The sequence below is a fragment of the Rhodanobacter sp. TND4EL1 genome, assembly GCF_054061035.1.
In genome coordinates, this window is the sequence record NZ_JBSSDT010000003.1 from 1 (window position 1) to 230686 (window position 230686).

The 230686-nt window shown below is 64.3% G+C and carries 195 protein-coding genes, 4 pseudogenes and 1 riboswitch (1 of these 200 cut by a window edge); of the genes and pseudogenes, 120 read left to right on the forward strand and 79 right to left on the reverse strand.

Annotated features, from left to right (window positions below; all coding sequences use genetic code 11):
* Positions 1–136: 136 nt before the first annotated feature.
* From ACVWWQ_RS11830 to tkt, 12 genes and pseudogenes are all read left to right on the forward strand, one after another.
* Positions 137–505, forward strand: a complete 369-nt coding sequence (locus ACVWWQ_RS11830) for a hypothetical protein (protein WP_133949212.1) — start codon at positions 137–139, stop codon at positions 503–505.
* A 199-nt stretch (positions 506–704) separates the two neighbouring features.
* Positions 705–967: pseudogene (locus tag ACVWWQ_RS11835) on the forward strand (transposase); the annotation flags it as partial.
* Between the two features lie 203 nt (positions 968–1170).
* Positions 1171–1575, forward strand: coding sequence for a GFA family protein (locus tag ACVWWQ_RS11840; RefSeq protein ID WP_457383417.1), 405 nt, complete (start codon positions 1171–1173; stop codon positions 1573–1575).
* A gap of 162 nt (positions 1576–1737) precedes the next feature.
* Positions 1738–1953: a DUF4287 domain-containing protein gene (locus tag ACVWWQ_RS11845; RefSeq protein WP_133949210.1), complete on the forward strand. Its 216-nt coding sequence runs from the start codon at positions 1738–1740 to the stop codon at positions 1951–1953.
* A 67-nt stretch (positions 1954–2020) separates the two neighbouring features.
* Positions 2021–2515 (forward strand): GNAT family N-acetyltransferase, encoded by a 495-nt coding sequence (locus ACVWWQ_RS11850; RefSeq protein ID WP_133949208.1) that lies wholly within the window; start codon positions 2021–2023, stop codon positions 2513–2515.
* Positions 2516–2861: 346 nt separating this feature from the next.
* Positions 2862–3455 (forward strand): hypothetical protein, encoded by a 594-nt coding sequence (locus tag ACVWWQ_RS11855; protein WP_133949206.1) that lies wholly within the window; start codon positions 2862–2864, stop codon positions 3453–3455.
* A gap of 503 nt (positions 3456–3958) precedes the next feature.
* Entirely contained in the window at positions 3959–5365 is a 1407-nt protein-coding gene (gene zwf / locus ACVWWQ_RS11860; protein WP_133949204.1) for a glucose-6-phosphate dehydrogenase, read from the forward strand.
* A complete protein-coding gene (locus ACVWWQ_RS11865) occupies positions 5359–6072 on the forward strand; it encodes an HAD family hydrolase (protein WP_133949202.1) in 714 nt (237 codons plus the stop codon). Before zwf (ACVWWQ_RS11860) ends, ACVWWQ_RS11865 begins: the two co-directional genes overlap by 7 nt.
* 38 nt (positions 6073–6110) lie before the next feature.
* A complete protein-coding gene (tal, locus tag ACVWWQ_RS11870) occupies positions 6111–7214 on the forward strand; it encodes a transaldolase (protein WP_133949200.1) in 1104 nt (367 codons plus the stop codon).
* Positions 7211–8878 carry a glucose-6-phosphate isomerase gene (gene pgi, locus ACVWWQ_RS11875; protein ID WP_133949198.1) on the forward strand — a complete coding sequence of 556 codons (1668 nt, stop codon included), beginning with the start codon at positions 7211–7213 and terminating at the stop codon, positions 8876–8878. Before tal ends, pgi begins: the two co-directional genes overlap by 4 nt.
* Before the next feature lie 59 nt (positions 8879–8937).
* A complete protein-coding gene (gene pgm, locus ACVWWQ_RS11880; protein WP_133949196.1) occupies positions 8938–10584 on the forward strand; it encodes a phosphoglucomutase (alpha-D-glucose-1,6-bisphosphate-dependent) in 1647 nt (548 codons plus the stop codon).
* 116 nt (positions 10585–10700) lie between these two features.
* Positions 10701–12749: a transketolase gene (gene tkt, locus ACVWWQ_RS11885; protein ID WP_133949194.1), complete on the forward strand. Its 2049-nt coding sequence runs from the start codon at positions 10701–10703 to the stop codon at positions 12747–12749.
* 63 nt (positions 12750–12812) lie between these two features.
* Here the strand turns inward: tkt and ACVWWQ_RS11890 are convergent, their stop codons facing one another.
* Complete coding sequence (locus tag ACVWWQ_RS11890; RefSeq protein ID WP_099653313.1) at positions 12813–13568, reverse strand: Bax inhibitor-1/YccA family protein; 756 nt, start codon at positions 13566–13568, stop codon at positions 12813–12815.
* Between the two features lie 134 nt (positions 13569–13702).
* On the opposite strand from ACVWWQ_RS11890, the gene hemC reads away from it, so the two are divergent.
* A complete protein-coding gene (gene hemC, locus ACVWWQ_RS11895) occupies positions 13703–14617 on the forward strand; it encodes a hydroxymethylbilane synthase (RefSeq protein ID WP_099653312.1) in 915 nt (304 codons plus the stop codon).
* Positions 14618–14678: 61 nt separating this feature from the next.
* On the opposite strand, the gene ACVWWQ_RS11900 is transcribed toward hemC, so the two are convergent.
* A complete protein-coding gene (locus ACVWWQ_RS11900; RefSeq protein ID WP_099653311.1) occupies positions 14679–15485 on the reverse strand; it encodes a DUF481 domain-containing protein in 807 nt (268 codons plus the stop codon).
* 96 nt (positions 15486–15581) lie between these two features.
* Positions 15582–16490, reverse strand: a complete 909-nt coding sequence (locus tag ACVWWQ_RS11905) for a hypothetical protein (RefSeq protein WP_199107369.1) — start codon at positions 16488–16490, stop codon at positions 15582–15584.
* 104 nt (positions 16491–16594) lie between these two features.
* Between ACVWWQ_RS11905 and ACVWWQ_RS11910 the strand changes: the two genes are divergently transcribed.
* Positions 16595–17569, forward strand: a complete 975-nt coding sequence (locus ACVWWQ_RS11910; protein ID WP_099653310.1) for a helix-turn-helix transcriptional regulator — start codon at positions 16595–16597, stop codon at positions 17567–17569.
* Positions 17570–17815: 246 nt separating this feature from the next.
* On the opposite strand, the gene ACVWWQ_RS11915 is transcribed toward ACVWWQ_RS11910, so the two are convergent.
* On the reverse strand, positions 17816–19588 hold the full coding sequence (locus ACVWWQ_RS11915) for an SLC13 family permease (protein WP_133949192.1): 1773 nt from the start codon (positions 19586–19588) through the stop codon (positions 17816–17818).
* 197 nt (positions 19589–19785) lie between these two features.
* On the opposite strand from ACVWWQ_RS11915, the gene ACVWWQ_RS11920 reads away from it, so the two are divergent.
* Positions 19786–20739, forward strand: coding sequence for a patatin-like phospholipase family protein (locus tag ACVWWQ_RS11920; protein ID WP_133949190.1), 954 nt, complete (start codon positions 19786–19788; stop codon positions 20737–20739).
* 11 nt (positions 20740–20750) lie between these two features.
* Here ACVWWQ_RS11920 and ACVWWQ_RS11925 read toward each other — a convergent pair whose 3' ends face one another.
* The 5 genes from ACVWWQ_RS11925 to ACVWWQ_RS11945 form a co-directional block, all read right to left on the reverse strand.
* Positions 20751–21119, reverse strand: a complete 369-nt coding sequence (locus ACVWWQ_RS11925; RefSeq protein ID WP_133949188.1) for a DUF488 domain-containing protein — start codon at positions 21117–21119, stop codon at positions 20751–20753.
* Between the two features lie 78 nt (positions 21120–21197).
* Positions 21198–21914 carry a glycosyltransferase gene (locus ACVWWQ_RS11930; RefSeq protein ID WP_099653306.1) on the reverse strand — a complete coding sequence of 239 codons (717 nt, stop codon included), beginning with the start codon at positions 21912–21914 and terminating at the stop codon, positions 21198–21200.
* A 193-nt stretch (positions 21915–22107) separates the two neighbouring features.
* Positions 22108–22977: a ParB/RepB/Spo0J family partition protein gene (locus ACVWWQ_RS11935; protein WP_199107367.1), complete on the reverse strand. Its 870-nt coding sequence runs from the start codon at positions 22975–22977 to the stop codon at positions 22108–22110.
* A gap of 3 nt (positions 22978–22980) precedes the next feature.
* Positions 22981–23907 (reverse strand): ParA family protein, encoded by a 927-nt coding sequence (locus tag ACVWWQ_RS11940; protein ID WP_133949186.1) that lies wholly within the window; start codon positions 23905–23907, stop codon positions 22981–22983.
* A gap of 75 nt (positions 23908–23982) precedes the next feature.
* On the reverse strand, positions 23983–25074 hold the full coding sequence (locus ACVWWQ_RS11945) for a sn-glycerol-3-phosphate ABC transporter ATP-binding protein UgpC (RefSeq protein ID WP_133949184.1): 1092 nt from the start codon (positions 25072–25074) through the stop codon (positions 23983–23985).
* 145 nt (positions 25075–25219) lie between these two features.
* On the opposite strand from ACVWWQ_RS11945, the gene ACVWWQ_RS11950 reads away from it, so the two are divergent.
* Positions 25220–26575 carry a GH1 family beta-glucosidase gene (locus ACVWWQ_RS11950; RefSeq protein ID WP_133949182.1) on the forward strand — a complete coding sequence of 452 codons (1356 nt, stop codon included), beginning with the start codon at positions 25220–25222 and terminating at the stop codon, positions 26573–26575.
* Between the two features lie 151 nt (positions 26576–26726).
* On the opposite strand, the gene rsmG is transcribed toward ACVWWQ_RS11950, so the two are convergent.
* Both rsmG and ACVWWQ_RS11960 read right to left on the reverse strand, forming a co-directional pair.
* The gene (gene rsmG, locus ACVWWQ_RS11955) at positions 26727–27356 is read right to left on the reverse strand and encodes a 16S rRNA (guanine(527)-N(7))-methyltransferase RsmG (RefSeq protein WP_133949180.1); all 630 of its coding nucleotides are present in this window, start codon (positions 27354–27356) and stop codon (positions 26727–26729) included.
* 156 nt (positions 27357–27512) lie between these two features.
* Positions 27513–27971: an SPFH domain-containing protein gene (locus ACVWWQ_RS11960; RefSeq protein ID WP_133949178.1), complete on the reverse strand. Its 459-nt coding sequence runs from the start codon at positions 27969–27971 to the stop codon at positions 27513–27515.
* Between the two features lie 429 nt (positions 27972–28400).
* Here ACVWWQ_RS11960 and ACVWWQ_RS11965 point away from each other — a divergent pair, with 429 nt between their 5' ends.
* The 6 genes and pseudogenes from ACVWWQ_RS11965 (at position 28401) to ACVWWQ_RS11990 (ending at position 37003) form a co-directional block, all read left to right on the forward strand.
* Complete coding sequence (locus ACVWWQ_RS11965) at positions 28401–29405, forward strand: LacI family DNA-binding transcriptional regulator (RefSeq protein WP_133949175.1); 1005 nt, start codon at positions 28401–28403, stop codon at positions 29403–29405.
* 170 nt (positions 29406–29575) lie between these two features.
* Entirely contained in the window at positions 29576–32407 is a 2832-nt protein-coding gene (locus ACVWWQ_RS11970) for a TonB-dependent receptor domain-containing protein (protein WP_133949173.1), read from the forward strand.
* A gap of 130 nt (positions 32408–32537) precedes the next feature.
* A pseudogene (locus ACVWWQ_RS11975) lies at positions 32538–34015 on the forward strand (glucoamylase family protein).
* Positions 34015–35310, forward strand: a complete 1296-nt coding sequence (locus tag ACVWWQ_RS11980) for a sugar ABC transporter substrate-binding protein (RefSeq protein ID WP_133949171.1) — start codon at positions 34015–34017, stop codon at positions 35308–35310. Before ACVWWQ_RS11975 ends, ACVWWQ_RS11980 begins: the two are co-directional and overlap by 1 nt.
* The gene (locus ACVWWQ_RS11985; protein ID WP_133949169.1) at positions 35307–36185 is read left to right on the forward strand and encodes a carbohydrate ABC transporter permease; all 879 of its coding nucleotides are present in this window, start codon (positions 35307–35309) and stop codon (positions 36183–36185) included. Before ACVWWQ_RS11980 ends, ACVWWQ_RS11985 begins: the two co-directional genes overlap by 4 nt.
* Positions 36182–37003 carry a carbohydrate ABC transporter permease gene (locus ACVWWQ_RS11990; protein WP_099653295.1) on the forward strand — a complete coding sequence of 274 codons (822 nt, stop codon included), beginning with the start codon at positions 36182–36184 and terminating at the stop codon, positions 37001–37003. Before ACVWWQ_RS11985 ends, ACVWWQ_RS11990 begins: the two co-directional genes overlap by 4 nt.
* 126 nt (positions 37004–37129) lie before the next feature.
* Here the strand turns inward: ACVWWQ_RS11990 and ACVWWQ_RS11995 are convergent, their stop codons facing one another.
* The 3 genes from ACVWWQ_RS11995 to xth all read right to left on the reverse strand — a co-directional run bounded on the left by ACVWWQ_RS11995 (position 37130) and on the right by xth (position 39603).
* Entirely contained in the window at positions 37130–37963 is an 834-nt protein-coding gene (locus ACVWWQ_RS11995) for a pirin family protein (RefSeq protein ID WP_133949166.1), read from the reverse strand.
* 192 nt (positions 37964–38155) lie between these two features.
* Positions 38156–38830: a YecA/YgfB family protein gene (locus tag ACVWWQ_RS12000; protein WP_099653415.1), complete on the reverse strand. Its 675-nt coding sequence runs from the start codon at positions 38828–38830 to the stop codon at positions 38156–38158.
* Positions 38831–38835: 5 nt separating this feature from the next.
* Positions 38836–39603, reverse strand: coding sequence for an exodeoxyribonuclease III (gene xth, locus ACVWWQ_RS12005; RefSeq protein WP_133949164.1), 768 nt, complete (start codon positions 39601–39603; stop codon positions 38836–38838).
* Between the two features lie 290 nt (positions 39604–39893).
* On the opposite strand from xth, the gene ACVWWQ_RS12010 reads away from it, so the two are divergent.
* Entirely contained in the window at positions 39894–40103 is a 210-nt protein-coding gene (locus ACVWWQ_RS12010; RefSeq protein ID WP_007809889.1) for a cold-shock protein, read from the forward strand.
* A 112-nt stretch (positions 40104–40215) separates the two neighbouring features.
* Here ACVWWQ_RS12010 and ACVWWQ_RS12015 read toward each other — a convergent pair whose 3' ends face one another.
* Positions 40216–42258 carry a M3 family metallopeptidase gene (locus ACVWWQ_RS12015; RefSeq protein ID WP_133949162.1) on the reverse strand — a complete coding sequence of 681 codons (2043 nt, stop codon included), beginning with the start codon at positions 42256–42258 and terminating at the stop codon, positions 40216–40218.
* A gap of 93 nt (positions 42259–42351) precedes the next feature.
* Between ACVWWQ_RS12015 and ACVWWQ_RS12020 the strand changes: the two genes are divergently transcribed.
* Positions 42352–42885, forward strand: a complete 534-nt coding sequence (locus tag ACVWWQ_RS12020) for a gamma carbonic anhydrase family protein (protein ID WP_099653293.1) — start codon at positions 42352–42354, stop codon at positions 42883–42885.
* A gap of 43 nt (positions 42886–42928) precedes the next feature.
* On the opposite strand, the gene ACVWWQ_RS12025 is transcribed toward ACVWWQ_RS12020, so the two are convergent.
* Positions 42929–43471, reverse strand: a complete 543-nt coding sequence (locus ACVWWQ_RS12025) for an energy transducer TonB (RefSeq protein ID WP_133949160.1) — start codon at positions 43469–43471, stop codon at positions 42929–42931.
* Between the two features lie 90 nt (positions 43472–43561).
* On the reverse strand, positions 43562–43795 hold the full coding sequence (locus ACVWWQ_RS12030; protein ID WP_133949158.1) for a proteinase inhibitor: 234 nt from the start codon (positions 43793–43795) through the stop codon (positions 43562–43564).
* A gap of 163 nt (positions 43796–43958) precedes the next feature.
* Here ACVWWQ_RS12030 and ACVWWQ_RS12035 point away from each other — a divergent pair, with 163 nt between their 5' ends.
* The 8 genes from ACVWWQ_RS12035 to ACVWWQ_RS12070 all read left to right on the forward strand — a co-directional run bounded on the left by ACVWWQ_RS12035 (position 43959) and on the right by ACVWWQ_RS12070 (position 57437).
* A complete protein-coding gene (locus ACVWWQ_RS12035; protein ID WP_457383436.1) occupies positions 43959–44072 on the forward strand; it encodes a transposase in 114 nt (37 codons plus the stop codon).
* A gap of 367 nt (positions 44073–44439) precedes the next feature.
* Positions 44440–46242, forward strand: coding sequence for a hypothetical protein (locus ACVWWQ_RS12040; protein WP_133949156.1), 1803 nt, complete (start codon positions 44440–44442; stop codon positions 46240–46242).
* On the forward strand, positions 46239–47798 hold the full coding sequence (locus ACVWWQ_RS12045) for a hypothetical protein (protein ID WP_133949154.1): 1560 nt from the start codon (positions 46239–46241) through the stop codon (positions 47796–47798). The genes ACVWWQ_RS12040 and ACVWWQ_RS12045 overlap by 4 nt, the downstream gene beginning before the upstream one ends.
* A complete protein-coding gene (locus ACVWWQ_RS12050) occupies positions 47792–53209 on the forward strand; it encodes an FtsK/SpoIIIE domain-containing protein (RefSeq protein WP_133949152.1) in 5418 nt (1805 codons plus the stop codon). Before ACVWWQ_RS12045 ends, ACVWWQ_RS12050 begins: the two co-directional genes overlap by 7 nt.
* On the forward strand, positions 53206–53913 hold the full coding sequence (locus ACVWWQ_RS12055; RefSeq protein WP_133949150.1) for a hypothetical protein: 708 nt from the start codon (positions 53206–53208) through the stop codon (positions 53911–53913). The genes ACVWWQ_RS12050 and ACVWWQ_RS12055 overlap by 4 nt, the downstream gene beginning before the upstream one ends.
* Positions 53885–54283, forward strand: coding sequence for a nucleoside 2-deoxyribosyltransferase domain-containing protein (locus ACVWWQ_RS12060; RefSeq protein WP_133949148.1), 399 nt, complete (start codon positions 53885–53887; stop codon positions 54281–54283). The genes ACVWWQ_RS12055 and ACVWWQ_RS12060 overlap by 29 nt, the downstream gene beginning before the upstream one ends.
* 11 nt (positions 54284–54294) lie before the next feature.
* Positions 54295–54726: a hypothetical protein gene (locus tag ACVWWQ_RS12065; protein WP_208321598.1), complete on the forward strand. Its 432-nt coding sequence runs from the start codon at positions 54295–54297 to the stop codon at positions 54724–54726.
* Between the two features lie 233 nt (positions 54727–54959).
* Entirely contained in the window at positions 54960–57437 is a 2478-nt protein-coding gene (locus ACVWWQ_RS12070) for a tetratricopeptide repeat protein (protein WP_133949145.1), read from the forward strand.
* 665 nt (positions 57438–58102) lie between these two features.
* On the opposite strand, the gene istB is transcribed toward ACVWWQ_RS12070, so the two are convergent.
* Positions 58103–58855: an IS21-like element helper ATPase IstB gene (istB, locus tag ACVWWQ_RS12075; RefSeq protein WP_133949388.1), complete on the reverse strand. Its 753-nt coding sequence runs from the start codon at positions 58853–58855 to the stop codon at positions 58103–58105.
* 13 nt (positions 58856–58868) lie between these two features.
* Positions 58869–60404 (reverse strand): IS21 family transposase, encoded by a 1536-nt coding sequence (istA, locus tag ACVWWQ_RS12080; RefSeq protein WP_133949143.1) that lies wholly within the window; start codon positions 60402–60404, stop codon positions 58869–58871.
* 339 nt (positions 60405–60743) lie between these two features.
* On the opposite strand from istA, the gene ACVWWQ_RS12085 reads away from it, so the two are divergent.
* A complete protein-coding gene (locus tag ACVWWQ_RS12085; RefSeq protein WP_133949142.1) occupies positions 60744–61175 on the forward strand; it encodes a helix-turn-helix domain-containing protein in 432 nt (143 codons plus the stop codon).
* Positions 61176–61179: 4 nt separating this feature from the next.
* The gene (locus tag ACVWWQ_RS12090; RefSeq protein WP_133949139.1) at positions 61180–61716 is read left to right on the forward strand and encodes a hypothetical protein; all 537 of its coding nucleotides are present in this window, start codon (positions 61180–61182) and stop codon (positions 61714–61716) included.
* Between the two features lie 281 nt (positions 61717–61997).
* Here the strand turns inward: ACVWWQ_RS12090 and bluB are convergent, their stop codons facing one another.
* A complete protein-coding gene (gene bluB, locus ACVWWQ_RS12095) occupies positions 61998–62708 on the reverse strand; it encodes a 5,6-dimethylbenzimidazole synthase (RefSeq protein WP_133949137.1) in 711 nt (236 codons plus the stop codon).
* 57 nt (positions 62709–62765) lie between these two features.
* Here bluB and ACVWWQ_RS12100 point away from each other — a divergent pair, with 57 nt between their 5' ends.
* Positions 62766–63404, forward strand: coding sequence for a 2'-5' RNA ligase family protein (locus ACVWWQ_RS12100; protein WP_166669723.1), 639 nt, complete (start codon positions 62766–62768; stop codon positions 63402–63404).
* On the opposite strand, the gene ACVWWQ_RS12105 is transcribed toward ACVWWQ_RS12100, so the two are convergent.
* From ACVWWQ_RS12105 to ACVWWQ_RS12150, 10 genes are all read right to left on the reverse strand, one after another.
* Positions 63401–64117 carry an adenosylcobinamide-GDP ribazoletransferase gene (locus tag ACVWWQ_RS12105; RefSeq protein ID WP_133949133.1) on the reverse strand — a complete coding sequence of 239 codons (717 nt, stop codon included), beginning with the start codon at positions 64115–64117 and terminating at the stop codon, positions 63401–63403. The genes ACVWWQ_RS12100 and ACVWWQ_RS12105 overlap by 4 nt on opposite strands.
* Entirely contained in the window at positions 64114–64665 is a 552-nt protein-coding gene (locus ACVWWQ_RS12110) for a histidine phosphatase family protein (protein ID WP_133949131.1), read from the reverse strand. Before ACVWWQ_RS12110 ends, ACVWWQ_RS12105 begins: the two co-directional genes overlap by 4 nt.
* Entirely contained in the window at positions 64662–65708 is a 1047-nt protein-coding gene (gene cobT, locus ACVWWQ_RS12115; RefSeq protein WP_133949129.1) for a nicotinate-nucleotide--dimethylbenzimidazole phosphoribosyltransferase, read from the reverse strand. The genes ACVWWQ_RS12110 and cobT overlap by 4 nt, the downstream gene beginning before the upstream one ends.
* Complete coding sequence (gene cobU / locus ACVWWQ_RS12120; RefSeq protein WP_133949127.1) at positions 65705–66226, reverse strand: bifunctional adenosylcobinamide kinase/adenosylcobinamide-phosphate guanylyltransferase; 522 nt, start codon at positions 66224–66226, stop codon at positions 65705–65707. The genes cobT and cobU overlap by 4 nt, the downstream gene beginning before the upstream one ends.
* On the reverse strand, positions 66214–67692 hold the full coding sequence (locus ACVWWQ_RS12125; protein ID WP_133949125.1) for a cobyric acid synthase: 1479 nt from the start codon (positions 67690–67692) through the stop codon (positions 66214–66216). Before ACVWWQ_RS12125 ends, cobU begins: the two co-directional genes overlap by 13 nt.
* A gap of 684 nt (positions 67693–68376) precedes the next feature.
* Complete coding sequence (locus tag ACVWWQ_RS12130; RefSeq protein WP_133949123.1) at positions 68377–69354, reverse strand: hypothetical protein; 978 nt, start codon at positions 69352–69354, stop codon at positions 68377–68379.
* 7 nt (positions 69355–69361) lie between these two features.
* Complete coding sequence (locus ACVWWQ_RS12135; protein ID WP_133949121.1) at positions 69362–70204, reverse strand: phosphoadenosine phosphosulfate reductase family protein; 843 nt, start codon at positions 70202–70204, stop codon at positions 69362–69364.
* Entirely contained in the window at positions 70197–73532 is a 3336-nt protein-coding gene (locus ACVWWQ_RS12140; protein WP_133949119.1) for an ATP-binding protein, read from the reverse strand. The genes ACVWWQ_RS12135 and ACVWWQ_RS12140 overlap by 8 nt, the downstream gene beginning before the upstream one ends.
* Positions 73525–74445, reverse strand: a complete 921-nt coding sequence (locus ACVWWQ_RS12145) for a DUF4007 family protein (protein ID WP_133949117.1) — start codon at positions 74443–74445, stop codon at positions 73525–73527. The genes ACVWWQ_RS12140 and ACVWWQ_RS12145 overlap by 8 nt, the downstream gene beginning before the upstream one ends.
* A 72-nt stretch (positions 74446–74517) precedes the next feature.
* Complete coding sequence (locus tag ACVWWQ_RS12150; protein WP_133949115.1) at positions 74518–75720, reverse strand: cysteine desulfurase family protein; 1203 nt, start codon at positions 75718–75720, stop codon at positions 74518–74520.
* Between the two features lie 201 nt (positions 75721–75921).
* On the opposite strand from ACVWWQ_RS12150, the pseudogene ACVWWQ_RS12155 reads away from it, so the two are divergent.
* Positions 75922–76176: pseudogene (locus ACVWWQ_RS12155) on the forward strand (IS4 family transposase); the annotation flags it as partial.
* 38 nt (positions 76177–76214) lie between these two features.
* On the opposite strand, the gene ACVWWQ_RS12160 reads toward ACVWWQ_RS12155, so the two are convergent.
* Entirely contained in the window at positions 76215–76439 is a 225-nt protein-coding gene (locus tag ACVWWQ_RS12160; RefSeq protein WP_133949113.1) for a helix-turn-helix domain-containing protein, read from the reverse strand.
* Positions 76440–76521: 82 nt separating this feature from the next.
* On the opposite strand from ACVWWQ_RS12160, the gene ACVWWQ_RS12165 reads away from it, so the two are divergent.
* From ACVWWQ_RS12165 to gmtX, 5 genes are all read left to right on the forward strand, one after another.
* Positions 76522–76878, forward strand: coding sequence for a hypothetical protein (locus ACVWWQ_RS12165; RefSeq protein WP_133949110.1), 357 nt, complete (start codon positions 76522–76524; stop codon positions 76876–76878).
* Positions 76875–77156, forward strand: a complete 282-nt coding sequence (locus ACVWWQ_RS12170; RefSeq protein WP_133949108.1) for a BPSL0761 family protein — start codon at positions 76875–76877, stop codon at positions 77154–77156. Before ACVWWQ_RS12165 ends, ACVWWQ_RS12170 begins: the two co-directional genes overlap by 4 nt.
* Before the next feature lie 90 nt (positions 77157–77246).
* A complete protein-coding gene (locus ACVWWQ_RS12175) occupies positions 77247–77996 on the forward strand; it encodes an SseB family protein (RefSeq protein ID WP_166669722.1) in 750 nt (249 codons plus the stop codon).
* A 1522-nt stretch (positions 77997–79518) separates the two neighbouring features.
* On the forward strand, positions 79519–82563 hold the full coding sequence (locus ACVWWQ_RS12180; RefSeq protein WP_133949102.1) for a VPA1269 family protein: 3045 nt from the start codon (positions 79519–79521) through the stop codon (positions 82561–82563).
* Positions 82541–83206 (forward strand): gamma-mobile-trio protein GmtX, encoded by a 666-nt coding sequence (gmtX, locus tag ACVWWQ_RS12185; RefSeq protein ID WP_133949100.1) that lies wholly within the window; start codon positions 82541–82543, stop codon positions 83204–83206. The genes ACVWWQ_RS12180 and gmtX overlap by 23 nt, the downstream gene beginning before the upstream one ends.
* Before the next feature lie 164 nt (positions 83207–83370).
* Here the strand turns inward: gmtX and aroE are convergent, their stop codons facing one another.
* A complete protein-coding gene (gene aroE, locus ACVWWQ_RS12190) occupies positions 83371–84201 on the reverse strand; it encodes a shikimate dehydrogenase (protein ID WP_133949098.1) in 831 nt (276 codons plus the stop codon).
* A 142-nt stretch (positions 84202–84343) separates the two neighbouring features.
* On the opposite strand from aroE, the gene ACVWWQ_RS12195 reads away from it, so the two are divergent.
* Positions 84344–84601 carry a hypothetical protein gene (locus tag ACVWWQ_RS12195; protein ID WP_099653289.1) on the forward strand — a complete coding sequence of 86 codons (258 nt, stop codon included), beginning with the start codon at positions 84344–84346 and terminating at the stop codon, positions 84599–84601.
* Positions 84602–84646: 45 nt separating this feature from the next.
* Here ACVWWQ_RS12195 and ACVWWQ_RS12200 read toward each other — a convergent pair whose 3' ends face one another.
* Positions 84647–86134, reverse strand: a complete 1488-nt coding sequence (locus ACVWWQ_RS12200; RefSeq protein ID WP_133949096.1) for a RimK family protein — start codon at positions 86132–86134, stop codon at positions 84647–84649.
* Positions 86135–86324: 190 nt separating this feature from the next.
* On the opposite strand from ACVWWQ_RS12200, the gene ACVWWQ_RS12205 reads away from it, so the two are divergent.
* Positions 86325–86855 (forward strand): GNAT family N-acetyltransferase, encoded by a 531-nt coding sequence (locus tag ACVWWQ_RS12205; RefSeq protein ID WP_133949094.1) that lies wholly within the window; start codon positions 86325–86327, stop codon positions 86853–86855.
* Between the two features lie 56 nt (positions 86856–86911).
* On the opposite strand, the gene ACVWWQ_RS12210 is transcribed toward ACVWWQ_RS12205, so the two are convergent.
* Positions 86912–87601: a hypothetical protein gene (locus ACVWWQ_RS12210; protein WP_133949092.1), complete on the reverse strand. Its 690-nt coding sequence runs from the start codon at positions 87599–87601 to the stop codon at positions 86912–86914.
* A 111-nt stretch (positions 87602–87712) separates the two neighbouring features.
* Here ACVWWQ_RS12210 and lptM point away from each other — a divergent pair, with 111 nt between their 5' ends.
* From lptM to rbsK, 8 genes are all read left to right on the forward strand, one after another.
* The gene (gene lptM / locus ACVWWQ_RS12215) at positions 87713–87868 is read left to right on the forward strand and encodes an LPS translocon maturation chaperone LptM (RefSeq protein ID WP_099653285.1); all 156 of its coding nucleotides are present in this window, start codon (positions 87713–87715) and stop codon (positions 87866–87868) included.
* A gap of 13 nt (positions 87869–87881) precedes the next feature.
* Positions 87882–88730, forward strand: a complete 849-nt coding sequence (gene dapF / locus ACVWWQ_RS12220; protein WP_133949091.1) for a diaminopimelate epimerase — start codon at positions 87882–87884, stop codon at positions 88728–88730.
* 95 nt (positions 88731–88825) lie between these two features.
* Positions 88826–89512 (forward strand): DUF484 family protein, encoded by a 687-nt coding sequence (locus ACVWWQ_RS12225; protein WP_133949089.1) that lies wholly within the window; start codon positions 88826–88828, stop codon positions 89510–89512.
* A 7-nt stretch (positions 89513–89519) separates the two neighbouring features.
* Complete coding sequence (locus ACVWWQ_RS12230; RefSeq protein WP_133949087.1) at positions 89520–90425, forward strand: tyrosine recombinase XerC; 906 nt, start codon at positions 89520–89522, stop codon at positions 90423–90425.
* Positions 90426–90568: 143 nt separating this feature from the next.
* The gene (hslV, locus tag ACVWWQ_RS12235) at positions 90569–91105 is read left to right on the forward strand and encodes an ATP-dependent protease subunit HslV (protein WP_099653281.1); all 537 of its coding nucleotides are present in this window, start codon (positions 90569–90571) and stop codon (positions 91103–91105) included.
* A 96-nt stretch (positions 91106–91201) separates the two neighbouring features.
* Positions 91202–92545 (forward strand): ATP-dependent protease ATPase subunit HslU, encoded by a 1344-nt coding sequence (gene hslU, locus ACVWWQ_RS12240; protein ID WP_133949085.1) that lies wholly within the window; start codon positions 91202–91204, stop codon positions 92543–92545.
* Positions 92546–92587: 42 nt separating this feature from the next.
* Positions 92588–93220 (forward strand): hypothetical protein, encoded by a 633-nt coding sequence (locus ACVWWQ_RS12245; protein WP_199107364.1) that lies wholly within the window; start codon positions 92588–92590, stop codon positions 93218–93220.
* Between the two features lie 189 nt (positions 93221–93409).
* The gene (gene rbsK, locus ACVWWQ_RS12250; RefSeq protein WP_133949083.1) at positions 93410–94306 is read left to right on the forward strand and encodes a ribokinase; all 897 of its coding nucleotides are present in this window, start codon (positions 93410–93412) and stop codon (positions 94304–94306) included.
* Here rbsK and mnmE read toward each other — a convergent pair whose 3' ends face one another.
* The 4 genes from mnmE to rpmH all read right to left on the reverse strand — a co-directional run bounded on the left by mnmE (position 94307) and on the right by rpmH (position 98074).
* The gene (gene mnmE / locus ACVWWQ_RS12255) at positions 94307–95653 is read right to left on the reverse strand and encodes a tRNA uridine-5-carboxymethylaminomethyl(34) synthesis GTPase MnmE (protein WP_133949081.1); all 1347 of its coding nucleotides are present in this window, start codon (positions 95651–95653) and stop codon (positions 94307–94309) included.
* A gap of 73 nt (positions 95654–95726) precedes the next feature.
* The gene (gene yidC, locus ACVWWQ_RS12260) at positions 95727–97457 is read right to left on the reverse strand and encodes a membrane protein insertase YidC (RefSeq protein WP_133949079.1); all 1731 of its coding nucleotides are present in this window, start codon (positions 97455–97457) and stop codon (positions 95727–95729) included.
* Positions 97458–97520: 63 nt separating this feature from the next.
* On the reverse strand, positions 97521–97925 hold the full coding sequence (rnpA, locus tag ACVWWQ_RS12265) for a ribonuclease P protein component (RefSeq protein WP_133949077.1): 405 nt from the start codon (positions 97923–97925) through the stop codon (positions 97521–97523).
* Positions 97926–97939: 14 nt separating this feature from the next.
* On the reverse strand, positions 97940–98074 hold the full coding sequence (gene rpmH / locus ACVWWQ_RS12270; protein WP_007082494.1) for a 50S ribosomal protein L34: 135 nt from the start codon (positions 98072–98074) through the stop codon (positions 97940–97942).
* A 192-nt stretch (positions 98075–98266) separates the two neighbouring features.
* Here rpmH and dnaA point away from each other — a divergent pair, with 192 nt between their 5' ends.
* From dnaA to ACVWWQ_RS12315, 9 genes are all read left to right on the forward strand, one after another.
* Entirely contained in the window at positions 98267–99598 is a 1332-nt protein-coding gene (gene dnaA, locus ACVWWQ_RS12275; RefSeq protein WP_099653275.1) for a chromosomal replication initiator protein DnaA, read from the forward strand.
* 244 nt (positions 99599–99842) lie between these two features.
* Positions 99843–100943, forward strand: coding sequence for a DNA polymerase III subunit beta (gene dnaN / locus ACVWWQ_RS12280; protein ID WP_099653274.1), 1101 nt, complete (start codon positions 99843–99845; stop codon positions 100941–100943).
* Between the two features lie 95 nt (positions 100944–101038).
* Positions 101039–102118, forward strand: a complete 1080-nt coding sequence (gene recF, locus ACVWWQ_RS12285) for a DNA replication/repair protein RecF (protein ID WP_133949075.1) — start codon at positions 101039–101041, stop codon at positions 102116–102118.
* 95 nt (positions 102119–102213) lie between these two features.
* Positions 102214–104649 (forward strand): DNA topoisomerase (ATP-hydrolyzing) subunit B, encoded by a 2436-nt coding sequence (gene gyrB, locus ACVWWQ_RS12290; RefSeq protein WP_099653273.1) that lies wholly within the window; start codon positions 102214–102216, stop codon positions 104647–104649.
* Between the two features lie 155 nt (positions 104650–104804).
* Complete coding sequence (locus ACVWWQ_RS12295; protein ID WP_457383418.1) at positions 104805–106091, forward strand: tetratricopeptide repeat protein; 1287 nt, start codon at positions 104805–104807, stop codon at positions 106089–106091.
* A 212-nt stretch (positions 106092–106303) separates the two neighbouring features.
* Positions 106304–106963 carry an energy transducer TonB gene (locus ACVWWQ_RS12300; RefSeq protein WP_099653271.1) on the forward strand — a complete coding sequence of 220 codons (660 nt, stop codon included), beginning with the start codon at positions 106304–106306 and terminating at the stop codon, positions 106961–106963.
* A gap of 98 nt (positions 106964–107061) precedes the next feature.
* Entirely contained in the window at positions 107062–107793 is a 732-nt protein-coding gene (locus ACVWWQ_RS12305; RefSeq protein WP_099653270.1) for a MotA/TolQ/ExbB proton channel family protein, read from the forward strand.
* An 11-nt stretch (positions 107794–107804) separates the two neighbouring features.
* Positions 107805–108227, forward strand: coding sequence for an ExbD/TolR family protein (locus ACVWWQ_RS12310; protein ID WP_099653269.1), 423 nt, complete (start codon positions 107805–107807; stop codon positions 108225–108227).
* Positions 108228–108233: 6 nt separating this feature from the next.
* Positions 108234–108638 carry an ExbD/TolR family protein gene (locus tag ACVWWQ_RS12315; RefSeq protein ID WP_099653268.1) on the forward strand — a complete coding sequence of 135 codons (405 nt, stop codon included), beginning with the start codon at positions 108234–108236 and terminating at the stop codon, positions 108636–108638.
* A 98-nt stretch (positions 108639–108736) separates the two neighbouring features.
* On the opposite strand, the gene ACVWWQ_RS12320 is transcribed toward ACVWWQ_RS12315, so the two are convergent.
* Together ACVWWQ_RS12320 and ACVWWQ_RS12325 are read right to left on the reverse strand one after the other, a co-directional pair.
* On the reverse strand, positions 108737–109480 hold the full coding sequence (locus tag ACVWWQ_RS12320) for a pyridoxine 5'-phosphate synthase (RefSeq protein ID WP_099653267.1): 744 nt from the start codon (positions 109478–109480) through the stop codon (positions 108737–108739).
* Between the two features lie 102 nt (positions 109481–109582).
* Entirely contained in the window at positions 109583–110227 is a 645-nt protein-coding gene (locus ACVWWQ_RS12325) for a 4'-phosphopantetheinyl transferase superfamily protein (RefSeq protein ID WP_133949073.1), read from the reverse strand.
* An 88-nt stretch (positions 110228–110315) separates the two neighbouring features.
* Here ACVWWQ_RS12325 and ACVWWQ_RS12330 point away from each other — a divergent pair, with 88 nt between their 5' ends.
* Positions 110316–113792, forward strand: coding sequence for a hybrid sensor histidine kinase/response regulator (locus ACVWWQ_RS12330; protein ID WP_208321584.1), 3477 nt, complete (start codon positions 110316–110318; stop codon positions 113790–113792).
* Between the two features lie 5 nt (positions 113793–113797).
* Here the strand turns inward: ACVWWQ_RS12330 and ACVWWQ_RS12335 are convergent, their stop codons facing one another.
* The 4 genes from ACVWWQ_RS12335 to acs all read right to left on the reverse strand — a co-directional run bounded on the left by ACVWWQ_RS12335 (position 113798) and on the right by acs (position 122880).
* Entirely contained in the window at positions 113798–115258 is a 1461-nt protein-coding gene (locus ACVWWQ_RS12335; RefSeq protein ID WP_133949071.1) for a glutamate synthase subunit beta, read from the reverse strand.
* Between the two features lie 18 nt (positions 115259–115276).
* Positions 115277–119980, reverse strand: a complete 4704-nt coding sequence (locus tag ACVWWQ_RS12340) for a glutamate synthase-related protein (protein WP_133949069.1) — start codon at positions 119978–119980, stop codon at positions 115277–115279.
* A gap of 188 nt (positions 119981–120168) precedes the next feature.
* Entirely contained in the window at positions 120169–120840 is a 672-nt protein-coding gene (locus ACVWWQ_RS12345) for a response regulator transcription factor (protein ID WP_133949067.1), read from the reverse strand.
* A gap of 99 nt (positions 120841–120939) precedes the next feature.
* Positions 120940–122880: an acetate--CoA ligase gene (gene acs / locus ACVWWQ_RS12350; RefSeq protein ID WP_133949065.1), complete on the reverse strand. Its 1941-nt coding sequence runs from the start codon at positions 122878–122880 to the stop codon at positions 120940–120942.
* 214 nt (positions 122881–123094) lie between these two features.
* On the opposite strand from acs, the gene ACVWWQ_RS12355 reads away from it, so the two are divergent.
* Both ACVWWQ_RS12355 and ACVWWQ_RS12360 read left to right on the forward strand, forming a co-directional pair.
* On the forward strand, positions 123095–124471 hold the full coding sequence (locus ACVWWQ_RS12355) for a porin family protein (protein ID WP_133949063.1): 1377 nt from the start codon (positions 123095–123097) through the stop codon (positions 124469–124471).
* Between the two features lie 154 nt (positions 124472–124625).
* Positions 124626–126281, forward strand: a complete 1656-nt coding sequence (locus tag ACVWWQ_RS12360) for an MFS transporter (protein WP_099653260.1) — start codon at positions 124626–124628, stop codon at positions 126279–126281.
* 69 nt (positions 126282–126350) lie between these two features.
* Here the strand turns inward: ACVWWQ_RS12360 and ACVWWQ_RS12365 are convergent, their stop codons facing one another.
* Positions 126351–126611, reverse strand: a complete 261-nt coding sequence (locus tag ACVWWQ_RS12365) for a GlsB/YeaQ/YmgE family stress response membrane protein (protein WP_099653409.1) — start codon at positions 126609–126611, stop codon at positions 126351–126353.
* A 158-nt stretch (positions 126612–126769) separates the two neighbouring features.
* Between ACVWWQ_RS12365 and ACVWWQ_RS12370 the strand changes: the two genes are divergently transcribed.
* Positions 126770–128446 carry an AMP-binding protein gene (locus ACVWWQ_RS12370; RefSeq protein ID WP_133949061.1) on the forward strand — a complete coding sequence of 559 codons (1677 nt, stop codon included), beginning with the start codon at positions 126770–126772 and terminating at the stop codon, positions 128444–128446.
* 14 nt (positions 128447–128460) lie between these two features.
* Here the strand turns inward: ACVWWQ_RS12370 and ACVWWQ_RS12375 are convergent, their stop codons facing one another.
* Positions 128461–128700, reverse strand: coding sequence for a hypothetical protein (locus ACVWWQ_RS12375; RefSeq protein ID WP_133949059.1), 240 nt, complete (start codon positions 128698–128700; stop codon positions 128461–128463).
* Between the two features lie 147 nt (positions 128701–128847).
* On the opposite strand from ACVWWQ_RS12375, the gene ACVWWQ_RS12380 reads away from it, so the two are divergent.
* Positions 128848–129963, forward strand: a complete 1116-nt coding sequence (locus ACVWWQ_RS12380) for a PA0069 family radical SAM protein (protein ID WP_133949057.1) — start codon at positions 128848–128850, stop codon at positions 129961–129963.
* 358 nt (positions 129964–130321) lie between these two features.
* Here ACVWWQ_RS12380 and ACVWWQ_RS12385 read toward each other — a convergent pair whose 3' ends face one another.
* From ACVWWQ_RS12385 to ACVWWQ_RS12395, 3 genes are read right to left on the reverse strand one after another with little or no spacing between them, the layout of a single operon-like run.
* The gene (locus tag ACVWWQ_RS12385; RefSeq protein ID WP_133949055.1) at positions 130322–131794 is read right to left on the reverse strand and encodes a hypothetical protein; all 1473 of its coding nucleotides are present in this window, start codon (positions 131792–131794) and stop codon (positions 130322–130324) included.
* Positions 131791–132681 (reverse strand): ABC transporter ATP-binding protein, encoded by an 891-nt coding sequence (locus ACVWWQ_RS12390; RefSeq protein WP_133949053.1) that lies wholly within the window; start codon positions 132679–132681, stop codon positions 131791–131793. Before ACVWWQ_RS12390 ends, ACVWWQ_RS12385 begins: the two co-directional genes overlap by 4 nt.
* Position 132682: 1 nt before the next feature.
* On the reverse strand, positions 132683–133066 hold the full coding sequence (locus ACVWWQ_RS12395) for a GntR family transcriptional regulator (protein WP_099653255.1): 384 nt from the start codon (positions 133064–133066) through the stop codon (positions 132683–132685).
* Between the two features lie 277 nt (positions 133067–133343).
* Between ACVWWQ_RS12395 and ACVWWQ_RS12400 the strand changes: the two genes are divergently transcribed.
* Together ACVWWQ_RS12400 and ACVWWQ_RS12405 are read left to right on the forward strand one after the other, a co-directional pair.
* A complete protein-coding gene (locus ACVWWQ_RS12400) occupies positions 133344–133682 on the forward strand; it encodes a PRC-barrel domain-containing protein (protein ID WP_099653254.1) in 339 nt (112 codons plus the stop codon).
* 117 nt (positions 133683–133799) lie between these two features.
* Entirely contained in the window at positions 133800–133976 is a 177-nt protein-coding gene (locus tag ACVWWQ_RS12405; RefSeq protein WP_166669720.1) for a hypothetical protein, read from the forward strand.
* A gap of 67 nt (positions 133977–134043) precedes the next feature.
* On the opposite strand, the gene ACVWWQ_RS12410 is transcribed toward ACVWWQ_RS12405, so the two are convergent.
* The 4 genes from ACVWWQ_RS12410 to ACVWWQ_RS12425 all read right to left on the reverse strand — a co-directional run bounded on the left by ACVWWQ_RS12410 (position 134044) and on the right by ACVWWQ_RS12425 (position 139953).
* Positions 134044–135729 (reverse strand): AarF/UbiB family protein, encoded by a 1686-nt coding sequence (locus ACVWWQ_RS12410; RefSeq protein WP_133949051.1) that lies wholly within the window; start codon positions 135727–135729, stop codon positions 134044–134046.
* A 104-nt stretch (positions 135730–135833) separates the two neighbouring features.
* The gene (locus ACVWWQ_RS12415) at positions 135834–137891 is read right to left on the reverse strand and encodes an alpha/beta hydrolase family protein (RefSeq protein WP_133949049.1); all 2058 of its coding nucleotides are present in this window, start codon (positions 137889–137891) and stop codon (positions 135834–135836) included.
* Positions 137892–137974: 83 nt separating this feature from the next.
* Positions 137975–138883 (reverse strand): patatin-like phospholipase family protein, encoded by a 909-nt coding sequence (locus tag ACVWWQ_RS12420; protein ID WP_133949047.1) that lies wholly within the window; start codon positions 138881–138883, stop codon positions 137975–137977.
* Between the two features lie 53 nt (positions 138884–138936).
* A complete protein-coding gene (locus ACVWWQ_RS12425) occupies positions 138937–139953 on the reverse strand; it encodes a class 1 fructose-bisphosphatase (protein WP_133949045.1) in 1017 nt (338 codons plus the stop codon).
* Positions 139954–140117: 164 nt separating this feature from the next.
* Between ACVWWQ_RS12425 and ACVWWQ_RS12430 the strand changes: the two genes are divergently transcribed.
* From ACVWWQ_RS12430 to ACVWWQ_RS12465, 8 genes are all read left to right on the forward strand, one after another.
* Positions 140118–140726, forward strand: coding sequence for a DJ-1/PfpI family protein (locus tag ACVWWQ_RS12430; protein ID WP_133949043.1), 609 nt, complete (start codon positions 140118–140120; stop codon positions 140724–140726).
* A gap of 10 nt (positions 140727–140736) precedes the next feature.
* Positions 140737–140922: a hypothetical protein gene (locus ACVWWQ_RS12435; protein ID WP_099653248.1), complete on the forward strand. Its 186-nt coding sequence runs from the start codon at positions 140737–140739 to the stop codon at positions 140920–140922.
* Positions 140922–141551, forward strand: a complete 630-nt coding sequence (locus ACVWWQ_RS12440) for a glutathione S-transferase family protein (protein WP_133949041.1) — start codon at positions 140922–140924, stop codon at positions 141549–141551. Before ACVWWQ_RS12435 ends, ACVWWQ_RS12440 begins: the two co-directional genes overlap by 1 nt.
* 60 nt (positions 141552–141611) lie before the next feature.
* Complete coding sequence (locus ACVWWQ_RS12445; RefSeq protein ID WP_099653246.1) at positions 141612–142316, forward strand: helix-turn-helix transcriptional regulator; 705 nt, start codon at positions 141612–141614, stop codon at positions 142314–142316.
* 96 nt (positions 142317–142412) lie between these two features.
* Positions 142413–144248 (forward strand): DUF885 domain-containing protein, encoded by a 1836-nt coding sequence (locus ACVWWQ_RS12450; protein WP_457383419.1) that lies wholly within the window; start codon positions 142413–142415, stop codon positions 144246–144248.
* An 85-nt stretch (positions 144249–144333) separates the two neighbouring features.
* Positions 144334–144747, forward strand: a complete 414-nt coding sequence (locus ACVWWQ_RS12455) for an MbcA/ParS/Xre antitoxin family protein (RefSeq protein WP_099653244.1) — start codon at positions 144334–144336, stop codon at positions 144745–144747.
* A gap of 98 nt (positions 144748–144845) precedes the next feature.
* Positions 144846–145535 carry an RES family NAD+ phosphorylase gene (locus ACVWWQ_RS12460; RefSeq protein WP_099653243.1) on the forward strand — a complete coding sequence of 230 codons (690 nt, stop codon included), beginning with the start codon at positions 144846–144848 and terminating at the stop codon, positions 145533–145535.
* 24 nt (positions 145536–145559) lie between these two features.
* Positions 145560–146240: an SGNH/GDSL hydrolase family protein gene (locus tag ACVWWQ_RS12465; RefSeq protein ID WP_133949037.1), complete on the forward strand. Its 681-nt coding sequence runs from the start codon at positions 145560–145562 to the stop codon at positions 146238–146240.
* 8 nt (positions 146241–146248) lie between these two features.
* Here ACVWWQ_RS12465 and phhA read toward each other — a convergent pair whose 3' ends face one another.
* A complete protein-coding gene (gene phhA, locus ACVWWQ_RS12470) occupies positions 146249–147142 on the reverse strand; it encodes a phenylalanine 4-monooxygenase (protein WP_133949035.1) in 894 nt (297 codons plus the stop codon).
* 134 nt (positions 147143–147276) lie between these two features.
* Between phhA and ACVWWQ_RS12475 the strand changes: the two genes are divergently transcribed.
* Genes ACVWWQ_RS12475 through ACVWWQ_RS12485 form a run of 3 tightly spaced genes read left to right on the forward strand, consistent with a single transcriptional unit; the run spans position 147277 to position 149654 of the window.
* The gene (locus ACVWWQ_RS12475; RefSeq protein WP_099653240.1) at positions 147277–147753 is read left to right on the forward strand and encodes an Lrp/AsnC family transcriptional regulator; all 477 of its coding nucleotides are present in this window, start codon (positions 147277–147279) and stop codon (positions 147751–147753) included.
* A 42-nt stretch (positions 147754–147795) separates the two neighbouring features.
* Positions 147796–148596, forward strand: a complete 801-nt coding sequence (locus ACVWWQ_RS12480; RefSeq protein ID WP_133949033.1) for a lysophospholipid acyltransferase family protein — start codon at positions 147796–147798, stop codon at positions 148594–148596.
* A complete protein-coding gene (locus ACVWWQ_RS12485; protein WP_099653238.1) occupies positions 148593–149654 on the forward strand; it encodes an alpha/beta fold hydrolase in 1062 nt (353 codons plus the stop codon). The genes ACVWWQ_RS12480 and ACVWWQ_RS12485 overlap by 4 nt, the downstream gene beginning before the upstream one ends.
* Here ACVWWQ_RS12485 and ACVWWQ_RS12490 read toward each other — a convergent pair.
* Together ACVWWQ_RS12490 and ACVWWQ_RS12495 are read right to left on the reverse strand one after the other, a co-directional pair.
* Complete coding sequence (locus ACVWWQ_RS12490) at positions 149627–150238, reverse strand: 2OG-Fe(II) oxygenase (RefSeq protein WP_133949031.1); 612 nt, start codon at positions 150236–150238, stop codon at positions 149627–149629. The two genes, ACVWWQ_RS12485 and ACVWWQ_RS12490, sit on opposite strands and share 28 nt — an antisense overlap.
* Positions 150239–150349: 111 nt before the next feature.
* Positions 150350–150562: a DUF3820 family protein gene (locus ACVWWQ_RS12495; RefSeq protein WP_133949028.1), complete on the reverse strand. Its 213-nt coding sequence runs from the start codon at positions 150560–150562 to the stop codon at positions 150350–150352.
* A 215-nt stretch (positions 150563–150777) separates the two neighbouring features.
* Between ACVWWQ_RS12495 and ACVWWQ_RS12500 the strand changes: the two genes are divergently transcribed.
* Entirely contained in the window at positions 150778–153213 is a 2436-nt protein-coding gene (locus ACVWWQ_RS12500; protein ID WP_133949026.1) for a hybrid sensor histidine kinase/response regulator, read from the forward strand.
* Between the two features lie 60 nt (positions 153214–153273).
* A complete protein-coding gene (locus ACVWWQ_RS12505; protein WP_457383420.1) occupies positions 153274–153630 on the forward strand; it encodes a response regulator in 357 nt (118 codons plus the stop codon).
* A gap of 9 nt (positions 153631–153639) precedes the next feature.
* Here the strand turns inward: ACVWWQ_RS12505 and ACVWWQ_RS12510 are convergent, their stop codons facing one another.
* On the reverse strand, positions 153640–155115 hold the full coding sequence (locus ACVWWQ_RS12510; RefSeq protein ID WP_133949024.1) for an AAA family ATPase: 1476 nt from the start codon (positions 155113–155115) through the stop codon (positions 153640–153642).
* 100 nt (positions 155116–155215) lie between these two features.
* Between ACVWWQ_RS12510 and ACVWWQ_RS12515 the strand changes: the two genes are divergently transcribed.
* From ACVWWQ_RS12515 to ACVWWQ_RS12545, 7 genes are all read left to right on the forward strand, one after another.
* The gene (locus ACVWWQ_RS12515) at positions 155216–156304 is read left to right on the forward strand and encodes a DUF7133 domain-containing protein (RefSeq protein ID WP_133949022.1); all 1089 of its coding nucleotides are present in this window, start codon (positions 155216–155218) and stop codon (positions 156302–156304) included.
* Between the two features lie 33 nt (positions 156305–156337).
* A complete protein-coding gene (locus ACVWWQ_RS12520; protein ID WP_133949020.1) occupies positions 156338–156961 on the forward strand; it encodes a YbhB/YbcL family Raf kinase inhibitor-like protein in 624 nt (207 codons plus the stop codon).
* A 137-nt stretch (positions 156962–157098) separates the two neighbouring features.
* Positions 157099–157254 carry a DUF1328 domain-containing protein gene (locus ACVWWQ_RS12525; protein ID WP_007809737.1) on the forward strand — a complete coding sequence of 52 codons (156 nt, stop codon included), beginning with the start codon at positions 157099–157101 and terminating at the stop codon, positions 157252–157254.
* 52 nt (positions 157255–157306) lie between these two features.
* Positions 157307–157669: a glycine zipper domain-containing protein gene (locus ACVWWQ_RS12530; protein WP_099653230.1), complete on the forward strand. Its 363-nt coding sequence runs from the start codon at positions 157307–157309 to the stop codon at positions 157667–157669.
* 26 nt (positions 157670–157695) lie between these two features.
* Positions 157696–158175: an ABC transporter ATP-binding protein gene (locus tag ACVWWQ_RS12535; RefSeq protein WP_133949018.1), complete on the forward strand. Its 480-nt coding sequence runs from the start codon at positions 157696–157698 to the stop codon at positions 158173–158175.
* Positions 158172–158498, forward strand: a complete 327-nt coding sequence (locus ACVWWQ_RS12540; protein ID WP_099653228.1) for a hypothetical protein — start codon at positions 158172–158174, stop codon at positions 158496–158498. The genes ACVWWQ_RS12535 and ACVWWQ_RS12540 overlap by 4 nt, the downstream gene beginning before the upstream one ends.
* Positions 158495–159676: an AI-2E family transporter gene (locus ACVWWQ_RS12545; RefSeq protein WP_133949016.1), complete on the forward strand. Its 1182-nt coding sequence runs from the start codon at positions 158495–158497 to the stop codon at positions 159674–159676. The genes ACVWWQ_RS12540 and ACVWWQ_RS12545 overlap by 4 nt, the downstream gene beginning before the upstream one ends.
* A 21-nt stretch (positions 159677–159697) precedes the next feature.
* On the opposite strand, the gene ACVWWQ_RS12550 is transcribed toward ACVWWQ_RS12545, so the two are convergent.
* The 3 genes from ACVWWQ_RS12550 to ACVWWQ_RS12560 form a co-directional block, all read right to left on the reverse strand.
* Positions 159698–161131, reverse strand: a complete 1434-nt coding sequence (locus ACVWWQ_RS12550) for a TolC family protein (RefSeq protein WP_133949014.1) — start codon at positions 161129–161131, stop codon at positions 159698–159700.
* Complete coding sequence (locus tag ACVWWQ_RS12555) at positions 161131–164322, reverse strand: multidrug efflux RND transporter permease subunit (protein WP_133949012.1); 3192 nt, start codon at positions 164320–164322, stop codon at positions 161131–161133. The genes ACVWWQ_RS12550 and ACVWWQ_RS12555 overlap by 1 nt, the downstream gene beginning before the upstream one ends.
* A gap of 175 nt (positions 164323–164497) precedes the next feature.
* A complete protein-coding gene (locus tag ACVWWQ_RS12560) occupies positions 164498–165742 on the reverse strand; it encodes an efflux RND transporter periplasmic adaptor subunit (RefSeq protein ID WP_133949010.1) in 1245 nt (414 codons plus the stop codon).
* 144 nt (positions 165743–165886) lie between these two features.
* Between ACVWWQ_RS12560 and ACVWWQ_RS12565 the strand changes: the two genes are divergently transcribed.
* Positions 165887–166855, forward strand: a complete 969-nt coding sequence (locus ACVWWQ_RS12565) for a LysR family transcriptional regulator (RefSeq protein WP_133949008.1) — start codon at positions 165887–165889, stop codon at positions 166853–166855.
* A gap of 18 nt (positions 166856–166873) precedes the next feature.
* Here ACVWWQ_RS12565 and ACVWWQ_RS12570 read toward each other — a convergent pair whose 3' ends face one another.
* Positions 166874–167671 carry an undecaprenyl-diphosphate phosphatase gene (locus tag ACVWWQ_RS12570; protein ID WP_133949006.1) on the reverse strand — a complete coding sequence of 266 codons (798 nt, stop codon included), beginning with the start codon at positions 167669–167671 and terminating at the stop codon, positions 166874–166876.
* Positions 167672–168067: 396 nt separating this feature from the next.
* Here ACVWWQ_RS12570 and ACVWWQ_RS12575 point away from each other — a divergent pair, with 396 nt between their 5' ends.
* The 6 genes from ACVWWQ_RS12575 to ntrC all read left to right on the forward strand — a co-directional run bounded on the left by ACVWWQ_RS12575 (position 168068) and on the right by ntrC (position 175218).
* Complete coding sequence (locus ACVWWQ_RS12575) at positions 168068–168406, forward strand: P-II family nitrogen regulator (RefSeq protein WP_099653222.1); 339 nt, start codon at positions 168068–168070, stop codon at positions 168404–168406.
* A 20-nt stretch (positions 168407–168426) separates the two neighbouring features.
* On the forward strand, positions 168427–169755 hold the full coding sequence (locus ACVWWQ_RS12580; protein ID WP_133949004.1) for an ammonium transporter: 1329 nt from the start codon (positions 168427–168429) through the stop codon (positions 169753–169755).
* Positions 169756–169944: 189 nt separating this feature from the next.
* Positions 169945–171354, forward strand: coding sequence for a type I glutamate--ammonia ligase (gene glnA, locus ACVWWQ_RS12585; protein ID WP_099653221.1), 1410 nt, complete (start codon positions 169945–169947; stop codon positions 171352–171354).
* A 97-nt stretch (positions 171355–171451) separates the two neighbouring features.
* Positions 171452–172792 carry a hypothetical protein gene (locus tag ACVWWQ_RS12590; RefSeq protein ID WP_133949002.1) on the forward strand — a complete coding sequence of 447 codons (1341 nt, stop codon included), beginning with the start codon at positions 171452–171454 and terminating at the stop codon, positions 172790–172792.
* A gap of 49 nt (positions 172793–172841) precedes the next feature.
* The gene (locus tag ACVWWQ_RS12595; RefSeq protein ID WP_133949000.1) at positions 172842–173846 is read left to right on the forward strand and encodes an ATP-binding protein; all 1005 of its coding nucleotides are present in this window, start codon (positions 172842–172844) and stop codon (positions 173844–173846) included.
* Positions 173839–175218 carry a nitrogen regulation protein NR(I) gene (ntrC, locus tag ACVWWQ_RS12600; RefSeq protein ID WP_133948998.1) on the forward strand — a complete coding sequence of 460 codons (1380 nt, stop codon included), beginning with the start codon at positions 173839–173841 and terminating at the stop codon, positions 175216–175218. Before ACVWWQ_RS12595 ends, ntrC begins: the two co-directional genes overlap by 8 nt.
* Positions 175219–175278: 60 nt before the next feature.
* On the opposite strand, the gene ACVWWQ_RS12605 is transcribed toward ntrC, so the two are convergent.
* The gene (locus ACVWWQ_RS12605; RefSeq protein WP_133948996.1) at positions 175279–179205 is read right to left on the reverse strand and encodes a GH36-type glycosyl hydrolase domain-containing protein; all 3927 of its coding nucleotides are present in this window, start codon (positions 179203–179205) and stop codon (positions 175279–175281) included.
* A 271-nt stretch (positions 179206–179476) separates the two neighbouring features.
* Here ACVWWQ_RS12605 and ACVWWQ_RS12610 point away from each other — a divergent pair, with 271 nt between their 5' ends.
* From ACVWWQ_RS12610 to ACVWWQ_RS12630, 5 genes are all read left to right on the forward strand, one after another.
* Positions 179477–180802 (forward strand): glucoamylase family protein, encoded by a 1326-nt coding sequence (locus ACVWWQ_RS12610; RefSeq protein ID WP_133948994.1) that lies wholly within the window; start codon positions 179477–179479, stop codon positions 180800–180802.
* Positions 180799–182328 carry a mercuric reductase gene (locus tag ACVWWQ_RS12615; RefSeq protein ID WP_133948992.1) on the forward strand — a complete coding sequence of 510 codons (1530 nt, stop codon included), beginning with the start codon at positions 180799–180801 and terminating at the stop codon, positions 182326–182328. Before ACVWWQ_RS12610 ends, ACVWWQ_RS12615 begins: the two co-directional genes overlap by 4 nt.
* Positions 182329–182401: 73 nt before the next feature.
* On the forward strand, positions 182402–183307 hold the full coding sequence (gene gnd / locus ACVWWQ_RS12620; RefSeq protein ID WP_133948990.1) for a phosphogluconate dehydrogenase (NAD(+)-dependent, decarboxylating): 906 nt from the start codon (positions 182402–182404) through the stop codon (positions 183305–183307).
* 124 nt (positions 183308–183431) lie between these two features.
* On the forward strand, positions 183432–183842 hold the full coding sequence (locus ACVWWQ_RS12625) for a TIGR03067 domain-containing protein (RefSeq protein ID WP_133948988.1): 411 nt from the start codon (positions 183432–183434) through the stop codon (positions 183840–183842).
* Between the two features lie 164 nt (positions 183843–184006).
* Positions 184007–184474, forward strand: a complete 468-nt coding sequence (locus ACVWWQ_RS12630; RefSeq protein WP_099653207.1) for a hypothetical protein — start codon at positions 184007–184009, stop codon at positions 184472–184474.
* A 9-nt stretch (positions 184475–184483) separates the two neighbouring features.
* Here ACVWWQ_RS12630 and ACVWWQ_RS12635 read toward each other — a convergent pair whose 3' ends face one another.
* The 7 genes from ACVWWQ_RS12635 to ACVWWQ_RS12665 all read right to left on the reverse strand — a co-directional run bounded on the left by ACVWWQ_RS12635 (position 184484) and on the right by ACVWWQ_RS12665 (position 190558).
* Positions 184484–185029 (reverse strand): DUF488 domain-containing protein, encoded by a 546-nt coding sequence (locus ACVWWQ_RS12635; protein ID WP_133948986.1) that lies wholly within the window; start codon positions 185027–185029, stop codon positions 184484–184486.
* A gap of 3 nt (positions 185030–185032) precedes the next feature.
* A complete protein-coding gene (locus tag ACVWWQ_RS12640; protein ID WP_133948984.1) occupies positions 185033–185245 on the reverse strand; it encodes a hypervirulence associated TUDOR domain-containing protein in 213 nt (70 codons plus the stop codon).
* Positions 185246–185360: 115 nt separating this feature from the next.
* Complete coding sequence (locus ACVWWQ_RS12645; RefSeq protein ID WP_133948982.1) at positions 185361–185819, reverse strand: hypothetical protein; 459 nt, start codon at positions 185817–185819, stop codon at positions 185361–185363.
* 34 nt (positions 185820–185853) lie between these two features.
* Positions 185854–186561, reverse strand: a complete 708-nt coding sequence (locus ACVWWQ_RS12650) for a LytR/AlgR family response regulator transcription factor (protein WP_133948980.1) — start codon at positions 186559–186561, stop codon at positions 185854–185856.
* On the reverse strand, positions 186558–187610 hold the full coding sequence (locus ACVWWQ_RS12655; protein ID WP_133948977.1) for a histidine kinase: 1053 nt from the start codon (positions 187608–187610) through the stop codon (positions 186558–186560). Before ACVWWQ_RS12655 ends, ACVWWQ_RS12650 begins: the two co-directional genes overlap by 4 nt.
* A gap of 29 nt (positions 187611–187639) precedes the next feature.
* A complete protein-coding gene (locus ACVWWQ_RS12660; protein WP_133948975.1) occupies positions 187640–188302 on the reverse strand; it encodes an alpha/beta hydrolase in 663 nt (220 codons plus the stop codon).
* Positions 188303–188395: 93 nt separating this feature from the next.
* The gene (locus ACVWWQ_RS12665; RefSeq protein ID WP_133948973.1) at positions 188396–190558 is read right to left on the reverse strand and encodes a prolyl oligopeptidase family serine peptidase; all 2163 of its coding nucleotides are present in this window, start codon (positions 190556–190558) and stop codon (positions 188396–188398) included.
* Between the two features lie 157 nt (positions 190559–190715).
* Here ACVWWQ_RS12665 and ACVWWQ_RS12670 point away from each other — a divergent pair, with 157 nt between their 5' ends.
* The 4 genes from ACVWWQ_RS12670 to ACVWWQ_RS12685 all read left to right on the forward strand — a co-directional run bounded on the left by ACVWWQ_RS12670 (position 190716) and on the right by ACVWWQ_RS12685 (position 195092).
* Positions 190716–193151, forward strand: coding sequence for a S9 family peptidase (locus tag ACVWWQ_RS12670; protein ID WP_133948971.1), 2436 nt, complete (start codon positions 190716–190718; stop codon positions 193149–193151).
* Positions 193152–193255: 104 nt separating this feature from the next.
* On the forward strand, positions 193256–194062 hold the full coding sequence (locus ACVWWQ_RS12675) for an SPFH domain-containing protein (RefSeq protein WP_133948969.1): 807 nt from the start codon (positions 193256–193258) through the stop codon (positions 194060–194062).
* Between the two features lie 64 nt (positions 194063–194126).
* Entirely contained in the window at positions 194127–194720 is a 594-nt protein-coding gene (locus ACVWWQ_RS12680; protein WP_133948967.1) for an HAD family hydrolase, read from the forward strand.
* A gap of 42 nt (positions 194721–194762) precedes the next feature.
* Entirely contained in the window at positions 194763–195092 is a 330-nt protein-coding gene (locus ACVWWQ_RS12685) for a hypothetical protein (protein ID WP_133948965.1), read from the forward strand.
* A gap of 67 nt (positions 195093–195159) precedes the next feature.
* Here the strand turns inward: ACVWWQ_RS12685 and ACVWWQ_RS12690 are convergent, their stop codons facing one another.
* On the reverse strand, positions 195160–195795 hold the full coding sequence (locus tag ACVWWQ_RS12690; RefSeq protein ID WP_133948963.1) for a hypothetical protein: 636 nt from the start codon (positions 195793–195795) through the stop codon (positions 195160–195162).
* 175 nt (positions 195796–195970) lie between these two features.
* On the opposite strand from ACVWWQ_RS12690, the gene folE reads away from it, so the two are divergent.
* Both folE and ACVWWQ_RS12700 read left to right on the forward strand, forming a co-directional pair.
* Positions 195971–196597 carry a GTP cyclohydrolase I FolE gene (folE, locus tag ACVWWQ_RS12695; protein ID WP_133948961.1) on the forward strand — a complete coding sequence of 209 codons (627 nt, stop codon included), beginning with the start codon at positions 195971–195973 and terminating at the stop codon, positions 196595–196597.
* Between the two features lie 54 nt (positions 196598–196651).
* Positions 196652–197356, forward strand: a complete 705-nt coding sequence (locus ACVWWQ_RS12700; RefSeq protein WP_133948959.1) for an RNA polymerase sigma factor — start codon at positions 196652–196654, stop codon at positions 197354–197356.
* Positions 197357–197464: 108 nt separating this feature from the next.
* On the opposite strand, the gene ACVWWQ_RS12705 is transcribed toward ACVWWQ_RS12700, so the two are convergent.
* The 5 genes from ACVWWQ_RS12705 to zwf (ACVWWQ_RS12725) all read right to left on the reverse strand — a co-directional run bounded on the left by ACVWWQ_RS12705 (position 197465) and on the right by zwf (ACVWWQ_RS12725) (position 203722).
* A complete protein-coding gene (locus tag ACVWWQ_RS12705; RefSeq protein WP_133948957.1) occupies positions 197465–198286 on the reverse strand; it encodes a TlpA disulfide reductase family protein in 822 nt (273 codons plus the stop codon).
* A 381-nt stretch (positions 198287–198667) separates the two neighbouring features.
* Positions 198668–199312: a bifunctional 4-hydroxy-2-oxoglutarate aldolase/2-dehydro-3-deoxy-phosphogluconate aldolase gene (gene eda / locus ACVWWQ_RS12710; protein WP_133948954.1), complete on the reverse strand. Its 645-nt coding sequence runs from the start codon at positions 199310–199312 to the stop codon at positions 198668–198670.
* Between the two features lie 122 nt (positions 199313–199434).
* Positions 199435–201282 carry a phosphogluconate dehydratase gene (edd, locus tag ACVWWQ_RS12715; protein ID WP_133948952.1) on the reverse strand — a complete coding sequence of 616 codons (1848 nt, stop codon included), beginning with the start codon at positions 201280–201282 and terminating at the stop codon, positions 199435–199437.
* Positions 201283–201398: 116 nt separating this feature from the next.
* Entirely contained in the window at positions 201399–202112 is a 714-nt protein-coding gene (gene pgl / locus ACVWWQ_RS12720; RefSeq protein WP_133948950.1) for a 6-phosphogluconolactonase, read from the reverse strand.
* A 146-nt stretch (positions 202113–202258) separates the two neighbouring features.
* Positions 202259–203722 (reverse strand): glucose-6-phosphate dehydrogenase, encoded by a 1464-nt coding sequence (gene zwf, locus ACVWWQ_RS12725; RefSeq protein ID WP_133948948.1) that lies wholly within the window; start codon positions 203720–203722, stop codon positions 202259–202261.
* 312 nt (positions 203723–204034) lie between these two features.
* Between zwf (ACVWWQ_RS12725) and ACVWWQ_RS12730 the strand changes: the two genes are divergently transcribed.
* The 4 genes from ACVWWQ_RS12730 (at position 204035) to ACVWWQ_RS12745 (ending at position 208788) form a co-directional block, all read left to right on the forward strand.
* Positions 204035–204787, forward strand: coding sequence for a GntR family transcriptional regulator (locus ACVWWQ_RS12730; RefSeq protein ID WP_133948946.1), 753 nt, complete (start codon positions 204035–204037; stop codon positions 204785–204787).
* 9 nt (positions 204788–204796) lie between these two features.
* Entirely contained in the window at positions 204797–205828 is a 1032-nt protein-coding gene (locus tag ACVWWQ_RS12735) for an SIS domain-containing protein (protein ID WP_133948944.1), read from the forward strand.
* Positions 205829–205932: 104 nt separating this feature from the next.
* Positions 205933–207081 (forward strand): N-acetylglucosamine-6-phosphate deacetylase, encoded by a 1149-nt coding sequence (gene nagA, locus ACVWWQ_RS12740; RefSeq protein WP_133948942.1) that lies wholly within the window; start codon positions 205933–205935, stop codon positions 207079–207081.
* An 81-nt stretch (positions 207082–207162) separates the two neighbouring features.
* Positions 207163–208788: a sulfotransferase gene (locus ACVWWQ_RS12745; RefSeq protein WP_133948940.1), complete on the forward strand. Its 1626-nt coding sequence runs from the start codon at positions 207163–207165 to the stop codon at positions 208786–208788.
* 98 nt (positions 208789–208886) lie between these two features.
* Here the strand turns inward: ACVWWQ_RS12745 and ACVWWQ_RS12750 are convergent, their stop codons facing one another.
* Both ACVWWQ_RS12750 and ACVWWQ_RS12755 read right to left on the reverse strand, forming a co-directional pair.
* Complete coding sequence (locus tag ACVWWQ_RS12750; RefSeq protein WP_099653187.1) at positions 208887–210500, reverse strand: tetratricopeptide repeat-containing sulfotransferase family protein; 1614 nt, start codon at positions 210498–210500, stop codon at positions 208887–208889.
* A gap of 181 nt (positions 210501–210681) precedes the next feature.
* Complete coding sequence (locus ACVWWQ_RS12755) at positions 210682–213753, reverse strand: TonB-dependent receptor (RefSeq protein ID WP_133948938.1); 3072 nt, start codon at positions 213751–213753, stop codon at positions 210682–210684.
* A 423-nt stretch (positions 213754–214176) separates the two neighbouring features.
* A riboswitch (cobalamin riboswitch) is annotated at positions 214177–214408 on the forward strand.
* A 132-nt stretch (positions 214409–214540) separates the two neighbouring features.
* Between ACVWWQ_RS12755 and ACVWWQ_RS12760 the strand changes: the two genes are divergently transcribed.
* From ACVWWQ_RS12760 to ACVWWQ_RS12805, 10 genes are all read left to right on the forward strand, one after another.
* Positions 214541–216391, forward strand: a complete 1851-nt coding sequence (locus ACVWWQ_RS12760; RefSeq protein ID WP_133948936.1) for a TonB-dependent receptor domain-containing protein — start codon at positions 214541–214543, stop codon at positions 216389–216391.
* A gap of 281 nt (positions 216392–216672) precedes the next feature.
* Positions 216673–219843: an efflux RND transporter permease subunit gene (locus ACVWWQ_RS12765; protein ID WP_133948934.1), complete on the forward strand. Its 3171-nt coding sequence runs from the start codon at positions 216673–216675 to the stop codon at positions 219841–219843.
* Positions 219844–220089: 246 nt separating this feature from the next.
* Complete coding sequence (locus tag ACVWWQ_RS12770; protein WP_133948932.1) at positions 220090–223260, forward strand: efflux RND transporter permease subunit; 3171 nt, start codon at positions 220090–220092, stop codon at positions 223258–223260.
* 169 nt (positions 223261–223429) lie between these two features.
* A complete protein-coding gene (locus ACVWWQ_RS12775) occupies positions 223430–223906 on the forward strand; it encodes a helix-turn-helix transcriptional regulator (protein WP_099653184.1) in 477 nt (158 codons plus the stop codon).
* Positions 223903–224328, forward strand: coding sequence for a VOC family protein (locus ACVWWQ_RS12780; RefSeq protein WP_099653183.1), 426 nt, complete (start codon positions 223903–223905; stop codon positions 224326–224328). The genes ACVWWQ_RS12775 and ACVWWQ_RS12780 overlap by 4 nt, the downstream gene beginning before the upstream one ends.
* Entirely contained in the window at positions 224325–224546 is a 222-nt protein-coding gene (locus tag ACVWWQ_RS12785) for a hypothetical protein (RefSeq protein WP_099653182.1), read from the forward strand. The genes ACVWWQ_RS12780 and ACVWWQ_RS12785 overlap by 4 nt, the downstream gene beginning before the upstream one ends.
* 205 nt (positions 224547–224751) lie before the next feature.
* Positions 224752–225078: a GNAT family N-acetyltransferase gene (locus ACVWWQ_RS12790; protein ID WP_457383421.1), complete on the forward strand. Its 327-nt coding sequence runs from the start codon at positions 224752–224754 to the stop codon at positions 225076–225078.
* Positions 225079–225113: 35 nt separating this feature from the next.
* Complete coding sequence (locus ACVWWQ_RS12795; RefSeq protein WP_133948931.1) at positions 225114–225827, forward strand: transposase; 714 nt, start codon at positions 225114–225116, stop codon at positions 225825–225827.
* Positions 225828–226070: 243 nt separating this feature from the next.
* On the forward strand, positions 226071–226484 hold the full coding sequence (locus ACVWWQ_RS12800; RefSeq protein WP_166669719.1) for a helix-turn-helix domain-containing protein: 414 nt from the start codon (positions 226071–226073) through the stop codon (positions 226482–226484).
* A gap of 66 nt (positions 226485–226550) precedes the next feature.
* Positions 226551–228311, forward strand: coding sequence for a serine hydrolase domain-containing protein (locus ACVWWQ_RS12805; protein WP_133948929.1), 1761 nt, complete (start codon positions 226551–226553; stop codon positions 228309–228311).
* A gap of 101 nt (positions 228312–228412) precedes the next feature.
* On the opposite strand, the gene ACVWWQ_RS12810 is transcribed toward ACVWWQ_RS12805, so the two are convergent.
* Both ACVWWQ_RS12810 and ACVWWQ_RS12815 read right to left on the reverse strand, forming a co-directional pair.
* Positions 228413–228757, reverse strand: a complete 345-nt coding sequence (locus ACVWWQ_RS12810; RefSeq protein WP_457383438.1) for a hypothetical protein — start codon at positions 228755–228757, stop codon at positions 228413–228415.
* A 43-nt stretch (positions 228758–228800) separates the two neighbouring features.
* Positions 228801–229031: pseudogene (locus ACVWWQ_RS12815) on the reverse strand (transposase); the annotation flags it as partial.
* A 208-nt stretch (positions 229032–229239) separates the two neighbouring features.
* On the opposite strand from ACVWWQ_RS12815, the gene ACVWWQ_RS12820 reads away from it, so the two are divergent.
* Positions 229240–230686 carry the 5' portion of a lysophospholipid acyltransferase family protein gene (locus ACVWWQ_RS12820; protein ID WP_133948928.1) on the forward strand. It continues 266 nt past the right edge of the window, so only the first 1447 of its 1713 coding nucleotides appear in the window; the start codon lies at positions 229240–229242; the stop codon falls past the right edge of the window.

Sequence of the window (230686 nt, forward strand, 5' to 3'; positions counted from 1 at the left end):
TTGCACTCCGCTTTGGGCTATCGTTCTCCTGTCGAGTTCGAGGCACAATGCGGCTAACCAGCCGGTGTCCACTTTTGCGTAGGAACTCTCCGGCTACGCCGCCGCTCAACTCAAGCGTTAGGCCAAGGAGGCCGACATGATGACGAAAATGAGTGCGCCAATTTGGCAACGCGTGATTTGTGGTTTGTTGTCCGTGGCAGTTGCTGTGGCACTTATTGCCAACATCTTGGACGGCTCAGTCCATGGCACTTGGGGTATCGTAAAGTGGGTCTTTGGGGCGCTCGGTGCGGTCGTTTTCGCTCGCGCCGCTGTCCAAAGGGCTATAACCTACCGCAGCGTGGATGCAATGCCGGCTCCGTCTTCCCAAGTCAGCCGCTTCATAGAGGAGCATCGCCTAATCGACGCGATCAAGGCATATCGTGCTGAGACTGCTGCTTCGTTGGTTGAGGCCAAGGCTGTTATTGAGCACTATTGGCCTAACCACTCGTCCAAGCGGACGCGCTAAAAGCCGCGCGCCGCTTAACTCCAGCGTTGAGGCTGTAGGAAAACCTCTTTTCGCAAACGGATAGACGGCCAAAGCGTCGACAGGAAAGTGTCGTCACTCGGCAATCCCCCCCCGGCTTAGCTGACGCTTGAAGTGGAATTTTCTCGTAGTCTTTCCCGAGGAGGTTCCATGAAAAAAGTCCCGATTTACCGACAGCCAGATCCTGGCCGTACTCAAGCAAGCCGAGGCCGGCACACCTGTGCCGCAACTGTGCCGCGAGCACGGCATCAGCTCGGCGACGTTCTACAAGTGGCGCAGCAAGTTCGGGGGCATGGATGCGTCGCGGATGTCCCAGCTCAAGGAGCTGCAGGACGAGAACCGACGCCTGAAGAAAATGTATGCCGACGCGCAGCTCAGCGCCGAGCTGCTGAAGGAGGCCATGGCAAAAAAATGGTGAGGCCATCTCAACGCCGGGGGATGGCACCATGGTGCACGCCGCTGCACGCCTCCACCGACACCACGGTGCTCCACGGCGACTGTGCCACCCCAGGCCAAACGGCTCAGGCCGCAGGTCCTGTCGATGGTTATAGTGCTGATGGAGATTTCCTCTTCTGCCGACGGTTGTTGCAGCACCACCGTGGCCATCGAGAACCAAATCGAGAGAAAGTCTCCTTTTACTCATCCGGGTGAACGCGCGAAACGCCGCGCGTACTCCGCTCCAGCGTCAGCTGTTTCAGGAGGCCATCATGCAAACTGGAAGTTGTCATTGCGGAGCCGTGAAATTCACGGCTCAGGGCGACATTGATCAGGTCATCGAGTGCAATTGCTCGCATTGCAGTCGCAAAGGCTTTCTGTTTTGGTTCGTTCCACGGGACTCGTTCACCCTCACGTCCGGCGAGGACAAGCTGACGACCTACACTTTCAACAAGCACATGATCCAGCATCAGTTCTGCTCAGTGTGCGGGTGTCAGGCATTCGGCCTTGGCAGCAAGCCGGACGGTACCAAATTGGCCGCCATCAACGTGCGTTGCGTGGACGGCATTGACCTGGCTGAGATCACGCGTGTGCCGGTCAACGGCAAGGAGTTCTAGCAGGCAGCATTGCGTGGACGTTTTCGCCACTGCCTGATTCCCCTGATTCAGGTGCTTCCGCCATGTCGATCCGATAGCTCTTCGTTCGTCTACCGGGTAGACCCAGGTCGCGCCGGCCACGGTGGCGACCTGTTTGATCCGATTCCACAACGAGGGACGCTCATGGCTGATGACATCAAAATCAAGGGACCGGCCTCTTACTTTCCGTCCATTGAAAAAGCCTACGGGAAGCCGATTGAGCACTGGCTCAAGATCCTTGGTTTGCTGAAGGACAAGAAGCACATGGAACAGGTGAGCTTCCTCAAGGACATCCACAAGATGGGCCATGGTCACGCCAACGCACTTGTGGCTTATCACAAGGCTCAGCGCGGGACCTGAGAGCCATTCGAGCCGAACTTGCGTCGCAGGTCGGCCAAGTTCAGATGCGAGGTGTCTGCCAATCATCATGCAAATCCGACCCGCCAAAGACTCTGATCTCGAGGCCATGTGGCGCATCTGCCAATCCGTGATTGCCGCAGGTGATGGCTTGCCGTTCTCGGATGATTTCGACCTCGCCACATTCCAGTCGCACTGGTTTGGTCCGCACGCGCCTTACATTGCCTTCATCGATTCGGGTGTCGTGGGCATGTACAAGTTTGGGGCCAACTACCCCGGGCACGGAGCACATGTGGCGAGTGCCACCTACCTGGTGAGCCCTGATTTCCAGGGGCAGGGAATCGGACGTGCGCTGGTGCGGCACAGCCTCGCACAGGCACGGGATTCGGGTTACATGGCCATGCAGTTCAACTACGTGGTGAGTACCAATGCGCCGGCCGTGGAGCTGTACAGGAAGCTGGGCTTCTCGATTGCCGGCATCCTGCCAAAGGCCTTTCACCACAGACAGTTGGGGTACGTGGATGCCTATGTCATGTTCAAATTCTTGAGTTCGCAAGACACCTGACCACTCATGCATGCCGAACTCGCCTGGCTGCATCGACCACATGGCCAACATGGCTTGTCATGTGGCCGCCTCCGCTGCTTTAGTCGGTTCCATTCAGGCGCCGGGCGCCACGGGTCACCCGCATGACAACTCTTGCCCGCATGCGCGCCGAAGCGTATCCGGACTTTTTCGAGGGGGCGTCGCGCTCCGTGCTGCCGTAGCCGGCCTTGGGTTATGTTGGCCAACCGACTTCAAAACGCGAAGTGTTTGGCCGACGAGGTCGACTTTTTGGTGGATACTCTCCGAATCCGCCCACGACCGCTTGTTGGTGGCTTGGCGAAAGACCGGAATGAACAGGGGAACTCACATGAATATCTTTGCGAAACTTGCAGTCACGCTGGTGGCCGGTGGCATGCTCAGCGCATGCGTCACCACGAAGACCTACGTCGACCCCCAGTATCACGTGGCGAACTACGACCAGATTCAGCACCTCGCCCAGCCGGTTCCGGTTCGAGTGGAAGCCCGGTTTGAACGTAACGGTCAGCCGTACGCTTCCGTGGACGCCGGACTTCGGCAGATGGTGGAGCGCACGCTCTATGCCACCGGGGCATTCAAGGCGTCGCCGGACGCCAGCGGTGGCGCCGTGATCGAGGTAGTGGCAAACAATGTGGCGGATATTGAAGCGGCGCACGAGAAGGGCTTTCGTGCCGGGCTGACGCTGGGTACCCATGGCTCCAATGTGCCGGACGCCTACGATTTCACCTTTGTCTACCACGACGCCAGCGGCAACGAACAACGCAAGAGTTATCACCACACCATCTATACGACGCTGGGCCAGGTGCCGGCGCCGGTTACCGGTGCAGGCACCACCACGCCGCTGGCGTTCGAGAAGGTGGTCGAGGATGTGACGCTGAATTTCGTCAAGGCACTGCAGGACGATGGCGGCATTGCCAACCATTGAGGCGCTGTCGCGCCGTGGCAGGGAAGGATCAAGGCACCTGTGTGTGAGGCGAATGGCGGCAGCGTTGCCGCCATGGCCATTTGCCGATTGACCTGTCCGCCGCGTGCCACGCGGCGGTGGGTTCGGGCCCGGACGCAGGGCCACGGCATGGGCGCTTAGCCATGCGCCTGAGCGCCGTTCGTTGTGGTTGCAGACCAGTGTTGAAGACGACACTCAGGGGTTGAGTTTTTTGCCGGCGCGCTTCACGCCGCCCACGTTGCCGTCCCTGCCGGGCGCGAACGAGCGGGACGCATCGCGGCGTCCGCGCCCGCAAAAGTCAGCAGCCAGCAAGTTCCTGCGATGCCATGTGCACCCGACAAGGCCTCCATTTATGCATCGACTTAACTTGCCGCCATGCAGGCTTACCGGGTCGCTTGTCGCCTGTCGGCAGGCACCGGCTGTCTGCCGCAAACTGGCCCGGCATCTCCCCCTTCGTCTTTCAGCCCATGGAGTAACACCCCATCATGCCGACCCCTCGTTCGGACGCTTTGGTCTTTTTCGGCGCCACCGGCGACCTCGCCTTCAAGAAGATTTTCCCGGCCCTGCAGACGATGATGCTGCGCGACGGGCTGGACCTGCCGATCATCGGCGTGGCGCACTCGGGCTGGGATGTGGCAAAGCTGCGCCAGCGGGCGCATGACAGTCTGGCGGCGGCGGCGAAGGAGCAGGGCGGAGAAGTGGACGAGGCCGCGTTCGCCAAGCTGTCCGCGCAACTGCAATACGTCGATGGCGACTACAACGACCCGGAAACGTTCACCCAGCTGAAGAAGACGCTGGGGGCGGCGAAGCGGCCGCTGCACTATCTGGCGATTCCGCCATCCCTGTTCCACGTGGTGGCCAGGGGCCTGCAGCAGGCAGGCTGCGCCGAGGACGCGCGGATCGTGGTGGAAAAGCCGTTCGGTCGTGATCTGGCGTCGGCGCGCGCGCTGAACCAGACCTTGCACCAGGTGTTTCCCGAATCCGCGATCTTCCGCATCGACCATTACCTGGGCAAGGAGCCGGTGCAGAACCTGTTGTATTTCCGCTTTGCGAACACGGTGCTGGAACCGGTGTGGAACAACCGCTACGTGGATCGCGTGCAGATCACCATGGCCGAGGAGTTCGGCGTGGACGGGCGCGGCGGGTTCTACGAGGGCGTGGGCGCGATCCGCGACGTGCTGCAGAACCACCTGTTGCAGGTGACCTCGTTGCTGGCGATGGATGCGCCGATCGGCAACGACCCGGAGGCCCTGCGTGCGGAGAAACTGCGGTTGTTTCGCGCGATGCGCCCGCTGGACCCGGACGAGGTGGTGCGTGGCCAGTTCAAGGGCTACCGCGAGGTGGACGGGGTGGCGGCGGACTCGAATGTGGAGACCTTCGTGGCGCTGCGCCTGCATATCGATACCTGGCGCTGGGCTGGCGTGCCGTTCTACATCCGCGCCGGCAAGAAGCTGCCGATCACCACCACCCAGGTGGTGGTGGACATGAAGGCACCGCCGCTGTCGGTGTTTGATCCCATTGCGGCACCGCAGTCGAACTACTTCCGCTTCCGGCTGAGCCCGGAGGTGGTGATTGCCGAAGGCATGCGGGTGAAGAAGCCCGGCGAGGAAATGCGCGGCGAAGAGGTGGAGCTGGTGGCGCGGCATGACTCCGGGCCGGAGATGTCGCCGTACGAGCGGCTGCTGGGTGATGCAATTCGCGGTGACAACGCCTTGTTTACCAGCGACGAATGCGTCGAGGCAGCATGGGCCGTGGTGGACAAGGTGCTGGCCCACGAACGCCCCGTGAGCATGTATGAGCCGGGCAGTTGGGGCCCGGATGCGGCGGCCGCCATCGTCAGCGACGACGAGGGCTGGCACGACACAAAGCCGGAGCAAAGTTCGCCATGCTGAGCGACCGCACCACTGAATCCGCCGCGCTGGTGTTCCTGCTGGACGTGGACAACACCCTGCTCGACAACGACCGCTTCGGCGCCGACCTGGCCGAAACGCTGGAGGCACGATTCGGCGCCACCGAGCGCCAGCGCTACTGGGCGCTTTACGAGGAACTGCGCGAGCAGAGCGGCTTTGCCGACTACCTGGGCGCGTTGCAGCGCTTTCGCCGCGGGCTGGACAACCACCCGGCGCTGCTGCAGATGTCGAACTACCTGCTGGAGTATCCGTTCGACGAGCGGCTGTACCCGCACGCGCTGGACACCGTGGCGCACCTGCGCACGCTGGGCACTGCGGTGATCCTGTCCGATGGCGACGTGGTGTTCCAGCCGCGCAAGATCCAGCGTGCCGGGTTGTGGGCGGCGTTGCATGGCGAGGTGCTGGTGTACGTGCACAAGCAGCAGATGCTGGTGGCGATGCAGCAGCGCTATCCGGCCGCGCATTACGTGATGGTCGATGACAAGCCGCAGATTCTGGCCGACATGAAACAGCAGCTGGGCGCCAGGCTGACCACTGTCTTCGTGCGCCAGGGCCACTACGCGGCAGCGGCCGGCGAGACATCCGGCCCCGCACCGGACATGACGATCGCGTGCATCGGTGATCTGCGCGGGCGTAAGCTTGAAGACTTCCTGCCCACGGCCCCCACGATCCGCCTGACGGCGGAATGATTCCCCCGAACAACGCAACAACAAGACATGGAGCAACCATGAAAGCGACCCGCGAATTGCACGACCTCGGCCAGAGCCTGTGGCTGGACAACATCACCCGCACCCTGCTGGACGACGGCACGCTGGCGCGCTACATCGCCGAGGACTCGATCACCGGCCTGACCTCCAACCCCAGCATTTTCGACGCCGCGATCAGTGGCGGCGATGCCTACGATGCGGGCATCCACGCCAAGTCACTGGCCGGGCTGGAGGGCGAACAGCTGTTCACCGAGCTGGCCCTGGAAGATCTGCGTCGCGCGGCCGACCTGTTCAAGCCGGTGTTCGCCTCGACCAACCAGGTGGATGGCTGGGTGTCGATGGAAGTCTCGCCGTTGCTGGCCGCCGATACCGCCGGATCGATCGCCGCGGCGAAACAAATCCATCAACATGCCCGCCGCGACAACCTGTTCGTGAAGATTCCCGGCACCCCGGAAGGCGTGCCGGCGATCGAGGAGGCGATCTTCCTCGGCATTCCGATCAACGTGACCTTGCTGTTCTCCTGCGCGCAATACCAGGCGGTGGCCGACGCCTACATGCGCGGCATCGAGCGGCGGCTGGAAGCCGGGCTGGATCCGAAAGTCGGCTCGGTCGCCTCGCTGTTCATCAGCCGCTGGGACGTAGCCAGCAACAAGCAATTGCCGGACGAGCTGCACAACAAGCTGGGCATTGCGGTGGGCCAGCAGACCTACCGCGCCTACCGGCAGATGCTGGCCTCGCCGCGCTGGCAGAAGCTGGCCGATGCCGGCGCGATGCCGCAGCGCCTGCTGTGGGCCAGCACCGGCACCAAGGATCCGACCGCTTCCGACACGCTCTACATCAGCGCGTTCGCCGCGCCCGACACGATCAACACGATGCCGGAAAAAACCCTGCATGCCTTCGCCGACCATGGCCAGCTGCATGGGGCGATGGACGTGGACGGCGCCGATGCGGACACCACCCTGGCGCAGATCAGAAAGGCCGGCGTGGACATTGACCAGCTGGCGCTGACGCTGCAGCAGGAAGGCGCCGCGTCGTTCGTGAAATCCTGGCACCACCTGCTGGACGGCATTGCCGGCAAGGCGCGCCAGCTGGCCGAGAAGTCCAACGGGGCCGTACTGAAATGAGCCAGGGCAGTCTGACCCGCCTGCCACAGTGGCAGGCCTTGCAGCACCATTTCGCGGCGATCGGCGAGCGGCATCTGCGTGATCTGTTTGCTGCCGACCCGGAGCGCGGCGAGGCACTGACGGCCGAGGCGGTCGGGCTGTATCTGGACTATTCCAAGCAGCGCGTGGATGCCGACACGCTGCGCCTGCTGAGCGAGCTGGCCGGAGCACGCCAGTTGCCGCAGCGGATCGAGGCGATGTTCAGCGGCCGCAAGATCAACAGCACCGAGGATCGCGCCGTGCTGCACGTGGCGCTGCGTGCACCGCGCAGCGAGAAGATTCTGGTCGACGGTCACGATGTGGTGCCGGACGTGCACGAGGTGCTCGACCGCATGGCGGCGTTCTCGGACAAGGTCCGCAGTGGCGCATGGAAGGGCCACAGCGGCAAGCCGATCCGCAACGTGATCAGCATCGGCATCGGTGGCTCGGACCTGGGCCCGGTGATGGCGTACGAGGCGCTGCGCGATTACAGCCGGCGCGAGATGACCTTCCGCTTTGTTTCCAACGTGGACGGCACCGACTTTGCCGAGGCGGTGCGCGACCTGGATGCGGCCGAGACGCTGTTCATCGTCTGCTCGAAAACCTTTACCACGCTGGAAACCCTGACCAACGCGCACGCGGCGCGCGCGTGGAGCGTGGCGGCGCTGGGCGACGCTGACGCCGAAAAGAATGGAGCCGTGGCGAAGCATTTCGTGGCCGTCTCCACCAATGCCGAAGGCGTGGAAAAGTTCGGCATCGACACCGCCAACATGTTCGGTTTCTGGGACTGGGTCGGCGGGCGCTATTCGATGGATTCGGCGATCGGGCTGTCGACCATGCTGGCGATCGGGCCGGAACACTTCGGCGAGATGCTGGCCGGCTTCCACGCGATGGACGAGCACTTCCGGCATACGCCGCTGGAACAGAACCTGCCGGCGATCATGGGCCTGCTCGGCGTGTGGAACAGCAACTTCCTGGGCGCGGCCACCGTCGCCGTGCTGCCGTACGAGCAATACCTCAAGCGCTTTCCCGCCTACCTGCAGCAGTTGACGATGGAGAGCAACGGCAAGCACGTGACGCTGGATGGCGCCCAGGTCGATTACGCCACCGGCCCGATCTACTGGGGCGAGCCGGGCACCAACGGACAGCATTCGTTCTATCAGTTGATCCATCAGGGCACACGCATCGTGCCGTGCGACTTCATCGGTTTCGGCCAGACGTTGAACCCGCTTCCCGCGCAGGGCGGCGGCGACCAGCACGATCTGCTGATCGCCAACCTGATCGCCCAAGGCGAAGCACTGGCGTTCGGCAAGACAGCCGACGAGGTGCGCGCCGAAGGCACGGCCGAGGCGCTGGTGCCGCACCGCACGTTCGAGGGCAATCGCCCCAGCACGACCATTCTCGCCGCCAGGCTGACCCCGCACGTTCTGGGCACCCTGATTGCGCTGTACGAACACAGCGTGTTCGTGCAGGGCGTGATCTGGGGCATCGATTCGTTCGACCAATGGGGCGTGGAACTGGGCAAGCAGCTGGCGAAAGCCACCATTGCCGAGCTGACCGCGAAGGAAGCGCCGTCACTGGCGCATGACAGCTCGACCAATACGCTGATTCGTCGCTATCGCCAACTGCGCGACAGCGTGGGTTGACGTTGCCTTGTAGGAGCCACCATGCATCTGGACATCCAACGAAGGATTTTCGAGAACCCATGAGTCAACAGATCAGCCCGCTCGCCGGCAAACCGGCCCCGACCTCGATCCTGGTCGACATCCCGAAACTGCTGGCGGCGTATGCCGACACCCGGCCTGATCCGTCGGTGCCGGCGCAGCGCGTGGCGTTCGGCACCTCGGGCCATCGCGGCAGTTCGCTCGATGGCAGCTTCAACGAATGGCACATCCTGGCGATCAGCCAGGCGATCTGCGAGTACCGGAAATCGAAAGGCATCGATGGCCCGCTGTACATGGGCTTCGACACGCACGCGCTGTCGCAACCGGCGTTTGAAAGCGCGCTGGAAGTGTTGGCCGCCCACGGCGTCGAGGTGATGATCGCCAGCGGCGGCGAGTTCACGCCCACGCCGGCGATCTCGCACGCGATCCTCTGCTACAACAAGGGCCGCACGAGCGGACTGGCCGACGGCATCGTGATCACGCCGTCGCACAACCCTCCGGACAACGGCGGCTTCAAATACAACCCGACCAACGGCGGCCCGGCCGACACCGACATCACCAAGTGGGTGGAGAACCGCGCCAACGCGCTGATCGAAGGCGGCCTGAAGGACGTCAAGCGCGTGCCGTTCGCGCAGGCGCGCAAGGCCGCGAGGACGCACGAACACGACTACCTCAACATCTACGTCGCCGACCTCGCCAGCATCATCGACTTCGACATCATTCGCAGCGCCGGCGTGCACATGGGCGTCGATCCGCTGGGTGGCGCGGGCGTGCACTACTGGGCGCCGATCGCCGAGCGCTACAAGCTCGACCTGACCGTGGTCAGCGACGTGGTGGATCCGCAGTTCGCCTTCATGAGCGTGGACTGGGACGGCAAGATCCGCATGGATCCGTCGTCGAAGTACGCGATGCAGCGATTGATCGGATTGAAGAACCAGTACGACGTGGCATTCGCCTGCGACACCGACCACGACCGCCACGGCGTGGTCAGCCGTTCCAGCGGACTGATGGAGCCGAACCACTACCTGTCGGTACTGATCGACTACCTGTATCGCAACCGCCCGCAGTGGAGCGCCCAGGCCGCCGTCGGCAAAACCGTGGTCACCACCGCGCTGATCGATCGCGTGGTGAAGCGGCTGGGGCGCAAGTTGTACGAAGTGCCGGTCGGCTTCAAGTGGTTTTCCGAAGGGCTGTTCGACGGCTCGCTCGGTTTCGGCTGCGAGGAAAGCGCCGGTGCCTCGCTGCTGCGCCACGACGGCTCGGTATGGACGACGGACAAGGACGGCCTGGTGCCGGCGTTGTTGTCCGCCGAGATTGCCGCACGCGCCGGCAAGGATCCCGGCGAGCTGTTCGACCAGCTCACCGGTGAACTCGGCAAGCCGTACGCCAACCGCCTCGAAGCGGCTGCCACGCCTGCGCAGAAGGCGAAGTTGTCGAAGCTGTCGCCCGACCAGCTGAAGAGCGATCGGCTCGCCGGCGAGAAGATCGAGCAGGTGCTGGACAAGGCGCCGGGCAACGGCGCCGCCATCGGCGGCATCAAGGCGATCGCCGCCAGCGGCTGGTTTGCCGCACGACCGTCCGGCACCGAAGCGATCTACAAGATCTACGCGGAAAGCTTCAAGAGCGAAGCACATCTGAAGAGCCTGCTCGACGAGGCACAGAAGATCGTCGACGCCGCACTCGCCTGATCGCGCAGGGCGGGCACGGCCCGCCGGATTTCGCAGCAGGTTGGCGAGAGCGGCGGACATTGCCCGCCCTACGCGGTCATCGCGCGATATGCGCCACCCACCCACTGGAGAACACCATGTCCAACGACCTCGACCTGCAATGCATCAACACGCTTCGCTTTCTTTCGGTCGACATGGTGCAGAAGGCGAACAGCGGTCATCCCGGCCTGCCGCTGGGCGCGGCGGCGATGGCCTATGTGTTGTGGACCAAACACATGAAATTCCACCCGGCCGACCCGCAGTGGGCCGACCGTGACCGCTTCGTGCTGTCCGCCGGACACGGCTCGGCATTGCTGTACAGCCTGCTGTTCGCCACCGGCTACGACGTGTCGCTGGATGACATCAAGCAGTTCCGCCAGTGGGGCAGCAAGACACCCGGTCATCCCGAATACGGCCACACGCCCGGCGTGGAAGTCACCACCGGCCCGCTCGGCCAGGGCATGGCCAACGCGGTGGGCATGGCGCTGGGCGAGGCGCAGCTCGCGGCGACCTACAACCGCGATGGCCACGCGATCATCGACCACCACACCTTTGCCATCGTCAGCGACGGCGACCTGATGGAAGGCATCGCCAGCGAGGCGGCGTCGCTGGCCGGTCATCTCAAGCTGGGCAAGCTGATCTGCCTGTACGACGACAACTACGTGACGCTGTCCGCCGGCACCGACATGACGTTTTCGGAAGACCGCGGCGCCCGCTTCGACGCCTACGGCTGGCAGACCATCCACATCGACGACGGCAACGATGTCGACGCGATCCACGCCGCGCTGCGCGCGGCGCGCGAGGACACCAGCCGGCCGTCACTGATCCTGGTGCGCACGCATATCGGCTTCGGCTCGCCCGAACAGGACAGCCACGAATCGCACGGCTCGCCGCTGGGCGTCGAGAACGTGAAGAAGACCAAGCAGAATCTTGGCTGGCCGGTGGAACCGGACTTCCTGGTGCCGGAGCCGGCGCTGGCGCACATGCGCGAGGCGCAGGACCGCGGCGCGAAAGCGCAGTCGGCCTGGAATGATCGGCTCAAGGCTTACGCGGCCGCGTTCCCCGAACTGGCGAAGGAATTGCAGGCCCGCCTGAGCGGCGAGCTGCCCGCTGGCTGGGATGCGGACATCCCGATGTTTCCCGCCGATGCGAAGGGGCTGTCCACCCGGGTCGCCGGTGGCAAGGTGATGAATGCGTTCGCGGCGAAGCTGCCCGCGCTGTGCGGCGGTTCGGCCGACCTCGATCCGTCCACGTTCACCGCGCTGAAGGGTCTCGGTGACTTCAATCCTCCGGCCACGCCGGGCGAAGACACCGAAGGCTCCGACGGCGGCGGCTGGAGCCGCGCCGGGCGCAACTTCCATTACGGCGTGCGCGAACACGCGATGGCGGCGATCAGCAACGGGCTCGCCGCGCACGGCGGCTTCATTCCGTTTGACGCCACTTTCCTGATTTTCTCCGATTACATGCGCCCGTCGATCCGGCTGGCCGCGCTGATGGGGCTGCACGTAGTCCACGTGTTCACCCACGACAGCGTGGCGCTGGGCGAGGACGGCCCGACCCATCAGCCGATCGAGCAACTGGCCAGCCTGCGCGCTATCCCCAACCTCACCGTGATCCGCCCCGCCGACGCGAACGAGACCGCGGTGGCGTGGAAGGTGGCGGTGGAGTCGAAGAAGCATCCGCTGGCGCTGGCGCTGACCCGCCAGAACGTGCCGACGCTGGACCGCACGCAACACGCCAGCGCCGAGGGACTGCGCCAGGGCGCCTATGTCTTGCGCGACGCCGACGACGGCAAACCGACCTTGATCCTGATGGCCAGCGGCTCGGAAGTCGGCCTGATTCTGGCCGCGGCCGACAAGCTTCGCGCGGACGGCGTGGCGGTGCGCTGCGTGTCGATGCCGAGCTGGGAACTGTTCGACCAGCAGCCGCAAAGCTACCGCGATGTCGTGCTGCCGCCCAGCGTGGGTGCCCGACTCGCGGTGGAGATGGGCGTCACCCAGGGCTGGGACCGCTACGTCGGCGCCCACGGCGACGTGCTCGGCATCAACCATTTCGGCGCTTCCGCCCCGGCCGACAAGCTGCTGCAGGAATTCGGCTTCAGCGTCGACAACGTGGTGAAGCGCGCACGCGCCGTGCTGGCCAAGTAAGGCCGGCGGACACGAAAAGGCCGGCGGATCGCATCGACCCGCCGGCCTTGTTGTTTCAGGTGATCAGTTGCGCGACTGCAGCTTCGACAGCAGGCGCAGCAGTTCCAGGTACAGCCAGACCAGGGTGACCACCAGCGCGAACGCGCCGTACCACTCCATGTACTTCGGCGCGCCGGACTGGGCGCCGGTTTCGATCAGGTCGAAATCGAGGATCAGGTTCATCGCGGCGATCACCACCACCACCGCGCTGAAGCCGATGCCCAGCATGCTGCTGCCGTTGATGAAACCCATCGAATGGCCGAAGAAGCCCATCGCGAAGTTGGCCAGGTACAGCAGCAGGATGCCGCCGGTAGCGGCGGCGACGCCGAGCTTGAACTTCTCGGTGGCGCGGATCAGGCCGCTGCGATAGGCCAGCAACATCGCCGCCATGGTGCCGAAGGTCAGCCCGACTGCCTGGATCACGATGCCGGGATAGCGCATTTCGAAGATCGCCGACAACGCGCCGATGAACAGGCCTTCGGCCACGGCGTAGAGCGGCGCGGTATACGGCGCCCACGTCTTCTTGAAGACCGTGACCAGGCCCAGCACCAGACCACCGATGCAGCCGCCAAGCACCAGCGGCATCATCGTCGGCAGGCTGTCCGGACCGCTGAAGCGGCTCCAGCTGACGAAGGCGCCCACCAGTACCAGCAGCAACAGCAAGCCGGTCTTGTTGACCGTGCCGTTGATCGTCATCGCATTCTCGCTGCGGGTGAATACCGCGCCGCTGGCCGCGTCGAGGAAGGTGTTCTTGTTGAGCGCCGGATTGCCGCTTTGCATGGTCTGCTCCCGTGAATTTGTCCCATCGTAGCCGGGCCGGTGGCGGTTTTGCAGCTACCTGCGCCAATTCGCCGTTGCGCCGGAACGGGGAAACTACGCGACAATGGTCGTTCGTTGAACGCTGCGGAGCCCCGATGAATCCTTCCACCCTGCGTATCGCCACCCGCAAGAGCGCGCTCGCGCTGTGGCAGGCCGAACACGTTGCTGCGCTGTTGCGCGCGACGCACCCAGGCCTGATCGTCGAGCTGGTGCCGATGAGCACGCGCGGTGACGAGATCCTCGACCAGCCGCTGGCCACTATCGGTGGCAAGGGCTTGTTCCTGAAGGAGCTGGAAGTGGCGATGCTGGAAGGCCGCGCAGACCTGGCCGTGCATTCGCTGAAGGATGTACCGGCGGAACTGGAACCGGGCTTCGTGTTGCCCGCGATCCTGCCGCGCGCCGATGCGGCGGATGCGTTTGTCAGCAATGACCACGACAATCTGGCCGCGCTGCCGCAAGGTGCGCGGGTGGGCACGTCATCGCTGCGGCGACAGGCGCAACTGCGTGCGCTGCGGCCGGATTTGCAGCTGCTGGACTTGCGCGGCAATGTCGGCACGCGGCTGGGCAAGCTCGATGCCGGCCATTACGACGCCATCGTGCTGGCCTGTGCCGGGCTGGAACGACTGGGCCTTGCCGCACGCATCCGCTCGCGGCTGGCCGCGCCGGACTGGTTGCCGGCGCCGGGTCAGGCGGCGATTGCGATCGAGGCGCGCGGCGATCAAGCCGGCGTTCTGGCGTTGCTGACCGCACTCGACGATGCCGACACCCGCCTCACCATCACCGCCGAGCGGGCGATGAACCACGCCCTGGGTGGCAGTTGCACGGTGCCGGTGGGCGCGTGGTGCATGCTCGGCGAACATGGGCTGCATTTGCGCGGGCTGGTGGGCGATGCGGCCAGCGGCCAGCTGCTGCATGCCGAGGCCAGCAGCTCCAGCGGGCAGGCCGAAGCGCTGGGTCGGAAAGTGGCCGAATCGCTGCTGGCGCAGGGTGCCGGGGCACTTCTCGGCTAGAGCGGGAACTGGGAACGGGGAACGGCGTGACGCTGCAAGGCCGCCGTTCCCCGTTCTCCCATCAGAAGCTGTAAACCAGATTCGTGGTGGTCAGCGTGTCGGTCTTCTTGGTGGCAGGCAGCACGTCGCTGTTGTGACGCACCTGGAAGCCCACCTTCAACGCCAGCTTCTTGGTCATGCTGACGGCGAGGCCCGCATCATTCTGCAGGTAGGTGTTCTTGGAGCCCGCTTCCATCAGGAAGGTGTCTTCGAACGACGTGTTGTCGGTGATCTTGAACTTGTAGTTGATCAATCCACGGCCGACCATTTCGCTCTGGGTCGGCTGCTGCTGATGCACCACCATGCCGTTTACCACCACATCGACATCGGCCGGACGGTAGCGCTTGTAACCAGGACCGATTTCGAACGACAGCTCGTTGCGGCCATCCTTCAGCGCAATATAGCCGTAGCCCAGCGAGACGATGCCCTGCCACAGGTTGGAGCCGAAGTCGTCGTGCTCGTAGCGCGCCGCGCCCACGATGTAGCTGCGCGGATCCAGCTTCAGGCCGACCGAGGCGCCGCCGTCATAACGGTTGGCGGTGGTGTTGAACTGCTTGAGCGTGTTGCCGTTGGTGTCGACCACGGTCTGCTGGCTCTTCGAACGCAGGCCATCAAGGAAGAAGTTGTTCTTCCACTGCTCGTTTTCCTGGCTGAGGCCGAGCTTGGCGTTGATGTTCTCCGAGCGCGAATTGCCGGTGGACGAGGCAAAACCGAATTCACCCGAACCGGTCCAGCCGCCGTTGTTGGTCGCCTGGGTGGTGTCCTGGGCTTGGGCGGCGAAACTCGCGAAGGCGGCCAACAGCAGGCCTGCGATCAGGGTCTTTTTCATCGGAACGGTCCATTTGTTAAAAGATGGTAAGGCCGCTACCTTAACGCGCCGGTTTGAACAGCCAATGAACGCTCCGCCGGTGTCTCGGGCAGCGATTCACCTCGCCATCGGAAACCCGCGCGCCAGGGCGCTTTCATAGACATGCTGTTCCAGCGTCTTGCCGAACAGCCAGCTGGGCACCGCCACCGCGGCAGCCAGCAGCCCTTCGCCGTAGCGATCGGTCAGCAGCAGGGCGGCGCAGGGCAACACATAGACGAAAATCGCGGCAAGCACCCGCCGGGGCGACAGGTGCTGCGTGTACATGTCGTGGTCATTGCCCTGGGCCACGCCCAGGGATTGCCAGCGCATGCCTTCCAGCAAACCCAGCAACAGGGCGAGTGCGAGCAACATCAGAATCCAGGGCGACGACCCGTGGCCGGGCTCCGGGCCGCCCTGCACCATGATGCACAGCCAGACCCACAGGCCGCCGCCATACCAGGCAGTGACCAGACGGCTGACTGGCAAGGTGGATGACATGCGCCGAAGATCGGGCGAAAGCTGATGGCGGAAGCGGTAGGCGCTATGCACCAGGCTGGCCAGGCTGCACAGCAGCAGCGCCACCCCGGCCAGTCGCATCTCCAGCACGTGCCCGTGCCCGTCGCCCAGCACCATCAGCAGCAGCACCGGTACAAAACACGCCAGCGCCATCCACGCCGCACGTTTCGGCCAGCGACGTTCGGCCGGCGGGCCACCGTACCATTCGGTGGTGGCCGAAAGACGCATCCCGCCCAGGGCGAGCCCGGCGCAGACCAGCGCCGTCCCCAGTATCAACGGCATCTGCATCGGGCCTCGGCCAATCCGGTTCATGCCCAGCGCCAGGCCTATGCCCAGCCAGATCCACAAGCCGTAACCACTGATGGCCAACACCCGCAACAGGATCTCGGCATAGCCGGGTCGCACTGCATCGGCAGGGACAAGCGTGGCCGCGTAACCAGGGGATGTCGGCGATTCGCGGCTGGGCGGCATGAGGCATCCGTTGCAGTTTTCGACAGTGCCTGCAGTGACTTGCGAGCAGCTCAGGCCGCCTCCATGCTACACAAGGCCCGCCATTGACGAAACGCCGACATCCCATGGATCGCTACGAACGCATATTGACCCTGCATCGGCTGCTGAAGTCGGCGCACTATCCGATCCCGTTGCCGCGCCTGCTGGATGAGCTGGAATGTTCGCGCGCCACGCTGTATCGCGACGTGGCCTTCCTGCGCGACGCGCTGCGTGCGCCGATCGAAAGCGCCGGCAACGACCAGGCCGCGTTTCGCTACGAGTTGGGCGAAGGGGAAAAATTCGAGTTGCCCGGCTTGTGGCTGACCTCCGACGAGCTGGCCGCGCTGCTGGCGCTGAATGAACTGATCGGACGCTCCGGGCCGGGCGTGCTGGCCGGCGCGCTGGCGCCGTTCAAGTCGCGCATCGAGGGCCTGCTGTCCAACCACGACAACGGCAAGGCGCTGCCGATCGAACGGATCCGGGTGATTCCCTGGGGCGAGCGCAAACTCGATCAGCAGGTGTTCCGTACCGTGGCCGGCGCGGTACTTCAGCGCAAGCAGCTGCGCTTCCGCTACCGCGCACGCACCACCAACGCCGACAGCCGGCGCACGGTGTCGCCGCAACGGCTGACGCATTACCGCGACAACTGGTATCTCGATGTGTGGGACCACGATCGCGAGGCACTGCGCAGCTTCGCGGTCGATCGCATCGTCGAGGCGCAGACGCTGGACACCGCGGCGATCGACGTCACCGATACCGACCTCAACGATCTGCTCGCCTCCAGCTACGGCATCTTCGCCGGCAAACCGAAAGCCTGGGCCACGATCCGCTTTTCCTCGCACGCCGCCCGCTGGGTCGCGGACGAACACTGGCATTCGCAGCAGAAGGGCGAGTGGCTGTCCGATGGCCGCTACGAACTGAAGCTGCCGTACTCCAATTCCAAGGAGCTGCTGATGGACGTGCTCAAGTACGGCCCGGACGCGGAAGTGGTGGCGCCGATGTCGCTGCGCGAAGAGATGAAGATCCTGCTGCAGCTGGCATTGGGCGGATACGCCCAATAAAAGATGTAGCAGCCACTTCTCGGCGACGCTCACTTGTCCCGAATGCACGAAGCGGCGAACCCGCACGGCACGATCGCCTCCTCTCCCCTGTGGGTAGAGGATTGTGACCAAGGGAAATCCCCTTGCGGGAAGGTGAGGGGCCGGTGTACGGCGTAGCTTGTTCAAAGCCCACTTCGATGCAGCTTCCACTCGGCGTGTCCCCTCTCCCCCGCGGGGAGAGGGAGCAAAGGCAAAGAGCGCGCTGCCTTATGGAGCGGGATGAAACGGCCAGAACAAGGGGATCAGCCACATCGACAGCGCGCAGAAGATCGCGATCAGCGGTATGCCGACTTTCATGAAGTCGGTGAAACGGTAACCGCCGGCGTAATAGACCATGGTGTTGGTCGGATAACCGACCGGGGTGGCAAACGACGTCGCGGCAGCGAACGCCACCGCGACCACGAACGGTCGCGGATCCACATGCATCGCGTGCGCCACCGACACGGCAATGCCGACCATCAACACCACCGAGGGGTTGTGTCCCATCAGCTCGGTGAGCAGGGCGGTCAGCAGGTAGACCATCAGCAAGGCGGCCAACGGCCCGTGCTCGCCCACCACGCCCAGGCCCATGTGCACCAGTGACTGGGACAGGCCACTGTGTTCGATCGCGATGCCCAGCGGCAGGATCGCACCGAGCAGCACGATGATCTTCCAGTCGATGCCTTCGTAGACGTCCTTGCGGCCGAAGCAGCCGGTCAGCGCCATCGCGATCGCGCCACAGATCGCGGCGATCGGAATCGGCAGCCAGCGCAGGCCCGAGGTGACCACCACGGCCGCCATGATGGCGGCGGCGTAGAACGCCTTGCGCGGGGTGCGATGGGCTTCCTCGCGCTCGCTCAGCACGATGAAGGCCTCGTCGTTGCGCAGGTTGGACAAGGCTTCGTCGTCGACCAGCACCAGCAGCACGTCACCGACCGCCAGGCTGACGTCGCTGAGCTTGTCGCGCAACAGCTGGCCGCGGCGATGAATGGCCAGCGCGACCGCGTCGTAGCGCCACTTCAGGCTGGTTTCGTCGAGGCGACGGCTTTCCATCGGGCTGGCCGGCGCCACCATCAGCTCCACCATCACCCGCGAGCGTTCGTCACTCCTGGCGTAACGCTGCTCCGGCGCATTGCGCAGTCCGGCGCGACGCTGGAAGTCCTCGATTTTCTCCCAGTCGCCACGCACCAGCAGCACGTCGCCCACGGCAATTTCCTGGCTGCGTGGCGACCACATGCGCTTCTCGCCACGCAACAGCTCCAGGGGGTACACGCCGTAACGTTCGCCCAGCTTCGCATCGGCGATGCTGCCGCCCAGCAGGGACGATTGCTCGGTGACTTCGAGCTCGGTGACGTACTTGCCGATATCCTCCTGCACCGGCATCTGGGTGTCGATCTCGCGCGGCAGCAGCCAGCGCCCGACCAGCATCAGGTAGACGATGCCGACCACCGCGAGGATCACGCCCATGCGGGTGAACTCGAACACGCCGATCGCGTCCATGCCGTGCTTTTGCGCCAGCGTGTCGGCCAGCAGGTTGGACGAGGTGCCGATCAGCGTGCACACCCCGCCCATCTGCGCGGCGTACGCCATCGGCATCAGCACGCGTCCAGGCGACGTGTGCGTGCGTTGGCACACGCGCAGCGCCAGCGGCAGGAAGGTGGCGACCAGGGCGATGTTCTTGACGAAAGCACCCAGCGGGGCAATGGCCAGCATCAATGCCAGGGTCAGCACCCACGGACGCTTGATCCGCATCAGCCAGCGGCTCAAGGGATCCAGTGCGCCGGAGCGTTCGATACCCAGGCTGAGCGCGAACATCGCCGCCACGGTGACCGTCGCTTCATTGCTGAAGCCGCTGAGCGCCTCCACCGGGTTGATGATGCCGAGCACCACCAGGGTGGCCAGCACCAGCAGCGCGACCAGGTCGATACGCAACTTTTCGCTGGCGAACAGCGCCATCGCCAGCATGATCACCGCAACCGTCGCCCACGCCTGCCAACTCATGCAACCAGCCCTTCCGCGCTCACACGGGATGGCTGGCAAGTCGTGGCGGCTGGGAGAAGAGTCATGCGTGATTCCGGGGTTGGGTGCCGCACGATGGGTGGCGCGACGACCTTCATATTAACCAGCCAGCGCCCGGATCGCTTGTCGCGCGCGGCGTGACTGCGGCAATGCCCCGGTTTCGTGATTGAATGCCGTCCATGAAAGCCGTTGAAGCTGCCGCCGCCACCGACCAGCCGCCCGTGCCGGCCACCCGACGCAAACCCACCGTGGCGCTGGCCCTGGGTGCCGGGGGTGCCAAGGGGCTGGCGCACATCGGCGTGATCGAGGAACTGGAAGCCCAGGGCTACGACATCGTGGCGATCGCCGGTACCTCGATGGGCGCGCTGATCGGCGGCATTCATGCCAGCGGCAAGCTGGAGGTTTACCGCGAGTGGGTCTGCGCACTGGCCAAGCTGGATGTGCTCCGGCTGGTCGACTGGACATTCACCGGCGGCGGATTGATCAAGGGCGAGAAAATCATCGAGACCATGCGCGCGCTGATCGGCGACGTGCAGATCGAAGAACTGGCGATCGCCTTCACTGCGGTGGCCACCGACATCGAGCGCGGGCGCGAGGTGTGGCTCAGTCGAGGCTGCCTGTTCGACGCGATCCGTGCATCGATCGCGATTCCGACGGTGTTCCGCCCGCACCTGATCAACGGCCGCCGGCTGGTCGATGGTGCCCTGCTCAACCCGGTACCGGTCACGCCGCTGATCCGCGAAAACGCGGACTACACCATCGCGGTCAGCGTGGATGGTCCGGCGATGAGCAGCACACCGCCCGAGCCGCCGATCCACGACGAGAGCGCGCAGACCGGCTACCGCCAGCGCATCGGCGACTTCATCGGGCGGATGATTCCGCATGGCGAGAACCATCCGCGCGAGCCGGGAACACTGGACCTGCTGGCCCAGTCGATGGACCTGATGCAGGCGAATCTGTCGCGCCTGCGGCTGGCCGCGTACGAACCGGACCTGCTGATCGAATTGCCGCGCAACATCGCCAGCGCCTATGAGTTCTATCGTGCGCGCGAGCTGATCGAATTGGGCCGGCAACAGGCGCGCACCACGCTGGCCAGCTGGCCGCGGGCCGGCACGCCCCAACGCGAGCCCTGAACAGCGACGCCTCAGCGCGGTCCGTGCGAGTGCAGCCAGTTTTCCAGATAGGCCTTCAACGCCACCGCGTTGTTGTGTTCCTCGTCGCGCGCACCGTAGAGCAGCGTGAGCTTGTGCCGCGTGGCGTGCTGCGCCAGCGGTCGCCAGTGTTCGGCTAGCTGGTCCAGTTCGCCGGCATAGCGATGGCGAAAACCGTCCCACAACGACGGATCATGCGCGAACCACTGACGCAAGGCGGTCGATGGCGCCAGTTCCTTCGCCCACAGGTCCAGCGGCACGGCGTCCTTTTTCAGCCCGCGCGGCCATAGACGATCAATCAACACGCGATACCCGTCGGCGCTCGCGGCAGGTTCGTAGACGCGTTTGACGGCAATGCTCATGGTGGTCTCCCGATGCTCCGGATCAGCCGAGGACACCGCCCAGCATACGAGCATCGAGATCGAACGGGTTGACCCGGATCAGAGTTCCTCGACCCGGGTGACCTTGCCGCGGCGCATCAGCCACGCCACGCCGCGCAAGTCGGCCAGGCCCACCCACAGCCGGTCCAGCATGCCGTACTTGGACACGCCGGCGGTACGTGGACGATGGCCGACCGGCACGCTCTGGCTGGCAAAGCCGGCGCGCTTGACCAGCGCCGGCAGGTAGCGGTGCATGTGGTCGAAGTACGGCAGGCGCAGGAACACCTCGCGCTCGAACAGCTTCAATCCGCAGCCGGTGTCCGGGGTGGCGTCGCGCAGCATGCGCGAGCGCACCGCGTTGGCGATCTTCGAGGAGATCCGCTTGTTGAAGCTGTCGCGACGCGTGGTGCGCCAGCCGGCCAGCAGGCGCACATCCGCCGCCGCCGTGTCACGCGCGGCAAGCAGCTTGGGGATATCCGCCGGGTCGTTCTGGCCGTCGCCGTCCAGCGTGGCGATCCACGGCGATTTTGCGGCGCGCACGCCGTTCCACACCGCCGTGCTCTGGCCGCTGCGCGTCACGTGATGCAACACGCGCAGTTCCGGATGCAGCGTCTTCTGCGCAGCCAGCACGGCACGGCTGTCATCGCTGGAGTCGTCGTCGATGTAGATCACTTCGTAATCGACCTGGCCGCGCAGGGCGCTGGCGATTTCGGCCAGCAGCGGCGGAATGTTGTCACGCTCGTTGAAGACGGGGACGACGACGGAGAGTTGCGGCATGGGGTTGGCCTTTCGCAGAAACAGATGCTGGACTCGGCGCAGCAGGAGCGCAGTTTAGCAATACCCGCCCTTCAACGATCCCCAGGGCAGGTCGTGCCCATCCGCAAGGACGGCTGGGGATGAGCAAGGAAAGAGAGAAAGGTCCCCGGGCGCGGCACGCCCAAGCGCCCGCTTCGCGCTTCCGTTTGTGCCCTCAGCGGATCTTGCCGAGGATGCCGTCGAGCTCGTCGTTGCTGTGGTAGTGGATCACCAATTTGCCACGACCGCCGCGGCCCTGGGCCAGCTCGACACGGGTGGCGAAGCGCTCGCCCAGCTCGCGTTCGAGCGCGCCGATGTTCGGATCCTGTACGGGCGCGTGCTTGGCCTTGCCCTTGGGTGCGGTCTGCGCGCGGCGCGCCGCTTCTTCCAGCTCGCGCACCGACCAGCCCAAAGTGACAGCCTGTCGCGCCAGCGGCACGGCGATCGCTTCGTCGAGCGTGAGCAGGCAGCGGGCATGGCCCATTTCCAGCTTGCCGTCGTCCAGCAGCTTCTTGATCGATTCGGGCATCTCGGTCAGCCGCAGCATGTTCGACACGGAAGCGCGCGAACGGCCGACGGCGTCCGCCGCCTGCTGATGGGTGAGGTCGAAATCGTCGATCAGGCGCTTCAGCGCGTCGGCTTCTTCCAGCGGGGTGAGATCCTGGCGCTGGATGTTCTCGATCAGCGCCATCGCCGGCACGGCCTCTTCGGAGACCTGCTTGATCAGCGCGGGGATCTCGCTCATCTGGGCGCGCTGCGCCGCCCGCCAGCGACGTTCGCCGGCGATCAGCTCGTAGCTGTTCTTGCCCAGCTCGCGCACCACCACCGGCTGGATCAGGCCCTGCGCCTTGATCGAGGCGGCCAGCTCGTCCAGCGCCTCGTCGTTCCAGTGCCGCCGTGGCTGGTACTTGCCCGGCTGGATCTGCTGGATCGGCAGCGAGCGCAATTCGCCCTCCTGTTTCAGCATGGACGGCGTGGTATCGCCGTCGCCACCGAGCAGGGCGTCAAGCCCGCGTCCCAATCCACGTTTCTTCGCAGCAGCCATGCGTTATTCCTGATGATTGGCGGCCGGCGCCTTGAGCGTCGGCCCACTGCCGTCGTGTGCCGGTGCCGGTGCCGGTGAATGTGTCGGTGTCGGGGCGGGTGCCGGCGTCGGTACGGGCGCCGGCACTTCGAGGTCCTCGACCGCTCCGGCCGCCGGGCTGCGCGACAAACCGCGCTCGCGGCGGATCACTTCGCCGGCCAGGCCGATATAGGCGATCGCGCCACGCGAACTGCGATCGTACAGATGGATCGGCAAGCCATGGCTCGGCGCTTCCGCCAGGCGCACATTGCGCGGAATGATCGAGCGCAGCACCTTGTCGCCGAAATGCTGGGTGAGCTGGGCCGACACTTCGTTGCCGAGGTTGTTGCGCACGTCGTACATGGTGCGCAACAGGCCTTCGATCTCGAGCTTCGGATTGAGCCGGTGGCGCACTGCCTTGACCGTCTCCAGCAGGCTGGACAACCCTTCCAGCGCGAAGTACTCGCATTGCACCGGAATCAGCACGCCGTCGGCCGCGGTCAGCGCGTTGAGGGTAAGCAGGTTCAGCGACGGCGGGCAGTCGATCAGAATGGTGTGGTACTTGTCAGCCACCGTCGCCAGCAGCTCCTTCAGCCGGTGCTCGCGCGCCAGCGCGTCCATCAGCTTCAGCTCGGCGGCGGTGAGGTCGCCATTGCCGGGCAGCAGGTCGTAATGCGCCACGGTGGGCACGATCGCCGCGCCCAGCGTCACTTCCTCCAGCAGCACCTCGCAACCGCTGGCCTGGATGTCGCGCTTGTTCACGCCCGACGCCATGGTGGCGTTGCCCTGCGGATCGAGGTCGATCAGCAATACCTTGCGCTTCGCCGCGGCGAGCGCAGCGGCGAGATTGACGGCAGTAGTGGTCTTGCCGACGCCGCCCTTCTGGTTGGCGACAGCGATGATGCGGGCCATGGATGGATAGCTACCCTTCGCGAAGGACGGCTAGATTAGCATTGCCGCCGGGCCGTGCCTGCCGGCGGGGCGAGCTCAGGCACCGATCCGCTTGGCGCTGTCGGCGTCGAACAGGTGCACCCGGTCGGCCTCCAGACTCAGTGCCACGCGGCTGCCCGGTTCGGGCAGGGTGCGCGGCGACACCCGCGAGACCAGTGCCTCGCCGCCGTAGCGCAGATTCAGGAAGACCTCGTTGCCGACCGGCTCCAGCACCTCCAGCTGAGCCGTGAACGCCGGCGTGCCGCCTTGCTGTGGCTGCAGGTCTTCCGGACGGATGCCCAGCACCACCGCGCGGTCGCGCCAGGGCTGCCATGCGGCGGCCTGGGTGGGCTCGCCCAGGGGAATCTCGCCGTGCGCGGTCACCAGCGCCCAGCCGCCATCGCGCTTCAACGTGCCATGCAGCTGGTTCATCGCCGGACTGCCGACAAAGCCGGCCACGAACAGATTCGCCGGCTTGTCGTACAGGTTCATCGGCGTGTCGATCTGCTGGATCACGCCGCCATCGAGCACCACGATGCGTTGGCCCAGGGTCATCGCCTCGATCTGGTCATGCGTGACGTAGACCATGGTGGCCTTGAGCTGGCGATGCAGCCGCGCGATCTCCACCCGCATCGACAGCCGCAGCTTCGCATCCAGGTTGGACAGCGGCTCGTCGAGCAGGAACACCTTCGGATCACGCACCAACGCCCGCCCCAGCGCCACGCGCTGGCGCTGGCCGCCCGACAAAGCCGCCGGACGCGAGCCCAGCCGGCTTTCCAGCTCGAGGGTCGTTGCCGCCGCGGCCACCCGTCGGTCGATCTCCGCCTGCGGGTGGCCGCGCAGCTTCAGGCCGAAACCCAGGTTTTCGGCCACCGTCATGTGCGGATAAAGCGCGTAGTTCTGGAACACCATGGCGATGTCCCGGTCTTTGGGCGCCAGTTCGTTGACCACGCGACCGTCGATCGAGAGCGTGCCCGCGCTGATGGTTTCCAGGCCGGCGATCATCCTCAGCAAGGTGGTCTTGCCGCAGCCGGAGGGCCCCACCAGCACCAGCAACTCTCCATCGGCGATCTCGACGCTGGCGCCTGCCACACCGACGTGACCGTTGGGATAGACCTTGCGCAACTGATCCAGGCGTACGACCGCCATGGGCATCTCCGGTGGGGCGGCCGTGACGGCCCGAAATCGTCTACCGCGTTGGCCACAGCATGCACTGCCCTGCACAGCGGCGAAACATTCGGCTACTCTGCCCATGTAAACGTTTACATCAAGCATTTTGGCTGCAGGAGCCCCGATGACGCGCGCCCGCTTCCGCTTCCCCGACGACTTCCACTGGGGTGCCGCCACCTCGGCTTACCAGATCGAGGGTTCGCCGCTGGCCGATGGCGCCGGCCCCAGCATCTGGCAGCGCTTTGCCCATACGCCGGGAATGATGGCCAACGGCGACACCGGTGACGTCGCCTGCGACCACTACCACCGCTACAAGGGCGACGTGCAGTTGATGAAGGCGCTGGGCCTGCAGGGTTACCGCTTCAGCATCAACTGGGCACGGGTGCTGCCCGAGGGCACCGGCCGGGTCAATCCGAAAGGGCTGGATTTCTACTCGCGACTGGTCGACGAACTGCTCGAAAACGGCATCGCACCGAACGCCACGCTGTTCCACTGGGACCTGCCCGCGGCGCTGGACGACCGCGGCGGCTGGCTCAATCGCGACATCGCGCACTGGTTTGCCGAGTACGCCGAGGTGATGTTCAAGGCGCTGGACGACCGCGTGCCGCGCTGGGCCACCCTCAACGAACCCTGGGTGGTCACCGACGGCGGCTACCTGCATGGGGCGCTAGCGCCAGGCCATCGCAGCAAGTACGAAGCGCCGATTGCCGCGCACAACCTGATGCGCGCCAGCGGCGCCGGGGTGCAGGCGTATCGCGCGCATGGCAAACACCAGATCGGCGTGGTGTTCAACTTCGAGCCGAAGTACCCGCACTCCGACAGCGCCGAAGACGCGGCGGCCACCCGCCGTGCGCATGCCTACATGAACCAGCAGTTCGCCGATCCGGCGCTGCTGGGCAGCTATCCGGCCGAGCTGAAGGAGATCTTCGGCGATGCCTGGCCCGATTTCCCGGCAGACGATTTCAAGCTGACCCGGCAAAAGGTCGATTTCGTCGGCATCAACTACTACACCCGCGCCGTGGTGAAGCATGACGCCGGCGCCTATCCGTTGAAGGCGGTGTCGGTGCGCCAGCCGAACAGGACTTATACCGAAACCGGCTGGGAAGTGTTCGAGCAGGGCCTCACCGACACGCTGACCTGGTTCAAGCAGCGCTACGGCGACATACCGCTGTACATCACCGAAAACGGCTCGGCCTTCTACGACCCGCCGGTGGCCGAGAACGGTGAACTCGACGACCCGCTGCGCACCAGTTACCTGCGCAAGCACTTGAAGGCGCTGCACAAGGCGATCGAGGTCGGAGTGAACCTGAAGGGTTATTACGCGTGGTCGCTGATGGACAACCTGGAGTGGTCGCTGGGCTTCTCCAAGCGTTTCGGCCTGTACCACGTCGACTTCGCCACCCAGCAGCGCACGCCGAAAGCCACCGCGAAGCTTTATGCGCAGGTGATCGAGAGCAACGGCGCCGTGCTGGACGAATAAACGACGATCAGCTCCCCGACCGTTCGGGCTGAGCGTAGCGCCGAAGGCGTGAAGTCGAAGGCTCGCGCCGCACCCTTCGACTTCGTCGCTGCGCGACTACGCTCAGGGAGAACGGTGTGGCATTCATCGTGATCGTGGGGAACCCGCCGACTCAGACGCGTCCCAGCACCAACAGGTGCCGCTCGGCCGGCAGCCCCGGCACCGTCAGTTCGTGCGTGCTGCGCACGGCAAAGCCCGGCGGAATCCCCGGCAGCTCATCGTCCGGCCGCTTGCCCTTCATCGCCAGCCAGATGCCGTCCGGCGCCAGCAGGTGACCGCCCCAGCCGAGCATGTCGGCCATGCTGGCGAAGGCGCGGGCGGTGATGCAGTCGAACTGCCCTTCGACGTCTTCCACCCGCGACTGCTCGGCGCGCACGCCTTCCAGCTTGAGCGAGCGGATCGCCTCGCGCAGAAAGCGCACCTTCTTGCCGTTGGAATCGACCAGCAGGATCTGCCGACCCGGCGCCGCGATCGCCAGCACGATGCCGGGCAGGCCCGGGCCGGTGCCCAGATCGGCCAGGGTCTGGCCCTGCACGTACGGCAGGATGGCCAGCGAATCGAGCAGATGGCGGGTGATCATCTCGGCCGGATCACGCACGGCGGTGAGGTTGTACGCGCCGTTCCAGCGCTGCAGCAGCGCCTGATAGTCGAGCAATCGGGACACCGCGTCGGCGGGCAACTCCAGACCCAGCGCGGTGATGCCTTGTTCGAGTCGTGTCTGCAGGGCATCGCGGCTGGTCATCGGTTCACTCGGGTGACGTGGGGCCACAAAGTATCGGCGGCAGACGCCCGGCTTGCCAGCCCTGCCAAAAAAAGAAAACCCGCCGAAGCGGGTTCAATAGCAGCAAATCCCCTTCGGCGCCGGCGTTCTGGGACGCCCTGGCGCAATCCTGCCAAATCAGGCGGCGTCCAGCTCCACCCGGGTCACCATCATGCCGCGCTCGCGCAAGGCACTGTTCAAGGATTGCTTGACCCGTGCGCCGAGATCGCGGCGATCCACACCCTCGGCGACCGGTTGGTCGCGCAGCGCTTCGCGCGCGCCGCGGCGAATCAATTGATCGACCTGCTCGAATACGGCATCGGCCCGTTCCGGTTCCAGCACCTGCCAGTAGACGGTGCCGCGCAGTTCGCCGGCGTCTTCCTGCGGCGCCTCCAGGCGCAGCGTCTGCCCGGCCAGGTTGATCTTGTGCGCAACCCGGTCCAGCAACGGCAACACCAGATGCGGCCCGGCCTGCAGCACTCGCACCAGCTTCCCATGGCGATACAGGCTGTAGACCTGACCCGCCGGCACATGCCGCACCGCGCTGGCGATCAGCACGGCCGGAACAACGAGCAAAAGGGTCAGGAGAGTCATCATGGTGATAAAAAACAGCAGGTTGCCTGTGATTTGTTGATTAACTGCGATAACTTCAGGATACAGTGGCCTGAGCCCACAAAGATTAACCTTCATTTAACGGCGGAACTGAAAATTTAACAAGTGGCGCTTTGGCGCGCGGATGTGCCGTGTATCGCAAAAGCAGCATCGTCGGGTCATGCCATGCCCAAACCGTGCCACGTTTCGGCATGCTGCAGCGCCACAAGGGATTTTCCCCGTGGACTGCTGCCGCAAGGGCGAATCGCCGGCGCCACCTCGGCGGCGGTTGGCAGAACCGGATGCCGCGCAGCGAGTACCCGTTTACAAACGCTTTACAATCGGCCATGAAAACGTTTACGTTGGCCCCGCATCGCGGTTTTCCGATGCACCGATGCGCATTGCACGACACTCCATGTCAGCGAGGTAGCCATCATCAAAGCCGCCACCATCAAGGACGTCGCACGCGAGGCCGGTGTATCAGTGGCTTCGGTGTCGCGTGCACTCAATGGCGGTCGCGGGGTCACCGAGGACACCGGCCGACGCATCCGCGAGGTCGCGCGGCGGCTGCGTTACGTGCCCCATGCCGCAGCGCGCATGTTGATCACACGCCGCACCAACACGATCGGCGCGTTGCTGCCCGATCTGTACGGCGAGTTCTTTTCCGAACTGATCCGCGGCATTGACCTGGCCGCTCGCTCGCGGGGCTTGCACCTGCTGGTTTCCAGTTCCCACGACGATGCCGAGGCAGCGGCGGTGGCGTTGCGCGCGATGCAGGGCCGCGTCGACGGCCTGCTGCTGATGTCACCGCACGCCGATGCTGACTTCCTGCGGCAGAACCTGCCGCAAAATCTCCCCACCGTGCTGATGAATACCCGCTTGTCGGGCGGCGACTATTGCGCACTGTCGGTGGACAACCAGGGTGGCGCCCGGCGGATGGTGGAACATCTGTGGTCGCTGGGTCGGCGGAGCATCGCCTTTGTGCAGGGGCCGCAGGGCAACCGCGATGCCGACCAGCGCGAACTCGGCTACCGCGAAACGCTGGCCAGCCGGGCGTCTGAAGCCATCGTGCTGCAGGGCGATTTCAGCGAAGCCTCCGGCTACCGCGCAGGAAAGCAGCTGCTGACCGTGCAGCCAAGGCCCGACGCGGTGTTCGCCGCCAATGACATGATGGCTATCGGCTGCATGGCGGCCTTGCGTGAAGCCGGTCTGCGGATCCCCGAGGACATCGCCGTGGGCGGTTTCGACGACGTGCCGATGGCACGCTACGTGACGCCGGCGCTGACCACGATCCAGGTGCATATCGCCGAACTGGGCAGCCAGGCCATGGCCCTGCTCGGCGCGCAGATCGACGACCCGACGGATGTGCACGCCGGCATCCGCAGCAAGGTCCCGGCGGAGCTGGTGATACGGGCTTCCAGCGGTACGCCGCCAGCCTGACAGCAACTCGACATACCGGCGCCGGATCGCGCCGACCGAAAACCGCATCGAGGACGAAGTGGTTTCAATGTGGACGGAGCGCAGGGGGCGAACCGCTCACGGGGCAATACCCAGGCAACGTGACAGCAGACAGTTCGACGACTTGCAACGCTACGGGAGAGGGTCCGGTCATGGTCAAACAACGCACGTTATCCACACATATTTCGCTGGCGCTTGCCGGCCTTCTCATCGGAGCACTCGCACTGCCGGGCGCTCACGCCCAGACCAGCACCGCGACGCTGCGCGGACATGTCACCGCACCGAAGGGAGAAATGCCCAGCCAGGTGGTGGCTACCAATACCGCCAGCGGATTCGTCAGCAAGGCGAAGGTCGGTGCCGACGGCAACTACACGCTGGCCGGTCTGGCTCCGGGCAGCTACACCATCGTGGCCAGCGGCAACGGCAGCAGCGCCAGCCGCACCGTCAGCGTGCAGGTCGGCCAGGCGCTCAGTCTCAATCTGGATGCCAGCGCCAGCCCGGCGGCACCCAGCACCAGCAATGCCACCGAATTGCAGGGCGTGTCGGTGAGCGCCACCGCCTTGGTCGAGACACGCACGTCCGAAGTGGCCACCAACATCAGCCAGAAGCAGATCCAGCAGCTGCCGCAGAACGAGCGCAACTTCCTCGACTTCGCCAAGCTGGTGCCCGGCATCACCACCTCGCGCGATCCCAACGCGAAAACGTTCTCGGCCGGCGGGCAGTCGGCTGAGAACGTGAACGTCTTCATCGACGGCGCCAGCCTGAAGAACAACGTGCTCAAGGGCGGCATCGCCGGCCAGGATTCCACCCGCGGCAACCCGTTCTCGCAGGAAGCGGTACAGGAATTCCGCGTACTCACCAACAACTACAAGGCCGAGTACGAGCAGGCCGGCACGGCGATCATCACCGCGGTGACCAAGTCCGGCACCAACGACTTCCACGGTTCGCTGTACGACTACTACCAGAACCAGTCGATGATCGCGCAGAACTCGTTCGACAAGAAAAACCACGTCAAGAAGCCCCAGTACAAGCGCCAGCAACGCGGCTTCACGCTGGGCGGCCCGATCCTCAAGGACGTGGCGCAGTTCTTCATCAACTACGAGGAACGCAAGGACACCGCCAATGACACCGTGCAAATCAACGACCCGCGTTTCGCCAAATACAACGGCACGTATTCGGCACCATTCAACGAGCGGGCGTTCTTCGGCAAGTTGAGCTGGCAGCCCAACCACGACAACAACGTCGACCTCAGCCTGACCACCCGGCGCGACAGCGAGCAGCTCGGTTTCGGCGGCACCACGGCCTATACCGCACGCAGCAACCGCAAGAACAACGTCGACGACCTGCTGCTGAAATGGCAGTCGCGCGGCGAGACCTACACCAACGATCTGCTGCTGGACGCCGGCAACGCGAAGTGGCACCCGACGTCCGCCGTGTCCGGCGGGGTGCGCTCCATCTACGATCCCGGCATCGCGGTGATTGGCGCCGGCAGTGACCTGCAGGACAAGGGCCAGAACCAGCGCACCATCCGCGATGACTTCACCTGGTTCGGGCTGACCAACCACACCATCAAGGCCGGCATCAAGTACGCCGCCTACGGCATCACCCTGGAACAGAACAGCGCCACCGTGCCGACCTACTACTTCAGCGAGAACGCGGCGTATCCGGGTGGCTTCAACTCGCCGTACCAGGCGGTCTACTCACCCAATGGCGCCAGCGCCAACCTGCACACCAACCAGCTGGGCCTGTACGTGCAGGATGACTGGGACATCACCGAGCGCCTGCAGTTGAACCTGGGCGTGCGCTGGGATTACGAGACCAATGCGCTGAACAAGGATTACGTGACCCCGGACGCGCAGATACCCACGCTGGAATACCTGGGTCTGCAGAAATACATCAGCAACGGCCACAACCGCGATGCCTACAAGGGCGCGATCCAGCCGCGGCTGGGCTTCTCGCTGGACGTCAGCAAGGACGGCGACCAGAGCACCACGATCTTCGGTGGCGCCGGACGCTACTACGACCGCACGCCGTTCGACTGGATCAGCCAGGAACAATTGCATTCGCTGGTTCCCAATTACACTTTCCGCTTCAGTCCGGGCGGCGTCACGCCGGGCACCATCGCGTGGGATCCGAGCTATTTCACCCCGCAAGGCTTGAACAGCCTGCTGGCTTCCGGGGCGGCAGGGTTCAGCTCGGAAATCGACGTCGTCAACAACGACACGAAGCCGCCGCACACCGATCAGTTCAGCCTCGGCATCCGCCAGGTGATGGGTGACTGGAACGCGTCGCTGACCTTGGCCCGCGTGCTCGGCTACGACCAGTTCACCTGGGTCTGGAACCGCCTGCCTGAACCGGGTTTCGTGGTCGACCAGCTGCCCGGCAGTCCGTACGGCAACGTGTTGCACAACGTGTCCAAGAAAACCCAATCCAGCAGCGTGCTGGTCAGCATCGACAAGCCGTATACCGAGGCCTCCGGTTGGGGCGTGGGCCTGGCCTACACCTACCAGCGGGCGCGCCAGCAAGGTGGCGACAATTATTCGCTCGACTATGTCGATCCAGCCGGCTATCCGGCCGACTACGTCGGCGAGAAGCAGCACCTGGTGTTGAACGGCATCGTGCGTGGCCCGTGGGATACCCGGCTGACCGGCATCTTCACCTACGGCTCCGGTCTGCCCTACGACTACTTCGCGAACGTGCCGGGCTGCGACTACAACTGCATCTTCTACAAGAGCGGCAAGTATGGGCAGAAGTACGTCAACCTCGACCTGTCGATCGCCAAGACCTTCCGCTGGGGCGAAAGCCAGGCACTGGAGCTGCGCTTCGACGTGATGAACGTGTTCAACCGCGACGTCGACAACGGCTACATCAACAACCAGTACAACTGGGGCTCGATGAACCCGAATCCCGATTTCGGCAAGGTCACCAGCGCCGATCCCAACCAGACCCGACGTTTCCAGGTCGGTGCACGCTATTCGTTCTGATCCGACTGCGGCAAAAGCATGACTGCTTTACCCGTTCGACCCATCCGGACGGACGTCCAGACGTCCACCTGATCCTGCTTCTCCCGGCAGGTTCAGGTGGCGTCGCTCCACAAAGTACGGCAGACCGATCATGAAGTTCCCCCACCGGCCCGCATGGCTTTCCTCCCTGCTTCTCGGCGTGGCCCTGGTGCTGGCGGCGCCCGCCAGCCCGGCCTGGCAGGCGCGACCCGCCGCCGCACCGACAGCCACGGCAGCCACAAGTGCCAAAGCGCGCCAAGTCCCCGCGCTGGTCAACGACCTCGAACAGCGCACCTTCCGCTTTTTCTGGGACACCAGCGACCCGGCCACCGGCCTGGTGCCCGATCACTATCCCGGCGAATCGTTTTCCAGCATCGCCGCGGTCGGCTTCGGCCTGACCGCTTATGGCGTGGGGTGGAACGCGGTTACATCACCCGTGCCCAGGCGGTCGAGCGCACGCTGGCCACGCTGCGCTTCTTCGACACCGCGCCGCAAGGCGACAGCGAGGACGACGACAGCGGCTACCACGGCTTTTTCTATCACTTCCTGGACATGAAGAGCGGCAAGCGCTTCGCGCGCTGGACCGAAGTGTCCACGGTGGATACCAGCCTGCTGCTGGGCGGGGTGCTGTTCGCGCAGTCGTACTACGACCGCAACACACCGGCCGAGCAGGAGATCCGCACCCTGGCCGACCGCATTTACCGGCGGGTCGACTGGCCGTGGGCACAGGTGCGTCCGCCGCTGATCAGCATGGGCTGGACGCCGGGCGGCAAGTTCATTCCGCATGACTGGGAGGGCTACAACGAGGCGATGCTGGTCTACGTGCTGGCGCTGGGCTCGCCGACCCATCCGGTCGGCGCCGACGCGTGGACTGCATGGACCAGCACCTACGCGCGCAGCTGGGGCAGGTTCGGCGGCCAGCAGCTGCTGAATTTCGGCCCGCTGTTCGGCCATCAGTACAGCCATGTGTGGATCGACTTCCGCGGGATCCGTGACGCATGGAACCGCGCGCACGATCTGGACTACTTCGAGAACAGTCGCCGCGCCGTGATCGCCCAGCGCCAGTACGCGATCGACAACCCGGGTGGCTGGACCGGCTACGGTCCGAACGTGTGGGGACTGACCGCCAGCAACGGACCGGGCGGCATCGCCGTCGACGGTCGCAGCCAACGTCAGTTCTACGGCTATACCGCGCGCGGCGCGGGGCTCGGCTATCTGGTGGACGATGGCACCATCGTGCCTACCGCCGCAGCCGGCTCGATCGCCTTCGCACCCGAACTGGTGATTCCCGCGCTGGAGGAAATGAAACGCCGCTACGGCTCGGCGATCTACAACAAGCATGGCTTCGTCGACGCGTTCAATGCCAGCTTCCACGTGCAAACCGACCTGCGCACCGGCAAAGTGCTGCCGATGGGCTGGGTCGACAGCGAGCAACTGGGCATCGACCAGGGGCCGATCGTGCTGATGATCGAGAACTGGCGCAGCGACTTCGTGTGGACGGTGATGAAGAAGAACCCGTACATCCGCAAGGGTCTCGAGCGGGCGGGCTTCGAAGGCGGCTGGCTGGACACGGCGGCGCCGTCGCAATGATGGGCGCGGCGGTCCGCCGTGGTCGCTGGCTGGCGAGCATCGCGCTGTGCAACCTTCTGCTGGGCAGTTGCGCAGAGGCACCGGACCGCCACGAACTCACGTTCTGGACGATTGGCCGCGAGGGCGAGGCCGTCATCAAGCTGCTGCCGGCGTTCGAGCGCGCGCACCCTGACATCCACGTGACGGTGCAACAGCTGCCGCTGACCGCCGCGCACCAGAAGCTGCTCACCGCCTTCGCCGGCGACTCCACACCGGACATCAGCCAGCTCGGCAACACCTGGCTGGCCGAACTGGCGGCGCTGAACGCGCTGGAGCCGCTGCAGACGCGCGTCGACCATTCCGCCGTGGTCAAACCGGCTGACTATTTCCCCAGCATCTGGGCCACCAACGTGATCGACGGCACGCTGGTCGGCGTGCCGTGGTATGTCGATACGCGACTGCTGTTTTATCGCACGGATCTGCTCAAGGCAGCCGGCTTTGACGCGCCGCCGCGCACCTGGGTGCAGTGGCGACAACAGCTCGCCGCGTTGAGCCATCCGGCGCAGCATCGTTACGGCATCCTGCTGCCGACCAACGAATACGAGCAGCTGATGTCGCTGGCGCTGCAGCAGAATGACCCCTTGCTGCGCGACGGTGGCCGCTACGGCAATTTCGAAAGCGCCGGCTTCAGGCGCGCGCTGACTTTCTATGTCGATACCTTCCGCCTGAAACAGGCGCCGGCGATCACCAATGTCGAGGCCGGCAACCCGTGGACGGAATTCGGGCGCGGCGTGTATGCGTTCTATCTGTCCGGCCCGTGGAACATCGGCGAGTTCCGCTCGCGCCTGCCGCCAGCGCAGCAGGACGACTGGGCCACCGCGCCGCTGCCCGGCCCGACAGGCCCCGGCATCGGCGTGGCCGGCGGCTCCAGCCTGGTGATCTTCCGTGCCTCCAGGCACAAGGACGCCGCCTGGCAGCTGATCGAATACCTGTCGCAACCGGCGGTGCAGCAGCAGTTCTACGACCTGCTCGGCGACATGCCGCCGCGACGCAGTGCGTGGGAGGGCGGTGCGCTGCGCGACGATCCGCAGGCGCGCGCCTTCCGTGAACAGCTTGAACAGGTGAAACCCGCGCCGGCGGTGCCGGAGTGGGAGCGCATCGCCAACGAGATGCAGCTGGTGGCCGCCGAGGCGATCGCCGGCCGGTTGACGATCGACCAGGCCGCAGCCGAGATGGACCGCCGCGCCGATGCGATCCTCGCCAAGCGCCGCTGGGTGCTCGATCACGGCGCGCACGCGACGGAGCCCGCGCGATGAACGGGCAACGCACTGCCTGGCTGTTCCTGGCGCCGGCACTGGTGGTGCTTGGCGTGTTCTTCCTGCTGCCGGTGCTGGCAGCGCTCATCCTCAGCCTGACCGACTACGACCTCTACGCGCTGGCCGACATCCGCAACCTGCGCTTCGTGGCGCTGGGCAATTACTGGGAGCTGCTGCAGCGGCCGCTGTTCTGGTCGGCACTGGGACATACGCTGTACTTCGTTGTGGTGGGCGTGCCGCTGTCGATGGGCGCCTCGCTCGGCGCGGCGATGCTGCTGAACTCGCCGTTGGCACGCTGCAAGCCGTTCTTCCGCACCGCGCTGTTCGCGCCGGTGGTGACCACCGTGGTGGCCACCGCGGTGATCTGGCGCTACCTGTTCAATACCAAGTACGGCATGGCGAATTATCTGCTTGGCTTTCTGGACGTCCATCCGGTGGACTGGCTCGGCGATCCGCACTGGGCGATGCCGACGATCATCGCCTTCGCCGTGTGGAAAAACTTCGGCTACAACATGATCATCTTCCTCGCCGGCCTGCAGGCGATCCCGCCCGACCTGTACGAGGCTTCGCGCATCGATGGCGCGTCGGCGTGGCAGCAATTCCGCCACATTACCCTGCCGATGCTGAAACCGACCATGCTGATGGTCGGCATCCTCACCGTGTCGGGCTACTTCCAGCTGTTCGCCGAACCCTACGTGATGACCGAAGGCGGTCCACTGCAAAGTACCGTCAGCGTGCTCTACCTGATGTACGACGAGGGCTTCAAGTGGTGGAATCTCGGCTCCGCTTCGGCAGTGGCCTTCCTGCTGTTCCTGATCATGTTCGCGGTGACCGTGCTGATGCTGATGCTGTCGCGCCACGGAGACGAAGCATGAGCCCGCGTCTGGCCAGGGCGCTGATCAACGGCATGCTGATCGGGTTGGCGGCCGTCTCGTTGTTCCCCTTGTTGTGGATGCTGTCGGTGTCGTTCATGGCACCGGGCGCCGCCAGCGCGCTGCCGCCGCCGTTGCTGCCGCGCCATGCCAGCTGGGGCAACTACCGCGAACTGTTCGTGCATGCCGGCATGGGCCGCTACCTGCTCAACAGCCTGCTGGTCGCCGGCACCATCACCGTGCTGTCGCTGGCCTGCAACTTGCTGGCTGGCTACGCGTTCGCCAAGCTGCGCTTCGCCGGGCGCGAGCGGCTGTTCCAGGCCTTGCTCGGTGCACTGGTGATTCCGGCCCAGGTGGCGATGCTGCCGCTGTTCCTGCTGTTGAAGTACCTCGGTCTGGTCAACAGCTACGCCGGCGTGATGCTGCCCGCGCTGGCCACCGTGTTCGGCATTTTCCTGGTGCGCCAGTACGCGCGCGGCATTCCCGACGAGTTGCTGGAAGCGGCACGCATCGACGGCGCCGGCGAGGGCCGCATCTTCGTGCAGATCGTGCTGCCACTGCTGAAACCGATCATCGTGACGCTGGCGATCTTCACCTTCCTTGCCGCCTGGAACGATTTCATGTGGCCACTGATCGTGCTGACCGGACAGGAGCATTACACCCTGCCGATCGGGCTGGCCTCACTGGCGCGGGAACATTCGCAGGACAGCGAACTGATGATGGCCGGTTCGGTCGTCACCGTGCTGCCGGTACTGTTGCTGTTCCTGTCACTGCAACGTTACTACCTGGAAGGCCTGCTGCTGGGCAGCGTGAAGGGCTGAGCAGATGATGCCGCGAGCCTCGGTGAGGATGGCCTGCAAGCCGACTGCGCTCCCGCCCGCCCATCCATCCATGCAGCATCCGCCGCGCGAACACCGGCGGATGCTGCCCGCGCGACGACGCCGGGCTCAGAACTTGCCGGCGCGGAAGTCGGCGATCGCTTCGTGGATCTGCTCGGGCGTATTCATCACGAATGGTCCGTAGCGCGCCACGCTTTCATTGAGTGGTTTGCCCGCCACCACCAGCAGCCGCGACGGCTTGTCCGTGCCGGCCAGTTGCAATTGCTCGCCTTCGGACAACACGCCCAGCTCACTGCGCTGCAGCGGCTCGCCACCGACCAGGGCGTTGTCGCCTTCGAATACGTAGGCGAAACCGTGATGACCCGCGGGCAGCGCCAGCGCCACCGTCGCGCCGGGTTGCAGGCTGATGTCGAGGTATACCGGCGCGGTGACGATGCCTTCGACCGGACCGCTGGCACCGGCCAGTTCGCCCGCGATCACCTTCACTTCGACGCCAGCGGCCGGACGCACCACCGGGATGCGCTCCGGGCCGATGTCCTGATAGCGCGGCGCGGTCATCTTGTCCTTCGCCGGCAGATTGACCCACAGCTGGAAGCCCCACATCAGGCCGTTTTCCTGCTGCGGCATTTCCGAATGCAGGATGCCGCGGCCGGCGGTCATCCACTGCACGCTGCCGGGCACCAGGTCGCCCCGATTGCCGTGGTTGTCGCCATGCTGCATGTGGCCGGCGAGCATGTAGGTCACCGTCTCGAAACCGCGATGCGGGTGCTCGGGAAACCCGGCGATGTAGTCGCCGGCCTGGTCGGAACGGAACTCGTCCAGCAGCAGGAACGGGTCGAGCATGTCCAGCCCGGGCTGGCCGATCACGCGCTTCAGCTTCACGCCCGCGCCATCGGACGTGTCGGTGCCGCTAATGCGGTGGGTGATGTGGCGGTCGCTCATGGCTTGCTCCGAATCAGGATTGACTGGTCGCCAAGATGGTCGCGTCCCGGTGTTTATCCAAGCATCGGGATGCGAACGGATCGTTCACGAGGAGCGAGGAGTGAGGGAAGAGGGGTGAGAAACGAGAGAAAGCAGCCGCGGGCCTGCCTTGGCCCGCTCTCACTTCTCACTCCTCTTCCCTCACTCCTGCCTTCAGTGCACCCAGTGCCCGCTGCGCTGGCGCGGCGGCACGGACTCTTCTTCCTTGCCGGGGCGCTGCTGCAACACCATCGTTTCCACTTCGGCTTCGGTGGCAGGTTTGGCCTGCCAATACTGGTTCACCGCACCAAGCACCGTCGGCACCTGGGACAGACACTCGTCGTACTCTTCTTCGCTGAGCTTCTCGAATTCGGTATCGGCGCTGAGGATGCCTTCGTCAACGGCCAGCGCCATCACCGGTCCGAGTAACTCCATCAGTTGCGGGTCTTCCGCCAGGCGGTTTTCCCACAGCGCGGCGCGCAGGTCGATGCCACGGCTGAAACCTTCGCACCAGCCCGCCGCCGACAGCAGCGGGCCGCCTTCCGTCTCGACTTCGCCAAGGATCGGCTCGTAGGCATCCACGCCGAGCTCGGCACTGATCGAATCGTTGAGCTTGGCCAGCAGCGCCAGCACGCGATTGCCTTCGTCTTCGTCGGCGAACGGCTCGTGCAGTACTTCGTGCAGCCATTCGTCCGGCAGCACTACCAGCGGGCCGACCGTGAGCGCGCTGAGCAGGCCATGCACGCCATCGAGCAGCAGGTCGCCTTCGCTGGTGTGCGCACGCAGATAGCGGTCCAGTTCTTCCAGTTCGTTGTCGTCCAGCGAGCTGGGCCATTCGGCTTTGGTCATGTCGTTCATATATCCAGTTCCAGCGTCACCGGCGTGTGATCGGAGGGACGCTCCCAGCGACGCGGTTCGCGGTCGATCGCCGCGGCGGTGGCCGCGGATTTCAGCGCCTCGCCAATCAGGATCAGATCAATGCGCAGGCCCATGTTGCGGCGGAAGGCGGCTTGCCGGTAGTCCCACCAGCTGAAGTGGCCGGCCTCGGGCTGGAACAGGCGGAAACTGTCGTGCAGGCCGAGGTCGGTGATCGCCTTGAGTGCGGCGCGCTCCGGCGGCGAACACAGGATGTCTTCACCCCAGGCGACCGGGTCGTACACGTCGCGGTCGTCCGGGCAGATGTTGAAATCGCCCAGCACCACGAGGTTCGGGTGGCGCTCCTGTTCTCGCGCCAGGAACTCGCGCACCTTGGCCAGCCAGTCCAGCTTGTAGGCGTATTTCTCGTCGCCGACCGCCTTGCCGTTCACCACGTACAGGTCGACCACGCGCAGCCCGCCGATGGTCGCGGCCAGGATGCGCCGCTGCGGATCATCCAGGCCGGGGATGTCGGTGACGACGTCGGTGGGCTCGTCGCGGGCCAGGATCGCCACGCCGTTATAGGTCTTCTGACCGGAATACACCGCGCGATAACCGGCGGCGGCCAGTTCGTCGACCGGGAACTTCGCGTCCTCCAGCTTGGTTTCCTGCAGCGCCACCACGTCGGGGCGGGCATCGGCCAGCCACTGGGTGAGGTGCGGCAGGCGCACCTTCAATGAATTGACGTTCCACGAGGCAATCTTCATCGCCACATTGTAAGGGGAAGCATCGACACGGGTTGCCACGAAGCGCAGTGCGCGAATTGCGCGACTGGTCGGGAATGGCGCCACACGGGGCTTTTCAGGAATCCGGGGGCGGTTTCGGTGACCCGAAACGCCGGTTCGGAAAAGTTTGTTCAAAAAACCCACCAAAACGCCAGGAACCGGTGTATGCTGGTCGAGCAAGAGTACCGCGAAGGCGAACTTTTGCTTCTATTGCGGTTCGGCGCCTGGCGCCAAAGGGCCGCAAATCATCCATGCTTCAAAGGTAATGTTACATGTCGGATCGTCAGAGCGGTACAGTCAAGTGGTTCAACGACGCCAAGGGTTTTGGCTTCATCACCCCGGAAAGCGGTGACGACCTGTTCGTGCATTTCCGCGCGATCCAGGGCACGGGCTTCAAGTCCCTGCAGGAAGGCCAGCGCGTCACGTTCGTCGTCACCAAGGGCCAGAAAGGCCTGCAGGCTGAGGAAGTCCAGGTCGCCTAATTCCCTCGGGAATTGAGCGGTCTTTGAAGAAACCCGCTTCGGCGGGTTTTTTCTTGCCTGATGTCCGGCATTCCGGAACGACGTCGCGGCCATGGCCACGACGTCGCGCTGATCAAATCAGCCCGTGACTGCGCAGCAGCGCTTCCGGGTCCGGTTTGCGCCCGCGGAAGGCGATGAAGCTTTCCAGTGCGGGCCGGCTGGCGCCAACCGACAGGAACTCGTGGCGGAAGCGGTCACCGGTGGCGCGATCGATCACGCCATGTTCCTCGAATTCACCGAAGGCGTCGGCACTGAGCAACTCGGCCCACAAGTAGCTGTAATAGCCCGCTGCGTAGCCGCCGGCAAAAACGTGGCTGAAGCCGTGCGGAAAACGCTGCCATGCCGGTGGATGCAGCACGGCAACCTGTTTGCGCGCCTGCTCCAGCACCGCCAGCGTGCGCGCGCCCTGCGCCGGCTCGTATTCCAGATGCAACAGGAAATCGAACAGCGCGAACTCCAGCTGGCGCACCAGGAACAGCCCGGCATGGAAGTGCCGCGCGGCCAGCATTCGGTCGAACAATTCGTCCGGCAAGCGTTCGCCGGTCTGGTAATGCCTGGCAAACAGGTCCAGCGCCTCGCGGTTCCAGGCGAAGTTCTCCATGAACTGGCTGGGCAGCTCCACCGCATCCCACTCGACGCCGTCGATGCCGCCGATCGACGGCAGCACGATCTCGGTGAGCAGGTGATGCAGGCCATGACCGAATTCGTGGAACAGGGTCAGCACGTCGTCGTGGGTGAGCAGCGCCGGCTTGCCGTCGGTCGGCGGCGCGAAATTGCAGGTGAGGAACGCCACCGGCAATTGTCGTTGCGCACCGTCATCGAAGCGGGCACGGCAGACGTCCATCCACGCGCCGCCGCGCTTGCCATTGCGCGCGTACAGGTCGACATAGGCGCCGGCGAACACGCGGCCATCAGCATCGCGCACGTCGTAGTAGCGCACCTCGGGATGCCACACGTCGACCCCGTCACGCCGGGACAGGGTGATGCCGTAGAGCTTTTCAGCAAGGCCGAACAGGCCTTCGATCACCACCGGCAGCGGAAAGTAGGGCTTCAGTTGTTCCTCGTCCAGCGCGTACTCGCGTTGACGCAGCTTTTCCGAGGCATAGCCGACATCCCAGGGTTCGAGGTTGTCGAGCTGCAGTTCGGCATGGGCGAATGCCCGCAGACTGGCCAGTTCCCGCTGCGCCACCGGCTTTGCGCGGGCGGCCAGGTCGTGCAGGAATTCCAGCACTTCGGTCGGTGAGCCGGCCATCTTGGTCGCCAGCGATTCCTCCGCGGCGTTGGCGAAGCCGAGCAGCTGCGCCGCCTCGTGGCGGAGCGCCATGATCTTTTCGATGCGCTCGCTGTTGTCGAACTTGCCTGCATCCGGGCCCTGGTCGGAAGCACGCGTCTGGTACGCCCAGTACACCCGCTCGCGCAAGCCGCGATTGTCAGCATAAGTCAGCACGGCCTGCACGCTGGGTTGCTTCAGGGTAACCAGATAGCCGTCCAGCTCCTGGTCTTCGGCATACTGGCGCAACACCGCGCGTCCGGATTCCGGGATGCCGGCCAGGTCGCGTTCGTCGGTGACATGCTCATGCCAGGCTTCGCTGGCATCGAGCACGGCGTTGGAGAATTCGGTGGAGAGTTTCGACAGCTCCACGCCGATCTCCCGAAAACGCGAGCGCGCCGTTTCGCCCAGCGCCACGCCGGACAGCCGGAAATCACGCAGCGCATGTTCCACCAGCGCGCGTTCGGGACGTGGCAGCGCGTGAAAATCCGGCGCGTCGGCCAGCGCCTGCACGGCGGCGTACAGGTCGCGGTTCTGGCCCAGTTCGATCGCATGGTCGGTGAGCTTTTCCTCGGCCGGCGCGTAGACCTTGCGCAACGCGTCGCTGTCGGCGACCGAATGCAGATGGGAAACCGGCGCCCAGGCACGTGCAAGCCGCTGTTCCAGGCGTTCCTGGGTCAGCATCACGGTGGCGAAATCGCGCGGCGCGCCGGGCGCAAGCAGCGCGTCGATGCCTGCGCGGTAGTCGGCCAGGATCGCATCGATCGCGGGACTGACCTGTTCGGGACGGATGTGCGAAAACGCTGGCAGGATGTCGTCGGCCAGCAGGGGATTGTCGTGACTCATGAACGCTCCTTTGAGGGGCATCAGCGTGGCGATCACGCCGGACGAAATCAAGCACGGTGATGTGACGACGCGCCCCGCCGCTAGAATGCGCCCATGAATTCCCTGCGCAGTTTCAAGGGCATCACGCCCACCCTCGGCCAGCGTGTCCATGTCGATCCCGCCGCCAGCGTGATTGGCGACGTGGTGCTGGGCGACGATGTCTCGATCTGGCCCGGTACGGTGTTGCGCGGCGACGTCAACCAGATCCGCGTCGGCGCCCGAACCAGCGTCCAGGACGGCACGATCGTGCACGTCGCCCATGCCGGCCCATACGGCCCGGGCTATCCGTGCGTGATCGGCGAGGGCGTCACCATCGGCCACGCCGCGGTGGTGCATGCCTGCACCATCGGTGACTACTGCATGATCGGCATGCACGCGACCGTGATGGACGGCGCGGTCGTTCACAAGTACGGCTTCGTCGGCGCCGGCAGTCTCGTGTCACCGGGCAAGGTGGTGGGCGAACGGGAGCTGTGGCTGGGCAATCCCGCGCGATTCGTGCGCCTGCTCACTGAGCGCCAGATCGAGCAGCTGCATTATTCGGCCGACCATTATGTGCGGCTGAAAGACGAGTACCTGGCCGCCGGCTGACGTCGCATGCTGTTCTCTGCCACGGCCGGGCCGCACCGTGCGATTACAGCGCCGCGGCGTTCGTCCGGCGGATGCGCTCGGCTTCGGCTTCGTGCTGGCGGGTCAGGACGTTGCGCGCGGCGGCGAGCTTGCCGCCAAGCAGGGACAGGGTGAAGTTGTTGCTGTCGAATTCGCGCAGCAGGTCGATCTCCCGTCGCGCCTCCTCGAGCTCCTTGCGGTTGATCGTGCGCTCGATCTCCACCGAGGCACGTGCAAACGATTCACGCAGCGCGTCCTGGGCCGTGCGGTTGTCCGGCTCCAGCTGCAGCACGCTGAGGTAGAACTCGAACGCATTGCTGCCGGCCGGCGCCACCAGCCTGCCGTCACGCATCGCATCGCGAGCCAGCCCGAGCAGGATCGCGCTGCCGCCCTGTGCCCCGTCGTCCACCGCTCCACCCGCGTCGGCGGCCGATGAAACCGGATCATCGCTCACGACATTCGCGGCGGCCCGGCTGTGCCAGAAAATGCCGGCAGCGGCGACCAGCACCAGCGATGTGAGGATCACCAACGCGTACCGGAACGATACCGTCGAAAGAAAACGGAACATGGCACCTGCCGCAGGAACGGTCACCGCGCGCTGAAGCTTGCGTCATCGACGCGCTCCCGGCGGATGGCGGCACGTTAGCGGCGCCGTGTTTCAGTCGTGTGGCGTGCCGCTTCCGTTCGAGGTCGTGGCTGCTTCCAGTTGCGCCAACCAGGCCAGCGCATGGGCACGATCCGCCCCGCACATGGCCGCTTCCGCGCGCAGGTTGCCGCAGACGGCGGGGCGCTCCGGGCTGCCGAAAATCGCGCAACGATGGTCGTCGGTGAGCTGTACGCATCGCACGCCGGCGGGTTTGCCGTTCGGCATGCCCGGAATCGGCGAGCGAATTCCCCATTACTCGTACATACTTTCGCCAAAAAACGGAAACGAGCCCAAGTAACACACTTTGCCCAAGTAGCGCGTGGACAAATCTTCTGAGCTTGCCCGGGTTTGATAGACACCTATCCTGAGCCGCAAGGTTCACCAAGAAAGGTGTCGTCATGTCCGACGTATACGTCGTCGCTTTACCAAAGAGTTCAAGGCCCGCGCGGCGGCCATGGTGCTTGAGCAGGGCCAATCTATCGCCCGTGTCTGCATCGTCTGGATCTGGTTGACAGCGCCCTGAGGTGCTAGATCGGTGAGGCCAAGGGGTACCAGGCCGGCCGGCGGCCGGTCGCAGGGGTGGCTGCCTTGGTTGGAGTGGTGGAGGGGCCCCGGCACCGGCCCGCGCAGAACATGGTTCGTGTTCCCTAAACCTTGGTGTGAGTTCAGTGGAAGCTGGCTGAGCCGCACCGCGGTGCCTCCATGGCACAATGCCAAGAATTTGATTCCGAACGATTCGGATAGAGGGGCATTCAAGGAATGCTCTGGGGGGAGCCAAGCGAGTGACTACCGGAACCAGCGAAGTTAATTCGGCTGAAGGAATTTCCTTTCCTACAAGTGCATGGGTGCGCTTACTAAGGAGCTATGGGCCGACCTCGAACAACCTAACGATGTTCGATGAGTACGTGATTGGCGCGATTGGGCGGGCAAAAGTCCAACCCATCAGCCTTTCTACGCCGCTACTCAACGACATGATTCGGCATATAGAGTCGAGGGTAAAAGGCTCGCTCTTGATTGCCGGCACCGCGGGTGATGGCAAGACCTATCACTGCCGAGCCCTATGGGCCTACATGGGTGGTGATCCGAAGGTCTGGGCGGGCAAGGGGAACGTGAAAGAACATCGCTTGGCGGACGGTCGCCTTGCCGTGTTCATCAAAGACCTCTCCGAGTTCAACGGCCAGGAAAGCGACTTGCCGTTGCAGCGCCTCGAAGAATCGGTTCTGGGCGGCGATGACTCCGAAGTCGTGATCCTGGCCGCCAATCATGGGCAGATGCTCGACCGCCTGCGCGACCTAGGTAAGCGGCAGGGCCGCGTCCATCCGCTGCGCAAGCCTTTGCAGGAGCACTTCCTGCAGGCCGGCCCCGCGCCTGACCGGTTAGCCGTCTTCGACCTCAGCCGCTCTACCAACCGGAAGACCCTCGATGAAGTCACTAAGGCTGTGGCCGAGCATCCCGAATGGGCCAACTGCTCGCGCTGCTCTTTGAAGGCTGGCGGAAAGGTTTGCCCAATCGACGAGAACCGCCGCCGTCTTCTCGGCGAAACCGATGACAGGCAACTCGCGCGCCGGCTTGGCGACTTGGTCGAGATCGCCCGCCTCAACGGGCTGCATCTTCCGGTGCGCGACTTGCTGGCCCTGTGCTCCAACATGGTCCTCGGTTACGCCGACGCCAAGGGTGCCAAAGAGAACCTGATGACTTGCGCGGACGTGCCCAAAATCCAAGAGGGCGGGCATATTGGCAAGGCCAGCGTATACGCCAACGCCTTCGGGGCGAATCTGTCCAAGCGCAGGGCAGCCGACCGCCCCGTCTTCAAGGCCATGGCAGGCTTCGGCGTCGGCGAAGAGACCACCAACGGGGCTGATGGCCTGCTGGTCTACGGCAAGGATGATTCGAGGCTGCAGGGCGACTTCGCGCGCCTGGTGGCCAGCGACCCCATCTACGGCGCGACGGCGAACTACCTGGCGGCCCAAGACGACTACCTGGAAGGCTATGAAGGTGCTCGGTTGGACGGCGGCGCGGCCGAGTTCATGGAGATGCTCGAAGACCAGCGCCGTAGGCTCTACTTCACGCTGCCCCAGGACGAGGCCGGCTACTCGCACTGGGCCATGACGGTCTTCCGTTACGCGGGCGATTACCTTGAGATGATCGACACGCTGGTCGAGAACAAGAAGCAAGTCAATGAAGCCGCCCGCGCGCGTATCGCCAAGGGCCTCAACCGCGTCTTGACGGGCCTGCTGTTGGAGAACTCGGATCGGATCTTCATCGCGAGCTCCGGCGGCTTCACGCAGAGTCGCGTGAGCGTGCTTTGCGACCACGAGATCACAGCCAGGCGGCAGCAGGGGATCGGCATGGGCTTTCGGCTCAACGCCACGACGGGGAGGCCCTTCCTGGAGGTTCAGTTAGCGCAAGGCGCGGCCAACCGCGTGGTCTTCGATCTCACGCCGATCCGCCACGAGTTCCTCTCGCGCGTCGCGGAGGGTTCGCTGCCCGCCAGCTTCTCCAACGAGTGCCTTGAAGATCTGCTGGCCTTCAAGGCAAAGCTGCTGCGCAAGGCGGAGACCGCTCGCAAGAACGGCGTCGCGGACGACGATGAGGTCGGCGACGAAGACTCGGCCATGACGCTCGATTTCATCGACATCGAACCGGGCGGCCGCGGCTTGATCCGTCCCGTGACTGTGAGGGCCCCGGCATGAGCGAGATTATCCGGCGGCCCGAGATCAAAAGCGTCGACTTCTGCGTCGACGAGAACATTTGGGGGCACCGCCTCTACGACGAGCAGCTCCCCCATTTGACGGTGCTGGAGTTCCTGGGCGTCCTCGGCTCGAACGTAGCCAAGCCTCTTCGGCCCCATGACGGCCTGGACGGCGCGGTCAAGTTCAAACCGCAGCGCCAGATGCGTTTGCGCGGGCTGCTCTTCAATAATCCTTACATCGAGTCCATCGCGGAGAACAAACTCCCCGACGAGGAGAAGTGGCGCCAGTGGCTGGAGAAGTTCGGCCAAGGGAGCACAGGCAACGGCGATGGCATCGCCGACGTGGCCTACCTGCGCGAATCGTTCACCAGTTTCGACGATTTCGCCAAAGCGATCGAGCTGCTGCGATCCTCGTCTTTCGAGTCGCGTAGCAACAAGCGCTGGAGCTCGAAATTCGTCTTCCCCTTCGGTCCCGACGCTCTCTACGAGGACCTGCAAATCGATGCGAAGGGCAACATGAGCAACGATCGGCGCTTCTTCGCGCGCACGGGCGAGCTGCTCTATTTAATGCTTACACGCGCCAAGAAGGGTGCTGAGCTAGGCGATCTGTTGGCCAAGCGACTCTTCGAGCGCTCGGCCCCCATGAATCGGCTCACTCGCGCGCTGCAAGGCACGCCACAGCTGCCCGAGGAGCCGCGCGTGTCCGGCTACCTGCCAGAAGTCTCAAACCCGCGCTTCGATCAGATTTGCGAGGACTGGCTGGCGATACTGTCGAGGGACATCCCTGTCTACGACGCGCTCGAACACTTGATCGCGATCACGGGCCTCAACATGCTGCTTTACTTCTTGGAGCGCGCGAAGCGCGCCGCTGGTGACGATGAGCCAGTCGAGTTCGTCTGCGAAATCGTCTCTAGGGACGGACGCAAGGTGCGCGCGCTCTCCGGCGACAGCTACCTGGCGAACCAGGGCTACCCCGAGAAGGCGATCCGGGCGCACATCGAATCGATCCGCCGCGAGAAGGCTTGGATCGACGCCGGTTCAGCGGAATTTCCGGATGCCGAACGCGTGAAGCTTTTGCGGGAAGCCTTCCAGTGGCCGCCGGTGGACGCCAAGGACGAAGAGGGCTATTCAAGCCGCAACCCCGACGACTTGGTCTCCAAGCTTGTCGAGCTCGCGCTGCCACGGCACGGCCAACACGTCGGCAAGATCCACGCGGCGTGGTCGCGCGCGATCGGCCTGAGCTCGCGCAGGCTCTCGCGGCGTTATCGCTATGCGCCCAACGACCGGCTTCTCAAATCCATCGTGATCGCAATCGTCGGCGACCGCATGCAGTTCGATGAGTTCCTGATCGAGGCCAAGCGCCGCTATGGTCTGGTGATCGGCGACGCCGAAGGTGCGCACCTAGTGGAGGCCAAATCCATCGACCAAGCGGAGCTCAGCGAAAACCGCGACAACCTGGAAGCCCGGCTTGTCGGCCTGGGCCTGGTGCGCCGGCTCTCGGATTCCTGCTCGTTTGTTGAAAACCCGTTCGTGTCTGAGGTAGATGCCGCATGTTGACCGATCGCATCATCGGCCGCGTCGGCGCGGAGATCCTCGCCAAGTGCCTCGCCAACCCTGCCCAAGTGGGCGATTCCGTCGCGCTCTTCCGGCTAGACAAGCTCTCGGCCAGTCAGGTCGCCGCTGTGGCGCGCTCGGTCATGGGCAAGCCCGACCTAGTCGCCCGGATGGATCTGATGATCCCCGAAGCTTTGGTGGAGGGCCAAGGCTTGCCGCCGGAGATCCTGATCCAGCAAAACGCCGGCTACGTGCGCAACAACGCCGAGACCGAGAAGGAGGCGATCCTCACCGCCAGTGGCAGCGAGCACAACCTCTCGGACACGCTCGCGTATGTCACGCCCATCGGCGCCAAGGAGATGCGCTCCGACGCCCAGCCTTGGGTGGACGCGGCGCTGCACACTGGCGGCCTCTCGCCCGTGGCGGACGACCGCGCGGTCTTCCACGCGGCCATTGGAGGTCTTCTCAGTGCCTCGGAGCCCTCTCTCGTGCAGCTCGGCGAGTTTTGCGCCGAAATCGTCGAGGGCATTTCTACCCGAGGCTTGCCGATCCGCGACGCGGTGGGCTATGCGCTACCGAGAGCGGGGTTGCCTAGGGACAGCGGATATTTCTCCAACGCGAAGACGTTCGGGATAGCGCGCGGCCCATGGCAAAAAGCCTTCTTGAAGCTTCTCTCCCAGCGCGCCCCACTGCTAAGGAAGCTTCGCCAGAACGGCCAGCCGCTTGATGCGGATGAGTTGGTCGAGCGCATCGAAGCCAACGTCGCCGAGATCGCCGAAGGTGCGCGTCAGGCATTGGAAGCCTTCGCCGCGGCGCCGGTGGGCGACCAAGAGGCCGCCGCGGCGCTCGCCCAGTTCGAATGGGAGTCCGATGGCGTCTACCTAGCCTTCGACAAACCCAAGGAGAGGCAGCAGGGCTTGGCGGACACGACACTGCGCTACTTCGACCACGATTGCGACGAAGAAAATGCTTTGGAACCGGAGGGCCGCAAGCTCCTCGAAGAGTTGAAGTCGCGCGAGCGGCGAGCCGAGTTTACGCCCGAGGACGAGGAGTTCTTCGCCACGCACCGGCGCTTCCTAGAGCGCGACTCCAAGCTGCTGTCGCGCTGGGAAAAGGCGCTGTTCGGCAAACCGATCGAGTGCAACGATTTCTTCAATGGATTCGCGCGGGTGGTCAACAACTTGCATGCAGGCCTCGAAGACGCCGAGGGCGAGCGGTTCTTGCGCTTCACCGTCAACAAGGGCCGGACCGAATGGCGCGAGCGCTTCAACCATGATGCCGGCTGCTTCTTCTCGGCCATGTATCGGGGCTTGCGGGACTTGATGGGAGCCAAGGTCGATTGGAAGGTCACGCGCATGACCGCGGCCGATCTGCCGGATCCTCTATTCGACTTCGAGCGCTTCATCGCCAAAGAGCGCGAGATCGCAGAGAGCCGAAAAAGAAAGTTCAAGGCCGTCACCTCCCTCGCTCGCCAGGCGATGCAGATCAAGTTCGACGTCGAGCTGTTGAAGGTGGCTGGCGGCGTCGAGACGAAGATCAGCAAGACTCAGCTCCTGTGGAGCTACAAGCCCACCTCGATCGGCCTGTCGATGGTCGCAGACATGCGCCGCCTCTTGGATAAGGGCGCGGTGGGCTGCACGGAAGTCCCACGCCGCTTGGTGAGCAAGAAGGGCGGGGTGCAAAACGTCTCGCTGCTCGACACCGGCACCTTGGAGGCTACCTACTCCACCGATGCTGGCTCGCTTGTGCCCGCCGCCAACAAGCTCCGCAGCTTGCGGGCTGACATCAAGGCCCGGATCAAGGACCTCGCGGATGAAGGCCGCCTGACTCAGGCGCAGCGCGACGAGGTTCGGGGTTCGTGGGACGCGTTCGAGGCGGACTACATCAAGGCGATGGATGACTTCGTCTCCACTGGCCTGCACGGCGAGGCCGTCATGCGCCAGGCCGAGTCCTTCGGCACGCTGCTGAACACGCTGATGGTCCATGCGCGCGGCGATGTTTGCCGCTCGCGCCTGGTCTCCGAGATCCTGTCGGTGGGCACGGTCCGCGTGGCCGGCGACAACCCCTCGCTGATCATCCCGCCGTGGCACCCGGAGCGCATGAAGGCTTTGGCCGTAAAGTCCCGCCGCGTGGCGGGCTTCGCAACCCATTTGCTCTCCAGCGGTAGCATCCTCTACGGGGACCGCGATATCTTCATGCGCGAACTCACCGATGAGATCGCCCATCCGTTCTATCCGGAGATCGCAGTCCTCAGCAAAGGCGGCTCGCCCAAGTTGGTCTGCGAGAGCAGCACGGTCAATGGCTACAGCCTCATGGAGGCACCCATTCGGGGCGACGAGGACGCCATGACCGACGTGGATCCTGCGGCCGCGGCCAAGCAGGCGCGCGAACTCTTGGAGCGCTACGTTGGCCTGCAGCCCCACGAGGCTTCAAACCTAAGCATCGTGCTCTACAACGCCGATGCGGCCGAGCTACCACTGGCGACGGTGCGCGAGCTTTCCTCGATTCAGGAGGACGGGAATCTCCAATGCAGCGTGTCAGTGCGCCATACCAACCAGGCAAAGCTTCGCAGCGTCTACGGAGAGCTAGTCAACAAGACCGGCGACGATCCGGATCTGCCCGTGGTAAGCGAGACCAGCGACAACTTCATCTCGAAGCTGCGCATCGCGGTCACTCCGATCTCGGCGACTCCCGGCGAAAGCGCGCAAGGTTTCAAAGCCTTCGACGTGGCCTTCCTTCATGACGTGGTCGCTCGCTCGGCCAAGGAGGAGTGGCTACCCGTCGCTTGGACGAACGACCGCCCGAGCCTGGAACACGCGCCTTCGCGTTGGTCCTATCGGAGCGCCTCCGGCGAGGACGAACTCAAATCGACCACGTTCCTGACCTGCCCGTGGCAGACAGCTTCGGGGTGGGCCTACGTCACCGCCGTAGCTGCTGTCTGCAACCAGACCGATGCCTTCCCCGACAAGCGCTTCTTACCGGCCCGGCGGATCTCCCTGCAAAGCAAAGATCTGGCCGCGTTGATCAAGGACGCCCACGACCTGGCCGAATGGGTCGCCACCTACGACGAGTTGCTCGACAAGCGCCAGCTTCAGCACAACGGCATCACCGTCGTCCGCTACCGCCGCGGCTCCACCAATGGCCGCAACATGATCGTTAGCTCGACCTCCGAGCTCCGGCTGCTTGGTGTGCTGGTGCGCCGCCGCCTCGATGAATTGAAGCTCCGCCTCACGTCTGAGGAGGTTGGCAAAACCGCGGACAAGGCCAAGCGCGATGCACTCTCGGTCTCCGGCGACATCGTGCTGCGCGCGGCAAAGCGGGGCATCTCCGCGGGCGAAATGATCGGCCTAGTTCTCAGCCGCCATCTGTTGGCAGAGGAGTTCAAGGCGCAAGCGAGCGGGGGCCCGGTCTTGACGGCCTACTTCCTGCTCGACGACTACGCGAGCTGGCTCTCGCAGCCGGAGAGCCGCATCGCCGACATCCTCGCCATCAATGTCGAGGAGAATGAAGAGGGGATCCGCGCCGTCATCTCGATCGTTGAATCGAAGTACGTCGGGGTCGATGGCCTGGCTGCGGCGCGCCGCAGCTCAAAGGACCAACTGCTGCAGACGTTGGACAAATTTCGGGAGGCGCTCTTTGGCGACCCGGGTCGACTCGACCGCGACGTTTGGCTCGCCCGCCTTGCTGACATGCTCATCGACGCTGATATTCCGCCGGGGATGACCGGCCTGATGGAGCGCGCCCGCTCGAAACTTCGCGAGGGGGATGTAGAGATCTCGCTACGCGGCTATTCTCAAGTCTACGTCCATACCTCGGACGCAGGCTCTGGGTCAGTCTCCGAGCAAGAGTCCCTGTTGGACGAGAGCGGCGTAAAAGCCTGGCAAGAGGTCTTCGATCGAGAGGATCTGAGAAAGCTGGTCGAAGCCTACGCGAAGAACGCGGGAAGCCTGGATGCACGAGCCGGCCTCGGCCCTCACGAGCCTTGGTCAGGCCATAATTTCAAGAAGCCCGCGCCTCGCGTGCCATGGCTCTCGGCCATGGGTCAACTCGCCAATGGAGCAGGCGAGGCTGCCATGGAGGCGGCTGCGGATGAAGCCCTAGTTTCGGGAGAAACCAGCACCCCGGTGCAAGAGCCTCCGACTCCTGCGCAAAGCCCGGCCGAAGCCAGCGCCGCGCCACGGGCTTCGGCCCCCACTCTCGCGCCCGCTCCGACCGCAAGCTTCGGATCGGCTCTCGCTGAGCTCGTCGCCTCCAAGTTCGCGGGCGGCGCGCAATCCGATGCTGAACGGGAGGAGTGGGCCATGGAGGTCACTAAGAAGCTCAAGGCCGCGCTCAACAGCTATGGCCTGCAGGCTGCCGTCCTTGGCACGCGCCTGACGCCCAATGGCTGCCTGGTGCGCCTAGCAGGCTCCGACCGGTTGCGCGTCGAAGACATCGAAAACAAGCGTACCCAGCTTCTGACCACGCATGCGATCAGTCTGGTCACAGTTCAGCCTAAGCCTGGCGAGATCGTGGTGACGGTCGCCGGCTCCAAGCGCCAAGCGGTGTCGCTATGGGAGCTGTGGTCACGTCGTGAGCTCAATCGCAATGTTGCTGGTATCAATACGTCCTTCCTTTTAGGGCTCCAAGAAATCAACGGTGCGCTGCTGTATCTGAATCTCGGCGCGGAGTTCGGTGGACTCTCATCCCACGAGCCACATTCTTTGGTGGCAGGCGCGACCGGCAGCGGCAAGTCGGTACTGATTCAGGCGCTGCTCTTGGACATCGCCGCGACAAACCCGAAGGATCTGGCGCAGATCATCTTGATCGATCCGAAAATGGGCGTGGACTACGCCCCCTTGGCCGACTTGCCACACATGCGCGACGAGATCGTCACCACCAAGGAGAAGGCGAGCGAAGTGCTCGAAGCATTGGTGCAGGAGATGGAGGATCGCTATCGCGCGTTCGCTAAGGCGCGCGCGCGCGATCTGCCCACCTACAACTCGAAGGTCTCGGCTGCTGAGCGCCTGCCCATGTTGTTTCTCATCCACGACGAGTTCGCAGATTGGATGCTCGACGACGCCTACAAGGGCGCGGTCGGTGCGGCCGTGCAGCGCCTGGGCGTCAAGGCCCGAGCGGCAGGCATCCACCTGATATTCGCAGCCCAGCGCCCCGACAAGGACGTGATGCCGATGCAGCTTCGCGAGAACCTCGGCAACCGCCTCATCTTGAAGGTGTCAAGCGAGGCGACATCGAAGATCGCGCTGGATCGGCCGGGCGCCGAGCTGCTGCTGGGTCGGGGCCACCTGGCAGCCAAGCTCAACGGCGAGCAGGGCCTGGTTTTCGCGCAAGCCCCATTCCTGTCGGACCAAGACATCGAAGCCGCTGTGGCTGCCATCGCCGCTGACAACGAAAGCAAGGGAGGCGCCAAATGAAGGTCGAAGAAGCGACAGAGACGATAGCCAAGTTCTTCAACGACTTGATTGGCGCGTGGGTGCCCGGTGCCGTCTTGGCAGTCGGCCTGGCGCTTACGCATGTTGGGCCGACGCAGCTCCAATCGATCTTCAAGCTCGGCGAATCGACCTCGGCTGCCCTGACATTTGCAGGCATCCTTTTCGCAATCGGGCATGCGTTACTTGCCCTTCACGAGCAGATCTTAAAAAGGCTGCTCTCCAAAGTCAGATTTTCCAAGCCCTTCGATGAAGCGGGGGCGATGAGGCGTCAGTCTTACGAGTGGTTCGCCGAGCTGGTCAAAGCCCAGCAGGCCGGGCCGGGCGCAAAGAATTGGAGCTACAACGACCTGCGGAGCGTGGCGCTTTCGGTTTCCGCCGAGGCCGCTTCGATGGGCCGCAGATTCATGTTCATCTCGTTGCTGTGCAATGGCGTGGGGACCGCGCTGACGATCCTCGCATTCGACTTTGCCGCCTGTTCTTTGCTCTCGCCCAAGCTGCTGTTCGCCTACGACCATGCAGCCCCTTGGCCTGTGCAGGCGCTATTGCTCCTAGGCATAGCGTTGGCGCTCTTCAAGAACGGTGAAGTGTTCTACAACCGCGCGATGGCGACTCCCTTTTCGATCGCGGTCGCCGAGCTGAAATTCAAGAAGGACGCCAATGCTGGCAAAACCGCCCCCACCCCTTAGGAGGATCTACCTGGCCGGCGGGTTCAGATCAAATTGGCAGGCCCTCGTGGCCACCCGTTTGGCCGGATCGTTTGAGTTGCTCGACCCAAGCGCGCACAACATTCCGGACCCCGCCGAATACACGCGATGGGACCTGGAGGCCATTCGCCAATCCGACATCGTCTTGGCCAACATGGAGGCCTCCAACCCGGGCGGCTATTCGCTGGCATTGGAGGTCGGATTCGCGAAGGCCTTGGGCAAACGGATCTTCATGGTCGATCAGGTCGGTGATTCCTCGGTGCGCCGCTACTTCGAAATGGTTCGCCAGTGCTCCGAGCACGTCTTCCCGACGCTCGGCGAAGCCCTCGATCACCTGTTGTTGATCGACTGAAGAGACCGCCAATGCCTGCTACGCCATGGAATGAATGCCTGAAACCCGGGACGCCCGAATATCTTCGCGCTAAGAAAGAGGGCCGGTCAAAGCTGGTGTCGATCAAGCATATCGTCGACTACTACTACGGGATGAATGGCTTCGCTAATCCTAGCCCGCTAGAGGGCGTGGCAGTGAATTCTTTTCGCCAGCCCAAATCAGCCAAGGAGCCTTCCATTCGCGAGGCTATCTGCCATCATTTCGCCTGCGATGGTGTCCCACCGGCTATCCATGACGTGACGCAGGGCCGCCTGCGAGACCTGCTTGCCGACGCCTACCGCGTCCAGGGCCTCTGGCAGGAGGCGTCGGGACAGCTCACTGCCCGCGCCGGAGATGTGTCGTACGCCAAACTCTACGAGGCCGTATTGGCGCTGGCAGACGGGGCGACAACCGATCGGCGCTGACCAGGCCGCCGACCGGTGTGATCAGCCGAAAGCAGGCGTCGACTGGCAGAATTCGCCACCCGAAGCGGACTTATGTCATCGTTGAGAGAGGAGCAATCAAGCCCAGAAAGACGGCCCCATGACGAATGCCTCTCTGGCCCGTAGCAGCGCTACTATGATCTCGTTACCTAACACTGTAGGCCCCGCGGTTGGCGAGGTCATGACACCCACTTTTGTTGGTTTTCGGTACACGGATGCAAACCCTATTCGAGTCGCAGCTGGCTACCGCGGAACAGCTTCCGTCAAATTCCGACCGCTTCTATCACCTGCAGTCGATCTTGCGATCGCTTTATCAACTTAGTGCAGTCACCGCACTTGAGCTGGTGCGCGAACTGACTCCCGACGTCAGCGACAACTCGGCCTTGGCTAGCCTCGCGCGGCGATTCAACCAGCCGACTGACGGCTTGCCCGTTGAGATTCTAGAGGTCGCGACGCCAATCGCGCGCAGCCTGATCGCGCGCATATATCACAAGGGCTGGTTTGAATTCGACGAAGCATATGGCAACACGCTCGCCACGGAAGCTTCAGAGTGGGTGAGCTTTCGCAATAAGAAGCCTGGCCATGGTGTCGTCAGTCGCGCCGACATCGAGCTATGGACCCCTCGCCTGGCGACGTTTGCGCGGCGAAGCTTGGACTGCTTCGGACCGACATTGCCACGCCTATCGGCGAGCGGTTCACCCATCATCCAGATTGGGTCAACCATATTGCCCATCCGCACACCGGTCGTCCATGGCGGGTCTCTATACGTCATCAGTGGAGTGGCTTGTCGTAAGGGCCTATGGAAACTGGATGGGCAGACAGTCGACTGGGCAGAATCGACTTCCTTCACGATAGACCTTCCAGCTAGTTCGATTTTCGAGGAGTTGGCGTCCAACTTTCCTGAGCGTTTCGACATCCGGCCGCTGGAGTTTGAGGGTCGTCCGCATTGGGTGTACTCGAACGTACCGGTCCGCCAGACCAGCGTGTTTGAAGGCCGTACCCATGAGCTCAGCGCGCTTGCCGAATGGCTGGACGATCCGACAGGGTTGCCGCAGTGCCTGATCTTCGGCGATGGCGGGTTCGGCAAGACTACGCTAGCACTCGAGTTCCTCAATCGGTTGCTGGAGGGCAGTGAAACGTCGTCGTCTCCGCCGCCGAGCGTCATCAGCTACTACTCCGCAAAGATGACGCGTTGGTCCGACGAAGGAGTCGTGCACCTACGGGGCGTCTCCGATGCTATGGAAGAATGCGTCCGCGAGGCGCTGTTCTGCCTAACCCCGGTATTGGAGAAGGAGTATTACAAGCTTAGCGGAGCCGCGCTGGTCGATCGCGTGGCAGCTGAATTCCAGCAACAAGGTTTCAAACGCAGCGACATTCTGCTTGTGCTGGACAATACCGAAACTTTAGCAACCTCCCAAGACCAGGTTGCCGCCTTTGGCATGTTTCTGAAGCACATCGGCAGACGCTTGGGGCGGGTGCTCATCACCTCGCGTCGCCGCGAGTTCGTCGCTTTTGAGCCATTGCAGATTAGTTCGCTCTCCGATGATGAATGTACCTCTCTCATGCGCCGACTCGCCGACGAATACGGCGCAGCGGCCATAAAACAGGCAGGCGAGTCGACCCTGCGGCGTGCGGCCAAGCAGCTCGCTAACAAGCCGCTCTTGATCGACACGTTGGTCAAGTTTCTTGCACGCTCACCTGTTGGTATCGATCAGGCGATCGAGCAGGTGTTCCGCAAGACCAATGACCAACTGCTCGAATTCCTATACGCGGACGCGTGGTTGCGGATCAACGAACTCCAGCAGGATGTTTTCCTGGTCCTTGTGTCCGCTGCGATTCCTCTGGACAACCTCAGCGTTGCCGACGCCTGCGTATTAGCTGGAATTCAGCACCTCGAATTCCAGAAAGCGCTGGACGAGACCTATTTTGCGACCGTCACGGACTACGGTGACCGCTACGAGCTACAGGTCGTGGAGATGGCCGCTCGCTTCTTTGAACAGCAACTGCGCAAGCGCAGCGAAGCCGACCGTCGGCGCATCAAAGACTTTGCGCACAAGGTCGAAGTACAAGCCACCCGCCGCCAGCGGGTCGAGCGCATCTATCGCCAAGATCGGGTTGCCGAAGCGTTTCGCAGCCCGTTTGCCAAGGCAGCAAAGATCGCCACACAGCAGGGGGAGCTGGGCTTGGCCGAGGATAACTTTCGACTCGCGCTTGAAGAGGAGCCGATGAATGCGGCCCTGTACGACCGTTTCGCCTTCTTTCTGCTTAATCGTCGCCAACGCCCAGATCTTGCGCTTGTGCAAGCAGATAAGGCCGTCAAATTGGATGCGCGCAACGCGGACGCTTCAATGACTTTAGCGTTGTGTTGGTATCGCATGGGTGAGATCGACAAGGGCGATGCTGAGATCGAAGCCGCACGGCACAAGGGCAAGCCGGCGGCGCTTTGTGTGTTACGCATGGCGATTGCCCGCTTCCACGCAGTGAAGAAGGCACCATACGCGTCGGAGGCGCAGAAACGCTTGAAGGAAGGTCAGTTCCTAGTGAGTCAAGCCATGAAAACGCTCGAATCTGGGGACGACTTCTTCGTCAAAAACATGCGTGAAGCCCGCAAATACGAACAGCTTTTCCTAGATTTGGCTTATCGCATTCGTCGACGTGAAATCGAGACCGATGACGACATGTCGTATGGTTGACCAGCCTGCAAGTGGTGATTGTCTAATGCTCGCTCTTGCCCGATTCCGGTCCATGGACCAACGATGATCAAGATGCCGGCGCGCTGATCACGACCAATTGGTTCGATTGATCAACTTCGCCGGTGTGTGCATCCAACAACGTCTGCTTGGGTCGGAAACGACATTGAACGTTTGGGACCGGGCCAAGACTACGATTGGCTGGAGCTCGAATTCGGACCACCCGACCCAGCGATCAGCACATTCCGGTTGCCTCGGCTTTGGGATGACCCGTATATCCGCTGAAGCTGAGCGATACAGCGTGCACTTTCCAGCAATGGGTACGATTGCCGGTTGGGAAGGATTCGACAGCGGGCCGCAACAATTGGCCGGATTGAGAGCATTTCGGGTGGCCGGTTTCAGATCGTTATGGGTGGCCGGTTTGGATCATTAGGGGTGGCCGGTTTCGAATGGAATATGCAGCTCCTACCTGGCTGTCATCCTGCCCTTGGCGACGCTGCTTCGTTAGCACCCCCAGAAGTTCAAGATGAGCTACAGCTAAAAGGTGCAAAAAACCAAACAACTGAACAGTAACGCCAGCCCTTCTGGACACGGACGCCAGGCTCGCTGGACACTCGCGCCAAACCTGCTGAACACCGACGCCAGCCTGGACACAAAAGCCAACGTGATCACCCCGGGTCCGCCGGACCGTCCTTGCCCTTCAGTTTGCGCATCGATTCACCCTTCAGTGTCAGCTTAACGCTGCTATGGATCAGTCGGTCCAAGATGGCATCAGCGAGCGCCGGGTCATTGATGAAACCATGCCAATCCTTGACCGGCAGCTGACCGGCCATGATCGTGGCGCCACAGCCCACACGATCGTCCAGCAGCTCCAGCAGATCCGATCGCCCACGTGCCGTCAGCGGCGCAAGACCGAAGTCGTCCAATATCAGCAACTGCAACTTCGACAGCTGATGGCGCAGCCTCGCCAACGAGCCGTCGCCATGGGCGAGCTCCATGTCTTCCAGGAGACGCCCGACCCGGCGGTAGCCGACGGGTAATCCCCTACGTGCTGCCTGCACCGCCATCGCACAGGCCAGCCACGTCTTGCCGGTGCCGGTGTGGCCTGTGACCAGCAGGTTCTGCCGCCTCTCGATCCATTGGCAGGTCAACAGGTCAGCCATGACGGCGCGATCGAGCCCGCGCCCCGGACGATAGTCGATAGCCTCCGGTTCGGCCTGCAGCTTCAGCTTTGCGCTCTTCAGCAATCGGTGCAGCCGCTGGCTGTCGCGGTGGCTGGTTTCGGCATCGAGCAGATGTCCCAGCCGCTGCTCGAAGGCCAGCTCCAGATAGGCCGTTTGGCTGAGCTGATGTTCCAGGCCCGACAGCATGCCGGTCAGTTTCAGGCGGCGCAGTTGATCGATCGTGCATTGCAACGTCATGGGAGATTCCTTGTCAGGTGGCGTAATAGTCGGCGCCGCGCACATGCTCGTGTGCCGGCGTGGTGATGTCGGAAACGTCAGTGGCGAGTGCGGTTTTGTCGAGGTTGCGTTGCAGGATCGAGGTGACCGAGCTGATGCCGTGGGCATGCAGTTGCAACGCCCGCTGGCAGGCCGCCTGCAGTCGCTCCGTGCCATATTCGCGGGCGAGCCGCTGCAACCCACGTCCCGCCTGCAACGACAGGGCCGGGCGTCGGTGGTGGGCGATGTGCTGCTGCAGGAACTGCGCAACGGCACCGCCAGCAGACTGCGCCCACGCCAACACGGCGGCCGGCTGATCGTCCGCATAGTGCTGATGGGCCTTTGGCCGATGCTCAGGCAGCGTGCTGACGAAGCCGGGCACGGAAGATCGCGCGTGCAAAGCGACCCGCCGGTCACGGTGGAACACCGCGACCATGGCGGCCGTGGCTTTGAGGTTCACGGCGGACCCGACGAGGGTATGCGGCACCGAGTAATACTGCTCGTTCCAGCGTATGTGGTAGTCCTGCCCGACGCGCACGCCGATCTGCCAATCGGCATAGCCATACGGTTCCACTGGCAAGGGTTTCAAGGCGGGAGCATCGATCTCAACAAACAGCTGGTTACGACTTTTGCCACCCACCCCGCGCATCGGCTTGTCGTTGAGCGTGGCCAGGAGTTCGCTGATGGCCCGATTCAGATCGCTCAGTGTGGTGAAGGTGCGATGGCGCAGACGCGCCAGCACCCACCGCTGCACAATCTTCACGCCCAGCTCGACCGCGGCCTTGTCTTTCGGGCGTCTCACCCGAGTGGGTAACACCAAGGCGTCGTAGTGGACCGCGCACTCGGCATAGGTCGGATTGATGACCGCGCCTTCGCCGCGCTTGTGCGACGTCACCGCCGCCTTCAGATTATCGGGCACGAGAAACGTCGGTACGCCGCCGAAATGTTCCAGCGCTTTCACGTTCGCGGCGATCCAGTCCGGCAGTTTCTGACTGGGCACCGCACACGCGAAGGTTTTTCGGCTGGCTCCAAGCACGGCTACGAACAATTCCACCGGCGTTATCTCCCCAGTAGCGCGATCGGTCAGCCATGGCCGGACACCGGAAAAGTCCAGGAACAAGCATTCGCCGGGCCGATGGATCTGACGCATGACCAGACCCCGCGTGCGCTGGTAACGGGCCAGCCGGCGGCGGAATTCGCTCAGCGACAACACACCGGCATCCAGGCCGATCGCGTACTCCTCATGAAGCAGCGTGACGGTGACGCCACGCTTTTGTAGCTCGACGTGCACCTGCGACCAGTCTGGCTCGACGAAGGTGTGCACGAAGGCACTCTTGCCTGGCGTATTCAGCAGACGATCCAGGCTCGCTTCGTCCATGGCGCTGACACGCAGCCAGTCCCATTCCAGTTCCGTTAACCGGTTCCGGTAGCGCATCGCTGTAGTCGGCGAGATGTGTAGCGCTTCGCTGATGCGCCGATTCGACAACGCGGTCGTAAGCAGCAAGCGGCAGAGATCTTTGATAGGGGGCACGACGGAAGTTCTCCATGCACCCGGAGGCCCGTCACGCGGACAGCCGGGACCAAGTCGACCCTCTGTGGGTCGGCGCTTGACGTCGAGGAAGGCGGCATGGAGAATGCCAACAAGTCACTGTTCTGCATCTCCGAAGCCCCGAGCGCGCCAACGCCCGGGGTTTCTGCTTTTCCCCGTTCGGAATGACGAACGTAGGGTGGCTAGGTCATCACGACCTCCTGCCAGCGAGAGTCTTGCGCCGACGCGCGGATGCTTCGACACTGGCCAGTATTTGCGTTGTCGAGAAACCAGTGCATGTGATACCGTCGGCATGGTCAAGTGAGTAGGACGATAGCACACATGAGTAAGCTTTCAACTCTCAACGATAACGTGGTAATCGGTCACCGCCTCGCCGCGGCGCGGGAACGTGTGCGGCTGTCGCAGACCGAGTTCGCCGAGCGGTTGGGCATCTCGCCAAGGGCCTACCAGAACTACGAGCGTGGCGAGCGCGAGGCTCCTGCCACCGTGCTTCGGCTCCTTTACGAGACCTTCGGCATCGACCCGTTGTGGGTGCTGATTGGTCCGGGCACCGACCCAAGTGGACGGGATGCTGCCGTGTCGCCGGATCTGGTGGAGCAGATCGTGGTGGCGGTTGAGCAGCGATTGCAGCGTATCCGCAAACCCTTATCTCCGGAAAAGAAGGGGCGCGTGATCCGGTTGCTTTACCAACACTTCCGCGACAAGCCGTTTGATCCGGCCGGCGTCACCGACTATCTGACCTTGGCCGCCTGAGTGCATGAGCGACACAGGGCCAACCGATGGGCATATCGTGCCGCTGGCCGGACGACGCGCTTTGTCGAAAGGCGCCCCGTCCTCATCTGTTGAAGAGTTCGGCGCCCGGAGCACGCAAGAAGAAATCCAGTGGCTCTTGGGTCCCGAGGACGCATCGGCGTCGGAACCCGCGCCTGCCTCCGAATGGCTGACGGCAACCCAACTGCATGAGTACCGCGGTCCGCCGCCACACCACGCTAACGCCGAGGTCTGTCCTCAGTGCGACGACTGGACGTGGCGGCACAGCGAGCTCTGCGTGCACTGTGGGTTTAATCTGTTCGATTATTTTGATGAGATCGCATTCAAACAAGCGCAAGAGCAGCGCCGGATCGAACGCGAACGGATCTTGCTGTTTCTCCTCGTGCTGGTGGTCGGCAGCATTGGGGCGGTCGCGTTGTCCCGGGTGACCGGATCACCCTTCAGCCAATGGTTGCTGTTTGGCGGCCTCGGTGGATTGTTCGCCGCCGCGATGATTGGCAAGGAGATACCGCCATCGCTTTAGCGAGTCAGCCTCCTCAACCCGCGGTCACCGAGCCGAACATACCTACGGCTCCGTCAATCCGTTTTTTCTGTTGCACGCCAGGTAGGCCGGGTGCGCAATCTCGTGAATCGGTCGTTTCTTCCGAGGAGTTATCCTGCCGACTCCGACGTACCGTTGGACAGCCTGCGTATTCCGGTCTGACCGATCGAGCCCGTAATTACTAACCGCAAATCGACGTATGAGGCCCATGTCTCATCAAAGTCCGACAGGGTGCAAGCGGGAACGATGGGCTATGAATCGTCTTAAAGATGTTGGCGCAGAGATTCCGCGCCATCTTCGGCATGCCACTGGTCGAACCATACGACGTCGCGAAGTGGCATGCGCGGAAGCCAGCCTGCTGTTTCCAACTCTGGCTTTTTAAGGAAGTGGGTGACGTGGCCGACACAGAGGTAGGCAATCGGAACAATCGAGTTCGGAATCCCCAATGCTTCGCGCAAGTGTTGCGGATGCACGATGCTGACCCAACCCATACCAATGTTTTCTGCCCGCGTCGCCAGCCACAAGTTTTGTACTGCGCAGACCGCACTATAAAGATCCATCTCCGGCTGGTGGGTGCGGCCGAGTACGACGGGACCAGAACGGCTTCGGTCACAAGTCACGCAGATCCCCACCGGTGCATCGAGAATACCTGCTAGCTTGAGTGACTGATACGTCTGTTGACGTTTGTCACTGAACATGGAGGCCGCTTCCGCGTTCGCGATCTTAAAGGCATCGTGGATCCGCTGTTTCACACCGGCGTCCCGCACCACGATGAAGTCCCAGGGCTGCATGAAGCCGACCGATGGGGCGTGGTGAGCCGCGCGCAGAATGCGAGCCAGCACATCCTCGGGAACAGGATCAGGTAGAAACTGGGAGCGGACATCGCGCCGATTGAAGATGCACTTGTATACGGCATCTCGCTCCGCCCCCGAAAAAGTGACCTCCGATTCATTGCCAAAATGCATTGTGCTCATCCTCCACCACCTCGGACCCATCCCGTTGAGCACATGGTATCGGCTAGCATCGGTGCAATGCTGATCTCCGACTTGAAACATGGCCCATCCGAAACAGTGGTTGCTGAGCTGCGCGACTATCCCGAGTGGCATCGGCAGCGGCAACGATATGGCGTTTGGATCATTCCGGTGAATGATCCTGTGTTGCTAGATTACGTCGAAGCCGCGCGGCGGCGGCTGGCCGACCTGCTGCATCCGTCCCAGCAGCGCCAACCGCATCTGACGCTGGCCGTCTGCGGCTTCGAACAACCAGCACAAGTTGCGAATGACGACTTCACACCCTTGCAGCTACGTGATCAAATTGAGTCGTTGCAGCGTTTGCGCGGCGTTGCATGCTCGCTTTCATTGGGCGCACCCGACAGCTTCGCCAGTGCCGCCTTCATTTCTGTGACTGATCCGTCCGGGCAACTGACCAAGTGGCGCTCTGCCCTGGAAGCGCTGGCGAAAGGACTGCGGCAGGCCAACTACGTGCCGCACATCACCCTAGGCTTGTATAAACGCAAAGCCGCAGCCGAGGAAGTTCGCCAGCGACTGCGGGAGATCGATGCGCCGTCGGTGTCGCTGCGAATAAACCAGCTGCATTACGCAACGTATGACGCCCACCTTCAGTTCGGGCCGCTGGAAACCCGGCACGTCGTCAGGCTGGCATCCGCTTAGACCAACGCGACCAGTACCGCCGCTTCGACAAGTTCGGTCAAGGCTCCCAAGGTGTCGCCCGTCATGCCTCCTAGGCGATGCATGCAGGCATAACGCCAGCATGCAAACACGACCGTCACGGCCAGCAAGGCTCGCACGCCATGCCATCCGCACCATGACGCAAGGACAACGGCCGCCAATACGCCGGCTATGCAGGCCAGTCGGGGCGCGTGTGTCAGCGCACTGCCAAGGCCTTGGCTACGTACATAGGGCGTACACAGGAAGGCCACCGTGATGCCGGTACGCGCCAGCATCGGCGCCAGCCATAGCGCCGTGTGGGCAAGCGGCAAGCTCGCCAGTGCAGCAAACTTGAGCAGCAACACCATCACCACGGCAGTCACGCCCATTGGGCCGCTACGCGGATCTTTCATAATCGCCAATGTACGCTCACGATCTCCCAGGCCACCCACCCAGGCGTCGGCACTATCGGCCAGACCGTCCAGATGCAAGGCACCGGTCAATCCGGTCCACACGAGCAAGAGCAGCGCGGCCAGGAGCAGTGGCGGCAAGCTGCTGCCAATCCACGCCAAACTCCAAAGCACGCCTCCTACCAGCAGCCCCACCACGGGGTACCAAGCCAGCGAGGTGTTCGTTGCCCCGGCATCTTTGAATACCCATGCGGGCACCGGTACCCGAGTGAGAAAACCAAGCGCGGCAAGCAATGAACGCATCAGGCTGCCACTCGCCAGTGCAATGGGTGTAATGAAGCGTGCGGCACGTCAATACTAGTCATATCGCCAAAACCGCGCCCCTCGGACTCGCAACGCAACAGACGTATGACGCCGCCATGGGTTACCACCAGCACGCGCTGCGCGGTGGCTTCCTTCGCGATATCGTTCAACGCGGCAGACAGGCGATCGCGAAATGTCGCAAATGACTCGGCACCTGGCGGCGGGTTTGTCACCGGGTCGGCCCAAAACTGTCCCAGGGCAACACCCTGCTCCTGTGCCAGCTTCTCGATGCTTACCCCCTGCCAATCGCCGAAGTGATATTCCGCCAGTCGACTGTCCACACGCAGCGGCACGCCCTGCTGCGTGGCCAGTTCCCGCGCAAATTCAGCGCAGCGGCATAGCGATGAAGTGATGATGGCATCCCAACGGCGACGCGCCGTCGCCGCACGCAGTTGTGCCCACCCCAGTGGGCTTAGCGGATCGTCGAGCTGGCCCCGATAACCGCTCTGGCCAGTGTCGCCGTGGCGGAGCAGATCGATGCTTCCGCTCATGCGTTGCTCACCCCCGCCTGGGCAAACGTGGCCATGTCCGCATGCAGTTCACAGGCCAGACGCAACAAAGGCACGGCCGTCGCTGCGCCGCTCGCTTCACCCAGGCGCAAGCCAAGATCCAGCAGAGGATCGGCATCCAGTGCCACCAGCACCCGCGCATGTCCCTGTTCGTGCGAACGATGACCGAAAAACATCCAGGCACGGCACGCGGGATTGATGCGCACCGCAGCCAGTGCGGCAACCGTGGTGATGAAACCGTCGACAAGCACCGCTATGCCATGCTGTGCGGCCGCTATATAGGCACCTGTCAGTGCGGCGATCTCAAAGCCGCCCACGCGCTCCAGCCAGACCAGCGCATCCACATCATCGGGATAACGGGCCAGCGCGCGTGCAATTACCTCGACCTTGTGTCCGATGCCCTTGGCATCCAACCCCGTGCCCGCACCGGCCATTGTGGCTGGCGACTCGCCCAGCAAGGCACAGGCTAGTGTCGTTGCCGACGTGGTATTGGCTATACCCATTTCCCCGCCGATGAACAATTGCGCGCCAGCGGCGTGAGCTTGCGCAACGCTATCGGCACCGGTGCGCAACGCCGCATCGAGCTGCGCCGGTGTCATCGCCGCTTGCTCGCAGAAGTTGTGGGTCTGCGGCGCGATGATCGCCCGGCGCACCCCAGGCAACTCGCCCGGATCGTTCACCGTACCCAGATTCACCACCTCCAGCTGGGCACCGAGGACCCGTGCGAGCACGCTGATCGCGGCGCCGCCATGGGCGAAGTTGCGTACCATCTCGCCAGTGACCACTTGCGGGAAAGCCGACACGCCTTCCGCCGCGACGCCATGATCACCGGCGAAGACACTGATCCATACCTGCTGCACCGCTGGCCGAGCACTGCGTTGTAACCCGGCCAGACGAATAGCCTGCGTTTCCAGCGCGCCGAGTGAACCCGGTGGCTTGGTCAGTTGTGCCTGGTGGGCACGGGCGGCATTTTCGCTGTCCGCGTTGCTGACTGCACACGGCTGGAACAACCACTCATGACTCATGCAAGATTTCCTTTGAGAGGCAGCGGCAACCCCGCTGTTACAAACAACACACGTTCGCAGCGGGCCGCCATGGCCTGATGCAGGCGCCCCGTTTCATCCACGAAACGACGCGTCAACTCACCCATCGGCACCACGCCCAAACCGACCTCGTTGCTGACAATCAACAATTCGCCGGGTAGCGCAGGCAGGACATCGAGCAGTGCTTCGTATTCACACCTGAGGCGCTTGTCATCGGCATCACCGAGCAGGTTACTGAGCCACAGGGTAAGGCAATCGACCAGCACGCAGCGATCGGGTTGAGCGTAGGCACTCAAGGTGTCAGCCAACGCCAGCGGCTCTTCCACACTTTGCCATTGCACCGGGCGACGATCACGATGGTGTGCGATACGGGCAACCATCTCCGCATCGTGCGCCTGTGCGGTCGCGATATAGACCACCTCCAGCCCCGAGTCACGCGCCAGTCGCTCGGCCAGTGCACTCTTGCCCGAGCGGGCTCCGCCTAAGATCAGTGTGCGCATGATGGTTCTCCCGTGCCGATCAGCCTGAGCAGCGCGGCATTATCCAGATGATTCTCCACGGCATCGGCCAGCCGCTCGATACTCTCTTCGCGCAAGGCATGCATGTCTATTGGCGCGGCATCGCGCACACCCGCCCATGCCAGCAGCGCGGTCAATGCCTGCGACTGATCGAACAAGCCATGTAAATAACTGCCGAGAATTTGTCCGTCTGCGGACAGGGCACCATCGCTGCGCCCGTCATCAAGTAGGCTGGACGGGCAGGCCAAGGCATCGCCATCACTGATCCCGGAGTGGATTTCATAGCCACTGACCAGGGCATCCGTCCATGCAAGTCGGCCATGTGTACGTCGCAACTGCTTTTGTGGCTCCAGCACGGTCTCCATGTCGAGGCAGCCCAAACCTTCACTTGAGCCGGGCTCGCCTTCGAGGCCGTGCGGATCGTGCACGACTCGACCCAGCATCTGGAAACCACCGCAAATGCCGATCAGCTTGCCGCCGTAGCGCAGGTGCCTGGCGATCGCTGGCGGCCAACCCTGCGCGCGCAGCCATGCCAGATCGGCGCGAGTGGACTTGGAACCTGGCAGCACGATCAAATCGCAGGCCGTCGGCAACTCGCCTGGACCAAGCAGGGTCAGCTCGACATCGGGATGTGCGCGCAGGGCATCAAGATCGGTGTGATTGCTGATGCGTGGCAGGACCGGCACCATCACCCGCAACCGAGCCTGTGGCTTGTGCTTGTGCTCGCGCGGCAACGCATCTTCCGCTTCCAGTTGCAGGCCATGCAAATAAGGCAGCACGCCCAGCACCGGCTTGCCGGTTTCCCGTTCCAGCCAGTCCAGACCCGGCTGCAGCAACGCCATGTCGCCGCGAAAACGGTTGATGACAAAACCCGCTACTCGCTTACACTCGCTCGCGGACAACAGGGCCAGCGTGCCAACCAGGTGCGCGAACACCCCACCGCGGTCGATGTCAGCAATCAGGATCACCGGGCAATCGACCACCTCGGCATAGCCCATGTTGGCGATGTCGCCCTCGCGAAGGTTGATCTCGGCGGGGCTACCCGCACCTTCCACCAGCACCACGGCGTACTTTGCGACCAGCCGTGCGTGTGACGCCAGTACCGCATCCAGCGCAATGGGCTTGTAGGCGTGATAGCCGACAGCGTCCATGTTGCCGATCGCGTGCCCATGCACGATCACTTGGGCACCGGTATCGCTATTGGGCTTGAGCAGCACGGGATTGAAATCCGTGTGGGGATCGAGCCCCGCCGCTTGTGCCTGTACCGCCTGCGCGCGCCCAATTTCTCCACCATCCACAGTGACTGCCGAATTGAGTGCCATGTTCTGTGGCTTGAACGGTGCCACGCGTACGCCACGTCGGCGGAACCAGCGACATAGCCCGGTAACCAACGCGCTCTTGCCGGCGTCGGAGGTACAGCCTTGCACCATTAGGACCCGTGCGCTCACGGTAGGAACAGGCGCGCGGCGGCGCGTGGGTTGGATGGGTACGCGCTGGGACCGAGTCTCCGCTGCGCCCATTTGCCCAAAATGAAGACGCAGGCCAGCGAGTAAGTCGCGTGTGTGCTCAATATTGAGGTCCGAAGGTAACGTTGCATCATCTTGAACTACAGGTACGCAAAGGAACAATTTCAAATACCAATCGCTCGCATGCAGTCACTTCAATTTATGGATACGGCGCCTGACCTGATCCCGCCACGGGTCAGCAATGTAGCAAGCTAGGCTGTCCGACGAATGCACCTGTACGGTGGCGACCAGACAAGCTGCTGGCCTGAACGTAAGGTTTTGGTCGATACGTCAAGAGCAGCTTTTGACGGTGTGTACTTTCGGCAAATTGTGGCACGCAACCTTGATCGAGAGTCCGCTTCGCGGCGCGCATTTGAGGAGGTCAATCAGCCGACAGCAGCCGGTCGACTTCGACGGCTGCGCTGCCGCCGAGGCTGACTAAAGTTACGAGGAACGCTGGGCACAGTGGCTACCGATTAGGCTGGCGTCCGTGTCCAGCAAGTTTGACGTTTCCATCCAACCTTTAAGGTTCTCGCGTTCACATCTTTTGGTTTTTGCTGTCCAGAAGGTTGGCGTTTAGCAAAAAGGAGCGCGGGGAGCCATGCGAAGGAGGGCTCTGCCTGCCCGTCAGTCTTCACCATCTTCATCGTCTTCATCGTCATACAGGCCGTCGTGAAGGGCGAAATTGCCCTTCAAATGCAGGTCCAAAACGTAAGCGAGGCTGCATTTCTCGATGAAGCGATCGAACTCTTTGCCATCGGCATCCCGCATGGCGCTGTAGTCATAGGATTCAAATCCTGGACTGAACCACCTGAGGATGATCTGCATGTAGAGCGAGGCGACGCGGCACGCGTGGCGGAGCATGAGCACCAGCTCTTTGCTGTCCTCGTAGCCGCCGTAGTCTGCTGGCGGTCCCAAGGGAAAGGTGCCATGCGCGACATGGTTTCGAAGGTTACGCATCAGTTGAAGGGCGAAAGTCGGCAGCTTTTCGGCGCCGACGTCGATGCCTCCGACGGCTGCGTTGTGCTTGCTCTTGTATCGATTGAAGAGGCTGACGAAGTTACCGCAATGGTGCTCGAAGTCCCGAGGAGCCGCTGCCGCTCCCTCTCTTTCAAATAGATTATCCAGAAGTGCCACGGCCCGCATGCTGCCGGTCCGCTTGAGATCCTTCTTGGCTATCCCCTTCCGGATTGAAAGCGGCCCGTAGAGGTGGTCGACGAAGCGATAAGCCTCTTCCAAGCCATTGCAGACGAACACGAAGCGAGTCAGCGCGGTGGCGTGGGTCGTGTAGTGCTGGCCGTGGTCGCGGATGCTGTCGGCCACCGGTTCGCAATAGAAGGCATCTCCTGCGGTCGGCTCGTGCTTCCAGGCGTCGATCTCAACGGTTTTGAGCTGCGAGGCAAGCCTCAACCAGTCGCCAATCGTCTCAGTCCTGATTTTTGCTGTTCCGTGTTCGCTTTCGTATGTCGACGTGTTCCCGAGGTATTGGGCAGCGAAGGCAACCTCGGTCAAGTGTTCCGAAAGCCCTCGGGTTGCCGCGCAAATCGGGCAGCGCTGCGGCACGTCCAGCGGCGGATCATCGGAGCTCAGGTTTCGATGCCGCATCACTTTGTCATTTGTGGCAGACCGCGCAGGACCCGTTGCCCTCATCGACCCCGTAGATGTCGTCAATGTCGTCCGGGCAGGCCTTCACAGGCCGCAGCGGATTGATGGGGATGGCTTTTCGCATGCGTGCGCGGCGGACGTCATATTCCGCCTTGATGGCAGCCACACGCGAGGGCTCTTCCATGTCAGAGAGTGACTCCCCCTTCGACCAGGTGAATGGCGCCCCATGCTCCAGGGCGTCCTTTTCTAACGCCTTGGCGGCCTCATAGGCGTCAGGATGCTGCTCGCGCAACCTGACCCATTCGATCTTCTGTTGGAAGAAGCAGAACGTGCAGCCACTGCGCGAGCGCCACCCGTAATACTTCGGGTAGCCGACGCCGGAGTTTTCCAAAATGTCGATGACACCGGCCTTGTCGATGCCTGCCTCGCGGAAGGGCATCTTCACGAACAGGTTGTCAGCCTTGGCCACGTAGCCCTCGCGATAGTTCTCGTCGGCGCGGATGGCCACATAGGACGTGACCTTGTTGCCCGCCGCCAGCATAGGCCGCACCCAGTCCTCGAAGGGGGCGAGCTTCAATTTGCGGGTGCACCAGCGCGTATTAGGGTTGGGCAGGAAGTGGTTGTATTGGCGCAACCAGAAGCGGAAGTCGCGATTGGGGTTTAGACGCAGGATCGGTTTGCCGAGCCGGCCTTCGAGCTTACTGAGGAATTCGTAAACCTCGGGCAGCTCTTCGCCTGTGTCGGTGAAGAAATAGTCGATGTCGAGCTCGGGATGGTGCTCGCGCATGTACACGGCCAGCGCCGCACTGTCCTTGCCGCCGGAGATTCCTAGAACGTGCCGGTCAACCATTAGCCGCCTCCTTATCGATGGATACCAGCTTCATCCCAGCCTTGGCCAAGATCGCCAGTAATATGTCCGTATCCAACCCCTGACCTTCGAGCATCGAGGCGACCTCGCGTGCCTTCGCCTCCACCGTCTTGCGATGGCGATCAGAGATCGCGAACGAGCGCGAGATCGTCTTGGTGTCCGAGCCCGCTCCGATGACCACGGCGAAAGCTTCGCTATGAGCTTGGCGGCCTTGCACGGTCACAAAAGCCTCGGCTTCTCGGAAACGACGGGCGAACTTGGCCAACTCCAAAATCGCTGCGTCGATGTGCCGATCTACCCAGTCGCGCGGTGGTCTTTCGGCTGCCATGCTCAGGATGCCTTCGAGCGAGGTCCGTGAACCATCGAAGCTGGCTAGACGGGTCGCAAAGCCATCCAATTGAAGATCGCCCGAAATGCCGGAAACAGACCTCGCCCGCTCCCGCAGGGCTTTCAAGTCGTCCCGACTCGCATCGAGGGCTGCGAGCATCTTGGCCTCGACCTCGGCGAGCATCTTGTCGTAGGCACCAGCAAGTTCCCGAAGCGGCGCGCGCAGAGCCTTCACATAAGCCTTGTCGTTGTCGGCACTCAGCAGCGAGGCTAGGTCGACAAACAGGACCTTGTGCGGGTCGCTGGCTTTCAAGAGCATGTCGCGCATGTCTTTCGCTGTCTGGCTCAGCTTCGAAGTCCGCCGAGCCCATTCCGGCAGGTTGAAGACCATGGCCACCAGGCCACGGGCGGCCTCAAGCGGATCGGCCACCCCGGCGGTCTCACCGATCTCGGCCAAGAGCTTCGAAATGCCCTTGAGAATCCGGTTCTTGTCCTCGTCGATGGCTACCCACCGTAGCGAAAAGCGATCGGGATCCTGCAGGCACTCGTCAATGTCAAAGTCGGTGAGCCTGGGCACAAACATCCCATCCTTGTAGACGGCAATGTTGGCCTTGTGGGCGAGCAGAAACGCCGTGAGGATCACCGGCTGGATGCCCAACTTCATGCCGAAGGGAGGAGCATTCCAGAGAGCGTAGATTTCATGTGCACCAACGCGAGTGTTGGCGTCCGAGAAGAGTGTCCGCGTCGCATCCCACAGGGGCGCGAAGCCTTCGGCGAACCCTTCACCTGGTGGCATGCAACGCCAGGCTTCTGAAGCGTCTTGGCGGTGTAGTTCTGTACTTTTCAGCAACGTCTCGTAGAGCCCTCTCTCAGCTGGAAAGCCTTCGAAACCCAAGGTCTCTTGGCCTTCGGCGTTGATCATCGCGTGCAGAAGATCGCGACGAGCCTTCACGCTATTGCTCGACACACTGTCACGGTTGACTAGCTCGCTCCACACCGGTGGTGACTGACTGAACAGCTCTTCGGCGAGGCCAGATGCGACGGGCGAGAGCTTCGAGCCAGGCTCTACGATTTGCTCGGTTCCATCGTGCCACTTCGCTAGCGACACGGCAGCTTGCAGTTGGTCCTCGAGGTCAGCGCGGGTCGCGGCTAGGCGCGCGTAAACCTCGCGGCGGGCCACCGCGTCACCTGATAGCTCATGGCGATCTTTGACTTGCTCTAAGGCCACCAACTCCGCGGAGAGTTCGGCGATGCGAGCGTGGTTGGTGGGGATGCCCACCATCACTGGCCAAGGACGGAGCTTGGAACAGGCCTGCGCGCGGATACGGGCCGCTCTCGAGCTCATTCCCTTGCTAGGCAGAGCCAAGATGAAGGCACCGAACTCGCCTTTCTTTGGTTTGAAATTGACGGCAAGCTTCTCGGCTTGCTCGATACCGCACAGCGATAGCTCCATCCATCGCATGGAACCCGTTTCGTGATAGTGCCGCTTGGCTACGACGGGATGCAGGCCCACGAGTTGAGTCAGCCGTGCGTAATCGATGCCAGGCGAGGCGGCCAGAACTTGGGCGATGGCCGCGTCGATGTCGAAGTCGCTGCCTTCGAACACCGACCACGCGCCAGTGTAAGTTTTAAAGAGGGCGACCTTGAGCGAGCTGAGCTTGCGCAACGCGGCGTCGAGCTCTTCGGGTGCCTTGTCGTAGAACAGGGCGGCGACTACCGTCGAGTCGGCCGCAAGGCCTGACCCGTTGCGAAACAGGTCGATGACCGCAATATTCTTGATCAACGACACAAGGAAAGCGTCGCTTGTTTTCGCCTCGGCCCGCTCCACTGCTTCGACAGCCTGCGACCAGCGGTGGCCGTCGGGCGAAGCGAGGATCGCAGGCTCCAAGTTCGAGCGCAGATAGTCCCAGTAATCGCTTGGGCAATACCAGCTCGCTTCACTCCTGAGCGTCAAGTTCAGATAAGAGCGGAAGCCATGTGGTTCCACTGACGACAAGAAGCCGAAGGTGCTGCGCTCGTTTTGGCCAAATTGCCGCTTGGAGATCGGTCCCAGAAGTGCGGCCATGGCCGGATGAAGCGGCCAGCAGGCCTCCAAAGCCTTAGCAAAGTTTTGCCCCACAGCAGGCCGACGCGAGCGGATCGCCTCAGCGATGGACTTGGACGCCTTGCGCATCCACGGTGGCCGCTCCTTGACTTCAATCGCTCGGCCGATGAGCTCGACGACTTCGTCGCTCGCGGCCACGAAAGGCAGGTCGACATAGCGACCTTGGACCTTGGCCCAGTCGTCGCGGGTGTCAATGCCAAGGCGTGCCGAATATTGCGCGAAGGATTGATGCAGGACGCCCACGACAACCAAGCGACCTTCAGAGCGTGCGGCGGCCTCCGCGAGCTCTTGAAAGAAGTAGACATCATCCCCGGAGCCTAGCGCCGAGGCCTCCAGAAACTTGCCCATCTCGTCGATGATGACCAGCACGCCATCATGTGAGCGGCTCTTAGCCTCTCCCAGCAGCTCGGCGATCAACGATTGGGCATTGGGCTTGCTGCGACCGTCAACGCTTCGGCCCTGTGCGCGCCTGAGCGATGCATGCAATTCCGCGATGACGCTGCCGCGCCGGCCTACGGCCGGCACAAGTAACCATCCCTTGCGAACGGGAAAGGCTTTGTCGAAGGCGGGCTTCGAGTCAAGTCGCAATACCTCGCGTGCCTTGGCTCGGAGGTTTTTATCTGAATGCAGAGCGCTCGCCAACGCGACGGCCAGCGAACTCTTGCCGCCGCCGAACGGTCCAGTCCAGGTGAAGCAGCGTTGATTGGTGCCGGAGAGTTGCTTGCACATGCCATCGACCACGCCTATCGCGGTCGCGTGACAGATGTAGCCGGAGAGCGCGTCCGCGCGGCCGATGTCGGCATCGACTCGGATGGAGCGCTGGTATTGGGGCGAGATGTGGACGCTGTCCGACAGAGCCTGTTGCTTCTTGTCAGTCATAAGCGCGCCTGATCATGTTCTTGATGTCTTCCTTGGACAGCTCCTTGCGGTGGACCTGCCGCAAACCGGCGGAGTCAGTCCACTCGAGCTTGTGCCGGGTGAAGTCCGAGAGGGTAATCAGCCGTTGGGCGATCGACTCCTCGTCAAGTTTGAAGACTCGGCCCGGCGAGCCTTCTGCATAAGCTACGGTTTCGAAGGCTAGTGAGCTTTGGCCATCGGCCTCGCGGTTCCAGAAGTCGACCAAGGCATACGCAAAGACGCCGTCAGGCAACGAAGCCTTGGGACCGCGGCGGAAGGCGTATTGTCCTTTGTGAACCTCTTGCAGCAAGCCCAGTTCGCCAAGCAGCGGCTCTGCGAAGTCCTCAGGCGAGCCGCCGGCCGCTCGGGGGGCGTAGCTGCGCAGGCAAGTCTCCAAGTCGCGAGAAATAGTCGAGACTGAGAGACGGTGCTTCGGGTCGAGCTCGCGGGCATATCGCGCCAACGGCTCTTCGAGTTCTTGGCGTGTGAAGGTGGGCGCCGTCACATTGTTGAACAACCAATACCAAGTCGTCGAGCGAAAGCAGCGGCCGGCAAGCTGCCAATGGGCAAGCCATGCTGTGGCCGGATTTTCTGCATAGGGATCAAGACCCCCATCATCAAGAATTTCACCCGCAAGCTTCCTGACCCGAAAATCGCCGTGATCCTCGTACAAAACACCGCAAGCTAGGGCCCAATGCCGGATGGAGACAACCATGTTCTTGCCTACCCCAAACGTAGCAATGGCGGCGTCGTCGGTAAAAGTCGACTTGGGGATCCGGCCGTCTTCAACTGATTGATCGTAGGCCTTTTTTAGCCACATCTGACGTAGGGGGAAGGTTTCGTGCCCCGAAAAATGGGCCGGAATCGAGGTTGATGGTGCACGGTGGCGAGTCATAAACGCATTCTAGGCTCAACTGGCGCGTTTCACCAGTCAGCCTCCGACCCTTGGGCGCGAGACGCGGTTGCCCTAGTCAAGCCTACTCATGCTAATTGCGGCGTCAGCCAATAGCCGTGCCGCTTCGTATGCATCAGAGATGGTCGAATGGCGGCCGAATCCTACGCGAACGACTTCCCGTGCTTGATCGTCAGAGAGTCCCGCAGCTCGTAGTACGTGTGAGCGATGAATTGATCCCGAGGAACAGGCAGACCCGCTTGAGATACTCAACTTGGGGCTCACGCGCATGACGAGGTCATCGGCATCGGCCCCGATGAAGCGAATACTTCTCAAGCCAGGAAGATTTCGCTCGCCGCAATCGAATGTTTTGAAATTTGCTCCAAACTCGCTAAGAGAATTACAGAACGAGTTCGCGAGGGTTTCGGCATGTAGCGCATCACGCTCCATGCAATCTGAGGCTATTTCGCAGGCTTTTCCGAAGCCACTTATCAAAAACACAGGTAGGGTCCCCGGTCGAAGACCAAATTGTTGACCACCTCCAAAGAGTAGGGGGCGTATCAACTTTCTGACTCGAGGCGAAATGTAGAGGGCTCCAATTCCTGACGGGCCGTACATTTTGTGAGATGAAAGGCTCAATAGATCAACCCCCATTGCGGCGACGTCAATCTTTAGTCGTCCAGCCGTTTGCGCAGCATCGACATGCAAAACTCCGTTTTTTGACCTCAATACTTCTGAAACTTCCTCGATTGGCTGTATCGTTCCGATCTCGTTGTTGGCGTGCATGATGGAGGCTAGGTTAACGTCGAAGTATCCCGTTTCGATTATCTTCCTTGCGGCGTCAACCTCTACTCGGCCGTGTTTGTCGACCGAAATAGTCTCGACCGAAACGCCGCATGTGTTTAGATACGTGCCTACCTCAATAACTGCCTTGTGCTCGATTGCGGAATGCAAAAGTCTTGAACTATTCGGATTTTTAGAAAGAACACCCTGTAACGCGAGGTTGTTCGACTCCGTGGCTCCTGACGTGATGATCACATCACTCGGTGATGCTCCGATCAGGCCTGCGATAGCCTGCAAAGCAGTATCGATCGCCTTAGCGGCTCGCTGGCCAGCTAAGTGCCCGGCATGGGGGTTGGCATGGCTAGCTCCAAGCCAAGGGAGCATGGCTTCGACAACCTCGGGATCGGGTTGCGTTGAGGCGTTACTGTCCAAATAGATGGGGGGCGTCATAATGCTACCTTCAAGTCGTAGGGGCGACTCAAGATGCAATACCATGCCACATCCGACATGGGCTGTTGCGATGAAAAAGCTTGCGACGGACTGGCGTTTGGAGCCTCCAGACTTTGTGCGGAGCCGATCCTGAGGTTTCCCCACGAATCTTTTCCTTCAATCAACACGTTACGCGTAGATTGAAAGAACAGTGGGCGCATGACGCGGTCATTCCTCACGGGTTACGAAGCCAGAGGACACCACACCATGCGCGCGACCAAAGTATTGCAAAAGTGCCTTTACGACGCACTCGGTTCGATACATGCGCTGCGCAGTCGTGTGCTGCTGTGCGCCGTCGAGGCGGTGGTCCGCGGCGGGCGTCTGACGTTGATTGACCTGGCGCGTTCATGGCCCGGCACGACGCGGATCCGCGCGCCACTCAACGCGCTGGATCGCCTGTTGGGGAACGGCCATCTGCATGCGGAGCGCGAACGCACCCACAAGGCCATGGTGGGCTATCTCAAAGGCAAGAGGTCCAGCCCGCACGCCGGCGGCAGAGCTTAAAGCTTGGCTTCCGCCATCAACTCGGCGATCGGCATATCCAGCCCCTCTGCCACCCTGGCGAGGGTGGCCAGGGTTACGTTCCGTTCGCCGCGCTCGATGGCGCTGTAGTAGGCGCGGTGCATACCGATGGCATCGGCGAAGGTGTCCTGGCTGTATTCAAGGGCTTGCCGACGCTCACGCACGGCGGTACCCAATTTGGTCTGTAGCGTCACCTTGTCCATGCGGTGACCGTAAGCAGACGATACTTTTAGGGCTACGCCTTTAGATGTAGTCTACATATAAGTATAGATAGGTGATACGACGATGCCACTTCGATTGGTCGATGATGATCTGGATCTGTCTTTGGACATCGCGATGAACTGGAACTCCCGGGAAGCCTTGGGCATCCAGCTGGAGCGATGCCTGAGCACGGGCACCAACGCGCCATTCGAGTGGCGGTTGATCAACAGTCTGGCCAGCATCCTGGACGACGACCTCCAACCACCAACCAAGAGCCAGGTCTCGTACGCTCTCAGCATTGCGAAAGCGCTTGCAATATCGCTTCCAGGAGAGGCGCTGAAGTACAAAGGGACCATGAAGCAGTTCCTGAATCGCCATGCGCCGATGCTCCACGAGCACCAGCAGAAGCATTCAATGAGAGCGCAAGTGGAGCGGTCATGACGCTGCCGTACGAACGTACGCGAGCGGTCATCGAAACAAGGGAGTTCTTGAGGCTGCTGCTTGGCAACCGCCGAGTTCCGGCCTCGGTACGCAGTGAAGCCAAGTCGCTTCTGCGGCATTACCCGTCGGCCAATGAGGTGTTTCAGGCGGGATGGCACGAACTGGCTAGCCCAACCTATGTTCTGGAGCCAGTTTTCGACACCAGCGTCGACGGGAAGCCATCGGAACGTTGGCCACCACCACGCCAAGTAGAACTAACTGACCGCAACGAAACTTGATGATCTCGTTGCAGCGGCGATCCAAATTTCGAGAAGCGGCGACTGCTTATGGCAGTTGTCCACTTCACTAGATTCCGACAGGAGAAAGTGGTGACTACAACCGGGCACCTTGAAAGAATGTTGAAGCGCGCGTTCATGGAACCCGGAACCCGACCGCGCTTCCTGAAAAAGCTCCTAGCGAGCAATGCGTTCGTTTTCATCCAGCATCCGGAGGGCGAGGCACAAACGGTCTGGAACAGTCAAACCGTTGCCTGGATTCGCTATGACGGTGCGCGGGTAATTGCAATCTTTACCTCGGAGGAAGCGTTGAGCAAAGCTCCGATGCCGGGAAATTCCGCCTACAGCATCAACGTACAGAGTCTCTTTGAAGCAACCCCAAACACACATTGCCACGTCAATCCCGGGTCGACATACGACATGCAATTCTCGGCTGATGACTTGGCGCGCACCTTGGCAAGCATTGCGCAAGCTGGAGGTTCGACGAGATTGATGCTTGGCGCAGCTGAAAACGCTGCCATTGCCAAGAACCATCATTTGCTGACCAGCAAGCTGATGACCTGCCTGGCTGGAATCACCCAAGTCGAACAGGCCTATTTTCTCGAAGCTGAGCTCAGCCAGTTTCCGAGCCGGCCTCTGCAAATCGTCATCCTGTCAAGCGAAGATTGCCGTATCGCAGAGACGATTTCAGGTGCTATCGAAGGTGTTTACAAGAGCAGGTTGCCGGCGGAAGTTCGCGTTTTCCTTAAGGGATCGCCTGAACATCTTTCTATGAAGGCCGCAGGCATAGCGCCGTTTTACGATCGTGAATGGGGAGCCCGGTTGCTGCCGCTCAAGAAATAAATATGGCCGCCTGGCGCGGCCATGCTAGCATCGCGATGGGTGTTGATCGACGCCTGCTGCTCACATTAGCAAACCCGTAGTGGACGATCTCTACCTCGAAGCACCCGACTCCATCGATTACCTGGCCTAGGCAGTGAGCACCTAGCGCCCCACATCGAATTTGCGGAGACGGTGCTATGCGCACAATTAGCAGTTCGCTGCCACCCCGATCGCATTTGCGAATCGAGGAACTGGACGCTGCGGACCATCCGCGAATTGGCTTCTACTCATTCGATGGAAACTCGTTCCAGCCGTGGGATAGCTTCCTAAAAGCAGTACATCTTGGAATCGTAGCTCAGCGAGCTTACGCACGCGGCTTAACGCTCTTACTTGATTTCATAGAAACAAGCGGGGTAGGAACAAGCTCCGCGACGCAGTGGACTGACCTCTTGAGCGCGTTCGTGAGTTCGCTGGAACGTGGAACCATTGACGGATGTCAGGACCCCACGTTCTTGTACTGGCAGCCGCGCACCGGACGTGAAGTCCGCCGTATCTTGACGAACCTCGAACTTTTCTTCCGGCACGGACTGACCGGTTGGAATGGAATCATAAATCCCGTTGGAAGATCATCTCTAAGTGATCGTCTCGCGCAAGCACATCACCACCACAAGATCAGATATGGCTCACTTCTTTCGCATCTAAAGTTAAGAAACGGGGCGCCCCTCAAAGTTACCGCATCGGGGGTAGCCAGTCGCAAGCCGCAATTGCCAATTATGGCAACGAAACGCTTCCCAGAAATTCACTTCAATCGCCTTATGGCGGCAATCGCCGTAGGGCACCGTGCGCCTTGGGCGGTTGCAAGAGACCAGATGATACTTCTGCTTTTGCACGGGGGTGGCCTGAGAATAGGTGCACCATTCACCATGTGGTCCGATGACGTCTATGTAGATCCAGATGATAACCTTTCTTGCATTGTCAGGCTCTACCACCCTACGGAAGGTGATACGACGATCGTCGATCCACTGACTGGCAAAGCTTACCGTACGTCTCGCATCGCGCGGTTAGCGCAGCTCGGTCTTTCCCCACGGAATGAGGCCATCGGCCACGACAGACACGGCACAAAAAATCATCTACTAACCAATGGCGCTCACTATTCGACCATGTTTTGGCGTAACCCCAAAGTTGAAGGCCGAAATTTCAAGGCTCTCTACAACACATACATTAAATTTCGGCCTCGGCCGCTGGGCTCGCACCCCTATCTCTTCGTGTCCAGCAAAGGCCTGCCATATACATCTCGATGTTGGGCACAGGTTCATCGAAGGGCAGTCGAGCGAATCGGCCTTGAATACGCAAAAGATCGTGGAACGACCCCGCACGGACACAGACATGCTTATGGACATTGGCTCGGTGAGATTGGTATTCGCGGGAAGGTGAGGCAGGTCGCGCTCATGCACCGGAATATTCTTAGCCAAGAAACATACGAAACCCCCACGGAAGCCGAGTCTTACGCAGCCATTGAGGCTGCCCGCATCCGAGCTGGACTATGATTGTCCAGGGAAAGGCGTGGCATATTCAAGATGATTTCATTTCATCGTGCGTCAGCCCTTTTACTCATCATATTCTAATTACAAACTTGCATGAAACGAAATTCTGGATTAATCCCAAAAAAGCGACGACAAGTACAGAAGCTATTATTGCTCAGTGCCATAAACTATGGAAAACCCTTAATTCAGAACGACAGCCAAGCCGCCTACTACTTGACTTGACGGAAAAGCTGGCGAAGGCAAAGACCGTCCTACAGTACGCAAGGGTGTTTGATCAAATCATTGATCTCGAAGTTTTGAGAGTTAAGCCAAAAAAATATCACTACAAGACTGCGAGCTACGGCTCACCCGATTATCGCAGAATGGTAGAGTTTCTATCACGCCTCAACGAAGCTGGCATATTGGCTTGGCCAAAAATTTCTCCATGGCCAAGACAAAACCGATGGATGGAGCACCCGATTCGAGAATGTGTAGCAGAAGTGCTGCCGCTCCGAAATCGTTCTTCCCATAATTTAGTCACGCAAATCATTCGCGGCTGTATGTGTACTGTAGGGATTAAAAATGTGGGTGACCTTATCCCTGTAACTATCCGCTTACCAGAGCGATATAAAGGGCATATTGCGAAGTGGGCTAAAATCGTCATGGCCACCCAACGTCACGAGTACGGATTTAATCCTTTTTCGTTGGACGAATTTACAAGGAAAAAGGCGCCGCCTCGTCGTGACGTCGAGTTTCATTGGGCATCCGAATCCAATCAAGGCATCGAGGTGTGGCGAAAGTATGCCGCAGATTTTATGGCGGTCCAGCGGCTCGCAAAACCCAGTCGAGTGAGCGCAATAAACATCTTCTTCGATTATCTTATAGCGTCCCATTTAGAGCGCGATCCGGCAGTATATTTATCCGGGCTTGCTTCCGAAGAGTTTTCCACCAAAAATCCCCGACTATACAATTACGTCCATGAATTTATTGATTGGATGCTTCGAGAGCATTTTGCGGAGGAAATCGATGGATCGTTGCAAATAAAAAGGCCATTCCGAAACCCGCTTTCGAAGAAAACCATTGATTCGACAAATAAAGGAGAAACACATAGGGACGCAATTCCCAAGTGGTTGCTCGATCGGATTATAGTGGAGCTTACTCGAAACGACTACGAATGGGCCCGTAACTGGGGATCCAGTCACTCGGTTGGCGGCGACATGTTTCCCCAAATCGATCCGTCGACGGGCCTGACAATCTGGACTTGGTCACCGATTCGCGCCTTTGCTCTCCATGCCAAGCTCTTGCACCCTATGAGAGGGTTTCAGGTACGAATGCTTGATTCAGGTGAGGCGGACGATCTCATTTATGATTTGAAGCATAATGCCTTGTTACCGAATGTGAATAAGGTCAGATCATCGTCTGGATCGCGCGCGCAGAAAGGCGTCTTGCAAATATCGGGCGATCGTAGCACAGGTATTTCATATCCTTGTCTGTTCATAAACACCAATAAGACCGCGGATATCTGGCGTGATCCTGATGACCGCGGCTTTGTAAGTCCATACGCGCCAGATAACCTACTTGCTCTGTTATGTAAGGTTAGAGATTGGCAGACGACTTTTAATCCAATAGAGGAAGCAACTAAGTGGATTGATGTAAAGGAGCATTTCCTCAGCAGAACCGAGAGCCAATTACGTGGGATGGAGACGTGCTTTCTATTTCGCGACGCCGCAGGAAGAAATACCGCCCATCCGCTGACCGATGGGCGCCTGAATAACATGTGGGCCGCGCTACTCTATCGCGTGCAATGTGAGGTCAATGAAGAACTCGCGCTCAGTGGCGCTGAGACGATTCAGCTAGTGGCTTATGACCCACGTCACGGGCCAGTCCAACCACGTTACGACTTACACACTATCCGTGTCACGCTGATCACATCTCTGCTTGAGAACGGTGCGCCAATCGAGATACTTGGGAAGATTGTCGGTCATAAAAGTATCGTGATGACCGCTTATTACGCCAAATTCAGCCCTGCTTATATAAAGGACGTCATTGAAGCCGCGGTATCGCGCGAGGCTCTGACTGCAAAGGAGAGTTTCGTACGCGACAAGCGGACGATGGACTTTGAAAACGCATCGTCATTGGGCTGCGGAGTAGATGGTGTCGATGCTCTTCGCCAAGCCCGCGATGGGTTAGGCGTAGTTTTCGATGACGACGGCATTTGCCCCGTCAACAAGTCTCGCTGTGGTGACGGCGGACCGCGCATGACTGATCGTTTGTCGAAAAATCTATATGGGCCAGTTCCCGGTGGACAAAGGAATTGCGCTTCCTGCCGCTTTCGCGTAAGCGGTCCTCCATTTTTGATTGGTTTGATAGCCACGTGGAATGTAAAAAGCGCTCAGGCACACGAACTTGCGGGCGAGCGCAAAGCCGCTGTCGCCCCCTACCAGGAACTAATGCAACAAGCAGAGGCCGCACGTTCTGCTGGTGAGCGTTTCGAAGGTGCACCTCTGCTGGTGAAAGCACGCGCTGCCGTCGAATCTATTGAGAGCGCCCTGGACGCAAAACTCGCGGAACTCATCAGCGTAAATCGCCTAGTTCTTGAGTCTCTGGAGCTACTAAAGCTCGAAAATGTTGATAGCGAAGTGAGACTTATCGCTAACGATACGATGAGCCTGACAGAGGTGCAGGTTCAGGAAACCACAACTTTCGATCTATGGGATCGCGTTTGCCAATCCGCGGAATTTTTTACTCACGCGTGGTCTGAATCGGAAAACATCAGGGCTCTGAGCTTGCGCCGGTGGGATTGGGTGTTGGCAAAACTTGGTTTCAAGGAAAGCCCGTTGTTTTTGCTGGATGATCACACCGGCATCAAAGTCATAAACGAGCTTTCTCGGTTGATGCGAAGCAGACTTGGAACAGAAGAATTTTTGAAGTTTGCCGACAGTGGCATCTTGTCGCAAGCGAGTTGTAGGGCTGAGTTAAAGTCAATAGCGGTTAACGCGTTGCGTGACCTTTCTATAAGTAACGTGGATCGAAGGCTAAGCCATGAACCATGTGCGAAAGCGTGAAGGTAGACCGGCTGCGGGCGCTCTTGATGAAGCAGAGGGCCTTTACCTGCAAATTTGTGCTTCGGCACGTCGGAGCGCTAGACAAAAGAATGCTACCGCGGTGTGGGAATCTCTGAACGAGCTGATGGCGCAGGGAATTACTACTTTTTCGTACGCCACGATCTGCGAATCGTGCGCGAAGAAGGGTTCGACTCTTTCAGTTCAAAGTATTCGCAACCACGGTGGACGTTGTTATCGTGAACTGATCGCCGCCTTTGAGACCGCCGTGCGCCCTGTTCGCGCGGAGCGTCAAGAAGCTGCTTTCAGACATCTCCTGGAAAAATGTCCAGATTTGGACTTGCGGCTGCGCATCTCAGTATTGATCGAAGAAAGAGATCGCTACCGAAGAGACTGTGATGCCCTGAGGTTTATCCTCAAACGAACACGAGCGCAATCGAGCGAACCTTCAACCTTGGCCGTGCAGAAACCCGCCATGCGCTCGCGAAGTCTTTTGGCGTTGGCGAACTTCATCGATCCTCGGCATCTCATGGAGCTTGGTTGGACAGTTCAGTCGTCGGGAGCCATCGCTGATGGACTCAATGAACCTCTCACCGACCCAGGTTTCGTCGAATGCGTTACAGATGTACTTGAACGCCTCAAATAGTCGGCCTTTGTAAGCTTGAATCGCTTTGTAACTTAACTATTTGAGTACTGATACTCGTTTAAGTTATTGATTATACTAATGAAGTATTGGCACATTGGGCTTTCAGAAGCTGATTGATGGCGCAATACAGCAGGCGCCGCAGCCGATCCGGCAGACCGCGGTACTCACGCGGTTTGCTGGCGCAGAGACTGATAGACCGGGTTGGTATCCGGGCGCTGGCCGTGCCACAGCTCGAACGCATCGGCGGCGGTTTCCACCAGCATGCCCAGACCGTCCGCCGCATAGCGTGCACCGGCGGCTTTCGCCCAAGCCAGGAAGCTGCTGGCGGCGGCACCGTAGGACAGGTCGTAGCACAGCGCCCGCGCACCAACCAGCGAAAACGGCAGCTGCAGTGCCTTGCCCAGCACGCCGGCCGAGGTGGCGTGGATGATCAGGTCGTAGCTGCCGATGTCGGCCAGGTCCTTCCAGTAACGGGTATGCGCACGGGCCGGTTCGCCGATCGCATCGGCCAGCGCATCGGCCGCTTCGGGTGAACGATTGACGATGGTCAGGGTTTCCACGCCGGCGTCCAGCAGGTTCCACGCCACCCCATGGGCAGCGCCGCCGGCACCCAGCAGCAACGCGGTGTGACCGCGCAGGTCCAGATCATGGCGTTCGGTGATGTCGCGCACCATGCCGTCGCCATCGGTGTTGTGGGCCGCCAGGCGGCCGTCGTCCAGACGAGTCAGCACGTTGGCGTTGCCAGCGCGGGTGGCCGCTGCGCTGCGCTGCTCGGCCAGCACGAACGCGGCGGCCTTGTGCGGCAAGGTGACATTGGCACCCTGACCGCCGTCGGCGAAGAAGCGCCGGACCGCCTCGGCGAAGTCGGCCGGCGCCGCGTCGATCGCGCGGTATTCCAGTGCAAGACCAAACTGCTGGGCGAACGCGTGGTGGATCCGCGGCGACAGACTGTGCCCGATCGGATGGCCGAAGACGGCGAACTGGGCGACTGGCATGCGGTTTCCCCGAGTGAAGTTCGACGTCCATTCTACGCAGCGAAGCGTGGACGGGCGACGGTGGACGCGGGTGATGGCGGCGGTCGCAGTCGGTGAGATGGGCACGCGACAAGCTGCAACCAACTTCCCGAGGAGAGCAAGCATGCGCACGCCAGTCCTGGTTTCACCGCACCATCAACGCCTGCTCGGCGCCGCCGTGCTGTGGTTGTGCGCCGGTGGCGCGCTGCTGCTGAGCACCCTGGTGCCGGCGCACACCGAGCTGCTCGGCTGGACGCCGGCGTTCTGGCTGCTGGGCGCACCGCTGGTCGTGCTGACCGCGCTGGAACCCGCGCTGCCGCGACAGCTGCTGCTGTTGTGCCGGCCGCGCCGACGGTTGGCTCGCCAGGTGGTCTGGCACTGACGCCCACCACTTCGCCGCCTGCCGCGGCCGCCACGAAGCCGCGCTTCAGCGGGCGCTGCCACCCTGGCGCTTGCGCTCCATCCGACGCAGGAATTCCTGCATGACACGCAGATAAAGCTCGTCACCCAGGTGGGCGTCCTCGACACCGGCATCGATCGACGGGTTGTCGTTGACCTCGATCACCACCGGCTTGTTGCCGACCTGTTTCAGATCGACGCCGTAGAGGCCGTCGCCGATCGGCTGGGTGGCCTTCAGCGCCAGCTTGACCACTTCGGCCGGCGCATCCTTCACCGCAATCGTTTCGAAGCCGCCGGATTTGGCGGTGCCCTTGGCGCCGTGGTTGTAGATCTGCCAGTGGCCGCGCGACATGTAGTACTTGCAGGCGTACAACGGCTCGCGATTGAGCACGCCGATGCGCCAGTCGAAGTCGGTGTAGACATATTCCTGCGCCAGCAGCAGCGCGCTGTGCTGGAACAAACCGCTGGCGGCGGCGGCCAGCGCCGCCTCGTCCTCGACCTTGACCACGCCGCGCGAGAACGAGCCGTCGGGAATCTTCAGTACCAGCGGGAAGCCCAGCTTGGCGACGACTTCTTTGGTTCCCTTGCTGTCATCGCGATAGAGAATCTCGGTGCGCGGCACGGCCAGTCTGCGCGAGACCATCAAGTCGTTGAGGAAGATCTTGTTGGTGCAACGCAGGATCGACGTGGGGTCGTCGATCACCACCATGCCTTCCTTCTCCGCGCGGTGGGCGAAGCGGTAGGTGTGGTTGTCCGACGCGGTGGTCTCGCGGATGAACAGGCCGTCGTATTCGGCCAGGCGCTGGTAGTCGTTCTTGCCAATCGGATCGACCTCGATACCGAGTTCCTTGCCGGCCGCGATGAAGGCTTTCAGTGCCTTCTTGTTCGACGGCGGCATCTGCTCGGCCGGATCGACCAGCATGGCCAGGTCGTAGCGGAACTGACGCCGCGCGCGCGGCTTGCGCCACAGCTTGCGCGAGAAGCGGTCCAGTTCCTCGGCGAAGGCGTCTTCCTGCGTGTCGTCCAGGGTTTGCAGGCCGACCGGCTTGATCGAACTGACCTGCCACACCCGGTCGCGTTCGAATTCGATGCGCAGCAGCGGGCAAGGAAACATTTCGAAGACCTGCCGGGCCAGGTCCTGCAACGCCGGATAGGCCGTTTCGCCGAAGTAGACCAGGATGCCGAAGTCGGTGGTGTCACGCCCGCCGGCGGGCAAGAAGTGGGTCAGCTTCTGGTTGAGGTCGTCGATGTCCAGACCGTACAGCGAGCGCCGGCGCAGGTCGTTGACGGTGCGCACCGACGGCATCACCTTGTGCCCGCGCGCCTCCGCCAGCAGCGATACGTAATAGCCGGTGCCGAGGTATTTGTAGCTGCGGCACAGGTTGAGTACATGCGTGCGTTCGTCATCGCTGCCGACCGGCTGGCGCAGGTAGTCCATCGCGCTGACAACGTCGACGGAGGGATAGTACGAACCCCAGTCGGAAGCTTTTTCGACAACGATGACCAGACGGGTCATGGCATCACTCGGACGATGTGGCGATGGCGCCCGCCTGCGGCAAGAGGGCCGGGCAGGAAGACAAGGCGCGCAGTTTGGCACAGCGCCCACACGGTACAAGGCGCGGCGCTGAAGGAAGAATAAACGCGCAAGCCAAGGTGGACAGCCGCTGCGGGCACACCGGCAGCTCGGCGGCTGCTAGAGTCCGGGCGTGCCCATCCATGCCCCCACTCCCCTGGCCGCCTCCGCGCGCCGCGCGCTACGCGATTCCGCGAACACGCCAGCGGCGTCTGCCATTACGCGCGTACGTCGCGCCGCCACGTCGGACCTGGACGAGCTGGTCGCACTGGAGGAACGCAGCTTCCGTATGGACCGGCTGAGCCGCGCGCAATACCGCCGCCATCTGGACAGCGACTCTGCCGTAGTGCTGGTAGCCACCGACAGCCATCATCTGCTCGGCAGCGCCGTGGTGTTCTTCCGCAAGCGCTGCGCGGTGGCGCGTCTCTACTCGCTGGCGACCCAGCCCGAAGCACGTGGCCAGGGTGTCGGCGCCGCCCTGCTCGACGCCGCGGCTGACACGGGTCGTCGCCGAGGCTGCGTCGCGCTGCGACTGGAAGTACGCATCGACAATGTTGCCGCCATCGGTTTGTACGAGCGCGAAGGGTGGCATCGGATCGGTCGCTATGCGGCGTACTACCAGGACGGCGCGGACGCTTGGCGATACGAGAAGCCGCTGGGCTGAACGTCGCGGACTCGCCACTTGGTGGAAAGCCGGATTGCTGGTGAGCGCGGAGTGAGTCAACCGCCCAGCGGTTGCCCGATGCGTCGCTCGGTCTGCTCGTCGGGGCGTGCGACCAGCGCACCGGTGCGCATCAGGCTCACCGTGTAGTGACCCTGGTCGACCAGCGGCAGGAACGCGCCGCTGCCGTAGATCGTGTCGACTTCGGGCAGCCAGCGCGGATACTGCTTTTTGAGATCGAGCAGGTCGGAACTGCCGGGCCCGGCCAGATTGATAACGGTGCGCGGCGAGTTGATTTCCTCGTTCGCGTCATCGTAGCGGCCGGACAGCCGATCCAGTCGATAGAGCGGCGGCACGCCGGCCAGCAAGGCCGGCAGTTTCCACTTCAGCACGACCGCCTCGACACGCCAGTCATCGCCCGCCAGCTGCACCTGGCGGGTGCTGCCATCGGGCCAGGTGAGGGACACGGCCCAGCGCTGCGGCGAGAGGATGCGTGCATCCAGTTCGACCACCGGCGCCTCTTCGCCAAGCAGGCGGTAGCCGCGCAGGACGTAGCCGGTGCCCGCCAGCAGCAAGGTCAGCACGAAGCAGATCATGCACAGCAACGCACGCCAGCTGGCCGCCAGCCGTCGCCCGGCGTGCACGCGCTGGCGCACGGCGACCAGTTGCACCAGGGTGATCAGAGCAAGCACGGTGGCCAGTATCAGCAGCATGGTTGTCGGCAAACGCAGCAGCGCAGTCCAGTCCATCGTCCTCATCCTCGTTGCCGGTGCCGGCAAGCCATGGGCGGATGATAGCCGGCACGCACGGCCGGTCGGCGATGGCTCGCTATACTGCGCCTGTCCACAGGAACCCCGACCATGTCCCGTACTCTTTTGTTGCTGGCGTCCTGCCTTGTTCTTGCCTTGCTTGCCGGCTGCGGCAACAAGGGCCCGCTGGTGATGCCGAGCCACCCTGCAGCGGCGTCCACGGCGCCAACGCCGGCGGTGGTTGCACCGGTCAGCAAGCCGCGCTGACCGGCGTCATCGGATGCAACTGCATTTTTCCAAGATGCATGGCATCGGCAACGACTTCGTCGTGCTCGATTGCCGGGAACGTGCGTTTGCGCTGAGTCGCCCGCAGATTCGTGCGCTGGGTGATCGCCACGTCGGCGTCGGCTTCGATCAACTGCTGAGCATCGAGCCGGCCCGAGATCCCTCTTGCGCCTTTTACTACGGCATCTGGAATGCCGATGGCTCGTCATCGGGTCAGTGCGGCAATGGCGTGCGCTGCGTGGCGGCGTGGTTGCACCGCGCCGGTGCGCTGGCGATCGGCGAGCAGGTGATGATCGAGAGCCCGTCCGGTCCGGTGGCCGTGCGTTTGCTGGGCCCGCACGAAATCAGCGTGAACATGGGCGAACCGGTATTCGATCCGGCACGCATTCCGCTGGCAGCCGACACGACCGCGGCCAGTTATCAGATCGTTGCCGACCAGCAGGTGCTTGAATTTGGCGCGGTGTCCATGGGCAACCCCCATGCGGTGGTGTCCGTCGACGATCTGGCCGATCCTGCGCTGGAGCGGCTCGGACCCTGGCTGACCAGCCACCCCCGGTTTGCCCAGGGCGCCAATGTCGGCTTCGTGCTGCGGGTGGATCGCGATCACCTGCGCCTGCGCGTCCACGAGCGTGGCGCCGGCTGGACACAAGCCTGCGGCACCGGTGCCTGTGCCGCCATGGCCGTGCTGCACCAGCGCGGCGAGGTCAGTGATGCGGTGCGCGTCGAATTGCCCGGCGGAACGCTGCGCATCGACTGGTCGGGGCCGGATCATCCGTTGTCGATGACCGGACCGGCCGCGTTCGTGTTCGAGGGTGAGTGGCCGGTTCCGCAACCGGATGCTTGATCAGGGCGGTTGAAGCGCGCCCCGGTCCATCGCACACTCCAGCCAGACGGCGCGCATCCTGCGCGCGCCGCGACACGGTTCGAGGAAACCCGCGCATGACCGCAACCCTGCTCGACGATGCCACCCAGGCCCGGGTGGTCGCCGCCTATCTGAAGCGCCATCCGGAGTTTCTCAGCGAATATCCGGAGCTGGCCGCCAAGCTGACCATGCCGCGGCCCGAGGGAGCGGTGGCGTCGCTGGCGGTGTATCAGCTGCAGAGCCTGCGCGACAAGAACGCGGAGCTGGAGCGCCAGCTGGCCGAACTGGTGACGATCGCTGCCGAGAATGAAAAGCTGATGGAACGCGTGCACGCGCTGACCATCGCGCTGTTGCGGGCGAATACGATGGAAGTCACCGTGCGCACGGTGATCGCCAAGCTGTCGGCGGACTTCCACACGGAACAGGTGCGCCTGCTGCTGTTCGGCGACGAGCCACAGCTGCCACGCACCGAGTGGATGCAGCAGATTCCCGAAGGGGCGGCCGCGCTGCCGGAATTCGCCGAATTCCTGCACAAGAACGAGCCCGTCTCGGGGCGTCTGTCCACGGAAAAGCTGGAGCGCCTGTTCGGCGCCGAAGCCGCGCAGATCCATTCCGTGGCGATGATGCGTCTGGGCGACTGCGGCATTCTGGCGATCGGCAGCGCCAACCCGGATCGTTTCCAGCCGGGCATGGGCAACCTGTTCCTGAAAATGATCGGCGCCACCGTCACCGCCGCCCTTGCGCGCTCACGGGATGTCTCCTGAGCCGTCGATGATTCCGGAACAACAGGTCGAGGTGTGGCTGACCCGCCTGACGGATGAGCGGCACGCCTCGCCGCACACCACCGCCGGCTATCGCCGCGACCTGGCCAAGCTTTTGCGCTTCATGCGCGAAGCCGGGATCACCACGTTTGATGCGCTGGAACCGAACCGGATGCGCAGTTTCGTGGCCGGCGAGCATCGCGCGGGGCTGGCGCCGAAAAGTCTGCAGCGCCTGCTTTCATCCTGTCGCAGCCTGTTCCGTCAGCTCAGTCGGGAAGGGTTGCTGGCGCATGACCCGCTGCTGGGCGTGCGTGGGCCCAAAGTACGCCGCAAGCTGCCACAAGTACTCGACGTGGACGAGGCCAGCGCGCTGGTCGAAACCGACAGCGGCGGCAAGCTGGCGGTGCGTGACCGCGCCATGCTGGAACTGTTCTATTCCAGCGGACTGCGTCTTTCGGAGCTGGTCGGCCTGCGCTGGCTCGACCTCAGCCTTGACGATGGCGAGGTGCGGGTACTGGGCAAGGGCAGCAAGACGCGCATCGTGCCGGTCGGCCGCCACGCCATCGCCGCGTTGCGCGCGCTGGGTGCCGAGCACGGCATGCCGGCCGACGGCCCGGTGTTCCGCGGTCGCGGCAATGCACCGATCAACCCGCGCACCGTACAGCTGCGCATGAAGACGCTGGCGTTGCAGCAGGGCATTCCCAAGCACATCCATCCGCATCTGCTGCGCCACACCTTCGCCAGCCACATGCTGGAGTCCTCCGGCGATCTGCGCGCGGTGCAGGAACTGCTCGGCCATGCCGACATCGCGACCACGCAGATCTATACGCATCTGGATTTTCAGCACCTGGCGAAGGTGTATGACGCGGCGCATCCGCGGGCACGAGTGAAGCGGAGAGCGAAGGGCGAGGAATGAGTGACGAGGAGTGAGAAGTGAGAGAAAGCAGGTTGCGCGCACGCTCCTCTCTCACTTCTCACTCGTCTCCACTCACTTCCAGTCAGCACGTTGAAGCCCCGGTCGCCCGTCCCCATCTGGTTCGTTCAACCTTGGAGATTTGTATGGAATCCTTCCACGCCACCACCATCGTCTGCGTGCGCCGCGACGGCCGCGTCGTGATTGGCAGCGACGGCCAGGTCACGCTGGGCAACACGGTGATGAAGGGCAATGCGCGCAAAGTGCGCCGACTGGGCAAGGCCGGCGAGGTGGTAGCGGGCTTCGCCGGCGCCACGGCCGATGCGTTCACGCTGTTCGAACTGTTCGAGCAGAAGCTCGAAAAGCACAACAACAACCTCACCCGTGCCGCGGTGGAGATGGCCAAGGAATGGCGCACCGATCGCCGCTTCGGCAAGCTCGAGGCGATGCTGGCGGTGGCCGACAAGGAGGTGTCGCTGCTGATTTCCGGCAACGGCGACGTGGTCGAACCCGAACACGGCCTGATCGCGATCGGCTCCGGCGGTCCGTTCGCGCAATCCGCCGCGATGGCGCTGCTGGAAAACACCGAGCTGGACGCGCGCACTGTCGTCGAGAAGGCGCTGAAAATCGCCGGCGACATCTGCATCTATACCAATCACAACGTGTCGATCGAGGAGCTCTGAGCCGGGATGACGGGATCGGGGTTCGCAAGAGCCCGCCCGCAGAACCCGCCCCAGCCCACGCATCACCTTCCACCACAACGAATCCCGGCGCAGCCCATGAGCGAACTCACTCCCCGCGAAATCGTCAACGAACTCGACCGCTACATCATCGGCCAGCACGACGCCAAGCGCGCCGTGGCCGTGGCGCTGCGCAGTCGCTGGCGGCGGATGCAGCTGCCGCTGGAGATGCGCAACGAGATCACGCCGAAAAACATCCTGATGATCGGTCCGACCGGCGTCGGCAAGACCGAAATCGCGCGGCGACTGGCGACGCTGGCCAACGCGCCGTTCGTCAAGGTCGAAGCGACCAAGTTCACCGAGGTTGGCTACGTCGGCAAGGACGTCGAGTCGATCATTCGCGATCTGGCGGATGGCGCATACAAGCTGACCCGCGAACAGGCGGTCAAGCGCGTACGCTCGCAGGCCGAGGATCGCGCGGAAGATCGCATCCTCGACGCACTGTTGCCGCGTCGGCAAACCACGCCAAGCGACTGGAGTCACGATAACCACGCGACGCCGGCGGTGGAGAACGACACCCGCCAGAAGCTGCGCAAGCAGCTGCGCGAAGGCGCGCTGGACGAACGCGAGATCGAGCTGGATTTCGCCATGAACATGGGCGTGGAGATCATGTCGCCGCCGGGCATGGAGGAAATGGGCGCGCAATTGCGCCAGATGTTCCAGAACATCGGCGGCGCCAAGACCCAGCAACGGAAACTGGCGATCAAGCTGGCGCGCCCGCTGCTGATCGACGAGGAGGCGGGGAAGCTGCTCAACGACGAGGAGATCCGCGCCCAGGCGATGGAAAACGCCGAACAGAACGGCATCGTCTTCATCGACGAGATCGACAAGGTGGCCCAGCGCAATGACCACGGCCACTCCGGGGTCAGCCGCGAAGGCGTGCAGCGCGATCTGCTGCCGCTGGTGGAAGGCTCCACCGTGTCGACCAAGTACGGCCCGATCAAGACCGACCACATGCTGTTCATCGCCTCCGGCGCGTTCTCGCTGGCCAAGCCGTCGGACCTGATTCCCGAACTGCAGGGCCGCCTGCCGATCCGGGTCGAGCTGTCGGCACTTAGCGTGGACGACTTCAAGCGGATCCTGCGCGAACCGCACAACGCGCTGACCAAGCAATACGTGGCCCTGCTGGGCACCGAGGGCGTCACCATCGAGTTCACCGATGCGGGCATCGACCGCCTGGCCGAGGTGGCGTTCCAGGTGAACGAGCGCACCGAGAACATCGGCGCGCGCCGGCTGCATACCGTGATGGAGCGACTTCTGGAGAAGATCTCCTTCGAAGCTGCAGACAAAACCGGCCAAAATTACCTTATCGACGCCGATCATGTGGACAACAGCCTCGGCAGCCTGGTCCAGAACGAAGATCTGAGCCGCTACATCCTCTAGCGTCCCGCTGCGCTAACAAGCCGCTCAGGCCGCTCTGCTAAAATGGATCCCGTGAACAACATCATCGAACTCAAAAATACCGGACAGCGCGCCCAGTTGCGCGAAGCACAGCAAAAGCAGACGCTGATCCGGTTGTGGCGCGAAGATCTGGAACACGGCAGCTTCTGCGGTTACGTGGGCGGCGTCGGTCGCGAGTTCTTCCTGCTTTGGGTAGTCGGCGACGGCATCACCTATGACGGCATGTATGTCATGCGCCACCGCGACATCTCCGAGCTGGAGGCGCCGGACAAGCACCACGCGTTCTTCGAGAAGGCGCTGGCGCTCAAGCACATCCTGCCGCGCCCGCCGCGCGGCTTCCCGCTGGACAACATCCGCGAAGTCATCCAGGCCGCGGGCGCCCAGGCGCCGGTGATCGGCGTGCACGTGGACAGCGAGGACGAGTCCGAAGTCTGCTACATCGGCCGCCTGGTCGACGTCGAGGAAGACGGCTTCAACATGCAGGAACTGAGTCCCGACGCCGAGTGGATGCGCGAGCCGTCGTTCTTCAGTTGGGACGAGGTTTCCACCGTCAGCATCGAAGACGCCTACGCGCAATCCCTGCTCGCCGTGGCCGGCCCTGCACCCGACCTGATCCCCGGTGGCGACACCGGCTTCGGCCGCGCGCCATCCCCCTGACTCCGGTTATTGCAGGAGCCCGCTAGCGGGCGATGCTCCTGCTCCGGGGTCCGGCAAAGGCATCAGCAAGCGGGTTCCTGCGCGATAACTGATGCGCCAGATTGCTCGAGCCGGGTTCGCTCTCACCTGTCGCGCCAGCAGGTAAGCTTTCGGATTCACGCTGACAGTTCGCAAGCAGGGGAAACACTCATGGGCCGCATCGTCGTCGTCGGCAGCATCAACATGGATCTGGTCACCCAGGCGGCGCGTTTCGTCGGGCCGGGCGAGACCATTCTGGGCGAACGCTTTCTCACGGTGCCGGGCGGCAAGGGCGCGAATCAGGCCGTGGCCGCGGTTCGTCTGGGCGCGGAAGTGTCGCTGGTCGGCGCCACCGGTGGCGATGCCTTCGGCCAGCAACTGCGTGCCGGATTGGCCGCCGAACGCATCGACCTCCACCATGTCGCGCAACTCGGCGATGTCGCCAGCGGTACTGCCTCGATCACCGTCGCCGGTGGTGAAAACCAGATCATCGTGGTGCCCGCCGCCAATGCCCATGTCACCCCGGCGCACGTGGAGAATGCGCGCTCGCTGATCGAGCGCGCCGATGCCGTGCTGGTGCAGATGGAGATTCCGCTGGAAACGGTCGAAGCCACCTTGCGGCTGGGCCATCGCCTCGACGTGCCGGTGATCCTCAACCCGGCACCTGCGCAGAAACTTCCCGCCGACTGGCTGAAGCTTGCCCGCTTCGTCACCCCGAACCAGCACGAGCTGGCCATGCTTCTCGGGGCCGACGGCGACGAGGATTTCCGCGCCCTGATGCAACGTGCGCCGTGCCCGGTGGTGCTGACCCGCGGCGGAGATGGCGCCTGGTATCGCGAAGAGGGCGATCCCGTCCACCAACCCGGTTTTGCGGTCGAGGTGGTCGACAGCACCGGCGCCGGCGACACCTTCAACGCCGCGCTGGCGGTGTTTCTGCATGAAGGTCTGGCCATGGCGGTGCGCAAGGCCTGTGCTGCCGCCGCGCTATCGGTCACCAGGTTCGGCGCGCAAGGCGGCATGCCTTCCTTGCATGAACTGGACGGATTTCTGTCCGCGCGGCGCGGTTGATCACTTGCCGATGCAGAACGAACTGAAGATTGCGCCGAGCAGGTCGTCGCTGCTGTAGCTGCCGGTGACTTCGCCCAGTACCTGTTGCGCCTGACGCAGCTCTTCGGCAGCCAATTCGCCGGCACGGCTGCTGGTGAGGATGTGCGCGGTCCGGTCCAGGTGCTCCGCTACTTGCTGCAAAGCGAGCACGTGGCGCCGACGCGCACTGAACGCTCCTTCGCCACTGCCGGCTCCGGCCAGCCGTTTGAGATGCTCGCGCAAGGCATCCAGACCTTCGCCGGTCCTGGCTGACGCCCACAACCAGTGCATGCCCTCGCACTGGTTGTGGCGCGGCGGCAGCTGGTCCAGATCGATCTTGTTGATCAGCACCACGCGTTCGACGCCGGCAGGCACGTGGTCGAAGAAAGCCAGATCCTCGGCGAAGCCGGCGTGCGTGGTGACCAGCAAGGCGACGTCGGCGCGCTGCAGTTCGCCATGGGCACGGCGGACGCCTTCACGTTCGACTTCGTCGTCGGTGTCTCGCAAGCCCGCGGTGTCGGCCAGTTCCAGCGCTATGCCGTCCAGGCTCAGGGATTCGCGCAGTACGTCGCGCGTGGTGCCGGCGATCGGGTTGACGATGGCGCGATCGCTGCCGGACAGTGCGTTGAGCAGGCTGGATTTGCCGGCATTTGGACGGCCAATGATCGCCACGCGCAATCCGTCGTTGAGACGCAGACCGCGGTGCGTTTCGCGCAACAGTTCGGCCAGCTCGCTGCGGACTCCCTCAAGCCGGTGAGTGATGGCCGGGTCGGCGAGGAAGTCGATTTCCTCCTCCGGAAAGTCGATCGCTGCCTCGATGTGCACGCGCAGCGCAATCAACGATTGCAGCAACACCTCGACCTTGCGCGAGAACACGCCCTCCATCGATTGCAGCGCGGCGCGGGCACCGGCTTGCGAGCGTGCCGCGATCAGGTCGGCCACGGCTTCGGCCTGGGCCAGGTCGAGCTTGCCATTCAGAAACGCGCGCTCGGTGAATTCCCCCGGCCGGGCCAACCGCGCGCCAAGCTCGCAGCAACGACGCAGCAGAAGATCAAGCAACACCATGCTGCCGTGGCCCTGCAGTTCCAGCACGTGTTCGCCGGTGTATGACGAGGGGGAGGGGAAATGCAGCAGCAAGCCGCGATCGATCAGGACCCCATCGGCATCACGGAACGCCGCGAAATGCGCGTGACGCGGCTGCGGCTTGCGCCCCAGCATGGTGCGTGCGATGGCCGGAACGGCGGGACCGGACAAGCGCAGCACGCCCACCCCGGCCGCACCTGGTGCACTGGCAATGGCGGCGATCGTGTCGGTGCCGTATTCACTCATGATCTGACGACTCTAAACGAAGTCAGCCGCGACGGTTGCCCGATCGCGGCTGACAAGGTGACGATGACGGGGCTCAGGCAGCCTTGGGCTTGGCCACTTCCTCGCGGTCGATGTGATGGGTGATCCACCACTGCTGGCCGAGACCGACGATGCCGTTGACGGCGTAGTAGAGACACAGGCCGGCAGGGAAGAAGGCAAACATCACCGTGAACAGCAACGGCATCACCTTCATCATCTTCGCCTGGGTCGGGTCCATGCCTGCGGCGACGGGATTGAGCCACTGCGTCCCCAGCATCACGATCGCGTAGACGATCGGCAGGATGTAGAACGGATCAGGGTGGCTCAGGTCGGGAATCCACAGGAACGGCGCATGGCGCAATTCCAGGCTGTACTCGAGCACGAAGTACAGGCCGTAGAACACCGGCATGGTGATCAGCACAGGAAGGCAGCCACCCATCGGGTTGACCTTCTCCTTCTTGTACAGCTCCATCATCGCCGTCTGCATTTTCTGCTTGTCGTCGCCGTAGCGCTCCTTGAGCGCCTGGACACGCGGTTGCAGCTTGCGCATGCGCGCACTGGAGCGGTACTGGATGGCGGTGAGCTTCCAGGTCAGGCCCTTGATCAGCAACACCAGCAGAATGATCGCCACGCCCCAGTTCTTGGTGATGGCGTGGAACTGCGACAGCACCCAGTGCATCGGCACGGCAATGATCTTGAACATGCCGTAGTCGATGGTCAGGTTCAGCCCCGGCGCGATGGCGTCCATCGTGCCCTGCGTGTTCGGGCCGAGATACAGGCGCGACTGGCTGGTAGCGTTCTGACCCGGTGCCACGCTGATGGTCGGTCCCACGGTGCGGATCAGGTAACGCGGATGGGCGCTGTCCGGATTGAGCGTGTCAGTGAGGTACTGCTCGGTCTGGCCGGCTGGCGGAATCCACGCGGTGACGAAGTAAAGCCGCAACATGGCGGCCCAGCCACCCTTGATCGATGCGTTGAGCTGATCCTTGGGTTCGGCAAAGTCCTTGAACGGCAACTTGTCGAACTTCTCGCCGGTGTACCAGGCGGCGCCGCGGAAGGCGCGCGATTCCGGGTCGGTATAGTTCGACAGCCAGTTGCCGGACTTCGGCGGCAGCACCTGCAGGATCTGCTGATACGCATTGCCCTGCCACGCCGTGGCGCCAGCGTTGTCGATGCGCTGGCTGACACCGATCACGTAGCTCCCGCGGGTGAACGTATAAGTCTTGACGACCTTGACGCCGGCGGCATCCTGCCAGGTCAGATCGACTTTCAGCTCATCCTGCCCGGCGGGCAGCGTGTACGAGGTCTGCTCCGTGTGAAACAGCGCCAGATGATTGGGTTGATTCGCCGGCGTCTTGTCGCTGCTGCTGACCAGACCACTCTGGACGACCGCATAGTGCGCCTCATCGGTGGACAGCAGCACGGTCGGCGGCGGGTTCGGCGCCTTGTGCGTGCGCGGCGCCTGCGGATACGCCAGCAGATCAGCGTGCACCAGGCTGCCGCCGCGGGTATCCACGCTCAGCTTCAGCACATCGGTCTGCACCGTGATCAGCTGCGCGGGGGCAGCGGCAGTGGCGGGAGCGACGGCGTTGTTGATGGTGGAACTCGCGGCACCCGGCGGCGCGGCGGCGGGAATGGCGCCCGGTACGCTGTTGTCGGTCGACGCCGTGGCGGCTGTCGTGGCGGTCTGCGGCGGCACCGGTGCGTAGTCTTTCTGCCAGGCCATGAACAGCAAATAGGCCACGGCAAACAGGGCGAACATGAGGAAGGTGCGCGTTTGATTCATCGCGTAGCAGATCCGGGTAACGCCACGACACGTGTCAACGCCGCGGAGACTGTAAGGAAAGGGTCAACGCTCGATTGTGGTGGTCTGGTCGGCGCGCTTCAATGGTTCGGGCGCTCCGGCCTGGCTGGCCAGCAGCTTTTTCCACAACCCGTCGAGTTCGGCAAGCAGCTGTGGCCCGGGGACACCGGCAGCCTGTTCGCGTGCCATCACCATCATGTCCACCGCTGGCAGCTGATGGCGCACACGCCGGAACGACTCGCGCAGCAATCGCTTGATCCGGTTGCGCTCGACCGCCCGCTTGGACACACGCTTGGATATCGCCAGGCCGAGCCGGGCATGACCCAGCTCGTTGTCGCGAAAACGCATATGAAAACAGCGGCCGCCTGCGCGTCCGCTGCTTGTCCGCAAGGCGGCGAAGTCACCCGGCCGACGTAACCGCGCATCGCGCGGCAGCCCGGCGGTGGACATGACGCCAGGCCCGATTACGGGATCAGGCGCTTGCGGCCCTTGGCGCGACGGGCGTTGATGATCTTGCGACCGTCGGCGGTGGCCATACGGGCACGGAAACCGTGCGTGCGAGCGCGCTTGAGCTTGCTGGGCTGGAAGGTCCGCTTCATGGCTTACTCCGAAGGGAATGTGGATAAAAAGGTTGGAAAGTATGGCGGCCTTTTGCCACGACTGTCAAATGCTTGCAGACCGCGACCTGTGGACAGGTATGTGGATATCTGGGCGGTCTGCCTGTGGAGGCAGCTGTTAGACTAGTCCATCACCCCGCGCAACAGCGCTTCAAAGCAGTGGTTGATTCATTCATGAGTGATCTGTGGCGGCGCTGCCTCGAGCGCCTGGAGGGCGATCTCAGCGCCGAAGACCTGCATACCTGGCTGATGCCGCTGCAGGCGCGCGATGATGCCAATGGCTTGCAACTGTTCGCGCCGAACTCTTACACCCTGGAGACGGTGCGCGGACGTTACCTGCCGCAGATCGAAGGTGTCCTGGCCCAGCTGGTCGGCAAACCCTGGCCCGTGCGGCTGGAAGTCGGCTCCAGTTCGATCCGGCCGGCGCCCGCCACCAAGCCCCCGACGCCGGTATCGCGTCCTGCAACGGCTCCCGCTCCGGCGCACCATCACAATCTGGACCCGCATTACACCTTCGAAACCTTTGTCGAAGGCAAATCCAACCAGCTGGGCAAGGCCGCGGCGATGCAGGTGGCGACCAATCCCGGACGCGCCTACAACCCGCTGCTCTTGTACGGCGGTACCGGACTGGGCAAGACCCATCTGATGCATGCGGCCGGCAACCTCATGCGCGAACACAATCCGGACTTCAAGGTGCTGTATCTGCGCTCGGAGCAGTTTGTCGGATCGATGATCGAGGCGCTGCGCGCCAAGAGCATGGATGAGTTCAAGCGGCGCTTCCGCTCAGTCGACGCCCTGTTGATCGACGACATCCAGTTCTTTGCCGGCAAGGACACCACGCAGGAAGAATTCTTCCACACTTTCAATGCGTTGTTTGAGTCCAAGCAGCAGATCATCCTCACCTGTGATCGCTATCCGAAGGAAGTGGACAAGCTCGAACCGCGGTTGAAATCGCGCCTGGGTTGGGGCCTGTCGGTGGCGATCGAGCCGCCGGATTTCGAAACCCGTGCCGCGATCCTGCTGGCCAAGGCGCACGAGAAGGGCGTGGCAGTGGACGAGAACGTGGCGATGCTGCTGGCCAAACGCATCCGTTCCAACGTGCGTGACCTCGAAGGCGCACTGAACACGCTGGCGGCGCGCGCCAATTTCTACGGCAAGCCAATTACCACCGACTTTGCCGAGGAAACCCTGCGCGACTTGCTGGCCACCCACGCGCAAGCGGTCACCATCCCGAACATCCAGAAGATCACCGCCGAATATTTCAATGTCCGGCTGCAGGATCTGCTGTCCAAGCGCCGCGTGCGATCGCTGGCACGGCCGCGCCAGATTGCCATGACCCTGTCCAAGGAACTCACCGAGCACAGTCTTCCGGAAATCGGCGAGGCGTTCGGGGGCCGGGACCACACCACCGTGATGCATGCGTGCAAGACGATTCGCAAGTTCATCGAGACGGACCCACGGATACGGCAGGACTGGGAACAATTGATCCGCACGTTGACTGGTTGACCCAAACCTGTGGGAAGTTATGGATAAATAGGCGCACAGGCTGTGGATAATGGGTGGATGAATGGGCCGCTGAAGTTATCCACATTTCACGCACCGGCAAACCACTCGCCAAAGCACAGCGTGAAAACTTGTCAAGTCATTGATTAAAAACATGTTTTCCGGTTTTTTGAGTTATGCACCGCACCAACAACAACCACTACTCTTCTTTTAAAGATAGAACAGCAGGTATAGGGGAAGCATAGACATGCAATTCAGCATCCAACGAGAAGCCCTGCTCAAACCGCTGCAACAGGTCGTTGGCGTCGTCGAACGACGTCAGACGCTACCGGTGCTGGCGAACCTGCTGGTCAAAGTGGGTGACGGAAAGGTGTCACTCACCGGCACCGATCTCGAAGTCGAGATGGTCGCCACCACGGACGCCGAGAAGCTGGCCGACGGTGAAATCACCATTCCAGCGCGCAAGCTGTTCGACATCGTGCGGGCGCTGCCCGACGGCGCGAGGATCGACCTGAAGTTGAATGGCGACCGCGTGGCACTGAATGCCGGACGCAGTCGGTTCACGCTCACGACCTTGCCCGCCAGCGAGTTTCCTACCGTTGACGAAATTGAATTGGTCGAGAAGGTCAGCCTTCCGGAAGAGGTTTTGCGGGATCTGATGGAGCGCACCGCATTCGCGATGGCGAACCAGGATGTCCGCTACTACCTCAACGGCATGCTGCTCGATTTGCAGGAACATACGTTGCGCTGTGTGGCCACCGACGGCCATCGTCTGGCGATGAAGGAAACCGAACTGCAGAGCTCGGTGAGCACTCGTCGACAGATCATCATTCCGCGCAAGGGTGTCAACGAGCTGGTGGGTCTGCTGGAAACCGGTGACGGCCAGGTGGAATTGGAGTTTGGCCGCAATCACCTGCGCGTACGCCGCGGCGAGGTGGTGTTCACCTCCAAACTGATTGACGGCCGCTTCCCCGACTACGAAGCGGTGATTCCGCTCGGCGCGGACAAGACCGCTACCCTGGATCGCGAAGTGCTGCGTGGCGCCCTGCAACGGGCGGCGATTCTTTCGAACGAGAAATATCGCGGCGTGCGGCTCGAGCTGTCGCCGGGCAAGTTGCGCATCGTCGCGCACAACCCCGAGCAGGAAGAAGCCGTCGAGGAAGTGGAGGCCGACACGCATGTGTCGGATCTGGCGGTCGGCTTCAACGTCAGTTATCTGCTGGATGCCTTGGCTGCCTTGCGCGGCGACCAGGCCCGTCTGAGCTTGCGGGATGCGCAGTCCAGTTGTCTGGTGCAGGAACACGACAACGAGCACGCCCGTCACGTCATCATGCCGCTGCGCCTCTGAAGTTCCACGCATGGTGGTGCCCACGGGTGGCAAGACGTCGAAACGCCGGAGTTGCCGTCAGGGACTCCGGCGTTCCTGTTTGAGGGAGGGTGCGCGTGAATATTGAGCAATTGCGCATCAGCGGTCTTCGCTGCTTCAGTGAAGTCAGCGTTGCGCTCGACCCGGCAATCAATGTGTTCGTGGGGGCCAACGGCGCGGGCAAGACCAGTGTGCTGGAAGCAGTGTTCCTGTTGTCTCACGGGCGTTCGTTTCGCCAGGGGGCCAAGGACGCCTTGCTGCAGCGGGGCGCGACCGGCTTGTCGATCTTCGCGGAGTTGCGCCATGCGGATGCGCGCCTCGCCCGCCTTGGACTGGGCCGGGCAGGCCCGCGTTGGGAGGCGCGGGTGGATGGAACCAACGTGCCCTTGGGCGAGCTGGTTCAGGAGTGCGCAGTGGTGTGCTTCGATCCCGGCTCCCATGCGCTCATCTCCGGCGGGGCGGAGGAACGTCGCCGCTACTTTGATTGGGGTGTGTTCCACGTGGAACACCAATTTCTTGGAGCCTGGCGGCGCTACCAGCGGGCTCTGAAGCAACGGAACAGCCTGCTTCGAAGTCATGCGGTTGTCACCGACGCGCTGTTCCTCCCATGGGAGCAGGAATTGGCTCAAACGGCACATCAGATCGATCTTCTGCGTCAGTCCTATTTGCAGCTGCTCCGCCCCAAGCTCAGCGAAAGCGCCGGAGGCCTGCTGGGTGAGCTGGGCGCTCTGGAATTGCGCTATCGACGCGGTTGGGCAGAGGATCAGGATCTTGCCACGCAACTCCGCGATCACCGCAACCGGGACATCGCGCGGGGGCACACCACGTTGGGCGCCCATCGCGCGGACTGGACCATCGTTTTTGAACGGGCGCCACTGCGCGAACATCTCTCGCGGGGGCAGGGCAAGCTGGCGGCGCTCGCATGCATGCTGGCGCAAGCGGAGCTTTATGCCGAACACCATGGCGACTGGCCCGTGGTCTGTCTGGACGATCTCGCATCCGAACTGGATCATGCGCACCAGCAGGCAGTGATCGCGCAACTGAGCCGGGCAAGAGCACAGATTCTGCTGACCGGTACCGAGCTGCCTGCAGCGATGGAGGCGACGACCGCGCAAGTGTTCCACGTGGAACAAGGGAAACTGTCCCGCCTGCTATAATCGCAAGGTTGCATCTCCCACGGATTGCATAACCCTGTCCGGCCTTTCACGGCGCCGTGTCGGGCGGGTAGCTGGCGCCAGGAAACGGTCAAAGCATGAACGAATCCATGAACGAATCGCACTACGACTCAAGCAACATCAAGGTCCTCAAAGGACTGGAGGCGGTGCGCAAGCGCCCGGGCATGTACATCGGCGACACCGATGACGGTACCGGTCTGCATCACATGGTGTTCGAGGTCGTCGACAACGCGATCGATGAGGCCTTGGCGGGTTACTGCGACAAGGTCGTGGTCAGCATTCTGGAAGACGGTTCGGTCAGCGTCAGCGACAACGGCCGCGGCATCCCGGTGGATACCCATCCCGAAGAAGGACGCTCCACCGCCGAAGTGGTGATGACCGTCCTGCACGCGGGCGGCAAGTTCGACGCCAACTCGTACAAGGTTTCCGGCGGTTTGCATGGCGTGGGCGTGTCGGTGGTGAACGCGTTGAGCGAGCACCTGTGGCTGACGATCTACCGAGATGGCTTCGAGCATCTGCAGGAATACGCGCACGGCGAGCCGCTATACCCGCTGAAGGTGATCGGCCCCTCCGACAAGCGCGGCACCCTGGTGCGTTTCCTGCCCAGCCCGGCCACGTTCACCAATAACATCGATTTCCATTACGACATCCTCGCCAAGCGGCTGCGCGAACTGGCCTTCCTCAATTCGGGCGTCAACATCGAGCTGAGGGACGAGCGCGGTGAAGGTCGCCAGGACATCTTTGCCTACGAAGGCGGCATCCGCTCGTTCGTGCAATATCTGGCACAGCTCAAGATCCCGCTGCACCCGAACGTGATCAGCCTGACCGCGGAGCAGGACGGCATCGTGGTCGAGGTGGCCGTGCAATGGACCGACTCCTACCAGGAGACGATGTTCTGCTTCACCAACAACATTCCCCAGCGTGACGGCGGCACTCACTTGACCGGCTTCCGTGCCGCGCTGACCCGTTCGCTGCAGAGCTACATCGAAAAATCCGGCCTGGCCAAGAACGCCAAGGTCGGCACGCTGTCCGGCGACGACATGCGCGAAGGCATGATCGCCGTGCTCTCGGTGAAGGTGCCCGACCCGAAGTTCTCCTCGCAGACCAAGGACAAGCTGGTCTCGTCCGAGGTCAAGACGGTGGTGGAGCAGGTCGTCAACGAAAAGCTCGGCGAATTCCTGCTGGAGCATCCGAACGAAGCCAAGGCGATCGCCTCCAAGGTGGTCGACGCCGCCCGGGCCCGCGAAGCCGCGCGCAAGGCGCGCGAGATGACCCGCCGCAAGGGCGCGCTGGACATCGCCGGTCTGCCGGGCAAGCTGGCCGACTGCCAGGAGAAGGACCCGGCGCTGTGCGAACTGTTTCTGGTCGAGGGTGACTCCGCCGGTGGCTCCGCGAAGCAGGGCCGCAACCGCAAGACCCAGGCCGTGCTGCCGCTGAAGGGCAAGATCCTCAACGTCGAGAAGGCGCGTTTCGACCGCATGCTGGCCTCGGCCGAGGTCGGCACCCTGATCACCGCGCTCGGTACCGGCATCGGCAAGGACGAATACAACCCGGACAAGCTGCGTTATCACCGCATCATCCTGATGACCGACGCGGACGTCGACGGCTCGCATATCCGCACCCTGCTGCTGACCTTCTTCTACCGCCAGATGCCCGAGCTGATCGAGCGCGGCCACATCTACATCGGCCTGCCGCCGCTGTACAAGGTGAAGCAGGGCAAGCAGGAGTTGTACATCAAGGACGACACGGCGCTGAATGATTACCTGATCTCCAGCGCGGTGGACAACGCCTCACTCACCTACAGCCCGGATGCTCCGCCGATCACCGGCGAAGCGCTGGAGAAGTTGCTGCGTGGCTACCAGCATGCGCTGGACCAGATCGCCAAGTTGTCGCACCGTTTCGATGGTGCAGTGCTGAATGCGTTGCTCGAACATCCGCCGATGCATGCCGACCTGTGGACCGACGAAACCGCGATGAAGAACTGGCTCGATGGTGCCGCTGGTCGGTTGGCTGCCAGCGGGCTGGGCAAGCCGCATTACCGCATGTCGTTGCGTCCGGCGCAGGACGAACAGGCGGCGGCGATCGAGGTGGTCAAGGAACAGCACGGCCTGAGCCATACTTGGCTGTTGCCGCAACCATTCTTCACCAGCAACGAATACCGGCCGATCCTCGCCATCAGTCAACAGATCGCCGGCATGATCCAGCCGGACGCAGTAGCCCGTCGCGGCAACGCATCGCGTGGCGTGCTGAGCTTCCTGGAAGCACGCAACTGGCTGCTCGATGAAGCCAAGAAAGGCCGCAGCATCCAGCGGTTCAAGGGTCTGGGCGAAATGAATCCCGAGCAACTGTGGGATACCACCGTCAACCCGGAAACCCGCCGCATGCTGCAGGTCGGCATCGAGGATGCGATTGCCGCAGACCAGATGTTCTCGATGCTGATGGGCGAGGCGGTCGAACCGCGTCGCGACTTCATCGAGGCCAATGCCCTGAAGGTGGCGAACCTGGACATCTGACCATTCGCGTCAGTATGTGGGGAGTTTGTCCAAGCAATTGATTTTAAACGAACTTGGATGCGGCACTGCAACTTGTTATCCGTTGCCGTGTCGCGCTAATCTCCATGGTTCCCCCGCGTCACTCAAACGATACGCGCCGACGAATGAGGAACAACATGAAGCATGTCCGTGGATTGACGATGCTGGCGAGTGCGACGCTGCTGCTCGGTCTTGCCAGCAGTCCGGCGATGGCGCGCAAGCATGAAGACGCCGCCAAGAAGGAAGTGCTTTATCCGAACGCGACCCGCGTTGCGCCCAAGCTTGATCTGACCAGCGAAAAGGACCAGAAGAACCTCAACGAGGGTCTGGACGCGGTCAACGCCGGTGACAAGGCCAAGGCCCAGCAACTGCTTCAGCCCATCATCGATGGCAGCAAGAGCAAGTACGCGCAGGCGCTGGCGCTCCAGGGACTGGCCAACCTCGCCTACAACGATGGCGACGTCAAGGGCGCGACCAGCCTGTTGCAGCGTTCGCTTGCCATCGGCGTCATGCCGAACGACACCTACTTCCAGCTCGAGTACATGCTCGCCCAGTTCCAGCTGGCCGGCGAGCAGTACCAGGCCTCGCTGGACACCGTGGCGAAGTGGCGCGCTGAAGGCAAGAAGGAAACCGCCGACTCCTATGCGTTGGAGGGCAACGCCTATTACCGTCTGGCCAAGTACCCCGAGGCGATTGCCGCCATCACCAAGGCCAAGTCGCTGAGCACCAAGCCGGAGCCGAGCTGGGACCAGATCCTGATGGCCAGCTATGCGGAATCCGGCCAGGATGACAAGGCGGCCGCGCTGGCGACCAACCAGCTGAACTCCAATCCCGACGATCCCAACGCGCTGAACAACGCCGTGGCCGTGCTGATGCAGGCCCACAAGTATCCGGAAGCCATCCAGTTGATGGAGAAGGCGCGGACGGCAGGCACGCTGACCAAGGAATCGCACTATGTGAACCTGGCCAAGCTTTACCTGATCACCGGTCAGGAAAGCGACAATCCGGCACCGAATGCGACGAAGGCCACGCAGGTGCTCGAGGAAGGCATCAGCAAGGGAGTCGTCAAGCCGAGTGCGGAAAGCTACATGCTGCTGGGCCAGGCGGCCGAGATCGGCAACAACGTCGACAAGGCGATCGGTTACTACGACAAGGCCCAGCCGCTGGCGACTGACGGCGAACCTGCCTTGCGCGCCGGGCGACTGATGCTCAGCGAGAACAAGTACAAGCAGGCCAAGACCCTCGTTCAAAGCGCCATCGACAAGGGCGTCAAGCACAAGGGCACGGCCTACATGGTTCTGGCAGAAAGCGAGCGTGGCTTGAAGAACAAGCCCGCAGCGATCACCGCCATGAAGAAGGCGGCGCAGGACCCCGAGACTGCAGCGAAGGCCAAGGCATGGCTGCAAAAGGCCGGTGCCGGCTGAGTGAGAGAGGTACATGGCCTGGTCGTTGGAAAGATGACTCAACATCCGCCCAGCGACGCTATACAAAAGTCATGTGCTGTTGTACCGTTGAAACCTTCCCCTGCGTCTCCCCAGTGGCAAGTTCTCTCCGGATCCGTTCATGTATCAGACGGTTTCGGGCCAAGCCCTGCGGCAACGTTCTCTTCCGATTGATCAGCTTCAGATAGTGACAGATGGCCTCAAGTAACGAAGAAATCGGGCGCGAGCCGTTTAGTTGGAAGCGCACCTGGGCATTGGCAGTGGCCATTGGGCTGCATGCGTTTGCGTTCCTGTTGATTGTGGCGCCCATGGCGCCGCCGCATCAGGATCACAAAGAAAAAGAACGCATTGTCCAGGTGAACTTCATCGAACCGCCGCCGCCACCACCGCCGCCGCCGCCGCCGCCGCCGGAGCCGCCGAAGCAGCCACCGCCGAAGATCATTCAGCAGGTCAAGCCGCCACCGACTCCGCCGCCGCCGACCCCGCCACCACCCGTGGAAGAAGTTTCGGCTAACGCGACCCCGGCACCACCACCGGCACCGCCAGCACCACCGGCACCGCCTTCGGACATCACGGCAAGCTCGGACCTCAGTTACAACAGTCGTCTGCAGCCGAAGTATCCACCGCAGGCGGTTCGCCAGCGGCATGAAGGTACGGTGATCTTGATGATCCTGGTGGGTGTGGATGGTTCGCCGAAGGACATCAAGATCGACAAGTCCAGCGGTTATCACGAACTTGACCGTGCGGCGATGGATGCAGCACGTCGTTGGCGCTTCAATCCAACGATTCGAAATGGACAAAAAGTTGAGGGCTACGCCCGCGTTCCCGTCAACTTCAATCTCAGCCAGCTGTAACCGGGTCGCCCCGGTTTACAGTTACAGTTCACGCTTGACTTCCCTAGGGTAGCGTTATGTTCCTACAGACTCCTGCAACGACCGATGCCGCACAGGCCATGGGTGGCAATACCAACGCCGAAGCCATGAAACAGATGGGTTTCGACAACCTGATCCAGAACTTCGACTGGCTTGGCTGGGTCGTGTTCGTGACCCTGGTCGTGATGTCGTTCCTGTCGTGGTACTTCATCATTGCCAACGGCATCCGCAACGCGACTGTTCGTTCCCGCGCCGACAAGGTCATCGACGGTTTCTGGGGTAACGGTTCCACCCAGGACGCGATTCGCGAACTCGAAGCGCAGCCGCGCAGCGAGCCGTTCTCGAAGATCGCCCTGGACGCCGCCTCGGCGGTTGCCCATCACCAGCAGGCCACAGCCGCTGCCGGCACCACCGGTCGTCTGGCCGAGTCGCTGAGCCGGTCGGAATTCATCGATCGTGCACTGCGCCAGGCCGTGGCTCGCGAGAGCCTGCGTCTGGAAGGCGGCATGACCCTGCTCGCCACCGTCGGCTCCGCTGCACCGTTCGTCGGTCTGCTCGGTACCGTGTGGGGCATCTACCACGCACTGATCCGCATCGCTGCTTCGGGCAACGCCTCGATGAACGCAGTGGCCGGCCCGGTCGGTGAGGCGCTGATCATGACCGCGTTCGGTCTGTTCGCCGCTATCCCCGCCCTGTTCGCCTACAACTTCTTCAGCCGCTCGAACCGCCTGACCTACGCCCGCTTCGACGAATTCGCACACGACCTGCACGATTTCTTCGCTACCGGTTCGCGCGTCGAAAGCTCGAAGTGAGGGATTGACCCATGGCGATGAGCACTGGAGGCAATTCCGGCGGTCCGATGTCGGAAATCAATGTCACGCCGCTGGTCGACGTGATGCTGGTTCTGCTGATCATCTTCATGATCACGGCGCCGCTGATGTCGCACTCCATCACGATTGACCTGCCGACGGCCAATCCGAAGACCAAGGAACCGGAGATGGTGGTTCCGCCACTGGATCTGGCGGTCAAGCAGGATGGCAGCATGTACCTCAATGATCATCAGGTCACCGAGGCCGAGTTGCGGTCACAGCTGGCGGTCAATGCCCAGAAGTCGCCCCAGCCGGAGCTGCAGATCCGCGCGGACAAGAACACCGAGTTCAAGATCGTGAAGAAGGTCATCGGTGACGCGAAGGATTCGGGCATGGTGCATGTCGCCTTCATGACCACTGACGCGCCGAAGGGGTGATCTGAGATGTCTTTCAGTACCAATACAAGTGGTCCGATGTCGGAGATCAACGTCACGCCGCTGGTCGACGTGATGCTGGTTCTCCTGATCATCTTCATGATCACGGCGCCGGTGCTGGCGCACAAGATCCAGGTGGATCTGCCGCAGCCGAACCCGAACCAGACTCCACCCTCCAATCCACTCGATCCGATTCATCTGAAGATCGATCAGGCCGGTTCGCTTTACTGGAACGACACCCCGGTCGACGAGCTGGGGCTGAAAGCGCAGCTGGCGGTGATCGCCCAGCAGAGCAATCAGCCGGAGATCCAGATCGCCGCGGCGGACGGTGTGGCCTACGAGCATGTGGCACGCGTGCTGGCGGATGCGAAGAGCTACAACCTGGTCAAGATCGGTTTTACCGAAAACTTCTGATCAGGGCTGCCCCGGCAACACGAATCAACAAAAACCCCCGCCTGGTGCGGGGGTTTTTGTTGGCGCGCGTCGTGGCGAAAAGCGTGGCGACCGAGGACCTAGCGCAGGATCTGCAGATAGTTTCGCACGGTGGTGGCCAACCCTTCATACAACGCCTCGCCAATGAGCGCGTGTCCGATGGAGACTTCGGCCAGCCCGGGGATTGCGGCACGGAAGGTACCGAGGTTGGCCTGACTGAGGTCGTGTCCTGCATTGACGGCGAGTCCCGCCTGTTGCGCACGTCTTGCCGTGTCGACGCAGGCCGCCAGCACCGCGGCGGGCTGCCCGTCGGCAAAAGCCTGGGCGTAAGGGCCTGTATAGATCTCGATGCGCTGCACCCCGATCACCGCGGCCAGATCGAAGTCCTGGCTGCCGGCATCGACGAACAGGCTGACCCGGCAGCCGAGGTCGCACAGTTCGCCCACCAGCGGCCGCAGCTGCGCAATGTCGCGACGCAGGTCAAAGCCGTGATCGGAAGTGATCTGGCCATCGCCATCCGGTACCAGGGTAACCTGGGTGGGGCGCACCTGGCGCGCCAGTTCGATCAGCCCCGGGTAGTCGCCTCGCGCATCGGCAAACGGATTGCCTTCGATGTTGTACTCCACGCGCCCGCGCAGCATCGCGGCGAGTGCGCGAACGTCGTCGGGGCGCACATGCCGCTGGTCGGGTCGCGGATGAACGGTGATGCCGCCGCAACCGGCCTCGATGCAGGTTTGCGCGGCGCGACAGATATCCGGTTCATCGCCGCCCCGCGAATTCCGCAGCACGGCGATCTTGTTGAGGTTGACGCTGAGCAGAGTCATGACTTTGTGGCAATCCGCACGGGATGGAGAGTTTGGGCCAGCGACATCAAGGCATGCCATGACGAACGGGATGACCTGGCTGGACCGGAAACAGTGCGCCGATCACGCGCCGCTGGCAAGCGTGCCGAGGCGAATCCGGCGCTCGTCACCGCGCCAGGCGATCGCCCCTACCAGGCCGGAATCCAGTTCCAGTCGCCGCAGCTGCCAGGCGTCGACCTGCTCGCCATGCAGGCGCAGCAATCGCAGTTGTCCGATATCGCGGGCCACGCTGAAGCGATCCAGTCCGAATGCAATGCCGCGGCCCAGCGCCTTCACCACCGCTTCCTTGGCCGTCCACAGTTCCAGGAAGGCCATGCTCCGCTCGGGTGGGGGCAGCGCCGCCAGCGCCGCAGCCTCATCGGCGCTGAAAAACCGCTGGGCAAGCTCCAGTGCGCGGTCACGCGGACGCACGCGTTCAAGATCAATGCCCGGCATCAGGTTCCTGCCCACCGCCACCACCGCGTGGTCGCCGCTGTGCGACCAGTTGAAACCGAGTGACTGGTCGTGCCCGCTCGCCAGCGCAGGGCGGCCATGCTCGCCGTCGATCAGCACCACCTGCCTGGCGTCGATGCCGAGATAGGCGCCCAGCACTCCACGCAGCGGAACCCGGCCCGTCGATCGCTGGTAGGCCAGACGCCATACATGAATCTCGTCATCGCACAGGGCCTCTGCTACGTTGGCTGGCACAAGTTCGGGCGTGGCGATCATTCGAGCATGGTGCCGCCGGGTTCGCCTGGACACAAGCACGCGAGCCGCTGCGTCGCGCCATCGATTTGTCACGCCGGGAGAACAGGGCTTGATCCAGGGCTGGTTGCTCTTGCTGGTGTCGTTGCTCTATGTCGGCCTGCTGTTCGTGGTGGCCTACATGGGCGACCGCCGGCCGCTGTATCCGCGGCAGCCGCGGCTGCGGCCGATCGTGTACAGCCTGGCGCTGGCCGTGTATTGCTCGTCGTGGACGTTTTACGGCGCCGTCGGCACGGCGGCCAGAGACGGTCTGGCCTATCTGCCGATCTATCTGGGCCCGATTCTGCTCTTTGTCTTCGGCTTCGGACTGCTGCGCCGACTGGTCCAGATCGTCCGACAGCGCAACATCACCTCGATTGCCGACTTCATTGGCGCGCGCTTCGGCAAGTCGCACGGTCTGGCCGCGCTGGTTGCGGTGATTGCCGTGATTGCAGTGGTGCCGTACATCGCCCTGCAGTTCAAGGCCGTGGCGATGTCGTATGGCGTGCTCGGCGGTGCCGCGTTTGGCGCGGTCAAGGCCGGCGGCATCGACAGCGCGATGTGGTGCGCCGCGTTGCTGGCCCTGTTCGCGATCCTGTTCGGCACGCGCAGCATCGACGCCACCGAGCACCATCACGGCCTGATGCTGGCGATCGCGCTGGAGTCGCTGATCAAGCTGTTCGCCTTCATGGCGCTGGCCGGCTATGCATTGTGGAAGGGTCCGGGCCTGCTTTCCAGTTTGCAACCTCCGCTGGAACAGTTGGACAACGGGTTCTCGCCGGGTTTCCTGGCGCAGACCATGCTGGCCTTCTGTGCGATGTTCTGCCTGCCCCGCCAGTTCCAGATCGGCATGGTGGAATGCGAGGACGCCGGTGACCTCGCACGGGCCCGCTGGATGGTGCCGTTGTATCTGGTTGTCATCAGCGTCGCGGTGTTGCCGATCGTGGCGGCTGGCCGTCACATGCCGCTGGTGCGCGATGGCTCCGCCGATGCGTGGGTGCTGACGCTGCCGATGGCTCATGGCGATCGGGGCATGGCGCTGCTGGCGTTCGTCGGTGGATTCTCGGCGGCGACCGGCATGGTCATCGTGGCGGCGGTGGCGTTGTCGACCATGATCAGCAATGACCTGGTGATGCCGGCATTGCTGCGCATCCGGCGGCTTCGGCTGGAGCATCGCAGCGACTTGTCGCAGCTGGTGCTGGCGGTGCGCCGGGTCGCGATCATCCTGCTGGCGGCGATGGCCTACGCCTACTATAGGGTGGCCGCGAACGCCGAGAATCTGGCCGCCACCGGTTTGCTGGCGTTTGCCGCGGTGGCGCAGTTCGCGCCCGCGCTGATCGCCGCGATGTACTGGCGCGGCGCCAGTCGGCGCGGCGTGGTGACGGGGCTGGCGGGCGGCTTTGCGGTGTGGTTCTACACGCTGTTGCTGCCGGCGCTGATTCGTTCCGACCAGTGGCTGCAGCACGGCCCGTTTGGCTGGGACTGGCTGCGGCCGCAGGCGTTGTTTCATCTCAGCGGTTGGGAACCGGTGATGCATGGCACGTTCTGGTCGCTGCTGGTCAACGTGGGTTGCCTGGTATTCGTCTCGTTGCGCTTCCGGCCCAGCCTGGAAGAACGGTTGCACGCGGCGATGTTCATGGACGCCGATCCGGCGAGCCGCGGCGGCTCCGGTGACTGGCGCGGCCGCGTCGTGGTTGCCGACTTGCGCACCATCGCCGAGCGCATCGTCGGCGAGCGCAGCAGTGCGCGTGCCTTTGACGAGTACGGCCTGCGGCATGGCAAGCCCTTGCTGCCGCATGCCGCGGCGGACCGCGCGCTCATCCAGTACACCGAGCGCCTGCTCGCCTCGGCCGTCGGTGCGGCGAATGCGCGGCGCATCCTGATCAGCGCGCTGTCGGGCAGTGGCCTCGACGTGGCCGAATCGATGGCCTTGCTGGACGAGGCCTCGCAGGAGCTGCGCTTCAATCGGGAACTGTTGTCCACCACGCTCGAAAACGTTTCGCAGGGCATCAGCGTGGTCGATGCGAACATGCGGCTGGTCGCGTGGAATCGGCGTTACCTGGAGTTGTTCGACTATCCCGACGGGATGGTCCACGTCGGTGTGCCGGTGGCCGAACTGATCCGCTGGAACGCCGAGCTGGGCGAGTGCGGTCCGGGCGAGGTGGACGGCCACGTCGCCAAGCGCATCGACTACATGCGCGCCGGTTCCTCGCATCTGTTCCAGCGCATCCGGCCGGATGGCACGGTGATCGAAATGCGCGGCCGCGCGCTGCCTGGCGGTGGTTACGTCACCACGTATACCGACGTCACCGCCTACAAGCATGCCGAGCAGGCGCTGATGGAGGCGAACGAGACGCTGGAGCTGCGCGTGGAACAGCGCACGGCCGAGTTGTCCGAAGCGCTGGTGGCCACCGCCCAGGCGCGCCGTGCCGCCGAGGCGGCGAATATCTCCAAGACGCGTTTCCTCGCCGCCGCCAGCCATGACCTGTTGCAGCCGCTGAATGCGGCACGTCTGTTCACCTCGGCATTGCGCCAGCATCCCGGGCTGGATGCGGAAGCCGGCCAACTGGCCGAACGCATCGACGCCTCGTTCCGCGCGGCGGAAGATCTGCTCGATACCCTGCTGGACACCTCGCGCCTGGACACTGGCGGGTATCACCCCGAAGTGTCGGGTTTCGCGCTGGCCGACCTGTTCGATTCGCTGAAGGCCCAGTTCGCGGTGGTCGCCGAACAGCGCGGACTGCGCCTGCGGGTGGTGCCGACCCGGCTTGCCGTGCGCAGCGACCCGCAACTGTTGCGGCGGATCCTGCAGAATTTCCTCTCCAACGCATTGCGCTACACGCGCCACGGCGGCGTGCTGCTGGGTGCGCGACGCTTGGGCACCGAAGTGCGCATCGAAGTGTGGGATTCGGGCCCGGGCATCGCGGCCGAGCAGCGCGGCCGCATCTTCGACGAGTTCCAGCGACTGGAGCAGCCATCCCCGTGGGGCGAGAAAGGTCTGGGTCTGGGTCTGTCGATCTGCGACCGGCTGGCCGGCATTCTCGGTCATCGACTCGACCTGAGTTCCCGCGTGCAGCACGGCAGCTGTTTCGCGGTGACGGTACCGCGCAACGAGACAGTACCGGTGCGTCGGCCGCGCGTGGCGCGCAGCGGGCCGACGACGCAACTGCCGCTCACCGTATTGTGTCTGGACAACGACGAGTCGATCCTTGACGGCATGCGTGCGCTGCTCAGCCGCTGGGGCATCGACTGCCGCACGGCGGTCGACGTGGCCCAGGCACGTATCGAACTGGCCGGTGGCGCGATCGACCTGATCCTGGCCGACTATCATCTGGCCGACGACGTCGACGGCTTGCAGGCGCTGCAGCAATTGCGCGACTCGGTCGGCAGGTTGCCGCCGGCGGCGATCATCACCGCCGATGGCAGCAGCGAATTGAAGCAACGTGCGCGGGCATTGGGCTATCCGCTGCTGCACAAGCCGGTGAAGCCGGCCGCGCTTCGGGCGCTGCTGGCCGCGCCGCTGCGCAACCAGGATGCCCCTCGCAGCTAGGCGGCTCAGCGCGGCAGGCTGGAACTGCCCATCAGGTATTCGTCCACCGCACGGGCGCACTGGCGTCCTTCGCGAATCGCCCAGACCACCAGCGATTGGCCCCGCCGCATGTCGCCGGCGGCGAACACCTTGTCAACGCTGGTGCGGTAGCAACCTTCGCCGTCGGTGCCGGCGCGGGCATTGCCGCGTGCATCCTTCGCCACGCCGAACGCGTCCAGCACGTGCTGCAGCGGCGACACGAAGCCCATCGCCAGCAGCACCAGTCCGGCGAGTATCTCGAATTCGCTGCCGGGGACTTCGGCCATGCGGCCGTCCTGCCAGGCCACGCGCACGGCGGTGAGGCTGCGCACGTTGCCCTCGCCGTCGTCATTGAAACATTTGGTGGCGACCGCCCAGTCGCGCTGACAGCCTTCCTCGTGCGAGCTGGAAGTGCGCAGGCGCAGCGGCCAGTACGGCCACACCAGCGGCCTGTTCTCCTGCGCCGGCGGTTGCGGCAGCAACTCGAACTGCGTCACCGACGCGGCACCATGGCGGTTCGAGGTACCCACGCAATCCGAACCGGTGTCGCCGCCACCGATCACCACCACGTTCTTCGCGGTGGCCAGGATCTGCCGGTCCAGGCGGTCGCCCGCGACCACCTTGTTCTGCAGCGGCAGGAAGTCCATCGCGAAATGCACGCCGTTGAGTTCGCGGCCCGGTACCGGCAGATCGCGTGGTGCTTCGGCGCCACCGGCGATCACTACCGCGTCGTAGTCCTGCTGCAGTTGCTCGGGCGTGATGGTCTGGACGGCTCCGACCGATCCCGCATTGGCGTCGCCGACAAAGACGCCGGCGCGAAACTGCACGCCCTCGCCGCGCAGTTGCTCGACGCGCCGGTCGATCAGCGCCTTGTCCAGCTTGAAGTCCGGGATGCCATAGCGCAGCAGGCCGCCGATGCGGTCGTTCTTCTCGAACACCGTGACCGCGTGACCGGCGCGTGCCAGCTGCTGCGCGGCGGACAGTCCGGCCGGGCCGGAGCCGACGATCGCGACGGATTTGCCGGTCGGCCGCTCAGCCGGCTGCGCCGTCACCCAGCCTTCCTCCCAGCCCTTGTCGATGATCTTGTGCTCGATCGACTTGATGCCTACCGCGTCGCCATTGATGTTCAGCGTGCAGGCCGCCTCGCAAGGCGCCGGGCAGATGCGTCCGGTGAATTCCGGAAAGTTGTTGGTCGAGTGCAATACCTCGAGTGCGCGCTTCCAGTCCTGTCGATACACCAGCTCGTTGAAGTCCGGGATGATGTTGTTGACCGGGCAGCCGTTGTGGCAGAACGGGATGCCGCAATCCATGCAGCGCGCCGCCTGGGTCACCGCGCTGTCGTCGGCGAGATGACGGGTGAACTCGCGCCAGTGCTGCTTGCGCTGCGCGGGCGCTTCGCTGGTTTCGCTCAGCCGCGGATACTCGAGAAAGCCGGTGATCTTGCCCATCGGTGGAGTCTCCTGGCGTCAGGCCGTGGCTTTCGCGGTGGATGCGGTGGCGGGCGCGTGGCTCGACTCGTCCAGCGCGCGGCGGTATTCGTGCGGCATCACTTTCACGAAGCGGCCGCGCGCGCTCTGCCAGTCATGCAGAATGTCCTTGGCGCGGAAGCTGCCGGTGTAGCGGAAGTGCGCCTCGATCAACTGCCGCAGGATCGCTTCGTCGGTCACGCGAGGGCCACCGCGCACGCTGGCATGCCATTGATGTGGCGGCACGCGAACCTCCTGCTCCACCGCCGACAGCACCGGTTCCAGCGCCACCATCGCCAGGTTGCACTTGCGTTCGAACGTGCCGTGCGGGTCGTACACGTAGGCCACGCCGCCGGACATGCCGGCAGCGAAGTTGCGTCCGGTGTCGCCGAGCACCACCACGGTGCCGCCGGTCATGTATTCGCAGCCGTGATCGCCGACCCCCTCGACCACCGCGCTGGCGCCGGAGTTGCGCACGGCGAAGCGTTCGCCGGCGACGCCATTGAAATGTGCCTCGCCTTCGGTGGCGCCGTACAGCACGGTGTTGCCGGCGATGATGTGTTCCGGTCCGAAGCCGTGGAAGTCGTTCGGCGAGCGCACGATGATGCGGCCTCCGGACAAGCCCTTGCCGACGTAATCGTTGCCTTCGCCGACCAGGTCCAGGGTGATGCCGCGCGCCAGGAAGGCACCGAAGCTCTGTCCGGCGACGCCGCTCAGCTGCACGTGGATGGTGTCGTCGGGCAGGCCGGCGTGACCGTAACGGCGCGCCACTTCGCCCGACAGCATGGTGCCCACCGTGCGGTTCACGTTGCGCACGGTCAGCATGAAGCTGGTCTTCTCGCCCTGTTCCAGCGCCGCACGGGACTTCTCGATCAGCACGTGATCCAGCGCCTTGCCGCCCTTCTCCAACCCGTGGTCCTGCGTGGCCACGTGGCGCCGGGCGACCTCGGCGGGCACCTCGGGGCGATGGAACACGCGCGAGAAATCCAGCCCACGCGCCTTCCAGTGCGCGATGCCCTGGCGCACGTCGAGCAGATCGGCGCGACCGACCAGATCGTCGAACTTGCGAATGCCCAGCTGCGCCATGATCTGGCGCGCCTCCTCGGCGACGAAGAAGAAGAAGTTGACGACGTGCTCGGGCTTGCCGGCGAATTTTCGGCGCAGCACCGGATCCTGCGTGGCCACGCCGACCGGGCAGGTGTTGAGGTGGCATTTGCGCATCATGATGCAGCCCTCCACCACCAGCGGGGCGGTGGCGAAGCCGAACTCGTCGGCGCCGAGCAGGGCGCCAATCACCACGTCGCGACCGGTTTTCATCTGGCCGTCCGCCTGCACGCGGATGCGACCGCGCAGGTGATTCAGCACCAGTGTTTGTTGCGTTTCGGCCAGGCCCAGTTCCCACGGCGTGCCGGCGTGCTTGATCGACGACCACGGCGAGGCACCGGTGCCGCCATCGTGGCCGGCGATCACCACATGGTCGGCCTTGGACTTGGCCACACCGGCGGCCACCGTGCCCACGCCCACCTCGGAGACCAGCTTCACCGAGATCGATGCCAGCGGGTTGCAGTTCTTCAGGTCGTGGATCAGCTGGGCCAGATCCTCGATGGAATAAATGTCGTGATGCGGCGGCGGCGAGATCAGCCCGACGCCGGGCACCGAGAAGCGAAGCCGCGCGATGTACTCGGACACCTTGTGACCGGGCAGCTGGCCGCCCTCGCCCGGCTTGGCACCCTGCGACACCTTGATCTGGATCTGGTCGGCGGAGACCAGATACGCGGCAGTGACGCCGAAGCGGCCGGAGGCAACCTGCTTGATGCGTGAGCGCAGCGAGTCGCCGGCTTCCAGCGGAATGTCACTTTCGATGTTCTGCTCACCGATGACGCTGGCCAGGGTGTCGCCGGGCTTGATCGCGATGCCGCGCATCTCGTTGCGATAGCGCGCCTCGTCCTCGCCGCCTTCGCCGGTATTGGATTTGCCGCCGATCCGGTTCATCGCCACCGCCAATGTGGCGTGCGCTTCGGTGGAAATCGAGCCCAGCGACATCGCGCCGGTGGCGAAGCGCTTGACGATTTCCTTCGCCGGTTCCACTTCCTCGATCGGAATGGCCGCCGCTGCGTCGAGGCGGAATTCGAACAGGCCGCGCAGCGTCATGTGGCGCCGGGTCTGGTCGTTGATGAGCTGCGCGTATTCCTTGTAGGTGCCCGGATTGTTGGAACGGGTGGCGTGCTGCAGCTTGGCGATCGAATCCGGCGTCCACATGTGCTCGTCGCCGCGCGTGCGCCAGGCATAGTCGCCGCCGACATCGAGCGCGTCGGCCAGCACCGGGTCATCGCCATAGGCTGCCGCGTGCTGGCGCAGCGCTTCCTCGGCCACCTCGAACAGGCCGATGCCCTCGATGTTCGAAGTGGTGCCGTTGAAATAGCTGTCGATCAATTCGCGGCTGAGGCCGACCGCCTCGAAGATCTGCGCGCCGGTATAGGACATGTAGGTAGAGATGCCCATCTTGGACATCACCTTCTGCAGGCCCTTGTCGATCGCCTTGATGTAATGGTGGATCGACTTGGCCGGCGTGATCCCGCCCGGGCTGGCGGCGAATTGCTGCGCCAGCACTTCCATCGCCAGGTAGGGATGGATCGCCTCGGCGCCGTAGCCGGCAAGCAGGGCGAAGTGGTGCACTTCGCGCGCCGAGCCGGTCTCCACCACCAGTCCGGTGCTGGTGCGCAGACCGCGGCTGACCAGGTGCTGATGCACGGCCGAGGTGGCCAGCAGGGCCGGAATGGCGACCCGCTCGCGATCGGCGCGGCGATCGGAGACCACCAGGATGTTGTGGCCCTGGCGGATCTCGTCGACGGCCTGGGCACACAGTGACGCCAGCCGCGCCTCGATGCCCTGCTTGCCCCACGTCGCGGGATAGGTGATGTCCAGTTCGAAGCTGCGGAACTTGCCCTTGGAGTAGCGGCCGATCTTGCGGATCTTCGCCATCTCGGCGAAATCCAGGATCGGCTGCGACACTTCCAGTCGCAGCGGCGGGTTGATGTTGTTGATGTCCAGCAGGTTCGGCTTGGGTCCGATGAAGGACACCAGCGACATCACCAGCTGCTCGCGAATCGGATCGATCGACGGGTTGGTGACCTGGGCGAACAGCTGGCGAAAATAGTTGTACAGCGACTTGTCGCGATCGGACAGCACCGCCAGGGGCGAGTCGTTGCCCATCGCGCCGATCGCCTCCTGGCCTTCCAGCGCCATCGGCAGCAGCTGGAACTTCAGGTCTTCCTGGGTGTAGCCGAACGCCTGTTGGCGATCGAGCAGGTCATCGCCCAGGCGTGCTTCGGCACGCGGTTCGGGCAATGCGTCCAGCTTGATCCGGATGTGTTCGATCCACTGCTTGTACGGCTTGGCGTTGGCCAGCTGGTCCTTCAGCTCCTGGTCGTCGATGATCCGGCCGGCTTCCATGTCGATCAGCAGCATCTTGCCCGGCTGCAACCGCCACTTCTTGACGATGCGCGATTCGGCCACCGGCAGCACGCCGGCCTCGGAGGCCAGGATCACCAGATCGTCGTCGGTGATGATGTAGCGCGCCGGGCGCAGGCCGTTGCGGTCGAGCGTGGCGCCGACCTGGCGGCCGTCGGTGAAGGTGATCGCGGCCGGTCCGTCCCATGGCTCCATCATCGCGGCGTGGTATTCGTAGAACGCGCGATGGTTGTCGTCCATCAGGGTGTGCCGTTCCCACGCCTCGGGGATCATCATCATCATCGCGTGCGACAGCGGATAGCCGGCCATCGTCAGCAGTTCGAGGCAGTTGTCGAACGAGGCGGTGTCGGACTGGCCGGGGTAGATCAGCGGCCACAGCTTGGCCAAGTCATCGCCGAGCACCGGCGAGGAGATCGCGCCGGTGCGCGCATTGATCCAGTTGACGTTGCCCTTGACCGTGTTGATCTCGCCGTTGTGCGCGATCATCCGATACGGATGGGCCAGCTCCCACGCCGGGAAGGTGTTGGTGGAAAAGCGCTGGTGCACCATCGCCAGCGCCGACACGGTGCGTGGATCAGCCAGGTCGAGGTAGTACTGACCGACCTGGTCGGCCAGCAGCAGACCCTTGTAGACCACGGTGCGCGTCGACATCGACGGCACGAAATATTCCTTGCCGTACTTCAGGCCGAGCGCGCGGATCGCATGGCTGGAGGTCTTGCGGATCACGTACAGCTTGCGCTCCAGCGCGTCGGGCACCATCACGTCCGGGCCGCGACCGATGAAGATCTGGCGGATCACCGGCTCGCGCCCGCGCACGGTGGGCGACATCGGCATGGTCGCGTCGATCCCTACATCACGCCAGCCCAGCACCAGTTGGCCCTCGGCCAGCACGGCGCGTTCAAGTTCCTGTTCGCAGGCCAGCCGGGAGGCCTGTTCGCGCGGCAGGAAGATCATGCCGACGCCGTATTCGCCCGGTGGTGGCAGCACCACATCTTGCGCTGCCATCTCCTCACGATAGAACTGGTCGGGAAGCTGAATCAGGATGCCGGCGCCATCGCCCATCAGCGCATCGGCGCCGACCGCGCCACGATGATCGAGGTTGCGCAGAATCAGCAGACCCTGCTCAATGATCGCGTGGCTTTTCCGACCCTTGATATGGGCGACAAAGCCCACGCCACAGGCGTCATGTTCGTTGCGCGGATCATAAAGACCCTGGGCCTGCGGCTGATCCATTGACTCCCCTCCACGGGAATGGCTGCCTTTCGACTATAGTGCGATGCAACAAAAGCGCAAGGGCTTTATCGCGATTGGACGTCTATAGGGATGGACGGCCAATTACCATGGCGTTTCACGGGCCTGTGCAAGCGCCTGACGGCATGTTCTTGCGGAAAACGTGACGACGCGGGATGGCCGGAAACGACTCAGTCGTCTTCGGGCGGCATCACCGGCATGGCTTCCTGGTCCACCGCCAGCTGGCTGGCCGCAAGCGCCACCTGGGTGCGGTTGCTCACGCCGAGCTTGCGCATGATCGCGGTCATGTGCGCCTTGACGGTGGCCTCGGAAACGCCGAGCTCCCAGGCGATCTGCTTGTTCAGCAGACCCTCGGCGATCATCGTCATCACCCGGAACTGCTGCGGCGTCAGTGTGGCGATCTGGGCCGCAGCGGCGGCCTCGTCGGGCTTGAGTTCGTCCGAGCCGCCGAGCAGGGCATGCGGCAGCCAGACGTCGCCATCGAGCACGGCGCGGATCGCCGTCACGATATCGGCGCCCGCGGTGGATTTGGGCACGTAGGCCGAGGCGCCGTGGGCCAGCGCGCGGCGGGCCACCTGGGCTTCCTCGTGGCCGGACACCACCATGGTGGGCAGCCCCGGGTATTGCCCGCGGATATGCACCAGCGCCGAATAGCCGCGGGCACCGGGCATGTGCAGATCCAGCAGCAGGAGTTCGGCGTCGGGGAATTGTTCGATCAGGCCCAGCAGCGCATGCACGCTGTCGGCGCTGTGCACGCGCGCCTGCGGCACCGCCGTCAGCACGGCACGCTGCAACGCGTCGCGGAACAGCGGGTGGTCGTCGGCGATCAGGATGTCGGTCATGGGATCCGTGAGAAAGATGTAGGAGCGCACCCTGTGCGCGATGCTTTTGCTCCGATGTGTGGAAGAGCATCGCGCACAGGGTGCGCTCCTACCGGCTGCCTATTTGATCAACCGCTCATCGACCAGGTTCTTCACCACGCCGGGGTCGGCCAGGGTGGTGATGTCGCCAAGCTGGTCGGGCAGGTTTTCGCCGATCTTGCGCAGGATGCGGCGCATGATCTTGCCGGAGCGGGTCTTGGGCAGGCCGGGCGCCCACTGCAGGTAGTCCGGGGTGGCGATCGGGCCGATCTCCTTGCGCACCCAGGCGATCAGTTCCTTGCGCAGCTCGTCGCTGCCGGTCTCGCCGGCGACCAGGGTGACGTAGGCGTAGATGCCCTGGCCCTTGATCTCGTGGGGGCAGCCGACCACGGCCGCTTCGGCCACCTTGGGATGGGCCACCAGCGCGCTTTCCACCTCGGCGGTGCCAAGGCGGTGGCCGGACACGTTGATCACGTCATCGACCCGGCCGGTGATCCAGTAATAGCCGTCCTCGTCGCGGCGGGCGCCGTCGCCGGTGAAGTAATTGCCGGGGTAGGCGCTGAAATAGGTGTCGATGAAACGCTGGTGATCGCCATAGATCGTGCGCACCTGGCCCGGCCAGGAATCGGTGATCAGCAGGTTGCCCTCGGCCACGCCTTCCTTCACGGTGCCGTCGGCATCGACGATCGCGGGCTTGATGCCGAAGAATGGCAGCGTGGCGGAACCGGGCTTGGTGGCGATCGCGCCGGGCAGCGGCGAGATCAGGATGCCGCCGGTCTCGGTCTGCCACCAGGTGTCGACGATCGGGCAGCGCTCGTCGCCCACCACGCGGTGATACCACTCCCATGCTTCCGGATTGATCGGCTCGCCGACCGAGCCGAGCAGGCGCAGGCTGGCGCGCGAGGTCTTCTTCACCGGCGCCTCGCCCTCGCGCATCAATGCGCGGATCGCGGTCGGCGCGGTATAGAACAGGGTCACCTTGTGCTTGTCGATCACCTGCCAGAAGCGGCTGTAGTCGGGGTAGTTCGGCACCCCTTCGAACATCACCGTGGTGGCACCGTTGGCCAGCGGGCCGTAGACCACGTAGCTGTGGCCGGTGACCCAGCCGACGTCGGCGGTGCACCAGTAGATGTCGTCCTCGCGCAGGTCGAAGACCTCTTCGTGCGTATAGCTGGTGAACACCAGATAGCCGCCGGTGCTGTGCACCACGCCCTTGGGCTTGCCGGTGGAGCCGGAGGTGTACAGCACGAACAGCGGGTGTTCGGCCTCGACCGGGGTGGGCGGGCAATCGGCGGACTGGCCTTCCATCAGCGTGTGGTAGTAGCGGTCGCGCGGTGACTGCATCTCCACGGCGCCGCCGGTGTGGCGCACCACGATCACGGTTTCCACGCTGTTCGTGCCCGGGCGTTCCAGCGCGGCATCCACGTTGACCTTCAGCGGAATGCGCTTGCCCGCGCGCAGGCCTTCATCGGCGGTGATCACCACCTTGGCGGTGGAATCGGCGATGCGACCGGCCAGCGAATCAGGCGAGAAGCCGCCGAACACCACCGAGTGGATCGCGCCCAGCCGGGCGCAGGCCAGCATCGCCACCGCGGCCTCGGGAATCATCGGCAGGTAGATCGCCACGCGGTCGCCCTTGACCACGCCGAGGTTCTTCAACGTGTTGGCGAACTTGCAGACCTCCGCGTGCAGCTCGCGGTAGGTGATCTTGCGCGAGTCCTTCGGGTCATCGCCTTCGAAGATGATCGCCACCTTGTCGCCGCGCGTTTCCAGTTGGCGGTCGAGGCAATTCGCGCTGACGTTGAGCTCGCCGTCCTCGTACCAGCGGATGTGCAGATCCTTCGGATCGAACGAGACGTTCTTGATCTTCGTCGGCGGCTTGATCCAGTCCAGCCGTTGTCCGATCCGCGCCCAGAACCCTTCCGGATCGTTGACCGACTCGGCGTACAGCCGGGTGTAGTCGTCGTGACGCAGGCGCGCCGCGGCGGCGAACGAGGGATCAACCGGATAGAGCTTGGACATGGGAGCCTCCTGCGGGCGGCGTCACCGACGGTGACGGATTCTCGCCGGGCAGCAGTGCCCGGCGCAGCACGAACTTCGAGTGTAGCCCGATCAACCCGCGGTCAGCGGCGGTGAACCGGCTCGACTTTGGTCGAACTTCGACCAAAGGCGAATAGTCGCGCGCGCTGCAGCATGGCCATGCTCGGCCCGTCATTGACCCTGGGGAGACGCACGCATGACCACGCGACACACCGATCGCCGTACCGCGCTTGCCCTGAGCATGGCATGCGCCTTGATGCTTCCGCTCGCCGGCCACGCGCAGAGCGACACGCGCGAACAGCAGCTCGAACAACGGGTGGCCCAGCTCGAGCAGCAATTGAACGAACTCAAGGCGATGGTACAGGCGCAGAAAGCGGCGCCACCTGCGCCCGCACCCGTGCAACAGGTCGCGGCGGCGCCTGCTCCGGCGACTCCCGTATTCAGCAGCGCGCCGGGTGTCTCGGTGGCGCTGCATGGTTTCATCAGTGCCAGCGCCTTCAGCCAGGACAAGAGCTTCAGCTACGGCAATGGCCAGAACTCGCTGTATCCGACGCCCGGCTCGAAAGGCTCGCTCAGCGGCGTCGACGTGCGCAACACGCGTTTCTGGCTGGACTTCAAGGGCGCCCAGTTTGCCGGCAACTGGAGCGGCGGTGGCCGCATCGAGATGGACTTCTTCGGCGGCTTCAACGGTACCGGTGCCTACAGCCAGCAGCAGCCGACACCCCGCCTGCGCCAGGCCTACATGGACCTGACCAATCCGGAGAGCGGCACCACGATCCGCATCGGCCAGCAATGGGATCTGATGTTCCCGATCGACAACTCGGCCACCTCGCTGGCGCATATCGCGTTTCCGCTGGGCTACGGTTCGGGCGTGATCGGCTGGCGCTTCCCGGGCCTGGTGGTGATGCAGGACCTCAACCACGGCAGCACCGGTGCGCAATGGCGACTGGACGTGGGCGTGTTCGAGGGCAACTGGAGCGGCCCGGGCAACAATATCAATTACCAGACCGCAGGCAGCGCCGGCTTCCGTCCGCAGGTCGAAGCGCGCCTGCATGTGCAGGACAAGAACTGGCTGGCGTACTTCGCGGCGCATTACAGCAAGGTCGACCTGCGCGGCGTGGGCGGCACCGCGCCGACGCCGGTGAAGTCCGAGATCACCAGCACGGGCTACGAGGTCGGTGCCCAGTGGAAGCCCGGTCCGTGGACCTTCAAGGGCGCGGCGTACACCGGCAAGGGCCTGGGCCAGATCTTCGGCGCGATGTCGCAATTCGGCGACATCCAGGAGACCGGTGGCTACGCGCAGGCGGGCTACAGCTTCACGCCGAACTGGAGCCTGTACGCGTTCTACGCCTACAACAAGCCGGACAGGAACGACGTGGTCGACTGGCTGGGCAACGGTGCCACCGGCCTGCTGCGCAATCGCCAGACCGCGCTCAGCCTGCAGTACGCCGCCGGGTCCTATGAGCTGGGCATGGAGTGGTTGCACGACAAGCTCGATTCGACCAGCAACGGGGTCAATCGCAAGACCACCACCGGCAACCAGGTCAGCCTGAACGCGCTCTACCGCTTCTAGTTTCACTGGCGACGCCGCGCGTCGCCAGCCACCCTCCCGCCTTGCGGGGGGATGACGGGATGCGGTCCGGGGCTTGCCGGGGGACCGCATCGGTCGACTTCTCTTCCACCCTGGCGGAGAGCGGCATCTCACTATCCTGAGAGGGGAAAGATCCATGGCCACCACCGCGATCGACGGGCGCCCCGCGCTCGATGTCAGCCACAAGCGCGTCATCCTGGCGTCCAGCCTGGGCACCGTATTCGAGTGGTACGACTTCTATCTTTACGGCTCGCTGGCGGTCATCATCGGCCACCAGTTCTTCTCCGGCCTGAACGAAGCGAGCCAGCTGGTATTCGCCCTGCTCGCATTCGCCGCCGGCTTCGCGGTGCGTCCGTTCGGTGCACTGGTGTTCGGCCGGGTCGGCGACCTGGTCGGGCGCAAGTACACGTTTCTGATCACCATCGTGATCATGGGTCTGTCGACCTTCTTCGTCGGCCTGTTGCCCAGCTATGGCTCGATCGGCGTGGCGGCCCCGGTGATCCTGATCCTGCTGCGCATGCTGCAGGGCCTGGCACTGGGCGGCGAGTACGGCGGCGCGGCCACCTATGTGGCTGAACACGCACCGCCGGGCAAGCGCGGCCTGTACACCAGCTTCATCCAGATCACCGCCACCTTCGGCCTGTTCCTGTCGCTGCTGGTGATCCTGGGTTGCAAGTGGCTGCTGGGCGACAAGTTCGACGACTGGGGCTGGCGCATCCCGTTCCTGATCTCGTCGCTGCTGCTGGCCGTGTCGGTCTACATCCGCCTGCAGCTGGCCGAGTCGCCGGTGTTCCAGCAGATGAAGGAAGAGGGCAAGACCTCCAAGGCGCCGCTGACCGAATCGTTCGCCCGCTGGGGCAACCTGAAGCTGGTGCTGCTGGCCTTGTTCGGTGCCACCGCCGGCCAGGCCGTGGTGTGGTACTGCGGCCAGTTCTACGCGATGTACTTCCTCGGCAGCACCCTGAAGATCGACGGCACCACCACGCAATTGCTGATTGCCGCGGCGCTGCTGATCGGTACCCCGTTCTTCGTGTTCTTCGGCTGGCTGTCGGACAAGATCGGCCGCAAGCCGGTGGTGCTGGCCGGCTGCCTGCTGGCGGCAGTGACCTACTTCCCGATCTTCAAGGGCATCACCCATTACGGCAATCCGGGCATCGAGGCGGCCCGCAGCAGCGCGCCGGTCACGGTGCTGGCCGATCCGGCCAACTGCCATCTGCAGATCAACCTGACCGGCACCTCGACCTTCACCAGCTCCTGCGACATCGCCAAGAGCACGCTGGCCAAACGCGGTGTGCCGTACGACAACCAAGCCGCTCCCGCCGGGTCGGTGGCCAGGGTGACGGTGGGTAGCGCCAGCATTGCCTCGTTCGAGGGCGGCACGCTGGCCAAGGCCGACTTCGCCGCCCAGGGCAAGGCCTTCGCGGCCAGTCTGGGCGCGGCGCTGGACCAGGCCGGCTACCCGGCCAAGGCGGACCCGGCACGCAGCAACTACCCGATGCTGGTGTTCCTGCTGTTCCTGCTGGTGCTGTACGTGACGATGGTCTACGGCCCGATCGCGGCGTGGCTGGTGGAGATGTTCCCGACCAAGATCCGCTACACCTCGATGAGCCTGCCGTACCACATCGGCAATGGCTGGTTCGGCGGCTTCCTGCCTTCGGTGTCGTTCGGCATCGTGGCGCTGACCGGCAACATCTATGCAGGCCTGTGGTACCCGGTGATCATCGCGCTGATGACCTTCGTGATCGGCCTGCTGTTCGTGCGGGAAACCAAGGACGTCGACATCACTGCCTGAGTGAGGCCGGCAGGGCACAAAAAAACGCAGCGGCGCGAGCCGCTGCGTTTCCTGTTTGCGTGGTGGGCGTCAGGCGCGCTTGATCAAGCCGATGATCACCAGCAACACGATCGCACCGATCATCGCGTAGACGATGCTGGTGACGATCGGGTTGCCCAGACTGAAACCGACGCCCAGCGCCGGCAACAGCCAGCCGGCGAGAAACGCGCCGATGATGCCGATCACGATGTTGCCGAGCAGGCCGAAGCCGAAGCCACGCACGATCAGGCCGGCCAGCCAGCCAGCGATGGCACCTATCAACAGAAAGATGAGCAAAGCGGTCGCAGTCATCATGAACTCCTGGTTCGAACGGGAAGGGACGCCGGTGGCCCGCGATGGCGCGCCACGCCGGGCAAGCGTCGGTGCTCCCATGTGCAGCGATCGTGACGGCTCCGGCAGCGGGTATGCTGGAACGACCCTCCGGTGAACGCGATGACGGGAGTTCGTGGATGACCACAGCCACACCAAGTTATGTGCACGGCGCCAGTGCGAAACCGCTGTTGGGCGATACCGTCGGAGGCCTGCTTGATCGCATCGCGGCGAAATACCCGCAGCGTCCGGCCCTGGTAGTGCGCGCGCAGGACGTGCGGTTGAGCTACCGGCAATTCCATGCCGAGGTCGAGCGGATCGCCGCCGGACTGCTTGCGCTGGGTCTGCAGCGTGGCGAGCGCGTCGGCATCTGGGCCCCGAATCGAGCCGAATGGGTGGTGCTGCAGTTCGCCGCGCCCATGGCCGGACTGATTCTGGTCAACATCAATCCGGCCTATCGCACGCACGAGCTGGAATATTCGTTGAACAAGGTCGGTTGTCGCGCGCTGGTGTTGCCGCGTCGCTTCAAGACTTCGCACTACCTCGCGATCCTCGCCGAGTTGGCGCCGGAGCTGGCCGCCAGCGAACCGGGCCAGTTGCACGCGGCACGGTTGCCGAAGCTGCGCGAGGTGGTTTTGCTGGACGACCAGGCCGAGCCGGGAACACGCAGCTGGTCGCAGCTGGCGACGCTGGGCGACGCAGCGGCCATGCAGCGCCTGCATGCGCTCGCGGCCACGCTCAATTTCGACGACGCGGTGAACATCCAGTTCACCTCCGGCACCACCGGCGCACCCAAGGGTGCCACCCTGACCCACCACAACATCATCAACAACGGCTGGTTCATCGGCGAGGCGATGCGGCTTACCGAGCAGGACAGGCTGTGCATCCCGGTCCCGTTCTATCACTGCTTCGGCATGGTGCTGGGCAACCTCGCCTGCGTCACCCACGGCGCCTGCATGGTCATTCCCGGCGAGGGTTTCGACGCGCTGGCCACCTTGCAGTGCGTGTCCGAGGAAAAGTGCACGGGCCTGCATGGCGTGCCGACCATGTTCATCGCCGAGCTGGAACATCCGCGCTTCGCCGAGTTCGACCTGGGCAGCTTGCGCACCGGCATCATGGCCGGTTCGCCGTGCCCGGCCGAGGTGATGCGCCGGGTGGTCAGCGAGATGCACATGAGCGAAGTCACCATCGCCTATGGCATGACCGAAACCAGCCCGGTCAGCTTCCAGACCGTGCCCGACGATCCGCTGGAGCGCCGCGTGGACAGCGTCGGCCGCATCCACCCGCATCTGGAGGTGAAGCTGGTCGATGAAGCCGGTCAGGTGGTGCCACGCGGCGTGACGGGTGAACTGTGCACGCGCGGCTACTCGGTGATGCTGGGCTACTGGGACGATCCGGCACGCACTGCCGAGGTCGTGGACGAGGCACGCTGGATGCATACCGGTGATTTGGCGATGATCGACGCGGACGGCTATTGCAGCATCGTCGGTCGGCTCAAGGACATGATCATCCGTGGCGGCGAGAACGTGTACCCGCGCGAGATCGAGGAATTCCTCTACAGCCATCCGAAGATCCAGGATGTGCAGGTATTCGGCGTGCCCGATGCGAAGTTCGGCGAGCAGGTGTGCGCGTGGATCCGGCTGCGCGAAGGCAGCCAGGCCAGCGTGGCCGAGATCCAGGACTATTGCCGGCATCATCTCGCCTATTACAAGGTGCCGCACTACGTGCGCTTCGTCGACGCGTTCCCGATGACGGTGACCGGCAAGGTGCAGAAGTATCTGATGCGCGAGGCGATGGTGGCCGAACGGACACCCTGATCCGCGGAGCTGGGCTATCCCTCGGTGCGCTCATGTTTGAGTGGCGGCTTGCCTTCGCGCAAGCGTCGAAGGTCGTATTCCGACAGGCTTTCGTCGCGTGCGTTGCCGGCAATGCGTGCCTGCACGAAAGCCAGCGTGGTGGCGAACACGCCGATCAGCGCGACCAGCATCCAGAAGCCCCATGCGCCGGGACTGTGGCGGGTGAAACACAGCACCCATGCGAACAGCGTGGAAACCAGCAGCAACCAGCGCATCGTCAGGCTCCGGCAAGTGGATGAGCGTCGCCGTACGGCGACCGCGCCGGCAAATCATAGCGCCGTGGATTCCCGCCCGAGCTGCACCGGATCACGCTCCGCCGCGGTGTCGCCGGGACTGAGATTCCGCCGCGCGACACTGTGTCGATGACTGTTCCCGCTCCGTCTCAAACTGGCGACATACCGCTTCCGCTTCGCCCCCACAAGGGACGCGGTGCGGCGTCGAATCCGGAAGGTCGCTTTGAAAGCCGCCATCATCAGGCCGAAGACGACGGCTGGCAAAGCGCGCTGCTCGACGAGGACGCGCCGCGACCGCAAACCCGTGTCACCGAAGAACGCGCGCGCAGCGTGATCAGCCGCAACGACTCGCCGGATATCGCGTTCGACCAGGCGATCAACCCGTACCGCGGCTGTGAACACGGCTGCATCTACTGTTTCGCGCGCCCGTCGCACAGCTACCTCAATCTCTCGCCCGGCCTGGACTTCGAAACGAAGATCCGCGCCAAGGGCAACTTCGCCGAAGTGTTGCGGGCGGAACTGGCGAAGCCGAACTACGTGATCAGCCCGATCAACATCGGCAGCAATACCGACCCGTATCAGCCGATCGAGAAGCGCTGGCGACTGACCCGCGCCGCGCTGGAGCTGCTGGCCGAATGCCATCACCCCTGCACCATCGTGACCAAGAACGCGCTGGTCGAGCGTGATCTCGATATCCTGATTCCCATGGCGCGCGAGCAGTTGGTGCAGGTGTTCGTCTCGATCAACTCGATGGACAACCATCTGGCCGCGAAACTGGAACCGCGCGCCAGCGCGCCGCATCGACGGATCAAGGCGATCCGCACGCTGGCCGAGGCCGGCGTGCCGGTCGGTGTGCTGGTGGCGCCGATCATTCCCGCGCTCAACGACAAGGACATGGAAGCGGTGCTGGCGCAGGCCGCCGATGCCGGCGCGGACAGCGCCGGTTACACCACCTTGCGCCTGCCGCACGAGCTGAAGGCCCTGTTCCGCGAATGGCTGGCCCTGCACGCGCCGCAGCGCGCCGAGCATGTGATGAGCCTGGTCCAGCAGATGAACGGCGGCCGCGACTACGACAGCAACTTCGCCACCCGCATGCGCGGGCAAGGCGTGTTCGCCGACCTGTTGCGCCGACGTTTCGAAATTGCCTGCCGCAAGCACGGTTTCGGCCGTGCCCGCGAGCTGCAACTGGATACCTCACGCTTCGTGCCGCCGCGCAAACCCTCGCCGCAGGGCGAATTGTTCTGAACGGTCAGGCGCACCGGTTCATCCCGTCACGTTGCCTGCGCGGCCCGCGCCGCGGCCAGGATTTTCCGAGCGGACGGCCGTCGCGGAAGCACCGGCAGGGCGACGGCAAGCGCCGCCAGTGCGGGCAATTCGAGCAGCGCGACACGTCCGTGCGAAGCCATCGGAAACGCCAGGCACGCGTCGAAGAAAAAGCCAGCACCAGCCAAGTAGGTACAGGCCGCCGATCAGCCAACCACGCCAATCCGGAGTTGGCGGAACGCCTCGAATGCTGCTGGATGATCCGCTCGGCGGTTCGCCACGACAGCCCGTACTTGCCGTGCAGCCGCCTGGAAGTGATCGACTGCATGAGGGCGGTCCCTCAAACCTGCACAAACGGATGCGGCAATTGCATCATTCCGCGCCAGCCGCGCCGGGCCAGCCAGACCATGCCGGCGGCGAGCAGCAGCCACGCGCCGATCAGGGGCAGCAGCAGCGGCTCGAGGCCCGCGACCGGATGATGGCTCCAGCGCATCGCCGGCAGAAGCAGGCTCAACAGGCAGAGGACGAAACTGGTGACCAGCACCGCGCCGATCACCCAGATGGACAGCCGGCGGCCACCGAAAAGATTGAGCAGCATCGCCACGGTGACGGTCGCTGCCCCCAACTGGGCCAGCAGCAGGAACGACAGCATCGCGACGTGGCCATGCCAGCACAACATGGCGACACCGATGAGCAGCGCCAGCAGCGCGTGCAGAACCAGCGGCAGGCCGAGTCCGGCGCGCACCACTTGACGCCGCGCCTGCGCCGGCTCGCCCAGCCCCGGCAGGAGTGCCAGCAGGGGCAGTTCGGCATTGACCTGCTGCCAGCGTCTGTTCAGCCAAATCAGGCTGAACGTGCAGATCGTGGGACCGGCAACGCCGCCGACCATGCCAAGGCTTCCGATCAACACGCCACGCATCGCGTCGGCGGCCTGTGCGTCCTGTCCGCCCCAGTGCAGCAGCCACGCGAGGCCCAGAAACGGTAGTGCGATGAAGGCGATCATCAGGCCCAGTTGCCTGGCGTAACTGCGCCAGGTTTGCGGCAGGTACCAACCGCCCAGCGCTACCCGCAACGCCTTGCGCGGCGCCGTCGGGCCCACGCCGTCGAGGCTGACGGCCAGCTGCAGCCAGTCCGGTCGCTGCTGCAGCTGGCGCAGGTCGCCGATGGCGCTCCACTGGCCCCAGCCGCCGCTGCGATATTGCAGCACCATCGGCGAACTCCAGCCGTGCGCGCGCCTGGAGCCGTTGCGCAGCAGCCTGCGCCAGCAGGTCACGATCAACAGCAACGACAGCGCGATCAGCGGCAGCGCGATCAGCACGAAGCGTGGGTCGTCGATGCCGGGCAGGTGCAGGCGATGCCACAGTGTATTGCCCAGAGTGGGCGTCAGCCCGAAGAAGATGGCGCAATAGCGCGGCATCAACGCGAACGCGAACCCGACCGACGTGCACAGCGTCAGCACGATCGCGGCATTGGGCACCGGCGCGCCCAGCATGCCCAGCACGAGGGTCGGCACGGCGATGCCGAGCCCGGCATGCAGCAGCAGGGACGCCACGATCTGCCGCTGGATCGCCGGCATGCGCAGCTGCCACGCATCGATCGCCAGCAACAGGGTGGTCGACAGGAAGAATGCCCACACGAACAACAGGCCCACGCCGAACATGAAGATCGCGCCAGCGAAGTGACCGGGCTGGCTGCCGAACAGGCCGAGGCCGATGGCCGAACCGGCACACGTGGTCATTACCACCACCGCCAGCCAGCGCAGCGAGCGATGGGACGAATACCAGGGAATCGCAAACAGCTGCGAGAGGTTCATTCGGCCACCTCCACAAACAGGTCCTCCAGGCCCAGCGCGTCGACGCGGGCGCCGGCCAGGCTGGCGGCCTGCGGCCAGCAGCCGCGCTCGTCGAGCTCGACCACCAGGCTGAGGCTGCCGTCATCGTGGCGACGCCGGCTCAGGCTGTGGTCGGGAGCGGCCGCGCTCAGCCGCCCGGGCAGCCACAGCCGCGCGTAACGCTCCTTGGTTTCATCGACACTGCAGCGCATCAGCAACTTGCCCTCATGCAAAAACGCCACTTCCGAAGCCACGCGCTCCAGATCCGACACGATATGGGTGGAAAACAGCACGGTGGTGCCGGACTCGCCGGCGCGCAGTGCCACCTCGCGCAACAGTTCGCGACGGGCGACCGGGTCGAGCGCCGCTGCAGGCTCATCCAGTACCAGCAGTTCCGGTTGCGAGGCCAGTGCCCGGATCAGGTCGACACGCTGCCGTTCGCCGGGCGACAGCTTTGCCAGCAGCCGGTTCGGCTGGATCTGCCAGCGCTCCAGCGTATTCCTGACGAAGGTCTTGTCCCAACGCGGGTAGAAACGGCCGACGAAGTCGAGCATCTGTTGCGCGGTAAGCCAGGCCAACGCCTCGGGCTGCTGCGGCACATAGGCGATGCGCGCCTTGGCCTCGTCGCCGAGCGCCAGCGCCGGTTTGCCGAACACTGTCGCGATCCCGGCCATCGGTTCGAGCAAACCCAGCATGATGCGGATCAGGGTCGACTTGCCGGCGCCGTTGCGGCCGATCAGGCCGAGCACACTGCCCGGTTCCAGCACCAGATCCACCCCGGTGAGTACATTGCCGCCCTCGTAGCAGTGGACGAGACCGCTCACGGCGAGCGGGGCGGCAGATCCGGTTTCGCGCAGCATCGCGTTCATCTCATTCTCCCAGCAGTTTGGTCAGGCGCCGCAGTACCGGCGCGGCAGGCAATTCGAGTTCGTCCGCATGACGCGCCAGCGCCTGCAGTTGCGGTTCGAGCAGGGCCAGTCGATGGCTTTCGCTCTGTGCGGTCTTGCGCGTGGCAATCACCGCCATGCCCTTGCCGCGCAGGCGCTCGACCAGACCTTCGCTTTCGGCGATGCCGTAGGCGCGCGACACGGTCATCGGATTGATCGCATGGAAGCCGGCGACCTCGCGCACCGATGGCAACAATTCGCCATGGGTGAGCTGGCCACCGGCAATCAGTCGGCGCAGTTGCTCGACGATCTGCCGATAGATCGGCTCGCTGGCGGAAGGTTGAATGTTGAGCAATGATGCATCCATGTGTATCAGTACAGCAATACACATGAACGGCGTCAAGCATGACCAACGGCAGGGAGCGCCCGCGAAAGCCTGGCGATCGCCATGCAAATCACCGCGGCGCCAGGTGTGCGGTTCAGGCCACTACCACCGAATGCGGGACGCGCGCCCACCCCGTTAACCGGGCGTGGAGTCTTCGGGCCGGTGCGGGTACCGCAGATTCACGGCGGTGCCGGCACGCTGTCAGCACCCCAACAGTACGGTCATTGATACACGCCGTGCGTTCCTCCAAGGAGATTCCATGACTACCGCACCCCGTTTCCTTTCTGCCTCCACTCTTTCCGGCGATGCCATCAAGAATCCCCAGGGCGACTCGCTGGGCGACCTGAAAGACATCATGATCGACACCTCCACCGGCAAAGTCGCCTATGCGGTATTGTCGTACGGCGGCATCCTGGGCATGGGCGACAAGCTGTTCGCCGTGCCATGGGAATCGCTGGCAGTCGATGGTGAAAACAAATGCCTGATCCTCAACGTCAGCAAGGAACGCCTGAAGGATGCGCCCGGCTTCGACAAGGATCATTGGCCGAACTTCGCCGAGCCGGCCTTCGCCGAGCAGTTGCGTGGCTATTACCGCTGAAGCGTGGCCGGCACTGATCGGCGCCAGTTCTTCACGCGCCGATGAGGCTTGATCGACTGCAATGTGTGCACACCTCGACGCGCCGGTCTGGCGCGTCGACCTGCACAGGAGTCATCCATGTCTTCATTCGCCATCTATCTGATCGGCATGATCGTCGTGATCGGCGGTCTCGCCTATATCGCCGTATTGGCCCACGTACCGAACCAGTGGATCGTGGGCGGTGTGGTGGTGTTGCTCGGCCTGGGTATCGTCGGTGCGGTGACCAAGACCCGCCGCAAGGATCCGCCGGAGTGATCAATCAAGCGGAGTGATCAACCAAGTGGGGCCGGCACGGCCCCATTTTTTCGCCTGCGATTTGTCGTCAGCCCGTTTCCCGATCCGCCGCGCGCTCCACCTTGCGATCGCGCCGCAGTGCACTGAGCAGCAGGCTGCCGCCGAGCACCACGGCCACGCCCAGAAAAATCACCGCGAGGTAAGGCAGGCCGAACCAGCGGCCGCTGTCTGCCGTGCCTTTGACCAGTGCCGCGCCCACCACCAGCGCCGCGATGATGATGCCGCTGGCGACGCGATTGGCGATCTTTTGCATGCTTTCCATCATGCGCGACTCTTCCAGCCCGTCGATACGTACGCGCAGCCGGTTCTCCGCCAGCGTGCGCAGGATCGCCGCCATGTGCTGCGGCGTGTGTCGCGCCAGCTCCTGCATGTCCAGCCATTCGCTGGCCAGGTTGGCCGGTGACATCGAGCTGATGGCTTGCTGACGCAAGACCTGCTGCAGGTGTTGCTCCACCAGCGCACGCACGTCGAGGTTCGGGTCCAGCGCATCGGTGACCGCTTCCAGGTTGAGCAGGGTCTTGCCCAGAATGCTCATCTCCGGCGGTGGTCGCAGTCCGCAAGCCGCACCAATGCGGGCCAGTTCCAGCACCAGCCGTCCTTCGGAGAAGCCGCGTTTGGCGCCCTGGAATCCCACATAGCTGGACACCAGCTGGTCGAGCTGTCGCCGATAGGTACCATGCTGGAAATCCTCCAGCTGGGTGCCCATCGCCTCGCTGATCTCGCCGACCTGGTCGGCGTTGCCGCCGATCGCGCCCAGCAGCAGCTTGAGCAGGTTGCGTCGGGTGCGCGGGGTCAACCGCGCGACCATGCCCAGATCGAACAGTGCCAGTCGCCGGTCGTCCATCAACAGCACGTTGCCCGGGTGCGGGTCGGCATGCACCAGACCGTGCACGAACACCTGATCGAGATAGGCGCGCATCAGCTCGGCCGCTTCGGCACCCATCGGCTGCTCGATCCGCCGCACCGCTGGTATGTGGGTCACCTTGACCCCGCGCACGCGATCCATGGTCAGCACGCGGGTGGTGGTGAAGCCCTCCACCGGCTGCGGCACGTACAGCCGCGGATAACATTCCAGATTGGCCGCGAAGCGTCGCAGGTTGTCCGCTTCCAGCTCGAAGTCGATCTCGGTGGCGAGGCTGTGGCGCATCTCGCTGACCCAGTCGACGAAGCCGTAGCGACGACCCATCTCGGTCATCCGCTCGGCCGCACCGGCCAGCTTGTCCAGGATCGCCAGGTCCTCGCGCAGGGTCTGCGCGATATGCGGTCGCTGCACCTTCACCACCACCGCACGGCCATCGCGCAGCGTCGCGGCATGCACCTGCGCCATCGAGCCGGCCGCCAGCGGTTCGTCATCGAAGCTGCTGAACAACGTGGCGATGCGCGCGTCCAGTTCTTCCTCGATCACCGCGCGCACGGCCGCGACCGGCACGGGAACCACATTGTCCTGCATGCGCTCCAGCGCACTCATGTAGGCCGGCGGCACCATGTCCGGGCGGGTCGACAGCGCCTGGCCGATCTTGATGAAGGTGGGGCCGAGCGCTTCCAGATCGTTGACGAACTGTTCGGGCTGGCCTGCGGGAACCTGGTCGGCCTGGTCCGCCAGGGTGCTTTCCTGCACATCAAGATCAAGCCCGTCGAACAGCCCGGCCTTGCGATAGCGCAGCAGAAACGCGCCGATCTGCGCGTAGCGGGAAAGGCTGCCGTAGTCACTCATGCTTGGGATCCCCATCCGGTCCAGTCCGGTGTTGGACGATCCTGACGGTTGTTGCGGCAATACCGCGTCAAGGCCAGGCCTTGACGCGGCATTGCCGCGGCTCGTCATTCACTGGCCGGCAGGTACTTGCCGAACCACTCCAATGCCCGCTGCAGCACATCGCGCTGATGCGCCGGATCGACGAAGTGATGGCCTTCGTTCGGATACACCACCAGCGAGGTCGGCACGCCTTGCGCGCGCAGCGCGTGCCACATCTCGAACGATTGCGGCGCCGGGCATTCGGCGTCGCGATCGCCGACCACGATCAGCATCGGGGTCTTCACCTGCTTGATGAAGTTGATCGCCGAACTCTTCGCATAGACCGCCGGGTCGTCGTAGACGGTGGCGCCGAAGAACGGCGGCATCCACTGGTCGATCAGGTTCTCGCCGTAGTAACTCTGCCAGTTGGAGATGCCGGCACCGGCCACCACGGCGCGGAAGCGCTGGGTCTGGGTCGGCGCGAACATGCTCATGAAGCCGCCGTAGCTCCAGCCGGTGAGGCCGAGGCGCTTGTCGTCGACCGGTAGCGTCTTCTCCACCGCGTCGACGCCGGTCAGCACATCACGCAGGTCGCCGTAGCCGAAGTCCTTGCGGTTCGCCTGCACGTACTTCTCGCCCTGTCCGAAGCTGCCGCGTGGATTGGGCATGAACACGAAATAGCCCAGGGCGGACAGTGGTGCCGCGCCATAGCCGACACCCGGCCAGCGAGGGATCACCGCACTCGACGGGCCGCCATGCACGACCACGACCATCGGCCAGGTTTTCTTCGGATTGTAGTTGGCCGGGTACAACAGCCAGCCCTGCACGTGGAAGCCCTCGTTGTTCCACTCCACCGATTCGGCCTTGCCCCAGGACGGCTTCAGGCCCGCGTTGAACGAAGTCACGGCCGGCGGTGGCGTGTGGCCGAGTGCACCGGCATGGACTTCGGTCGCGCTGGCGTAGGAACTCTGCAGGAAGGCGACCTGCCTGAAGTCGGCGGACAGCGAAAGCGCCATCGACGCGCTGCCGTCACCGATGCTGGCGGGCAGGGTGAAATGGACCGCCTGCTGTCGGGCCGCCGTGGCGGACACCGCGTAATCGGCGAGCTGGCTCTGGCCGTTGCTGACCTGGCTGACCAGCATCGACTGCGGGCCGGTCCAGCGCAGCCAGGACGGCGTGACATGGATGTCGGGGGTCAGGTCGATCAGCGCGCCGCCGGCCGCCGGTACCGCGTAGATGTCGCCACCGGTGGCGCCCTGGTCGCTCATCAGGCCGCCGATGAAGGCGATCCGCGTTCCGTCCGGCGACCAGCTCGGCAGCGCGATCTGCAGGCCATGCAGGGAGCCGCTGGCGGTGCTGGAGGGATCAACCAGTACGCGGGCCGGGGCATCCGGTTGTGCATCCTGCACATAGAGCTTGGCGATCCACCAGTTGTTGTCGCCGGGCGGTGGAGCTGCGGTGTAGGCGATCCGGGTACCGTCCGGCGACCAGTCGAACTCGTAGGCATACATGCTGGCCGGTGTGAGTTCGCGCAGCGCTCCGTTGGCCACGTCGAGGCTGGCCACGCGCTGGACTTCCACGCCCGTCACGCCGACTTCGCCGACCAGCGGCTTGGCCGCGAACACTGCGCTGGCGCGTCGGGTGGCGCCCGGCACATAGAGGAAGCCGAGCGACTTGCCGTTGCCGGTCCATTGCAGAGAGCGCACATAACCCTTCAATTCCGCCAGCCGCTTCGGCGCGGACTTGCCGCTGCCTTCGGTCAGGTAGATCGCGTTCTGCATCGCCTTGGTGGCAGTGAGATCGACGCTGCAATTGGCGATGAAGGCGAGCTGGCGCGAGTCGGGCGACCAGGCGATGCCGGATTCGGCGCAACTGCCCGGCTTGCCGATGGCGCCCAGCGGATGCACGTTGCGGCCGTCAGCGTCCGCCACTTCGATCGCCGGCTTGCCGTGGCGCTCGATCACCCACGCCAGTTGCCTGCCGTCCGGTGACAGTGCCACCGCCTGGATCGATTGCGCCTTGCCCAGCTCGGTCAGCACCTGTTCGATGCGGGGATCGACCTTCGCCGTGTCGGCGTGCGCCGTGGTGGCCAGTGCGAGGCCCAGCAGCAGGCATGGAGTCAGAACGTGCTGACGTTTCGGCATGGGGAAATTCCGGCGGGGAAAGTCGCCAAACTACTCGCCGGCTGTGACTCGTGCCAAGTGCTGCATGGCACGCCGCGTGCGGATCAGGGCCTGGCTGCGGCCTCGGCCTGGCGCGCCGCAGCCAAGGCGGCCAGCTTGCGGCGGATCGCCGGAATCACCGCCAGCGTCGCCTTCTCGCCGGCCAGGATCGCCTGGTTCTTCTGCTCGAAATCGGTGGCGCCGATGCCGCGCAGATCGGGTCGGATCACCACGTCGGCACGGGCGCTTTCCTGCGCCGCCAGTTGCCGTCCCATGATGTCGATCGACTGGCCGACAATACTCATCATGCCTTGCGGATTGGTGCCGTCCGGCGCGGCGGAGATGTCCACCGCGATCACGAAGTCGGCGCCGAGCTGGCGTGCCGCGTCGACCGGAATCGGGCTGACCACGCCGCCATCGACGTAATGCTTGCCGTGGATCTCGACCGGTTCGAACACGCCGGGAATGCTGGAGGACGCACGCACCGCGCGGCCGGTGTTGCCGCGCACGAACACGGTGCGCTTGCCGGTTTCAAGCTCGGTGGAAACGGCCGCGAACGGCATCTTCAACTGCTCGATCGGCTGTTTGTGCACCAGCTGGTTGACGTAGTCCTGCAGCGCCTGGCCCTGGACCAGACCGCCGGAAAACAGCCGCACGTCGCGGATCTTCGCCTCGTCCAGGCCGAACGCGGTCTGCTGCAGCGCGAACGCATCCATGCCGCTGGCGTAGAGCGCGCCGACCACGCTGCCGGCGCTGGTGCCGGCCACCACGTCCGGGTGGATGCCGCTGGCCTCCAGCATCTTGATCACGCCGATATGCGCGAAGCCCTTGGCCGCACCACCGCCCAGCGCGAGGCCGATCTTCAGCGGCACCGGTGGCGCCGCGACGATCGGCGGCGCCACCGGCTTGCTGGCGTGGAAGCAGCCGCTCAACAGCAGCGTGGCAAACAGGGGCAGCAGACGGCGGATGGGCATGGGAAGTCGCATCGATGTAGAGGTGGCGCGCAGGAGCCCGCTGATGCGTGACGTCAGCCTTGCGCGGCGTCGGCTTCGGCGTGATAGCGACCGGCCAGTTCGACCTCTTCCTTCGAGCCGAGGAACACCGGCACGCGCTGATGCAGTCCGGTCGGCTGCACGTCCATGATCCGCTGGCGTCCGGTGGTGGCCGCGCCGCCGGCCTGTTCGATGATGAAGGCCATCGGGTTGGCCTCGTACATCAGCCGCAGCTTGCCGCCCTGTTTCTCGATCTTCGCGTCCAGCGGGTAATAGAACACGCCGCCGCGGGTCACGATGCGATGCACGTCGGCGACCATCGAGGCGACCCAGCGCATGTTGAAATCCTTGCCGCGCGGACCGGTCTTGCCGGCCAGCAGTTCGCCGATGTAACGCTGCATCGGGGCCTGCCAGTGGCGCTGGTTCGACATGTTGATGGCGAATTCGGTGGCCTGCTCGGGAATGCGGATGCTGCGCCGGCTGAGCACGAAGCTGCCTACTTCGCGATCCAGCGTGAATTCGTGAGTGCCGTGGCCGAAGGTCAGCACCAGCACGGTGGCCGGGCCGTAGACCACGTAACCGGCGGCCAGCTGGGTGGTGCCCGGCTGCATGAAGTGACTGGCATCGGGTTCGGTCACGCCGTCGGGGCAGCGCAGTACCGAGAAGATGGTGCCGACCGAGATGTTGACGTCGATGTTGGACGAGCCGTCCAGCGGATCGAACAGCAGCAGGTGCTGTCCCTTCGGGTAGCCGTCGGGAATCTGCTGCGGGTGCTCCATCTCTTCCGACGCACAGGCGGCCAGATGACCACCCCAGGCATTCGCTTCGAGCAGGATCTCGTTGGAGATCACGTCGAGCTTCTTCTGCGCCTCGCCCTGGATGTTGCCGGTGCCGGCCTCGCCCAGCACGCCGCCGAGCGCGCCCTTGCCGGTCGCCACCGCGATGCGCTTGCAGGCGCGCGCGACCACTTCGATCAGCAGTGAGAGTTCGGCGTTGATGTGGCCGGCGCGGCGTTCCTCGATCAGGAACTGGATCAGCGAGATGGGCTTCATGTCGAATCCGTGGCAGAAGGAACGCGTATTGTCCCGGCTCCGCCTGAACAGTGCCAGCCCGGCGCATCCGTCAGCGCCCGGTAGTCATCGTTGTGCCTCGCTGCTGACAGCACGTTGGCAGCAGCAGGTGCGCAGACTGTCCCTTCATGGTGGAGGGACGAGACATGCGCGATACGGTGTATTTCCTGGTGTTCGATGGTTTTGCCGACTGGCAGGCCGCGCTGGCCCTGTGCGAGGTGCGTCGCCCCGGCGACTGGCAGGTGCAGACGGTGGGCTTCTGCCGCACACCGGTCACCTCGATGGGCGGGCTGTGCGTGCAGCCGGAGTTGTCGCTGGATCAGCTCGACCCTGCGCAAGCGGCCATGCTGATCGTGCCCGGCGGCCACCTGTGGCAACGTGGCGAGGGCGAGCCGGCGGTGGCTGCGATGCGCCAGCTGCATGCCGCGGGTGCAGTGGTCGCCGGCATCGACAGCGGCGTGCTGGCGCTGGCCCGCGCCGGTCTGCTTGACCGCCGCCGCCACACCGGCAACTGGCCCGGCCAGCTCGCGCTGCAGGTGCCCGCGTATGCGGGCGCCGATCAGTACGACGCTGACGTGCTGGCGGTCAGCGACGGCGGCGTGATCAGCGCCAGCCACCTGGGCAGCGTGGAGTTCGCCCGCGAGGTGATCCATACGCTCGACCTGTACAGCCCCAGCGACCGCGAGCACTGGTATCGCCTGTTCAAGCACGCGCAGCTGCCGCCCTGGTGCGTCGGCGAAGCCGTGCCCGCCTGAGGGAATCGACATGAACAAGCTCCAGCAACGCGTTCTGGCGGCGTATCGCCCGCTGTATCTGCACGGGCGGATGATGGATGGTTGGGTGCATCGGCCGAAAACCGCACCGGCGCAGGCAAGTGACACGGCTGGCGTGCGCCAGCGTACCCTGCTGGCCGCACTGAGCCATATCGTCTTCCACCACCGGAGCAAGTGATGAACCAGGCCCACGTCAGCTTCTTCCACGCGCCGCAGAGTCGTTCTGCCGGTACCCGCGCCCTGCTCGAAGAGCTGGGTGCCGACTACGAGTTGCACCTGCTCAACCTCAAGGAAGGCCAGCAACGCCAGCCCGACTACCTGGCCATCAACCCGATGGGCAAGGTGCCGGCGATCCGCCACGGCGAGGCGCTGATCACCGAGCAGCCGGCGATCTACATCTACCTTGCCGACCTGTACCCGGAAGCCGGCCTGGCCCCGCCGATCGGCGACCCATTGCGCGGGCCGTACCTGCGCTGGATGGTGTTCTACGGCTCCTGCTTCGAGCCGGCGCTGATCGACAAGTCGATGCAGCGCGTGCCGGCCGCGCCATCGACCAGCGGCTACGGCGATTACGACACCATGCTGAAAACCCTGGTCGACCAGCTCGAACGCGGCCCGTACCTGCTCGGTGACCGCTTCAGCGCGGCCGACGTGTTGTGGGGCACCGCCTTGAACTGGACCACGATGTTCAAGCTGGTGCCGGAGCTGCCGGTGATCCGCGCCTATATCGACCGCGTGCTGGCGCGGCCGGCGATCCAGCGTGCCGCGGCGCTGGATGCCGAGCTGGTGGCCGCGCAGGGCGCGTGATGCGATGAGCCGTGACGTTCGGCGCTGTTCGAGCTCGACACTCTCGGCGATGATGCGCGAATGCGTCGAGCGGACCGGCTTTTCCTCATCATCCATGCCCTGCGCGGTCGGCGTACCGCGCTGCAGGCGCGCTCGCTGGCGCAGACCCTGGGCGTGTCGTTGCGCACGGTCTATCGCGACGTCGCCGACCTGCAATTGTCCGGCGTGCCGATCGAAGGCGAGGCTGGCGTGGGCTATGTGCTGCGCAAGGGCTCGGACATCCCGCCGCTGATGTTCAACGCCAGCGAACTGGAAGCCCTGGTGGTCGGCACGCGCTTCGTGCGCGCCTTTGCCGGTACCCGGCTGGCTGAAAGCGCGCAGACCGCGCTGATGAAGATCGAGGCGGTGCTGCCGCCAGAACTGCGCGAACGCGCCAGCCGCACGCGCATCTTCGCGCCGGTGTGGCGTGACCAGTATCGCGATGATTTTGCCGCCCTGCTCGATCAGTTGCACGCGGCGATTGTCGGCAACCAGGTGCTTCGGATGGACTATCGCGACGAAGGCGGCAACGCCAGCACGCGTGAGATCGAACCACTGTGCCTGTCGTTCTGGGGCGGCAAATGGACCTTGGGTGCGTGGTGCCGGATGCGCGGTGATTTCCGCAATTTCCGCCCCGACCGGATCGCCTCCTCGGCACTGAGCGGCGAGCTTTTCGTCGAGTCCGAGCAATGCAATCTGGCCGCCTATTTGCGCGCGGTGGGCGTCGGCGAGCTCGATCTCGGCTGAGTACGACATTGCCATGCCGCGGCATCGCGGCCACGATATGCATCGAAATCACTTACCGTGATGAATGATGTGGCTGTCCCGCTGCAAGGAATCCGTGTGAACAATCCCCTGACCATGGCCTGTCTGGCCGCCCTGACGCTTGCCGGCGTTCTTTCGCCACTGCCATTGCACGCGCACTCCGCGTCACCGGCCGCGGTCGGTGCGGTCCACGCGGAATCCGCCAATGCAAGGTTCCGTGCGATCTACCTCGGCGAGTGGGCGTGGCGTACGGGGCAGGCGGGGGTCAGTGCCTCGGGCGAGTCGCTGCCGAACAACGGGCGGCTCGATCAGGTCGATGCCGACAGTCAGCGGCGGCGGCTCGCGTACTGGCAAGACGTGCTGGGCAAGCTCAATGGCATCGATGTCGCGCAGCTCTCCCCGGCAAATCAGACCAACTACGCGATCTATCACGCGCAGCTCGAGAACTTCGTCGCCGACCAGCAGTTCATGAACTGGCAGATGCCATTCAACAGCGACTCCGCGTTCTGGTCCGACATCGGCTACGAGCTGGGCGGCGACCAGCTGCGCACCAAGCGCGATTACGAACGCTACCTGGATCGGCTGGACCAGATTCCGCCCTACTTCGACCAGCAGATCGCCAACATGCGGGCCGGACTGCAGCGGGGTTTCAGCGTGCCGCGCGCGGTGCTGGACGGGCGCGACGTGTCGATCGCCGCCGTGGCCGAGCTGAAGGATCCGACGACCAGCAGTTTCTATGCGCCATTCAAGAAGCTGCCGGCCTCGATCCCCACCGATCAGGCGCAGGCCTTGCAGGGCCAGGCCTTGCGGCGCATTCGCGACGAGGTGATTCCGGCCTACGCCAAGCTGTTGGTGTTCTTTCGCAACGAGTATGTGCCGCAGGCCCGCACGACCCTGGCGGCCGAGGCGCTGCCCGACGGCAAGGCGTTCTACCGTCAGCAGATCCGCGAGTACACCACGCTTGATCTCAGCCCCGACCAGATCCACCAGATCGGTCTGGACCAGGTGGCGAAGATCCACGCGCAGATGCTGAAAGTCATCCAAGACACTGACTTCAAGGGCAGCTTCGCCGAGTTCCTGCAGTATCTGCGCACGGATCCGAAGTTCTACGCGAAAACCCCCGAGGAGCTGCTGATGCGCAGCGCCTGGGTCGCCAAGGAAGTGGATGGCCAGATGGCGCGTTACTTCGGCCACCTGCCGCGGCAGCGCTTCACCATCCAGCCGGTGCCGGCCGACATCGCGCCCTATTACACCTCCGGCCGCGGCGGCCCCGACGTCTACCTGGTCAATACGTATGACCTGAAGTCGCGGCCGCTGTACAACATGCCGGCGCTGACCCTGCACGAGTCCTACCCGGGCCACGCGCTGCAGCTGGAGCTGGCCAACGAGCAGAACGACCTGCCCGCGTTCCGGCGCAACAGCTATATCTCCGCGTACGGTGAGGGCTGGGGTCTGTATTCGGAATACCTCGGCAACGAGATGGGCATCTACCAGACGCCTTACCAGCGCTTCGGCTACCTCACCTACCAGATGTGGCGGGCGTGCCGTCTGGTGGTCGACACCGGCATCCACCATCTCGGCTGGACCCGGCAACAGGCGATTGACTACCTCACCGTCAACACGGCGCTGTCCGATCGCGAGATCGCCAACGAAGTGGATCGGTACATCAGCTGGCCCGGCCAGGCGCTGTCCTATGAACTGGGCTATCTGAAAATCCGCGAGCTGCGCGCCAAGGCCGAGAAGGCGCTGGGCGCGAAGTTCGACCTCCGCCACTTTCATGACACCGTGCTGTCGACCGGCTCGGTACCGCTGCCGGTGCTGGAACGCCGGATCGACCGCTTCATTGCCGAGGGTGGACCGGAACCGGATTTCGGGTGTGATTGCGCCAAGCCGAACGCCGGCACCGGTTCCTGAGCAGCGCAAGCGCAAGCGTGGTTCTGTGAACCATACTGTAAAAATGAAGTAACATAGGCAAACACTTCATGGAGAGAGTTTCGCCATGGCCGCCCGTACGAACCGCATCGCCGAAGCCTCGCCGGACGCCGCCGAGTCGGTCGAGACACTGACCGCACCGGCCCTGCGTGCCTTTTTCCGCCTCGCCGAACAATGGCAATTGCGTGTCGCCGATCAACGCAAGCTGCTCGGCGATCCCCCGGAATCGACGTTCTACAAGTGGAAGCGCCAGCAGGACGGGGCACTGGCACGCGATACCCTCGAGCGGATCAGCTATCTGCTTGGCATCTGGAAGTCGCTGCAGATCCTGTTTCCCGATCCGGCACAGGCCGATGCGTGGCTGCACAAGCCGAATACCGCCGCGCTGTTCGGCGGTCACTCGGCGCTGGAGCGCATGCTGTCCGGGAACGTGTCCGACCTGTACGTGGTGCGCCAATACCTGGATGCGCAACGCGGTTGAAGCGAGCCGTCGCGTCGAACGAGACCGGCGGCTGCGATGGTTCTCTTCCTTCGGCTCCACCCTGAGTCCGCCCGCCCGGAACCCGCGAACCTCCAGTCATGTCGACCGACCTGCCGCCACTGAAACGCGTTCGCTGGAGCCATGCCTACCGCATCGTGCCCAGTCGCTTTCCGCCAGTCGGCGTGTATGACCGCATCGCCGACCCGGCCGATCTCGACGCCGTCTTCGCGATCGAGGCGCTGACCAACCCGCGCCTGCGCGAAGAAGCCGGCTTGCTGAAGCAGGTGCCGACAGAGCACCGCATCAGCGGACCTGGTTCGACCCCTGTGATGGCGGCATTCACTCATCTCAACCCGGAAGGCAGCCGTTTTTCCGATGGCGCCTGGGGCGTGTTCTACGCCGCGCACAGCGTGGCCACCGCGGTCGAGGAAACCGTGTACCACCGCGAACGCTTCCTTGCTGCCACCGCCGAGCCGGCCTGCGACATCCAGATGCGCTGCTACCGCACCAGCGTGGACAGCAAGCTGCACGATATTCGTGGTGGCTGGGCTGCCGCGCACGATCCGGACGACTATGTGGCCGGCGTGGCTTTGGCGCGCGAGCTGCGCGCGGCGGGTTCGAACGGCATCGTCTACGACAGCGCGCGCCACCGCGGCGGGGAATGCCTGGCCGCGTTCCTGCCCGACGTGGTGGCGCCGTGCGTGCAGGCGCAACACCTGGTGTATCGCTGGGACGGCCACCACATTGCGCAGGTGCTCGAGGTGTCGGAACTGGTACGTCCGCGTTAGTCTGCAGAAGAAGCCGGATGAAGGATGAATAGCGTGCGCAACCTGCTGCTGATCCTGCTGCTGTGGCCGCTGCTGGCGACAGCGCGCAACAACCACGGGAACGACCATGCGCAGTGGCAGGCCGACATCGCTGCGTTCCAGGCCGAAGACGACGCGCACCCGCCGGCGCCGGGTGCCGTGCTGTTCATTGGCAGCTCATCGATCCGGTTCTGGAAGACGCTGGCGACGGACTTCCCCGGCGTGCGCACGCTCAATCGCGGTTTCGGCGGCTCGGAGATCGACGACGCCACCTTCTTCGCGGACCGCATCGTGGCGCCGTACCACGCGCGCGCCATCGTGATGTACGCGGGTGACAACGACCTGGAGGACGGCGTCAGCCCGAGCCACGTGCGCGACAACTTCGCCGCTTTCGTGCACAAGGCCCGCTCGTTCGACCCCGGTGTGCCGGTCGCCTTCATCGCGATCAAGCCCAGCATGGCGCGCAAGGTGCTGCTGCCGCAGATCCGCGAGGCGAATGCGCTCGTGCGCGAGTATGCCGCCACCCAGAAAGGCGTTGCCTATCTGGACGTCTTTACACCCATGCTGGGTCAGGACGGCCAGCCGCAGCCGCAATGGTTCATCGCTGATGGCCTGCACATGAATCGCAAGGGTTACGTTCTGTGGATCGGCGTGGTGAAGCCCTGGCTGGAAACCACGCTGCGCTGACCAGCAACTCAGGTATCCGCGTTGGTCGACCACCCCTCGCGATTGCCGCGGGTGAACACGCGATCGTCGTCGAGCACGTCGCCGGCCGCGTGGGCGGGTGATTCGTGCAGCTTCGCGTAGATCGGGGTGAAGTCCGGACGGGTCGCCTCGAACAGCTGCTCGAAGTTCTCGATCACGAAATAGGTCTGCTGGTAGGTGTCGATGCGGTAGCGCGTGCTCATCACGCGTTCCAGGTCGAAACCGATCCGGTTCGGCGAGGGTGAGTCGAGGCTGTAGATCGACTCGCCCTTGGAGCTGACGATGCCGGCACCGTAGATGCGCAGGCCTTCCCCCGTGTTGATCAGGCCGAACTCGACCGTGTACCAGTACAACCGGGTCAGGTTCATCAGCGCTTCGGGGCCGATCGCGAACGCTTTCATGCCGCCGCGGCCGTAGGCCTGCATGTAGTCGGCAAACACCGGGTTCAGCAGCAGCGGCACGTGGCCGAACATGTCGTGGAACAAGTCCGGCTCGCTGAGGTAGTCGAGCTGGTCGGGCTTGCGGATCCACCAACTGACCGGAAAGCGGCGGTTGGCCAGATGGTCGAAGAACACCTCGTCCGGCAACAGGCCCTCCACCGCGACCAGCTCCCAGCCAGTGGCGGCGCCGAGCACCTTGTTCAGTTCGGCGAACTTGGGAATGCCGCCATCGCCGAGGCCGAAGCGCTCTACGCCGTCGAGGAATTCCTGGCAGGCGCGGCCTTGCAGCAATTCGCGCTGGCGCTGGAACAAGGTGTCCCACACTTCGTGGTCGGTCTGGCTGTAACTGGCCCATGGCTGCTCGACCACGCCGGTGGCATATACCGGCACGTAGCCGCGATCGGTCTGCTGGTGTTCGACTTTGCGGGGCGTGGTGCTTTCCATGATGCGACTCCGGGTGCAGGCAGAATCACAGCTTACGGCGAATTGACCGCACGAAGGTTGTGTTGTTGCCTGAAAGCAGGGCTTCTGTGCACTATCATTGCGTATCATGGAACAAACAAGAGTATTCATTGCACATGTCGACACTTGATCGCACTGATCTGCGGATGCTGGCCGTGCTCCAATGCGAGGGCCGGATCACCAATGCGGAACTCGCCGAGCGCGTCAGCCTCTCGCCGTCGGCCTGCCTGCGCCGTTTGCAGCGGCTGGAAGGCGACAAGGTGATCACCGGTTACGCCGCCCAGGTGGACCCGCAGGCAGTCGGCCTGGGTTTGCAGGCGTTCGTACGGGTGCAGTTGACCAAGCACGAAAGCAGTGCGATCGAGGGTTTTGTCGAACGGGTGAATGCGTGGGAGGAGGTGGTCGCGTGCCACGCGCTGACTGGCGACATGGACTATCTGTTGCACGTCCACGTGGCCGACTTGCAGGACTTCTCCCGCTTCCTGCTCGATCATCTGTTGAACGCCAGCGGGGTCGGGGATGTCAATTCAAGCTTCGTCCTGCGTACGGTGAAACGCTCGCCGTCGCTGCCGCTGGCACAACTTGAACGATGAGAGCCTGCGGCATCGCAAAACTAACGCTAAACTAACCCGCTGATGAGCATCGACACCACCTCCGAGCCCGAACGCGACCTGCTGCGCCCGCTGCGCTACCTGTGGCGCGTGCCGCTGGTGCTGGTGCACATCGTGCTCGGCATCCTGCTCTGCGGGCTGCTGTTGAGCTGGACCCAGCAGGTGGTGATGAAGGACGGACGCGAGCCGTTTGCCCACCGGATGATCCGCCTCTGGTCGGTGACCCTGCTGCGCATCTTCGGCATGCGCGCACGGCGCTTCGGCGAGCCGCAGCGCGACCCGGTGCTGTTCGTCGCCAACCACACCTCGTGGATCGACATCACCATGCTGCACAGCCAGCGCGCCGCGTGCTTCGTGGCCAAGGCGGAGATCGCCGGCTGGCCACTGATCGGCTGGCTGGCCGCCAGCGGCGGCACCATCTTCCACCGGCGTGGCAACAACCATTCGCTGTCCACGGTGATGCAGGCCATGGTCGAACGCCTGCGGGCAGGCCGGTCGGTGGCGGTGTTTCCGGAAGGTGGCACCGGCTATCACGGCGTGCTGAAAGTGTTTCATGCACGCATTTTTCAGGCGGCGCTGGATGCCGACGTCACCGTGCAACCGGTGGCGCTGCGCTTTGCGCGGGACGGCCGACGGCTGGTCGATGCGGGCTTCCGCCAGGACGAAAGTTTCTTCGGCAATATCGTGCGCCTGCTTGGCGAAGCGCCAATGGATGCGGAGATCCATTTTCTTGCGCCGGTGCCTTCCACTCCGGATGCACGGCGGCGCATGGCGGAGTTGTCGCGCGAGCGCATCGCCGCTGCACTGGAAGACCGGGCGGGATGAGCCTGCTGTACGGAAAGGATTTCCATCCGCCCTGGCCGCTGCGCAGCGGTCACATCCAGACCATGCTGTCCTCCAGTGGCGTGCGTCGGGTGCTGTTGCCCAAGGCAGCCAAGACCGTGTTGCAGGGCGCCGAACCCGTCGTGGTTGATGGTGGCGACGGCGTGCGGCTGTCAGGCGCCTATACCGCGCAGACCCGACGATCGAAGGCGCGCGGCCTGGCCGTGTTGTTCCACGGTTGGGAAGGCAGCGTCGACTCGACCTATGTGTTGCAGACCGGCAGCCGTCTGCTGCTCGATGGCTGGGACATCTTCCGGCTCAACTTCCGCGACCACGGCGACAGCCACGGATTGAACGAGGCATTGTTCCATTCCTGCCGCCTCGACGAGGTGGTGCATGCGCTGGGTGATATCGCCCGGCGCTGGCCCGCGCGACCGATGGCGTTGGCCGGCTTTTCGCTGGGCGGCAACTTCGCGCTGCGCGCGGCAATGCAGACCTCGCGGCTGGGCATACCGCTCAGCTACGTGCTGGCGGTTTGCCCGATCATCGACCCCGGCGCGGGCCTGTTCGCGCTGGAGGAGTCGGCACCCTGGTTTTACCAGGCGTATTTCATGCGCAAGTGGCGCCATTCCCTGATGGCCAAGCAACAGGCGTTTCCCGAGCACCAGTTTTTCGAGATGTCCGAGCTGAAACAGCACCTGCGCGGGCTGACCGAGTCGCTGGTGCTGCGGCATACGGATTTCAAGTCACTGCAACAATATCTGGACGGCTATTCGGTGGCCGGCGACGCGATGCAGGCGATGCAGATTCCCGCCACCATCCTCACCTCCCGCGATGACCCGGTGATTCCGGTCCGAAGCTTCGAGCAACTGGAATTGCCTGCCAACGTCGAGCTGGATATTGCCGAACATGGCGGGCATTGCGGTTTCATCCGCGACTGGGGCATGACCAGTTTCACCGATGACTACATTGCCGATCGCTTCAACGCGATTGCCGCGGCGGACACGCAACCCGACCCGTCGCCGAGGCCAGCTCAGGCGTTTGCGTCGACCGGGCGCTGACGCATCCAGCTGGCGATGCTCATGCGGTCGCGCGTGGCCGGCAACACTTCATGCTCGAAGCGACCGGACAGGAACAGCAGCAAGGTGCCCGCATTGGGCTGGATGTCGCGATGCGTGCCGTCTTCCAGATACAGGCGCAGCGCACCACCATCCGTATCCAGCCAGTTCCGGTTGAGATAGAACACGCATGAAACCACTCGCGTGTCGCTGCCGCGCAGCCGGTCCAGATGCCGCGCATAGCGTGCGCCCGGACGGTACACCGCATAGTGCGATTCGCACTCCACCAGGCTCAGCATCAATTCTCGGCCCAAGGCCACGCGCAACTCGTCCATGCGGTCGGTGAACGCCTGTTGCGGATCGCTTGCGGCCGTACTGGCAAACCAGTGGGTGGCATCGCCGCGCAGCTCCGAAGCCATGCGACTGTTGCCGGTACGCGCGGGCAGCAATTGCCACGCGTCATGCATCGCCGCGCATTCGCTGGCCAGCGCCAACACCAGCGCCTCATCCAGCAAACCGGACAGGGTGCACCAACCGTCGGCAGCCAACGCATTGGCCGTGGCGCAGAAATCGGAACAGGAAGGCATCGGGCGACCCGGTGCGCACAACAGCGGAAAAGCCGTTCCGGTGCATGCCTTGAGGGCCGGCGCTGGGGACTGCTGCCATCACCGGCAGCGGCGCAGCATACGACGAATCCGCTAGCGCGTGCGCAAGGGTTCGAGCAGCTTGCCCAGGCCGTTGTGGTCCACTTCCAGCATCAGCGCCAGCAACTGGCCAAGCCGGCCGGATGGGAAGCCCTTGCGCGCAAACCAGGCCAGGTACGCGCCGGGAAGATCCGCGATCAAATGGCCCTGATATTTGCCGTACGGCATGCGTACCGTCACCAGTGCCTGCAGGTCCGTGGCCTGCATGTCAGCGCGTCCGCCGCAGCGCGGCAATTCTCGTCCGCTGCGCCATGGCAGTTGAGTGTGCAGGCGGCGAACTGGATTTGGCCATCGCGGGAGCAACCAGGCATGAAATCATCGGCACAGGATAGGGCGCGCCGAAGCCTGGTCAACCTCGGACCTTCCGGGCGGACGGCGGGACGTTAGGCGTAGGATGGCGGAAAGTTTGGGGGCAGCATGCGATGAAGACGGACTTCCTCGATGGCGGTGGCGAGATGGGGGCGCTGATGCGCGCGCATCCGTGGGCGCAGTCGCTGCCCGGCGCGATCGAGCAATGGCCCGATACCCTGCGTACCGTGGTCAGCCTGATGCTGAATTCACCGTTCCCGATGTTCCTGTTGTGGGGGGCGCAGCGCATCTGTTTGTACAACGATGGCTACATACCGATCCTTGGCAAGCGCCATCCGGCGGCACTGGCGGCGCCCTATCAACAGACATGGCCGGAAATCTGGAACGAGATCAGCCCGCTGATCGATCAGGCCTATTTCGGCACGCCGACGTTCTTCGAGAATTTTCCGTTGCGGATCGAACGCAATGGCACGCCCGAACAGGCCTATTTCACCTTCTCGTATTCGCCGCTGCGCGGCCCGCACGGCCGGATCGAAGGGATGTTCTGCGCCTGCAGCGAAACCACCGCGCAGCTGCACTCGGAGATCTCGCTGCGCAACAACGAGGCGCACTGGCGCGGTCTGTTCGAGAACATGCAGGAAGGTTTCTTCGTGGCCGAGGCCGTCCGCGACGGGCAGGGCGCGATCGTCGACTTCCGTTTCATCGAGGTCAATCCCGCGTTCGAAATCCAGACCGGGTTGGCGTCCAGCGCCGCCCCCGGACGCACGCTTCGCGACATGCTGCCTGCCATACCGGAGGCGTTGATCCGCGCCTACGCGCAGGTAGTGGAGGGCGGCCAGCCCAGTCAGTTCGAAATCGACCTCGGTTCCGCCTACGGGCGTTGGTACGAGGTGCGCGCCCGGCTGGCCGAGAGTCCGGAACGGATTGCCGTGCTGTTCCTGGATATTTCCGCGCGCAAGCAGGCCGAGCAGGCCTTGAGCCGGAGTGAGGCAAGCTTCCGCGGATTGGCCCAGACCATGCCCAACCAGGCGTGGACGGCCCGAGTAGATGGCCGCCTGGACTGGTTCAACGACCGTGTCTACGAGTACACGGGGCTGGGTTACGACGACTTGAAGGACGATCGCTGGGGCTGCATCGTGCATCCGGAGGATCTGCCCTCGGCGGCGGCCGGCTGGGTGCAGGCAGTTGCGGGCGGCAACCCCTACCAGGCGGAATTTCGCCTGCGTCGCGCCGACGGCGTCTACTGCTGGCATATCGCACGGGCGATGCCGCTGCGGGACGGCGGCGGCAGCATTGAACACTGGATCGGTACCAATACCGACATCGAAGCGCAGAAGCGCGCCGCTGAATTGCTGGAACTGCGTATCGCCGAGCGGAGCCGCGAGCTGGAAAAGACGCATGAAGAGCTGCGTCAGTCACAGAAGATGGAGGCCGTGGGGCAATTGACCGGCGGCATCGCCCATGACTTCAACAACCTGCTGACCGGCGTGATCGGCGGACTGGAAATGATGCAGACGCGCCTGGCCCAGGGCCGTCACGAGGACGCCGAGCGCTGCGCGGGTCTGGCCATGCACTCGGCGCAACGGGCGGCATCGCTGACGCACCGCCTGCTGGCTTTCTCGCGCCGGCAACCGCTGGAGCCACGGGTGGTTTGCATCAATGCGCTGGTGGCATCAATGCGCGAGTTGATCGATCGCACGGTCGGCCCGGGGATCCAGCTCCAGGTGAACACAGCAGGCAACGCCTGGCCCAGCCATTGCGACCTGAACCAGCTGGAAAACACCTTGCTCAACCTGGTCATCAACGCCCGCGATGCGATGCCCCGGGGCGGTGTGTTGACGATCGCGACACGCAATGCGTCGGTCGTGGCCGACGCGCTGATCGCGGGTGAACCGGGGCCGGGTGACTATGTCTGCCTGATGGTCAGCGACAGCGGTGTCGGCATGGCGCCGGACACCCTGGCCCGTGTATTCGAGCCGTTCTACACCACCAAGCCCGCTGGTCAGGGCACCGGCCTGGGTCTGTCGATGGTTTACGGGTTCGCGCGCCAATCGGGTGGCTTTGTGCGGATCGACAGCGAACTGGGCGTGGGTACCACGGTGAGGCTGTACCTGCCGCGCTGCCATGCCGTGCTGGCTGATCCGGCGGAGCCCGTCGATGCCGACCACCAGCACGGCGTCACGCCGCGAACCGTGCTGGTGGTCGATGACGAAGCGCATGTACGCGAACTGGTGGTGACCCTGCTTGGCGATCAGGGGCATCACTGTCTGGAAGCGGAGGATGGTCCCGGTGGTCTGGCGGTGGTCAGCTCGCTGGAGCAACCACTCGACCTGCTGATCACCGACGTGGGTCTGCCCGGCTTCAATGGCCGCGAACTGGCGGCGCAGGCGCGTGTCCCGTGCCCGAACCTCAAGGTACTGTTCATCACCGGCTACGCCAGCGACGCGATCTTTGACGTCGAGCCCGGCTCCGGCATGGAGCTGCTCAACAAGCCGTTCACCATGGCCGAACTGAGCCGCCGCGTCGCCCACCTCACCCGCACCGGCTGAGCCATCTGGCGCGTGGTCGTGCTTGCTGGCAGACTCCTGCTTGAACAGGGGAGTACGCGCGTGTCACCAATCGCCGCCAGACGGGTTTTGGTCGTCGAAGACGATCCAATCGTGGCCATGCTGGTCGAAGACATCGTGCGCGACATGGGGCATGAGGTGTCCATCAACCTCACGCTCGAACACGCCCAGTTCGAGATCGAGGATGGCCAGGTCGACGCCGTGTTGCTGGACATGCAGTTGCGTGGCGAGGATGCGCGTCCGATCCTGCTCGATCTGCTGGCGCGCAATATCCCGTTCATGGTGTTGTCCGGTTCCGACCAGAGCGCGTTGAAAGGCGAGTTTCCGGGTATCCGCGTGCTGGCCAAGCCTTTCGGCAAGACCGATCTCGAGGCCGCGGTGCGCAATCTGCTGGCCTGACCGCCCGCCTCAGTCCGCCGCCACGCAACGCCCCTGCGCCCAGGCGCGCAGCGCGTCCACTTGCTCGCGCATCAGCACCGACAGCGGGCGAGTTTGTGCCAGCGCGTTGAGCAGGGTTGACTGGTCCGGTGGCGTGCCGTTGCCGGCGGCGTCGTACAGCGCGCTGACGACGGTCTGCTCGATCTCGGCGCCGGAGAAGCCGTCACTGGCGGCGGCCAGCGCGGGCAGGTCGAAGGTGGCGGGGTCGAGTTGGCGGCGGGCCAGATGCATCGCGAAGATGGCCTCGCGCACGGATGGTGCGGGCAGGTCGACGAAGAAGATCTCGTCGAAGCGGCCCTTGCGCAGCAGCTCGGCGGGCAGTTCCTGCACCGCGTTGGCGGTGGCCACCACGAACACCTTGGCCTTGCGTTCGGCCATCCAGGTCAGCAGGTAGCCAAGCACGCGGCGTGACACGCCGCCGTCATCGCCACCACCGGCCAGGCCCTTCTCGATCTCGTCGATCCACAACACGCACGGCGACAGCAGCTCGGTGCTGGCCAGCGCCTCGCGCAGGTTCTTTTCGGTCTCGCCCTGGTACTTGTTGTACAGCGTGCCGAAATCCAGTCGCACCAGCGGCACGCCGAAGCCGCCGGCGATCGCCTTCGCTGCCAGGCTTTTGCCGCAGCCCTGCACGCCCAGCAGCAGCACGCCCTTGGGCGGATCCAGTGCGGGATCCGGCGCGGCGGCAAGGAATACCGCGCGGCGGCGCTGCACCCATTCGCGCACGCGGCTGACGCCGGCGATGTCGGCGAAGCTGGCGGTGGCGTATTCGTAGTGCAGCAGACCGGAGCGGTTGAGCAGGTCGAATTTCGACTGCATCAGCACTGGCAGATCCTGCGGCCCGAGTGCGCCGTCGTTGTAGATCAGCTTGCGCACGATGCGTCGCGCATCCGGCGCGGTCAGTCCGAGCAGGTTGCGCACGATGGTGCGTGCGGCATCGTTGTCCACCTCCACCTTGCGGTTCTGTTCGCGCTGCCACGCCACCGCCTCGCCGCGCAGGATGCCCGCCAGCTCCTTCAGGTCAGGCAGGGACAGCGGCACGCGGAGGGCGAGCGCCTCCAGTTCCTCGGGCAGTTCCACCTTGGCGCCGACCAGCACGATGGTGTGTGCGGCCGAACGCTGGCGCTGCACGATCTCTCGCATCTGGCGCAGGCTCATCGCGTAGCGCAGCAGGCTGTGGAAATCGAACATCAGGTAGATGCCACGGTCGCCCTGCGCGCGGATCGCGTCTAGGGTGGCGGTGGCATCGGGCGCAATCTCACCGTCGAGCTGGGCGAAATCGAGCCGGCGCAGACCGTCGGTCAGCGTCCAGCACCACAGCGGGTGCAGCGCCTGCGCGATCACGTGGCGGAAGCACTCGATCACGCGCTGCTCATCCACCGTCTCGATCACCAGCAGTGGCGTGGCCGCGCGCACCAGCGTGGTGAGATCCTGCAATTCGCTCATGTGTCCCCCTCGGAGAACGCAAGTTTACAGAGCATCGAGGCTTCTGGCTTCACGCGCGCCGGTATACGCTGGGGCTTCCGCACGCTGAAGGAATGCTGTCATGCGCCTGCTGCTGTCGTTGTTGCTGGTGGTTTCGTCGTTGCCCGCGCTGGCGGCGTCGAAGCTGGACAAACTGGTCGTGCCGCAAGGGTTTCATATCGCGCTCTATTCCGACCGGGTGCCGAATGCCCGCGAGATGGCGGTGGGCGCGAAGGGCACGGTGTTCGTCGGCTCCTCCGACGCCGGCAAGGTCTATGCGCTGACCGACAGCAACGGCGATGGCGTGGCCGACCGGGTGCGGGTGATCGCCAGCGGGCTGCAACTGCCGATGGGCGTGGCCTTCCATGATGGCAACCTGTACGTGTCGGCGGTCAGCCGGATCCTGGTATTCCGCGATATCGAGCAACACCTGGACGCGCCACCCAAGCCCGAGCTGGTCACCGACAAGCTGCCCACGGAAACCCATCACGGCGGCAAGTTCCTGGCCTTCGGACCCGACGGCAAGCTGTATGTGCCGATCGGTGCGCCGTGCAATATCTGCGATCCGGGACCGGACCACGGCAAGCTGATCCGCATGAATGCCGATGGCAGCGACTGGGAAAATGTCGCCCGCGGCATTCGCAACACGGTCGGTTTCGACTGGCAGCCCGGCAGCGGTCGGCTATGGTTCACCGACAACGGCCGCGACCTGCTCGGCGACGATATCCCCAGTGACGAGTTGAACGAGATCACCGGGCCGAACCAGCATTTCGGCTATCCCTACTGTCATCAGGGCGACCTGCTCGATCCCGATGTCGGCAAGGGCAAGAGCTGCAAGGATTTCACGCCGCCGGTGCTGAAGCTGGGTGCCCATGTCGCCTCGCTGGGGATGCGCTTCTACAGCGGCAAGCAGTTCCCGGCCAGCTATCGCGGCGCGATCCTGGTGGCCGAGCACGGCTCGTGGAATCGCACGCGGAAATCGGGTTACCGGGTCATGGCGGTGCGCCTGAATGGCAGCAGGGTCGTCGCCTACCAACCGTTCATCACCGGCTTCATGCATGACGAGACCGCGTGGGGCCGCCCGGTCGATGTGCAGCCATTGCCCGACGGCAGCGTGCTGGTCAGCGATGACCTGGCCGGCGCGGTCTACCGCGTGACCTACCAACCGTAACCGTTCCCCGTTCTCCGTTCCCGAGGTCATCCCATGCAACTACGCAGCGACAGCTTTGCCAGTGGTCAGCCGATTCCCGCCCGCTTTGCCTTCGGCAAGCCCGGGGAACCGGTGGCCTTGTCCGACAATCACAGTCCGCAGCTGGCCTGGTCGAATGCGCCATCGGCCGCGCGTTCCTTCGTGCTCACCTGCATCGACCCGGACGTGCCCAGTCGCGGCGACGACGTGAATCAGGCCGGCCGCACGGTACCGGCGGAGCTGCCGCGGGTGGAGTTCGTGCACTGGTTGATGGCCAACATTCCGGCGGAATGCGGCGAGCTTTCCGCCGGTGCATGCAGCGACGCCATCACCCCGCGCGGCAAGCGTGAACCGTTCGGCCCGCCCGGCAGCGTGCAGGGCGTGAACGACTTCACCGGCTGGTTCAGCGCCGATCCGGCCATGGGCGGTGAATATCTGGGTTACGACGGCCCGTGTCCGCCCTGGAACGACGCGCTGCTGCACCACTACCACTTCACCGTCTACGCACTGGACGTGGCCACGCTGCCACTGGTTCGGGGGTTTTCACTGGCGGATCTGCGCGCGGCCATGGCCGGCCACGTGCTGGAGCAGGCGGAGCTGATCGGTACCTACACCCTGAATCCGCGTGTGGCGGCATGAACCGGCGCGGCGCCGAACGTCGGCGCCGCGTGCACGTGGGGCGTCGTTGTCTTCACACCGGCAAGGCATCCGCTGTGGGTGAATAGCGGCACGCGGAATCTCCGCGGGCACGTCTTCCCCCACAAGAGGATTCCACCATGCTTCACTACGCCCTGGTTTTCCTGGTCATCGCCATCATTGCCGCCGTGCTCGGTTTTGGCGGCATCGCCGGCGCCGCTGCCGGCATCGCGAAGATCCTTTTCGTCATCTTCCTGATCCTGGCGATCATCGCCTTTTTCCGCCGCGCCAGTTGACCGCTCGCAGCAGCCATAACGAGCGCCATACTGTGTCTTTCCGGAGCAAGCAATGAACAAGCAAGTCAGCAGCACCGAACCGGTTGTCGGCGATCGCATTGACGATCGCGCAGATCGGATCAAGCAGGCCACCTCGGCGGCCGTCGCCACCACCAAGGACAGCGTGGATCGCGCCGCCGACCATGTCGAGGAAGGGCTGCATCGGGCCACCGACAAGGCGGCCGATGCGGCGCACAAGGCCAGCGACAAGGCGGCCGAAGTGAGCGAACGCAGCCGCGAGATGTACGACCAGACCATGGATCGTGCCGACGAGTGGCTGGAACAGGCCCGTGACTACGTGCGCGAGAAGCCGGTGCAGTCGGTCGCCATCGCGTTGGGCGCCGGCTGGTTGCTTGGCCGCATTCTGCGACGGTGAGCAGGCAAGGCACGGCGGAGCCGTCCATGCACGCTGACGGAACATCGACCCACGCCACGGCGGCGCCGGACCCGGCGCCGCCGTCGTCTGGTCTGCTGGCGGAGCTGGGCCAGTTCGGCCGGGCCATGCGGCGCCTGTTTGGCGCCCAGCTGGAACTGCTCGCCGCCGAGCTGGGGCTGGCCCGCAGCTCGGTGTCCTGGATGCTGATGGCCGGACTGGCTGCCACGGTTGCCGGGGTGGGTCTTGGCCTGACCTTGCTGGGACTGGTGGGAGTGATGCTGGCGGCTTGGTGGGGCTCATGGATCTGGGCGCTGCTGGGGCTGGCCGTGTTGCAGCTGCTGTTCCTGTTGGGTGCGATCCTGCTGTTCCGACGTTGCATGCACTGGATGAGTCTGCCCGCCACCCGCCACCAGTGGGGAGCGTTGATGCAGGAAACGTTGCACCCGGCCGAGCCTGCCGCCAGTGCGCGGGCGGAGTCCGATCAGTCAAAGGGGGGAACATCATGAGTCTGTTCAATCGCGTGGCCAGGGTGAAAGCCGCCCAATTACGCATGGAGCTGGCCCGGCATGAGGTTGCCAGGCCGGCATCGAACTTGCTCGCCCGCGGCCGCGAGCACCCGCTGACCACGGTGGGCATGGCTGCTGGCGCCGGGGTGGTGCTGGGTTCACTGAACGTGCACCCGTTGCGCGTGCCGGGGCTGGGTTCGCTGTTGAGCGGCGGCTTCGCCGAGGTGGTGGCACAGGGTACCCGCCTGGCGGCTGAGTTCGCTGAAACCACGATGGCGGCACGCGCCGCGACCGGAGCAGGTGAGCCTGGCGAATCGGCATGACCGCCCCCGATCCGTCGCCGGCGCTGACGCCGGACGCGCCGCTGACGGTTGCCGAGCAGGCGATCACGTCCGACGAAGTGGATGCATCCGGTGAGCCGGAGCCCTCCCCGCTGCGTCGACGCAACCCGGTGCTGGGCATTCGTCGACATCTGCGCGCGATCCGGCTGGTGTTCAACGTCCTGCTTCTGCTGGCCCTGCTCTATACCATCACGCTGACCAAGGCGTTGCTGATACCGCTGGTGCTGGCCGCGTTCATCGGCCTGGCGCTGAACCCGCTGGTTGCGTTCGGCAGCCGCTTGCGGATGCCACGCGCGCTCACCGCCATCGTGTTGATGATCGCGTTGATCAGCGGCATCGGCACTGGCGTCGGCCTGCTCGCGCAACCGGCCATCGGCTGGTTCCATGGCGCGCCCACCGCGATCAAGAGCTTCGTGCCGAAACTGCGCAGCGTCACCAAGCCGCTGGAGGCTGCCAACCGGGCCACCCAGACGCTGGTCAGCGGCACCACTCGTGCCCAGGTTCCGCAATCCGCACCGATGTCGATCACCGCGTGGGACGTGGTGTCCACCGCGCCGAAGGTCCTGGCCGCCGTGCTGAGCGTGTTGCTGCTGGTGTTCTTCTTCCTGATCTACGGCGACACGATGCTGCGCCGGCTGGTCGAGATCGCCCCCAGTTTTGCCTACAAGCGGCATGCGGTATCGATCGTGCGCGGCATCCAGACCGAGATCTCGCGCTACCTGCTCACCGCGCTGCTGATCAACGCCAGCCTCGGCGCGATCACCGCCTGCATGCTGTGGCTGTACAAGGTGCCCGATCCGATGCTGTGGGGCGCCGTGGCGATGTTCGCCAACTTCATTCCTTACGTCGGCGCCATGGTCACCACCACTCTGCTGGCGGTGGTATGCATGCTCTACGCCAACGACGCCAGCCTGGAAGTGTTCCTGCCCGTGCTGACTTTCGCCGGCATCACCGCGGTGGAAGGCAATCTGATCACGCCGCTGATCCAGGGCGCCAGCATGCGCCTCAGCCCGATCGCGATCCTGCTGTGGCTGCTGGTGTGGGGCTGGTTGTGGGGCATTCCCGGCGCACTGCTTGCCGTACCCATGCTGACTTGCACCAAGCTGATCTGCGAGCGCGTGCGCGGCTGGGAATGGTTCGCGGTGATCGTTTCGCGCTAGGCAAGGGCAGCGGGGCAAGACTCAGCGCACGGCAGCGACTCCCGAGCAGGCCTCATCGGCACACGCCTGCCAGCCGCCGCCGAGCGACTTGTACAGTGCGACGGCGCGGGTATTGATCGCCGCTTCGGCCTGAGCCAGGTCGTCCTCGGCGGCAAGCTGGGTGCGCTCGGCATCAAGCAGTTCGAGGAAGCCGGTGGCGCCTTCCTGGTAGCGGACGCGCGCCAGGTCGGCGGCGCGCCTGCTCTGCGTGCCCTGTTCGATCAGGTGATTGACGCGGATGCGCTGCTGGTTGAAACCGGTGACCGCGTTGTCGATGTCCTCGATCGCTTCCAGCACGGTGCGCTGGTAGTTCGCCTGCGCCGCGTCAGTGCGTGCTTCGCTGGCGTGCAGGTTCGCCCGCACGCGCTGCACGTTGAGGCCGGGCCAACTGATGCTGGGCGCCAGCGTCCATGCCCGCGTCGACGGGCTGCCGAAGTCATTGCTGCGGCCGGACAGGAAGCCGAAGAAACCTCCCAGCGTGATGTGCGGGAAGAAATCCGCCTTGGCTACGCCGATGCGCGCGTTGGCGGCGGCGTATTCGCGTTCGGCCATCCGGACGTCCGGACGGCGTGACAGCACGTCGCCGGCGTCACCGATCGGCAAGCTGGTGGCAATCGGCGTGAAGCTTTTCGGCGACACGTCGATGTCGAGCTCACCCGGTCGTTCACCCAGCAGCACCGCCAGTCGGTATTCGCCAGCGCTGACCTGGGTCTGCAGCACTGGCAGCTGCGCCAGCACGGCAGCGAGGCGGGCCTTCGCACTGGCTACATCCTGCTCGGAGCCGGCGCCGAGCTGCTGGCGCACTTCGGTCAGGTGCAGGGTCTGGCGCTGGTTCTCGATGTCGCGTTGGGCGATATCCAGCCGTGACTGGCTGCCGCGCAGCTCGAAATAATTGCGTGCCACCTCGGCCAGCAGGCTGACCTGGGCATCGTGCAAGGCGGCTTCGCTGGCGCCGAGGTCGGCACCAGCGGCCTCCACCGAACGGCGCACGCCGCCAAACAGGTCCAGCTCCCACGAGGCGTCGAAGCCGGCCTGGTAGGTGGTCACCGTGCTGCGCTGGGTGCTGAAGCCCGGTTGCTGGCCGCGGCTGCGGGTGTAGTTCACGTCGGTGTCGATCGTCGGCAGCTGGTCGGACCTGGCACCGCTGAGCAGCGCGCGCGATTCGTGCAGTCGCGCCACCGCGATGCGCAGGTCCAGATTGTTCGCCGCGGCGTGCTGGATCAATGCGTCCAGCACGGGATCGTTGAACTGCTTCCACCACGCGGCCTGGAACTGCGCGTTGTTCTCCTGCGCGGCGTCCAGTCCCTGCAGTTGCGGCGCCGCGATCTTCGCGGCCTGATAGTTCGGTCCCACGCTGGCACAGCCGGCGAGGGCCAGGGCCGTGGCGAGCGCGGCCATCTTCAGCATCGTTTTCATCAGTGGTTCTCCAGCGCCGGCAGGGCGTGCGCGGCGGCGCGTTCGGCTGCACGCGCCTCGCGACGTTCGACCAGGGCGCGAATGAGGACATAGAACAGCGGCGTGTAGATCAAGCCGAAGATGGTCACGCCGAGCATGCCGGCGAACACCGCCACGCCCATCGCATGGCGCATCTCGGCACCAGCGCCGTGCGAGGTCACCAGTGGCACCACGCCCATGATGAAGGCGAACGAGGTCATCAGGATCGGGCGCAGTCGCAGCTTGGCCGCCTCCAGCACCGCGTCATGACGGCTCATGCCTTCATGCTGGCGTTCGCGGGCGAATTCGACGATCAGAATGGCGTTCTTGCACGCCAGTCCGACCAGCACGATCAATCCGATCTGGGTGAAGATGTTGTTGTCGCCACCGGAGAGCCACACGCCGGCGATCGCGGACAACAGCACCATCGGCACGATCAGGATCACCGCCAGCGGCAGCGACCAGCTTTCGTACAGCGACGACAGCACCAGGAACACCAGCAGCACGCACAACGGGAACACCAGGATTGCGGTGTTGCCGGCGAGGATCTGCTGGTAGGTCAGCTCGGTCCACTCGAAGCTGATGCCGTTGGGCAGGTTGTCCTTCCCCAGTTTCTCCATCGCCGCCTGCGCCTGGCCGGAACTGAAGCCCGGCGCGGGGCCGCCATTGATCTCGGCGGTGGGGTAACCGTTGTAGTGCTGCACGCGATCCGGGCCGGCACCGTGCTGCACGGTGACGAACGAGCCCAGTGGCACCATCTGGCCCTGCGCGTTGCGCGTCTTCAGTTGCAGGATGTCCTCGGGCGAATGGCGGAACGCCGGGTCAGCCGAGACGTTCACCTGGTAGGTGCGGCCGAAACGGTTGAAGTCGTTGACGTAGAGCGAGCCCATGTATGCCTGCATGGTCTGGTAGACATCGCCCAGATTCACGCCCTCGGCCTTGGCCTTCTCGCGGTTCACGTCGGCATCCACCTGCGGCACGCTGACCTGGAAGCTGGAGAACAGGCCGGCCAGTGCAGGCTCCTTGCGGCTGGCGGCGATCAGGTTCTGCGTCTGCTGGTACAGCTCGTCGAACCCGCGATCACTGCGATCCTCGATCTGCAGGCGGAAGCCGCCGATCGTGCCCAGACCCATCACCGGCGGCGGCGGGAACACCGCGATGTACGCATCCTGGATTGCGCCGAATTTCTGGTTCAACGCACCGGCAATCGCGCCGGCCGAAAGATCGGCGCCGCGACGGTCCTCGAACGGCTTCAGCGTGACGAACACGATGCCGGAGTTGGTCGAGTTGGTGAAACCATTGATCGACAGGCCGGGGAATGCGACGGCATGTTCCACGCCAGGCTGCTTCAACGCGATCGCGCTCATCCGCTCGATGACATTCTCGGAACGGTCCAGCGACGATGCGTCGGGCAGCTGCGCGAACGCCACCAGATACTGCTTGTCCTGGCCCGGCACGAAACCGGTCGGCACATGCGAGAAGCCGAACCACGTCAGCGCGATCAGGCCGGCATAGAGCACCAGTGCCAGCTTGCCCTTGCCGATGACGCGCTTGACGCCACCGACGTAGCGATCCGAGCCGCGATGGAACATCCGGTTGAACGGACGGAACAGCCAGCCGAACGCGCGATCGATGCCGCGGGTGAGGCGGTCTTTCGGCGCGTCGTGGCCTTTCAGCAATACCGCGGCCAGCGCCGGGCTCAGGGTCAGCGAGTTGAACGCGGAGATCACCGTGGAGATCGCGATGGTCAGCGCGAACTGGCGGTAGAACTGGCCGGTGAGGCCGCTGACGAAGGCGGTCGGGATGAATACCGCGCACAGCACCAGCGCGGTGGCCACGATCGGCCCGGTGACTTCATGCATCGCCTTGCGCGTGGCGTTTCGCGGTGACTCACCCAGTTCGATGTGCCGCTCGACGTTCTCCACCACCACGATCGCGTCGTCGACCACGATGCCGATCGCCAGCACCAGCCCGAACAGGCTCAGTGCATTGAGCGAAAAGCCGGCCAGATACATCACCGCGAACGTGCCGATCAGCGACACCGGCACCGCCACCAGCGGGATGATCGAGGCGCGCCAGGTCTGCAGGAACAGGATCACCACCAGCACCACCAGCAGGATCGCTTCCAGCAGGGTATGCGCCACCGCCTCGATCGAGCCGCGCACGAACACCGTCGGGTCATAGACGATGCTGTAGTCGACGCCTTGCGGGAAATCCTTTTTCAGCTGCGCCATGGTGGCGCGCACTTCGTCGGAGATCTGGATCGCGTTGGAGCCCGGTCGGGCGAAGATCGGCAGCGCTACCGCCGGCTTGTTGTCGAGCAGGCTGCGCAGCGCGTAGCTGTTCGAGCCGAGGTCGATTTTCGCCACGTCGCCGAGATGCGTCACGCCGCCATTGGCATCGGTGCGCACGATGATGTTGCGGAAGTCATCCTCGCTGACCAGCCGGCCGCGCGTGTTGATGTTGAGCTGGAACGCGGCACTGCCCGGACCGGGCGGCGCATTCAGCGCGCCGGCGGCGACCTGCACGTTCTGCTCGCGGATCGCGTTGATCACGTCGCCGGTAGTCAGCGAGCGCTGCGCCAGCTTCTGCGGATCCAGCCACACGCGCATGGAGTATTCGCCGGCGCCGAAGATCTGCACGTCGCCCACGCCGTTGAGGCGGCCCAGCACATCCTTCACGTGCAATCGCGCGTAGTTCGACAGGTACAGCATGTCGTAGCGCTGATCGGGCGAGGTGAGATGCACCACCATGGTCAGGTCGGGCGAGCTCTTCTGCGTGGTCACGCCGAGCCGCTGCACTTCCTCGGGCAGTTTCGGCAGCGCCTGGGCCACCCGGTTCTGCACGTCGACCTGGGCGTCGTTGAGGTTGGTGCCCAGCGCGAACGTGACGGTGAGCGTGAGCGCGCCGTCGCTGGTCGCCTGCGAGGAGGTGTACAGCATGCCTTCGGCGCCGTTGATCTGTTCTTCCAGCGGCGTGGCGACAGTCTGGGCGATCACCTTCGGGTTGGCGCCGGGATAGCTCGCGTGCACCACGACAGTCGGCGGCACCACTTCGGGGTACTCGCTGATCGGCAGCTGGAACACCGCAATCGAGCCGGTGATCACGAACAGCAACGACAACACGGCGGCCATGATCGGTCGGTCGACGAAGAATTGGGCGATGTTTTTCATGCAATGCATCCTCGACGAAGCGCGCTTCGCGGCTTCGGTCTCTCGTTGCTCCTCCCCCTGCTCGGCAGCGGGAGGTTGGAAGGGGGTAACACTCTTGCGACCGGTTTCAGGCGGGCCGGATGACTTCATCCCTCCCCGCCCCCGCAAGGCGATTTTCTTCGGTCGCGGGGCGTGGTCAGCCTTGCGGTGTCTTTGGCGGCACCCTGTTCGCCTGTGCCGTCCGCGAATCGGCGTCCGGCCCATCGCCACGCTCGACCAGCGCCTTGTCGGTCGCGTCCAGCCGGTAGCTCATTGCCACCTTCTGCGGATTCACCTCGACCCCGGGACGCACGCGCTGCAGGCCGTTCACCACCACCACGTCATTGGCGGTCAGGCCGCTGTCGACCACGCGCAGGCCATGCACCAGCGGGCCGGTGTCCACCTTGCGGTATTGCACCTTGTGATCCTTGTCGACCACGTAAACGAACTGATTGCCCAGGTCGGTGCCGATCGCGCGGTCATCGACCAGCACGCGCGACTTCACCTGGCCGCTCTGCAACTGCACGCGGGCGTACAAGCCCGGCGTGTACAGGCTGTCGGTGTTGTCGAACACCGCGCGCAGGCGCATCGTGCCGGAGCCGGTGTGCAGCTGGTTGTCGACGAAGTCGAGACGACCCTCATGCGGATAACCGGACTCGTCGGCCAGGCCCATCGCCGCCTCGATCCGCGCACTGCGGCCGGCCTGCTTCGCACTGGCGCGCAGGTGGTCGAGCTTGAGCCAGGTCTGTTCGTCGACGTCGAAATAGACGTAAACAGGGTTGACCGACACCACGCTGGTCAGCACGTTGCTGCTGGTGACCAGGTTGCCGGGGGTGACCTGGGCATTGCTGACGCGGCCGTTGATCGGCGAACGGACCTTGGTGAAATCCAGGTTCAGCCGTGCGGCGGCCAGCGCGGCGGTGGCGGCGCCCAACTGGGCCCGGGCGCTTTGTGCCGTGGTGCTCTGGCGGTCGGCTTCCTGTTGCGCAATCGCATGCTGGGCCAGGAGCATCCCGGCGCGGCGCTGATTGGTTTCCGCCAGGCTAAGCTCGGCCCTGGCCTGCGCCTGGTTGGCGACCAGGCGGTCAACCTCTGCCTGATACGGGCGGGCGTCGAGCTGGAACAGCACGTCGCCCTTGTGTACCAGCGCACCTTCCTCAAAGTGCACCGAGTCCACGAAACCGCCGACCCGCGGCTGCACCTGAGCGGTGTTCACCGCCTCCAGCCGGCCAGTGAATTCCGCGCTGTCGCTGACCTTGCGCGACAGCGCCTGCGCCACCGTGACCTCGGGCGGCGGCCCGCCGGCCGGGCTTTGCGCGTGGCTGTCACCGCCATGCAGGAGGACCCAGCTGCCCAGTACGGCAACAGCGATCAGGGGGACCAGCACCCATTGCTTTTTCATCTCGTGCTCCCAAAACCTTGGTAGCCGGGGAGGGGGCTCCCGGCGAAGGGCTGAGAGAATAGGTGTACTTTGCGGTATAGAAAATCCGTGTCTTGCGCACTACACTCGTGCGCCACAGTCACGAATCGACGAGGAATTGAAACAATGGAAGACTTTTCCGCCATTTCGACCTTCGTCCGCGTGGTCGAGGCCAAGAGTTTCGCCGCCGCCGCCAGCCAGCTGGGGATGACGCCATCCGGGGTCAGTCGGGCCGTTTCCCGGCTGGAAACCCAGCTCGGCGCCCGGTTGCTGTTCCGCTCTACCCGCTCATTGCGTTTGACCGACGATGGGGCTTCGTTCCATGCACGTTGCAAGGAGATCCTTGCCGATCTGGCCGAGGCCACCGAGGCACTGAACTTCGCCAACAGCAAGCCGACCGGCAAGTTGCGCGTGGGTATTTCGCTGTCGGTGGGTCGCGCAGCCGTCATTCCCCGGCTGGCCGAATTCGAGCAGCGCTACCCGGATATCCGGCTGGAGCTGTCAATGAGCGACTCGCCGACGGATCTCAATGGTGAAGGGCTGGATTGCGCGATCCGCGTCGGCCAACTGGAGGATTCCAGTCTGATCGCGCGCAAGATCGGCTACCTGCGCAACGTGATGTGCGCCTCGCCGGACTACCTGCGCAAACATGGCGCCCCGCACAGCATCGAGGAGCTGAAGGACCATCGATGCATCAACTACGTCCACCCGAACGGCCGCCCGCGCCAATGGCAGTTCGACACGCCGCGCGGGCAGGTGAGCGTGGACATCGACGCCCACATGCTGATCAACGACGGCGAATCGGTGCTGCAGGCGGTGGCGGCCGGACTGGGCATTACCCAGGTGCCGCACATGCTGGCCGCATGCCTGCTGGACAAGGGCATGCTGGAGCTGGTGATGACCGACACCGCCTCGACGGGCAAGCCGGTGTGGATCGTCTATCCGCAGAAGAAGCATCTGTCGGCGCGGGTGCAGGCCTTCATCGAATGGGTGCGCGAACTGTTCGAACGCACCAACCAGCCGGGCCAGTGCGCCGGTGGCCTGCCGGGACTGTCGAAGCCCGCCCGCGAGAAAAGCCTGGCGGCCGTGGCCTGAGTACCCGCCGTCGCGGGCTTACGCCCCCGCTGGCACCAGCAACAGCAAGGCCACGCCGAAGGCGATGCGATAGATCGCGAACGGCGTGAAGGTGTGGCTGCGGATGTAGCCGAGCAGCCATTTCACCGCGATGAAGGCGACGATCGCCGAGACCACGAAACCGACCAGCAGCGCGGTCCAGTCTTCGTGCACGGCGCCGCCGTCCTTGACCACTTTCAGCAGCTCGTAGCCGGTAGCGGCATACATGGTCGGGATGCCGACCAGGAAGGCGAATTCCGTGGCGGCGGCACGATTGCTGGTACCGAACAGCATCGCCGCGAAAATCGTCGCCGCCGAGCGCGAGGTGCCGGGGAAGATGCCGGCGATCATCTGCGCGATGCCGACCAGGATCGCCACCTTCCAGGTGACCTCGCTGCGGTCCGGTTGGCGTGCGGCCAGGCGTTCGGCGGCGATCATCCAGAAACCGCCAATCACCAACGCCCAGGCAATCGGGGTCACTTTTTCGGGCAGTTTGAAGCCGAGCTTCACCGCGATCAGGCCAAGCACGGCGGTGATCCCGAAGGCCACCACCAGCTTCAGCAGGTAGTCGCGGTTGGCTGGTTCGCGCCATTGCGTCAGCAGCTGCCAGATCCGCTTCCAGTAGATCAGTGTCACCGCCAGGATCGCGCCAGCCTGGATGCCGATGTTGAACAGATCCGAACGCGCGCCCAGGCCGAACTTCTCGGCAATCAGCAGATGGCCGGTCGAGGAGATCGGCAGGAACTCGGTGATGCCTTCGATGATGCCGAGCAGGATGACGTGGAGCAGATCGATCACGGGAAAGTCCGTTGCGTGGAGGAATGGCCGGCGCGCCGGTCGTCGCCGCCGGGCGCCATAGCTTACGGGTTTTGCCGCCGCGGTGGATCGGCGACTAGGGTCGCGCGGCGGGACCTGCGGCGCACTGCAACGGTGCAAGGGCGTCTGGCCCGCGCGCGCCGGTGGTGCGAACGGCCAGATTTGCGCGCTGGCCTGGTCGACCTGTTCGGTCCGGAGCAAGGGTTGCGCCCGATGGCACGTGGATTGCTGAGCCGGGTTGAGGGTCGCGCGAAAAGTCGGCCCGGCATGGCCGACGGACGTCTGGACGTCCATCGGTATCGTGCCGCCGCGGCGTGACTCCCGGCGGATCGTTCTGAACCATCAGCTGTCCAGCGCCACCGACCCGGAGCGACCCGCATGAAAATGGTCACCAGCATCATCCGACCCTACAAGCTCGACGACGTGCGTGATGCACTGGCCCGCACCGGCGCGTCGGGCATCACGGTGACGGAAGTGCGCGGCTTCGGCCGCCAGAAGGGCCACACCGAGCTGTATCGCGGCGCTGAATACGTCGTCGACTTCCTGCCCAAGCTCAAGGTCGAGGTGGTGGTGCCGGACGAGTTGCTCGAGGCGGTGCTGGAGGAGATCCAGCTGGCAGCGCGCTCCGGCCATGTCGGCGATGGCAAGATTTTCGTGACCGGCGTGGACCAGGTGATCCGCATCCGTACCGGCGAACTCGACGCCGACGCGCTGTGAACCGCCCGCGCGAGGGGGCCATGAAGGAAGCCGGGCGGTTCCGCATCATCCGCAGGGGGCTGGCCGTGCTGTTGGTGCTGGTCGCGCCGATGGTGCATGCCGCCGCGGTGGTGCCGGTGGTGGACAAGGGTGACGTGGCGTGGATGCTCACGTCCACCCTGCTGGTGCTGCTGATGACGGTGCCGGGGCTGGCATTGTTCTACGGCGGGCTGGTGCGTTCGAAGAATGTGCTGTCGGTGCTGATGCAGGTGATGACGGTGTTCTCGCTGTTGCTGTTGCTGTGGGTGGCCTACGGCTACAGCCTGGTGTTCAGCGGTGGCGGCGCGCTGATCGGCAACCTCGACAAGCTGTTTCTGCGCGGCGTCACCAGGGACACGCTGGCGGCCACCTTCAGCGCGGGCGTGGCGCTGCCGGAATACGTGTTCGTGGCGTTCCAGGCGACCTTCGCGGGGATCACCGGCGCGCTGATCGTGGGTTCGTTCGCCGAGCGCATGCGTTTCCGGGCAGTGCTGCTGTTCGCGGCGATCTGGTTCACCTTTGCCTACCTGCCGATCGCGCACATGGTCTGGTCGGGGCCGGACGGTTATCTGTCCGCCAAGGGCGCGCTGGACTTCGCCGGCGGCACGGTGGTGCACATCAATGCCGGCGTGGCCGGCCTGGTCGGCGCGTATCTGGTCGGGCCGCGGCTGGGTTTGGGTCGCGAGCCGATGAAGCCGCACAACGTCACTTTCACCATGGTCGGCGCGGCACTGCTGTGGGTGGGCTGGTTCGGGTTCAACGCCGGTTCCAACCTGGAAGCGAACTCGGGTGCGGCGCTGGCCTTCATCAACACCTTGCTGGCGGCGGCGGCCGCGATGCTGGCCTGGCTGGCCACCGAGGCCCTGCTGCGCGGTCACGCGTCGATGCTCGGCGGCGCGTCCGGCGTGGTCGCCGGGCTGGTCGGCATCACCCCGGCCTGTGGCACGGTGGGGCCGATGGGCGCGATCGTGATCGGCGTGCTGGCCAGCCTTTGCTGCGTGTGGGGTGTCACCGGCCTGAAGCGCCTGTTGCGGGCCGACGATGCGCTGGATGTGTTCGGCGTGCACGGCATCGGCGGCATCGTCGGCGCGCTGCTGACCGCAGTGTTCACCGCGCCCGCGCTGGGCGGCGCCGGCGCGGCGGGCTTCAGCGTGGGCCATCAACTGGCGGTACAGGCGCTTGGCGTGCTGATCACGGTGGTCTGGAGCGCCCTGGTGTCGGTGCTCGCCTGGCTGGTGGTCAGGGCGGTGTTCGGCCTGCGTGTGACCAGCGACGCCGAGCGCGAGGGGCTGGATATCACCACCCACGGTGAAAGCGCTTACGATGTCTGAGCGGATCGTCGGATCGCCCGATTGAATGGGCAATCAGGGTGCAGCAAGGCACCCCGATTGCACCATTTTGGTACGCTCGGCGGACCCGGACGGGCCGACAAGGCCCGCCAGCCCCTGTGGTGCCGTGGTTTCGGCCATTGGCACGGGGTTTGCTCAAGTCACCCCATCATCCATCGCCGAGGTTGCTCCATGTCTGCCAACAAAGTGCTCGACCTGATCCAGGAACACGAGGTCGAATTTGTCGACCTGCGTTTTGCCGACATGCTCGGAGTGCACCATCACCTCACCTTCCCGGCGCACCAGATCGACGAGTCGACCTTCGAAGACGGCAAAATGTTCGACGGTTCCTCGATCGCTGGCTGGAAGGGCATCAGCGAGTCGGACATGATCCTGCTGCCGGACCCGGACACCGCCCACCTGGACCCGTTCAGCGCCCACGTGCAGCTGATTCTGCATTGCGACGTGCTGGAACCCAGCACCATGCAGGCCTATGGTCGCGACCCGCGCTCGATCGCCAAGCGCGGCGAAGCGTTCCTCAAATCCACCGGCATCGCCGACACCGCGTTCTTCGGTCCCGAGCCGGAATTCTTCATCTTTGATTCGGTGCGCTGGCAGAACGACCCCGGTCGCGTGTTCTACGAGATCGGCTCGGAAGAGGCGGCCTGGTCGTCGCGCTACAAGTACGACGGCAACAATCACGGCCACCGCCCGGGCGTGAAGGGCGGCTATCTTCCGGTCAGCCCGGTCGATTCGCTGGGCGACCTGCGTGCCGACATGTGCAAGGTGCTGGAATCGCTGGGTCAGAGCGTCGAAGTGCACCACCACGAAGTGGCGAACGCGGGCCAGTGCGAGATCGGCGTGCGCTTCAACACGCTGGTGAAGAAGGCCGACGAACTGATGACGATGAAGTACGTCATCAAGAACGTGGCGCACCAGAACGGCAAGACCGTCACCTTCATGCCCAAGCCGCTGGTTGGCGACAACGGCAGCGGCATGCACGTGCACCAGTCGCTGGCCAAGAACGGCGAGAACCTGTTTGCCGGCGATCTCTACGGCGGCCTATCGCAGACCGCGCTGTGGTACATCGGCGGCATCTTCAAGCACGCCCGCGCCATCAACGCCTTCGCCAACTCCACCACCAACAGCTACAAGCGGCTGGTGCCGGGTTTCGAGGCGCCGGTGATGCTCGCGTACTCGGCGCGCAATCGTTCGGCCAGCTGCCGCATCCCGTTCGTGGCCAGCCCCAAGGGTCGCCGCATCGAAGTGCGCTTCCCCGATCCGATGAACTCCGGCTACCTGGTGTTCACCGCGCTGATGATGGCCGGCCTCGACGGCATCCTCAACAAGATCGACCCGGGCGCGCCGGCCGACAAGGACCTGTACGACCTGCCGCCGGAAGAAGAGAAGAACATTCCGCAGGTGTGCTCCAGCCTCGACGCCGCGCTGGAAGCGCTGGACAAGGATCGCGACTTCCTCAAGGCCGGCGGCGTGTTCACCGACGACTTCATCGATGCCTACATCGAAGTGAAGATGAAGGAAGTCACCCGGTACCGCGCCAGCACCCACCCGCTGGAATTCCAGATGTACTACTCGCTCTGATCGATACGCTCGGTGGCGAAGCAAGACGGGCGCCCAGGCGCCCGTCTTGCTTGTGTACTGCTACATTCCGCAGCTGAATCCCTGCAAGGAACGTCACATGGCATGGATCGCCAGAACCTTCGCCTGGCTCGTCGCGGCATGCGTGCTCGCCTGGGTCCTCGGCTTCTTGTGGACACGCTTGCGCCCGCCCACCGCCGAACAGGCGCAGGCGCTGTCGTTGCTTGCCACCAGGCCACCGCCAGCCGACGCGCCCAACGCGTGGGCGAATTTCTGGCTGCTGGATTACGACATTCCTGCCGCACAAATCGCTTCGGCGTACGCACTGGAGCGCGAGCAGCTCGCCGCATGGGCGCAACATCGTCGCGATGCATCCGCCCCCGGCGATTACGTCGGCACGCTCGGACAACGCTTTTCGAAGCGGCCTGCGTTGAGTCCTGACGATCAAAAACAGCTTTGCCGCGGGGCCGACGACGAGTGCCTGGCCAAGGTGCGCGCAAACGCGCTGGTGCTGGGCAAGCTGCTCGCCGCGCAGGCGGGCCGCCTGGCGCAAATCCGAGCCATCCCGCTGAACGCCGTGCTTTGGGACGACACCCCGCTTTCGTTGGATACACCGACACCCAGCTTCGCGCAGGCGGGCAATCTCCGCCTGACGGCAGCGGCATGGGACTTTGTCGACGGGCGGCAAGAGGTGGCAATGGCGCAGGTTTGCCACGACGCGCGCGTGGTGCGCCAGCTGCACGCCCATACCAATTCGCTGCTCGGCGCGATGGTGGCCGATGCCTGGATGGATTCCATCGAACGTCTGCTGGCCGGCATGTTGCGGGAATGGCCGGCAGTGCAGCCCGTGCCGGCGGACTGTGCCCTCGCCTTCGCACCAGTCACTCGCGCCGACGTGGATCTGTGCGCACCCGTGCGCCGGGAATACCAGTACGCGCTCACCGCCATGGCCATCGTCGACGGCGAGCCTTCGCATGGCGCGAGCCGGCTGCAGCGTCTGCTGGTGGCTCCGGGACGCACGCGCTCGCTGCTGGCACCACGCTACGCCTGGAGCTGCCAGGCGCAGACGATCGACGACATGCAAAACGATGTTCGGCTGAGCTCGGATCAGATCCCGCCCCTTCGCTCCGACCTGTTCGACAGGGTCGCCAATCCGATGGGGCGGCTGTTGGCCGGGGTCGCCGCGCCGGGGTACACCAAATACATGAACCGCAATGCGGACTTCGCGGCGGGCCTGCGCCTGACCAGCTGGTTCCTGGCGACTCGCGCCAGCGCCACCACGCCGCAGGCATGGCGGAAGGCCTTCAACCAGGCACTACCCGCCCTGCAACGGGGAGGCAGCCGGCGCTTCCAACTGGACGACTCCGAAGGACAGCTGCTGATGCCGTACAGCAAGCCACGCCGTCATCGCGACGCCCTCGTGCTGCCGTTGTCGTCCTAGAGGGAGCGCCGTTGTTGCACCAAACGGGCGCATTGCCCAATATGGTGCAATGAACGTGACCGATTGCCCCAGCTGGGCGGAGCCGATGACGACCGGGCTGGCCCGGGTCGACGCCGCGCTGCGCCTGCAATGGATCAATCCGGCGCTGGCCGAATGGCTGGGGCTGGGGCCGCGAAGTGCGGCGGGGCAACCTTTGGCGCGCTGGCTGGATGACACCGCGCTGAGCCAGGCCGCGCGCGTGCTGACCGACCAGCGGCCGCTGCAATGGCGCGAGATGGCACTGGCCGACGCCGCCGGTCGCGAGCTCGTGGCGGACGTTGCCCTGCAACCGGCCGACGATGGTTTGTTGATGGAAGTCCATGTGCTGGCCGCGCCGCCGTCGACCGCTTCGCCGCTGTCGGCCACGCTGCGTGGCTTCGCCCACGAAGTGAAGAACCCGCTGGCCGGCTTGCGCGGGGCGGCGCAGCTGTTGCAGCGCCGGGTCGATACCGAGGATCTGCGAGCGCTGGCGGGATTGATCATCGACGAGGCCGATCGTCTTGGCGCGCTCGCCAATCGCCTGCTGCATCACGATGGCGCAGCCCGGCCGGGCCCGGTCAACATCCACCAGTTGCTGCAGCGGCTCACCGACCTGCTGCAGGCCGAGCCGTCGCCGATCCATCTGCGCCACGACTACGACCCCAGCGTGCCGGACCTGCATGGCGATGCCGATCGCCTGCAACAGGTGCTGCTGAATCTCGCCCGCAACGCGGCTGAAGCTGGCGCACGCACCCTGACCTTGCGTACGCGGGTCGAGCACGGCGTGCGGGTGGGTGAGCGGATCGTGCGGATGGTGTTGCGGGTGGAGGTGATCGACGACGGCGCCGGCGTGCCAACCGCGCTGCGCGACACCCTGTTCCAGCCGCTGGTTTCCGGTCGGGCCGACGGCACCGGCCTGGGTTTGGCACTGTCGCGGGAGATCGCCCACGAGCACGGCGGCGAGCTGCGCTGCAGCAGCCGGCCCGGGCATACCGTGTTTTCGCTGTACCTGCCGCTGGAGCGCACGCATGACTGAAGAGATCTGGCTGCTCGACGATGACCGCGGCGTGCGCTTCGTGCTGGCCGAAGCGCTGCGCGACGCGGGGCTCAACGTGCGCGAGTTCGGCGATGTCGCTGCCGCGCGCACCGCTTTGCAGGCATCGCGCCCCGCCCTGCTGCTCACCGATGTGCGCATGCCCGGTGAAGACGGCCTGGCCTTGCTCGGCGAGTTGCAGACGCAGGGCATCGGCCCGGTGATCGTGATGAGTGCCTATACCGACGTGGCCACTACCGCGGCGGCGTATCGCTTCGGTGCGGTGGACTACCTGGCCAAGCCGTTCGATCTCGATCACGCGGTGGCCTCGGTGCAGCGTGCGCTGGCCAGCGCCGGTGCTCCCGCCGTGACGGCCGCCAACGCGCCGGCACCGAACCACGCCTTGCTCGGCGAAAGTGCGCCGATGCGCGAGGTGTTCCGGCTGATCGGCCGGGTCGCCGCCAGCGATCTCAACGTGCTGGTCACCGGGGAAACCGGCACCGGCAAGGAGCTGGTCGCGCGTGCGCTGCACGAGGAAAGCGCGCGGCGCGACAAGGCGTTCGTGGCGCTGAACACCGCGGCGATTCCCAGCGAGTTGCTGGAGAGTGAGCTGTTCGGCCACGAGGCAGGCGCGTTCACCGGCGCCACCCGCCGCGTTGCCGGCCGCTTCGAGCAGGCGGAGGGCGGCACGCTGTTCCTCGACGAAATCGGCGACATGCCGCTGATTCTGCAGACACGGCTGTTGCGTGTGCTGGCCGGTGGCGAGTTCTATCGCGTCGGTGGGCGCGAGCTGATCCGCTGCAACGTGCGGATCGTCGCCGCCACCCACCAGGATCTCGCCACCCGCGTCGCCGCCGGCCTGTTCCGGGCCGATCTGATGCACCGGCTGGACGTGGTGCGCATCGAACTGCCGCCGCTGCGCACCCGTCGCAGCGACATCGCGCTGTTGGCGCAGCACTTCCTTGCCGCGACCGCGCAAGAGCTGAAACTGTCGCCGAAGCGTTTCTCAAAAAGCGCGCTGAAACTGGTCGCGCAGCGCGACTACCCCGGCAACGTGCGCGAGCTGGAAAACCTGTGCCGCCGGCTCGCCGTGATCGCTCCCGGGAACGAAATCCTGCCGGGCGATCTGGGCGCCGTGGTGAAGAACACCCACGGGGGCGAATGGACCGACGCACTGCGAGAGTGGGCCGTGCAGGCCCTGGCCGACGGCGAAGCCGGCATCCACGCAAGGGCCCGTGAAGCACTGGACCAGACCCTGCTGCAGGCGGCGATGGAAGCCAATGGCGGCCATCGCCAGAACGCGTCACAGGCATTGGGGGTCGGTCGCAACACGCTCACCCGCAAGCTCGGTGCTTCACGCACGCGGCGTAGCTGACGCGTCCGATTCTCCGGGTGCCTTCGCGCCCGGTCGAAGAGCTGGCGGGCAGTGCCCGCCCTACGCCGAGCGCGGGCGAGCCGGTACTTCCTGCGAGGTGGTGGCCCCAAGGGTGATGCGAAGGCGGTGCGTCTTGCCGTCGTCGAGCAGGGCGATCGGTGTATCCGCTGGCAGCATCTGGCCATCCATTTCCACGCTTTCCACGCCACCGCAGACGTGGTGCGGGTTGTCCACGCGGATCTCGTAGCGGCTGACATGTTTGCCGCGATGGCGATAGACGATCTCGAATTCGGGCCACGCCTTGGGCATGCACGGTTCGATGCGCAGTTGGTCGCCCTGCAGGTGGAAGCCGAGCACGGCCTCCAGTCCTGCGCGATACAGCCAGGCGGCCGAGCCGGTATACCAGGTCCAGCCGCCGCGACCGACGTGCGGCGCGACGGAATAGACGTCCGCACAGACCGCATACGGCTCGACCTTGTAACGCGCGATCGCATCGGCGTTGTCCGCGTGATTGATCGGGTTGAGCAGCCGGAACTGATCGCCTGCACGGTCACCATCGCCCAGCCCGGCCCAGGCGAAGATCGACCACGTCGCGCCATGCGTGTACTGCCCGCCGTTCTCGCGCACGCCGGGCGGGTAACCCTTGATGTAGCCGGGGTCTTCCGCCCCGTCCTGGTCGAAGGGCGGAGTGAACAGCCGGGCGACCTGGTGGGGATGGTCGACCAGCAAGCGGTCGACCGACGCCATCGCCTGCCCGGCGTGCTCGCGGGGGACGCCGCCGGCCATGACGCTCCAGGACTGCGCGATGGTGTCGATCTGGCACTGGCTGCTCTGCGCGGAACCCAGCGGTGCGCCATCGTCGTAATAGCCGCGTCGATACCACTGACCATCCCACGCCTGTTCCAGCGCCGCGCGCATGGCGTCGGCGTAGTCGCGCCAGCGCCTGGCGCGATCACCTTCGTGGCGCTGTTCGGCGATCGGTGCAAACTGCCCGATCGTGGCCAGCAGGAACCAGCCGAGCCAGCTGCTTTCGCCACGGCCCTCGGCACCGACCGCATTCATGCCGTCGTTCCAGTCACCGGTGCCGATCAACGGCAGGCCATGGGCGCCGCGCGTGAGACTGGAATCGATCGCCCGCGCGCAGTGCTCGTAGATCGTCGCCGTCTCGTCCGACACCGCCGGCTGGAAGAACGCGTCGGTGGCGTCGTCCGGGATCGCCTGACCCTTGAGGAACGGCAGCACCTCATCGAGCACGGCCCGGTCGCCGCTGACCTCGACGTAATGCATCGCCACGTAAGCGAGCCAGACCCGGTCGTCGCGAATCCGGGTACGAATGCCCTGGCCGCCCGGCGGCAGCCACCAGTGCTGCACGTCGCCTTCGGCGAACTGGCGACCGGCGGCGCGCAGCAGATGCTCGCGGGCCAGGTCCGGCCGGCTGACACACAAGGCCATCACGTCCTGCAGCTGATCGCGGAAACCGTACGCGCCGCTGGCCTGGTAGTACGCCGTGCGTGCCCACAGCCGGCACGCGGTCACCTGATACAGCGCCCAATCGTTGAGCAACAGATCCATGCTCCGATCCGGCGTCTTCACCTGCACGGTATCGAGCAGGCCATTCCACAGCGTGGCAACCTCGGCCAGCACGGCGTCGACGTCGCAGTCGCGATACCTGGTCACCAGCGCCCGCGCGGCGGCCTCGTCGTTTCCTTCGCCGAGCAGGAAAAGCAGGTCCAGCTCGGTGCCTGGCGGCAGCTCGACCTGCGTCTGCAGCGCGCCACACGGGTTCATGCCGGCACCCACGCGCCCATCCAGCGGTGCGCCATCCTGCAGTGCGGCCGGCGCGCTGATGCTGCCGAGCGGCCCGAGGAAGCGGGCCCGGTCCCCGCTGAGGGTCGACGGCGCCCCGGCCAGATCGAAAAAGGCCACCCGTTCGCCAAAATCGGCACGCCAGCGATTGCGCGCAAACAGCGCACCGGTGGCGTCATCGCGTGATGTCACCACGAACGGTGCCGGCGTGCTGCCATTGGCACCCAGTGCCCAGGCGACGTAACCGGTGATCGCCAGTCGGCGCGTGCGCGCGGAGCGGTTGCGCAGGCGCAAACGTGACAACTTGATCGAGTCGTCGGTCGGCACGCACTGGACCAGCTCCAGGTCGATGCCGTGCGCGTTGTTGGAAAAACGCGTCCAGCCCTTGCCGTGAGTGGCAACGCAGTGCGCGCCAGCGACGCGTATCGGCAGTGCGGTGGCCGTCCACAACGCACCGTCGTCCGCATCCCGCAAATAGATCACCTCGTGCGGCATGTCGCTGACGGGATCGTTTGGCCACGGCGTCAGCGGATTCTGCTGGCTGTTGCCCGACCAGGTGTAGCCGCCGCCTTCGGCCGTGGCGAGGAAACCGAACGCCTGGTTGGCGATCACATTCGACCAGGGCGCCGGGGTGGGATGGGCCGCGTCCAGTTCGATCCGATAGGCGCGGCCTTCCTCGCAGAAGCCGCCATGGCCGTTCGGGAATTCGAGCTTGCCGTCGCGCGCATCGATCGCTGCGACGGCCTTGCTGGCGCGGATCGCTGCGGGCGGCGCGGTGCTCGATGCCGGTGTCGTCTCGACCTGGTGGGGCGTCCCCTGCGCGTTGTCGAGCACCAGCCGCGCCACCGTCAGCAGGCCATCGCGCACGTCGTCGCTGATCTGGTCGTCGCGCAGGCAGAAGAGCTCGACCTTGGCGCCGTCACCGTTGTTCTCGAGTTGCTGCTTTTGCTCGTCCACGCGCCGGTTGAGTTCGTCTCGCGTGGCCTTGGCCTCGCTGCCCAGCTGATCCAGCACCAGGATATCCATCGCCCATTGACGGCTGCGCCACCAGCGCTGGGCGAGCAGCAAGTCATCAAGCTGCTGAAGATCGTCGGGCTCGCGCACCATCAGCAAGCCGATCGGTCGATCACCGGAGATGCTGGCACCCCACAAGGTCGGTGGTCCGCCATGACCACGCGCACGTTGTTCGGCGCTCGCCTGACGGGACGCATCGCTGTAGAGCAATGCGTGTTGCCATTCCGCGAAGCGTTCGAGCCGTGACGGGCTGACGCCGAAGCGGGAGCATTCGGCCCGGGCATGCTGGCTGGCCTGCTCGAACAACCGTGCGGCGGCATCCGGCTGGCTCATCTGCGCGCTCAATGCCACGGCACCGTCGCGGGTGTCTGCCAGTTGCGTCCACAGCAGCAACTCGATGCTGCCACCGGGTGCCAGCGTGAATTCTTGGCGCAGGCTGAACACCGGGTCCAGCACGCAGCCGGTGGTGCCTGACAGCGCGGCATGCGCCTGCATGGCGGCCGCGTTGCGCAGCGTGCGCCCGCGACCCAGGAAACGGGCCCGATCGGTTTCATGCGAGTGGTGGGTGGCCGAAGCGCCGGCGACCTGCAGCGCCTGCGCCGCCCATACCTGGGCCTGGCTGTCGCTGCGCCGGCGGCGCGTGGCCAGCAGCAGTTGATGCTGCTCGTCCCATTCGGTCTGCACGAACATCTTGGAGAAGGCGGGATGGGCGTTGTCATCTCCGGTCGGGCCCAGCACCAGTTCGGCGTAGCTGGTTACCGACAGGGTCCGGCTGGAATCGGCGTGATTGCGCACCGTCAGTCGGCGCAACTCGACATCCGTCGCCGCTGCCACGGCGATCTCCAGCACGCTCTCCACCTCGTCGTGCCGGCGGCTGAAGCGGGCGCTGCCGGCGTCGTGTTGCATCGTATCGGTGGCCTCGCTCACCCCGAACGGCTGCGTCACCGTGCTCCACACGGCGCCATGATCCTCGTCGCGCAGCAGCAAAAAGGTGCCCCACGGATCGGTCACCGGATCCTCGCGCCAGCGGGTGACGGCCAGGTCGCGCCAGCGGATGAAGCCGGCGCCGTTGTTGTTCAACACGGTGCTGAGATTGCCGTTGGAGAGTATCGGTGGCGGCGTGGTGCCTGTACCGGCGGTGGGTGGAACGGGGGAACGGGAAGACATGGTGAGCGCGAACTCCTTGGCAGGTCGTCGCGGGATCAATCCCCCACGATGTCTCGCCAGCCTACGGCGACAACGGGGAAACAGCGCGTGAAAGCACTGCGCTTACACGCTGTCCATGCAGACCGTTGCCCAGACTGGTGGGTGGATAGCGGCCGCATTCGTGGCACGAATAGCGAATGCCGTTGTCCCAACCCTGCCAATAGATGGGGTGATCGGCGCGGCCGTATGCTGTGCCTTTCGTCTCCCGTTTGAATCACATGGACCTTTCTGGATGCTGACCCCCGCGCTGCCCACGCTCTCCGATGAAGCCCTGCTGGAGCGCATGCAGCGTGCCGCGTTCGGCTATTTCGTGGAGACCATGAACCCCGCGAACGGCCTGGTGCCGGATACCTCGCGCGAGAATTCGCCGGTGAGCATTGCCGTGGTGGGCTTCGCGCTGTCGGTTTATCCCGCCGCCGTCGAGCGCGGCTGGATGGATCGTGGCGAGGCGGTGCAGCGCTGCCTGCTGGCGCTGCGCTTCTTCCACGCCAGTGACCAGAGCGGCAGCCCCACCGCGACCGGCTTCAAGGGTTTCTACTACCACTTCCTGGACATCCACACGGGCACGCGCGTGTGGCAATCGGAGTTGTCGATGATCGACAGCGCCCTGCTGATCGCCGGCATGCTCACCGCGGCTGCGTATTTCCAGGCCGACAACACGGCGGAGGCCGAGCTTCGCGCGCTGGCCGACATGCTGTATCGCCGCGTCGACTGGCGCTGGTCGCAGGATGACTCCGGCACGATCCGCCAGGGCTGGAAGCCGGAGTGCGGGTATCTGCACTACGGCTGGGAAGGCTATAGCGAGGCCATCGTGCTGTACGCGCTGGCGATGGGCTCGCCGACCCATCCGGTTTCCCCGGAGTGCTATGCGGGGTGGGAGGCCACGTACCAATGGGAGAACCTGTACAACCAGGATTTCCTCTACGCCGGGCCGCTGTTCGTGCATCACTTCTCGCACGCCTGGGTTGACCTGCGCGGCATCCAGGACGCCTTCATGCGCCAGAAGCGCTCGGACTATTTTGAGAACACGCGCCGCGCGGTCAACGTGCAACGTCGCTATACCCAGCTCAATCCGAACGAGTTTGTCGGTTATGACCGCAACTGTTGGGGACTGTCGGCCTGCGACGGCCCGACCGACGAGCAACCCAACATCAACAACGAACCTCGTCGCCTGTTCGGTTACGCCGCGCGCGGCGTGCCCTATGGCCCGGATGACGGCACGCTGTCGCCGCCGTCCGTGCTGGCCTCGGTACCGTTCGCACCGGAACTGGCGCTCGGCGCGCTGCGCAACATGCTGTTGCGCTATCCGGAAATTCTCACGAACGATCGGCTGGCCACCAGCTTCAACGCCAGCGTGTGTGACGCCCGTGGTCGGCCCTGGGTGTCGCCGGGACACTACGGACTGGATCAGGGCATCGTGTTCATGATGATCGAGAACCATCGCAGTGGCAGTATCTGGCGGTGGCTGCGCGGTTGCGCCCCGCTGGTCGACGGCTTGCGTAAGGCGGGCTTCGCCGGCGGCTGGCTGGATCAGCCGATGCAGGAGGCGGTGCGATGAGCACGAAGTTTGACGCCAGCATCTGCACGCCGGTGGACGCCTATGAGCGCAAGCGTCTGGCGGCCGTGTGCCCCTCGTCCTGGAACAACCCCGAGCCCAGCGGTCCGTATCAGCTGTTGATCATTGGTGCCGGGCCAGCCGGCCTGACCGCCGCCATCGAGGCCGCGTCGCTCGGTGTGACGGTAGCGCTGATCGAACGCCACGAAATCGGCGGTACCTGCTTCAACACCGGCTGCATTCCGTCCAAGACGCTGCTGCGTACCGCGGCGGTGTACGCGGAAATGCGCGACGCTGCGCGCTATGGGGCGCAGGCACCGGAAGACATCCAGGTCGATTTCGCCGCGGCAATGACGCGCCTGCGGCGCATCCGCAGCCACCTGACCAACACCACGTCGGTGCGCCTGCTGGCCGCCAGCGGCGTCGACGTGTTCTTCGGCAAGGCGACCTTCGAGGGCCCTGATCGACTGAGCGTGAACGGGCAACTGCTGCAGTTCGAGAAGGCCATGATCGCCACCGGCGCGCGACCGGACATCCCCGACGTTCCGGGCTTGAAGCAGGCCGGCTTTCTCACCAACACCACCATCTTCGAACTGGCCGAGTTGCCGCGGCGATTGCTGGTGATTGGTGGTGGCCCGCTCGGCTGCGAACTGGCGCAGGCGTTCCAGCGGCTGGGCTCGAAAGTCACCATCGTGCAGAAACTGCCGTTGTTCCTGGAGCGGGAGGAGCGCGATGCGGCGCAGACGCTGTCCGATGCGTTCGCCCGCGATGGCATCGAGGTGCGCCTCAACACTACCGCCCGCAACGTTGGCGTGGACGGCAACGAGAAAGTGGTCGATCTGGTCAGCGATGACTATCACAGCACGATTCGCGTTGACGCCATCCTGACCGGCGTCGGACGTCTTCCGAACGTGCAGGGACTGGCGCTGGAAAAGGCCGGCGTGAGTTACGACGAGAGCGCCGGCATCAGCGTCGATGACCAGCTGCGCACGGCCAACCCGCGAATCTATGCGGCCGGCGACGTATGCCTTGAGGCCAGGTACACGGATATCGCGGAGGAATCCGGACGCATCGTGGTGCGCAACGCCCTGCTCGGCGGGCGCGAAAAACTGAGCAAACTGGTGGTGCCCTGGTGTACCTACACCGATCCGGAAATCGCCCACGTCGGCATGTACGTGCGCGATGCCAATGCGCAGGGCGTGCCGGTGAAAACCTTCACCGTGCCAATGCATCAGGTCGATCGGTCGATGACCGACAGCGAGCAGGGCGGCTTCGTGAAGATTCACGTGCTCGACGGCACCGATCGCATTCTCGGCGCCACCATCGTGTCGCGCGATGCCGGCGACATGATCAGCCAGGTCACCCTGGCGATGGTGGCCGGTCTGGGCATGCGCACGCTGGCGAAGGTGATCCACGCCTATCCGACCAAGACCGCCGCCATCCGGCTCGCGGCGAAGGCCTATAACCGAACCCGCGTCAGCGCACGCGTGGTGGCCCGCCTGAAGCGATGGCTGGCGCGACCGCGCTGATCCCGGTCACGCCGACTTTCCGTTTCAACACCTAGACTGTTTTCCTTTTCTCCACTCACGCAAGGACTTTCCCATGCAACTCGGCATGATCGGCCTCGGCAAGATGGGCGCCAACATGGCGCAACGACTCATCAAGGGCGGCCACAAGGTCACCGGCTTCGATCCCAGCGCGGATGCGCGCAAGAGCCTTGAAGGCAACGGCGGCAGCTCGGCGCATTCCCTGAAGGCGCTGGTGCAGGCGCTGCCCGCCCCGCGTGTGCTGTGGTTGATGGTGCCCTCGGGCAAGATCACCGATGACACCGTCGATGCCTTGCTGGCGCTGCTCGACAAGGGCGACACGATGATCGACGGCGGCAACTCCAACTACAAGGACTCCCTGGGCCACGCGGCCAAGTGCGCCGACAAGGGCGTCAACTATGTCGACTGCGGCACCAGCGGCGGCGTGTGGGGGCTGGCCGAGGGATACAGCATGATGGTCGGCGGCGACGAGAAGGTGGTCGACGGCCTGAAGCCGATCTTCGAAACGCTGGCGCCGGGCAAGGACAAAGGCTGGGGCCGCGTCGGCCCGGTCGGCTCGGGCCACTACACCAAGATGGTCCACAACGGCATCGAGTACGGCCTGATGCAGGCCTACGCCGAAGGCTTCTCCATCCTCAAGCACAAGGAAGAATTCGGCCTCGATCTGGCCCAGGTCGGCGAGATCTGGCGCTATGGCAGCGTGGTGCGTTCGTGGCTGCTGGAACTGACCACCGATGCCTTGAACAAGAACCCGACGATGGAAGGCATCGCCCCCTACGTGGTCGATTCCGGCGAAGGCCGCTGGACGGTGAACGCCGCGCTCGAACTGAACGTCTCCGCGCCGGTGATCACGCTGTCGCTGATGGAACGTTTCCGCTCGCGCGACGATGATTCGTTCACCGACAAACTGCTGGCGTCGATGCGCAACGAGTTTGGCGGGCACGCGATCAAGAAGGAGTAGGCCGGCTCATCGGTTCATCGGTTCGTCGGCGCGAGAGCGGAGATCCGCTCTCGATCCGCGCCGCGCTCGCGGAAGGGAACGCGCTCCGCTGCCATACTTGTCACCCCGGTCGAAGAGTCTCTGCATGTCACCCACACAAGATGCTGCACCCAGCGACGAGTCCGCACGCGACCTGGCCAGGCTGCAAGGTGTGTGGGAGCAGGTTCGGATGGAGGCCGATGGCGTGGTGAATCCAGCGGACGAGCATGGCGAACCCGGCGCGCTGACCACGATTGCCGGAACGCGATTCATCGTGCGCACGGTGGCGGGCGCGGTGCTGCTTGAAGGATCGTTTGTCATCGATGCATCGAACCGCCCCCGCTCGATCACCTGGATCGATGCCATCGGCGCGGACAAGGACAAGCCGCTGCCGGCCATCTACACGCTGGATGACGACCGCTTCGAGTTCATCGCCGGCGACACGGGCGCGCCACGACCGACGGAATTTCGCACTTCGCCTGGCCAGACCATGCGGACCTTTGTTCGCCAGCGGTGAGGCGTGCGGGTTCCGGGCCACGCCGTTCCGGCTCGACGAGGTGTGACGCACGCCGGCAAGAGCTGCTGAAACTCCCTGCTAGACTCGCCCGACCGATCCGCGCACAAGCCGACACGAGGCCGGATCGCCTGGGGTTTTGACAGTCTTGTTGAGGGTGGGACGACATGGCCGTGCCGTTGTCATGGAAATTGGGGGGCGCCGCCGCAGTGATCGTGGCGGCAGCCTTTGCGTGGCATGGGCTGTCGCTTTACATGGCGGGCCGTCACGCTGACGAACTCACCCGGGATGTGGCGCGCAATGTCGAGCTGCAGGCGCAACAGGCCCGCGCCCAGGGGCAGCAGCGCAGCGCGCAACTGGCGGCGACCTTGCAACGCCAGCGCGAGGATCTGGCCAACACCTATCGACAGGTCAGCGAGGAAGCGGCGAAATATCATGCCGAACAGCTGCGCCAGGAAGAACGGCAGCGGCAGGAAGCGCTGCGGGTGAAGGCCAGCTATCGGTTGGGTGCCGATCAGAAGTGTGCCGACGGTATCGTCATCAACCGGCGGGGCTCCAGCTTCACGCAGGCCATCGGCGCGAAGGGTCAGCCGATCGAGTGCTCGGGTGATACCGCCGCCGAGCCGTTGCGCTGATCGGACTCGCTACAGCAGATCAGCCTGGGCCGGGGCATAGCTCAGTTGCCCATCGACGATGCGGGCGGGTGAGGTGTAGGGGTGCTCGGTGACATGGGTGGCATCGATGATATGGATCACTTCGATGCCGCGCCATTTCAGCACGTCCGACACGATCGAACGGTGGCAGCGCCACCAGACCACCTCGGCGCACATCATGGCTGTGGGCTGGCGCGCGGCCAGCGCCAGCAATTCAGCCAGGCCTTCGGCAAACTCTGCCGTGCCGGTGTAATCCGCATAACCCTGGAATGAGGCGTTGCGCCAGGCCGTGTTCGGCGAATCCGGCTGTACCTTGCGGCGACCGCCGAGCTTTGGAATCCACTGATAGGTGATGCCGTGCGCGGGCAACGACGCGGCCATCGCCTCGCTGGCGAAGTGCGGGTAACGGCGCGAGCCGGGGAAGCGGCGCACGTCGGCGATCGCCTTGATGCCGTAGTCGTCGAGCAGCGCCAGAAGCTCCTCCAGCGTGCGGGTGGAATGACCCACGGTCCAGATCGTGGCGGGTTGGGCGGACATCGCTCAGTCGATCTTGTGCAGCGCTGCGCCCTTGTGCATCGCCACGTGGTCGGTCTTGTCGCTCTTGATCTCGTATTGCGGATCGTCTTCGCTGCAGCGGTGCGTGTGACCCTTGTAGTCGGTGTCGCGCGTATGCACCTTGATGATCTTGCCGCTGACGTGGCCGGCCTCGGAATTCCAGCGCACGTGGTCGCCGATCTTGAATGCATGGCTCATGGCGATGCTCCGGGTGATGAGGAGGATTGCCTGCCAGTTCACCACCACGCCCGTGCACAAGACGTGGTCGATCACCCGTGGTGGCGGCGATCACCGCCGCCACGGGCTTCCACCATCAAAAGTGAACGAGCCCCGTCATGCCCAGCAGCAGGATGGGCCCGACCAGCAGGATCATCGACGCGACAAGGCAGAGCAGTCCAAGACCGAAGACGCGCCCGTTTGAATGGAAGGTATAGCGAGGCGAGGCGTCGATGGCGTCACGCGTCATCTGCCATTTGATGGCCACTTGCTGACCGGTGATCATGTAGGCAATCGAGATCGGCAGGCTGGGGAAATTTTTCGGCAGCATCGGCATGATGATCATCAGGACCACCAGCAGCACCACGCCCAGCAGCAGCGTCTTCCTCGCCTGCCTGTCGTCGCCGAGGGTGACGAAGTTTTCGCGCAGAAACCAGATCAATCCGACCGGCCCGCCCAGAAAGGCTCCGGCCATGACTTGATTGGGAGAGTAGAGCGGGACGCTGCCGAGGTTCTGGACGATCTCGGCTTTCGGTGCGGCGTAGGGATTTTCCATATCGGGTTGCTCCTTTCAGGGGTGGGTACTTCGGTCAGGCGGGGCGCACCAGCCTGCGTACCGAGGGAAGGTTGCGTCGGCTGACTTCCGGAGCCAGCTCGGTCCCCTCCAGCCGGGCCAGCACGCGGCCATCGGTCAGGGCCTTCAGGCCGAGCAAGCGGGTGCGCGGCACCAGGCAATTGCGGTGCAGACGGATCAGTTGTTCCGGGTGGGCTTCTTCGAGTTGGCGCAGCGATTCCTCGATCAGCAGCTCGCCGCGGGGGTGATGGACGACGACATACTTCTCCTCGGCCAACAGGCAGATCACTTCATCCAGCGCGATGCGCACCTGTTCGCCGCGCAGGCGACCGTGCAGATACGCCGCCGTCTCGCGGGGCACCTCGGCCAGATGCCGCTGCGCGCGCTGCAAGGCTTCCTGCAATCGCTCCAGTCGCACCGGCTTCAGCAGGTAGTCGACCGCGCCCAGCTCGAAGGCTTTCAGCGCGTGCGTTTCATAGGCGGTGCAGAAGATCACGCGGGGGTGTCCGCGTCCGGCCAGCCGTTGCGCCAGACTCACGCCGTCCATCCCCGGCATGTTGATGTCCAGCAGCAGGACGTCCGGTTGCAGCTCGGCCACGGCGGCCAGTGCCGCTTCGCCGTCGGCGACATTGCCCACGACTTCCGCCCCGCTGCATGCACCGAGCAGCGCGGCCATGCGCGAGCGGGCCAGCGGTTCATCGTCGACGATCAGCACGCGCGTCATGCGGGTCCTCCGGGAAGCTGCAGCAACACCACGAAGCGGTTTTCCTGGGGGCCGGCCAGGACGCGTGCCTGCGGGCCGTAGCGCCAGGCGACGCGGCGACGCACGTTGTCCAGTCCGTGACCGTTGCCGCTTGTGGCCGGCGTCGGCGGCAGCGGATTGATCACTTCGATGCGCACGCCCTCGCCCTCGCGCTGGCCACGCAGGATCACGTCGCCCCCTTCGCGCAACGGCTGGATACCGTGGCGCACGGCGTTCTCCACCAGCGGTTGCAGCAACAGGCGGGGCAACGGAAAGCTGTCGGGAAGGTCATGCAGTTCACGGATCACCCGCAGCCGGGCGCCCAGGCGCAGTTGCTCGATCGCCAGGTAGCGCTCCACCAGCGCCAGCTCTTCGGCCAGCGTTCCATCGGCGCTTTCGTGCTGACCCAGCGCGGCACGAAACAACTCACTCAGGTCCTCCACCGTGCGCTCCGCCGCGGCCGGATCGACCCGGATCAGCGCGGCCACGGTGTTCATGCTGTTGAACAGGAAATGCGGGCGGATGCGCGCCTGCAACGCCTCGACCTGCGCCCGCGTCACCGCAGCCAGGCGTGCCTGCCACTGCGCCAGCACATAGAAGTAGCGCAGCATCGCGGCACCCAGCAGGGCGGCGATCACCAGGTTGTCGCCAGCGAAAGACCACAGGCTGCTTCGGATCAGCTGCATCTGCAGTGCGGCGTCAAACCAGTGCGCCACCAGGCTGGCCAGCAGCACCACCGACACGATCAACAGCCAGATCGCGACATACGGGAAATGACCGGGGAGCCGTTGCAACGACGGGCGCAACTTGCACAACAACACGGTGACCACCAGCACCAGCCAGGTGGCAAACAGCATGCTCACGCTGTAGGCCGACCAGTCACGCGGGTGCTCGGCGGCCAGCCACATCACGGTCACCGTCAGCGCCGCCACCACGAACATGGCGAACAGCGCAGGCAACCGACAGAAGTCCGGCAACGGGCTTTGTTCGGTCGGGCCGCCAGGCGGGCGGCTGGGCATGGGATCGCGCATGCGGCAAGTATGCCGCAGCCCGTGCCGGCTCAGCTCAGCCGCTGACCCAACCAGTGACGCAGGTCGCTGATCTCCTCGGCACAGACGGCATGGGCCATCGGATAGGTATGCCAGTCCACCGGGTAGCCCAGTGTCTGGAGCGTATTGCGCGAGTCGGTACCCCGCTGCAGCACGACCACCGGATCGGCCGTGCCGTGACCCCAGAAGATCGGTGTGGCGGCGTTCGCCGCGTGGCGCTCGGCGGCGACGGTGGCGGAGATCGGCAGGTAAGTGGACAACGCCACGATGCCGGCCAGCTTCTCCGCGTGACGAACGCCGGCGGACAGCGCGATCGCGCCGCCCTGCGAAAAGCCGGCCAGGATGATCCGCTCACTCGGCACGCCGCGTGCGTGCTCACGCGCGATCAGCGCCTCGGTGGAAGCCACCGAGGCGCGGATGCCGGCCTCGTCCTGGCGCGATTCCAGATCAAAGCCGGTGATGTCGTACCACGCCCGCATCGACATGCCGTTGTTGATTGTCACCGGGCGCACCGGCGCGTGCGGAAACACGAAACGCAGTGCCGGCCATGCCGGATCGACCAGTTCCGGCACGATCGGCGCGAAGTCGTTGCCGTCGGCACCCAGGCCATGCAACCAGATGACGCTGTGGGTCGGGTTGGCAGCGGTTTCGTGTTCGATCGCGGGCAGGGTCATGCGGCGGGTTTCCTTCGGTCAAAGATGCATTGTCACAGGATTGGTCGAGGCATCCGCATGCTGCTCCGATATTCATGATGCGGGTCACCTGTTTCACGGCGTCACGCGCAACCCCAACTCGTGCGCGAAGAAGGTCAGCCCGATCGCGGTATCGCCGACGCGCTGGCTGAAGGGTGCACCGATGCCGTGGCCGGCGTGCATGCGGGTCAGCAGCAGGATGGGCTGGTTCGACGTGGTCGCATTCTGCAGCGCCGCGGTGAACTTGCGTGATTGCCACGGGGCCACGCGCGGATCGTTGGCGCCGGTGGTCATCAACACCGCGGGATAAGCGGTGCGCGGTTGCACGTTCTGCAGTGGCGAGTAGGCCAGCGTGGCCTTGAACTGGGCCGGATTCGCGATGCTGCCGTATTCGGGGATGTTGTACGGACCGTTGGCGAAGTCCGTCTCATGGCGCAGCATGTCGTAGATGCCGACTCGCGCCACCACCGCGCGATAGTCGCCGGGGTGCTGCACGATCTGGGTGCCCATCAGCAGGCCGCCATTGCTGCCGCCGAGAATGCCCAGATGGGCACGGTCGGTCCAGTGCGTGTCGATCAGCGCCAGCGCGGCGGCGTGGAAATCATCGAACACGTTCTGCTTGTCGAGCTTTTGCCCTTGCGCGTGCCACTGCTGGCCGTTCTCGTTGCCGCCGCGGATGTTGGCATAGGCCAGCACGCCGCCGTGCTCCAACCAGGCGAGGTTGGCGCCGATGAAGCCGGGCTTGATCGGAATGTCGAAGCCGCCGTAGCTGTAGAGAATGGCGGGCCGCGCGCCGTTCGGGCTGATGCCGGTCATCGACAGCACGGTGACCGGAATTTTGGTGCCGTCTTTCGAGGTGCCGTCGATGCGCTGCATGACCACCTTCGAATAGTCCGCGGCCGGCTTCACCTCGAACACGGTTTTCAGCGCGCCGCTGCGCCCGTCGTATTCCACCCAGCGTGCCGGCGTGGTCCAGCCGCTGTAACTGATCAGCGCCTTGTCCTGACCGGACTCCGACGCGATTTCGCCCACGCCGATGCCATGCGCGGGCAACGGCAGCTTGCGCACCAGCTTCGCCGCACCGTCGTACTGCTCGACCCACCAGTCCGGGCCCCAGCTGCGCACCACCAGGAAGCCGGCGCCCAAGGGAGCGATGTGCTGGATCGCGCCGTCGCGCTGGGCCAGCACGGGCGTGACCTTGCCCTCCTTGTCGACCGCCACGATCCGGCCGCGCGGGGCGTCCTGGAAGGACGCGGCGTACAGACGTCCATTCACCCAGGCGGCGGTGCGTACGTTGGCTGCGCGATCAAGCACGCGAGTGAAGCGTGCGCCCTCGCGCAGGAACACTTCGGCCGGGCCGCCGTCACCGTCGTAAGCCAGCACCGCGGCCCGGGCCGTGGCGGGCGAATTCACCAGCACGTATTCGGCGGTCTTCGAGTAGTTGTGGCCGAAGACCACGGCATCCGCCGTGGCGGCCTGCCCCAGCGCGTGATGGACCAGGGTGGCGTTGAACTGCACCACCGGCTGGCCGGCCGGTGGTGCCGCGAAACGCACGTAACTGAACCCCTTCTCGTCCGCGTCCCAGGCCAGCCCCTGCGGCGTGGTGCCGCCGCCGGCGAAGGGCAGGGTGTCGGGCAGCGTCTTGCCGCTGGCCACGTCGAGCACGTGGATGGTGGTCAGCTCGCTGCCGCCTTCGGCCGTGCCGTAGGCGAGATAACGCCCGCGTGGCGACGGCCAGTAGGCCGTGATCGCGCTGCCGGCATCGACGGCGTTCGGATCGACCAGCGTTTTCGGCGCGCCATCGGGCCAGCGCTGGGCGATCAGCACCGGTTGCGGCTGCGGCGGGGTCTGCTGCAGATAGAACAAGGTGCCGCCGGCCAGCATCGGGCCGGAGCGGGTGGTCGAGGTGATCGCCAGTTGCTGCACCCGTGCGGTGAGCAGCTTGCCTTCGGGCATCGCGGCAAGCTCGGCCTCGGTGTAGGCGTTCTGCGCCTGGATCCAGCGCGTTACCGTGGGGTCATCCGGGTTTTCCAGCCAGCGATACGGATCGGGCACTTTCACGCCGTGAATCACGCTGGCGTCCGCGTGCTGGGGCGTGGCCGGCGGCATCGGCCGGGCCGCGCCGAGCAGGCTGACGTCACCGCGCGGCGGCGCCTGCGCTCCGGCCGGTGGCAGCTGCGTCGCCTGCAGCGGGCCGGCGGCGAACAGGGTGGCGGCAACAACAAGGGCGAGGCGCATGGGCAGACTCCGCGGTGGATCAGACCTCGCAGGGTAGCGCGCTGAGGCCGTGACCGCAGCCGCGGTCGTCATCGGGTGGGTGCCTGACTTCTGGCACGGTGGGCCACGTCGCGCTGTCGTGCTCGGTTATGCTGGTTTTTTTGCCTTGGGGAAATCCATGCGCCGATTGCTGCCCGCTGCCCTCGTGGCGCTCATCCTTGCTCCCGCGGCGTTCGCCGCCCAGCCCGCGGCGGCGCCGCTGGATCTGGAAACGGTGATGGCCAACCCCGACTGGATCGGGCAGGCAGTGGAGTCGCCGTACTGGAGCGTGGACGGGCGCAACCTGTACTACTCGCTGAAGCGCGATGGCAGCAAGGTGCGCGACCTGTATCGAATCGATCCGCGCACCGGCCAGAGCACCAGGCTCGACCCGTCGGCGATGGCGCAGGCCGACGGTCCGGCCGTGTTCGACCGGGCCCACCAGCATGCCGCGTTCATCCTGCATGGCGACGTGTTCCTGGTTGACCTGGCCAGTGGCCGGCGCCAGCAGATCACCCGCACGCCGCAGGACGAATCCGCGCCGCGCTTTTCCGCCGATGGCCGCGCGCTGCAGTTTCGCGACGGCAACGACTGGTACAGCCACGATCTGGCCAGCGGCATCACCGCGCCGGCGGCCGTGCTGAAATTCGTTGATGATCCGCAGGCGAAGCAGCCCGATGCGCTGGGTGCGCGCCAGCTGGAACTGTTCAAGACGCTGCGCCAGATCAAGGCCGACAAGCAGGCGCAGCGCGAGCAGGACAAGGCGCTGGACGCCGCCGATGCCGGACGCGCGCCGGCGCCGTTCTTCCTCGGCGACAAGATCACCGCGGTCGACAGCGAGCTGTCGCCCGACGGCCGCTGGCTGCTGCTGATCACCGCGCCGAAGGGCTACGACGCGGGCAAGGCACCGGAACTCACCCACTACGTCACCGACTCCGGCTACCCCGAGCAGCAGGAAACGCGTGTCTACGTGGGCCGCAACGATCCGGCGCCGCAGTCGCTGCTGCTGCTGGACCTGACGAGTCACCAGTCCTGGCCGCTGGCCACCGACGCACTGCCCGGCATCAAGGACGACCCGCTGAAGGAGTTGCGCGCGCGTGCCGTGGCCGCCTTGCAGAAAGCCGGCAAGGACGACCAGGCCAAGGCGCTGAAGGCACCGGACGTGCGTCCGGTGACCGTGCTTAGCGCCGACAACGGCGGCGGCATCGTGTGGAGTGACGATGGGCGCAATGCGGCCGTGCAGCTGCGCGCGATCGACAACAAGGATCGCTGGATCACCAGCATCGATTTCGGCAAGCACGCGCTGGTCAATCGGCAGCGGCTCACCGACAACGCGTGGATCAACTGGAACTTCAACGATTTCGGCTGGCTGAAAGACGGCAACACGCTGTGGTATCTGAGCGAGCAGAGCGGCTGGTCGCAGCTCTACACCCAGTCGCTCGGCGGCAAGGCCACGGCGCTGACCAGCGGGAAGTTCGAGATCAGCCATCCGCAGCTGAGCGAAGACGGCAAGTGGTTCTACCTGCGCAGCAACCAGGTCGCGCCGTACAGCTATGACGTCTATCGGGTGCCCTCGAGCGGCGGCGAACTGACCCGTCTGACCAGCTATCAGGGCATGGACGATTTCGCGTTGTCGCCCGACGGCAGCCAGCTGGCGGTGCTGCATTCCTCGCCCTACGTGCTGTCGCAGCTGGCCGTGCAGGGCGCCGCGGGCGGCACGCCACGCGAACTCACCAATACCATGAAGCCCGCGTTCACCGCGCATGACTGGATCGCTCCCAAAGTGGTCGAAGTGCCATCCAGCCACGGTGCCGGCACGATCTACGCGAAGTATTACGGGCCGACCAACGAGAGCAACGCGTCCAGGCCCGCGGTGATCTTCGTGCATGGCGCCGGCTACCTGCAGAACGTCACGTTGTCGTGGTCCAACTACTTCCGCGAACAGATGTTCCACAACCTGCTGGTGCAGCAAGGCTACGTGGTGCTGGACATGGACTATCGCGCCTCCGAAGGCTACGGCCGCGCGTGGCGCACCGCGATCTATCGCCACATGGGTCACCCGGAACTGGAAGACCTGCTGGACGGCAAGGCGTGGCTGGTGAAAAACCATGGCGTTGATCCGAAGCGCGTGGGCATCTATGGCGGCAGCTACGGCGGCTTCATGACCGAGATGGCGCTGTTGCGTGCGCCGGGCGAATTCGCTGCCGGCGCCGCGCTGCGCCCGGTCAGCGACTGGACGCTGTACAACCACGAGTACACCGCGAATATCCTCAACGATCCGCAGCTCGATCCGGAGGCGTTCAAGACCAGCTCGCCGATCGAATACGCCGACAACCTGCGTGACCCGCTGCTGATCCAGCACGGCCTGATCGACGACAACGTGCTGGCCGAGGATTCGATCCGCCTGTACCAGCGCTTCATCGAGCTGCACAAGAAGAACTTCTGGATCTCGCTGTATCCGATGGAGCGGCATGGCTTCGTCCATCCCGACTCATGGCACGACGAATACCGTCGCATCGATGAACTGTTCGAGACTTACGTGAAGCCGGTGAAGGGCGCCTCCGCCGGAAACTGAGACGCACGCAACACGGCAGGGTCGCCCGCATTCCGATGGGGGCGGCCTTGTTGCATGATGGCCACGGGGCAGGTGGCCACAACGGATCACCTCAGGGGAAAGGCATGAACAGGTCGGGTCTTGCCGCCGTCGCGGCGTTGTTGCTGGCATGCACGGGTTGCACCGTGGTCTCGCCGGATGCCGGTCAGCAAGCGGTGCTGATCGACAAGCCGGTCCTGATCGGCCATGGCGGCGTGCGCGACCAGCCGGTCACCACCGGCCTGACCTATACGTGGTTCTCCACGCAGCGGATCTACGTCAACATGTTTCCGCAGCAGTACGACGGCAACTTCAGCGACCTGATGTCCAGCGACGGCGTGCCGCTGGATTTCCACGCGATCATCCGCCTGCAGGTGGTCGATCCGGTGGCACTGGTGAAGAACTTCGGCCAGGACTGGTACAAGAACAATGTCGAGCAGGAGTTCTTCAACCGGGTGCGTTCGGCGGTGAAGAAGCACGGCATGAATGAGACCGCGATCCAGACCACCGCGATCGATGAGATCGACAGCGAGGTCAGTCGCGAGATGACCGCCTATCTCAACGAGAACAAGCTGCCGATCCGGCTGATCAAGATCACCGTGGGCAAGGCCAACCCGCCGGACGCCGTGCGCAACCAGCGCGTGGAAACCGCGCAGCAGGAACAGCGCGTGCTGACCGAGCAGAAGCGCGACCTGGCCGAACAGTCGCGCAAGGCCGCCGAACAGAGTCGCGCGGAGGCGGACAACGCTTATCGCCTGGCGATGAATCTCAGTCCGGCCCAGTTCGTCGAGATGGAACGCATCAAGATGCAGACCGAGGTGTGTGCGGCGAAGGAGGCCAAGTGCACCTTCATCATCGGCAGCCAGGTCGACCCCGTGGTGAGCGTGAAATGATCGACCGCCTCGCGTAGCCATGCCACCGGTTTCTTCCCACTCAAACCAACGGATGGGTTGCCCGATGAATCTTGCCCTGTTCGATTTCGACGGAACGATCACCACCCGCGAAATGTTTTCCGACTTCATGCATTTCGCGGTGACGCCGCGACGACTGGCCACCGGCAGGGTGCTGCTGGCGCCGGTGGTGGTCGGCTACAAGCTGGGCCTGGTGTCCTCCAATGCGATCCGCTCGCGGGTAGTGCGCTTCGGCTTTCGTGGCGAGCCGCTGGCGCGGCTGGACCATGCCGGCGAACGGTTTGCCCGCGAGGTTCTGCCCGGCGTGCTGCGTGCGCAGGCGCTGGCGCGGATCGCCTGGCACAAGGCGCAGGGCGATTTGGTGGTGGTGGTTTCCGGCGCGCTCGACGTGTATCTGCAGCACTGGTGCCGGCAGCACGAACTGGAGCTGATCTGTTCGGAGCTGGAAGTGGTCGATGGCCACTTCAGCGGACGCTATCGCGGTCGGCAATGCGTGGGTGCGGAGAAGCCGCGGCGGGTGCTGGAGAAGTACGATCCGGCCGCCTTTGCCTGCGTGTATGCCTACGGCGATACCAGCGAAGATCTCGACCTGCTGCGCATCGCCGATCGAAAATACTTCCAGTGGCAGGAAGTGTCCTGAGCGCACCACGCAGGATTGACCATGAACATTCCGGAGTGGCACATGCGCAAACTGATCGTGACATTCGTGCTGACCTGCCTTCTGGCAGCCTGCGCCAAGCCCTTGCCACCGCAAAAAGCCGCCTATGCCGGCTACTGGCGCGCCCACGACATGACACTGTTGATCACGGTCGGCGGCAATGTCGAGTACACCCGCGACGAAGGCGGCAAGCGAACGTCCATCAACGGCCCGCTGCAGAAGTTCGACGGCGACAATTTCACGGTCGGCATCGGCCCGCTGAAAACCACCTTCGTGGTATCCGCAGCACCGCAACAGGAGCAGGGTGCCTGGCACATGACGGTCGATGGGGTGGACCTGAAGCGGGATCAGTAAGCCGTCCGGAAAGCCCGCCGCACCGATGGCGGAGCGGCGGGTGGGTGGTTCCTGTCTGGAAGCCTGTTCAGTGCAGCGAGGCCAGCTTCACGCCCTTCACCTTCAATGCCTGGGCCACGTCGTACATCGCCTGGTTGAGGATCTTGTGGGTGTTTTCGTCGGCGCCATGGCCGAACTTCGCGTCGATGTCCTGCATCACCTGCACATGGATGTCGTGCGACAGCGCCTTGTCGAACAGATAGCCCGCCCACCACGTGCCGTCGGCGGTGGTACCGGCGGTGACCAGCGTGCTGGCGAGCTTCCCGCCTTCCAGGTCCGCCGGCGCCGCCGGCAGTTTCACGCCCGCCTCGGTGGCGCGCTTCAGCCCGTCATTGACCGCGAAGGTCATGCCGGCGATGAAGTTGTCGGTGGCCGTCTTGCCGTACTGCCTGGTGAGCTTGGCGACCTCGGCATTGACGGTGTCCTGGCCCAGCATGGACACCAGCGCCGTGGCAAAGTTGAAGTTGTCCGCGCCACCGCCGGCCTTGACCAGGGCAGCGGTGACATCCAGCGCGGGCGCGCCGTTGTAGGTGACGCCGCCGAACCAGTTCATCGCCGACGCGTTCATCGCGTGCGCCGGAGTGGCGGGGGCCGGCTGCGCCTGGATCGCGGTGACGCCGCCAAAGGTGAGCGCCAGGGCGAGTGCAAAGATGGTCTTGTTCATGAGTGATCACTCCTTCGAAAGGGCAGCGCCAGCGTGCGAATGCGCGCTGTAGACGTACCTGCGCCCATGGGATGCAGCAGGGCGGCAAGAGGTTCCGCGACTGAATCCGGCGTCGCCGGAACCTCGTACAGGACAAGTCCATCTGATCCTTGACCACCATCGACAGGGCCTTCCCATGCTTGATACCGACCAGACCGTTGACCTGCGCGCCGTCGCACTGCCAGCTGCGGGCGAAACACCGCACCCTACCCGCGCCGAGGCGGAGGCGGCCGTGCGAACGCTGATCCGCTGGGCCGGTGACGACCCTGCTCGCGAAGGCTTGCTCGCTACGCCGGCGCGCGTGGTGCGCGCGTACGAGGAATGGTTCGCCGGCTATCGGCAGGATGCGGCCGGGCTGCTCAGCCGTACCTTTGGTGAGGTGGGCGGCTACGACGACGCGGTGATCCTGCGCGACATTCCGCTGCAGTCCACCTGCGAACACCACATGGCGGCGATCACCGGCGTGGTGCACGTGGCGTATCTGCCGCGCCAGCGCGTGGTCGGCATCTCCAAACTCGCGCGGCTGGTCGAGGCGCTGGGCCGACGCTTGCAGATTCAGGAGCGACTGACTTCCGAGATAGCCGAAACGCTGAACCAGGTGCTGCAGCCGCGCGGCGTGGCGGTGATCGTCCAGGCCAGCCACGCCTGCCTGTCCTCGCGCGGCGTGCATCTGCATGGCGTGTCGATGCAGACCCGGCGCCTGCTCGGTGAATTCGCTGCGGAACCACACCGGCAGGAGATCCTTCGCGCGCTGGTCGGCTGAGCGGGAACCTTCGACGGTGCAGCTGCATCGGATCAGGTGTAGAAGGAGAACACCATGTCAGCCCATGCCCGTATTGCAGCCATCGATTACGCCGCGCTGGACGACGGCGCGCTGGTGGCGCTGGTCCGCGATGGCCAGCGCGAAGCGTTCCGCCACATCATGCAGCGCTGCAACCAGCGACTGTTCCGGGTGGCGCGCGCGGTACTCGGCGAAGACGCCGAGGCGGAAGACGTACTGCAGGAATCCTATATGCGCGCCTACGACAAGCTGGACACGTTCCGCGGAGACTCGACCCTGGCGACCTGGCTGACCAGCATCGTGCTGAACGAGGCACGCGGGCGGCTGCGCAAGCGCCACACCATGGTCGGCCTGGAGCAGGTCGATGCGGCGACTGACGACAGCCACCAGGTGCTCCGTTTCCCCTCGAAATTCGGCAGTGAGGATCCGGCCACCTCGGCGGCCCGGGCGCAGATCCGTCGCCTGCTCGAACACGCCATCGACGAACTGCCAGCGGCGTTTCGCACCGTCTACATATTGCGCGATATCGAGGAGTGTTCGACTGAGGAAACCGCCACGTCGCTGTCGATCAAGCCGGAAACGGTGAAGACCCGTCTGCATCGCGCACGGCGTTTGCTGCGGGCCACGCTGCACGACAGCCTGTCCGACACGATGAGTGAAGCGTTTCCATTCATGGGCCAGCGCTGCGCCCGCGTCACCGCCGCCGTGATGGCCCGGCTGGAAGCCGAACGAACGTCCTGAGGGCAGCGGGCCATGCGGATGGTTGCCATGGATGCACCCCTGCACGTTCCGCAACGGGCGCGCCGCCGCCAGCAATGAAGCCGGCGTGGTCGACCTCGGGCGAGGCGGTCAGTGGGGCGTCGGGCTGGCGGGCGGGTGGATCCGTTGCAGGCGTTCGGCCAGCGTCGCCCGTGACAGTTCGCCCATGTGCAGATCGCGCAAACGTCCGTCGCTGTCCAGAAACAGCGTGGTCGGGTAGCCGCGGACGTTGTAGTAATGGGACAGCTGCAGGTTGCCGTCGATCAGCACGTTGTCCAGCGTGATGCCTTGCGCCTGCATGAACTGCTTCACGGCGGCGGCCGATTCCCCCTGGTCGGCGAACACGAAGCGCACCTGCGGCATCGCGTGCTGCGCCTCGGCCAGCACCGGCATCTCGCGCCGGCATGGCCCGCACCAGGTAGCCCACAGATTGATCACCGTGGGCTGGCCTCGCAGCGTCCCCAGTGGCACCTGCTTTCCATCCAGGTCGCTGATCACCAGACCAGGCAGTGGCGGATGGGCCTGTGCGGTCAGCTTGCAGGCCAGCACACCGGCAAATGCCGAGGCCGCGATGCCGACCACAACGCCCGCGGCCAACGGACGGCGCAGCGAGGGTCGGCGCCAGCCGATCACCAGCGCGGCGATGATCACGCCCAGCACGCCGGCGATCGGATCAAAGCCGTGGTCACGGATGTTCAGCATGCTCAGCGGTTGCTGCACATACTGCGACCACCAGCCGGCCACGTAGGCCGCACGCGCGGCGAGCAGGCCGAGGCCGAGCGCCAGGAACAGCGGATTGCCGACGTCGGGATAACCGCGGCGGCGCAGAAAGCCGGCCGTGGCAAGCGCGGCGATGACGCCGAACAACAACGCCAGCAGGCCGGACGAAAGAGCGAGCGGTCCGATGGACATGGGATGAGAGCCTTGCCGGTGGGACGCGCGTCGATCGCTGCGCGTCAGTGCAAAGGCCCAGCTTAAGGCAACGCTGATCAAGTATCACCACCGTCACCCACCCTCTCTGTTTGCAGACCACAGGGCCGTCGGCGACGGCAGACTGGCCGTCTGTCGAGGCGACGGACCGAAGGTATGCGAACAGAGAGGATGGGCCTCAACCTGTTGAATTTTAAATGATGAGGTGATGACTGGAAGGCCCGCACGCGATGCCGCGCGGCTAGGCAACACAGCCAGTCTTGCCGGCGCCACGCAACACCACCTGCAGGCCTTCCAGTCATCATGACGGCGGCGATACTTGATCAGCGGTGCCTTAACTGCCCGGCGCGGAAATACGGACGGTCAGGCCAGCGCCGCCGCTTCGCGGGCAAGCAGCTCGATGCCGGCCCAGTCGCCCGCGGCGAGCTTGTCCGCCGGGGTGAGCCAGGAGCCGCCCACGCAGATCACATTTGGCAGGCCGAGGAAGTCCGGTGCGCTGGCCAGGCTGATGCCGCCGGTGGGGCAGAAGCGGATCTGCGGCAGCGGGCTGGCCCACGCGCCGAGCAGCTTGTGGCCGCCCGCCGGCACCGCCGGGAAGAATTTCAGATGGCGATAGCCACGCTCGAGCAGGGCCATCGCCTCGCTGGCGGTGGCCACGCCGGGCAGCAGTGGCAACGCACTGTCGTCGGCCGCATCGAGCAGGCGTGGCGAGATGCCGGGCGAAACGGCAAAGCGTGCGCCGGCCCTGTGCGCCGCCTCGAGATCCTTCGCGGTGAGGACGGTGCCCACGCCGATCACCGCGCCTTCGACTTCGGCGGCGATGGCACGGATCGCGTCCAGCGCGGCCGGCGTGCGCAAGGTCACCTCGATCGCCGGCGTGCCACCGGCGACCAGCGCGCGGGCCATGGCAACCGCCAGCCTCGCATCGTGGATCACCACGACGGGAATCACCGGTGCCAGACGCATGGTGGCTTCAATCTGCTGTTGCTTGTGTTCGATGGTGGTCATGCGGGCGCTCGCTGATTTGAGAGGTTGCAGGGCGGGCAAAGCCTGCCGTGTCGCGTGGGATGAAATGTTGGCGGGCAGTGCCCGCCTTACGCAAAGGATGATTTTGTTGCGTGCTGTCTGGATCAGGCATCCGCGGCATGGTGGCGGTCGTGGGCACCAAACACGGTGACGCCGGCATCGGCGGCGCCCACGGCGTTGCGCAGGCAGGCGAACAGTTCTCGACCCATGCCGACATGGTGCCCGGACAGGTCGACGTGCGCCTGCGGGCGAGCCGCCCACTCGGCGGCATCCACCTTCGCTTCCAGCGTGCCGGCGATGGCGTCCAGCCGCACGATGTCGCCATCGCGAAGCTTGCCCAGCGGGCCGGCATCAATCGCTTCGGGCGTGACGTGGATCGCGGCCGGGACCTTGCCCGACGCACCGGACATGCGTCCGTCGGTGACCAGGGCCACGCGATACCCGCGGGCCTGCAGTACGGCCAGCGGCGGGGTCAGCTTGTGCAGCTCGGGCATGCCGATCGCCTTGGGGCCCTGGAACCGGACCACCGCCACGAAATCCCGAGCCAGCTCGCCGCGGTGGAACGCGGCCTGCAACTCTTCCTGCTCGTGGAAGATCACCGCGGGGGCCTCGACCACCATGCGATCGTCCGGCACCGACGAAACCTTGATCACGGCAACGCCAAGGTTGCCCTTGAGTACGCGCACGCCGCCATCGGCACGGAACGGCTCGCTCGCCGGGCGCAGCACGGTCAGGTCGCTGCTGGCGGTGATTTCGTTCCAGACCAGCTTGCCGCTGTCGTCCAGCGACGGCATGCGCCGGTACGCCGCCATGCCTTCGCCCCACACCGTGCGCACGTCGCCGTGCAGCAGGCCGGCGTCGAGCAGGGTGCCGATCAGGAACGGCATGCCGCCGGCGTGGTGGAAGTGGTTCACGTCCGCGCTGCCATTCGGGTACACCCGCGCCAGCAGCGGCACCGCGGCCGAGAGCGCGTCGAAATCCTCCAGCGTGAGCACGATGCCTCCCGCGCGCGCCATGGCCACCAGGTGCAGCAACTGGTTGGTCGAGCCGCCGGTAGCGTGCAGCCCGATCACCGCGTTGACGATGGTGCGCTCGTCGACCACCCGACCAATCGGGTTGTACGCCGGGCCCATGGCGGTCATCGCTACCGCCTGATAGACGGCCGCGCGGGTCAATGCCTCGCGCAGCGGCGTGTTCGGACTGACGAAGCTGGCACCGGGCAGGTGCAGGCCCATGATCTCCATCAGCATCTGGTTGGAATTGGCGGTGCCGTAGAAGGTGCAGGTGCCCGGCGCGTGGTACGAGGCGGCTTCCGCATCCAGCAGTTCTTCGGTCGTCGCCTTGCCCTCGGCGTGGCGCTGACGCATCTTCGATTTTTCATCGTTCGACAACCCGCTGGGCATCGGACCGGAGGGCACGAAGATGATGGGCATGTGGCCAAAGCTCAGCGACGCGATCAGCAGACCCGGCACGATCTTGTCGCAGATGCCGAGCATCAGCGCCGCATCGTAGGTGTCGTGCGACAGCGCCACGGCGGTCGCCATCGCGATCACTTCGCGCGAGAACAGCGACAGCTCCATGCCGGCGCGACCCTGGGTGATGCCGTCACACATCGCCGGCACGCCGCCGGCCACCTGGGCCACCGCACCCACCAGTCGGGCGGCCTGGCGAATCTGCTGCGGATACGGTTCGTACGGCTGGTGCGCCGAGAGCATGTCGTTGTACGCGGTGACGATGCCAACGTTCGGCGTCACCTTGCCGCGCAAGGCGGTCTTGTCGGCATCGCTGCTGGCCGCGAAAGCATGCGCCAGGTTGGCGCAGCCGAGGCGATGACGGTAGACACCCTTGCTGCACGCTTCGTCAATGCGCGCGAGGTACGCCGTGCGCGTGGGACGGCTGCGTTCGACGATGCGGGCGGTGACTTCGGCGATGACAGGGTGCAGCGTGGTCATGATTCGGATCCGGAAGTGAGGGGAGAGTGGCGGGAAATGCGGGAACGGAACGCGGGGAGGGAATGGACGTGCTGCGGTTCACTCATTGCCCACGTTTCTGCACGCATGTCCCGTCCTCAAGGGCACCAGTACACGGCGACCGGCACGCGTTGCTGCGTCAATACCGCGCGCACCGGATAGTCCCGTGCCGCACCCAGACCCAGCCGCGCATCGGCCAGCAGGTCGCGTTTCTTCTCGCCGGCGACCAGCAGGTACAGCGCGCGGGTCTGCAGCAGGATCGGCAGGGTGAGCGTGATGCGTGGTTCGCCAGCGTCCGCAGCATGCATCGGCAATACCCGTGCCTGGCCGTCGAGATCGAGTGCTTCAGCGAGGTGATCGCCGCCGGGGAAGAAGGACGCGGTGTGGCCGTCGTCCCCCATGCCCAGCACCACCGCGTCGAACGGCAATGGCAGCGCGGCGATGCGCGCGTCGGCGGTGGCCAGCCCGGCCTCGGGCGAGGCCGCGCCGGTATACAGCGGAATAAACTGCGCCGCCGCAGCGGCGTGCTGCAGCAGCAGCGTTTTCACCAGCCGCGCGTTGGAACGTTCATCCGTATCGGGCACCCAGCGTTCGTCGACCAGGGTGATCTGCACCCGTGACCAGTCCAGCTTTTCCTGCGACAGGCGGTCGAACAGTTTCTTCGGCGTGTTGCCGCCAGACACGGCCAGCACGGCTTGCCCGCGTTCGGTCAGGGCGCTGCGCAGGCGCTCGGCGATACGCTCGGCGAGTGCGGTCGCCTGGATCTGGCAGTCGGTGAAGCTGTGCGTGGTGACGTTCAATGATGGAGTCATGATGAGGGGTGACGCGGCCGGAAGGTCAGTGACTGCCGGGGCGTATCGCGTTGGGAAGGAGGGTGAAGTCTGGCGCGCGGGTGGGCACGGCGGAGTGAATCCCCGCGCCGGAAGCCCGCGGGCGACGCCGGATCGCGGGCGAAGACTCATTCACTGTCTTCGTTCCAGGTGCGACCGTCGCGCTCGATCAGGGCCACGGCGGCACTCGGTCCCCAGCTGCCGGCGGTATATGGCCGCGGCGGTTCGCCGCTGTCGGCCCACGCGGCGAGGATCGGCCCGGCCCAATGCCATGCCGCCTCGACTTCATCGCGGCGCATGAACAGGGTCGGGTTGCCGCGCACCACGTCGAGCAGCAGGCGCTCGTAGGCATCGGGCTGCGACACGCCAAACGCTTCGGCGAAACTCATGTCCAGCGGCACGTGGCGCAGGCGCAAGCCGCCGGGTCCGGGGTGCTTGATGGTCAGCCACAGCTTGACGCCTTCGTCCGGCTGCAGCCGCAGCACCAACCGGTTTTGCGACAAGGTGCCGGCATCGGCGTTGAAAATCGAATGGGGTACCGGCTTGAAGGTGACCACGATCTCCGAGACGCGATCCGGCAACCGCTTGCCGGTGCGCAGGTAGAACGGCACGCCGGCCCAGCGCCAGTTGGCGATCTCCGCCTTCAGGGCGACGAACGTTTCGGTGTTCGATTTCTGGTCGCCCAGTTCCTCCGGATAGCCGGGCACGCTGGCGCCTTCGGCCACGCCGGCGCGGTACTGGCCGCGCACGGTGAGCTGGGCGGCGTTGCTGTCGTCGATGGGTTTCAGCGAATGCAGCACTTTCAGCTTCTCGTCGCGCACCGCATCCGGCGCCAGCGACGAGGGCGGCTCCATCGCCACCATGCACAGCAGCTGCAGCATGTGGTTCTGCACCATGTCGCGCAATGCGCCGGCGCGGTCGTAATACGCGCCGCGGTGGCCGACGCCGAGTGTTTCGGCCACGGTGATCTGCACGTGGTCGATGTGCGCGGAATTCCACAGCGGCTCGAACAGCGCATTGCCGAAGCGCAGTACCAGCAGGTTCTGCACGGTCTCCTTGCCGAGGTAATGGTCGATGCGGAAAGTCTGCGATTCGTCGAATACCTTGCCGACCGCGTCGTTGATCTGGTTCGCGCTGGCCAGGTCGCGGCCGATCGGCTTCTCCAGCACCACGCGCGAGGCGCCCTGGTTGAGCTGGTAATGGCCCAGCCGGTTGCAGATGTCGACGAACAGCTCCGGCGAGGTCGACAGGTAGAACACGCGGATGTGATCGGGCTGCGCGCCGATAAGGGCAGCGAAGTCGTCCCAGCCCTCGTCCTTGCGCGCGTCCAGCGGGCGGTAGAACACCTGCTGCAGGAACACGTCGAGCTGGCGTGCGTCGCAGATGCCGACCAGTGCCTCGCGCAGCTGCGTGCGATAGCCCGCGTCATCCAGCGCCTCGCGGGCCACGCCGACAATGCGGCTGCTGGCGGGAATCTGCCCATCAAGGAAACGATGGAAAAGCGCGGGCAGCAATTTGCGCACGGCGAGATCGCCGGTGCCGCCGAAGATCACCAGGTCGAACGGATCAACCGATTGGGTAGAAGCAGTCACGCAGTCACCTCGACACGATGCCGGATGGCGGGCAGGCCGAATGGCTCGTTTTGCCCGAATGAGCGTCGATAGTACCAGTGAAATACCAGGTCGACTACGGGTATGCATACGAATTCATCGAATGCCGCTGGCATGGCGCGACGGCCAAGTCACTTTTGCCCGCCCAGTTCACTGCGAATACGGGGTGCATGCTGCCGCCGAGGGATCTCGCGGCAAGGCATGTCAATCGCGCCTGCTGGCGGGCGATGTCCAGAGTGAGCGACCGTCGGCATTGCGCTTGCTCCGGTGGTTCGGTATTGGTATTGTTGGCGGATGGAAGCCGCCCTCACCAAAGAATACCGCCGGATCTGCCACGACCCGGCCACCCACCAGCCCCTGGCCTATCTGCGCCTGCGCCGGGCGATCCGCAATGTCGTCGAGCATCGCGACATCGAGGCGGGCCAGGCGCTGCCCAGCGAACGTGATTTGTCGCAGGCGCTGAAGCTGTCACGGGTGACCGTGCGCAAGGCGATCGCCGGGCTGGTCGAGGAAGGCCTGCTCACGCAACGCCACGGCGCCGGCACCTTCATTGCCGAGCGTATCGTCAAACCGATGTCGCGGCTGACCAGCTTCACCGAGGATCTGCGCGAGCGCGGCTTGCATCCGCGCTCGGAATTCTTCGAGCGCGGCATCGGCGAAGTCACTCCCGAAGAGGCCATGGCGATGAACCTGTCACCGGGCTCGCTGGTGGTGCGGTTGCATCGCTTGCGCTACGGCCAGGACGAGCCGCTGGCGATCGAGCGCAGCGTGGTGCCGGCCAGCGTGTTGCCCGATCCGCAGCTGGTGCATGACTCGCTCTACGAAGCGCTGGAAAAACTCAATGCCCGCCCGCGCCGGGCACTGCAGCGCTTGCGCGCGGTGTCACTGAATGCCCAGCAGGCGCGGTTGTTGCACGTCAGCGTCGGCAGTGCCGGGCTGAGCATCGAACGGCGCAGCTTTCTGGACGACGGCCGCGTGGTCGAGTTCACCTGCTCCTGGTATCGCGGCGACATCTACGATTTCGTCGCCGAACTGCAGACCGACTGAAGGATGACCATGGACGCTCGCGACACCTTGATGTTCCAGGAAGCACATGAATCGGCCGACGTGGTCGCGCGGCAGTTTGCGGCCAACGAGGCGGTGGTATCCGCGCTGGCGCAAACCTTGCGCGCGCATCCACCGCGCTTCATCGTCACCTGTGCGCGCGGCAGTTCCGACCATGCCGCGGCCTATGCCAAATACGTGTTCGAAACCCGGCTCGGCATCGTCACCGCGTCGGCGTCGCCGTCGGTCACCTCGGTCTACGCCGCCGAACAGCAGTGGCAGGGTGCGTTGTTCATCGCCATCTCGCAGTCGGGCAAGAGCCCCGACCTGCTGCGCAACGCCCAGGCCGCGAAGGTGGCCGGCGCCCATGTGGTGGCGCTGGTGAATGTCGAGGATTCGCCGCTGGCGCTGCTGGCCGACACGGTGATTCCGCTGCATGCCGGTCGCGAGCGCAGCGTGGCGGCGACCAAGAGCTATATCGCCGCGCTCGCCGCCGTGCTGCATCTGTGCGCGCGCTGGCTGGATGATGCCGAACTCGGTGATGCACTCGACGCCTTGCCGCAGGCGCTGCGGGACCACTGGAATGCAGACTGGTCGGCGCTGAGTGACGGCCTGGTCGATGCGCACAATCTGTTTGTCGTCGGCCGTGGCTACGGCCTCGGCATCGCGCTGGAAGCGGCGCTGAAATTCAAGGAAACCTGCGGCTTGCACGCGGAGGCGTTCAGCGCGGCCGAAGTGAAACATGGTCCGATGGCGCTGGTTGGCCCGGATTTCCCGGTGCTTTGTTTCGCCCAGGATGACGACACACTGGACAGCACACTGGCTGTCGCGCGCGAGTTCCGCGGCCGCGGCGCGCAGGTGTTCGTCGCCGCGCCCGGCCTGCACGGCGCGGGAACGTTGCCGGTGGCGGCGGGCTTGCCGGCCCTGGTCACGCCGCTGCTGATCATCCAGAGCTTCTATCGCGCCGCCAGCGAACTGGCCTTGCGGCGCGGTTTCAATCCCGATGTGCCGCCGCACCTCAACAAGGTCACCGAAACGGTTTGACCGTGTAGGAGCGCACCCTGTGCGCGATCCTCTTGGTCAGGTCGCGCAAGAGCATCGCGCACAGGGTGCGCTCCTACAATCCATGGCTCCCAGGAACAATCGCCATGCTTCATTCGCTCACCAACGCCCGCGTACTCACCCCAGACGGCTGGCGCGACGATCTTGCCGTGCTGCTCGACGGCGAGCGCATCGTCGACCTGCTGCCGCCGACCGATCCACGCGCGCGCGCCGCGCAGCAACACGATCTTGCCGGCGCGATGCTGCTGCCCGGTTTCATCGACGTGCAGGTCAACGGCGGTGGCGGCGCGCTGTTCAACGACGCGCCCACGGTGGAGACCTTGCGCCGCATCGGCGCGGCGCATCGTCGCTTCGGCACCACCGGCTTCCTGCCAACCCTGATCAGCGACGACCCGGCGGTGATGCGCGAGGCGCTGCAGGCGGTTGAGCAGGCGCTGGCCGAAGGCGTGCCCGGCGTGCTGGGCATCCACCTGGAAGGCCCGTATCTGGCGCCGGCGCGCAAGGGTGTGCACGACGCGAAATACTTCCATGCGCCAGGCCGCGATGAATTGGCGATGCTGTGCGCGCCACATCACGGCGTCCGCCTGATCACCCTGGCGCCGGATCAGGTGCCGCTGGCCAGCATCGGCGCGCTCGTCGGCGCCGGGTTGATCGTCTGTGCCGGGCATACCGCGGCCGATTACGCGACTACCCGCGCCGCGCTCGATGCCGGCGTGCGCGGTTTCACCCACCTGTTCAACGCGATGACGCCGTTCGGCAGCCGAGAACCCGGCGTGGTCGGCGCCGCACTCGAGGACGCCGACAGCTGGTGCGGCCTGATCGTCGACGGTCATCACGTGCACCCGGCCAGCCTGCGCGTGGCGATCGCCGCAAAGCCGCGCGGCAAGATGCTGCTGGTCACCGACGCGATGCCGCCGGTCGGCGCGGATCATCCCGACTACGTGCTCAACGGCGAAACCATCACCGCCAAGGACGGCATCTGCCAGACCGCGCAAGGCGTGCTGGCCGGCTCGGCGCTGGACATGGCCAGCGCCGTGCGCAACGCGGTGCACCTGCTGGGCCTGCCACTGGACGAAGCGGTGCGCATGGCCAGCACGTATCCGGCGGAGTTTCTCGGACTCGGCGCCAGCCACGGGCGCATCGCTGCGGGCTATCGGGCCGATCTCGTCGCGCTGGATCATCATCACGAGGTGACGCAAAGCTGGATCGGTGGCGCAGATTCCGGCAGGCATTGAGCGCGGCACGCGAAACCAAAAGGCGATTCATCAAAGCCTGGTCCGCGCGACGGCTTGCTTGCGCGCCGGTATCATGGATCGATGAATTTCCAGAATCTTTCCGCGGGAGAAAGCCGTCTCTGGCGTCGCTTTCAGCAATATCTCGATGCCGGGCAGCTGATCGCGGCTCAAGCCACGCTTGAGTCGCTGATTCAGCGTTTGCCGCAGGAACCCTTGTTCCGGATCGAACTGGGCAAGCTGATGTTGCAGCGAGAGCAACCGCAGGCCGCCACCGCGCAGTGGTTGCGGGTCGCGAACGACTGCTTGCCAACCGATCCCTGGCTCATCTTCCAGCTGGCGCAGCATCTGTTCCATGTGGGCGAAGTCACTGCCGTGCGCGGCTGTCTCGATCAGCTCCAGCAACAGGGTGGATTGCCCGCGTCGTTGTGGGCCGAACAGGCCCAATTGCGTTCAATGCTTGGCGAAATTCCCGCTGCAAAGGCGGCGGTGGAGAAGGCTCTCGCCGCCGGCAGCGATGCGCCCGACGATTTCTACCTGCATGCCACCGTGGCCCAGTTCAGCGGGGATGTTTCCACGGCCGCGAAAATACTGGACGAATGTGTTCGTCGCTGGCCCTTCTTCGGTGGCGCGGTGATGGCGCGTTCGAATCTGCGCAGGCAGTCGGAAGACGCCAATCATCTCGCTTTCCTGCGTCGTCAGCTTCAGCGCTTTCCGACGGACAGGGCGACGCCGTCGGACAATCTGGTCCGCGCCGAGTTCGAGTCGGCTGCCTTCAAGGAGCTCGACGACCTTGGGCGGCATGGCGAAGCCTGGGCAGCGCTGCAAACAAGCAATGCCTTGATGCATGAGCTCAACCCGTACGACGCGTCGCTCGAGACGGCAGTGACCGACGCGCTCATCAGCCACTCGCCCCGGCACGGGGATGTGACGGCCGGTGCCCCGCCATCGTTTGCCGGCCCCATGCCCATCTTCATCGTCGGCATGCCGCGTTCCGGCACGACGCTGCTCGACCGAATGCTCTCGAACCATTCGAAGGTCACGTCGGCGGGCGAGATCAACGATTTCATGCGACAACTCCATTGGCTTGCCGACGTGCCTCCCGGGCAGATGCTCAAGGCAATACGGCGCAGTCCCCAGATCGACTTCACGGAGCTGGGGGCGCGCTACCTGCAGCAGACCCAGTGGCGCGCTCGGGGCAGCGCGCACTACATCGACAAGTTGCCGGCCAATATCCAGATGGTGGCATTCATTCGCCGGGCTTTGCCGCACGCACCGATCCTGCATATGGTGCGCGACCCGATGGAAGTCTGTTTCTCAAACTATCGCGCGATGTTCGGCGATGCGTCTGCATACAGCTACGATTTCAAGGCTCTTGCTCATTACTACGGTGAATACGTCCGACTCGCCGGGCACTGGCGCTCCTCGCTTCCCGAAGCCGTTCTCGATGTTTCCTACAGGGAACTGGTAAGCGCGCCAGAAGCCAGCCTTCGCCGCGTTCTGGGACATTGCGGCCTGATGCTGGAGGAGGCCTGTCTACGGCCGGAACGCAATGTTGCGCCGGTGACGACGCCAAGCAATATCCAGGTTCGCGAGGCAATCCACACCCGCAGTCTTGGTCAGTGGCGAAACTATGAAGAGCCTTTGCGCCCCCTGCAAAAAATGATCGCGGAGCTGGCGCATCTGCCGCCCGACGCTGCCTTGCAATAGGCGTCAGGCCCCGACAGGCATCGGGAGCGCGGTCATGGCATCTGCGAATGGGAAAATCTCTCCATGCGTCATGGAGAAGGCGTTCACAGCGCTCGATGTCACAACATTCCGGCATCCGCGAGCACCCTTCGCAAGGGTTCCAGTTGTGTCGCATAAGCCTTCCACTGCTGCACGCCACGCGTGTGGATCGGTTCGCGGACCTGGGCGCTGCTGGGGGTGGCAACGGGGGAAGAATTGCGCTCGGGATGCAGGCAGCTGTCCTCCATGGCAAGGCCACAGTGCTCAAGTACGTCGCGCAGCGTGGACTCGGGGTCGCGCACCAGCGCAGCATAGGGAACGTCCAGCATGGCGCCGGGCAGGTGCTCATGCCAATGGCGGCTCAGTCGCGCATATTCACCGTAGTAATGGGCAAGGGCCTGCAGGTCGTAGCTGTAGGAAGACACATTGCCGAACATGGCCTTGAAGTTCGAGAAGCAGGTGTCGAGTGGGTCGCGCACCATGTGCAGGATCGGTGCATGCGGCAACGCCCGGCGAATGAATGCCACCATCTGGATGTTGGCCGGTAGTTTGTCGATGTAACAGGAGCGACCCTGCGCGCGCCACTGGGTCTGCTTCAGATAACGCGCGCCCAGTTCGGCGTAGTCGATATCCCCGCTGCGCTGGATGATCTTCAGCAGTCCTTGTGATCTGGCGGGTGTCACGTCTGCCGCCCAGTGCAGCTGGCGCCAGAAGTCGATGATCTCGCCCGCGGAAACGACTTCCGAGTGGGCGGACAGCATCCGATCAAGCAGGGTGGTGCCCGAACGCGGCATGCCGACGATGAAGATCGGGGTGGGGCCCTCGAATCCGGGGCTGGAAGGGTTCCCGCCAGCTGCGTGATGGCGCGCCGGCAGGCTGGTCAGTGCATCGGTGACGGCGGCCTCGCCGGCGGCATCGTACGGATTGAGCTGGCGCATGAGCGCGTTGCAGCGCGCCAGTGCGGGCCAGGCCTCTTCATGACGCTTGAGGTCGTCCAGAATCTTGAATTGCGCATACTCGAATTCTGCGCGCACAAACATCGCGTCCGGTGTCTTGTCGTCGCGAGCAAGCTGCTGCAGCTGTTGTTGCACGAACGCCAGTCGATGGGCTTCGGGTTTCTGCTTGCGCAGATTGACCAGCACCATCGCCGCATCACCGAAATGGGGCCAGCGATCGAGGCAACGTTCCAGCACGGCGCAGGCCTGCTCGATGTCGCCACTGAACTGCAGCAGCATCGCGTACAAATGCAGTTCGCCGGGCGAGTCGATACCTGCGGCCACGGCCCCTTCCATCAACGCTCTGGCCGAGGAAATTTCGCCCAGCATGAAACGCAGGTGGGCCTGGCCAACCAGCAATTCCGGCGGGGGCTCTGGCGCCTGGGAAAGCAGATCGAGGCACGAGCGTGCGGCCACCGTTTCGCCCACAGCCACCAGTCGTTGTGCCACTCGGACGATAAGCGGTGCATCTCGCGGAAGCCGGCGCGCAACCTGGAGAATCCGCGTGGTCGCTTCACGCAGCCGTCCGCTTTGGAAGGCCACATCGGCCAAGTCGAGCAGTGCCGCGGCATCGTCGGGAAGGTTCTGCAACAGCTTTTCCAAGGTTGCCTGCGCGGCCTCCCATTGCTGTTTGTCGATGTACCGTCGGGCCTGCTCGCGCAGCCCGTTTTCCGTCCCGGTATGGATAGGTGAGTTCATCGAGCCATACTAACTTCAACGGCGCCTGCTGCGATCTCGAAGCCACCTTCTGTTTGAACGGAACTCGGTAAGCTCGATTGCGCCGTGGTTGATGCGTCGACAGCATTCCCTGCGAATAAAAAAAGCCACCGACGGGAAAGTCGGTGGCTTTGGCTTGGCCAGTTTCAGCCTGTTTCAGCTATCAGTAGTCGTACTGCACCGACAGACGCACGGTGCGCGGCGGCTGCCAGTAGATGCCGTCGCCATAGCTGTTGTTGATGGAGACGGTATTGACACCGTCGTAAGCGCTTTCACCGACGGCATCGGTCTGGATCGGTCGCTGTTGGTTGAACGCGTTGATCACATCCAGGTTGAAGCCCAGTTTGTGCTCGGCAAATGCCGGCGCGTAGTGCACGCCAACGTTGACTTGCTCAGTCCACGGCGTATGGCCTGCCAGGCCTGGCGGCTGGCGGACGCCGTGGCACCAGTGGTAGTTGCCGCTGGCGCCGTTGTTGTAGCCGGTCGGGTCGCCGACGCCATCCGTGCCGTAGTAACCCAGGCACTCCTTCGGCGTGCCGGACTGCGCCAGCAGTGTGCCGGACACCAGCCATTCCGGGGTGATCTGATAAGCGCCGCGGAAGCGGATCTGATGCTTGCGCACGTTGGCCAGATCACCGTCCTGGCCGTCCATCAGCTGCCAGCTGTCCCAGTCTTCGGTCTTGGACACGTCGCCCTGGCCGAAGTCGGAACGTACCTGACCTTCAGTATTGCCGAAGCCGCGGCTGAAGGTGTAGTCGATGCGACCCATCCATTTGCCATCGAACGGGTGTTCCAGATACAGGTTCAGCGAACCGATCTTGCGCCGGACACCATTGATGAAGCCCCAATCCTTCTGGGTCATCGGCACGATCACGCTGCCGCTGCCGTCGTCCGCCTTCACGTACATGTTGTTGGTCAGGCCCGGATTGATCAGGCGGCAGTAGGAAGCACCGTACAGCGAGTTGCCGTAAAGGCCGGGATCCAGACCCATGCTGGTCATCTTGGTGGCGATCTGGCCCGGCTCGCATTCGTCATCGATCGCGGTCTTCAGGTCGCGCCACATGGCCTTGGCGCCGTAGGTCCAGCTATCGTTGAGCTTCTTGTCGAAGCCGACGATGAATTCATCCACGTATTCCGGCTTGAGGTTGCGCGCGGTGACCTCCTTCGGGTCCTTCGGCAGGCCATATTCGCCATCGGGCGAGGTGGGGTTATCAAGCGGCGCCAAGCCGGTCGGCACACCGTTCGCATCGATGCCGGTATAGCTGAACGGCTGGGTGATGTAGGTGGAGCGGTTCGCCGCACGTTCGGCCGCGTTGTCCGGCAGTGCGAGGTAATAACGGCCCACGTTGCCGTAGACCTTGAACGAGGAATCGCCGTTCACGTCCCAGCTGGCGCCGATACGCGGTTCCCACTGGTTCTTCTCGTCGACGAACGCGGTGCCCACGTCGTTGAAGTTGGTGAAGTGGTCATTGCGCACGCCGATGTTCAGCAGCACGTTGGAGCTGACCTGCCAATCATCCTGCAGGTAATAGGCCTTCTGGCTCATGGTCATGCTGGTGGCCCAGCCGACCGTACGCTTTTGCACATAGCCGTCCGGACGAGTCGCGGTGGCCGGCAGATAGCGCCAGTAGTAATCAACCGCCGGGTTGAACGGATTTTGATTGGACGGGCCCTGATGGCTGGCCTTGTAATTCATGTTGTCCATACCGACGGCAAGGTCGTGATCGCCCAGACGGTAGTCAAAGTCGACGCGCAGCCCGCGGGTGCCATTGGTCGCCTGCGGCGAGGTCCAGGTGGTGTTGCCCTGGGCGTTGACGATGCCGTTCGGACCGGTGCCTGGCGGCAGGTAGGCCGGATTCTGGTTGTACGGTCGCGAAATGAAGGGCAGCGGGCTGGTATTGCCGTAGAGCACCGGATCCTGGAAGTGAGCCTTGCCGTACAAGATGCTCAAGGTGGCCGAATCGGTGATGTAGCTGGTGAAGTGACCCAGGTAGAACTGTGCGTTGTCCTTGGTGACGTCGTTGTTGTTGGAGAACGCGCCCGACTTCAGCGTGTTGTTGTCGAACGCATAGGTCTGGCCGGCACCGTTGGCCTGGCGCTGGTTCAACGCGGTCAACTCGAGGATGTTGCTGTCGGTGATGTTCCAGTCCACCTTGGCATAGACCTTGGTGTTCTTGTCGCGCAGGTACTGGACCTTCTGATTGGCCGCCGACTCCACGTTGGTGATCTGGTCGCGGGTGGTTTCAGCCGCCAGGAAGAAGAACAGTTTGTCGCGGATCAACGGACCACCGACATAGGCAGAGTAGGTCGTCTCCCACTGCTTGTTGTCGTTGCGGTACTGGTTCAGCGTGCCCGGCTTGCTTGGGTCTTCGAGCTGGTAATGAGTAAAGCCATCCGGGCTGTTCGGATTGGCGACGTCTGCGGGAATCGCCGGGTGGCCATAGCGGTTGTTGACCGGCGAGCCCTCGAGGAATCGGGGCTGCCACACCACCTGGGCGCCGAAATGCCATTCGTTGGTGCCGCGCTTGCCGAGCTGGTTGATCACGCCGCCATCGGAACGACCGTACTTGGCGCTGTAGCCGCCGGTCAGGGTTTCCTGCTGGTCGATGGCGCCGTAGGGCAACGCAAAGCCGCCGAGATTCTTGTACGGCTCGCCGGTGTTGTAGCCGTTCACGTAATAGGCATTCTCGGACACGCTCGAGCCGCCAAAGGCGACCGCATTGCCGAAGAACCCGCTGCCCTTCACGGTGCCGGGGGCGAGCAGCGCGATGGATTCCGCGTTGCGGCCGATCGGCAGCTTCTGCAGGTCAGCCGCGGTGATCACCGTGCTGGAACTGACGCTGGAAACGTCGATGGCAGGCAGCGCATTCGCCTGCACGGTCACCGCGCCGAGCGACGTCGTTTCGGTGTTGAACGTGACGGACGAACCGGCGCCGGGCGCCAGGGAGACGTTGCGGGTGTCAATGACCGCGCCGTCTTTCTTCAGCGAAACTTTGTACGTGCCCACCGGCACGTTGCTGATCTGGAAACGACCCGAGCTGTCGACGGCCACTTCGCGGCTCAGGCCGGAGGTGTTGGTGGCGACGACGGTTTCGCCGGCCGCGGCCGGTGCCTGACCGAAGATCGAGCCCGTGGTCGACTGGGCCATGGCGACGCCGCCCAGACTCATGCTCAAGGCGATGGCCAGCGCTGTATGGCGCCAGCCTGGATTGCGGTTTTTATTTTGGCTGCTCATTGGTAATGAATCTCCCCGGTAAAGACGGCCCGAAAGCCGAGTGACGTAAATCAGTCCAAGAGGTAAACGGCAAGCTGGTTGCGCACTGGTCGAAGGCAATCTGGCGTCTGTCGAATGTTCCAGTCGTTCAGGCAGATAGCTGATGCTGCGGCCCCGTATCCATGGCTCCAGCGACCTGCTATGTCGAACATAAGTCCGCTCAAATGCCGACGTCAACAAAATGTTCAATAAATATTATCGAGCAGTAAAAACTTGCGAATTTTCGTAACACTATTCGCAAGATATTTCGATTAATGAATTTGTCCGGGCGCTTTTGATGAACGGGTTGTCGGCGGCTGCAAGGCCATGGCAACTTTTTTGCAGCCACAAGGCGCAAGCGGTCCTGACCTTCTCGCGCTCGATTGCGCCAGCACGGCCCCGGCGTTAAAGTTGCGCGGTTCAGGTGTCCCGATGGCCTCGCGCCGCAGGGATGAAACGGGAAGCCGGTGCGTGGTGCGTTGACGCACAGCAAGGCCGGCGCTGCCCCCGCAACGGTAAGCGAGAACACGAACGGCGAACGCCACTGTGCCAAGGCATGGGAAGGCGCTGTTCGGGACAGGCGGTTCCCTGCCTGTCACTCGCCAGCCCGGAGACCGGCCCGAACGATTCCTGGTGGCTCGCGGTGGGCGAGGCCGAACCGCGTGTCGGTCGATTGTGCCTGCCCGTCGTTTCGTCTTCCCCTTGCGCTTCCCCAGCCCATCGCATTGATGGCGTCGCGCGGGTGCGTCGCCTTGAGGAACGAACGGACATGAAGAAGACCTTGCTGGCAGCGGCGCTGCTCGGTGCCACCCTGAGCGCGCACGCCGCGACCCAGGACGACGCGGCCAACCCGGGTGCGGTGATCGTCACCGCCACGCGTACTGCCATCACCGTGGACGATGCGTTGTCGTCGGTCAGCGTGATCACGCGCGCGGACATCGACCGGCTGCAACCGCTGTCGGTGGCGGACCTGCTCACCGGCTTGCCGGGCGTGAGCTTCGCCAACAGCGGCGGCTACGGACAGCAGACTTCGCTGTTCCTGCGCGGTACCAACTCCTCGCACACGCTGGTGTTGATCGATGGCGTGCGGATCGGCTCGGTCGGCAATGGCCTGGCCGCGTTCGAGCAGCTGCCGGTGGACCAGATCGAGCGGATCGAGATCGTGCGCGGTCCGCGCTCCAGCCTGTACGGTGCCGACGCGATCGGCGGCGTGATCCAGATCTTCACCCGACACGGTTCGCATGACGGTGGCCTGCAGCCTTCCTTCAGCGTGACCACGGGCAGCCACAACCTGCTGCGCGGTCAGTTCGGCCTGTCCGGCGGCAATGACCACGCCTGGTACAACCTCGCGGTCGGCGCCCAGCACACCCGCGGGATCAATGCCTGCCGCGTTGGCGCCGGCACCGTGTTTGCCGGCTGCTTTGCCGACGAACCGGACAATGACCCGTACCGCAACGAGAACCTGGTGGCCAACGGCGGCTACCGCTGGGCCAATGGGGCCGAACTCAGCGGCAGCTGGCTGCGCAGCCTGGGCGACATCCACTTCGACGGCAGCTACCAGAACCGCAGCCGCACCGTGCAGCAGACCGCCGGCTCCGCCTTCAGCATCAACCCGCTGGAAGCGTGGAAGACCACGCTCAGCGTGGGTCAGAATCTCGACCGTTACGACAACTACGAGAATGAGAGCTTCGTCGGCTACATCTACTCGCGACGCAACCAGGCTGCGTGGCAGAACGACATCAGCCTCGCCGGCAACCAGTTGCTGACCCTCGGCGTGGACTGGCAGGGCGAAAAGATCGAAAGCGACACCGGCTTCCTGGCCACTCGCCGCCATGACATCGGCAGCTACCTTCAGTATCAGGGCACGTTCGGCCGCAACGAGTTGCAGCTGTCCGCCCGGCGCGATCACAACAACCAGTACGGCAACCACAACACCGGCGCGGCCGCGTGGGGCTATCACTTCGATGGCGGCCTGAAGTTGTCGGCCAGCTATGGCGGCGCGTTCCATGCGCCGACCTTCAATGATCTGTATTACCCCTACGGCAGCGGCAACCCGAATCTCAAGCCGGAAAAGTCGCGCAGCGCCGAACTCGGCCTGAGCCAGCAACTGACCAGCTGGAACTGGGCGTTGAACGCCTACCAGACCCGCATCGACCAGCTGATTGCGCTGGACAGCAACTACTTCCCGATGAACATCAGCAAGGCGCGCATCCGCGGCGTCGAAGGTCAGCTTGGCCTGAAACTTGGTGGCTGGCAGTTGCAGGGCTACGCGACCTGGTTGCAGCCGCGCAACGACGATGGCGGCGTGAACGACGGCCACGTGCTGCCGCGCCGGCCGGAGCACACCGGACGGATCGATCTCGATCGTCGTCTTGGCGAGTGGGGCATCGGCGCCACCGTCAACGGTGCCGGGCGCAGCTATGACGACGCGGGCAACCGCCATCCACTGGGCGGCTATGCCACCACCGACCTGCGTGCCAGCTGGCACTTTGCCCCGGGCTGGCAGCTGGAGGCGCGCCTCGCGAACGTGTTCGATCGCCACTACGAGACGGTCTGGTACTACAACCAGCCCGGTCGCACCGGCTTTCTGACCCTGCGCTACAGGCCCGCGTCGCTCTAGTTCCGATCACGCACGCAAGCCGGCATGGAGCCGGCGATGGACGCCAGGGATGGCGGGAAGCGGGATGAACAGGGACGTTCACTGGATTTTCGTGCGCCGGCAACGTTGCCGGCAGGCCACATTCGCCAGGCCACGGCGACCCCACGTTCGTCTTGACGCCCGGTCGGGCAGCCGCGCCAGCGGAGCGCCGGCGTGCCGGTGCGGCGTTCCGGCTCGGCACGGGCCACGCTTTTGTCGGCCGTCGGGCTTCTCCCGTTATGCTTGCGCATCCGGGAGGCCATTTGAATATTTTCGCACCGCTGATCCGCCGCCCTGTCGGCACCTCGCTGCTTGCCATCGGCTTGATGCTGGCCGGTTTGTGGGCCTATCTGCTGATCGGCGTGGCCGCGTTTCCGTCGATCGAATTTCCGGGTGTGGTGGTATTCGCGCAAATGCCCGGTGCCAGTGCGCAAACCATGGCCTCCACCGTGGTGGCGCCGCTGGAACGGCACCTGGGACGCATTCCCGGGGTCAAGCAGATGGCCTCCAGTTCCAGTGAAGGTGGGGCGCAGATCCAGGTGCTGTTCGACTTCGGGCGTACCACCGATGCCGCGGCGCGCGACGTGCAGGCGGCGATCAATGCCGCCGCTGCCGATCTGCCACCGGGTCTGCCCAATCCTCCGGGCTTCTTCAAGTTCGACACCTCGCAGGTGCCGGTGCTGCTGGTGTCGCTGACGTCGACCAGCCTGCCGCCGGACCGCCTGTTCGATCTCACCGATACCTTGCTGAAACCGGCCGTGGCGCAGATTCCCGGCGTGGCCCAGGTGCAGGTCAGTGGCGGCACCCCGCATGCCGTGCGCATCGCGCTGAATGCGGCGTCGCTGGCGGCCAAGGGCCTGACCACCAACGATGTGGCCAACGCCTTGCGCGCCGCCAACGTCACCTCGCCGCAGGGCACCTTGAGCGACGGTGCCACGCGGATGACGGTGACCGCGAACGATGCGCTGCACACGCCCAGGGATTTCGCCGCCCTGATCATCTCCAGCCGCAACGGTGTGCCGGTGCGGCTGTCCGACGTGGCCACGATCACCAGCGGTCAGCAGGACGAGTACACCGCGGCGTGGTTCAACGGCGTCCGCGCGGTGACCATGCAGATCAGCAAGCGGCCCGAGGCGAATGCCGTGGCGACCGTCAATGCGATCCGGGCGCAACTGCCCGCGCTGCGCAACCTGCTGCCGGCCGACGTGCAGATCACGCCGATCTTCGATCTCACCCCGACCACCGAATCGGCACTGCACGAGGTCGAGGTGGCCTTGCTGATGAGCATCGTGATGGTGGCACTGGTGATGCTGGTGTTCCTGCGGCGCTGGCGTCCCACGCTGATCGCGATGCTCAGCGTGCCGCTGTCGCTGGCCGGCGCGATGGTGGTGATGTGGATGATGGGTTTCACCCTGAACATCTTCTCGCTGGTGGCGCTGGTGCTGTGCGTCGGCTTCGTGGTGGACGACGCGATCGTGGTGATCGAGAACATCGTGCGGCATATCGAACGCGGCGTGGCGCCATTGCAGGCGGCGCTGACCGGCGTGCGCGAGATCGGCTTCACGGTGATCTCGATCACCCTGTCGCTGGTGGCGGTGTTCGGGCCGATGGTGTTCGGCAACAACCTTTTCACCGTGTTGATGCGCGAATTCGCGGTGACCCTGGTGGCGACCATCGTGATCTCCGCCGTGGTGTCGTTGACGCTCACGCCGGCGCTGTGCGGCCGCAGCCTGCTGCAGGAGCGACCGGAAGAGCACGTGCCGGGCCGGCTGGAGCAATGGGCCGAACGCTTCGATCGCTGGATGCTCGGCGTCTACGAGCGCGGGCTGGACTGGGCCATGCACCATCGCCGGGTGATGCGCTGGCAGCCGCCGATCCTGCTGGTGCTGACCGTGGCGCTGGCGGTGGCGGTGGGCATGACGGCCGGTGGCGGCTTGATGCCCAAGGAAGATACCGGCCTGCTGCGCGCGCGGATCAGCGCCGCGGCGAACATCTCGCCGACCGAACTGGCCACCCGCACGCGTGCGATGGCGGCAGTGATCCAGGCCGATCCGGCGGTGCTCGATGTCTCGACCATTCTGGGTGGCGGCAACGGCAACGGCGCGGTCGGCAATCACTCGACGCTGTTCGTCGACCTCAAGCCGGCCGCCGAGCGCGATGTCACCGGACAGCAGGTGGTCGATCGTCTGGCCGTCCATTTCAAGAATGTCAGCGATCTCGACGTGTCGCTCTCCGCCGTGCAGTTCTTTGGCGGTGGTGGCGGGGGCGGTGGTGATGACGGCGTCGGCCAGTATTCGTTCCAGCTCAACAGCACCGACGGCACGCCGCTGCAGGATCCCACCTTGCGGCTGGCGCGGGTGATGCGTGGAATGGACCAATTCAAGGACGTGAGCAGCAGCTTCGACGGCATCGGCAAGCAGCAGATGGTGCAGGTCGACCGTGATGCCGCCGCGCGCCTGCAGGTCGGTATGGGCCAGATCGATTCGGCGCTGTACAACGCATTCGGCCAGAACCAGGTGTCCATCATCTATTCGGACATCAACCAGTACCGCGTGGTGCTGACCGCCGACCAGGGCATTGAACCGAGTCCGCAGGCCTTGCTGGGTGTCTACGTGCGCAACAGCCAGGGCAAGATGATCCCGCTGTCCGCGCTGGCGAAGATCCAGCCACACCTGGCACCCGTGACGGTCAGCCATTTCGACCAGCTGGAATCGGCCTCGATCAGCTACAACCTGGGCAAGGGCCTCACCCAGGCCGACGGGCTGAAGCTGGTGGACCAGGCACTCTTCGCCGCCAACCTGCCGCCCGGCGTGCAGAAGAAGTACACCGGCGACAACCAGAACCTGCTGGACGCCTTGAACAACGCGCTGCTGATGCTGCTGGCGGTGATCCTGGTGATGTATGTGGTGCTGGGCGTGCTGTACGAAAGCCTGATCCATCCGCTGACGATTCTTTCCACCTTGCCCGCCGCCGGCATGGGCGCGTTCCTGGCCATGCTGCTCACGCATACCCAGCTGACCCTGATGTCGATCATCGCGGTGCTGATGCTGATCGGCATCGTCAAGAAGAACGCGATCCTGATGGTCGACTTCGCGCTGGTCGCCGAGCGCGAACGCGGACTGTCGCCACCCGCGGCGATCCGCGAGGCGGCCCTGGTGCGCTTTCGCCCGATCACCATGACCACCCTGGTCGCGATGGGCGCGGCACTGCCGCTGGCGATCGGCTTCGGCTACGGCTCGGAGCTGCGCCAGCCGCTGGGCATCGCGATTCTCGGTGGCTTGCTGGTGTCGCAATTGCTGACCTTGCTGAGCACGCCGGCGATCTACCTGTGGCAGCACGATCGCCGCGAGCGCAGGGCCGCGAAACGGCGGTTGCGGGCCGAAATCCAGCGCCAGCGCCTGGTGCAGCAGCAGATGCCGGCGCTGCCGAAATAGCCGCTGCAACGCTGCGCCGGAGCACACCCGGGCGGGGTGACGCCTTGCCACGCATTCCCAAAGCGTCGCGCGAGACCAAGCCCCATCTCACACTTTCCCACGCATGCCGGACCCATGCCTTCCGGCAGGGTGTGGACTTCAGGCACATTCGCCGCGGTCGTCCAGCGGGCATAAAGCCCGCATGAACGGAACTCTCTCCCTGTGTGTCTCCACGGCGTGCCACCGCAAAACGCGGATGCCGGTGCGATGAATATCTTCGCGCCGCTGATCCGCCGCCCGGTCGGCACCTCACTGCTGGCGATCGGCCTGATGCTGGCCGGCGTCTGGGCCTACCTGCTGCTGGGCGTGGCGGCGTTGCCGTCGCTGGATTTTCCCGGTGTCTACGTGGTGGCCAGCCAGCCCGGCGCCAGCGCGCAGACCATGGCCAACACTGTGCTGGCCCCGCTGGAGCGGCATTTGGGGCGGATCCCGGGCATCGACGAGATGTACGGCAATGCCAGCGAGGGCACCGCCTCGGTGATGGTGCGCTTCAACATGGATCGCACCGCCGACAGCGCCGCGCGCGACGTGCAGGCCGCGATCAACGCGGCCGCGGTCGACCTGCCCACCGGCATGCCGTCGCCGCCGCAGTACTTCAAGTTCGACACCTCGCAGATCCCGATCCTGTTCATCACGCTGACTTCCAGCGGCATGCCGCAGGACCGGCTGTTCGATCTGGCCGACACGCTGCTGAAGCCGGCGGTGGCGCAGATCGATGGCGTCGCCCAGGTGCAAGTGTTCGGGGGCACGCCGCACGCCGTGCGGATCGAGCTGGACACCTCCGCGCTGGCGGCCAAGAACCTCACCGCGAATGACGTGGCCAACGCGCTGCGCGCGGCCAATGTCACTTCGCCGCAGGGCATCCTCAGCGATGGCAAGACGCAGACCACGGTCAGCGCGACCGACGGCCTGCAGACGCCGGCCGAGTTCGCGCACCTGCTGATTTCGGTGAAAAAGGGCACACCGGTGCGGCTGTCCGACGTGGCCAAGGTCTACAGCGGCCAGCAGGACGAGTACCAGGCGGCGTGGTTCAACGATCAGCGCACCGTCGGCCTGCAGATCAGCAAGCGACCGGAAGCGAACGCGGTGGCCACGGTCGAGGCGATCCGCGCCCGCCTGCCGCAACTGCGTGCCTCGCTGCCGTCCAACATCAGCATGGCGCCAGTGTTCGACCTGACCCAGACCACCAAGTCGGCGCTGCACGAAGTGCAGGTGGCGCTGCTGATCTCGATCGCCATGGTGGTGCTGGTGATGCTGGTGTTCCTGCGCCGGCTGCGTCCCACGATGATCGCCACATTGAGCGTGCCGCTGTCGCTGGCCGGCGCCTTCGTGGTGATGTGGGCGCTTGGTTACACGCTGAACACCTTGTCGCTGGTGGCGCTGGTGCTGTGCATCGGCTTCGTGGTCGACGACGCGATCGTGGTGATCGAGAACATCGTGCGCCACATGGAGCGCGGCGAGCCGCCGATGCAGGCGGCGCTGGCCGGCGTGCGCGAGATCGGCTTCACGGTGATCTCGATCACGCTGTCGCTGGTGGCGGTGTTCGCGCCGCTGCTGTTCGGCAACAACATGCTGGTGATGCTGTTGCGCGAATTCTCGGTGACGCTGACCGCTGCGGTGGTGATCTCCGCGCTGGTCTCGCTGACGCTGACCCCGGCGCTGTGCGCCTGGATGCTCGAGCACGAACCGGCCGAGCGCAAACCGCCGGGCCGTCTCGAACGCGCCGTGGAAAACCTCGACCGCAAACTGCTCGGCGCCTACGAACGTGCGCTGGACTGGGCGATGCGTCACCGCCGGCTGATGCGCTGGCAACCCTTGACCTTGCTGATCCTCACCGGCGTGCTCGGCTTCGCCGTGGCCAAGACCGCCGGCGGCACCTTCATGCCGGACGAGGACACCGGCCAGCTGCAGGTCGACATCCGTGCCGACGCCAACATCTCGCCGGCACAGATGACCGAGCGCACGCTGGCGGTGGCCAAGATCATGCAGGCCGACCCGTCCGTGCTCGATCAGCTGACCATGCTGGGCGGCAATGGCGGCGGCGGTGGCGCGGTGGGCAACAGCGCGCAGATGTTCGTCGACCTGAAGCCGCACGGCAGCGGCGCCGGTGAACGCGACGAAGGCATCAAGCAGGTGGTCGAGCGCCTGTCGAAGCAGTACGACAAGCTGGCCGGCGTGAAGGTGTCGGTCAGCGCGGCCCAATTCCTGGGCGGCGGTGGCAGCGGCGATGGCGGTGGTCAGTACGAATTCCAGCTGATCAGCAACAACGGCGACGACCTGCAGCCATGGGCGCTGAAGATGGTGCGGCAGATGCGTACCATCAAGGAATTTCGCGACGTCGGCAGCAACTTCGACCAGGTCGGCAAACAGCAGTTGCTGAAGATCGACCGCGAGGCCGCCGCACGCCTGCACGTGGGCGTGGGCACGATCGACTCGGCGCTGTACAACTCGTTCGGCCAGCGCCAGGTCTCGCAGATCTATTCCGACATCAACCAGTACGCGGTGGTGCTCAGCACCGGTGCCGCCGAGAACGTGAGTCCGGAATCGCTGCTCAACATCCGCGTGCGCAACGAGCAGGGCCGGATGATTCCGCTGTCCGCGCTGGCCACCATTGCCCCGAATATCGCCCCGCTGAGGGTGCGCCATCACAACCAGCTGGAAGCCTCCACCATCAGCTACAACCTGGCCAAGGACGTGTCGCAGGACCGCGGCGTCAAACTGGTCGAGCAGGCTGCCTTCGCCGCGGGGCTGCCCGCCGGCATGCGGGTGGATTTCACCGGCGCCAACCAGCGCCTCAAGCAGGCCCAGTCCAACGGCATGATCCTGTTGCTCGGCTCGATCCTGGCGATGTACATCGTGCTCGGCATCCTCTACGAAAGCCTCGGCCACCCGCTGACCATCCTGTCGACCCTGCCCGCCGCCGGTGCCGGCGCGTTCCTGGCCATGCTGGTGACCCAGACGCAGATCTCGATGATGGCGATCATCGCGATCCTGATGCTGATCGGCATCGTCAAGAAAAACGCGATCCTGATGGTCGACTTCGCCCTGGTCGCCGAACGCGAGCGCGGCCTGTCCGCGCCCGAGGCGATCCGCGAAGCGGCACTGGTGCGCTTCCGCCCGATCACCATGACCACCCTGGTGGCGATGGGCGCCGCGCTGCCGCTGGCGATCGGCTTCGGCATCGGTTCGGAAATGCGCCAGCCGCTCGGCATCGCCATCGTCGGTGGGCTGCTGGTGTCGCAGCTGCTGACCTTGCTGAGCACACCGGCGATCTATCTGTGGAACCACGACCGCAAGATCCGCAAGGCGGCGCGCAAGCAGCGCAAGGCGGAGAAGAAGCGGCTGAAGGCGCTGGGCGGAGTGCAGACGGCACCCTGATCTCGCGCTCGGCGATCACGACGGATTTCCGTGCCATCGAAGACTGCCGCTGCCACGTTCCGGCTTGCCGTCCCGAGGCGTTTGCCGCACTGGCCGGCGTGGTGATTCCGCCTGTATTGCCCGCCGCGCGAGATCGGCGCGGATGGGCATTGGCGAGACACGAGGACACATGAGCCAGAATCCCGAACTGTTGCGACGGTTGCTGCGCGCGAAGGACCGGATGGACGCCGCGTCCCACGAGGAGTGGCCGGTCCGACGTCTGGCGCAAGTGAGTGCGGTGTCGTCGGCGCATTTCGCGCGCTCGTTCCGGGACGCGTTCGGCGTGCCGCCGCACCGCTATCTGCTCACGCGTCGCATCGAACGCGCCGCATCGCTGCTGCGTGATACCGAGCTGGCTGTCACCGAGGTCGCTCTGCAGACCGGCTGGAACAGCATCGGTACCTTCGGACGGATCTTCCGCGACATCACCGGCGAGAGTCCGGGGGAGCTTCGCGTGCGCCAGCAGGTTGCCTTGCACGAACGGGAGAGCATTCCGGAGTGCATCGTGCGCGCCGCTCACCGTCCGGACCTCAAGTCCGCAGTTTCGGAGAAGCGGCGGAGCGGGGCCGCGGGTAAAAAGAGACTCCAATCCACGGAGGTTCCATGACCCAAGGTATCGATGTCGCCGGACTGTATGTCCGGGATCAGGATGAAGCGCTCGCGTTCTATGTCGGAAAGCTGGGCTTTGTCGTCCATGCCGATGCGCGCAACGGCGACTATCGCTGGCTGACCGTGCAACATCCGGAGCAGCCCTCGTTCCAGCTCGGCCTGTTCAAACCGGGGCCGCCGGTCCACGACGCGGCAACCGCGCAGACGCTCTGCGAAATGGTGGCCAAGGGCGCGATGCCACTACTGGTGTTGATGGTCGACGATTGCCAGGCGGCCTTCGAGCGGCTCCGTGCGCTCGGCGTGGAGTTCACGCAGGAGCCGACAAACCGCTACGGCACGATGGATGCGGGCTTTCGCGACCCCTCCGGCAATGGCTGGAAGATGATCGAGGCCAGGGTGCCTGCGCGGAGGTCGTCATGAGCGCGAGCCAGTGGATCCGGCAGAGCCACCGCTGGTTGTCGATCGTGTTCACGCTCACCGTGGCCGCGAACTTCGCCTGGCGATGGATGAGCCCGAACCCGCCGCCAGCGTGGCTGACCTATTCGCCACTGCCGCCACTGTTTCTGCAGTTGTTCAGCGGCCTGTACCTGTTCGTGCTGCCCTACACCAAGGGACGACGCAGCACCTCAGGCGCCTGACAATTCAGAGGCGGGATCAGACCCACTTCCGGGAATCAAGGGGGATGGAGTCCATTGAATCCCGTCTTCCGCGCGCTGCCGGCCCTGTCGATGGCAAGTAGCGGCCCGCCACTGCCGACGAGCTGTCCCATCTCCAACCCCGCCTCACCGACCGATTGTCACATTCCCCCTGCAGCATGGCGGCAGTCGATTCGAGGACATCGCCATGCTGAGTATCGAGCAGTCTCTGGTCGAGCGCCTGCCCTGGCTCGCGCAGTACCCCGCCCTTCGGCGTCCGATGTCGGGCATGCTCGAGCGGCTGGCGGACGAGGATGGTTTCAATCGCGTGTTGCGGCGGGTCGGCACGGCGGAGGGGTTTGATTTCGTCGAGCGCGTGCTCGATGTGCTGGGCACCAGCTATCACCTCAATCTGCGCGAGCGCGAACACATCCCGCTCGACGGTCCGCTGCTGGTGGAAGCAAAAGGGGTCAGAGACATTATCCGACAGGTGACAAGTCCGGTAGCTGATGGTGGGGCCGCGCTTGGTCGTTGAGGATGGGATTCCCCAAATGATGGCAGGAGGCCGTCATGCCGCGTCAGCCACGTCTGGATTTGCCTGGAGTTCCGCAGCACGTCATCCAGCGCGGAAACAACCGCCAGCCTTGTTTCTTGCGCGAGCAGGATTACCGGTGTTACTTGCGCCATCTCGAAGAAGCGGCGTTGGCGCATGGTTGCCGGCTGCATGCTTACGTGCTGATGACCAACCATGTGCACTTGTTGATGACGCCGGAGGTCGCCGGTGCCGTAGCGCGAACGATGCAATCGCTCGGTCGTCGCTATGTGGGCTACTTCAATGCGACCTATCGGCGCAGTGGCACCCTCTGGGAGGGTCGCTACAAGTCGTGTCTGGTTGACAGCGAGCGCTATCTTCTCACCTGCTACCGATACATCGAACTCAATCCGGTACGCGCCGCGATGGTCGAGGCGCCGGGTGACTACGCATGGTCAAGCTATGGCGCCAACGCGGAGGGCCGGGCCGACCGGCTCGTCTACCCCCACGACGAGTATGCTCAGCTGGGTACAACGGTTGAAGAGCGATGCGCGGCCTATCGCGCCTTGTTTGCTGAAGCCATCGGGGAGGATCGAATGAGCGAAATCCGTGCCTATGTGCAACAGCAGCGCGCGCTGGGAACCAGCCGATTTCAAGCGGCGATTGAGGCGGAGCTGAAGCGCGTGGCAACGGTAAGGCCACGAGGCTGGCCGCCCGGAAAGTCGCGAGATAGCGGACTTCGCGATGAATAATGTCTCTGACCCCTTTTGCCGCTTTTGCCGAAGCCATTGGGGAGGATCGAATGAGCGAAATCCGCGCCTATGTGCAACAGCAGCGCGCCTTGGGAACCGGCCGATTTCAAGCTGCGATTGAGGCGGAGCTGAAGCGCGTGGCTACGGTCAGGCCACGAGGCTGGCCGCACGGAAAGTCGCGAGATAGCGGACTTCGCGATGAATAATGTCTCTGACCCCTTTTGCCTACACTGCGTGGAGTTGATGACGGCCACGGCCTCACGCTATGAGGAGGTTCGCGCGCAACTGCCACGCTGGCTGTTGATGGCGCGCGACTGCCTGCACGACGACCTCGAAAGCTCGCTTGGACTGGCCGATGTCGCCCGCGGCTGCGGCGTGCACCCGGTACATCTGGCGCGCGCCTTCCGCCAGCACTTTGGCTGCTCGCCTGGCGCCTACCGGCGCCGCCTGCGCCTGAATCTTGCCGCGGCGATGCTGGCCGGCGAGGTGCATGACATGAGCGAGGTGGCAATTCGCTGCGGCTACTTCGACCAGGCCCACTTTTCCCGCGCCTTCCGCGAGGCCTTCGGCTTGCCGCCGGGCAGTTATCGCCAGCGTGCCAGGTCGATGCCGCGGCAGCCAGGTTCAATCCGTACAAGATTGCCGGCACCTTTGTAAGCACCATGATGGCAGTCCGGATCGCCTTGGCAGTCAAGGTTGGCCATTCACCCCGAGGTGCCGTCGATGCGCGTTGTCCTGCTTTGCCTGCTGCTGCTCCTGCTTTCCACGACCACGCGTGCGGCTGATCCGCCGAACCTGGTCGGGCTGTGGGGCAATGAAACGGTGTCCGGCCCGCTGCTGGCCGGCACGCTCACGGTGGACGGACGCCAGACGCCGTGGCAGGCGAGCATGGGCGGCATGTCGGTCCCCGTCGTGCGCGATGGCGACCAGCTCAGCTTCGCCATGCCGGGCGGGCAGGGACACTTTCGCGGGCAACTGGTCGACGGCAATATCGACGGCTTCTGGATCCAGCCGCCCGACCTGACGCTGGCCAGCGCCTACGCCACGCCGGTGCTGCTGGCGCATGGCCACGGCCAGGTGTGGGTTGGCCAGGTGCAACCGCTGATCGACCGGGTGACGCAATACCTGAACATCCGGCGCAAGCCAGACGCCTCGCTGGAGGCGTTCCTGAGCAACCCCGAGTACAACCTGGGCCGCGGCCGTGCCTATGACGTGCATGTCGACGGCGATGTGGTGGTGTTGACCGATCCGAAGCGCAAGGGCTGGGCCTTGAACGCGCGCTTCGACGAAGAGACCGATCAGTTGCGCGTGGATTGGCAAGGCATCGCGGTATTTCCGTTCACCCGGCGCGACCGCGACCATGCGTCCGGCTACTACGTGGCCACGCCGGCGGGCACCCAAGACACGTATCGCACACCGGTTCCCGTCGATGATGGCTGGACCACCGCCGCACTGGGCGATGTCGGCATGCAGGTCGCGCCGATGGCCGCGCTGCTGCAGCATGTACAGACGCTTGCCGCGCCCGAACCCGGTCATCCACAGGTGCAGGGGCTGTTGGTGGCACGTCACGGCAAACTGGTGTTCGAGGCGTATTTTCACGGCTTTTCGCGCGACGAAGCCCACGACATGCGCTCCGCCGGAAAGTCGTTTGCTTCCCTGCTGGTCGGCATGGCCATCGACCACGGCGCCAAGCTGTCGGCGAAGACGACGGTGCTTTCCGTGTTCCCCCAATACGACAAGCTGGCACACATGGATGCGGCCAAACGCGCCATCACGCTTGGCAACCTGATGAGCATGAACTCCGGCCTGGCCTGCGACGACGACAACGCCGAATCACCGGGCGGTGAAGACAAGATGCAAGGCCAGCAAGGCGACAAGGATTGGTATCGCTACACCTTGAACCTGCCGATGGTGCAAAAGCCCGGCGCCGACAAGGCGGTGTACTGCTCGGCCGGCATCAACCTGCTCGGCGGCGTGGTGCGTCAGGCAACGGGGCGTCGTCTCACCGACATGTTCCGCGACTGGATCGCCCGACCGATGCAAATGCAGGGCTACCACCTCAACCTGATGCGGGATGACGATGCCTACCTGGCCGGCGGCATTCGCTTGCGTCCGCGGGACATGCTCAAGCTGGGCCAGTTGTATCTCGATGGCGGCGTCTGGCACGGCCAGCGTCTGATCGATGCGGCCTGGATCAAGGCCTCCGTTGCCCGCCGCACCACGTTCGGCCCCAACCACGACTACGGCTACGCCTGGCACCTGCACCACTTCAGCGTGCAAGGTCACGACTACCGGGTCTACGCGGCCGAGGGCAACGGCGGCCAATTTGTGATCGTGGTGCCGGAGCTGGATCTGGCCGTGGCCATCACCGCCGGCAGCTATGGTGAATTCTCCACCTGGTATCCGCTGCAGGATCTGGTCACGGATTACATCATTCCGGCGGCGCTGCCGGGATCACGAATTCAAGCGAAAATAACGGACTGAATCGTCTTCTTCGGCCTTGGTAACCAGGTGGATGACGCTCGGCAAGACTCAAATTGCACCCGATGCGCGGTCGCCCGCCGGAATCAGAGGGGCGGAGGTAGTTAAATCCCTTCCTTTATTGTCGGTCGCCCACGCGGCCGACAGGCTGCAGGTCGTCCCAAGGTCTTCTCGACCATGCGCTGGACGCGGTCGTCGCCGAGCGCCCGCTCTTGGTGCACATGCTGCCGAATGCGAGCGATGTCGTCATCTGTAACCCCTTGCTCCGGCCATGCACGGTCGGCCTTGCATCGCTCGTCGGGCGCGGAACCCAGTGCGAGATAGAGTGGGTGCAGCGTGATCAATGGGTCGGATGCCTGGCCCAAATGGGTATGAACGCTGGACCAGCGATATTCCTGTGTGCTCGCCGTCTTGGCGGCGAGAACCGGATTGAGTTCGATGTAGCGCATGACGGTAATTGAACGCCTGCACGTAGTTTTGACCGACGCTAGGCATGGCCCGGGAGAGCGCGCCCGGCAGTGGTGAAGTCAGCAGCAGATGGGTGTGGTTGCCCATCAACACGAACGCGTGAACCTGGATCGCATGCTTTCGGCAGCCATCCCGCAGCAGCTTTCGAAAGTGATAGCGATCATGGTCATCCAGGAAGATGGCTCCACGATTCACGCCCCCCTGGGTGACGTGCAGCGGAACACCGGGCACCTCAAGGCGTGGCAGTCTCGGCATGGCTGGTTTCGCAACGGAGAATCCAGGCCAGCTTGAGTATGCAGGCCTAGCTCGTCTGCCAGCGAAGGCGCTGACCACGAGCAGGACTGAGGCAGGCCGTTCAATTACCTCCGTCCCCTTTTAGACGTCACATCTACAAGCCCGATCACCTCGACCGATTGTCACACTCACCATGCAGCATGGCGGCAGTCGATTCGAGGACATCGCCATGCTGAGTATCGAGCAGTCTCTGGTCGAGCGCCTGCCCTGGCTCGCGCAGTACCCCGCCCTTCGGCGTCCGATGTCGGGCATGCTCGAGCGGCTGGCGGACGAGGATGGTTTCAATCGCGTGTTGCGGCGGGTCGGCACGGCGGAGGGGTTTGATTTCGTCGAGCGCGTGCTCGATGTGCTGGGCACCAGCTATCACCTCAATCTGCGCGAGCGCGAACACATCCCGCTCGACGGTCCGCTGCTGGTGGTGGCCAATCATCCGCTGGGCATGCAGGACGCGCTGGCGCTGCTGCAATTGATCGGTTCGGTGCGGCCGGACGTGCGCATCCTGGGCAATGACTGGCTGGCGACGGTGCCGCAGCTGGGCAAGCTGCTGCTGCCGGTGGACGTGTTTGGCAAGGGTGGGGCGTCGCGGCTGCGCGGTATCTATCGCGCACTCGACGAAGCCCAGGCGCTGATCGTGTTTCCCGCCGGCGAGGTCTCGCGTATGCGCGCCGATGGCGTGCGCGACGGACGCTGGTCGGATGGTTTCGCGCGCTTGTCGCTGCGGCGCAAGGTGCCGGTGCTGCCGGTGCACGTCGCTGCGCGCAATTCGACGATGTTCTATGGCGTGTCGATGCTGGCCAAGCCGTTGAGTACGGCGATGCTGCCGCGCGAGGCGGTGGCGCCCGGCAGCCGGCGCATCGGCTTCAGCATCGGTGCGCTGGTCGCCGCGAGCGAGCTGGAACAGCGCAGCGGCGGGTCGCCGACGCAGGCGGCCCGGCTGATGCGGCGGCATGTGTATCGGGTCGGTCGACATCACGGCCAGATCTTCGGTGGCCAGGCACCGCTGGCGCATCCGGAGCCGGCCGAACAGGTGGCCGCCGAGCTGGCGCGGGCGGAGACGCTGGCCGAGCTTCAGGATGGCAAGCAGGTGTTGCTGCTCCGGGGCGCGTCCGACAGCGCGGTGCTGCGCGAGATCGGCCGCCTGCGCGAGCTGACCTTCCGCAAGGTCGGCGAGGGTGTCGGGGCGCGCCGTGATCTGGATGCTTTCGATCCGCACTACGAACACCTGGTGCTGTGGGATTCCAGGCTGCTGCGCATCGCCGGTTCCTATCGCCTCGGCCATGGCGGGCGCCTGCTGGCCGAACGCGGCATGCAGGGCTTGTACACCTCCGGACTGTTCGACTACTCGCCGGCGCTGGAGTCGCGGCTGGCGCAGGGGCTGGAGCTGGGGCGCAGCTTTATTGCGCCGGCGTACTGGCGCTCGCGCGCGCTGGACCAGTTGTGGCAGGGCATCGGCCTGTACCTGCAACGTCACACGGAGCTGCGCCACGTTTTCGGCCCGGTGAGCATGTCGGTCAACCTGCCGCGCGAGGCGCGCGAATGGATCGCGGCGGCGCACCAGCATTATTTCGGCGCACCCGGGCTGGCGGCGGCGAGGCAGCCGTTCGTGATTTCCGCTG

Bases quoted from the DNA above. Each gene is read 5' to 3' on its own strand.
- ACVWWQ_RS11830 (WP_133949212.1), top strand. From the start codon at position 137: ATGATGACGAAAATGAGTGCGCCAATTTGGCAACGCGTGATTTGTGGT.
- ACVWWQ_RS11845 (WP_133949210.1), top strand. From the start codon at position 1,738: ATGGCTGATGACATCAAAATCAAGGGACCGGCCTCTTACTTTCCGTCC.
- ACVWWQ_RS11850 (WP_133949208.1), top strand. From the start codon at position 2,021: ATGCAAATCCGACCCGCCAAAGACTCTGATCTCGAGGCCATGTGGCGC.
- ACVWWQ_RS11855 (WP_133949206.1), top strand. From the start codon at position 2,862: ATGAATATCTTTGCGAAACTTGCAGTCACGCTGGTGGCCGGTGGCATG.
- zwf (WP_133949204.1), top strand. From the start codon at position 3,959: ATGCCGACCCCTCGTTCGGACGCTTTGGTCTTTTTCGGCGCCACCGGC.
- ACVWWQ_RS11865 (WP_133949202.1), top strand. From the start codon at position 5,359: ATGCTGAGCGACCGCACCACTGAATCCGCCGCGCTGGTGTTCCTGCTG.
- tal (WP_133949200.1), top strand. From the start codon at position 6,111: ATGAAAGCGACCCGCGAATTGCACGACCTCGGCCAGAGCCTGTGGCTG.
- pgi (WP_133949198.1), top strand. From the start codon at position 7,211: ATGAGCCAGGGCAGTCTGACCCGCCTGCCACAGTGGCAGGCCTTGCAG.
- pgm (WP_133949196.1), top strand. From the start codon at position 8,938: ATGAGTCAACAGATCAGCCCGCTCGCCGGCAAACCGGCCCCGACCTCG.
- tkt (WP_133949194.1), top strand. From the start codon at position 10,701: ATGTCCAACGACCTCGACCTGCAATGCATCAACACGCTTCGCTTTCTT.
- ACVWWQ_RS11890 (WP_099653313.1), bottom strand. From the start codon at position 13,568: ATGCAAAGCGGCAATCCGGCGCTCAACAAGAACACCTTCCTCGACGCG.
- hemC (WP_099653312.1), top strand. From the start codon at position 13,703: ATGAATCCTTCCACCCTGCGTATCGCCACCCGCAAGAGCGCGCTCGCG.
- ACVWWQ_RS11900 (WP_099653311.1), bottom strand. From the start codon at position 15,485: ATGAAAAAGACCCTGATCGCAGGCCTGCTGTTGGCCGCCTTCGCGAGT.
- ACVWWQ_RS11905 (WP_199107369.1), bottom strand. From the start codon at position 16,490: ATGCCGCCCAGCCGCGAATCGCCGACATCCCCTGGTTACGCGGCCACG.
- ACVWWQ_RS11910 (WP_099653310.1), top strand. From the start codon at position 16,595: ATGGATCGCTACGAACGCATATTGACCCTGCATCGGCTGCTGAAGTCG.
- ACVWWQ_RS11915 (WP_133949192.1), bottom strand. From the start codon at position 19,588: ATGAGTTGGCAGGCGTGGGCGACGGTTGCGGTGATCATGCTGGCGATG.
- ACVWWQ_RS11920 (WP_133949190.1), top strand. From the start codon at position 19,786: ATGAAAGCCGTTGAAGCTGCCGCCGCCACCGACCAGCCGCCCGTGCCG.
- ACVWWQ_RS11925 (WP_133949188.1), bottom strand. From the start codon at position 21,119: ATGAGCATTGCCGTCAAACGCGTCTACGAACCTGCCGCGAGCGCCGAC.
- ACVWWQ_RS11930 (WP_099653306.1), bottom strand. From the start codon at position 21,914: ATGCCGCAACTCTCCGTCGTCGTCCCCGTCTTCAACGAGCGTGACAAC.
- ACVWWQ_RS11935 (WP_199107367.1), bottom strand. From the start codon at position 22,977: ATGGCTGCTGCGAAGAAACGTGGATTGGGACGCGGGCTTGACGCCCTG.
- ACVWWQ_RS11940 (WP_133949186.1), bottom strand. From the start codon at position 23,907: ATGGCCCGCATCATCGCTGTCGCCAACCAGAAGGGCGGCGTCGGCAAG.
- ACVWWQ_RS11945 (WP_133949184.1), bottom strand. From the start codon at position 25,074: ATGGCGGTCGTACGCCTGGATCAGTTGCGCAAGGTCTATCCCAACGGT.
- ACVWWQ_RS11950 (WP_133949182.1), top strand. From the start codon at position 25,220: ATGACGCGCGCCCGCTTCCGCTTCCCCGACGACTTCCACTGGGGTGCC.
- rsmG (WP_133949180.1), bottom strand. From the start codon at position 27,356: ATGACCAGCCGCGATGCCCTGCAGACACGACTCGAACAAGGCATCACC.
- ACVWWQ_RS11960 (WP_133949178.1), bottom strand. From the start codon at position 27,971: ATGATGACTCTCCTGACCCTTTTGCTCGTTGTTCCGGCCGTGCTGATC.
- ACVWWQ_RS11970 (WP_133949173.1), top strand. From the start codon at position 29,576: ATGGTCAAACAACGCACGTTATCCACACATATTTCGCTGGCGCTTGCC.
- ACVWWQ_RS11980 (WP_133949171.1), top strand. From the start codon at position 34,015: ATGGGCGCGGCGGTCCGCCGTGGTCGCTGGCTGGCGAGCATCGCGCTG.
- ACVWWQ_RS11985 (WP_133949169.1), top strand. From the start codon at position 35,307: ATGAACGGGCAACGCACTGCCTGGCTGTTCCTGGCGCCGGCACTGGTG.
- ACVWWQ_RS11990 (WP_099653295.1), top strand. From the start codon at position 36,182: ATGAGCCCGCGTCTGGCCAGGGCGCTGATCAACGGCATGCTGATCGGG.
- ACVWWQ_RS11995 (WP_133949166.1), bottom strand. From the start codon at position 37,963: ATGAGCGACCGCCACATCACCCACCGCATTAGCGGCACCGACACGTCC.
- ACVWWQ_RS12000 (WP_099653415.1), bottom strand. From the start codon at position 38,830: ATGACCAAAGCCGAATGGCCCAGCTCGCTGGACGACAACGAACTGGAA.
- xth (WP_133949164.1), bottom strand. From the start codon at position 39,603: ATGAAGATTGCCTCGTGGAACGTCAATTCATTGAAGGTGCGCCTGCCG.
- ACVWWQ_RS12010 (WP_007809889.1), top strand. From the start codon at position 39,894: ATGTCGGATCGTCAGAGCGGTACAGTCAAGTGGTTCAACGACGCCAAG.
- ACVWWQ_RS12015 (WP_133949162.1), bottom strand. From the start codon at position 42,258: ATGAGTCACGACAATCCCCTGCTGGCCGACGACATCCTGCCAGCGTTT.
- ACVWWQ_RS12020 (WP_099653293.1), top strand. From the start codon at position 42,352: ATGAATTCCCTGCGCAGTTTCAAGGGCATCACGCCCACCCTCGGCCAG.
- ACVWWQ_RS12025 (WP_133949160.1), bottom strand. From the start codon at position 43,471: ATGTTCCGTTTTCTTTCGACGGTATCGTTCCGGTACGCGTTGGTGATC.
- ACVWWQ_RS12040 (WP_133949156.1), top strand. From the start codon at position 44,440: ATGTTCGATGAGTACGTGATTGGCGCGATTGGGCGGGCAAAAGTCCAA.
- ACVWWQ_RS12045 (WP_133949154.1), top strand. From the start codon at position 46,239: ATGAGCGAGATTATCCGGCGGCCCGAGATCAAAAGCGTCGACTTCTGC.
- ACVWWQ_RS12050 (WP_133949152.1), top strand. From the start codon at position 47,792: ATGTTGACCGATCGCATCATCGGCCGCGTCGGCGCGGAGATCCTCGCC.
- ACVWWQ_RS12055 (WP_133949150.1), top strand. From the start codon at position 53,206: ATGAAGGTCGAAGAAGCGACAGAGACGATAGCCAAGTTCTTCAACGAC.
- ACVWWQ_RS12060 (WP_133949148.1), top strand. From the start codon at position 53,885: ATGCTGGCAAAACCGCCCCCACCCCTTAGGAGGATCTACCTGGCCGGC.
- ACVWWQ_RS12065 (WP_208321598.1), top strand. From the start codon at position 54,295: ATGCCTGCTACGCCATGGAATGAATGCCTGAAACCCGGGACGCCCGAA.
- ACVWWQ_RS12070 (WP_133949145.1), top strand. From the start codon at position 54,960: ATGCAAACCCTATTCGAGTCGCAGCTGGCTACCGCGGAACAGCTTCCG.
- istB (WP_133949388.1), bottom strand. From the start codon at position 58,855: ATGACGTTGCAATGCACGATCGATCAACTGCGCCGCCTGAAACTGACC.
- ACVWWQ_RS12085 (WP_133949142.1), top strand. From the start codon at position 60,744: ATGAGTAAGCTTTCAACTCTCAACGATAACGTGGTAATCGGTCACCGC.
- ACVWWQ_RS12090 (WP_133949139.1), top strand. From the start codon at position 61,180: ATGAGCGACACAGGGCCAACCGATGGGCATATCGTGCCGCTGGCCGGA.
- bluB (WP_133949137.1), bottom strand. From the start codon at position 62,708: ATGAGCACAATGCATTTTGGCAATGAATCGGAGGTCACTTTTTCGGGG.
- ACVWWQ_RS12100 (WP_166669723.1), top strand. From the start codon at position 62,766: ATGCTGATCTCCGACTTGAAACATGGCCCATCCGAAACAGTGGTTGCT.
- ACVWWQ_RS12110 (WP_133949131.1), bottom strand. From the start codon at position 64,665: ATGAGCGGAAGCATCGATCTGCTCCGCCACGGCGACACTGGCCAGAGC.
- cobT (WP_133949129.1), bottom strand. From the start codon at position 65,708: ATGAGTCATGAGTGGTTGTTCCAGCCGTGTGCAGTCAGCAACGCGGAC.
- cobU (WP_133949127.1), bottom strand. From the start codon at position 66,226: ATGCGCACACTGATCTTAGGCGGAGCCCGCTCGGGCAAGAGTGCACTG.
- ACVWWQ_RS12130 (WP_133949123.1), bottom strand. From the start codon at position 69,354: ATGCGGCATCGAAACCTGAGCTCCGATGATCCGCCGCTGGACGTGCCG.
- ACVWWQ_RS12135 (WP_133949121.1), bottom strand. From the start codon at position 70,204: ATGGTTGACCGGCACGTTCTAGGAATCTCCGGCGGCAAGGACAGTGCG.
- ACVWWQ_RS12140 (WP_133949119.1), bottom strand. From the start codon at position 73,532: ATGACTGACAAGAAGCAACAGGCTCTGTCGGACAGCGTCCACATCTCG.
- ACVWWQ_RS12145 (WP_133949117.1), bottom strand. From the start codon at position 74,445: ATGACTCGCCACCGTGCACCATCAACCTCGATTCCGGCCCATTTTTCG.
- ACVWWQ_RS12150 (WP_133949115.1), bottom strand. From the start codon at position 75,720: ATGGTATTGCATCTTGAGTCGCCCCTACGACTTGAAGGTAGCATTATG.
- ACVWWQ_RS12160 (WP_133949113.1), bottom strand. From the start codon at position 76,439: ATGGACAAGGTGACGCTACAGACCAAATTGGGTACCGCCGTGCGTGAG.
- ACVWWQ_RS12165 (WP_133949110.1), top strand. From the start codon at position 76,522: ATGCCACTTCGATTGGTCGATGATGATCTGGATCTGTCTTTGGACATC.
- ACVWWQ_RS12170 (WP_133949108.1), top strand. From the start codon at position 76,875: ATGACGCTGCCGTACGAACGTACGCGAGCGGTCATCGAAACAAGGGAG.
- ACVWWQ_RS12180 (WP_133949102.1), top strand. From the start codon at position 79,519: ATGATTGTCCAGGGAAAGGCGTGGCATATTCAAGATGATTTCATTTCA.
- gmtX (WP_133949100.1), top strand. From the start codon at position 82,541: ATGAACCATGTGCGAAAGCGTGAAGGTAGACCGGCTGCGGGCGCTCTT.
- aroE (WP_133949098.1), bottom strand. From the start codon at position 84,201: ATGCCAGTCGCCCAGTTCGCCGTCTTCGGCCATCCGATCGGGCACAGT.
- ACVWWQ_RS12195 (WP_099653289.1), top strand. From the start codon at position 84,344: ATGCGCACGCCAGTCCTGGTTTCACCGCACCATCAACGCCTGCTCGGC.
- ACVWWQ_RS12200 (WP_133949096.1), bottom strand. From the start codon at position 86,134: ATGACCCGTCTGGTCATCGTTGTCGAAAAAGCTTCCGACTGGGGTTCG.
- ACVWWQ_RS12210 (WP_133949092.1), bottom strand. From the start codon at position 87,601: ATGGACTGGACTGCGCTGCTGCGTTTGCCGACAACCATGCTGCTGATA.
- lptM (WP_099653285.1), top strand. From the start codon at position 87,713: ATGTCCCGTACTCTTTTGTTGCTGGCGTCCTGCCTTGTTCTTGCCTTG.
- dapF (WP_133949091.1), top strand. From the start codon at position 87,882: ATGCAACTGCATTTTTCCAAGATGCATGGCATCGGCAACGACTTCGTC.
- ACVWWQ_RS12225 (WP_133949089.1), top strand. From the start codon at position 88,826: ATGACCGCAACCCTGCTCGACGATGCCACCCAGGCCCGGGTGGTCGCC.
- ACVWWQ_RS12230 (WP_133949087.1), top strand. From the start codon at position 89,520: ATGATTCCGGAACAACAGGTCGAGGTGTGGCTGACCCGCCTGACGGAT.
- hslV (WP_099653281.1), top strand. From the start codon at position 90,569: ATGGAATCCTTCCACGCCACCACCATCGTCTGCGTGCGCCGCGACGGC.
- hslU (WP_133949085.1), top strand. From the start codon at position 91,202: ATGAGCGAACTCACTCCCCGCGAAATCGTCAACGAACTCGACCGCTAC.
- ACVWWQ_RS12245 (WP_199107364.1), top strand. From the start codon at position 92,588: ATGGATCCCGTGAACAACATCATCGAACTCAAAAATACCGGACAGCGC.
- rbsK (WP_133949083.1), top strand. From the start codon at position 93,410: ATGGGCCGCATCGTCGTCGTCGGCAGCATCAACATGGATCTGGTCACC.
- mnmE (WP_133949081.1), bottom strand. From the start codon at position 95,653: ATGAGTGAATACGGCACCGACACGATCGCCGCCATTGCCAGTGCACCA.
- yidC (WP_133949079.1), bottom strand. From the start codon at position 97,457: ATGAATCAAACGCGCACCTTCCTCATGTTCGCCCTGTTTGCCGTGGCC.
- rnpA (WP_133949077.1), bottom strand. From the start codon at position 97,925: ATGTCCACCGCCGGGCTGCCGCGCGATGCGCGGTTACGTCGGCCGGGT.
- rpmH (WP_007082494.1), bottom strand. From the start codon at position 98,074: ATGAAGCGGACCTTCCAGCCCAGCAAGCTCAAGCGCGCTCGCACGCAC.
- dnaA (WP_099653275.1), top strand. From the start codon at position 98,267: ATGAGTGATCTGTGGCGGCGCTGCCTCGAGCGCCTGGAGGGCGATCTC.
- dnaN (WP_099653274.1), top strand. From the start codon at position 99,843: ATGCAATTCAGCATCCAACGAGAAGCCCTGCTCAAACCGCTGCAACAG.
- gyrB (WP_099653273.1), top strand. From the start codon at position 102,214: ATGAACGAATCCATGAACGAATCGCACTACGACTCAAGCAACATCAAG.
- ACVWWQ_RS12295 (WP_457383418.1), top strand. From the start codon at position 104,805: ATGAAGCATGTCCGTGGATTGACGATGCTGGCGAGTGCGACGCTGCTG.
- ACVWWQ_RS12300 (WP_099653271.1), top strand. From the start codon at position 106,304: ATGGCCTCAAGTAACGAAGAAATCGGGCGCGAGCCGTTTAGTTGGAAG.
- ACVWWQ_RS12305 (WP_099653270.1), top strand. From the start codon at position 107,062: ATGGGTGGCAATACCAACGCCGAAGCCATGAAACAGATGGGTTTCGAC.
- ACVWWQ_RS12310 (WP_099653269.1), top strand. From the start codon at position 107,805: ATGGCGATGAGCACTGGAGGCAATTCCGGCGGTCCGATGTCGGAAATC.
- ACVWWQ_RS12315 (WP_099653268.1), top strand. From the start codon at position 108,234: ATGTCTTTCAGTACCAATACAAGTGGTCCGATGTCGGAGATCAACGTC.
- ACVWWQ_RS12320 (WP_099653267.1), bottom strand. From the start codon at position 109,480: ATGACTCTGCTCAGCGTCAACCTCAACAAGATCGCCGTGCTGCGGAAT.
- ACVWWQ_RS12325 (WP_133949073.1), bottom strand. From the start codon at position 110,227: ATGATCGCCACGCCCGAACTTGTGCCAGCCAACGTAGCAGAGGCCCTG.
- ACVWWQ_RS12335 (WP_133949071.1), bottom strand. From the start codon at position 115,258: ATGGGCAAGATCACCGGCTTTCTCGAGTATCCGCGGCTGAGCGAAACC.
- ACVWWQ_RS12340 (WP_133949069.1), bottom strand. From the start codon at position 119,980: ATGGATCAGCCGCAGGCCCAGGGTCTTTATGATCCGCGCAACGAACAT.
- ACVWWQ_RS12345 (WP_133949067.1), bottom strand. From the start codon at position 120,840: ATGACCGACATCCTGATCGCCGACGACCACCCGCTGTTCCGCGACGCG.
- acs (WP_133949065.1), bottom strand. From the start codon at position 122,880: ATGTCCAAGCTCTATCCGGTTGATCCCTCGTTCGCCGCCGCGGCGCGC.
- ACVWWQ_RS12355 (WP_133949063.1), top strand. From the start codon at position 123,095: ATGACCACGCGACACACCGATCGCCGTACCGCGCTTGCCCTGAGCATG.
- ACVWWQ_RS12360 (WP_099653260.1), top strand. From the start codon at position 124,626: ATGGCCACCACCGCGATCGACGGGCGCCCCGCGCTCGATGTCAGCCAC.
- ACVWWQ_RS12365 (WP_099653409.1), bottom strand. From the start codon at position 126,611: ATGACTGCGACCGCTTTGCTCATCTTTCTGTTGATAGGTGCCATCGCT.
- ACVWWQ_RS12370 (WP_133949061.1), top strand. From the start codon at position 126,770: ATGACCACAGCCACACCAAGTTATGTGCACGGCGCCAGTGCGAAACCG.
- ACVWWQ_RS12375 (WP_133949059.1), bottom strand. From the start codon at position 128,700: ATGCGCTGGTTGCTGCTGGTTTCCACGCTGTTCGCATGGGTGCTGTGT.
- ACVWWQ_RS12380 (WP_133949057.1), top strand. From the start codon at position 128,848: ATGACTGTTCCCGCTCCGTCTCAAACTGGCGACATACCGCTTCCGCTT.
- ACVWWQ_RS12385 (WP_133949055.1), bottom strand. From the start codon at position 131,794: ATGAACCTCTCGCAGCTGTTTGCGATTCCCTGGTATTCGTCCCATCGC.
- ACVWWQ_RS12390 (WP_133949053.1), bottom strand. From the start codon at position 132,681: ATGAACGCGATGCTGCGCGAAACCGGATCTGCCGCCCCGCTCGCCGTG.
- ACVWWQ_RS12395 (WP_099653255.1), bottom strand. From the start codon at position 133,066: ATGGATGCATCATTGCTCAACATTCAACCTTCCGCCAGCGAGCCGATC.
- ACVWWQ_RS12400 (WP_099653254.1), top strand. From the start codon at position 133,344: ATGACTACCGCACCCCGTTTCCTTTCTGCCTCCACTCTTTCCGGCGAT.
- ACVWWQ_RS12405 (WP_166669720.1), top strand. From the start codon at position 133,800: ATGTCTTCATTCGCCATCTATCTGATCGGCATGATCGTCGTGATCGGC.
- ACVWWQ_RS12410 (WP_133949051.1), bottom strand. From the start codon at position 135,729: ATGAGTGACTACGGCAGCCTTTCCCGCTACGCGCAGATCGGCGCGTTT.
- ACVWWQ_RS12415 (WP_133949049.1), bottom strand. From the start codon at position 137,891: ATGCCGAAACGTCAGCACGTTCTGACTCCATGCCTGCTGCTGGGCCTC.
- ACVWWQ_RS12420 (WP_133949047.1), bottom strand. From the start codon at position 138,883: ATGCCCATCCGCCGTCTGCTGCCCCTGTTTGCCACGCTGCTGTTGAGC.
- ACVWWQ_RS12425 (WP_133949045.1), bottom strand. From the start codon at position 139,953: ATGAAGCCCATCTCGCTGATCCAGTTCCTGATCGAGGAACGCCGCGCC.
- ACVWWQ_RS12430 (WP_133949043.1), top strand. From the start codon at position 140,118: ATGCGCGATACGGTGTATTTCCTGGTGTTCGATGGTTTTGCCGACTGG.
- ACVWWQ_RS12435 (WP_099653248.1), top strand. From the start codon at position 140,737: ATGAACAAGCTCCAGCAACGCGTTCTGGCGGCGTATCGCCCGCTGTAT.
- ACVWWQ_RS12440 (WP_133949041.1), top strand. From the start codon at position 140,922: ATGAACCAGGCCCACGTCAGCTTCTTCCACGCGCCGCAGAGTCGTTCT.
- ACVWWQ_RS12445 (WP_099653246.1), top strand. From the start codon at position 141,612: ATGCGTCGAGCGGACCGGCTTTTCCTCATCATCCATGCCCTGCGCGGT.
- ACVWWQ_RS12455 (WP_099653244.1), top strand. From the start codon at position 144,334: ATGGCCGCCCGTACGAACCGCATCGCCGAAGCCTCGCCGGACGCCGCC.
- ACVWWQ_RS12460 (WP_099653243.1), top strand. From the start codon at position 144,846: ATGTCGACCGACCTGCCGCCACTGAAACGCGTTCGCTGGAGCCATGCC.
- ACVWWQ_RS12465 (WP_133949037.1), top strand. From the start codon at position 145,560: ATGAATAGCGTGCGCAACCTGCTGCTGATCCTGCTGCTGTGGCCGCTG.
- phhA (WP_133949035.1), bottom strand. From the start codon at position 147,142: ATGGAAAGCACCACGCCCCGCAAAGTCGAACACCAGCAGACCGATCGC.
- ACVWWQ_RS12475 (WP_099653240.1), top strand. From the start codon at position 147,277: ATGTCGACACTTGATCGCACTGATCTGCGGATGCTGGCCGTGCTCCAA.
- ACVWWQ_RS12480 (WP_133949033.1), top strand. From the start codon at position 147,796: ATGAGCATCGACACCACCTCCGAGCCCGAACGCGACCTGCTGCGCCCG.
- ACVWWQ_RS12485 (WP_099653238.1), top strand. From the start codon at position 148,593: ATGAGCCTGCTGTACGGAAAGGATTTCCATCCGCCCTGGCCGCTGCGC.
- ACVWWQ_RS12490 (WP_133949031.1), bottom strand. From the start codon at position 150,238: ATGCCTTCCTGTTCCGATTTCTGCGCCACGGCCAATGCGTTGGCTGCC.
- ACVWWQ_RS12495 (WP_133949028.1), bottom strand. From the start codon at position 150,562: ATGCAGGCCACGGACCTGCAGGCACTGGTGACGGTACGCATGCCGTAC.
- ACVWWQ_RS12500 (WP_133949026.1), top strand. From the start codon at position 150,778: ATGAAGACGGACTTCCTCGATGGCGGTGGCGAGATGGGGGCGCTGATG.
- ACVWWQ_RS12510 (WP_133949024.1), bottom strand. From the start codon at position 155,115: ATGAGCGAATTGCAGGATCTCACCACGCTGGTGCGCGCGGCCACGCCA.
- ACVWWQ_RS12515 (WP_133949022.1), top strand. From the start codon at position 155,216: ATGCGCCTGCTGCTGTCGTTGTTGCTGGTGGTTTCGTCGTTGCCCGCG.
- ACVWWQ_RS12520 (WP_133949020.1), top strand. From the start codon at position 156,338: ATGCAACTACGCAGCGACAGCTTTGCCAGTGGTCAGCCGATTCCCGCC.
- ACVWWQ_RS12525 (WP_007809737.1), top strand. From the start codon at position 157,099: ATGCTTCACTACGCCCTGGTTTTCCTGGTCATCGCCATCATTGCCGCC.
- ACVWWQ_RS12530 (WP_099653230.1), top strand. From the start codon at position 157,307: ATGAACAAGCAAGTCAGCAGCACCGAACCGGTTGTCGGCGATCGCATT.
- ACVWWQ_RS12535 (WP_133949018.1), top strand. From the start codon at position 157,696: ATGCACGCTGACGGAACATCGACCCACGCCACGGCGGCGCCGGACCCG.
- ACVWWQ_RS12540 (WP_099653228.1), top strand. From the start codon at position 158,172: ATGAGTCTGTTCAATCGCGTGGCCAGGGTGAAAGCCGCCCAATTACGC.
- ACVWWQ_RS12545 (WP_133949016.1), top strand. From the start codon at position 158,495: ATGACCGCCCCCGATCCGTCGCCGGCGCTGACGCCGGACGCGCCGCTG.
- ACVWWQ_RS12550 (WP_133949014.1), bottom strand. From the start codon at position 161,131: ATGAAAACGATGCTGAAGATGGCCGCGCTCGCCACGGCCCTGGCCCTC.
- ACVWWQ_RS12555 (WP_133949012.1), bottom strand. From the start codon at position 164,322: ATGAAAAACATCGCCCAATTCTTCGTCGACCGACCGATCATGGCCGCC.
- ACVWWQ_RS12560 (WP_133949010.1), bottom strand. From the start codon at position 165,742: ATGAAAAAGCAATGGGTGCTGGTCCCCCTGATCGCTGTTGCCGTACTG.
- ACVWWQ_RS12565 (WP_133949008.1), top strand. From the start codon at position 165,887: ATGGAAGACTTTTCCGCCATTTCGACCTTCGTCCGCGTGGTCGAGGCC.
- ACVWWQ_RS12575 (WP_099653222.1), top strand. From the start codon at position 168,068: ATGAAAATGGTCACCAGCATCATCCGACCCTACAAGCTCGACGACGTG.
- ACVWWQ_RS12580 (WP_133949004.1), top strand. From the start codon at position 168,427: ATGAAGGAAGCCGGGCGGTTCCGCATCATCCGCAGGGGGCTGGCCGTG.
- glnA (WP_099653221.1), top strand. From the start codon at position 169,945: ATGTCTGCCAACAAAGTGCTCGACCTGATCCAGGAACACGAGGTCGAA.
- ACVWWQ_RS12590 (WP_133949002.1), top strand. From the start codon at position 171,452: ATGGCATGGATCGCCAGAACCTTCGCCTGGCTCGTCGCGGCATGCGTG.
- ACVWWQ_RS12595 (WP_133949000.1), top strand. From the start codon at position 172,842: ATGAACGTGACCGATTGCCCCAGCTGGGCGGAGCCGATGACGACCGGG.
- ntrC (WP_133948998.1), top strand. From the start codon at position 173,839: ATGACTGAAGAGATCTGGCTGCTCGACGATGACCGCGGCGTGCGCTTC.
- ACVWWQ_RS12605 (WP_133948996.1), bottom strand. From the start codon at position 179,205: ATGTCTTCCCGTTCCCCCGTTCCACCCACCGCCGGTACAGGCACCACG.
- ACVWWQ_RS12610 (WP_133948994.1), top strand. From the start codon at position 179,477: ATGCTGACCCCCGCGCTGCCCACGCTCTCCGATGAAGCCCTGCTGGAG.
- ACVWWQ_RS12615 (WP_133948992.1), top strand. From the start codon at position 180,799: ATGAGCACGAAGTTTGACGCCAGCATCTGCACGCCGGTGGACGCCTAT.
- gnd (WP_133948990.1), top strand. From the start codon at position 182,402: ATGCAACTCGGCATGATCGGCCTCGGCAAGATGGGCGCCAACATGGCG.
- ACVWWQ_RS12625 (WP_133948988.1), top strand. From the start codon at position 183,432: ATGTCACCCACACAAGATGCTGCACCCAGCGACGAGTCCGCACGCGAC.
- ACVWWQ_RS12630 (WP_099653207.1), top strand. From the start codon at position 184,007: ATGGCCGTGCCGTTGTCATGGAAATTGGGGGGCGCCGCCGCAGTGATC.
- ACVWWQ_RS12635 (WP_133948986.1), bottom strand. From the start codon at position 185,029: ATGTCCGCCCAACCCGCCACGATCTGGACCGTGGGTCATTCCACCCGC.
- ACVWWQ_RS12640 (WP_133948984.1), bottom strand. From the start codon at position 185,245: ATGAGCCATGCATTCAAGATCGGCGACCACGTGCGCTGGAATTCCGAG.
- ACVWWQ_RS12645 (WP_133948982.1), bottom strand. From the start codon at position 185,819: ATGGAAAATCCCTACGCCGCACCGAAAGCCGAGATCGTCCAGAACCTC.
- ACVWWQ_RS12650 (WP_133948980.1), bottom strand. From the start codon at position 186,561: ATGACGCGCGTGCTGATCGTCGACGATGAACCGCTGGCCCGCTCGCGC.
- ACVWWQ_RS12655 (WP_133948977.1), bottom strand. From the start codon at position 187,610: ATGCGCGATCCCATGCCCAGCCGCCCGCCTGGCGGCCCGACCGAACAA.
- ACVWWQ_RS12660 (WP_133948975.1), bottom strand. From the start codon at position 188,302: ATGACCCTGCCCGCGATCGAACACGAAACCGCTGCCAACCCGACCCAC.
- ACVWWQ_RS12665 (WP_133948973.1), bottom strand. From the start codon at position 190,558: ATGCGCCTCGCCCTTGTTGTTGCCGCCACCCTGTTCGCCGCCGGCCCG.
- ACVWWQ_RS12670 (WP_133948971.1), top strand. From the start codon at position 190,716: ATGCGCCGATTGCTGCCCGCTGCCCTCGTGGCGCTCATCCTTGCTCCC.
- ACVWWQ_RS12675 (WP_133948969.1), top strand. From the start codon at position 193,256: ATGAACAGGTCGGGTCTTGCCGCCGTCGCGGCGTTGTTGCTGGCATGC.
- ACVWWQ_RS12680 (WP_133948967.1), top strand. From the start codon at position 194,127: ATGAATCTTGCCCTGTTCGATTTCGACGGAACGATCACCACCCGCGAA.
- ACVWWQ_RS12685 (WP_133948965.1), top strand. From the start codon at position 194,763: ATGCGCAAACTGATCGTGACATTCGTGCTGACCTGCCTTCTGGCAGCC.
- ACVWWQ_RS12690 (WP_133948963.1), bottom strand. From the start codon at position 195,795: ATGAACAAGACCATCTTTGCACTCGCCCTGGCGCTCACCTTTGGCGGC.
- folE (WP_133948961.1), top strand. From the start codon at position 195,971: ATGCTTGATACCGACCAGACCGTTGACCTGCGCGCCGTCGCACTGCCA.
- ACVWWQ_RS12700 (WP_133948959.1), top strand. From the start codon at position 196,652: ATGTCAGCCCATGCCCGTATTGCAGCCATCGATTACGCCGCGCTGGAC.
- ACVWWQ_RS12705 (WP_133948957.1), bottom strand. From the start codon at position 198,286: ATGTCCATCGGACCGCTCGCTCTTTCGTCCGGCCTGCTGGCGTTGTTG.
- eda (WP_133948954.1), bottom strand. From the start codon at position 199,312: ATGACCACCATCGAACACAAGCAACAGCAGATTGAAGCCACCATGCGT.
- edd (WP_133948952.1), bottom strand. From the start codon at position 201,282: ATGACCACGCTGCACCCTGTCATCGCCGAAGTCACCGCCCGCATCGTC.
- pgl (WP_133948950.1), bottom strand. From the start codon at position 202,112: ATGACTCCATCATTGAACGTCACCACGCACAGCTTCACCGACTGCCAG.
- ACVWWQ_RS12730 (WP_133948946.1), top strand. From the start codon at position 204,035: ATGGAAGCCGCCCTCACCAAAGAATACCGCCGGATCTGCCACGACCCG.
- ACVWWQ_RS12735 (WP_133948944.1), top strand. From the start codon at position 204,797: ATGGACGCTCGCGACACCTTGATGTTCCAGGAAGCACATGAATCGGCC.
- nagA (WP_133948942.1), top strand. From the start codon at position 205,933: ATGCTTCATTCGCTCACCAACGCCCGCGTACTCACCCCAGACGGCTGG.
- ACVWWQ_RS12745 (WP_133948940.1), top strand. From the start codon at position 207,163: ATGAATTTCCAGAATCTTTCCGCGGGAGAAAGCCGTCTCTGGCGTCGC.
- ACVWWQ_RS12750 (WP_099653187.1), bottom strand. From the start codon at position 210,500: ATGAACTCACCTATCCATACCGGGACGGAAAACGGGCTGCGCGAGCAG.
- ACVWWQ_RS12755 (WP_133948938.1), bottom strand. From the start codon at position 213,753: ATGAGCAGCCAAAATAAAAACCGCAATCCAGGCTGGCGCCATACAGCG.
- ACVWWQ_RS12760 (WP_133948936.1), top strand. From the start codon at position 214,541: ATGAAGAAGACCTTGCTGGCAGCGGCGCTGCTCGGTGCCACCCTGAGC.
- ACVWWQ_RS12770 (WP_133948932.1), top strand. From the start codon at position 220,090: ATGAATATCTTCGCGCCGCTGATCCGCCGCCCGGTCGGCACCTCACTG.
- ACVWWQ_RS12775 (WP_099653184.1), top strand. From the start codon at position 223,430: ATGAGCCAGAATCCCGAACTGTTGCGACGGTTGCTGCGCGCGAAGGAC.
- ACVWWQ_RS12780 (WP_099653183.1), top strand. From the start codon at position 223,903: ATGACCCAAGGTATCGATGTCGCCGGACTGTATGTCCGGGATCAGGAT.
- ACVWWQ_RS12785 (WP_099653182.1), top strand. From the start codon at position 224,325: ATGAGCGCGAGCCAGTGGATCCGGCAGAGCCACCGCTGGTTGTCGATC.
- ACVWWQ_RS12790 (WP_457383421.1), top strand. From the start codon at position 224,752: ATGCTGAGTATCGAGCAGTCTCTGGTCGAGCGCCTGCCCTGGCTCGCG.
- ACVWWQ_RS12795 (WP_133948931.1), top strand. From the start codon at position 225,114: ATGCCGCGTCAGCCACGTCTGGATTTGCCTGGAGTTCCGCAGCACGTC.
- ACVWWQ_RS12800 (WP_166669719.1), top strand. From the start codon at position 226,071: ATGACGGCCACGGCCTCACGCTATGAGGAGGTTCGCGCGCAACTGCCA.
- ACVWWQ_RS12805 (WP_133948929.1), top strand. From the start codon at position 226,551: ATGCGCGTTGTCCTGCTTTGCCTGCTGCTGCTCCTGCTTTCCACGACC.
- ACVWWQ_RS12810 (WP_457383438.1), bottom strand. From the start codon at position 228,757: ATGCGCTACATCGAACTCAATCCGGTTCTCGCCGCCAAGACGGCGAGC.